Genomic DNA, 230,686 nt, shown 5'->3' with positions numbered 1-230,686 from the left:
GTGACGGAGGACCGCAGCCCCTCGGAGGGCATGGCCCCGACGCGGGTCCCACCTGCGAGCCCGGGTGCATCCGCCCTCGTCAATGTGGGCCGGATCACCGGTCGACGTGGGCCGGATCGCCTCCCGCAGTGTCAGGAACTTTTCTCGGGGCTCGCCGTGTCCTGGAAGTGTCCGGGAAACGAGGCGGCGTCAGCCTTCCTCCTCCCGGCCCGGCCCATGCGCACGTCTCCCCACACCTCGTTCGTCGATCGGCTCCTCGCCGAGCTGCCGTGCCTCCTGCGGGCGGCGCGCCGCCTGACGCGCTCGGAGCAGGACGCCGAGGATCTGGCGCAGGCGACGATCGTGCGCGCGATCGAGCGGCACGCCGACCTGCGCGACGAGGGGCGCATGCGCGCGTGGCTGCTCCGCATCGAGCGGTCGGTGCTGCTCAACACGACGCGCGGCGCGCGGCAGCGCCTCGAGGTGATCGAGGGCGGCCGGGGCGCCGAGTCGGTGCCGGAGCCGCAGGGCAATCTGGAGGCGGAGCTCGTCGAGCGCGGCTTCGCCGACGAGGTCGAGCGCGCGCTCGCGCGCCTGCCCCCGGAGTGGCGCGAGGCGCTGCTCCTGCGGGAGGTCGAGGAGCTCTCCTACGAGGAGATCGCCGATCTCCAGGCGTGCCCGGTGGGCACGGTGCGATCACGGCTCTCGAGGGCGCGGCTCGCGCTCGTCGAGGGCCTCTCCGAACGATGCGAGGAGACGTCATGGCAGGGTGCAACCGCGAGTGGTTCGAGAACATTTCGGCGTGGCACGACGGCGAGGTGACGCCCGAAGACGCGGCGCGGATCGAGGCGCACGTCGCCGGCTGCGCGCCCTGCCGGCGCGCAGCGGAGGTCCTCGGCGGCGTGCGGCGCGCGCTCGTCGCGAAGGCGGACGGGGAGGTCCCGGAGCGCCTGCGCGATCGGGCGGAGGCCGCCGCTCGGAACGCGCGCGCGCGGCGCCGCGGCCCCTGGGCGATCACGGCCGCCCTCGCCGCGGCCGCGGCGGCCGCCGCGCTGCTCGTCGGCAGCCCGAGCCGGGGCGTGAGCGCGGCGATGGCCGACGAGCTCGTGAGCCACCACGTGCGCGGCTTCGCGCGCGAGCGCCCGTGCGACTTCGAGTCGTCCGATCCGGGCGCCGTCGCCGGGTGGCTCGAGGGGAAGCTCGGCTACGCGGTGACCGTCCCGGCGGTGTCCGGCGCCCGGCTGCTCGGGGCGCGCCTCTGCCAGATCGGCGGCACGCGCACGGCGGCGCTCATGTACGCGAGCGGGGACAAGCCGCTCACGGTGTTCGTGCCGCCGCCCGGGTCCGGCGCCGCGACGGCGGCGCGCGCGCTCGCGGGGCGCGGCGTGGGGTGCACCCGAGGGCCGCTCGGCAACGCGATCTGCGCGAGGAGCGTGGAGCAGCCGGTGCTCGCGGTGGCTGAAGTGGACACAGCGGCGCTCGCGCCGGCGCTCTTCGGGCGCTGATCCCGTCGATCGCGAGGACCCATGACGATCGGTTCATTGCTGGCGCTCTTCGGCGCGGGGCTCCTGACGTTCGCGTCGCCCTGCGTGCTCCCCATGCTCCCCGTCTACCTGTCGGCCCTCGGCGGCGCCGGGGCGCTCGGCGGTCCGGACCCGGCGGCGGCGAAGCGCGGCGTGCGCCTCGCCGGTGTCGGCTTCGCGATCGGCCTCGCGATCGTGCTCGTCGCGCTCGGCGCCGGCGCGTCGGCGATCGCCGCGGTCCTCGCGCCCCACCGGCGCGCGTTCACCGTCGCGTCCGGCGTGCTCCTGGCGCTCTTCGGCGCGAAGCTCCTGGGCGTGCTGCGCCTCCCGTGGCTCGAGCGCGAGGCGCGCCCTCTCCTCTCCCGCCTCCCGGGCGCGGGCGGCTTCTGGGGGGGCATGCTCTTCGGGATCGCCTTCGCGGCGGGGTGGACGCCGTGCGTCGGCCCGGTGCTCGGCGCCGCGTTGACCTACGCGGCCAGCGCGGGCGCGAGCCCGCTCACCGGCGCGATCCAGCTCGGCGCTTACGCCGCGGGACTCGCCGCGCCGCTCGTCGCCGCGGCCTTCGTCGGGCCGGCGGCCGTCGCGCTCGCGCGCCGCCTGATGCCGGCCACGCCGGCCCTCCAGCGCCTGACGGGGGCGCTGCTCGTGGCCGCCGGGATCGCCGTCGCTGACGGCCGTCTGGACGCCCTCTCGCCGGCGCCCGCGGCGGCCGTGGACGCGGGCGCACCCTGCGAGAGCGGCCCCGCCGGCGCGTGCGCGGCCCCGGAGGGCGCCGTGGCGCAGGGCGACGTCGCGCTGCCCGAGGGGATGCCTCGGCTGCTCGAGTTCGAGAGCGCGCACTGCGCGGTGTGCGAGCGCATGGCGCCGCTCGTGACCGAGCTCGAGGCGCGCTGCGCCAAGGAGGCCGGCACCGTCCTGCGCATCCAGGTCGACGATCCGCGCGGGCGGGCCCTCGCCGCCCGCTACGGCGTGCGCTTCGTGCCGACGTTCCTCAGCGTCGACGCCGCCGGGCAGGAGGTGGAGCGCGCCGTCGGCGAGCTGCCCGCCCAGCGGCTCGCGAGCCTCATCGGCGACGTCCGCGGCGAGGCGTGCTCCCCCGCCTTGTGAGCCCCCCACGGCGGGGCTCGCTGCCCCCTCATCCCGGAGGCTACCCGAGCCTCGCGGAGCGCCGTGTACCAGCTCTCAGGCGGGAGACATCGTTCCACGATGGGCTACGTCGCCGCGAGCCGCGCGCGCACCTTGGCGAGCACCGCGACGTCGGCGGGCGGGAAGAGCTCGTCCCGGAGATCGGCCGCCTCGGCCCAGCGCACGGCGGCGACGTCGAGCGCGGCGGGCGCGGGCGAGCCCTCGGCGAGGGCCGCGGCGTAGAAGAGGAGGAGCACCGGCTTCTTCGGATAGCGGTGGTAGGTCACCTCGACGATGTCGCCGACCCGGGCCTCGACGCCGATCTCCTCGCGCAGCTCGCGGATCAGGGCGTCCCGCGGATCCTCGTCGGCCTCGACCTTGCCGCCGGGGAACTCCCACGCGCCCTCGAGGTGCGCGCCCGCCTTGCGCTGCGTGAGCAGGACGCGGCCGCGCTCGATGATGACGGCGGCGGCGACGAGGACCAGGGGCGGAGCGGGGTCGGGCGTGGCGGACATGGGCGCGTAGAATGTCGGTCGCGACGCGCAAAACAAGGGCGAACGGCTGGCTCGACGCTGCACATCCCTCCGGCGTCTTCATTGCCTTGCGCGGCTGGGATTTCTCACCCTCGGACTCGTGCGCCGGTGGCGGCGGGAGCGGGGGCGCGATCGGCAGCGGCGGCAGGACCGGGCGCACCTCCGGCAGGCCAGCGCGACCCGTCGCGTCCCCGTCATCACGGCGTGTAGCTGGGCAGCTCGATCACGTAGGCGTCGACGGTATCCCCGTTGCCCCAGTCGCTCCCGAACACGGCGCGCGTCCCGCTGGGGCTGGGCACGGTGTGCGGCTCGGCCCAGTACGGCTCGGCGAGGTGGGTGTTCTCCTTGCCCCAGCTCCGGTGACGGCCAATCCGGCAGACCTTGCCCGTGCTCGTGTCGGCGATCAGGTTTTCCATGTCGAGCACCCCTCTGCCCGACGCATCGCCGATCGACGACACGAAGATCCACCCCGGCTGCTTGTATGCCATCCCCGAGATGTGCCCTGTCGGGGGGTAGGGCCACCCCGTCTCCGGACCGATGACCACCTTCGAGGTGCCTTCGGCGAGATCCCATGTGACGAGGAGCCCGATGTCGTCATTGCCGCCGGGACCGGGATCGTAGACAGCCCCGTTCCAGGTGTCGTGACCGTTCACCATGCTCAGCGACGCGTGGCCGTACGGCTCCAGCAGATCCAGCGTACGCACCACGTTCAGCCGCGGATCGGTCACGCCGCCGCTGTCGCTCAGGAACGCGAGCGTGCCGCTCGGCGCGACCTGGGCCGGGTTCTCGTCGAGCGCCTTCCTGGCGAGCACCGTATTCTGGCCGACATCATAGATGAACACCTGATCGTCGCACGTGAGGCCGATGCGGTTCGAATCCCACGACATGAACAGCGGGTCTCCGCCCGCGCTCGCGCCGCCCGAGCAGAAGTCGAACGTCGTCACGACCTCCTTCGTCCCGGCGCCGACGTGGTAACGGATGAAGTCCTTGCCGTCGACGTAGAACAGGACGTCGGGATCGGAGGTGTGCCAGTACACCTGCTCGATGTCCGCCGGCGTGATGTCGAGCGCCTCGATGAACTGGTATGTCTTGCCGTCGTAGAGCTGGTGCTCGCCGGCCGCGACCGAGAAGAGGAGGAGCCTCGACTCGTCCGCGTTCCACGCCGAGATGGTCGAGTACATCGGCTTGATGACCGGGTCGTTCCCGCCGCCCGGCGCGACCGCCGTGATCCGGCGGATCGTGGTGCCGAACTCGGCGTCGGTGACGGCCTCGCCGAGCGCCGGCCTGGCGAGCTCGGTCATCGGGCGCGCTTCCTTGTCCTGCACGAGGCCCGCGCAGAGATCGATCGGCTCGCCCGGGCCCGCGCCGCCCGCGCCGCCCACGCCCACCGAGCCGGCCGTCCCCGTCGCGCCGGCGGCGCCCGTCCCCGCAGCGCCGCCGGATCCGGCCGTTCCCCCGGTCCCGCCGTCTCCGGCCGATGACCCGCCGTCGGAGCAGGCGGCGAGGAAGGAAGAGGAGACAAGGAGGGTGACAGAGACGCCGACTCTCATGGGGTTTCCTTGGCGCGAGCCACGATGCGTGGCCGCGGCAGCATACCCCGAAGCGACGTCAGGCGTACGCGACGGTTTGCAAACCCACCGGCTGTCCCGGTCGCGGCACAGCCTGACCAGGTGTGGTGCTGTTGATATGGCGTCGCTTTTCACGCTACAGTCTCGTGCGAGCCAGGGACGCGGGCTCCACTCGCCGGAGGCGGCCGATGGGCTGGGAAGTCGATCACGTGTTCCTCGCGACGCCCGACGTGGGCATCGTCGAGCGGATGCTCGCCGAGTTCGGCCTGAGCTTCAGCCGCCACGCGGTGCATGAGGGTCAGGGGACCGCGAATGCGTGCGCGGCCTTCGAGAACGCGTTCTTCGAGGTCCTCGGCGTCCACGATCTGGAGGAGCTGCAGACCGAAATCGTTCGGCCGCTGGGGCTAGACGAACGCATTCATTGGGCCGAGACCGGTGCATGCCCGTTTGGCATCTGTTTCAGGACCATCGATGCCGGAGGCGCCGGGGACTGGCCCTTCGAGACCTGGGACTACAAGCCGAAATACATGCCGACGGGCATGAGCATGCCCATCGTGACACCGCGAGGGTCCCTGGCGGAGCCCATGATATTCGTGGCGCCCCGGACCATCAGGCGGACCACCCCGATCGAGTCGCGATCGCATCGTGGCGCGCGCCGGACGCTGACGCGTGTCCGGCTGCACCTGCCAGCGGAGAGCCCGCCGCTCTCGTCGGGCGTGCGTTGGTTCGTGGACCAGGGCATGCTCTCGATCGATCGTGGGGCGACCTGCTCTCTCGAGCTGGAGTGGGATCACGGTCACGAAGGGCAATCTCACCAGTTCCCTGCAGAAGTGCCGCTCGTCGTGCGCTGGTAGAACGGGCTTTCGCTGGACGTTGGGGGGAAGCACGCGCGCGCGCCCGGCCATGCGGTCGCGCGTCTGCCGGCGGCGGCCCCCGCGGCACGGGGAGCCCGGCCGCCCGCCGACCCCGGAGCCGCCCGGAGGCCGGAGCCGGAGAGCGAGCCCGCTTCCCTTTGCCGCCGAGGTGTGGGATGCGCCTGCCATGAGCGTCACGTACCGGGAAGCCGGGGTCGATATCGATGCAGGGGACGCGCTCGTCGAGCGCATCAAGCGGCTCGCGAAGCCGACGCGCATCCCCGAGGTGCTCGCCGACGTGGGCGGCTTCGCCGGGCTGTGCGCGCTGCCGGGCGGGCTGTCCGAGCCGGTGCTGGTCAGCGGCACGGACGGGGTCGGCACCAAGCTGAAGGTGGCGTTCGCGACGGGCGTCCACGACACGGTGGGCATCGATCTCGTCGCGATGTGCGTGAACGACGTGCTGACCGTGGGCGCGCGGCCGCTGTTCTTCCTCGACTACTTCGCGACGGGCAAGCTCGACGTCGACGTGGGCGAGGCCGTGGTCCGCGGCATCGCCGAGGGCTGCAAGCAGGCCGGCTGCGCGCTGATCGGCGGCGAGACGGCCGAGCTGCCGGGCATGTACGCGGACGGCGAGTACGACCTCGCCGGGTTCGCCGTGGGCGTCGTCGAGCGGTCGCGCATCCTCGACGGCAAGCGGATCGCGGCCGGCGATGCGGTCATCGGCGTGGCGTCGAGCGGGCTGCACTCGAACGGCTTCTCGCTCGCGCGGCGCGTGCTCGAGAAGGAGATGGGGCTCACGATGAGCGACCGCGTGGCCGACCTCGGCGGCACCGTGGGGGAGGCGCTGCTGACGCCGACCCGGATCTACGCCCGCGCGATCACGGCGCTCCTCGCGGCCTGCGGCGATGCGGTCCGGGGGCTGTCGCACATCACGGGCGGCGGCCTGCCGGGGAACCTGCCGCGCGTGCTGCCGGACGGGCTGGGCGCGCGGCTCGACCTCCGCTCCTACCAGCGGCCGGCGGTGTTCCAGGTGCTCCAGCGCGGCGGCCCCGTGGAGGAGGCCGAGATGCGGCGCACGTTCAACCTCGGCGTCGGCCTGGTCGCGGTCGTGGAGAAGGGCGCCGCGGACCGGGCCATCGAGGCGTTCGCCAAGAGCGGCGAGCAGGCCTGGGTGCTCGGCGAGGTCGTGTCGGTCGGCGACGTGCCGTTCGAGGAGCGCGTGCTGTTCGGATGAGCGGGCCGGCGAGGGCGATGCGCGGCGCGCGGGCCGGGATGCGCCGAGCGACCGCGCGGGCCGCGCGGCGCGAGCTCAGCCGCCTTCGAGCCGCGATCGCAGGTTCTTGATCGCCTCGTCGATCGCCCGGCTCTTCTTGTAACAGGGCCTCACCGTCGTCTCGAGCACGACGAGGGTGCGCTCGTCGCCTTCGGAGACGGCGCGCTCGAGGAACGGGAGCTTCTCGCCGCACGTGGCGTCGCGCAGCTCGAAGGAGATCCGGACCGCGGGGGTCCCGCGGGCCGCGATGTCCGGATCGCGGAGCAGCTTCGCGGCCCGGGTGGCCGGCGTGGAGCGGCCGCGGGTCTCGACGATCTCGTAGAGCACGTCGATGCCCGCCGTCCCGAAGCGGCTCGAGAGCGCCTCGAAGACCTTGTCGGCGTGCTGCTCGCCCGTCTTCGCGATGGCGATGGCGACGTTGCGCGCCGCGATCGCGAGCGCGCGCTCGCGGAGCGCCGTCGGATCGCGCTCCGCGAGCTGTTGGATCGCGTCGGAGGCCTTCACCCACCGGCGCGCCCTGACAGCGTCGGTGAGCGCCTTCCGGGCCGCTTCATCGGGCGGGGGTTCGGCCGGCGCGTCGGGCGCCGCCGGCACAGCGGCCTCGGGCGCCTGCGCCGTGGGCGCGGGCGTCTCGGGGACGGCGGCGGCGTCGGCCGGGGTCGGCTCGCTCGTGGCGAGCGCGCTCGCGGGAGGCCTCGCGGGGCCGAGCTGGGGCTCCGGCTCGGGCGGGGCGCGCCCACCGCCGGCGAGCGCCGCGATGACGGCCGCCGCGAGGATGCCGCCGCCCAGGTACGGGGCCAGCCGGCCCACGCGACCGCCGAGGCCTTCGTGGCCCAGCCGCGACGCGCGAGCTTCCCGGGCTTCGCGCTTTCGCCTGGCCTTCTCCTCGCGCTCACGCGCGGCGCGCTCTGCCTCCTCGGCGAGCTTCCGCCTGGCCTCTTCCTCGCGCTCGCGGGCGACGCGCTCTGCCTCGGCGGCCTCCAGCTCGCGCAGCAGCGTCGGGGCGAAGGCTGGCCGCGAGCCGCTCATCCGCTCGGACGTCGGCTCCGAGACGGGCGCCGCATCCTCTGCGGGCGGCTCGCCCGGCGGCGGGGACGCGGACGCCACGGGAGCCGGCTCGGTCTGCGGCGGCTGCGCCTTCACGGACGGCGCGGGCGAAGGCGATGACGCCGGCTCCGCGTCGGCCCCGGACGGCGGCTTCGACGACGCCGGCTTCGCGACGGATGCCGGCTCCACAGCGGATGCGGCCAGCGGCTCCGATGGCGCACGCTCCGCCGCTGGCGACGACAGCGGCTTCGATGACGCACGCTCCGCTGACGGCGGCTTCGACGATGCACGCTCCGCTGACGGCGGCTTCGATGTCTCACGCTCCGCTACAGACGTCGGCGGCTTCGACGATGCACGCTCCGCTGACGGCGGCTTCGATGTCTCACGCTCCGCCGACGGCGGCTTCGATGTCTCACGCTCCGCCGTTGGCGACGACGGCGGCTTCGATGTCTCACGCTCCGTCGTTGGCGACGACGGCGGCTTCGATGTCTCACGCTCCGTCGTTGGCGACGACGGCGGCTTCGATGTCTCACGCTCCGCCGTTGGCGACGACGGCGGCTTCGATGTCTCACGCTCCGCCGACGGCGGCTTCGACGACTCACGCTCCGCCGACGGTGGCTTCGACGACTCACGCTCCGCTGCGGGCGACGACGGCGGCTTCGATGACGCCGGCTCCGCAGCCGACGGCGATGGCTCCTCCACCCCCGACGGCGACGGCTTGTTCGATGAGGGCTCGGCCGCACGGCGCTCCGCCTTGCCCGACGACAGCAATAGGTCGTCCAGCGACAGCCGCAGGGAGCCCAGCCCCGCTGCCTCCGTCGCCCCAGGCGCTTCGACGGACCGCTCCGCCTCGCTCGGCGACGGAGGCAGCACCTCCGGCGACGGCGGCATCGACATCAGCGACGCCCACTCCTTCAGCTCCGGCGACTCCTGCGACCGCGCCGGCGCCTCGGACAGCGGTGACGACGCGTGCGGAGGACGCTGGTCATCGACCTCGGCAGGAGCGCCACCGCCGGCGGCCTCGCGCGCGAAAGCGGCCTGCGCGATGAGCGCCGCGCCGCCCACCGTCGTCGGGCGCGCGTCGTCCGGCACGCTCGAGTCGTCGGCCGCGGAGGCAGCGTCGGCCCTGGCGACCTCCTGCGCGAAGGCGACCTGCGCCATGAACGCCGCGCCGCCCACCGCGGTCGGCCGCGAGTCCCGCGTCATCTCGGCGACGAGGGTCGGCGTGTTGCGCACCGGCGTCGGGCGCGAGTGGCTGAGGGCGTCTTCCTCGTCCTCGTCGCCGTCCACCGCCGACGCCACCGCCTCTGCCGGCTCGGCGCCGCCCGTTCGACCCTCCGAAAGCTCGCCCGACGCGCGCGCGCTCTCCGCCTCCTTCGCGCTCGCGCCGCTCCCGGCCGGCTCACCTGCCGCCCGGTCCGCGGCAGGCGCCAGCGCGTCCGCGACATCGTTGAACGAGACGAGGCACGAATCGCCAAGGACAATCGCCGAGGAGCCGCCGGCGCTCGCGTCGGGCGCGCCCGACGGCGCGCTGGGCACGGGCGGCCGGTTGCTCGGCACGCGCGCCGCGTCCGCGATCGCGGACACCGACGTCATCTCCGCCCTCGATGACATCTCCCCCCTCGACGACATCTCCGCCCTCGGCTCGTGCGTCACGATCCCGGACACGGAGCACGCGTCGTCGAGCGCCGCGATCAGCTCCGCCGCGGTCTCGAAGCGGGCGCGCGGATTCTTCTCGAGGAGGAGCCGCGCGACCGCCTCGAGGGCAGGCGGGACCTCGACGCCGGGCGAGTGCGCGGCGATCGCCGGCACGGGCGCGCTCCGCTGCTGGTTGAAGAGCTCGACCGGATCCTTGGCGAGGAACGGGTGCTTGCCGGCCAGCATCTCGTAGAAGATCAGGCCCAGGGCGTAGAGATCCGCGCGCTCGTCGACGAAATCCATCCCGAGCGCCGACTCCGGGGCGAGGTAGGCGATGGTCCCGAAGATCACGCCGGCCGTGGTGAGCCGGACCGGGAGCGAGTCGGCCCCCGCCCGCGCGGACTCCGGCGACGCGACGGACCGGCGCAGCTGATCGACGCTCACCTTCGCGAGGCCGAAGTCGATGAGCTTCACGAGGTCGCCCTGCGGCTCGACGACCATCACGTTGCGCGGCTTCACGTCGCGGTGGACGATGCCCATCGCGTGGGTCGCGTCGAGCGCGGCCGCGAGCTGCCTGGCGATCAGGGCGGCGCGCGCGGCGGGCACCGGCCCCCGCCGGATGATCTCGTGGAGCGTCGTGCCGCGCACGTACTCGAGGACCAGGAAGAACGAGCCGTCCTCCGCCTCGCCGAAATCGGTCGCGGTCGCGACGTTCCGGTGCTGGATGTGGGCGCCGGCGATGGCCTCGCGCTCGAAGCGCTGCGCGAGCTCGGGGAGCCGCTCGGTGTCGGGGTGCAGGATCTTGATCGCGACGCGCTTGTGCATATGCACGTGCTCGCCGCGGTAGACCGCGCCCATGCCGCCCATGGCGATGACCTCGTCGATGCGGTAGCGCTTCGAGATCACCCGCCCGAGGTAGGACCTCGCCCGGTGCTTCGCGGCCTCGTCGGCGGTAAGGGTCGGCTCAGGCGGGCGTTCCGACATCGTGGCGCCGCCACCCTACCCCGAGCGGCGCGAAGATGGTAGGTTGCCGGACCGCTCGGGGCGCCTCAGGGGCGACGACGCGCCACGCGATGCCGCATGGCCTGCGCCGCTGCGTGCAGCACTTCAACGACGCCGTCCGTGAGCGGAGGTACACGCTTCGCGTGCAGACGCCGCAACGGGGCTCGGTCAACCTACCTGACGCAGCCCGCGCGGCCTTGGATCCGGCTCCTCGTCGTCCATACGCTGAGAAATTGGGCCTGTAGCTCCTGGTTCCGCCAGATGATGATGCTGTGGTCATCCTGGTTGTTGCTGCTGAACTCGCCCGCGACGCGCGTCAGCATGCATTGCGTGTCGAAGTCGCCCACCGGCGTCAGCATTTCGTAGGTCGGGTCGTCTTCTGCAGGGACACCGAACTCGTCCGTGAGCTCCAATTGAGTGGTTATCGACGAGACGGTGATGCAGCGCGCCCTGGCGTGTACCCCTGTGCTGCTCGAGACGCCGCTCAGGATCCAGTGGCCGAAAACCCGAAGCACCGACACGCTCTCGCTCATGCCGTTGAAATCTCCGCCCATCCGTGTGAGGAAGCACGCCCGCGGAAGGCCGGCAGACGTCGTATCCAACCCGAGATCGACGCCGGCATCGCCTTGCGACCACGAAAATTCGGCCGTTCTGCCGAGGGTCGAAGAGACACAGGTGGCCAGGGCGCGGGCGCTTCCGTGCGTGTTGTTTCCGTGGAGATACCATCGCCCACCCGAGATGTAAGCGTGCACCCATTCGTTGCCTGACTCGAAGTCCCCCATGATCCCTGTCAGAAAGCAGGTCCTGTTCGAGGCGCCGCCCATGTCCACCGGCCCGCTGCCAGCCTGCCAGACGCCCCCGCTCACCCAACCCAGGGGCTGCTCGGCAACGCTGGTCTCCTCGCTGTCATCTTCTTCCTCGCCAGCCCCCGCGACACACCCGCTGGCGCCGATCGCAACGAGGGCCAAGAGCCCGTTCATCAAGAGTTCTTTGACCATCTGTCTACCCTCCAAGCAATGAGAAGCTCGTGCGTGGCGAGCCAGCTCGGTCGAGCAAGGCGCATGCCGCCTTGTGAGCGTTCGCTTCCGTGACGGCCATGGGCGGAGACGCGGTGGATAGCTACCGAAGCGGAGGGTCGGCACACGACGGGGGCGGTCGGACGGCGCGCCGGCACAGCAGGTTCAGGCCGAAATAGGCGGCTCATGGCGCGCCGGGCCGAAGAGCTCGACGGTACCGCCAGACGCGTGACCGTGACATGTCACGATCGAGGGCGTGACATGTCACGGTCGCTGTCGCGCTTTCACCGTGACATGTCACGCGAAGACCGATCGAGAGCGATCGTCGCGATCGGATGACCAGGGCGCTGTCCCAGGAAGCATCGCTCTCCAGGCAACGCCGACGTCTTCGCGAACAACGGAGTGTCGAGGGGCGCAGGTCGCGAGGCCGAGCTCGGGCGGCCGAGGCGACGCGGCGGGTCCACGCCCGCCCTCCCGCCCGAGCCCTCGCGCCCTCTCTCCTCGCGCGATGGCCCGGCGCGTCACGCGGCGCGCGCTCGGCGGACATGGAAACGGGCCGCGTGGCGCGATCGCCGGACCCGGGTGGCCGCTTCCGCCCCGGATCTCTCCCGCGCCCGCCTCCGCCGTAGTATCTGCCCCCCATGCCCCCCCTCGATCTCGGCGTCCTCGTCTCTGGCCGCGGCTCGAACCTCCAGGCGATCCTCGACGCGATCGCCGCCGGCCACCTCGACGCCCGCGTGCGGCTCGTCCTGTCCAACCGGCCCGACGTGGAGGGCCTCGCGCGCGCCGAGCGCGCCGGGGTCCCCACGCGCGTCGTCGCGCACCGGGACTTCGCCGATCGCGACAGCTTCGACGCCGCCGTCGTCGACGCCCTTCGCGAGGCGGGCGCGACCTGGGTCGTCCTCGCGGGCTTCATGCGCCTGCTCACGACGACCTTCCTCGACGCCTTCCCGCACCGGGTCGTGAACATCCACCCGTCGCTCCTGCCCTCCTTCCCCGGCGTCGACGCCCAGCAGCAGGCGCTCGATCACGGCGTGCGCGTCACCGGCTGCACCGTCCACCTCGTGGACGCCGGCACCGACACCGGGCCCATCCTCGCGCAGGCCGCCGTCCCCGTGCTCGACGGGGACGACCGCGACGCGCTCGCCGCGCGCATCCTCGTCCAGGAGCACTCCCTGCTCGTCCGCGCGCTCTCGTGGATCGCCGAGGGGCGCCTCCAGATCGCGCCGCCTGATGTGCCGGGCGGGCGAGCGCGCGCGACGCTCGCCGGCGTCGCGACCGCGCTCGGGCTCGCCCAGGACGGCCCTGCGCGGGACAACGTCGGGGAAGTCGGAGAAGTCGGGGAAGGGGCGTGATCCACAAGCACTACGACGTCATCGTCCTCGGCCGGTCCATCGGCGCGCTCACGGCCGCGGCGCTCCTCGCGCGCCGCGACTTCACCGTGATGGTCGTCGGGCACGGCGAGCGCCCGCCCACCTACCGCCTCGACCAGCACGTCCTCCGCCGGCGCGCCTTCACGATGCTCGCCGAGCCCTCGCCCGCGTGGCGTCGCTTCCTCGTCGAGCTCGCCCAGTCGCAGACCTGGAAGCGCCGCATCGTCCCGGCCATGCCCATGCTGCAGGCCGTCGCGCCGCGCCGGCGCCTCGACGTGCCGCCCGACATGGTCCTCTTCGGCCGCGAGATCGACCGCGAGTTCCCCGAGCTCCGGCGGGTCGTCGACGAGCTCTACGCCGAGCTCGCCCACGTCAACGGCGCCGCGGACGACGCCTTCTCGCACGACGCCCTCTGGCCGCCGGGCACCTTCTGGGAGCGGCGCGAGACCGCGCGCTACGCCGGCATGCTCCCGTACGCGCGCGCCGAGCCTGACGCCGACCTGCTCGTCGAGTTCCCGCGCGGCCACCTGTTCCGCTCGATCGTCACGCAGTCCGTCCTCTTCGCCACGGACCTCTCGGCGCTCCCGCCTCCCTTCGCGGTGGCGCGCCTGCACGGGGCGTGGACGCGCGGGCTGATGATGCTGCCGCGCGGCGAGGAGGAGCTCGAGGAGTTCCTCGTCGAGCGCATCCTCGCCCACGGCGGCCGCTGCCTGCTCGACGAGCGCGCCGCGTCGGTCCACGTCCGCAGGGGCACCGCCGCGGGGGTCGTGCTCGACGGCGACGATCACCCGAACGGCAGCAGCTTCGTCATCACCGACATGGACGGCGAGACGCTCGCGAGCCTCTCGGGCGGCGAGGGCATCCACAAGCGCGCGCTGCGCGAGTGGCCGCGGATCACCTCCTCGGTTGGCCGCTTCGTCGTGTCGCTCGTCGTGCGCCGCGAGGGCTTGCCCGAGCCGCTCGGCCCCGAGGCCCTGCTGTTCCCCTTCCCGTCCGCGTCGGCGGGCCGCTCGCCCGCGCCGCGCGTGTCGAGCGACGGCGCCTCCGGGGGCCGGCCGAGCTCGCCGCGGCAGACGCGGCCGACCGGACCCGGGCGCCCCGTGGTCCACCTCCAGCGCTGCGATCTGCCGGCTCCCTCGACCGACACGCTGCTCGTGGCGGAGATCCTGCTGCCCGACCGGGGCCCGCTGTCGCTGCTCGAGGCGCGCCAGGCGGTGCTCGACGCGCTCACGGCCGAGCTCCCCTTCCTCGAGCGCCACCTCGTGCTCGTCGACTCGGTGCACGACGGGCTGCCCGTGTGGCTCTACGACGGCCAGCGCCGCCGCCTCATCGAGCGCGCCGCGCTGAAGGGCGCCGCCCCGGGCGCCGAGCCGATGGTACGGCAGCTCGAGGTCGACCCGCCCGGCTACCTCGGGCTCGCGGGCGAGCCGATCCGCGGGCCGATCGAGCGCACGCTGCTCGTCGGCCGGAGCGTGCTGCCCGGCCTCGGCCAGGAGGGCCAGCTGCTCGCCGCCTGGGGCGCCGCCCGGCTCGTCACCCGGACCGACCGGCGCAAGGAGCGGATGCGGCGCGATATGTGGAGCAAGGTGGAGATCGGCTAACGCGCGGGGTGGCGGCCCTCGCCAGGCTGTCGGCCCCCCCACCGGTCACCAATGTGAACGTTTACGCGAACGTAAACGTAAACGTTTACGTGGTCGTGGTCGTGGTCGTGGTCGTCAACGGTAAACCGTGAACGACCACGACCACGACCACGACTACGACCACGACCACGTAAACGTTCGGATGATGGGAGAACGCGGCGCAAACTTTCGTTACCGCCTATGCGCTGGGGGACTACCGTTTTGAGCTCTCCACTGCGCAGAGAACGAACCGTTCCCCGTGGGGCGAAGCGGGTGAGACGTGAGGGCGAGACTCCGTGTCTCAAAGAGATCGGGGGAATACCTGAAAGAACCCGTCGCGCTCGACCACGGTGAGCGGCACGTCGAACAGGCGCGACAGGTTGTCGTCGGTCAGCACCGCGCGCTTCGGGCCATCGGCGAAGACGCGGCCTCTCCGCAGCAGGACGACCCGCCCGATCTCCGGCGGGATCTCCTGCACATGGTGCGTCACCAGGATCAGCGTCTTGCCCTGCCGCGCGAGGCGCCTGAGCAGATCGATGAGCTCGAACGCGGCCTTCAGATCGAGGCTCGTCGTCGGCTCGTCGAACACCAGCGCCTCCGGGTCGTGCACGAGGGCGCGCCCGAGCAGACAGCGCCGCTGCTCGCCGGCGGACATCTCCGCGATGGGCTTGTCGCCGAGGTGCGCGACGCCGAGGTCGCGGAGCACCTCCTCGGCGCGCCGGCGCTGCGCGGCCGTCGGCGGCTCGTGCTCGTGCAGCCCGGCGCTCGCGAAGAAGCCGGAGAGCACCACGTCGGAGCCCCGCACACCCCGGGGATAGGCCATCTGCAGCTCGTACGACACGAGCCCAAGCCTGCGCCGCAGTGCGGACACCTCCCACCTTTCGCGACCGAGTATCCGCACATGCGAGCCTTCGCGGTGGACCGGATAGATTTCCCGTGAGAGCAGCCTCAGCAGGGTCGACTTCCCGGCGCCGTTGGGCCCGAGGATCGCGGTGTTCGCGCCCTGCTCGATGCGCAGCGACAGCCCCTCGAAGACGCGCGTGTCGCCGCGGAAGACCTCGGCGTCCTCGATCTCGATGAGCGCGGGCGCGCTCATCGCTTCACTCCACATTCCTGGCTCATCGGGCGCAGATTACCCGCTTGTCAGCGTCCCGCACCGAGAAATCAGGGCGTTCGCGGTGGATCGTCCGTGCCCCGGTTCGGTGATCCACTCCATCGGCCCACTCTCCATCTCTCGCGGACAGGCACCGTTGGAATGTGCCCGTGAACCGGCGTTCTCCGCTCTGGAGAGACGATGGCCCGACCATTGCAACGCTCTCCGAACCTTCCTTTCAACAAGCGCCCCGTGCCAAGCCGATGCTGGCACTCGGGAGTGGAAAAATCCGATGCGGCGCGGAGCCGCTCGGTCACTTGGAGATTGACAATGACGAAGATCAAGGGTTCGCTTTTCGGTGCTGGGGCAGCTGCGTGCCTGCTCGCCGCTCTCGGCGGGTGCATCGTTGCCGCGGACGATGGCTCCAGCTCCGAAGAGGACGAGATTTTCGCCGATGAGGCGGCGGCGGCCGCGGCGGCATCGCAGATGCGCTTCGGCGTCGCTCCGCAGTGGAGCCAGACCTGGTCGCCGCCCCAGTCCGGGCCCGCCAACGTCGATGTGGTCGCCGTCGGGGACTGGTTGCAATCTGGCGGCTTCACCAGCACCCATAAGACCAAGCTTCAGCAGATCGTCAACGCGGGGAAGACCCCCTACTTCTTCGGCTACATCGCCACGGACATGACGAAGAAGGGGCTCGGGTCCGAGAACGATTGCGACGGCAACAGCGGCGCACCGCTGTGCCAGAAGGGCGCGGCGTACGTGCGCGCCAACATCGCCTCGATGGCGAGCGCCTACCAGAAGGCGGCGGCAGGGATCAGCGCGGCCCTCGGAGGGCGCGAGGCGCTGATCCACATCGAGCCGGACTGGTACCAGTTCTCGCAGACGGCGCAGCAGAACGCGCTCACGGAGACGGAGTCCGACAGCTTCATCAACCAGATCCTCGGCGCCATCAAGTCGGGCTGCCCCTCATGCAAGGTGGTCATCGACTTCAGCCCGTGGTTCAGCCCGTCGGCAACCAAGTGGGCGTCGTCGGTCGGCGACTTCTACGACGGCTGGGATCGCAGCGTGGTCAAGTACGTCGGCCTCACGGGCAAGCAATTCCCGTTCACCACGGGCAAGATCGACAACTTCACCTACAAGGAGATCACCACCGCGCTGAGCCTGCCGCTCGTCATCGTGGACGCGTACACGTTCGGCGGCGGCCCGATCAACGTCGACTCCACCTGGCTCAACGAGAGCAACGTCGCCAAGGCCGTCGACATGGGCGTCGCGATCGTCATGCTCTCTCAGACGGGCGACGTCGCCGGCTATGACAGCTTCATCGCGCGGGTAAAGGGCAGCAGCAGCTCCAGCTCCAGCAGCACCACATCCAGCAGCTCCAGCAGCTCCAGCACCTCCGGCAGCGGTGGTGGCGGCGGCGGCACCACCACGTCCTCGTCGAGCAGCAGCAGCAGCAGCAGCACCGGCAGCGGCGGCAGCGGCGGGAGCAACCCCGGGACCGGCGTGCGCGTGGAGGGCGGCAACATCACCGTCAGCATCACCCCCAACTCGACGTGGACGGGCGGCTACTGCAACAACGTCAAGCTGACGAAGACCGACAGCGGCGAGACCACGTGGAAGCTCTACGTGCCCTCGAACGGCGCGACGCTCCGTGACTTCTGGAACACCAGCGCCGTCAAGCAAGGCACCGATTTCGTGTTCACCGGCGTGAGCTGGAACGCGAAGATCAGGCCTGGAACGAGCGTCGAGTTCGGGTACTGCGCGAACGGCACGCGCTGAGCTCCAGTCGATTGGCGCCGCGCCAGCCGAGGAGGCCAGACAGCCCCCGGCGGCGCGGCGCGCCGGCCCGCAGGATCGGCCGAACGACACGGGAAGAGCCCATCTCGGGGCTCCCCGCGCGGCCTCCGCGCCCGGTCGCGCTCGCCCGCGGCCCACGCCCTCTGGTACCGTGGGCGCCCCGTGCCCTCCGTCCCGCAGCGCTTCCCCTTCGCCGGCAATAGCCCGGTCGAGCCCCTCCACGCCGCCGCGCTCCCTCCTCGCCGGGCGCGCCGTCCGGTCCGAGGCGCCGCATGGCGCTGAGGCTCCGGGTCACCTGGCGCAATGCGGGCAGCCCGCTTCTGCCCGACGCGCTCGCCGACGTGCAGGCGACGGCCGACGACGCGCCGCTGCCGCTCGCCGGCTCGGACCCGGGGCGGCGCGAGTTCGTGATCCCCGCCGGGGCGTCGCGCGTCGCGCTCAGCGCGCGCTTCTCGGCGGCGTTCGACGCCTTCGAGGACGTCCCCGCCCTGGAGGAAGAGGTCCTGTCGGTCGAGCAGACGTTCGACGTGGCGAGCGGCGGGACGGCGCTCAGCCCCGCCCCTGACCCGGCGTTCGGGCAGGCTCACCCGCTCGTCGACGTGCAATCGGCGCCCGGCCTCGCGCTCGCCCAGATCAGGACGGATTTCGTCGATATCACCCCGTTCTGGATGGCCTACGCCGGGTATGCGGACGAGTACCGGCGCGAGCACCGGCCCGGGACCGAGCTCGTGGCCCTCGGCGCCACCGCGGGAGATCAGAAGATCTGGTTCGCGAGCATCCCGGAGGCCTGCAAGGCGCCGCCGGACGGCGGGATCTCGGCCCTCGTGTTCTACCGGCCGGAAGGGTACGCCTATACCCGGGTCGACCAGCGCCACGAGATGTTCGGGCTGAATCGATACCTGCTCACGCCCGACCCGTCTCCCGGCGCGTCGTTCTGGGCGCGCGACGTGTTCGAGCGCGATCCGCGCGACCAGTCCCGCTGGGTCTATGTCCGCTGCGGCTTCGAGGAGGCGCTCGCCGCGAGCGGCAGGGCGGTGGTCATGCTGCACCCGTGGCCGAGCGGGGCGAGCTTCGGCGCCGCCACGACCGCGAGCCTGCCCGGCCTCGCCGAGGCGGCGCTCCGCTTCCTCTGCGGCGCGCAGAAGATCGGTGCGGGACAGGGCGGGCCGCGGCTCGGCAAGCTCGGGCTCGCGGGCTTCAGCGCCGGCGGACTGGCCCTGTGGCAGGCGCTCGCGGCCAACAAGGACCGCGTGAGCGAGGTGTTCGCGTTCGACGCCCGCGGCATCGCCAAGAACGAGGCCTTGCTCGTGCGCTGGCTCGGCGGCGACGCCTCGCGCCGCCTGCGGATGACCGGCGGCCACCAGCTCGACGCGAACGCGGCGCTCCAGCAGAAGCTCCCGGGCCCCGCCAAGGAAGCGCGCCTGACCAGCCTGCCGCCCGACAAGAGCGGCTATCTCCCCGGGGCGAACCCGCGCTGGGATCACGTGTGCTCCTCGCTCGAGGCGAGCGAAAAGGATACCTATCTGAACGCCGGCTGGGTATGGCACCAGTTCGCGATGTTCGGGGGCTTCCCGGAGGCTGGAGAACAGACCGCCGTCACGTTCCTCCAGCGCTTTCTGGAGGAGTCGGAGCTCTGAGCCGCACCGCGCCCGAGGCCTAGATCCGGACGGCCGACGACCGGGCATGTCAGATTCAAACGCAAAAGCGCAAAGGCGCAAAAAAGAGATGGGATTGAGCGCAACGAGATAGCCAGGGTCATCGACATGGCATTCGATGGCCACGCTCCCCATTTCTCTCGTCTTTTTGGGTCTTTGCGTCCTGGCGCCTTTGCGTTCAATTCTCTCACGCCTGAGCGATGAGCCGCGCCAGCACCCGCATGTCCTCGTCATCGCCGATCCTCGCGAGCGCGGCGCGCGCCCTCGCGAGCGCGGGCTCGACGTAGCGCAGGTACGTCGGATCCACGCCGATGCGGTCGAGAAAGACGAAGCGGCCGGCGTCCTTCAGCTTGCGCTGGACCGTGAGCACATCGAACTCCCGGCCGAGCGCGTCGCGCGCCGGCCGATCGAGCGAGGCGGCGGCTGCATAGTCGTCCAGCCGGGCCTCGACGAAGGAGCGATCCAGGTCCTGGGCGCTGTCGTTGAGGAGCGCCGCGAGATCGTAGGCGCGCGGGCCGAGGAGGGCGTCCTGGAAGTCGAGCCAGGCGATCTCGAGGCCCCCGCCCGCCGCGTCCACGACCATGAGGTTCTGGCTCTGGTAATCGCGGTGAACGAAGCCCCGCGGCCACGCGGCGATGCGCCGGGCGAGGCGCTCCGAGACGGCGTCGAGCTCGGCCCGCGCGGCGTCGCCCAGCCGGAGCCCGCGCGCGTCGAGCGCCCACGCGCGGAAATGGTCGAGCTCCCAGCGCAGGAGCGTCTCGTCGAGCGCGCACGAGTCGACGATCGAGCCGCTCGGGAGCGCCGCGAGCGCCCGCTGCGCCCGGGCGAGATCGCGCGCGGCCAGCGCGTAGACCTCGGCGCGGCGGGCGGGCGCGCGCTCGACGAAGGCCGAGAGCGTCGCGTCCCCGAGATCCTCCAGGAGGAGCAGGCCGTGCTCGCAGTCCTCGGCGAGCAGCGCCGGCACCCGGACGCCGCGCTCCCGGAGGAGCGCCTGCACCTCCAGGAACGGCCACCGCGGGGGAGCGGCGCCGACCGCGACGCCGTCGGCCCCCGCGCTCGGCGCGAACATCGCGACCGCCGTCCCGGCCGGCGTCACGACGCGCAGATAGCGCCGGCACGACACGCCCCCGCGCAGCGGGACCATCGACGACGGGACATGGCCCGTGGCCCGCTGGACGAGCCGGAGCAGGGCGTCGGTGTCGAGCTCGCGCACTCCCTTTCCTACGCCGGCGGACGGCGCGGACGCCAGGGTTGTCACGACATCGCCCCACGCCGCGCTGCGGCCGTTACGCCTCGGCGCCTGTCTCCATCAGCGCCTCGGCGCCTGTCCCCCTCAGCGCCTCGGCGCCTGTCCCCTCGACACCTCGACGCCTGTCCCGGCGGCGGAGCGAGCCAGACGCTCAGCAGGCGCCGGCGCAGCCGTCGGCGCTGTTGAACCAGAGACCGCCCGAGTCCTCGCACGCGCTGCGGTCGTACCTGCCGGAGCAGCAGCGCTCCTGGCTCTCGCACACCTTCGCGGCGCCCTCGCCGCTCCGGAAGCAGCACTTCCGGCTCTCGGGCGTCTCGGGCGCGGCGGCGGGATCCTCGGGCGCGGCGGGCTCCCCGGGCGCGGTCGCCTTCTCGATGACCACCGGCACCGCGGGCGCGACGAGCGTCGCCACCGTGTCGCAGCCGAACGAGGCAATCATGACGAGGAGGGCGAGCGCCGATCCCAGCGCACGAGCGTTTCCAGCCGGCTTCATGATCGCCGTGGGTGGCATGGGCGCAGTGCGGCGGCAAGTTCGTGACGAGAGCCGTGCTATAACGCCGCGGAATGGCGAACGGTGCGGAGAAGGGCGCGGCGAAGAGCGCGATGAACCGTGGGACGAACGGCGCGACCGGGCCCGTGAGGGTCACGCCGCTGAACGGCGCAGCCGCCGCCGCCGTCGCATGGCGCAGTCGGAGCGAGCTCCACATCACCGTCATCGTCAAGGCCACCTTCGCCTTCGCGGCGGACGCGGAGATGCCCAGGGTCGAGCCGCAGCAGGTCGTCCACGGGGAGGTCCATCACGGCAACAACCCTGGGCGGAGCGTCCGGCTCACGAGCGATCTGGCGCCGCACCTGGAGCGCGCCGACGTGCTCTTTACCGGCCACGCCCACGCGCCGCCGCCCGGCGCGCCCGTGCACGCCTTGCCCGTGCGACTCGCGATCTCCGATGAGGACGGGCCCCTCCTCGACAAGGAGCTCCTGGTCAAGGACAGGGCCGGGTTCCAGCGGATGCCGCTCGTGTACGAGCGGGCGCTCCGCGGCGAGAACGACCAGGAGAACTTCCTCGGCGTGCAGGGGACGGGCGACGCGTCCGAGCCCGAGGCGAACATCGTCGATCCCCTCCAGCCGGCGCGCGCGGCCGGCTTCGGGCCCATCGCGCGCGCCTGGCCCGCGCGCAGGCGGCTGCTCGGGGCCACGCCCCGCAAGGCGCTCGACGCCGCCATCGCCGAGATCCCCGATCCCTTCGAGTGGGCCTATTACCAGGCGGCGCCCCCCGATCAGCGGACGCGTTACCTGCGCGGCGGCGAGTGGATCGAGCTCCACGGGCTCCACCCCACGCTGCCGCGCCTCCGGACGCGGCTGCCCGAGGCGCGCGGCCGAGCGCGCGTCCACGGCCTCTCGGCCTTCGGCGTGAGCGAGGGCCACCCGCTCGAGCTGAACGCGGACATCCTGCGCATCGACGGCGACGAGCAGCGCTGCACCCTCGTCTTCCGGGGCAGCCTGGTCGTCCCCGACGAGGCCGCGCTCGCGGCGGCCACCCTGGTGGCGGGGGTCGAGCTCCCCGGCGAGCCACTCGAGTGGCCCGAGCTGCCGGCGGAGCAGGGCGCCGCGGCCCATGATCCCGCCGGGGCGGCCGATGCGGCCGGCCTCGCGCGCGGCGTGGGAGGCGACGGCGACGGCGGCGACCCCCTGGGCGAGACCCAGGCCGCGCCGGCCGCCGGGGCGCGCACGGTGAGCCTCTCGGACGCTGGCGCGGCGGCCGTTGCCCTCGCCTCGGCGGCGGCGACGCCGTTCCGCCCCGGGTCGGCTCCCGGCGACATCGCCGGGCCGGCCGCGGGCACGCACGGGCCGCGGGTCGACACGGGGACCCTCTCGATCTCCTCGGTGGAAGAAGGGCCGAAGGGGTCTCCCGCCGCGACGCTGGCGCTGCTGCCCGAGGAGGACGCCGGCGCGACGGACCAGCCGGCGCTCCCGTTCCAGCCGGCGCCCCCGGGCGGCGCGCTGCCTCCCTCGATGATCAGCCGGGAGCCGGTCACGGCCGAGGAGCGCGCGGGCTCGGGCACGCTCGCGCTCGCGATGGAAGACGACTGGGAGCCGGTCGCCGGCGCGCCCGGCCCCTCCGGCACCGGCGCGCTCGCGGCCCCCCCTGCGCTCGTGCCAGCAGCCGCGGAAGCGCCAGAAACGGCGGCAGCGCCCCTCCCGGCTCCTGAGCCGGCGGCGCCACCTCCGGAGCCGCTGCTGCCGGAGCCGCCTCCCCCGCCGAGGCCAACGCTGAGCGCCTCGCCTGCGCGCTCCCCCGAGGCGGATGAGCCGCCGCCGGCCCCGCCGCCCCGCAGGCCGCCGCCTCCACCGCCCGAGCGCCCCGCGCTGCCGACCCCTTCCCCCGCCTTGAGGAGGAGCCTTTACGAACGCTTCGATCGCAAACGGTAGCTCGCCGAGCCCGCAGCGACGAGCGCGAGGGGCGCCCGCGGGCGAGGCGCCCCTCAGCAGGAGCCCCTCTCCCACGTCACGAAGGATGGATCGACGATGACGACGCGCAGACTCTCCGATTCAGATGCCCCTCAGCAGGAGACCCTCTCCCACGTCACGAACGATGAATCGACGAGGACGGCGAGCAGGCTCGCGGATTCAGACGCCCCTCAGCAGGAGACCCTCTCCCACGTCACGAACGATGGATCGACGAGGACCATGAACAGGCTCGCCGATTCAGACGCCCCTCGGCAGGAGACCCTCCCCCACGTCACGAACGATGGTTCGACGAGGACCATGAACAGGCTCGCCGATTCAGACGCCCCTCGGCAGGAGACCCTCTCCCACGTCACGAACGATGGATCGACGAGGACCATGAACAGGCTCGCCGATTCAGACGCCCCTCGGCAGGAGACCCTCCCCCACGTCACGAACGATGGATCGACGGGGACGGTGAGTAGGCTCGCCGATTCAGACGCCCCTCAGCAGGAGACCCTCTCCCACGTCACGAACGATGGATCGACGAGGACCATGAACAGGCTCGCCGATTCAGACGCCCCTCGGCAGGAGACCCTCCCCCACGTCACGAACGATGGTTCGACGAGGACGGTGAGCAGGCTCGCCGATTCAGACGCCCCTCGGCAGGAGACCCTCTCCCACGTCACGAACGATGGATCGACGGGGACGGTGAGTAGGCTCGCCGATTCAGACGCCCCTCGGCAGGAGACCCTCTCCCACGTCACGAACGATGGATCGACGGGGACGGTGAGTAGGCTCGCCGATTCAGACGCCCCTCAGCAGGAGACCCTCTCCCACGTCACGAACGATGGTTCGACGAGGACGATGCGCAGGCTCGCCGTTTCAGGCGCCCCTCAGCAGGAGCCCCTCTCCCACGTCACGAATGATGGATCGACGAGGACAGTGAGCAGGTTCGCCGTTTCAGACGCCCCTCGGCAGGAGCCCCTCTCCCACGTCACGAGCGATGGTTCGACGAGGACGGTGAGCAGGCTCGCCGTTTCAGACGCCCCTCGGCAGGAGCCCCTCTCCCACGTCACGAGCGATGGTTCGACGAGGACGATGCGCAGGCTCGCCGTTTCAGGCGCCCCTCAGCAGGAGCCCCTCTCCCACGTCACGAATGATGGATCGACGAGGACGGTGAGCAGGCTCGCCGATTCAGGCGCCCCTCGGCAGGAGCCCCTCTCCCACGTCACGAATGATGGATCGCCGAGGACGATGAGCAGGCTCGCCGATGATGGATCGACGAGGACGGTGAGCAGGCTCGCCGATTCAGGCGCCCCTCGGCAGGAGCCCCTCTCCCACGTCACGAATGACGGATCGACGATGATGAGCAGGCTCTCCGATTTGCTAGACATTCGACTCGAGCTCTCCGGCTTGTCGTCCGACCTCCTCCAGGTGAGCAGACTGTCGGGGCGCGAGGCGATCTCCCAGCTCTTCACGTTCGACGTCGAGGTGGTCTGTCCGAGCGACGCCGGGGTCGACGGACAGGCCTTCACGGGAGAGAGCGTCGCGATCGTCTTCGAGCAGAACAGGGTCGAGGTGCGGCGCGTCCACGGGATGGTCGCGGAGGTCCACGACATGCTCGCGAACCTGCGCGACCACCGGGCGTACCGCCTGCACATCGTCCCGCGCGCCTACCGGCTGGCGCTGGTCGAGACCACGGAGATCTCGATGAACAAGGCGGTGCCGGATCTCATCAAGCAAAAGCTCGAGCTCGTGGGCCTGAGCGGGAGCGACGTGGAGCTCAGGCTGACGGGCACGTACGCGCCGCGGGAGTTCGTGGTGCAGTACCAGGAGACCGATCTCGCCTTCATCAGCCGCCTGGCCGAGCACGCCGGGATCAGCTTCTTCTTCGAGCACCAGGACGGGCAGGACACGATGGTCTTCACCGACGGCGCCGGCTTCGAGCCCGCGGCCGGCGCCGAGTCCGTCCAATTCCGCGAGAACAGCGACACGCGCGACGTCTTCGAGCTCGAGGCGAGATCGCGGCTCGTGCCGAGCGTGTATGTCGCCCGCGACTACAACTACCGGCAACCGATGCTCGATCTGACGTCGGAGCACGTCCTCCCCACGGGGTACGCGGGGGGCGTGGTCGAGTACGGCGGCCATTACAAGACGCCGGCGGAGGGGAAGGCGCTGGCGCAGGTCCGGGCCGAGGAGCGGCAGGCGACGCAGCTCGTGTACGCGGGCAGGAGCGCGGTGTGCGGGCTCGGCGCGGGCGCGCGATCAACGCTGGAAGGGCACCCGAACCTGGAGTCGCTCGACCTGCTCTTCGTCGAGGTGGAGCACCGCGCGACGCTGCTGACCGGCAGAGACGAGCCGCGGCGCTACGTGAACACCTTCCGCGCGATCCCGGGCAAGAACACGTACCGGCCGCCGCGCGTCACGCCGACGCCCCGGATCGGCGGCGTCGTCACGGGGATCGTCGACGCCGGGCCGGGGGGCGGGGGCAACGACGCGCAGATCGACGATCAGGGCAGGTACATGGTCCGGTTCCTGTTCGATACGGGGGCTGCCGGCGGCGTGTCGTCCAGGCCGGTGCGCATGCTCCAGAACCACGCTGGAGCGAACTACGGCACGCATTTCCCGCTCAAGCCGGGGACCGAGGTGCTCATCGCCTTCGTGAACGGCGACCCGGATCGGCCGGTCATCGTGGGCGCCGCGCCCAACCCGCTGACGCCCTCTCCGGTCAACAGCGCGAACCGGTCGACTCACCGGATCAAGACGCAGGGAGGCATCGTCTTCGATCTCGTGGACGAGTAAGCCGCCTCGATGACGCCGCTCAGGGAGCTGGCTTCTTGCCGGGCGCGGGGCTCGCGGCGGAGGAGGCGCCCTGGGCGCCTGTCATGGCCCGGATGGCGTAGTTGAGCGCGGCGCGCAGGTTGCGTTGCGTGTTGAGCTGGGTGAGGTCGAGGCCGAGCGCGACCATGGTCTGGGCGACCGTCGGCTTGATGCCGGCGACGATGCCGTCCGCGCCGAGGAGGCGGATCGCGGTGATGAGCTGGATGAGGTGGCTCGCGACCCTGGTGTCGACGACCTCGACGCCGGTGAGGTCGAGGATGGCGAAGCGCGCCCGCTTCTCGACGATCTGCGCGAGCAGGCTGTCCATGACCTCGGCCGTGCGGACGCTGTCGACCGTGCCGACCATGGGGAGCGTGAGCACGCCGTCCCAGACCTCGATGATCGGCGTCGAGAGATCGCGGATCACCTTCTGCTGCGCCGCGATCTGGTCGAGCTGGATGCGCAGCTCCTTCTCGACGAGCCTGGAGTCCGACACGTCGAGCGACACCCCGAGCACGCCGTCGATCCGGCCGCCGGGCTCGCTGCGGAGCGGGATGAGCCATGTGTCCCAGTCGGCGCCGTGCGCCTCGCCGCGACCGCGGCGTACCTGGCCGTCGTACCATTGCCGCATGTCGGCGGCGGCCTCCGGGGTGGCCGCATAGAGGTCGTACACGCTGTGCCCGACGTGCTGCCCCCGCTTCAACCCGGCCTTCGCGGTCGACTTGCCGTCGTGATAGACGTAGATCCCGTCGCGGTCGAGCGCCCATATCGTCATGGGATCCACGTGCTCGACGAGGCCGTCGAGGATGCGTGCCTTGAGCCGGAGCGTGCTCAGCTCGTCCTCGGTCATCGGGGCGGCCGCGGGCGCGGGGCGGAGCGAGCCGAGGACGGCGCTTCGGTCGGACGACCGGCTGGCGCTGCACGACAGCGGCCGGTAGGCGCCGCCGCCGTCGCGCAGGCGCACGCTGAACGAGACGGGCTCGTCCCTCTGAAGGAGCGACGACCAGGCCGCCGAGAGCGCGGCGCGATCGTCCGGGTGCGCGAGATCCGCGAGGAGCGCGCACCCCTCGACCCCGGGGCCCAGCGCCTCGCGGAGTCCACCGCTCCCGTGGAGCAGCGCTCCGTCGGCCGAGGCGATGAAGAGCAGATCGGCAGAGCGGGCGAAGAGCTCGCCGAGCAACACGCTGGGGGCAGATTCCATCAGTCTCACGACTCCTCAGAGAGCAGAGAAGGATAAGTGTAGCGTGAACGGAGCAGGCTGCGAAAGAGCTCCCTGGCGGCCGTTATGCGATTGAGCCGGGAGAAACGCGCCACGACGTGGGGGCGCTAGCGCTAGCGTGGCGAGCGCTGCGCGGCAAGACGGTGAGCCGGCTCGCCGCTGAATGAGCTACGGCGAGGTGGGCCGAGGACGGGAAGGCGCCGCTTGCGTGGACCGGAGCGGGAGAGGTGGTGAGAGGTGCGGTGCGCCTCCACCGTCTCGAACTGCTCGAGGGCGGACCGCAGGTCCTCCACGATCTCTCCGGCGATCACGTCCGGCGCCGGCAGGTTCTCGGAGGTTTCCTGAATAAGGTCACCACACTATCTCCCTGTCGTGAGCGCTTGCCGCCGTGGCTGCGATCGTCCTGGTCGCACCGGTGATCGCCGACGCTTCGGTGCGCTAGCCTTCGCCCCTCAAGCTACCTCCTGAAACGACGGTCGTTCAGCAGCTTCCAAGCCTTCTTGTGGTCCGCTGTTGTTCCACGTCGGATCTCTCGGATCGTTGTCCACAGCAGCTGGCCTGGGAACTCACGAAGAATGGATCCCTTGCAACATCTGCCGATGAACAACATCGCAATATCGTCGAGGTTTTCGTTCGTGTTGCAGCTCTGGGCCAGCGCGAGCGGGGAACCAAACAAGGGCGGAATCGGCGCAAGAATCCCAAATAGGCTTGAGAGCACAATCCCGACAATGACGGCCCTGCGCACGCTCCACCCCCTTCCAATTCATCTGTCAGTCGATACTGCCGCCGAGCAACGGCTCGAACGCGTGGTAAGCCTCATAGCTCTTGAAGTGCCGCGCGTAGATGTCCGCGCCGTCATCAAGAGTGTCCGAAAGAACGCGGCTTACATCCACAACGTGCTTCAGCTTCCAGTGAATCTCCTGCCCTAGGATATTGTTGAAGCACGTTTCATGCGCACGGCTGTGTTGCTCGGCGCGCGCGCGTGCCTGCTCCTCACTTTCGGCGCGCACCAGCGCGAAGCACTCTTCGTACATGGGTGTGTACGATGGGTCCGGCGACCAAGACTCGTAGAGTATAACGGCAACATAGAGATCGTTGTTCGGACTGGATTCCATGGATGAACTCGCTTGCCTATGCGGCTTTGACCGGGAGTGTAACGCCGCGTGATGCCGAGATCAGCCTGCCCTGTCGCGGGGCGCGGCGGTAGGGGCCTACCTGTCCGGACGCTTCCCTTCCCTCAAGTCGGTCACCTTCCGCCGCGCAGGCGGCGGCCCCGTTGAAGCCGACCGATCAGGCGTGGCTGAGGTGAAGCCCGCGAGGTGCCGCGATCGCGCGCTCGCCGGCGTCCACCTCGACCCCGCGGCCGGTCCGCAGGCCGTGGCGCCACGCACCCCAAGCACACTCTCGTTGACGGTGCAGGACGGCGACGGAGGCAGGGTAGCTCAGCGGTCGCGAGCGGTCACACAGAGGGGACGCCCCGGGACGGACCGGGTGGGGTCACGAAGGGAGGTCCTCACGGCGAGGTGCTCCCGGCCGACGCTCGCGCTCTCAGATCGGCCTCCACCGTCTCGAACTGCTCGAGGGCGGACCGCAGGTCCTCCACGATCTCTCCGGCGATCACGTCCGGCGCCGGCAGGTTCTCGGAAGCTTCCAAGCTCTCGTCCTTCAGCCAGAAGACATCGAGGCTGCACTTGTCCCGGGCGATCAGCTCCGCATAGTCGTAGGCTCGCCACTGCCCGGTTGGATGCTTCTCGGAGAACGTCGCCCGCCGCTTGTGCAGCTCACCGGGCTTGTAGCAAGCGACGAAGTCGTCGAGATCGGCGCGCGCGAGCGGGTTGGTCTTGAGCGTGAAGTGCTGGTTCGTGCGGAGGTCGTAGACCCAAAGCTTCCTGGTCCACGGCTTCTCGCTCGCGGGCTTCTTGTCGAAGAAGAGCACGTTCGCCTTCACGCCGTGCGCATAGAAGATGCCTGTGGGGAGCCGGAGCAGCGTGTGAACGTCGCAGTCGTGGAGCAGCTTGCGGCGGATCGTCTCCCCTGCCCCGCCCTCGAAGAGCACGTTGTCGGGCACGACGACGGCCGCGCGCCCATGGATCGCGAGGATGGTCTTCACGTGCTGGACGAAGTTGAGCTGCTTGTTGCTCGTCGTCGCCCAGAAGTCCTCGCGCATGACGGTGAGCGCCTCGCGGGCCTCGTCGCCCTCCTCCGTGAGGACCACCACGCTCGACTTCTTCCCGAACGGCGGGTTGGTCAGGACCATCGAGTAGCGGGAGCCCGGATCCGCGGCGAGGCTGTCCCGGGTCTCGATGGGCGGCTGCCCTTCGTCGGCGCTCGGCCCGATGCCGTGGAGCAGCAGGTTCATCGCGCAGAGCCTGGTCACGCCGGGGACCAGCTCGACACCGCGGAGCGCGCCGAGCTTCAGGTGCTTCTTCTGCTCGCGGGTAAGGCTCGTGTGCGTCCGGACGATGTGGTCGTGCGCCGCGAGCAGGAAGCCGCCCGTGCCGCAGGCCGGGTCGCAGATCGTCTCGTCGGGCCCCGGGCGCATGACCTCGACGATGGCCTGGATGAGCGGGCGCGGGGTGAAGTACTGCCCCGCGCCGCCCTTCGTGTCCTGCGCGTTCTTCTCGAGCAGCCCCTCGTAGGCGTCGCCCTTCACGTCGGCGTCGAGCGTCGTCCACTGCTCGCGGTCGATGAGGTCCGCGACGAGGCGGCGCAGCTTCGCCGGATCCTGGATCTTGTTCTGCGCCTTGCGGAAGATGAGCCCGAGCATGCCCGGCTGCCGGCCGAGGTGGTCCAGCGTCTTTCTGTACTGGACCTCGAGCGCGTCACCGTCCTTGGCGAGCAGCGCGGGCCAGTCGTGACCGGCCGGGATGAACGGCTTGTGGTTCCACGGCGGCTGCGTGCGCTCGTGCGCCATCTTCAGGAACAGGAGGAACGTGAGCTGCTCGACGTAGTCGCCGTAGGAGAGGCCGTCGTCGCGCAGGACGTTGCAGTAGGACCAGAGCTTCTGGACGATCTGGGCGGAGGGGTTCGACACGTTCAGGGGCCTGTTTCTTTCACTCGAAGTAGACGCGCTGGATGAGCTCGCCGTGAAGTGGGTCGAAGTCCTTGTCCGTCGTGATCAGGATTGCCTGGTCGAACTCCTCGTCCGTCTCATCGCCCGGCCACTTCCCGAGGATCGCGCCGACACCGGTGGTTGCGGTCTGCGGCCGATAGAGAGCTCTCGGATCGATGCGACGACCGAAGATGGGTTTGGGGATCCTCGACCAGAAGCCGGAGACCCCTTCTCCATCCTCGATCCTCTCGGCGTCGAGCCGAAGGATGCGCCCCGAGGGGCGGTACACCGCCCGGCCATGGACCAGGACCCGACGGTTCAGGAGCACGCCGGCCGCGTCCACGCTCCCCGCAGTGAGCACGCCCCGGATTTCCTCTCCGTCATCGAGCTTGATCGCGAAGGACTGGGTGCTCACCCGAACCATGTCGAGGAGTCCAGCGATGCGCACGGCCTGGGCCCTCGGCGTGGAGGCGCTGAGCCTTCTCGCGGCCTCGACCGTAGCCCGGTCGAGCACGGCTTCGCCCGGAACGCCCGTCCGGTGCTCCTCGACCCGGAGCGCGTCAAAGCCGGCGTCGAGCAGCCGACCGAAGTGAGCGAGGTGCTGGAGCAGGGGTCGATCGAAGCGTTCGCTGTCCGGGTTGCCATCGCCGACGTCCTGGAGAACCCCGGCGAGGACGTCGAACCCCGTCCATCCGGGGGGAGGCCGTGTCGGCCACAGCTCCGTCTGGAGGTAGAGCTCCGCGGCGGCCTCGCCCAGCTTCGGGGCCTCGAAGTGAAGGGTCGTGTCGTCGTTGCCCTCGACGTCGACGAGCCGGATATCGCAGGCGGCATTGAACCAGGCCCGGGGCCGTCCGGCCGTGACGCTTCGCCCCTCGAAGGCCATCAGCACGGAGCGTCGCACCGCGACGTCGACCTGCTTGAGGGCGACGCCCAGCGGCGCGGGGGGCATGCGATGGCCGAAGCCCTTGGGGCTGGAGAGGCGGACTGCGTGGTGGACGATGGGCACGGCGGGCTCCTTCGGGGTCGTGGCTCGGCCGGAACCGGCTGCGAGAGGATAGCGCGAACTGGCGACGCCGTGCAGGGCGGGGCGTCAGGTGTCGGGCTCCTGAGTGAAGTACTCTGCCACCTTCTCGAGAAAGTTCGGCTGGAGGGACGACGCGAGCTGGAGCTTACGAATCCCCTCGACGGTTTCGCACAGTTTGTTGAACGGCAGGAAGCCACACACGTTGGGGAGCGCCTTCTCGCGAAGCGAGAAGGTCGGGCGCTGTATCTCCTGCTCGACCTTGTCGCGGCGCTCCTCGGGCGCGACAAGGTAGAGTTTGATGTCGAGGTTCGGCTGGAGGGCCAGGAGATCCGACATCCGGAGCAGGCCGGAGTAGATCGACGTGGTGCACTCGACCTCGAACGCTGCGACGATCGAGTTGCCTTTGAGCCAGAGCACGTCGATGAGCTCGATCGTCCGCGTCGTGGGCTCGTTGAATTGCGTGGGAAGCTTCTGGACCACGCGAGAAAGCTCGCCGAGCTTCTTGCCCTTCCATGTTCGGGAGCGATCGTTGCGCGCGACCCAGACGTCGAGACCCATCTCGGCGCCGAGCGTGAGGAGCGTCCACTGGATCTCCGTGTGCCGCGTGGTCGCCGCGGGTCCCTCGTCCTCCGGCGCGGCATGCACCGGGGCCGGCGGCTCTTCGGGCTCGGGCACGGTGACGTGGGCCTCGATCTTGCGACCTCCCTCGCCTTGCTCGACGTAATACCGGAGTTTCCGGGCGAGCTTCCAGGCTGGAACCGGGCGAAATACGGGCTTCTTCTGCGCGCCTTGGATCAGCTTCACGATGAGCGCGCCGTCCTCGTCGCGCTGGAAGCGGTTCGGCGACTTGCGCAGAAAGCCCTTGAACGTGCCCTTCAGCGAGGCGTCCGCATAGAAGTCCACGCGGCCCTCCAGATCGTCGAGCGGCACGCCGTGCTCCGGCTTGAGCAGGATCCGAGGCTGCACATCGAGCCGGAGGGGAAAGTCGTCGTCCTTCCAGATCTTTGCCTTCGTCTTGCTGGGTCCGATGACATCGAGCACCGCGACCCAGCGCGCGACTCCGGTGATGTAGCCGATGAACGTGTCGCCGGGCTTGATCCTCTTGAATGCTGCCTCGTTCTGCGCACCGGTGCGAAAGCCCAGGACCTTGGCTTCGGCTTTCTGGAACTCTGCGTAGGTGGTACCGTTGAAACTGCCCAGCCAGTAGGTCAAGGCTCTACCTCCGTGTCCGAGGCATGCCGGCGTGTGGCCTGACGCCGCGGCTTTTTGCGCTCGGTCGTCATCTGGTCGCTATGGATGCGCTCGAGCAGCACGCTCGCCGGCTCGTCGTTCGGATCTTGCGGGACGAGCTTGCCTTCGAACGCGCGCTTGAGGACGGATTGGCGGAGGCGCTGGGCGCGGGCGAGCTGGGCGCGAACGACTCGCTCGGTCTCATCGGCGACGGAGAGGTGGCGATCGATTTCCGCAACGATGCGCAGTTGCTCGGCCAGGGGTGGCAATGGGACGTTAAGCGGCTCCACGTCACCGTGATTAATCTGGGGCACGTTCGATCCGTCAGCAATGCTACTAAGATCCAGCCGCTGAAACCAGGCCACAAGCCAGTTTTTAGCGATCGCGACTGGTTCAACCGCCATGATGTTTAGGTCTAAGGCAGCCTCACCAACCAGGCATCGCTTTTTATTCGTCGCGATCGCGCCGCCTCGCTTCGGAAAAACAATTGAACCCACCCTGAAGATTCTCAATCCAAGTTCGACGGAGCTCCGCCGCGAAACATACGAACTACCGGTTCGCATTTCTCGCTCATTCCCCAGAAGATTCATATCGCTCACACGAAACCAAGGAATATCGCCTTCTGAACTGATACTGGAATCGATCCCCTTCGGCGTGCTTCCACTCGCAACAAACGCCAACTGTCGCACGGTCGTCCATGCCCACCCCGCTGGCAGACTGGGCAATTTGCTCGTATCTGGCTCTTGGGGGTCCTCGTACTTCGCCTTCCACCGATCGTCGCGAGGCACCTGCCCCTTGGCCTTCATGTTCGCGAGCTGGTCTGCCTCCCAACGGGCACGGCGCTCCTCCAGGATGCGCCGGAGCAGCACGTCGCCAGGCTCGTACTCACGTCCCTCCTTTGTCGCGAGCTCGGCCTCAGTGGGCACCAGCCGCCCCTCGCAGGCAGCCTTGAGAACAGAGGCGCGATAGCGCTTCAGGTTCGCGAGTATCCGCTCGAGTGAAGCCGCCCCGGCGTCGATGTCCGACAGGTACTTTTCTGCCTCCTCCAGAATTCTAGCCTGCTCGCGGAGCGGGGGAATTGGAACTGGAAGCGCTCCAAGCTTCGTCATATTGATCGAAGCAAGGTTCGTGGTCTGCTTTCCGTGCTCAAGAAAGTACTTCTGGCCGAGCGTATTAGCATACCAAGACAACAGCTTCGGATGCAATACCCCGAAGCAAATTCGGGCACGAAAAACATGATTCTGGTGTATGCAGAGTGGAAGCTCTCCATTCCAGATCCACCCTCGACCGAGCTTGTCTCGGTCCCCTCCCTCGTTAAAAAGCACATCTCCAGGGACAAGACGAAGCTCGTCGATTTCCGCAACCGAAGCCTCGATCTCCTTAACCTCAGCAAGATCGAGATAGCCACGCTGCACGTTGGCGACACGAAGGTATGGGACTAGCTGTAGTCGCTCGCCCGACGCACGACGCTGTCCCTTCGTGATGCCTCCCTTCAAGTCCGCGATCGCAGCGAGTGACGTCCATGACCACCCACGCGGCAGCTCTCCTTCCATCACGCCGCCAACACCTCGTTCAGCTCTTCCATCACCTTCTCCAGCTCCGCCCCGAACACCCTCGCCGCCTTCCCCACGCCGCCCATCCCGGCGAACGGCGCATACTCGAAATCATCGAACGAGATCTCCAGGTTCGCCGCCATGTGATCCCGTATCGCCTCCAGCCAAGCCCGCTGCTCCGCCGAGAACTTCCGCCCCTGGTTCGCCTGCTGCGTCATCCACCGCTCGAACCGCTCTTGCACCCGCTCGCGGAAGGGCACGAGCTCTTCCTCCTGGTGCAGCGCGAACCGCACGAGCGACACGACATCCGTCAGCAATCTTCCCGCCCCCGCCCCGCGGACCTTGTCGCGCTCCAGCGTCTCGTACGCCCGCCACAGCACCTCTGGCGTCCACTGCCGCGGCGGCGCCTTGATGGCGTCGGCGAGCGCCTTCACGTCCTCCGGCTTGAGCCGCTGCCGGTGCGGGCGGCTGTAGAGGATCTGGAGCGCCGTGATCTGGTCCCGGTGCTTCTGGCAGAACGCCTCGAACGTGCTCGTCAGCGCCTTCGCTCGCTCCTTCGCCTCGTCCGAGAAGCCCGCCGCGGTCACCTCGTCCTTCGTGACCGCGTCGATCGTCTGCTCCAGGCTCTTTTTGACGTCGGTGAGCGCCCTGCGCAGCTCCGGGCTCGCGCGGAGCGGCTGCACCGCGTCGCGCAGCATCTCCTTGCGCACCTTCTCCAGGACGCTCGCGGGCGGCGCCGCCCCCGCGGGCAGCCCCGCGACCACGCGGGCGCGCTCGGCCTGCGCGTCGGGGTCGATCGCCTCGATGAGCTTCGCGCTGAGCTCCGCCAGGTGCTGGCCCCCGGCCAGCTTCGCCAGCATGGCCCGCTCCTCCGCGCCGATCCGCCGGTCGAGGCGCGCCAGCCTCCCCGCGAGCGACGAGAGGACGTCGACCTTCGTGCTCCCCTGCGCCACGGCCTCGAGCAGCTTCTCGAACCCCACCGTGCGGTTCTTCTCGAGCGGCAGCGCGTCGATGAGATCCGTCTCGCAGACGCCGACGCAGTCGACCAGCACGAAGCGGTCCTTCGCGAGCGCGTCCGGCGTGACCGCCTGGAGATCCGTCGGGTTGATGACGCGCACGCCGCGGCCCTTCATCTGCTCGAAGAAGTTCCGGCTCTTCACCGCACGCATGAACATCACGATCTCGAGCGGCTTCACGTCCGTGCCCGTGGCGATCATATCGACCGTGACGACGACGCGCGGGTCGTGCCTGTTGCGGAAGGACGAGAGCAAGTTCTCTGCCTTCAGCCCGTTCGATTTGTACGTGATCTCCTCGATCTCCTTGCCATCAGGCCCGAGCCGCTTCTCGACGATCCGCGCGGTGCCCGTCTTGTAGGTGATCTTCTCGCAGAACTCGTTGCCCTTGCCGAACTCCTCCCGGACCGTCTGCACGATGTCGTCGGCGTGGCTGTCGTCCTTGGCGAAGATGAGCGTCTTCGGCACGACGCGCCGGCCAGGGAAGATCTCGGCGAAGAGCCGGTCGCGGAACGTGCGAACCACCGTGCGGATCTGGTCGACGGCGACCACCTGGCGATCGAGCGCGGCCGCGTCATACGTGAGGTCGTCGTCGAGCAGCTCCCAGCGGACCCGGCGCGTCTCGCGGTCGCGCCGGCCGACGATCTCTTCCGGACCGGCCTCCACCGTGGCGCCCTTCTCCGTGATGCGCGTGCGGATCTTGTACACGTCGTAGTCGACGTTCACCCCGTCGGCCACGGCCCGCTCGTGGTCATAATCCATGACGAGGTTCTGGCGGAAGAAGGCGAAGGTCTGCTTCGCAGGCGTTGCCGTGAGGCCGACGAGGAAGGTGTCGAAGTACTCGAGCACCTGCCGCCAGAGCGAGTAGATGCTGCGGTGGCACTCGTCGACGAAGATCGCGTCGAACGCCTCGATCGGCAGCGCCGGGTTGTAGGCGACCGGCACAGGCTCCCGGAGCAGCTCGCTCATGCTGGCCAGGCCGATCTCCTCCGCGCCGGGCGGGAGGTCCGCCTCGCCCTTCAGCATCGAGTACAGGCGCTGGATGGTGGTGATCACGACGCGCGCGACCGGATCGAGCTTGTTCGAGGTCAGCCGCTGCACGTTGTACAGTTCGGTGAACTTCCGACCGTCGTCCGGGGTCACGTACTGCTGGAACTCCTTGAGCGCCTGGCGACCGAGGTTGTCGCGGTCGACGAGGAACAGCACCCGGCTCGCGTCGCCGAACTTGATCAGCCGGTAGATCGACGTGATCGCCGCGACGGTCTTCCCCGCGCCGGTGGCCATCTGGATGAGCGCCCGTGGCCGGTTGTCGCGCAGGGACACCTCGAGGTTGCGCACCGCGCGCACCTGCGCGACCCGCAGGCCCGCTTCGGGCACGTCCGGGAACGTGAGCAGCCGCGTGCGGAAGGACGCGGGACGCTGGCTGAGCGGATCGGGACGCCCATCGACGCGGGGCAGGTAGACCGGCTCCGAGGTGATCCAGCGGCTCAGGGTCTCCGGCTTGTGGAAGTGGAACACGGCGCGGCTGCGCGGGTCGGGGTCGAGCCGGTTGGTGAAGGCCGTCTCGACGCCGGTGGACTGGTAAAGAAACGGCAGCGGCCGCACCGGCGCCGGCAGGAGGTCCGGGAGCCCGGCGGAGTACTTCTCGGTCTGCCCCTCCACACCGGTGAGCGTGGTGCCGACCTCCTTCGCCTCGATCACGCCGACCGCCTCCCCGTCGACGTAGAGCAGGTAGTCGGCGAAGCCGTGTCCGCGCTTCAGCGGGAACTCACGGATGGCGACGCCATGCGCCGCATCGAGGTTCATCGCCTGCCTGTCCTGCACGGCCCAGCCGGCAGTCCTCAGCGCGTCGTCGATGTTCTTCCGGGCAGCATCTTCGGGACGAGTCATGGGCTGGATCAGCAAGCGTAACGAAAGCAGCAGGTTCGCGTCGATACCGAGGCGTGGTGGGGGGGCATTCCACCCGGAAGCACCGGGTAGGATAACGGCGCCGGAGCAGGCGGGGGCGGGGCGCCGCCGCGGGCTGGATCGGAGCCGATGAAGGCATCGGTCGCGTGCTGGAGGGCCTCCCTAGTGCGCGCGAGGGGCTCCGCCGTCGGCACGAAGCCTTCGGTCACCGGCACGAAGGTGTCCGTCACCGGCACGAAGGCTTCGGTCGCGCGCCGGAAGCTTCCGGCGCGGGGCGCGATGCTGAATTTGCCGGGAAATTTCGTCCTCCGGCGGGCGCCGAAGGGCGCCGGGACCAGGACGGGAGCTGCAAGTCCGCGAAATGTCGTGCTCAGGACCGCGCCGGAGGGCTTCGTTTTCGCGACGGAAGCTTCCGGAGCGCGCCGGAAGGTCTCGGGCGCGCTCCGGAAGCCCTGATTGGTGTGCTGGACTACTCCAGATCGGTCGCGTCGGTCTCGTCGAGCGGTTCGCCCGGCTTGGATGGCGCGGCGGCGGGCTTCCGCTGGGGCGCCTTACGGTTTGCGAGGCCAAGGCGGATGAGGTAGCCCCGCTTCTTGACGACCGCGCGCGCCGTGGTCGACCACTCGTCGAACCAGGCGCGCAGCTTGGAGAGCGCCTCTTGCCGGCGCGCGGTCTCCGGGAGCTCGGTCGTCTCCGGCAGCGGGGAGGTCGGGCCGAGCGCCACGTCGACGAGCCCCTTCAAGCGCTTGCGCTCGTCCTTGTCGAGGCCGCGGGTCGCGAGGAACGCGACGGCCTTCTTGTCGCTCTGCTTCGTCCCGGCGCGGTCCGGGTCGGCGCCGCTCTCGAGGGCGTCGAGCCGCGCGAGGAAGGTGGCCACTCCCCGGACGGCGGCGGTGCCGGTCGAGGGCGCGAGGTCCTTGAAGACGTGAGCGTGCACGTCGGGGAAACGCCGGCGGAGCGCGGCGCCATAACGGGCGAAGTTGGGCTCATCCCACTGGTCGAGCTCCGCGGTCGCGGCGCGCTGCGCCCTGGCATCTGCGGTATCGGGCGCCGCGCTGCTCCTCCGGGGAGCGGCGAGGACGTCGAGGAGGAGCGCGCGCCCCTCCAAGATATCGTCATCGGTCATCCCCGCCTCGGCCATCAACGTGCGAATCGCGGCGACAGCGCCCATCCCCATCAAGAACTTGGTGACGCGCTCCGGCGTGGCCTCGAGGACTTCATTCGAATACTCCATGCGGATCTCCTCCCTGCCGGCCGGCAAAGCCGGACGGCGGCAATGAGAGCGGAAGTTACGATGGGAGCTCCCGGGATTGGAAGAGGATTGTCGAGCTCTCGCCGTCCTCCGCGCGTCGTTTTTTTGCTGCTCGCTGCTTCGGCCCGACCCGACCAAGATTCGAGCGTCAGCGGTTCATCGCTTCCCCTTCATCCATCATCGAGCGCTGCCGTGGTGTCGCGCAGGTGAGGCCCCTGGCCTCCCGGCGCGCAGCGCCCGCTCTCATCAGCGCCGGCGTGTGCGGGGAAGGCCCGAACAGCGGTACATGCGTCAAGGACGGAAGAAATGGCGCACGGAGCGCGATCCAGGGCCGAGCAATGTCCTACCGGTCTGGTGTGGACGCTTGCACCTGGAGGACGTGCGAGCGAGCGTGCGCGGGCGAGAAAAATCTCGGGGTGGAGGCAATGCGCATGAGAAGGAGAACGGGGCGACAGAAGGCGATCCTCGTGGCGGCCGTAGCCGCACTTGCGTATGGGGCAGCGTCGTCTGGGTGCCTGTGGGATCGCGAGGAGCCCCTGAGCGGGAGGATCTGCGCGATACCGAATACCGGCGTCGTCGAGCACTGCGTCGACGCGAGCGAGGGCCCGGCCAGCGCGTGGAGCAAGGCCGAGGCGGACGGCGAGCTGCCGATATTCATGTGGGCGCGGTGGTCGGGTCGAGTGACGCCCGAGGAGCTCATCGCGAACGAGGCGGAGCTCGGGGCCTGGTTCGACACCATCGATCGGGTCGTGTCCTATGTGCGCGACGAGAAGAAGCACGCCGAGTCGCTCCGGGCGACGCTCCATGGCGAGCTCAGTAAGCTGCTCCGGCTGATCAGGGATAGCCAGGAGGAGGCCCTCCAGGCAGAGCCGATCCATGCAGCCGACAACTTCAACGAGGCGATGACCGGCAAGGCGAGCGCCGAGAGGGAGCCGCTCATCGCCGCGATCGCGGCGGACAAGCAGGCGATGGCTGCCGTGCAGGCCATCCTCGATCGAGCCAGGGACGAGGGCGCGCCGCTGCAATCCAGGTACGCGGGTGCGGCGGCGCGCTTCGCCGCCTACCGCGCGACCGAGGCGGCGGAGACGGCGGCGTATGCGGCGTTCTCGGCGCAGGCGTCGCGATCGGCGATCGACGAGCTCGACGGCGTGGAGCAGGCGGTGCTCGCGGCGGCGCGCGAGGCGAGCCGCGCGCCGAGCGAGCTCGCCGCGGAGGTGATGACGCTGTCGGCGGAGCTCCAGGCGCTCGCGGTCTCGTTCGACGAGGCGATCGCGCCGCATAAGGAAGTCCTTGCGACGCACGGCGCGGTGGTGCCGGACATGACGTCGGGGGCGCTGCGCTCGCTGAGCGCGATGCTGGGCTACGCGCAGCGGCGGGTCGCCCGGAGCGACGCGACGGCGACGGCGCTGCTCGGGGGCATCGCGCTGCGCCGGCAGGCGCTCGTCGCGCTGGAGGCGGACGAGGACGCGCGCGAGGCGATGGGGCGGGCGCGGAGCCTCAAGGCGTCGGAGGTGTTCGGCGAGGGAGCGCGCGCGCGGGTCGCGGCGCTCTCGGCGGCGCCGCCTGTGAGCGAGCGGCTCGGGCTGCCGCTGTTGGCCGAGCGGTGCGGGGAGCTCTTGGCGCTGGTGCAGATGCGGCCGCTCTGCGAGGCGGCGTCGTCCTCGTGGCGAGAGGCGGGGTGCGCGGCGCTCCGAGGGCAGCTCGACGCCGCGGAGGCCGAGCTCAGGACGGGCTTGCCGCAGAAGATCGCAGCAGGCCTCGCGGCGCTGCGGGAGCAGGGGATGGCCGCGGCGGAGCTCGACGCAGCGCAGGCGAGGCTCGACGCGGGCGACGTGAAGGGCGCCGCGATCGCGTATGACGCCGCCGTGCGCGGCGCGGAGGGGACATGAGAGGCTCGAAGGACGTTGCGCTGCGCGGCCGGAGCGCTGCCGTGTTCCACAAGCTGGTCGCGGTGGTCACGGTGCTGGCGGTGCTGGCGCCGTCGTTCGCTTGGGCCACCACGCCATACACTGTGCTGTGGATGAGCCGCCAGGACGCCACCTCGTGCGCGGCCCCCGAGCTGGAGACGGAGGGCGCCGCCATCTTCGAGGTGAACCAGACGCCGCTGCCCACCTATGGGATCCCGGGCGCGGTGGAGATTTACGGCGACGGTTCCGCGAGCAACACGCTTGAGGCGGAGTTCGACTCGGTGCTGCTGCGCATGGGCGCGAACGACTTCCACTTCGGGGTTCACGTGAACGGCGGCGACTGGTGTACCCACGCGCACGACGTGGTGCACCTCGTCTCGGAGCCGCTCGGGCTGAACAAACCGCTCTTCGACATCCGCCGCGACGGGACCGGCTTCGAGGGCGACACCGACGTCGACCTGAGCCTCGCGGAGATCAACCCCGCGCTCGCGCGCGACATCGCGGAGCTGGAGGTCGCGCTCGGCAAGCTGATGGGGGCGATCCTCCGGAACGCCGCCAGGGTCGCGGACCTGAGGGCACGGATGGACCTGCTGCGGCAGCTCGATCTGGAGCTGCACGACCTGGTGAACCGGCCGCTGGACGAGATCTCGCGGACCGACCTCGACGCGATCCTCGACCGGTACGAGGACGTGGTCGACCCGGCGACGCGGGCGGCGATGGAGCAGCTCGTCGACGACCTGAAGAAGAGCGTCAGCGACCTGGAGGACGAGCTCGGGCGCCTCATCGACGAGTTCGGCGCGCAGGCCGACGAGGTGGCGGACCTCGCGACGCAGGACGCGCGCGCCGAGGGGTGGAATCCGGATGATCCGTGGGCGTACGCGCTCGGGGAGAGCGAGGTGCCGTGGGTCGAGGTGCCGGACATCGCCGAGGTAGAGGGAGCGTTCGAGGAGGGGAGAGACCCGTACGCGGCGTATGCGGACGGCGTGATCGCGGCGCTGGAGGCCGACGTGAGCGGCGACGTGGTGGTCGCGCGGGCGGACTTCGTGGCGAACGTGCGGGCGTGGCGGGCCAACAGCGCGGCGCTGGAGATCGCGCTGCGCGACCGGATGGGGGTGTCGCTCGCGGAGACAAACGCGTTCCTGAAGGCGCAGAACCGGATCACGGCGGTCGTGCGGCGGTTCATGGATGCGTCGGACTGGTTCGTGGACTCGCCGGTGCCGGCGGACCTGCGGGCGCAGGTCGACACGGTGCTGAAGCCGCGGTTCGACGCGCTCGCGGACCAGATGAAGGATAGCCTGAACCAGTGGACGGGGGACGGGCTCGACCTGGAGCAGACGCAGCTCTACCAGACGATCAGCGCGTTCGCGGGGGCGATGTCGACGGTCGCCGAGGGGTTCGGGGCGTACGCGGAGGTGATGCAGACGCTCGTCCACGCGACGACCCGCATCGGGGTCGGGTTCGTGCCGGTGGTGGGGCCGGCGCTCGACCTGTGCGAGGCGGTCACCGGGAAGGCGTGGTGCTTGCCGTCGGGGGAGGAGCTCAGCGACGAGGAGCGGATCTTCTCGGGGGTGGGGTTCGGGCTCGGGGCAGTCGGGCCGATGTGGCGGGTGATCAAGACCGCCAGCGGGCTGCGGCCGTCCGCGATCCGGGTGGCTGGGGAGATCGCCGAGATCGAGGAGGCGTTCGCCAAGATCGTGAAAACGAACCGCGTCAGGGGGTACAAGAACCTCCGCGGGGCGGTCACCAAGCAGAAAAAAATAGACATCTTCGAGAAGAAAGCGGCCAAGTTCCTGGTGGACGACGGCAGGTCGCTCGTCGGGGTCGGCGACGACGGGGTGCGCAGGGTGCTCGACATTCCGAGGGAGTCACGGACGGGTACCATCGAGGGGAAGGCGCCCGACTTCCTGTCGGTGTCCAGCGGGCACAAGCTCATCCTGAGCGAGGCGAAGGGCGGCGGAACGATCGACGCCTTCGACGTGCGCGATCAGCTCTTGAATGCGATGAGGGCGCTGAAGGACAAGTGGGGGCTCGCTGGCGACGTGCAGCGGGTCGAGCTCATCATGGAGCAGGGGGCGAAGTTCAAACCGAAGAAGTTCACCGTCAAGGACGGCTACCTGTTCGATTCGGATGCTGGTGAGACCGTTACCCTCGAGGGCTTCAACAAACCCATCATGGTGATCCGACTATGAGCTATTCAGGACCTCAATTCTTCGCCTGGTGCGACGAGTCCGAACGGGTCGATGCGTTCGCGGCAGCATTGTCTGCGTTGATGATTCCGGGGGATCTCGTCAGCCTGGGTATGAGTGCGACCATAACGTGCAGAACACGCTCCGTCGAAGACGTCCTTGCCACGGTCCGCGCCAACTTCGGAGGACGGAATAGCGCTCACCTATCATCCGGCGTGATGCTGCGCGAATCAGAGCGCGTCATGGTGTTCAGCCTGGCTTGCTATCCCGAAGACAGCGAAGATGACCATCCGTACGGCCCTCTCGAGGTCAAGGCGGGCGAACGCAAGAAGGATTTTTACCCCGACGAGCTCGCCGTGGGCAGAGGCCCCCGCTCCGTGGAGGCCGAGGCCGCAGCGGCTTACCACGTGGTCCAGGGCGACATCGAGGACCTCCTGCTTCGCCTCTGCGCGTCGGATGCGAGCGGGCGCGTGCCGACCGGCGCCTGCACGGACAAGGAGGACTGGATCGCCCCGGTCGAGATGTGCGCGACCTACAACGCGAACGCCGCGGAGCTCGCGCGCGACCTCGCCCTGTCGTGGGTGAGCCTGCACGACAAGGAGAGCGTCTCGCGCATCGCGGGTACGTCGCTGGAGGCGCTCCGCGCGCGTGTCGACGCCGCGCCGCGCGGCGCGCGCGTGCCCATGAAAGGCACGAGCGAACTCACGGGCTCGCTCTCGCGCGAGACCGTGCTCAACGCGCTCGCGACGCCGCCGGCCACGCTGCTCGAAGCGCTCGAGGCCGCGGCGGTGCCCGACGAGGCGTGGCGCGCGGCCGAGCCGAAGGCGCGCGAGCTCCTCGAGCTACGCCACCAGCTCGAGGACGAAGCCGCGGGGGAGGTCCCCCCCGCCTTCTGGGTGGACGTCACGACGCGCGAGCACACCCGCTTCCTCGAAGAGCACGCCCCCTTCCACGTCCGGCGGCTCCCGAGCGGCGGCGTGCTGCTGGCCACGCACCCGTACCGTACGCTCTGGCCGCTCTGGACCGATGCGATCTTCGTGCTCGGCCTGATGTCATGACGTCAAGCCAAGCAACACGCTCGGAAGGCCGTGACGCCATGGGCCAGGATCAAACCCGGGGAACGGCGGCTGGGGCAGGCCGGCAAGAGGGCCGCGATGGTGGCCGACCTGCTTCCGTGACGAAGGGAAACCAATGGTCCGTCAGCAATGTGTAAATGATGCAGCCATTCCGCTCAGGTCGGAGGGCATCGCGTCGTGAGTCGCGCAAGCAGCTATCGTACGCTGAGGGAGGAGCCCCTTCGCCTGTATGCGGCGTGCGCCGAGGAACACCGGGTCGACGCGTTTGCGGCTGCTCTGTCCGCCCTCGTCATGCCGGGGTGGTTCGTCAGGCTCTCGATCCATCCGCTCGCCGGTCCCGATAGGTCTTACGCCGTACTTCCCGTCGAGAAAGCCGTGGCAGTGGCTCGCTCGGCCTTCGGCACGGATGTGCGCATCGGAGCGAGCTTCTGGACCATGACGAGCTTCGGCCACGGCATCCCGCTCACCGTCGGCTGCGCCGACGACAAGCACGAGCGCCGGTCCCCGGACGGTCCTCTGAGCGCATCGAGCGGCGATCATCTCGATCTGCTCCCACGCCGCATCGACGTGGCTGTCGGCGCCCGCTCCGTCGAGGTCGAAGCCGCGGTGATGTCGGTGCATGTTCAGCAGGACATCAACGATTTCTTGGTCCGTGTCTGCTCGAGCGAACACGTGACGACCGGCGGGTGCTCGGACCTCAGTGCCTGGGGTCCACCGATCGAGCTCGCCGCAACCTACCACGCGGACTCCTTCGTCGCGCGCGATCTCGCCCTCTCATGGGTGCACGTCCACGAGGGCTACAAGGTGGCGCGCGCCGCAGGCAACTCGCTCGATGCGCTTCGAGCGCGTGTCGAGGCCGCGCCGCACGGGACGCGGATCGCGGTCGCGGGCACCGTCGCGCGCGCGCGCAAGCACGCCGAGCTGGAGGATTCCGCAGAGAGGGAGAGGATGGGGCTGCTCGTGCGCGATGAAGCCGATCCGCGCGCGCGCTGGAGGAAGACCATCGAGCTCACAGAGAGGGAGGACGCGCTGCGCGCGCGCGGCGAGGTTCTGCCGGTCGGCACGCGCGTCGCGCTCGCAGGCGACGCCGAGCTGACGCGCGAGCAAGTCCTTGCAGCGCTCTCCATGCGGCCGGCCACGCTGCTTGAAGCACTCGAAGCCTCCGCTGTGCCGGACGACGCGTGGCGCGCGATCGAGCCGATCGCGCTCGAGACCATTCAGGCAGCGAAGGAGGGGGCGCCCACCGAGGACGTGATCGTGAATACGGGCGCACACACTCGATTCATCGAGCATCACGCCCCCTTCCACGTGCGCCGCCTGCCGAAGGGCGGCGTGGTGCTGACCACGCACCCGTACCGCACGCTCTGGCCGCTCTGGGCCGACGCGCTCTTCGCGCTCGGCCTGATGTCCTGACGCAGGCTACACCACGAGGATGATCGAGCAATGAGAGAAGGGCCGTTTTTCTTTGCCTGGTGTGACGAGGCACAGCGGGTCGATGCGTTCGGCGCGGCGCTGTCCGCCCTCATCAAGGAGCCCCAGTACAGTATCCGCGCGATCATGGATCGCGACACGGAGTGCAACACGACCTCCGTGGACGAGGTGGTCAGCATGCTCCGCGCCCACTTCGGGCGCACCGACGCCGAAGCCTACTTCGTCGCGTCGCTGAGCTACGAACACTTCGTCCATTGCATCCTTCGCGGCTATACCGACAGGAGCGAACGTCTCAAGCCGATGGGCCCCATCCACATGCACGCCCGCGAGATCGAGGACTTTTGCCCCATGCACATGGACCTCGCACTGGGGAGGGGCCCGCGATCCGTGCAGGCCGAGGCCGTGCTCGCGTGGCACATGGCGCTGGAAGACATCGACGACGTCCTGCTCCGCCTCTGCGCGCCGGACGCGAGCGGACGCGTCCCGACCGGCGGCTGCACGACGGCGCGGACCTGGCTCGCCCCGGTGGCCATGTGCGCCACGTACAACGCAGACGCCCGCGACGTCGCGCGCGATCTCGCCCTGTCGTGGCTGTGCCTCCATGACAAGGAGAGGGTGTCGCGCATCGCGGGCCTGCCGCTGGAAGCGCTCCGCGCGCGGGTGGTGGAAGCCGCGCCGCCTGGGGCGTGCGTCGCGCTGAGACATAGCAGCGGGCACTCGAGCTCGCTCTCCCGTGAAACCGTTCTCAAGGCGCTGGCGACGCCGCCCTCCGCCCTGCTCGAGGCGCTCGAAGCAGCGGCGGAGAAGCCCGATGGCGCGTGGCGCGCCGCAGAGCCGCGCGCGCGCGAGATCTACGAGAGGACGCTCCCGTTCAGGGGGCGTGACGGACAGGGCACGGAGACAGGCAACGGCTCGCCGCTCTCGCAGGTCGACATCACCCTCGACCACTTCGAGTTCCTGGTCGATCACGCCCGGTTCCACGTCCGCCGCCTGCCGAGCGGCGGCGTGGTGCTGGCGACCCACCCCTACCGCACGCTCTGGCCGCTCTGGTCCGATGCGCTCTTCAGGCTCGGGCTGATGTCCTGACGCAGGTCGTGCATCCGCTCACAAGGCTTCACGCTAGACCAAGAGAGGACTCGACCCGAGCGCCGCGCGGCAGAGGCCCCCCAACAACCTTCCCGCCCTCCCGCCCAGGACTTCGGATCTCTCGCGGCGACTCCACCCCTCCAGCCCCGCAGGCACCCTTCCAACCGCGGCTCTCCCCGTGTGATAGCCTCGCAGGACGCATGGCCCCCTACCGCTCCTCTCGCGAGGACCGCGCCGCGCCCCCGCCGCCGCCCCCGGGCCCGGTCGCCGACATGGTGCAGCAGTTCGCCGACCCCTACGCCTTCCTGCGGGAGCTCGTGCAGAACGGCATGGACGCCGGCGCGCGGAAGATCGCCGTGCGCGTCGAGACGCTGCCCGGCGCGTGCGCGACCTCGGTCACCGACGACGGGTGCGGCATGAGCCGCGAGGACATCGAGGGCCCGCTGCTCACCCTCTTCCGCTCGTCGAAGGAAGGCGACGCGACGAAGATCGGGAAATACGGCGTCGGCTTCGTCTCCGTGTTCGCCCTCCAGCCAGAGCAGGTCGACGTCGAGACGTGGCGCGACGGAAAGGCATGGCTCCTCCGGCTGCACAGCGACACGAGCTACGAGCTCGAGGACGCCGGCCCGCGCCAGGGCAGCGGCACGCGCGTGACCCTGATCCAGCGGCTCGACCGGGAGGAGTTCGTGGAGCACGCGCGCCGCGCGCACGCCGCGCTCCGCCGCTGGTGCCGCCACGCCGACCGCGAGATCACCCTGAGCATCGCAGACCACGAGGGGGGCTCCCGGACGGGCGCCCTGCGCATCGACGCCCCGCTCGCCGTCGCAGCGCCCGTCTCCGTGACCGCCGTCGAGGAAGAGACCACCGTCGTGGTCGGCCCCTCCGCCGGCGCTCAGCACCTCGCACAGCCCACGAGCGGGGACCCCGCCGTCGAGAACGGCCAGAGCTTCGCCGGCTTCTACAACCGCGGGCTCACCCTGTTCGAGACCGCGGACGAGCTCTTCAGCGGGCTCTCGGGCGTGCGGTTCAAGGTGATGAGCCCCCACCTCCAGCACACGCTGAGCCGCGACAACGTGCGCCGCGACGACGCCTTCTGGGAGGCGATCGCGCGCGTGCGCGAGCTCGTCAAAGGTCCGCTCCGGCGCGAGCTCGCCGCCCGCCTCCCGCAGGCCGCGGCCGCGGCAGCCGCCGGCGAGGCCGAGGGCGCCGCCGCCTACGCGGCGATGCTGGAGGCGGCGCTGTCGCCGCCGACCGCGCTCGATCCGGACGAGATCCCGTTCCCGCTCGCGAGCCCCGTCGCAGGCGACCGGAGCCGCGCGGGGCTCCGGGCGCTCGCGCCGGGGCGCGAGCCGCTGCTCGTGGCCAGGCGATCCGACGCGCTGACCGCGGCCATGGCCCGCAGCGGGCTGCCCGTCGTGCTGTGCAACCACCCCGCGACCAGGGCGCTGCTGAAGCGGTGCTTCCCGGCGGCGCGCGTCGAGAAGGCGCACGCCGCCTACCTGCTCGTGCGCGAGGAGCGCGAGGAGCCGAAACGCGCCCGCGCCGCCGACGCCGCGCTCCTCCAGGTGATCGCCGACGCGCTCGCGCGCGCCCGGCACGGGGTCGCCCGGGTGAGCCTCTGCCAGGTCGAGGGCGCCCTCCGCCAGCGCAGCGGGTTCCTCCTGCCCGGGAGCGGGGAGCGCGCCGGGCCCGAGCAGAGCTGCCACGCGGCGCGCGAGGTCGTGCGCCGCGCGGCGCGCTTCCCGCCCGGACACGCCCTCTACCTCAACATCGAGAGCGACTCCGTGGCCCTCGCGCGCAGGCGCGCCGCCATCGACGCGGTGACCGCCGGCAACCTGCTCGCCCGCGCGCTGCTCGTCGAGGCCAAGGGGCCGCTCGATCCCGAGGACAGCGACCGGCTCCTCGACCTCTCGGCGAGCCCGCCGCCGCGCGCGGGGGCGGCGCGCGGCGAGAGGGCGCCCGCAGGCGGCGCGCGCCCCGCGCCGAGGGGGTCGCCGCGGTGAGCCGGGTCGTCGCCCGCGGCGCGATCCGCGTCGATGCCCGCCGCGCCGTCCAGAAGCTCAGGGAGCACCTGCTCGTCGACCTGGACCTCTACCTGCTCGAGCTCGTCCGCGCCGCCGCGGCCGGGGGCGCGACGCAGATCGATCTCCGCTACGACGCCGACGACGTCGTCGTGACCTTCGACGGAGAGCCGCCCGACGGGCCCGCCCTGGCGCGCCTCCTCGACCACGTGCTCAACGCCGCGCCCGACGCCGCGTCCCGGAGGCTCCGCCTGCTCGCGCTCGGCGTGAACGCGGCGCTCGGGCTGCGCCCGGCGCGCGTCGACCTGCTCACGACGGGGCCGTCCAGCGAGGCCAGCGGCGCGAGCTGCACGCGCGTGCGCTTCACGCCCGCCCTGATCGAGGCGCCCGCCGAGGCCCCCGCGCCGGCCGCCGGCCCCGCCTGCGACGAGGTCCCGAGGCCGCCCGGAATGCCCGCGGCCGGCCTGCGCATCGAGGTGCGGCGGAGGCTCGGCTGGTCGGTGCTCCGCCGGGCGATCACGGGCGATAGCCCGCCCGAGCTGGCGCACCTCGCCGCGGCCACCGGCGATTTCCCGATCCCGATCGCGCTCGCCGGCGAGCCGCTGCGCCGCGCTCTCCCGAGCAGCGACCTCGCGGTGCTCGTGCGCGTGCCGTTCCACGTGCGCGGCGCGCGCCGAGCCGCGCTGGAGATCGTCGCGCCCCCCGAGCCCGAAGGAGGTCCGGCCAGCTCGGCGCCCCGCTCGCGCCCCCTCGCCGCGCCCATCTCCGCTCCCCTGCCCTCGGGCCTCCCCGCCGTCGACTACCTCGAGCGCGGCGTGCGGCTCGTCCGCGAGCGCTGGAGCTTCGATCCGCGGTTCCCCTCGGCGCCCTACCAGGGCGTCGAGCTCCCGGTCCGCGTCGTCGTCGACGCGGACGCGCTGGCCACCAACGCGTCGCGCTCGGCGGTGCGCGAGGACGCGCCCCTCCGCGCGCGGCTCCGCGAGGCGGCGGCCGGCGCGCTGCTCGACGCCATCAAGGCCCTCGCCGCGCTCGTCTGCGGCGAGGGCGCGGTCCCCGACGGCGCGCTCGTCGTCGACGAGGACCGCGGCCGGCTCGCGGACGCGCTCGCGGCCTTCGCCTGCGTCGCGACCGGGGCGGCGCGGACGGGCGCCGAGCTGCCCTCCGAGGCGCAGGCCGTGCGCGAGCTCCCGCTGCTCCGCGACGGGCGCGGGCGGCCGACGTCGCTCGCGGCGCTCGACGCGCACGATGCGCCGCGGCTCTTCCTCTTCCGCGGCGACGCGAGGCTCCCGAAGGCGCTCGCCCCCTGGGCCGGCGACGTGGTCTGGAGCCCGGGGGGTCTCGTCGAGCGCGCGCTCGCCGGGCTCCCGCTCGCCGACGCCGAGGCCATGATCGAGCAAGCGAAGCTCGGCGCCGAGCGCCGCAGGGCGTTCCTCCTGCACGCGACCGGCGATCCCGTCGTGCCGCCCTCCCCGGAGCACGCGTTCCGCGACGCCTTCCAGGTGGACGAAGGGCCGCTCGCCGGCCTCCGCGGCGAGCTCGCGGTCTTCGCCGACGCCCGCGAGCCCCCGCGCGGCGCGGAGGTCCGGGTGTTCGTGGAGGGGCGGCACCTCGAGACCGTGGAGCTCGATCCCGCCGCCGTCCCCTTGCCCGTCGAGATCGCGCTCGCGTGGAAGGGGCGCGTGCAGCCGCGGTTCGCGTACGACGGGGTCGAGCGCGACGCGCGCTTCTGGCGCGCCGTCCGCCACGCGCTGAAGGTCGCGCTCGCCGCGGCCGACCGCGAGGCGAAGCGGCTCTTCGGCCCGGGGGACGCTCGGCCAGGCGCAGGCTCGACGACATCCGCGCCTGCGCCCGAGAGCGAGCTTGCGCGCGTGAGGCCCGCGCTGCGCGCCGCGATCGGCGCGGTGTTCTGCGCGCCTCCGCGCCTCGGCCCCGGGGACGGCGGCCCCGGGCGCGGAGGCGGCGCGGCGCCGGCCCCGGACGACGGCCTCGCGCCCTCAAGCTTCGAAGGCCTCCTGGACGCGCGGATCTGGCCCACGCTCACAGCGGGGTTGTTCGTCAGCCTGAACGGCCTCTCCGTGCTCTCCCGGACGACGCGCGGCCTCTGCACGGCGCCGCCCGAGGCGCGGGGGCGCGCGCCCGACCGGAGGCCGGTGCTCGCCGTCTCGCAGCGCGAGCTCGACTGGCTCGCCGCCGCGCTCCCGGAGCGCGAGCTCGTCCCCTACGCCCCAGGGCTCTTCACCGAGGACGAGCTCGCGGCGCGAGGGCCGGCGCGGCGGCGCGCGCTCGCGGCGTCCCTGGAGAGGCTCGGGGCGATCCCCGCCGGCGCGCCGGTCCTCGAGGTCAGCGGCCCCGGCTTCCTCGCGCTCGCCACGCCGAGCGACGCGATGGTGGAGGTGTGGCACCACGCGTCGCGGCCCCTCGCCACCCTGGAGGCCGCGCCGCTGTTCAGCCCCGCCGCCATCGCGATCGACGACGACGCGGCGGCGCCGAACAGCGCCTGGGACGGCCTCCTGTCGCCGCGCAACAACGCCGCCGTCCACGCGATCGAGTGCGCGCTCTGCGAGGCGCTCGTGGCCGCGCTGGAGGGCGACGCCGCGGCGCGCGCGCGGCTCGGTCTGCGGGGCGATCCGCGCGGCAGGCCCGACGCCCGCGTGAGCGCCTACCTCCTCGACAGCGTGCAGGCGCTCCAGGCGCGCGCGCGGGCGCTCAGAAGCGCGCCCCTCAAGGCGGCCCCGAGCGAGCTCGCCGCCCGCATCCGGCGCCTGCCGCTGCTCGGGATGCTCGACGCGCGCGGCCAGGAGGTCGCGTGCTCGCTCGAGACCCTCGACGAGACGCACCCGGCGCCCGCGCCGATCCCGGTGCTCGACGCGGCGCCCGGCTTCGAGACGCTCTCCTGGCACCCCCTCGTCGCCCGCAACCCGCGAGAGCGCGCGGCCCTGATGCGGTGGGCCGGCGGGCGCGCCCTCCTGGCGCAGAGCGGCGTGCCGGCGCGGCGGCAGCGCGCCGCCGCCGAGCAGGAGCGCCGCGCGTCCGCCGGCAAGGCGCTGCAGGAGCATGGCCCGCGCGGAGCCGCTGGCCCGCCGCGCGCGCCGCTCGCGCTGCCGGGCGCGCCCTCGCACCCGCTGCTGCGGGTGAGCGCCGCCGCGCTCGGCGTGCCGGGGCTCGAAGGCGAGATCGAGATCGTCGAGGGCCCGGTGTCGGACGCCCGCTTCGTCGGCCCCGACGGCGCGGAGCGGCGCGTGGAGGTGGAGCTGCCGATCCCGCTCCGCCTGCTCGTGCGCGCCGGCGCGGCGGACCCGTCGAGGGACGCCTCGCGCGCGATCCTGACGCGCCTCGCGAAGGCCGCTGGCCGCCACCTGATCGCGCTGGCGCCGCGCTTCGACGAGCTGCCGCCGTTCGCGCGGGGCCACGCGCGCCGCGCCGTCCTGAAGACGCTGGCCCAGGGCAAGCGCGTCGTCGCGGAGGCGGCGCGCGCGCAGCTCTTCCACGACATCGAGGGGACCCTCTTCTCGCTCGACGACCTCCGGCGCGACCCGCGCGCCGAGTGGCTGTGCACCTCGACGCCGCCGCCCTACCCGAAGCAGCGCTACGAGCGGCCGGTCCTCGCGCTGAGCAGGCCCGAGCGGCTGCAGCTCGCGACCGCCGTGATCGTCAACGATATCACCGACGCGGTCGCGCGCGATCGCGCGGCCGAGGAGCGCCTCACGGCGCCGCCGCTCGCCGCCGTCGGCCTCGACGCGGCCGCGCGCGCGGCGTGCTTCGTGATCCTGCCCTTCGAGCGGCCGGCCGGCGCGCAGGAGGGCGCGCCGCCCGCGCACGGCGAGATCGGCCTGCTCGCCCCGGAGCACACCGGGGCGGCGGGCATCGCGGTGCACGTGGGGCGCCGCCCGCTCTGCGCGCTCGACGCCGGCGACGGGTGGCCCCTGTGCGCGGCCGTCAACGACGACGCGCTCGAGCCGAACCGCGCCTTCGACGGGCTCAAGGCCCGCGGGGACGCGTCGAGGCTCCGGCAGGCGGTGCGCGACGCCGCCGCGCGGTGGCTGCGCGCCCGGCTCGCGCCGCCCGGCGACGCGCTCGCGACGCGGTGGATCGACGTCGCCATCACCTGGCCCCGGCCGCTGTTCGTGACCGGCGCGCTGTGGATGCCCGCGCGGTGGCCGCGCGCGCCCGAGGTGCTCGTCGCCGCGCCCTCCGCGGCGATCCTCGGCGAGGGCCGCGGGGGCGGCGAGGAGCGCGACGGCGGCGGCTTCACCCCCGTCGCGCTGCGCTGCGGGACGGGCGTGGGCCCCGGGACGACCGGCGTGGCCCCGCTCGCGCCGGTCGAGGGGAGGCTCCTCGTGTGGCCGCTGCGCGAGGCGCGCTGGGACGCCATCGCGGAGCTCGCCATGGAGGCCGCGGCCTCCATGGCGGCCGAGCTCTCGGATCAGGCGGCCGCAGCGCCGTACCTGTGGAACTTGCACCTGCTCGGCCGCCTCTCCGGCGGCAAGCTCGCGGCGCGGACCGCCTCCGGGGAGAGCGTCGGCCCGGCGGCGGTCCGCGCCGAGCTCGCGGCGAGCGGCTGCCTGTGGATCTCCGATCGCCGGGGGAGCGCGGACGGCGATTTCCCGGACGGCTCGCCGCCGTTCGTGCTGCTCGACGACGGCTCGCCGCTTGTCGAGGTGCTGCGCCACCGCGCCGCCCCCGGCGCGCTGCGCGAGCTCGGCGCCCTCGCGGCGACGCCCGCCCCGGCCGTGGCGCTCGCGGCGGAGATCGAGCCCGCCTCCGGGACGGGTTTTCCCCCCGCGAGCGCGGGCCCTCCCGCCGCGGGCGCCCGCGGCGCGGAGGCGCCCGCGGCCGCGGGCGGCGCGGAGGCGCCCGCGGCGGAGGCGCCGCCCGACTCGAGCGGCGCGCGGGCCTGGGCGATCGCGCTGTGGCGCAGCGTGCTCGGCCTGCTCGGCGGCGAGGCGGCGCCGGTGCCCGGCGCCACGCCCGAGGGGGAGGAGGCGGCGGCCGGGAGCCCGCTCGCGGCCGCGCTCCACGAGGCCATCGTCCGGATGAACCTCGAGGGATCCCCGGTGTGCGCCGTCGTCGAGGGCCGCTCAGGGCGGCCGATCCGTTACGACGCGAGCCGGAGCCACATCGTCGTCAACACCGAGCACGAAGCGCTCGCGTGGCTGCGCGCGCGCGGGGCGCCCGACCCGGCGGCCGTCGCGCTGCTGGCGGCGGCCGCCGTCGGCGAGGTGAACCGGGCGCTCCAGTCGGTCACCGACGCGGAGGAGCGCCGGGCGCTCGATCATCTGCTGCGCTCGATCGGGTAGCGCGCGCGGGCGCCCCGCTCCCGGCGTTGCCCGCGCGCCGCCGGGGCGCAAAGCTCTTCCCCGTGGACACCGTCTTCACCGTCGGCCACGGCACCCGCAGCGTGGAGGAGCTCGTCGAGCTGCTCGGCGAGGGGCCGGCCGACACGCTGATCGACGTCCGGAGGTTCCCGGGATCGAGCCGCTCCCCTCACCTCGGCCGCGCTGCGCTCGCCGAGGCGCTGCCCCGGCTCGGGGTGACCTACGTCTTCCGCGGCGACGCCCTCGGCGGACGGCGGACCGGGCAGGCCGACTCGCCGCACGTCGCCTGGGAGAACCCGAGCTTCCGGGCCTACGCCGATCACATGGAGACCGCCGCGTTCCAGCGCGCGCTCTCCGAGCTCGAGGCGGAAGCGCGCGCTGGACGGCGAATGGCCCTCCTGTGCGCCGAGACGCTCTGGTGGCGGTGTCACCGCCGCCTCATCGCCGACGCCCTCGTCGCGCGCGGGCTCGCGGTCGTCCACCTGCTCGGCCCCGGCGCGCAGGCCCCGCACGCGCTGAACCCCGCCGCCCGGCCCGACGGCGCCGGCCACCTGATCTACGACGTCGGCGCGCAGCGCGCGCTGCCGCTCGGCGGCGCCGGCGCGGAGCCCGCGCCCGCGCCGCGCGAGCCTGTGCGCCCACGCCGCGCGCGGTGATCCCGGCCGGCCAGGTGGCCGCCGGACCTGGATGTGCCCCTCGTCGAGCCGCTGCAGAAGCGCGTCGCATTCCTGCGGACGGCGATTGGCACGGGAGCCCGCCATCGACCTCCGGTATCGCTGGCCGCTCACCGGCGCCGACCCGAGGGCCGTACGGTACGTGTCAAAAATCACGAAATCCGCGTAGCGGTCCAGTCGGGTATCACCTGAAAAATAGACCATCAGTCGTCGCACTGACGTCCTGATCCCGGCCCACCTGGAGCGCCATCCGCTCCCACGGGGGCTTTCCGCGGAGCGCGACATCGAGCGCGCCCCCGCCCGTCCGGTATGGCGGAGCCGCACCGATTCCGTTACCGTCCCGAAATCACATGAAGGCGCGCCCGATGTGGGCAGGGCCTCCTGGCTCGGGAGACAGTAATGAAAGTGCAACGCATTTCGGCGATCCTGCTCACCTCGGTCGCCTTCTCTGCAGGCTTCATCGGTTGCGGCGACGACGATTCGGTCGGGGGCGCAGGCGGCGGCTCTTCCTCTTCGACCACGAGCTCGTCATCGGGCGCCGTGAGCAGCAGCGCGGGCGGGAGCAGGGCCGAGTTCCTCGGCGCCCGCTGCACGGCCGACGCCGACTGCGGGCCGGACGGCCTGTGCGCCCTGGAGTCGGACGGCGAGGCCGGTCCTGCGGGCGGGTACTGCACGATGGAGTGCGTCGACGACGGCGACTGCGAAGGCGAGGGCAGCGCCTGCATCAATGACATCTGTTACCTGGGCTGCGTCCTCGGAGAGCCCGAGATCACGGCCCTCGACGAGGAGCTCGACCCGCTCAAGTGCCACGGCCGCGACGAGCTGCGCTGTGAGGAGGTGGATGACGGCGTGTCGGTCTGCATGCCGAACTGCGGATCCGACTCCCAGTGCTCCGACTCCGGCCGCAGCTGCGATCCCAGGCAGAACGCGTGCGTCGACACGCCCCACGAGGGTCTGCCGATGGGGGCCGCGTGCGACCCCGAAGCCGACGAGGATCCGTGCGCCGGACACTGCGTGGGCTTCCCCGGCGACGTCGGCGCATGCACCGAGTTCTGCGGCTTCGGCGGCGATGTGTTCGAGTCCGACTGCGGCGGGTTCGAGAACGGTCTCTGCCTCTACCAGTTCACGGAGGTCGTCGGCGCCGGCGACTTCGGCGCCTGCACCAAGGCGTGCAAGGCGCACGACGATTGCCTGTTGCCGAACGCCCGCTGCGAGGACTTCCGCCTCCCGGACAACGGCATCTGCATCTTCGACAAGGTGCCGTGCGAGGACGACAGCGACTGCAAGGCACCGGACGAGTGCGCCGAGACGCCTGATGGCTTCTTCTGCCTCGACCCGCTGTACCCGCTGAGCAACGAGGGCACGGGCGGCGCCGGCGGCGCCGGCGGCGCGGGCGGCAGCGGCGGCGCGGGCGGCAGCGGCGGCGCGGGCGGCAGCGGCGGCGCGGGCGGCAGCGACGGCGCGGGCGGCAGCGGCGGCGCGGGCAGCACCAGCAGCGCGGCCAGCACCAGCAGCGCGGCCAGCACCAGCAGCGCGGCCAGCACCAGCGGCGCGGGCGGCAGCGGCGGCGCGGGCGGCAGCGGCGGCAGCGGCGGCGCGGGCGGCAGCGGCGGCGCCTGATCGCTGAGTCTCAAGACAGGCACTCATCTCATCTCCTCTCGACTCCAGGAGGTGAGATGAGCGCCTCGCGCTCCACTCCCCTTCCTCGAAGCACCCGAGACAGCGCGGTGGCGGTCGCGACGACGCGTTTCCCAGGGCTCCCACGCGCCCAGGAAGCGGCGCGCGCCGCCGTCGCCATCACCGGTTCCGTCGCGAGCGCGAGGCCTGTCTATCGGCCCGCAGACGGCGCGTTCGCCCGCGGCGACAGGCCGCGGACGAGGGTCGCGAGCGTGCGCAGCACCGGGGTGTCGACCCCGGCCCGGCGCGCGCGCTCGACCACCGCGCCCTGGAGGATATCGACCTCCGTCGCGCGGCCGGCCCGCACGTCCTGCAGCATCGAGGGCTCGGTGAGCGGGAACTCGGAGCGCGTGAGGGCGAGCATCGCGTCCGCGGTCGCCTCGGAGATCTCCGCCCCTTCCGCCCGCGCGACCGCGATCACCTCGAGCATCGCCGCCCGGGTGAGGTCCTCCATCCGCTCCGCGACCACGCCGGCGCGCTGGCCGGTCAGCGCGCAGATCGCATTGAAGGGGGCGTTCCAGACCATCTTCTCCCAGAGCATGGCGCGGTGGTCCGCCCCGCGGCGGACCGGGATGCCCGCGCGCTCGAGCAGCCCGGCGGTCGCCTCGACCCGCGCCTCCTGCCCGGGCCGGTAGGGCGCGAGCCCGGCGCGCGTCGGCGCGAGCGTCTCGATCTCGCCAGGCCCGGCGACGCCCGAGGACATGTACGCGATCGCGGCGATCACGCGCGGCGCGCCGACGTCGCGCGCGACAACGTCCTCGGAGTCGAGCCCGTTCAGGAGGGGCGCGGCGAGGCCGTCCGCGGCGAGCAGCCCGGCGAGCTTCGCGCTCACCGCGGCGAGCGACGGCGATTTCACGGCGATGAGCGCGAGATCGAACGGCCCGCGCGCCCCGTCGAGCGGGGCGACACGGAGCGGGGGAGTGCGCAGCTCGCCGGACGGCGTGCGGACGATGAGCCCGCGGGACCGCATCACCTCGGCGTGCGCGCCGCGCGCGACGAAGGTGACGTCTTCCCCAGCGAGCGTGAGCCGCGCCCCGAAATAGCCGCCCACCGCGCCCGCGCCGACAACGAGGATCCGCATCGGCGGCGACCATAGCACGCTCGAGCCGGACCGCAGGGAACCGACGAGTGGCGACCAGCGAGGATTGCGGATATGCCTACGCCGAGATGCGTAGGCCGGAAGCCCCCGCCACGGCGCACGAGAGCGGCCTCATGAGCGCAGGCGAGCCGAGCGTGACGATGGAAGCCGAGCAGCTCCAGCGCTTGCTGGACGCCCTGCCGGCGCTCGTCTCGTATATCGACAGCGACGAGCGCTACGGCGTCGCCAACCGGGCCTACGAGCGCTGGTTCGGCGAAGACAGCGGCTCGGTCGTCGGCCGGCAGGTGCGCGAGGTGATCGGCGACGCCGCCTACGCCGCCGTGAAGCCGCACATCACCGCGGTGCTCGCCGGACGGCCGCAGGACTTCGAGACGCGGCTCACCTACCCGAAGGGCCGCCGGCGCCACGTGCGCATCCAGTACATTCCCCACCTCGGCGCGAGCGGCGACGTGCGCGGCTTCTTCGCGCTCGTCGCGGACGTCAGCGAGCAGAAGCGCGCCGAGGACGCGCGGCGCTTCCTGGCCGACGCGTCGGCCGCGCTCGATCCGGCGCAGGGCCGCGACGCGGGCTTCCGGCGCGTCGCGGCCCTCGCGGTCGCCTCGGTGGCCGATCTGTGCGCCGTCCACACGCTCGAACCGGACGGCTCCGTCCACGCGCGGGTCGTCGCGCACGCCGATCCGGCCAAGGCGGAGCTCGCCGCCCGTCTGGCCCGGCGCAGCCACCCCCCGCCGGCGCCCGGGACGCCGCCATCGCCGTTGCACGAGGTGCTCCACGGCGGCCACGGCCGGCTCCTCCCCGACCTCGCCGGCCACGCGCTGGCCGGCGCGGACCAGCTCGCCGCCCTGCGCGAGCTCGGCTGCCGCTCCGCGGTGATCGTGCCCATCCGCGGCGACGGGTGCGTCCTCGCGGCGCTCACGCTCGCGTCCGCAGAGGTGGATCGCACCTGCGACGCCGCCGATCTCGCCTTCGCCGAGGAGCTCTCGCAGCGCATCGAGGTGGCCTTGCAGCGCGTGCGCCTCTACGACATGGCCCGCGACGCCGAGTCCGAGGCGCGGCGGCGCTTCCTGGCCGAGCAGGAGGCGCGCCGGGCCGCCGAGCGCGCGGCGCAGCGCATGGCCGGCCTCCAGCGGATCACGGCGGCGCTCGCCGACGCGCTCACCAGCGAGGCCGTGGCGCAGGTCGTCGTCGACATCGGCGTCGCCGCCGCGGGCGCGTACGCCGGGATCATCGTCGTGACGGCGGGCGACGAGCTCGAGTGCCTCAAGGAGGTCGGCTACGAGCGCGAGACCGTCGAGCGCTTCCGGCAGATGCCCCTCGACGCCGCCCTCCCGCTCACCGACGCGCTGCGGACCGGCGCGCCCGTCTGGCTGCGCTCGCGCGAGGAGTGCTCCGCCCGCTACCCGCGCATCGCGAGCGCCGTGCTGGCCGGCGCGACCGTGTCGCTCTGCTCCCTCCCGCTCGTGGTCCAGGAGCGGCCCATCGGCGTGCTCGGGCTGAGCTTCGCGGAGCCGCGCCCGTTCGACCGGGAAGAGCAGGAGTTCCTGGTCGCGGTGTCGCGCCAGTGCGCGCAGGCCATGGAGCGCGCCCGCCTGCACGAGGAGCGCGCCGCTCTCGTCGAGCGCGAGCGGCGCGTCGCCCTCGAGAACGCCCGGCTCTACCGCGAGGCCCACGAGGCGGACCGGCGCAAGGACGAGTTCATCGCGATGCTGTCGCACGAGCTCCGCAACCCGCTGGCGCCCCTCACCACCGGCCTCGAGCTCCTGCAAATGAGCGCCCAGATGAGCGCCGGCGAGCGCGCGGATCGCGACGACCGGCAGATCCTGGCGACCCTCGAGCGGCAGGTGAAGACGATCGTCCGGCTCGTCGACGATCTCCTCGACGTCTCCAGGATCACGCGGGGCAAGATCGAGCTGAAGCGGGAGCGGCTCGATGTCGCCTCGGTCGTCGAGACCGCTGTCGAGTCGGTCCGCCCGCTGCTCGTCCAGCGCGGGCACGATCTCGTCCTGTCGGTGGATGCGGGCGTCTTCGTGCACGGCGACCGCGTCCGGCTCGAGCAGGTCGTCGTGAACCTCCTCAACAACGCGATCAAGTACACGAACCCCGGCGGCCGCGTCTCGCTCGCCTGCGCCGCGATCGCCGGCGACGCGCGGATCCGGGTGACCGACACCGGCGTCGGCATCTCCGCCGAGCTGCTCCCGCGCATCTTCGAGCCGTTCATGCAGGCCCGGCGCACGCTGGACCGCTCCCAGGGCGGCCTCGGGATCGGGCTCACGCTGGTCAAGCGGCTCGCCGAGCTGCACGGCGGCCGCGTCGAAGCGCTGAGCGGGGGCCCCGGCGAGGGGACGGCCATCAGCGTCTGGCTCCCGCTCGCCGGCGCGCCGAGCGCGCCCGCCGAAGCCTCCGCTCCGCCAGCGCCCGGCGCCGCCCCTCCGCGCGCCAAGACGCGCCCCCTCCACATCCTCCTCGTCGACGACAACGTCGACGCCGCCGAGGGCCTCCGGCGCGTCCTCCAGCTCCACGGCCACGCCGTCTCGATGGCCCACGACGGCCCGGCGGCGCTCGAGGCCGCGCGGGCGTCGAAGCCCGATCTCGTCCTGCTCGATATCGGCCTGCCCGGGATGGACGGCTACGAGGTCGTCCGGCGCCTGCGCGCCGAGCCCGAGCTCACGCGCTCCTACATCGCCGCCCTGTCCGGTTACGGGCAAGACCAGGACCGCCGCCGCTCGCGCGAAGCGGGCTTCGACGCGCACCTCACCAAGCCGGTCGCGACGGAGCAGCTCCTGTCCCTGCTCGCCGAAGCCGCCCCGCGCGGCTGATCGGCCCGCGCTCCATTTCAGAAGTGCAATGCAGCCGCGCCGGGGCGCGATACATCGCTGAAACAGACGATTCCAGTTCTGAACGGTGCGCCCATTTCCTTTCATTGGCGCTGTCGCGTCCCGCCTTCGCTCGGTGCCCTGTTGCGCTCGCCGATGGCCGCGAAACATGCAGGAAACATGAGGTGGCATAGGCGATTGCAAGAGGCCTAGCGCGCCGTCGGGCCGACAATTTATTCCTGCGAAACAGTTGCGAAACAGAGCCCACAGTACACAGTTTTTGGTCCGGGACTGTGGCTGACGCCTGGTTCGGACGGCAGCGCGGCAGTGACGGTGAGAAGGACTCACCGGGTCCAAAGGTGGGTTTCATGAGCAAGAAGAAGGACCTCCTCGTCATCGGCAACGGCATGGTCGGGCACAAGTTCATCGAGAACATGGTTCTCGGTGGCTTCCTGCGCGAGTGGAACGTCACGACCTTCTGCGAGGAGCCGCGGCTCGCCTACGACCGGGTGAACCTGTCCGCCTTCTTCAACGGCAAATCGGCCGAGGATCTGTCGATGGTCAAGCCCGGCCTCTACGAGGAGGCGGGCATTCAGGTCCATCTCAACGACAAGGCCGTCTCGATCGATCGGCGGAAGAAGGCGGTGACGTCGGCGAAGGGGAAGACGGTCTATTACGACAAGCTCATCCTCGCCACCGGCTCGTATCCGTTCGTCCCGCCGATCAAGGGCAAAGACGCGAAGGGCTGCTTCGTCTACCGCACGATCGACGACCTCGAGGCCATGGACGCCTACGCCAAGGTCGCGAAGGTCGGCACGGTCATCGGCGGCGGCCTGCTCGGGCTGGAGGCGGCCAACGCGCTCAAGAACATGGGCCTCCAGGTCCACGTCGTGGAGTTCGCGCCGCGCCTGATGGCCCTCCAGGTCGACGACGCCGGCGGCGCGATCCTCCGGGCGAAGATCGAGTCGCTCGGCGTGAACGTGCACACGAGCAAGTCGACGACGGAGATCGTCGCGGAGCACGGCCGCGTGGCGAGGATGGTCTTCGCCGACCAGAGCGAGCTCTCGACCGACATGATCGTCTTCTCGGCCGGCATCCGCCCGAGGGACGAGCTCGCGAGGGCGTGTGATCTCGCGCTCGGGAACCGCGGCGGCGTCGCCATCAACGAGCGCTGTCAGACGTCGGACCCGGACATCTATGCCATCGGCGAGTGCGCCAGCTATAACAGCCAGCTCTACGGCCTGGTGGCGCCCGGCTACCACATGGCCAAGGTCGCGGTCGACGCCATCACCGGCGGGAAGGAGACCTTCAGCGGCTTCGACATGAGCACGAAGCTCAAGCTGATGGGCGTGGACGTCGCGAGCTTCGGCGACGCGTTCGCGACCCAGCAGGGCGCGCGCGTGCTCAGCTTCATGAACGCGACGTCGAACGTCTACAAGAAGCTCGTCGTCAGCGCGGACGGCAAGCTCCTCCTCGGCGGCATCCTGGTCGGCGACGCCGCGAACTACGGCCAGCTGCTCCAGCTCGTGCAGAACAAGATCGTCCTCCCGCCGCACCCGGAGGACCTCATCGTCACGGCGCGGGACGGCGCGAAGCCGGCGGGCCTCGGCGTCGACGCGCTGCCCGACACCGCCATGATCTGCTCGTGCCTGAACGTCACGAAGAAGGCCATCTGCTCGGCCATCTGCGACGACAAGCACGTCACGGTCGCCGGCATCAAGGGGCACACCAAGGCCGGCACGGGCTGCGGATCGTGCACCACGCTGATCTCCGACATCCTGAAGAAGGAGCTCAAGAAGGCCGGCGTCGCGGTCAACAACTACATCTGCGAGCACTTCAACCACTCGCGCCAGGAGCTCTATCACCTCGTCCGGATCCACCAGATCAAGACGTTCGACGACCTGCTCACCCGCCACGGCCAGGGCAAGGGCTGCGAGATCTGCAAGCCCGCGGTGGCGTCGATCCTCGCGTCGACGTGGAACGAGCACATCCTGAGCAAGAAGCACCTCCCGCTGCAGGACACGAACGATCGCTACCTGGCCAACGTCCAGCGCGACGGCACCTACTCGGTGGTCCCGCGCGTGGCGGGCGGCGAGATCACGCCGGATCAGCTCATCGCCCTCGGGGTGGTCGCGAAGAAGTACAACCTGTACTCGAAGATCACCGGCGGCCAGCGCGTGGACCTGTTCGGCGCGCGGCTGGAGCAGCTGCCCGACATCTGGCGCGAGCTCATCGCCGCCGGCTTCGAGTCGGGGCACGCGTACGGCAAGGCGCTGCGCACCGTGAAGTCGTGCGTGGGCAGCACCTGGTGCCGCTACGGCGTGCAGGACTCGGTGGGCTTCGCGGTCGCGGTCGAGAACCGCTACAAGGGGCTGCGCAGCCCCCACAAGCTGAAGTCCGCGGTGTCCGGCTGCGCGCGCGAGTGCGCCGAGGCGCAGGGCAAGGACTTCGGCATCATCGCGACGGAGAAGGGCTACAACCTCTACCTCTGCGGCAACGGCGGGATGAAGCCGCAGCACGCCCAGCTCTTCGCCTCGGATCTCGACGAGGCGACGCTCATCAAGTACCTCGACCGGTTCCTGATGTTCTACATCCGCACGGCGGACCGGCTCCAGCGTACGTCGGTGTGGTTCAACAACCTCGAGGGCGGCATGGATTACCTCCGCCAGGTCATCATCGAGGACTCGCTCGGGATCTGCGATGAGTTGGAGAAGGAGATGGCCCACCTCATCGACACCTACGAGTGCGAGTGGAAGGCCGCGGTCAACGACCCCGAGAAGCTCAAGCAGTTCCGCCAGTTCGTGAACGCCGGCGAGCCCGACCGGAGCATCGTGTTCGTCAGCGAGCGCGCGCAGCACCGCCCCGCGGCGTGGCAGGAGAAGTCGAACGTCGTCGAGGAGATGATCTGACAGCGGGGCCGAGGGGCCCTGTCTGAGGGAAACCGTCATGAGCGAGCTGCACACTTCGGAAGCGCCTCGGAGCGAGACCATGACCCAGGGTTGGATCGACGTCTGCGGGGTAGAGGACATCATCCCGAACACGGGGGTCTGCGCGCTCGTCGGGAAGCGCCAGATCGCGCTGGTGCGGGTCGGCGAGGGCGAGGAGGTCTACGCCATCAGCAACTTCGACCCGTTCAGCAAGGCGTTCGTCCTCTCCCGCGGGATCGTCGGGGACAAGGGGGGCGTCCCCAAGATCGCCTCGCCGATCTACAAGCAGAACTTCGATCTGCGGTCGGGTCAGTGCCTGGACGACCCGGGCGTGAGCATCCCCGTGTATCCCCTCCGGGTCCGGGACGGGCGTGTCGAGATCCAGGCCGCGGCGGAGCCGCTCGCGGCGGCGAGCTGACGGGATGACCTGGCGAGCCAGCGCCAGGCGCTTCCGTGCGGCGGACGCGCCGCCGTTCGCGGTGTCTCTCTTGGAGTTCTCGGGGCTGGGCTTCCGCGCCGGGTAGACAGGGAATTTCGATGAGCGTTGCAAAGGTCTCGGACACTCACTTTCGCTTACCCATCGTCAACTCGGCGCCGAAGATCCACGACAACAACAAGAGCCTGCTGGACTCGCTCCTCGCCGACCAGCAGAAGCTCACGGCGGTCGAGAAGTTCTCCAGGATGCACGAGGAGCACGCGCTCCCGGCGCAGTCCAAGTACTACCGCGACCTGATCCCGCTCGAGAAGCCGAAGCCCGGCCAGCAGTACGGCTTCGAGGTCGACCTCGACGCCTGCACGGCCTGCAAGGCGTGCGTCACCGCCTGCCACAGCCTGAACGGCCTCGACGACAACGAGGTGTGGCGCTCGGTCGGGCTCCTCCACGGCGGCACGCCCCAGACGCCGGCGCAGCAGAGCGTGACGACGGCGTGCCACCATTGCCTGGACCCGGCGTGCATGACGGGGTGCCCGGTCAAGGCCTACGAGAAGGACCCGATCACCGGCATCGTCAAGCACCTCGATGACCAGTGCATCGGCTGCCAGTACTGCATCCTGATGTGCCCCTACGACGCTCCGAAGTTCAACGCGGAGCGGGGGATCGTGCGCAAGTGCGACATGTGCAGCGATCGGCTGGCGAACGACGAGGCCCCGGCGTGTGTGCAGTCGTGCCCGAACGGCGCCATCCGGATCACGATGGTCGACCAGCAGCAGGCCGTGCAAGAGAGCCAGACGAGCCTGTTCTTGCCGGGGGCGGCGGCGCCGGAGATCACGATCCCGACGACGACCTACAAGACGCAGAAGTCGCTCCCGCGCAACATGCTCCCCGCGGACTTCTACCAGGTGAGCCGGGAGCACTCCCACCCTCCGCTCGTCGCGATGCTGGTGCTGACGCAGCTCTCGGTGGGCGCGTTCTGCGTGAGCCTGGCCCTCAACGAGCTGCTCGGCGCGCAGGCGACGCGTGATTTCGGCGGCCACAGCGCCACGTTCGCGCTCGTCTTCGGGATCGCCGCGCTGAAGGCGAGCCTCTTTCACCTTGGCCGGCCGCAGTTCGCGTTCCGGGCCTTCCTGGGGCTCAAGACGTCGTGGCTCAGCCGGGAGATCCTGGGGTTCTCGCTCTTCGCCGGGGCCGCGACGCTGTACGCGGCGTCCTTCTGGCTGCCTGCCCTCCCGGCGCTCCCGGTGCTCTCGGCGCTGCCCCCCATCGAGCACCTGCAGGCGCCGCTCTCGTATGCGGTCGCGCTGAGCGGGATCCTCGGGGTCTTCTGCTCCGTGATGGTGTACGCCGCGACGCAGCGGGAGCACTGGCGCGGGGCCCTGACGGGCTTCAAGTTCGCGACAACGGCGGCCATCCTCGGGAGCTCGACGGTCCTGATGATCGGGCTGCTCCTGAGCGCCGAGCACGCGGCGCTGCTCCTGACGCGGGGCTTCCGCGCGCTGAGCGCGTTCCTGTGCGTGACGACGGCGCTCAAGCTGCTCGTGGAGCTGTCGATGTTCCGGCACCTGCGGAAGCGGAGCCACTCGACGCTCAAGCGAAGCGCGATCCTGATGACGGGGGAGCTGAAGGGCGCGACGGGCTGGCGCTTCGCTTGCGGGGCGCTCGGCGGGATCGTCCTGCCGGCGCTCAGCCTCTTCTCGGCGCCGAACAGCGGCGTGAGCTCTGAAGTTCTGATGGCGATGGCGGTCGTGGCGTTCCTGTTCTGCCTCGCGGGCGAGTTCCTCGAGCGGTACCTCTTCTTCGCAGCGGCGCCCGCCTCCAAGATGCCCGGAGGGCTCTCCTGATGACGACCAGCGATGCAAGCGATGCGAAGAAGACGTCTCCGGCGCCCAAGCAGGCGGACAACCTCCTCTTGCAGCGCAACGGGCCGCTGACGCGCGAGCTGCTGCTCACGCCCGGCGAGTTCGGCCTCGGGAGGGTGCCTGCGCGGCTCAAGCCCGACCAGACGACGACGGTCGTGTGCGGGTTCTGCTCGACCGGGTGCGGGCTGAACGTGCACCTCAAGGACGGAGAGGCGATCAACCTCTCGCCGAACACCGACTATCCCGTGAACCTCGGGATGGCGTGCCCGAAGGGGTGGGAGGCGCTCACGCCGCTCCGCGCGACCGATCGCGCGACCACGCCGCTCCTCAGGAACGCGCGCGGGAAGCTGGAGCGCGTGGAGTGGGACGTCGCGCTGCGCACGTTCGTCGATCGGTTCAAGGCGATCCAGGAGGCGCACGGCAAGGAGTCGGTCGCCTTCATCAGCACCGGGCAGATCGTCACCGAGGAGATGGCCTTCCTCGGGGCGCTCGCGAAGTTCGGGATGGGCATGTTGCACGGGGACGGCAACACCCGGCAGTGCATGGCGACGTCGGTGGTCGCGTACAAGGAGGCGTTCGGGTTCGACGCGCCGCCCTACACGTACCGCGATTTCGAGGAGTCCGACGTCGTGGTGCTCGTCGGCTCGAACCTCTGCATCGCCCACCCGATCATGTGGGAGCGGCTCTGCAAGAACAAGAACCGCCCCGAGATCCTCGTCGTGGATCCGCGCAAGACCGAGACGGCGATGGCGGCGACGGCGCACTATGCGCTCAATCCGAAGTCGGATCTGACGCTGTTCTACGGAATCGCCCACATCCTCATCCAGCGCGGGTGGATCGACCCGGGGTACATCGAGGCGCACACGGTCGATTTCGAGGCGTTCAAGGCGCACGTCGAGGATTTCACGCCGGCGCGCGTCTCCGAGGCGACGGGGCTCAGCGAGGCGCAGCTCGCGTCGTTCGCGGAGAAGATCCATAACGGGAAGCGGGTGTCGTTCTGGTGGACCATGGGCGTCAACCAGAGCCACGAGGGCGTGCGGGTCGCGCAGTCACTCATCAACCTGGCGCTGATGACGGGGAACATCGGCCGTCCCGGCACCGGGGCGAACTCCATCACGGGCCAGTGCAACGCGATGGGCTCGCGGATGTTCAGCAACACGACGGGCCTGTTCGCCGGCCACGACTTCACGAAGGAGGAGCACCGGAAGAAGATCGCCGGGATCCTCGGCATTCCGGAGGAGGTCATCCCGACCCGGAACAGCCTGGCCTACGACCAGATCATCGAAGGCATCTTGAAGGGGAAGATCAAGGGCCTCTGGATCATCGCGACGAACCCGGCCCACTCCTGGATCAACCAGGAGGATCTGCACGAGCTCCTCGGCCGCCTGGAGTTCCTCGTGGTGCAGGACATGTACGCCACGACGGAGACGGCGGAGCGCGCCCACCTCGTCCTCCCGGCGGCCTCGTGGGCCGAGAAGGAGGGCACGTTCATCAACTCGGAGCGGCGCATCGGCCTCGTCAAGAAGGTCTCGCGGGCCCCGGGCCAGGCGCTGGCGGACTTTCACATCTTCCAGCTGGTCGCCCAGTACTGGGGCTGCGGCGAGCTGTTCAAGGAGTGGAAGAGCCCGGAGGCGGTCTTTCAGATCATGAAGCGGCTCTCGAAGGGGCAGCCGTGCGACATCACGGGCATCGACGGCTACACGATGCTCGACGAGCGCGGCGGCATCCAGTGGCCCTACCCCGAGGGGGCTGCCTTCGAGACGAACGAGCGGCGGCTGTTCGAGGACGGCCAGTACTACCGCCCGGATCAGAAGGCGAAGTTCGCCTTCCAGGCGCCCCGCCAGCTGCCAGAGCCGACCGACGAGCAGTATCCGTTCACGCTGCTCACGGGGCGAGGGAGCTCCAGCCAGTGGCACACGCAGACGCGGACCAAGAAGTCGGCGGTGCTGCAGCGGCTCTATCCGAAGGAGATCTACGTCGAGCTGAGCCCGGTCGACGCGAAGAAGATCGGTATCGAGATGAACGAGTGGGTGGTCATCGCGTCCCGCCGCGCGGAGATCAAGGCGCGGGCGTTCGTCACGAACTCGGTGAAGCCCGGAGAGATCTTCGTGCCGATGCACTACGAGATCACGAACAAGCTGACGTTCCCGGCCTTCGACCAGTACTCCCGGCAGCCGTCGTACAAGGCCTGCGCGGTGAAGGTGCGGCGGGAAGAGGATCGCGGGTAGCCCGCGCTGCCTCCGCGAGGACAGCCTCCGCGAGGGGCGCGCGGCGCGCGTGCGAGGCGCGCTCAGCGGTGCGCGCCCCGCCGCGGGCGCGCGGCGTCTTGCCATCGCTGCGGGCCGCGGGCCCTCGGCGCGGCCCTGCGCACGCCGCTCTCGGCCGGCGCCGGGGCGCGCAGGTGCCCGCTGCGCAGGTAGTAGGCGAGGAGCGTGTCCAGCAGCCGGGCGTTCATGGGGGGACACGCGATCGCCGTGTCGGCCAGCCCCTCGATCGTGTTCTGGCAGTCCAAGACAGGCATCTGCGCGTACAGCTCCCATCGGGTCAGGTCACTGTGGACCTTTTCGGTCAGCATCGGCAGGAGGGGAAGGAACGGGCTGTCGTCCGATCGCCGTATCCGCGCCAGCAGCTGCTCGCACCATTGCGCGTAAGGCAGCCGCGCCAGCGGATAGCCGCGGGAGACGAGCAGATCGAAGAAGCCGTTCAGATCGAGCCGCTGAGGCGGCGGGGGCACCAGGTGGAACGCCTTCCCCAGCGAGCCCGGCAGACAGGACAGACGCACGATCGCCTGGCTGACGTAATCGACCGTCACGAGCTCCTTGCTCTGCGCGGGGAGATCGGGGGCGCAGCGCATCTCGACGCAGCCTTTGATCATCCTGCTTACGAAGTCGGTCACGTTGGCGGCGCCCGTCTGGCTGTGACCCAGGATGGACCCGGGGCGGAAGACGGTGACGGGCACCCCGCGCGAGCGCGCGATCCACACGAGCTTCTCGGCGACCCACTTGCTCTGGGAATACCCCATGTCCGTGTGGAGGTGGTCCACCCAGCGATCGAGATCGTCGCTCTCCCGCACGGTCTGGGCGCCGGTGAAATAGCCGATCTGGCCGATGACCCCGATCGTCGAGACGTGGTGCACGGGCTTCGTCCGGCGCCGGCAAGCGAGCCGCAAGATCTCGTGTGTCCCCAGCACGTTCGCCGCCTTGTGGGACGCGTACGGCTTGATGTAATTGACCTCGGCGCCGGCGTGGTAGATCGCGTCGATGCGCTGCGCGAGCGCCTCGAAGCAAGCCGGGGTGAGCCCGAGCAGCGGCTCCCTCAGGTCGCCAGGCACAGCGACGATCTTCGCGCTCGCCGCGGGATCCCAGAGCGAATAGGCCTCCAGGCTCCGCCGGAGCCTCGCCAGGCCTGCGGCGGCGTCGGGAGCGCGGACCAGGCAATGGACCGTGGCGCGCGTCTGCGTGAGGAGGTCGCGCACGAGAAAGGCGCCCAGGAACCCCGTGGCGCCGGTGAGGAAGACGTGGCGAGGCGGAGCGCTCGTGTCGACGAACGAGCCGCAGGGCCGAATGTCGGGAGCGAGGGCGGCCTCCGCGCGGAGGTCGATCGCGCCCATCGACGCCGCGGCGCCGCGCGCCTTCCAGCGCCGCGCCTCCTCGACGGCGCGGGCGAGCCCCGCCAGGGTGGGTGACTCGAACAGCCGGCGCGCGGGCACGTCGACGTGGAAGACCGTCCGCACCTGGAGGAGCACCTGCGCCGCCAGAAGGGAGTTTCCGCCGATCTCGAAGAAGTCATCATCGACCTCCGGGCGGTCGGTATGGAGGACGGACGCCCAGATCTCGGCCACCCGGCGCTCGATCGGAGAGCGGGTGCTCTCCGGCTCTCCGGTGTGCAGCCGGCCGACGTCGGGCGGCGGCAGCGCCCGGCGATCGACCTTCCCGGTCACGGCGAGCGGCAGCGATGGCAGCACGACGAACGCGGCCGGGATCATGTAGTCGGGCAGCTTCTCCTGCAGAGACCGGCGCAGGCTCCTCGACAGGTCGCGGGACGCGGGGCCGCTGCTCTCCACGCCGGCCTCCGCTCCCTGCCACCGATCCCCGCACGGGGGGCGCGACGGAGGGCCGCCTAGGCCGAAGTCCGAGACGACGTACGCCACGAGGCGCATGTCGCCGGGCGCGTGCTCGTGGAGCACGACCACGGCCTCGCGCACGGAGGCGCACGCGCACAGCGCCGCCTCGATTTCCCCGAGCTCGACGCGGAAGCCACGAATCTTCACCTGGGAATCGATCCGCCCCAGGAAATCGAGCGACCCATCGGCCAGATAACGGACCTGATCACCCGTCTTGTACAGGCGCTCTCCCGGCTCCTCGGGCAACGGGTTCTGGACGAACGCCGCGGCGGTCAGCTCGGGTCGGTTCAGGTAGCCTCGGGCCAGCCCGTCGCCGGCGACGTAGAGCTCGCCGGGGACGCCCACCGGCACCGGCTGGAGCCGGCGGTCCAGGACATAGGCGCGCGTGTTCGAGATGGGCCGTCCGATCGGCACGCGGGCGGCGCCCTCCGGGACCGCGCGCACGAGGTGAGCCGTGGAGAACGTCGTGTTCTCGGTCGGACCGTAGCCGTTCACGAGGTGCTTCGGGGCGCCTTTCAGGAGCACCTCTCTGGACAGCTTCGGATTGAGCACATCGCCGCCGACGACGAGGCAGGAGAGCCCCTGAAAGGCGTCCGGGCTCACACGCGCGAGGTGGTGGAAGAGCGCCGTGGTCAGGAACAGGACGGTGATGCCTTCGCGGCGGAGGAGCGCAGGGAGGGCCTCCGGCGAGAGGAGCGTCTCGCGAGACACGACGACGAGACGTGCGCCGTTGAGCAGCGCGCCCCAGACCTCGAATGTCGACGCGTCGAACGAGAGGCTGGAGGCGTGCGCCACGTGATCCGACGGCCCGAACGCAACATAGTCCGTGTCCCGGACGAGGCGGACGATCCCCCGGTGCGGGACGGCCACGCCCTTGGGCCTTCCCGTCGATCCCGACGTGAACATCACGTAGGCGAGATCGGTGGCGGCGGCAGGGATGGCCGGGTTTGCATCGTCGCCGGGCGCGCCGTGGTCCTCGTCGAGGCACAGGACGTCTCCGCGGAAATCGAGCTGCGTCACCAGCTCTCGCTTCCCGAGCACGAGGCTCACCGCTGCGTCCTCGAACATGAAGCGCAGCCGCTCGTCCGGATAGCTCGGATCGAGGGGGACGTAGGCGCCGCCGGCCTTGAGGACACCGAGCAGGGCGACGAGCGCGCTCGACGACCGCTCGGCGAGGACGCCCACGCGCAGGTCGGGGCCGGCACGGCGCGCGGAGATCCGATGAGCGAGCCGGTTGGCGCGGCGGTTCAGCTCGCGGTAGGTGAGCGCCTCACCGCCCTCGACGACGGCGATGGCGTCGGGCGCCCGCGCGACGTGCTCCTCGAACAGCTCATGAACGCACGCGTCGCGCGGGTAGGCGGTCCGCGTCGCGTTCCAGGCGACGGTCATCCGACGCCGCTCCTCCGGCGTGAGCAGCGGAATCTCGGAGATCGGCCGCTCGGCGTCCTCCACCACGCCCACGAGCACGAGGCCGAGGTGGTCCAAGAGCCGCTCGATGGCCCCGGGATCGAACAGCTCGGTGCTGTACGCCATGCTCGCGACGAGCCCTCGCTCGGACGCCGCGACGGACAGCGACAGATCGACCGGCGCGACGGGGCGGGCGCGCGGGCGCCGCGCAGGTGTCGCCGCCCTGAGCGCGGTGCGGCGCAGGACATCCCCGGGCCGCACGAGCTCGAAGGTGGTCTGGAACGTCGGGTGATCGCTCGTCTCGTCCGCCTCCCCGAGCCCCGTGAGCGGCCGGTCCAGAGGCTCGCGGCCGCGGGCCTCGGTCGAGGCCACCTGCGCGGCGACCTGCGCGAGGACGTCTCGAAAGCTGAGCTCCTCGTCGAGGCGGGCGTGAACGACGAGCGGATAGCGAGGCCCTGGCGCCGCGCGCGAGCCCCACCGGCCGCCGCGACGAGGCCAGGGCGCCCCAATCAGGATCTCGCTCTGCGCGGTATGGCGATAGAGCAGCGCCGCATAAGCAGAGAGCAGGGTGACGAAGCGCGTCGCGCCCGAGCGCCGGCGCAGGCGATCGAGCTCCAGGGCGAGCCGAGGCGGCAGCTCCCGCGACACCGACGCTCGGCGCCGTGACGGCGCGGGCGGGCGGGGGCGATCCGTGGCGAGATCGAGCACGGGCAGCTCACGCGGGAGCCCCCCGGCTGCGTGGGACGAACTAGCCTGTATCGCGCGAGCGCGCATGATCACACCTCACGTTGTATTGCCAAGGAGGACGCGTTGGTGCTCGGGCGGTCATCGGGCGCGCCCCTGCGCTTCAGCGCATAGGCGATTCCGCTCTGCAGGGTGCCGCAGGTGACGAGCCCTCGGAGCTCGGTGCCCAGGTCGACGAGCGCCTGCGCGACGACGGGGCGGACGCCGGTCAATACGACGTCGGCGCCGAGCAGCCTCGCCGCCTGCGCCACGCGGATCAGCGCGGCGGCCACCTCTCCGTCCACGGCCTTCACGCCCGTGATATCGAGTATCGCCACCGCCGCGCGCCGCTCGCCGAGCGCGTTCAGGAGCGTCTCCAGGATCTGCTGCGCGCGCTCCCGGTCGATCGCCCCGATGAGGGGCATCGCGATCACGCCCTCGGCGATCGGGATGAGCGGCGTGCCGAGCTCCCGGAGCGCCGCCTGCTGCGCCTGGATCACCCGCATCTGGGCGAGCGTCTCCTGCTCGTACCGGAGCTGCTCCGTGATGTCCCTGAAGAACGCCGCCATACCCGTCGGCTCCCCCGCCGGGCCCACGACCACGAAGGCGCTGGTCTGCCCCATCCACTCGCTCCCGTCGGGGCGCCGGATCTTCAGGACGCCGCGCCACGCGCCGTCCGTCATCAGGATCGGCACGACCTCGTCGGAGAGCTGGCGAAAGCTCTCGGGCGAATAGAAGTCGCTCAGCCCGAGGCCGACGGCGCGGTCACCGAAGCCGCTCATCGCCTTGAAGGCGGGGTTGGCATAGACGACCTGCCCGCTCATGGACGTGAGGGTTATGCCATCGAGCGCATTGTCAATCAGCCTCTTGGACACACCGAGCTCTTCGGCCTGGCGGCGCTGCTCCACCTCCGTGTCCTTTCGACCTGTGATGTCCTGGCTCACGCTCAAGACCTGGCGCGGCGCGCCAGCGCTGTCGCGCGCGAGGACGATCTCGCGCCGCGTGACCCAGCACCAGGACCCGTCGGCCTTGCGCAGCCGATACGCGAGCTCCGCCAGGTCGCTCGCGTGGCCGTCTCCAGCGTGATCGAGCTGCTCGCGAGCCCGGGTCTGGTCGTCGGGGTGCGCCAGCGCCACGAACGCGTCGAGGCCCGCGAGGTCCGCATCGTCCGTCGGGTATCCGAGCTCACCAGCCAGAGAGCGGTTCTCGTACAGCATGCGCCGCTCGACCGGATCGTGGACGGACAGCAGGTACGGCACCGCCTTCAGCACCGCGTTCGCGCGGCCCAGCTCGTCGCACAGATCCCGCTCGTTCTGCTCGAGCCGGGACACACGAGCGCGGAGGGCGGCTAGCTCGGCATGATGCGATTGAAGCACCGTGTCGTGAGGATCCATGATCACCCCTCATGCTGGCTGCTGACGGCGGTCAGGCGGTGGGCACCTCGCCTTTACCAGCGACGTTACACCTGAAATGCTGCCTTGGACAGCATCAATCTACCCGTGGGCACCATCACAGTCCGGGCAGCATGGCTCGCCGATCCATCGCGTCGCCGTGAAGATGTTTTCTGCGCTACTCGATCGATTGCGCGGTCGAGCGCGGTCCATCGCTTGGTTGCCCGCGTCTTCGACGGAGCGGGCGGGCGCGTGGCGAAGCTGAGTGTGCCGCATGACCAACGTCGCAATCGTGCGCTCGTCGCGCGCACATGGTCAGAAGACGCCTGATACATAGAGCTATCCGTGTGACGCAGTCGTTCCCTGTGCGCCATTCAGCGCACCGCGCCGCCGTGCTGCGACTCCTCGTCGAGGCGAGCGTGGAGGACGAGCGGATAGCGAGGCCCTGGCGCCGCGCGCCGGCCGCCGCGGCGAGGCCAGGGCGTCCCGATCAGGATCTCGCTCTGAACGGTATGGCGGTAGAGCAGCGCCGCATAAGCAGAGAGCAGGGTGACGAAGAGCGTCGCGCCCGAGCCCCGGCGCACGCGGTCGAGCTCCAGGGCGAGCCGAGGCGGCAGCTCTCGCGACGCCGACGCGCGACATCGCGAAGGCGCGGGCGGGCGTGGGCGATCGGTCGCGAGATCGAGCGCGGAAAGCTCGCGCGGGAGCTCCCCCGGTGCGTGGGACAGACGAGCCTGTGTCGTGTGAGCGCGCATGATCGAACCTCCCTGTTGAACTGCAGAGGACGATGCGTGGGAGCTCTCAGACGGTCATCGAGCGTGCCTTGCGCTTCAGCGCGTAGGCGATACCGCTTTGCAGGGTGCCGCAGGTGACGAGCCCTCTGAGCTCGGTGCCAAGATCGACGAGCGCCTGCGCGACGACGGGGCGGACGCCTGACAGCACGACGTCGGCGCCGAGCAGCCTCGCCGCCTGCGCGACGCGGACCAGCGCGGCGGCCACCTCTCCGTCCACGGCCTTCACGCCGGTGATATCGAGTATCGCCACCGCCGATTGCTTCTCGCCGAGCGCGTTCAGCAGCGTCTCCAGGATCTGCTGCGCGCGCTCCCGGTCGATCGTTCCGATGAGGGGCATCGCGATCACGCCGTCGGCGATCGGGATGAGCGGCGTGCCGAGCTCCCGGAGCGCCGCCTGCTGCGCCTGGATCACCCGCATCTGGGCGAGCGTCTCCTCCTCGTACCGGAGCTGCTCCGTGATGTCCCTGAAGAACGCCGCCATGCCCGTCGGCTCCCCCGCCGGGCCCACGACCACGAAGGCGCTGGTCTGCCCCATCCACTCGCTCCCGTCGGGGCGCCGGATCTTGAGGACGCCGCGCCACGCGCCGTCCTTCATCAGGGTCGGCAAGACCTCGCTAGAGAGCTGGCGGAAGGTTTCGGGTGCATAGAAGTCGGTCAGCCCACAGCCGACCGCGCCGTCGCCGAAGCCGCTCATCGCCTTGAAGGCGGTGTTGGCATAGACGACCTGCCCGCTCATGGACGTCAATGTGATGCCGTCTAGCGCATTGTCAATCAATGTCTTCGACACGCCGAGCTCTTCGGCCTGGCGGCGCTGCTCCACCTCCATGTCCTTTCGACCCGTGATGTCCTGGACTACACTCATGACCTGGCGCGGTTTGCCAGCGCCGTCGCGCGCGAGGACGATCTCGCGCCTCGTGACCCAGCACCAGGACCCGTCGGCCTTGCGCAGCCGATACGCGAGCTCCGCCGAGTCGCTCGCCTGGCCTTCTCCGGCGTGATCGAGCTGCTCGCGAGCCCGGGTCTGGTCGTCGGGGTGCGCGAGCGTCACGAACGCGTCGAGGCCCGCGAGGCTCGCTTCGTCCGGCGCATATCCGAGCTCGCCGGCCAGCGAGCGGTTCTCGTAGAGCTTGCGCTTCTCGACCGGATCGTGGACGCAGAGCAGGTACGGAATTGCCTGTAGCACGGCGTTCGTACGGCTGAGCTCGGCACGCAGATCCCGCTCGGTCTGCTCTAGCCTGGACACACGAGCGCGCAGGGCGGCAAGCTCGCCATGATGCGATTGGAGAACCGTCTCGTGAGGTTCCATCGATTTCCCCCGATGCTGGCTGCTGGCAAAGGTCAGGCGGCGGCGGTGGACACCGCGCCTCCACCAGCGACGTTACACCTGATGAGCCGCCTTAGACAGCATCAATCTCAGCAGGAATACCGTCACAGTGGGGACAGTATGGCTTGCTGCTCGATACTGTCACAGCGAGGACGTTTGCTGCTCTCATTGATTCATTGTGCGGTACGGCGCTTGGTCGAATGCTTGGCTGCGCGCGTCTCCGACGGAGCGGACGCGCGCGTGGCGCGGCTCGGTATGACGGATGCCCAGCGTCGCAATCGTGCGCTCGTCGCATGCACAGGGTCAGAAGACGCCTGACTCGGAGACCACCCGTGTGGCGCTGTCATTCCCTGTGCGCCATTCTGGGCACCGCACCGCCGCGCTGCGGGATAGCGACGATCCGCCGGGCGAGCTCGCGCCGACTCGCTACGGCGCCTCGCCACACCGCCGCGAGGCCAGGCGGGACGGTAGCGGCGACGAGGCGCTCGCCCCCGAGGTCGGCGATGGGGCGGATCACGATACCGGGCCGGCGCCTTGAGAGCGTCGCGCCTCTAATCGAGGAAGCCCATCGAGACGGCTGCGGAACCGGGCTTGCCCGAGTTCGCGTTCAGATCGCCGGCACCCCCGCCGTAACCAGGGATGCCGAACTTGATCGGAGAGTCGGATTCGACGTCAGGGCCCTGGTCGACGGTATGTGCCACCGCGAGTGAGTGTCCTCCGTGGCCTCCACCCCCCCGCCCCCCGTTGCCGCCCTTCCCGCCATCGCCGCCACGGCAGCCTGGCTGCGATCCAGCCCTGTTGCCTCCGCCAGTGCCACCGTACCCACCCACGCCGCCGTACTGGCCGTCCCCGCCTCGTCCACCGTTTCCACCACGACCCGTGATGATGCTGGTTTTACTTACGCGGACGCTGGCGTGGTAAGACAGAATCCCGATGCTGGATCCGCCTGGACCGCCGCCCTTTCCGGGCTTGCCGCCGCAGCCGCCAGCACCGCCGGAACCGCCAGAAGCGCCGCCCTGTGCTGCTCCTGCGCCGCAGTACGCTGAACCGCCACGCGAGCCGCCTCCACCGCCGGCCCCGTAACCGTGCTGCCCTGCATGGCCATCTTCGCCTGCGCTACCTTCCAGCCCCGTGTCTGTGACCCGACCCGGCCCTGATGCGCCGTTCCCGTTCGCGCCGTCATCCCCCGCCAGGCCGCCCCTCCCCTCTGTGCAGGACAGGATGGCTTGCCCAGTTCCACCCAGACCGTGGCTCATTGGATTCGTGATTGGCAGAGGGGAACCACTTTCGCCGTCGCCACCATCATCGTTTGTGCCGATACCACCCATCCCCCCCGACGAGACGCCATCGTCACAAGAGGTTGTGACTCGCGCCCCTCCCGTCACCGTATCGGCAGAGCACGCCACCGCTCCCGGGTTCCCTGGTGCCCCTTCTTGTGCTGCATCGACGCCTCCATCCGCGCCAGGAGCTCCATCTGCACCGTCCCCGGCTACGACCTCGCTCAAGCGCAGCTGTACCGTCACTCCCGGCAGGGCGCGCATAGCAATGGAAGCGCCGCCCGGCACGGTGGCATCTTGTGCGATCATACGGATTCTCGTCAGCGTCGTGATCACGTCGGCATCGAGCGAGGGCTCCGCCGCCTGGTCCACGACGGTGAGCGGGATCAGGTTCGGATCTGGCGCGATCGTGGTGAGCTCGCCAAGTGGATGTAGAGGCCACTGTCCATGGGGATCGCGACAATCGAGCCCACCCCACACCTCCATACCCGCTGGCACGCGGACTTCTACGTTGAAAGTATCGGCGCATGCGTACACCCGCATGCCACGCTCGCGGGCAAGCTCGAACGCCCGCGCAAACGTATGTACCGGCAGATTCGGCGTGCCAGGCCTAGCGTCATTGCCCTTGTCTGCCACATACACGCCCTCGCAGTCGACCGGACGATCGGCGTTGCCGGGATCCGCGTTGCACGACTCCACCGGCGCGCATGTGAGGGTCTCCTCGCAACGTTCCCACACACCCGATTCGCTACCGCATCCGAGCGCCGCGCTCCCGTTGAACAAAGCGACTCCGAACAGCAAAGGCCGAGCACCCAGCGCGCGGAAGCTCGATTCCCATCTCGTTATCTCTTCCCACATTGCGCCCCCTACTGCAGCTCATGAGAGTCTGGGTCGTTCGGATCAATGGCCGCAAACGGCAGGAACTCGGCCGCCACTCCATCGTCGCCCTTGCTCTCCGTGACATTCGGATCGCCGCCGTCCCCTCCCTCCCCAGCAGTTCCAAGGAGAAACGTCGCCTGGACGTTCTCGCGCGTAACCTCCGCGGTCTCCAGATACGCGATGGCTACCGAATGACCGCCGAGCCCGCCGCCTGCGCCACCGCCGGGCCCCCCGTTGCCGCCATCGCCTCCGCGGCATCCCGCGAGCGCCCCGGGCACGCCTCCGCCTCCCTCACCGCCGGGAGCTCCGCTTCCTCCTGGCAGTCCCGCCCCTCCCGCGCCACCCCGACCACCACGGCCGGTCTGAAGGGTCGATCCGCGGATGGTGACCTTCGAACCTCTTGTGACGATGCCAGCGCTCACTCCTCCGGCGAAACCGCCTGTCCCCTGCTTGCCGCCACAACCTCCGGAACCGCCGGAGCCGCCAAACGCCCCCCCGACCGGCCCGGCACCACAGGCGGTCGCACCGCCGCGCGAGCCGCCACCACCTCCGCCCCCCTGACCCGGGCGTCCGAGGGTCCCGTCCTGACCCTTGCCCAGCGTGCGGACCCATCCCACAACGCCAGGAAGCCTTGCCCCCTGACCGTGCACACCCGCCGCACCGTCGAGGCCGCGCTGGCCGTCGGTGCACGCCATGCTTCCCTGCTGACCGACGCCCCCGGTACCGGCGCCCGTCGGGTTCGGGTCGGGCAGCGGCTCCCCATAACCTGCGTTGAAGCCCTCATCGGGCAGACCGGGGCCGCCTTGGCCGCTGACCGAGGTTTCGTCGTCACACTCCGTTGTGACCTCTCGGGTTGCGGCCACGTCATCGACCGTGCACGCGTCGGCTCCCACGTGTCCAGGCCGCCCATCGGCCGCCGCTGCGTCCTCCGCCGGAGCTCCGGGCTCACCGTCGGCTCCGTCACCTGCGACGATGCGGCTGTCGATCACCTCGATCTCGCTGCCAGCGGAGAGATAGATCCCGATCGAGTTGCCGCCCGGCATCGCGCCCCGTCCTGTGATGACTTCGCTCGCAACGAGCTTGAGCTCGGCCTCATCGCGCACAGCGACGATTCCGATCGAGCACGCTTCTGTTCGGTCCATCTCGTTACCATCGGGCGCCACGATCCGCAGGTTTGCGAGCGTGATTCCCCGCCCTCCGAACATCACGACTTCACGCTCGGGCTGATTCGGGGCGATGACCGTCTTCGCATCGGCACCGAGGTGCTGCCAGCCGTTCGTGCAGTCGAATCCCCCCCAGATGCTCGTGTCGTAGAACCCAATGCTTTCGTCGAAGGTCTCCGCGCACGCGTAGACATGGTGGGGGTGACTGCCCGCCTCTACGAGCTCGAGGGCCTTGCGCAGTGTCTTCAGCGGCTTCGCGCGCGTTCCTGGATTCGCGTCGTCGCCGAGACTTGCGCTGACGAACAGGCCGCACCCATCTTGCGGAGGCTTCACCGTGGGGTCGTCGCCACAGATTGGGTCCTCGTGACCGGAGGAACACCCGTATACGACAGAAGCGACTCCGAACCCGAGCGCGATAGGCACCAAGGTGGCCACAGCCACCCGGCGTCGACCTTTCGATGAGGTATCCATGCTCCGAAGCTCCACGTTCGTCACCACACACCCGCCATCATAAGCCCCATGCGCTGCCCGCTCACCGTGGGCACAACACGCACCCCATCGCTGGACGATGAGGTGCGGTCCACGAGCAGAGACACTAGCGTCAGCGCACCGATCGCGCCGCCCGAGGCCAGGGTCACCCATCCGGCTGTCTTCAGGAGATCCCGCTTCTCTTGCAGGTCGCGCAGCTCCGAGCACGCGCGCGGTGCATTGGAGCCGGCACATCGGCTCGCATCCTTGTCCGCGCCGCGCAGCGCGGTCGCTCGGTCGTGGAGTTCATCCTCGGTGTACGCACTCCAGATCAGCAATCCGCCGCCGGCTGCCATGGTTGCCCCTGCCACGACCGCGCCAGCGATGCGCAGCTTCGACGCCGTGGAGGAGGGCTCCACGGAAGACGACGCCTGCGCCCCTGGCGCCGAGCTCCGCATCGACGTTTCCTTCGCAGGAGCGCCCGGCGCTGCGGCGCGCGGCACCTGCAGCGAGATGGTCGTCGGCTTCCCGGCCTGCGCGTCGAACGACGCGAACGCCTCCTCATGGCCCGCCAACCTGGCCCGCACCATGTGCTGTCCGGGATCCAGGAACAGCCTGTAGGTCCGCGCTGGTGCGCTGATAGGCTTGCCGTCGATGAGCACCTCGGCATCGGGCGGGTCGACGGACAGGTAGAGGGTCGCGACGTGCGGCGCTGCCTTGCGCTGCCCGGCCTCGAACCGAAGCTGTAGTTGAAGGGGGAGGATGTTGCGCTGATCCAGGCTCCAGGCCAGATGCTCCGCAGCGTCACGGTACTTGCGCAGCTCGAGCTCACACAGGCCAAGCTCTCCGGCGATCTCCGCGCGCTCCTTCTCCGTGCTCGACGGCGGATCTGCGGCCTCGAGGGCCGCCTTGTAGGCCGCATGAGCCTCGGTCCACCGCCCTGCGTCGCGGGCCCTCTGTGCACGGCGAATAAGGTCCTTCTCCGTCGAGTTGCCGCCTTGCTCCAGCGTCGAGTAAATGTCCTCGGCGCTGGCCGAGCTCGTGTAGCTGGTTGCGGCGCCAATCATCAGGCAGAACAGCACCGAAGGCGCAACGTCACGCATGCGCGGACCGTACTTACGCCGGACGCGCGGCGTCAACGGCGACAAATTCGCAGGAAACCGACCTTTTTCCAGGCAAAGATCGACCCGACGACGCAAAGGAGCTCGTCGCCCCTCCGAGCAGTCGAGCTGCCCAGGTACGCACATCACAAAGCGCACATTATCCTACCAAAGTTGACCCACCCTGCTCTTTCTTGAACCCTTCCGGCCAGCTCAGGGGTGCTACGAGCTGTGGGCAAGCCAGCACGAACTCCCCCCCACTTCGAGCGCTTCCGCCGCCTCGTCAGGCGGGTCGGTGTCCCCGCGCGACACGCCGAGGACCTCGCGCAGGAAGCGCTCCTACGAGACTGGGAGGCGAGAGGGCGGCTCGAGACGGGCGTGGATCCAGCGCCGTACTCCGTCACCATCGCCCTGAACCTCGCCCGCAGGCACCTACGTGACGCGAGCCGTCGGGGTGAGGTCCTGACCCCGTTCGACGAGCACGACTTCCGCGGGGACCAACCGAGCCCGGAAGCCCTGCTCCGCAGGGAGCAGCGGGAAGCGACCATGCGCGACCTGATCGAGCAGGTCGACCCCAAGTACCGCGACCTCTTGGTCGAGCACGAGCTCGAGGAGAAGTCGCTCGCCGAGATCGCCGCCAAGCTGGGGCTCAAGCTGGACACCGTGAGGAGCCAGCACCGCAGGGCACGCGAGCAGCTGGACGAGGCGAAGCGGCGCTGGATGGCGCAGCAAGAATTCCGGGGCTGGGACAAGGAGCCCTGCGTTCCGGTGGCGTTAGGCCTGGTCCGTCGCTCGTGGTGGACGACCGCGCTGCACCTGCAGAAGGTCGGGGCGAAGGTCTTCGCGCAGGCGGCGCTCGTCGTGCTGACGGGCGCCGTAGTCGCGACAGCGCCACGCTCGTCAGGCTCGGCCAGTACGACCCCGTGGCTACGGCCGGCAGCGATCCACGCCGGTGCAGCCACGCCCCCGCAGCAGCACACCGCGCCGCCCCTCGACGAGCCAGACGCACGCCGTGCGGTCGCCACGGCCTCGCTCGTGGTGCAGGGCAACGCAGCGCCCGGCGGGCATTCACTGACCGCGATGAACGGCAAGCCCGCTTCGCCGGCCGCAGCAGGTGCGCGTTCCTCGCCGCCCGTCCGCGCCGTACGCCCGGTCGCGAGCGAGCGCGAGAAGAACCTGATCCTCCAGGCGCGCAAGGCCATCGAAGCCTACAACGCCAGGGCTGACGTCGAGGCGCGACGCCTGCTCGACATGCACGCCATGGAGTTCCCGCGGGGTCATCTGGCCCGGGAGCGCGAGGCGCTGCTGCTGCAGCTTCGCTGAATCGGCGGCGGCCCTAGCGACAGATAGCCAGCGGTGGAGGCGGCGGCGTTCTTGAGCGACGTCAGGCCGAGATCCGCCCTGCGCCGGGCCAGGAGAATGAGCAGGTCCATGATACGCAAGGAAGCCGTGGCGGAGCATAGGCGCATGTCACGTCGAGTCGAGATTGGTGCGCCCCCGGCAGTACACGTTCCCTTCGAGGCCATCATGCGGCACGCGAGGGTGATCCATGCCGTGTTGCGCCAGTTCGGCGTACCCGCTCGCGACCAGCCTGATGTCATGCAGGAGATCTTCCTGTCGGCCTGGCGCAGCGTGGAAGGCGGAGGATTTCGGCCCCGTCCGGAGGTGCCGCCGAAGAAGGCTCTACAGAGCTGGCTCTTCGGTGTTACTTGGCACCACATCTTCCATTACCGGGAGCGCCTATACCGGTGGTACAGGGAGCTTGCGGCATTCGCGGCTCCAGGGATAGCGAGGCATGCACCGTCGCCCTTCGGCCAGGTGGAGGCCCGGATGGCGCTTCGTTGCCTGGAGCGGCTCAAGCCCGAGCTCCGTGCCGTGCTCGCGGGCACCGCCGTGGGCAATACCGCTGAGGAGATCGCAGCAGAGCTTGGTGGCCATCCAGGCACGACGAACAAGCGGCTGCACCGCGGGCGAAAGCAGTTGCGGAAGATCCTCCGCTGAACGAGGTGCGGACGTAGCTCGCCGTCGCCGCGCGCGTTCGAGCTGGTCGAGCAAGGCCTGCTCGCTGAATCGACACGCTGTTCTTCGCCGTCCGGCGCATCTTCGCGGCTGGGGTCGAGCTGCCGGAGAGCCCCTCGCTCAACTTCGTCGGGGGGTGGTCACCGACAACCCGGCCGAGAACCGGACCGACGTGTTCGTATCCGTTCGGCGGAGCCCATCCTGACGTCGAGCAGGCCAGGGACATAGGCTTGGCGTGCGATGCGAAAGCGACGGCAGGGCACCGGCAACGGCGGCGAGACCGGACTGAGGGACCCCGAAGCGACGCCAGATGTAGATGCTCTCGACAACTCGCGGGAATTCGGTGAAGTTCACCGGTGAAATCCCCGGTGAAGAGGCCGCTCAGTGCTTCTTGGTGCGGCGCTGCTTGGTGCGGAGGGCGCTCAGCTCCTTGGCTTCCTTGAGCCGGTAGCTCTCGGCCTCGATCTCGATCACCTCGGCGCGGTGCACAGCCGGTCGGCGAGCGTGACGACGCAGGCAGCATGCGGGAAGACCTCGCCCCAGTCGGCGAAGGCCTTGTTCGTGCTGAGCAGGATCGGCTTCTGCGCGTCGTAGCGACGGGTGACGACCTCGAAGAGCAGGTCGGCGTAGCGGCTATTGTAGGAGAGATAGCCGACTTCATCGATGCAAAGAAGGGCGGGCACCGTGTAGCGGTGCAGCCGGCGCGCGGGCGCGGCCGAGGAATCCTGCGCGGCGAGGTCGGCGCGCATGTCGCTAGCGGTCGAGAAGCGGACCGTGTGGCCGCGGACGACAGCCTGGTGAGCGACGTTCTTGAGGATCATGGTCTTGCCAACGCCGTTGGGGCCGACGAGCACAGCGTTGTGGCCAGTTCGCGATCACCGCCGCCTCCCGTCACCGGAGAGGCCCACGTGGGACGCGGGGAGCGCGTCGATGAAGAGCTCGCCGAGCGGGCCGCTCGCGCATGGCCCAGGGCGGAAGCCGCGCTCCGCAGAGCGAGCAGCGGCCGATATCTCGGATTCGATGGTCATCGTCGTCCTTCCTGCCGGGGGTAATCTCCGGCGCGAGCTGGGACATCGACGCGGCCGCGGCTTCCGTCAGCCCGTGATGCGTCACTTTCTGCGCGGAGAACTTGTCCCGCTGCCGGTCGCGATACCGGGCCTGGCGAGCGGCATGGAGGCGGCGAGCGCGAGGCCGGGTCTGGTAGGCGGCCCCGGCGCGGCGGAGCGACTCACGGCGCTGGATCGGGCGGCAGTCGGGGCAGAGGCGCTGGCCGCGATCGCAGCGACGGCAGAGGCGAAGCTGGACGCGGCAGCGGATGCAGAGGGCGAGGCGGTAGGCGGACGAAGGCAACGGGCTCCACGCCGCCGCTTTCTGGACCTGGAGCCCGGCTTGTGATGAAGGTGGGGGACTCCGGCAACGCGGAGCTCCAGAAGGCCCGAGGGTGGCAGCCCTCGGGCCTTCGACTTTTCGGCGGGCGCAACGTCTACGCCGCCGAGGCGAGCGCGGCCCAGATCGGCGTAGGTGCCGGCAGTGAACGGTGAATGCCGGCGATCACGGGGCCGCGATCTTCACCGGCCCGACGCGGGACGCGATGATCACTGACAGACCTCGGGCCTGGCCGGCGTCGCGGCCCGCGAGCTCGGGGCTCGCGGCGTCGCGCCCCGCGGCATCAACCTGGCCGGCGTCGCGCCCCGCGACCGTCCCAAGGCGCTCACCACAGATCTCCTACATCGGCACCATCAACACGCTCCAGCGCGACGTTCGAGCCTCGCGGACGCTCGCTGCACCGACCTGTTCGCCCGTCTCCCGTCGCAACCTTCGGCGTCACCGGTCGCACCTGTTGATGATCGCGGCAATCCGCGGGGGTTCGGTGAAGTTCACCGGTGAAATCCGCGCCCGGTGCCGGTGAAACCCGCATCCGACGCCGGTGAAGTTCACCGGTGAAGAGGCGGCTCAGTGCTTCTTGGCGCGGCGCTGCTTGATGCGGGAGGCGCTCAGCTCCTTGGCTTCCTTGAGCCGGTAGCTCTCGGCCTCGATCTCGATCACCTCGGCCCGGTGCACGAGCCGGTCGACGAGCGTGACGACGCAGGCGGCGTGCGGGAAGACCTGGCCCCAGTCGGAGAAGGCCTTGTTCGTGCTGAGCAGGATCGGCTTCTGCGCGTCGTAGCGACGAGTGACGACCTCGAACAGCAGGTCGGCGTAGCGGCCGTCGTAGGAGAGATAGCCGACTTCGTCGATGCAAAGGAGGGCGGGAACCGTGTAGCGGTGCAGCCGGCGCGCGAGCGCGGCCGAGGACTCCTGCGCGGCGAGGTCGGCGAGCATGTCGCTCGCGGTCGAGAAGCGGACCGTGTGACCGCGGATGACGGCCTGGTGGGCGACGTTCTTCAAGATCATGGTCTTGCCGACGCCGTTGGGGCCGACGAGCACGGCGTTGTGGCCGGCGGTGATGAAGCCGGGAGCGAAGAGGTCGTCGACGGCCTCGCGGTCGATTTTCTTGGGCCAGGACCAGTCGAAGTCGGCCATGGGCTTGAAGGCGGCTACGCGGGAGTTTTTGATGCGGCGTTCAAGGCTGCGCTTGTGGCGCTCGCGCTCCTCGATGGCGAGCACCTCGCGAAGCCAGGGCTTGTCGGCGAGCTCCTCCCAGCACGCGAGCAGACCAAACAGGCCGAGGCCCTTCAGGCGGGCCTTCGTCTCGGTGGGCGTTAGATCGGTCATGGCGTCGGGTCCTTCTTCAGGGCGTCGTAGGTGGCGAGCGAATGCGGCGTGACGACGAGGGCGGCGTGCTGGCCGCGCGTGACGGGGATCGAGATCGGAGGCGGCAGGTGGCGCTCGGAGCGGCGGCGGTCGATCACCTGGCGCACGGCGCCAACGTGGATGGTGTCGCGCTCGAGCACCTCGACGAGCGCCTCTTCGAGCTCGGCGGCGCCGACGGCGTCGAGCAGGTGCAGAAGCCGGGCGATGGCGCTGCCGACGTTGTCTCCACGCTCGGCGAGGATGCGCAGGAATGCCTGGCTGCTGCGGGCGGCGCGGGCGAGGCGATCGAGGCCGCGATGCTCGCGGGCGCGGCGCTTCTCGTCGACCAGGCGCTGGATGTGCACGGGCTGCTCGATCTGCTGGCCGCGGTCCCACGAGCGGACATGGGTCGCGACGATCTCGTTGCCGTCGGCGATGCGCACCTGCTCGAGGTCGGCGAGGACGACGAGCGTGCGGCTGGTCCGGTCGTGGGGAACAGAGTAGTCGTTGAGATCGAAGCGCGCGTAGGGGGTCTTTCCGACCTCGACCTCGACGCGCTCGTGGGCTGGAAACGGCGTGTCGGGGAGCGAGAGCAGCACGCTGCGCTCGTCGTCGAAGGCCTGGCGCACGGTGCGGGCGCGGTCCTCGACCCAGGAGCGATCGAGCGCTGCGGAGCTGGTCCACTCGGTCGCTTGTCGGTTGAGGTCGTCGAGGTCGGCGTAGGTCCGGGCCTCGAAGAACGCCTCGCGGACGTAGCGGATAGCGCGCTCGACGCGGCCCTTCTCGTTGCCGCGGGCGACGGCGACAGGGCGCGGCTCGAAGCGGTAATGCGCCGACAGAGCCAGGAGCATGGGGTGAAACCGGATCGCGTCGCCGTGGCGCTCCACGACAGCGCTCTTGAGGTTGTCGTAGAGCAGCACGCGCGAGACGCCGTCGATGTCGGCGAACGCCTCGACGTGCCCGCGCACGAAGAAGGGCATCGCCGCGCTCGGGAAGAAGCGCAGGAAGAGCCGCCGCGAGTAGCTGAGCACCATGACGAAGGCCCAGAGCGGGCGCAGCGCCCGGCCGACAGCCAGCTTGCCGAAGTGCGCCCAGTCGACCTGCGCTTGCTCGCCGGGCAGCGTGCGCAGCCGCTGAAATGCCTCTGCCGGTTTCTTGGGGCGGAGACGGCCGATCACCCGACGCAGATGATCGGGACCGCCCGGATAGCCCCGCTCCTTGAGCATGCCGAAGAGGCGACTGGAGCGCAGCGAGGGATACTTGCCGAGCTGCTCGACGATGAAGGGCACGAACGGGTCGACCATCGACGGGCGCGGCGCGACGACCTTCGGGTCGACGCCCGATTGCCCGAGCACGCGCTGAACGGTGGTGTGGTGCAGCCCGAGCTGAGCGGCAATGGTGCCCACGGGCCACTTCTCACCATGATAGAGGCGCAGAACCTCGGCCTCCTTCTCTTTCGCGATCACCACCGCCTCCCGTCACCGCGGAGGGCTTCGTGGGACGCGGGGAGCGCGTCGGTGAACAGCTGACCGAGCGCGCCGCTCGCGCAGGGCCCAGGGCGGAAGCCGCGCTCCGCAGAGCGAGCAGCGGCCGACATCTCGGATCCAATCGTCATCGTTGTCCTTTCGGCCGGGGGTGATCTCCGGCGCGAGCTGGGACATCGACGCGGCCGCGGCTTGTGTCACCCCGTGATGCGTCACTTTCTGCGCGGAGAACTTGTCCCGCTGCCGGTCCCGATACCGGGCCTGGCGAGCGGCATGGAGGCGGCGAGCGCGAGGCCGGCTCTGGTAGGCGACGCCGGCGCGACGGAGCGACTCACGACGCCGGAGCGGGCGGCAGTCGGGGCAGAGGCGCTGGCCGCGATCGCAGCGACGGCAGAGGCGAAGCTGGACGCGGCAGCGGGCGCAGTGGGCGAGGCGGTAGGCGGACGAAGGCAACGGGCTCCATGCCGCCGCTTTCTGGACCTGGAGCCCGGCTTGTGATGAAGGTGGGGGACTCCGGCAACGCGGAGCTCCAGAAGGCCCGAGGGTGGCAGCCCTTGGGCCTTCGACTTTTCGGCGGGCGTAACGTCTACGCCGCGGAGGCGAGCGCGGCCCAGATCGGCGTGGGTGCCGGCGGTGAACGGTGAACGCTGCCGATCATGGGGCCGCGGTCTTCACCGATCGGACGCGGGACGCGATGATCACCGACAGCACCTTGGAACGTCCCGCCTTGGCGGCTACGCCCGCTTCTGATTGCATAGGGTGCGCCACCTGTTCCGCCTCGCTAGAACTCGGTGGTCCGAGCCCATGAGCAAGTACAGGTACCCTCAGCCAGCAAACGAAGACGCCTTTGAGGAGTTTTGCCTCGCCCTCGTCAAGGACGTCTGGGCTCGTCCAAACCTCCAGCGCTACGGACACCGAGGGGAACGCCAGTACGGCATCGATCTGCTCGATCAAAGCGGCCAACCCCCGCTCCTTGCCGTTCAGTGCAAGCACCACGATCCAACAAAAACGCTCCCACCTAAAGAGCTGGAAGACGAAATCAACAAAGCGCTCACTTTCTCAGACCCGATCGGCGACTACCTCGTTCTCACCACGGCGAAGAAGAGTACCCACACACAAGACAAGGTACGCAAACTAAACGCCGCCCACTCCGCCGTCGGCCCGTTCAAAATCCACCTCCTCACCTGGGACGAACTAGAAAGACTAATTGACCGCAGTCGCGCAGCGCGTCAGTTTCTCGGCATCGAAGCCGACGACGCAATGGTTCGTGCTCTTAAAGATGAGGTGCAACGGCTCCGAGAGATGCTGATTCACCACGGCAGCGGCTCGCAACATAGCGAACTCGACGAGGTAAAGTCGCATCTTGATCAGGGCAGGCCACAGCTTGCCTCGGCGCTTCTCGAGCGAGTTCAGCGGCGCTCGTGGGCTGATTTGACACCCGGACAACGGTCCCGGTGGTGCACATTGGAAGCTGATGCGCGCCTACGCATCGGAGAAGACAAAGCGGCAGCCAAACTCCTCCTACAGGCACGCACTCACGCCCCCGACGACGAGAAAGCAATAATCAACGAGATCGTCGCCCGTCACATTTTGAACGAATTCGATGCGGCGAGAACTGTCGCCGAGGACGCACGAAGGCGCTTCCCTCACTCCGAAGCGGCCTACGCCGCCTGTATCGAGCTGGCTACGTCTACCGAACAGGCGGAGTCGCTTGCGAGCTCAGTGCCCAGTTTGATGAGGGACGCACCTGACGTCCTTACGGCAATCGCTGCCCGATCGGATCTGGGAGAGCTCGCCGAGCGTGCCGCTCGGCGCGGAACGCAGGTTGGTCCTCAACACGCCCGAACTTGGTTCGCGCTCGGGGCGTTCCTCCTCGATGTCGAATTGCGAAAGGTCAACCAGTTCGTACCTGGACCCAAGCAGCCACTCACAACCAAAAATCTAATCGAAGCTAGAGACGCGTTTTCTAATGTGATTGAGATCTCGACCAAGACCGGCCACTCCGGCGTGCGTGTGACGGCACTACTTCGTCGGGCGCTCGTCTCGGGTCTACTACTGGACAAAGACGCGGCGCGTCGTGACGCGGAATCCGCCCTGCACCTCGCGCCCAACGACCACGACGCCATGGTCGCTGTCGCTCGTAGCGCTGAAGAACGGGGTGACCGTGAGACAGCTGCGAATATACTGCGCCGTGCCATTACAAAAAGCAACGACGACGAGAGCGCGTTTTTCCTTGGAGTCACACTATGGAATAGGAATGCCCCCGGGGATCGTCAAGAGGCCGTTCAGTTACTTGCCACCGTGGCGAGAGGCACGGGACCTCACCGCGAGCGGGCCCTTGAATTTTATATCGAGTGCCTTCTTGAACTCGGCGACCTAAAGAAGGCGAAGCAGGCAATAAGCGAAGCAGAGTCAACGACAGATCCTGCACTTGCTTGGACTCTTCGCTCGCGCGTCGCCAAGGTCTCCAACGACACCGCCGGCGCTTCAGACGGTGCACAGAGCGCTTTAGACGCCGTAACCGAGCGCACACCACGAAGTACCGCGACGAAGCTGGCAGCTGTTTTGATGTCCTTGGGGCGCCTCGCAGATGCGTTTCCATTGCTCCAGCAGATTGCCGTTCCAAGCATGAGTGACGATGATGGCCGTCGTTTTGTCGAATGCGCCGGACGACTGGGGCGGCACGGGGCTGTTCTCGACTACTGCAGAAGCGCACGCGAGAACAGTATTTTCGATGAGCACCTACTGACATGGGAGTTATACCTCCTCGAACGGTATGACCCGCCGACTGCACTCACAATTCTGCTCGATCTAGTTTCGCGCGATTCGACGAACCACGGCGCACGCACGCGTCTTGTCGCTTTAGCACTCCGCCTTGGGCGAAAGGAACTGGCGCGGGAGCACGTCTCTTTTCTGCCAGGGGTGACTGAGGTCGATGCCCCAGAGGGCGAGCTGATCGTGTCAATACTTCTGGAGCTGGGACAGGTTCGCGACGCGTTCTTGTTCGCCTACGATTTGCTTCGGCGATACTTCACAGATCACCGAGCGCATCGTGCCTTCCGAGACGCAACACTAGACAGCGAGCGTGATCTGGGTCCGCACGAAGTCCCCAACTCTGCGGTCCCAGGCGCTGCGGTTTGTCTCGAGGAGAGATCCGAATCACAATGGGTTGTGCTAGAGGATTCCAGCGTCGAGGCGTCGGGAGTCGAGAACGAAGTCAGGTCTGACTCACCGCTCGCAAAGCTACTTGTTGGAAAACGCGTCGGCGACGCGGTCAATCTGTCGGATGGCCCAGGGCTTCGCCGGGCTGCCGTGGTGAAGGAGATCTTACCCAAACACGTTTTTCGAGCCCGGGACGTCGTCGAGCGATGGCAGTACCGCTTCCCCCATAAAAACGAGATGTGGACGTTCCAAATTGACGAAGAAGACGGCAAACCCAACCTCGGGCAATTCATTGAATTGGTCAATCACAGACGAAGGCGTATGGAGGAGCATGAAAATCTCTACAGAACCAGACCTATCACTGTCGGAGTGTTCGCCAAGATCATTGGAAGTAGCGAGTTTCAAGCGCTCGGTCACATCGCGAGCAGCGAGAACTTGCCGCTGCGGTGTTTCAACAACTCGAGTGAGGACCTGCAAGAGGGTCTCTCGGCGCTCAGCGCTGCGTCCGAGGTAGTGGTCGAACTATCAGGGCTCGCAACCTTGTTGATGCTCGACGAGCTCCAACAGCTCGACGCGTTGGAAAAAAAACTGCTAATATCTCATTCAACCATGCGCGCTCTTCGATCCTTCGTAGCGGACGCAAATGCTTCCACGCGATCAGCGGCTAGCCTGGGTCCGGCGTCAGACGGGCCTCGGCTTTTCGTGAAAACGGAGGAACAGAAGGAGGCAATTTCTGGCTCCGTCGAGAGAGCTCTACATTTCGTAGAGGAGCGATTCACCACTGTGAGCGCTCTGGAGATGGCCTACATGGACCCTGACGCGCGAGCGGCGCTCGAAGGCGTTGGATCCGCTGCACTAGAAAGTGCCATCATCTCCGTGCCTGCCGGCCGCGTGCTCTGGACCGACGACGGAGTACTCGCGCATGTGTTGCGCGAGCGTCTCGGTGTCCGTCGAACCTGGACTCAGGCTGGTTTGAGCTGGCTGGTCGAGGGAGGCCGCGTTGACCGCGAGGTGTACAGCCGAGCAAGCGCAAAGTTAATCGGCTGGGGTTACACGTTCAGCCACGCGAGTCCCGCGGTCCTCCGTGCCGCTGGCAACCTCGCCACCTGGAAACGAGACACCTGGCCCTTGAAGCAAGCCGTCGGGTATATCGGATTGCCAGAAGTGCGCATTTCCGACGCCGTACCGCTGGGAGTCTCTCTTGTGGCGGACGCTTACGTTGAGTCGATGCATCCGGACGTTCGCCGAGGAATCCTAATCGACGTACTCGAAGCGCTCACGCGGCGTCGAGACATCGCCGAACGCGTCCTCGACGATTTCGGTCGAGCTCTTCCTGTTGCCTTCAGACTAAATTTAGTTGGCTGCGCAGATGCGCTAAAAACTCTCGAGACGTGGCGAACAACCGGAAGACACGGAATAATTCGACCCTAACCAACAGCGGCACCACAACAGCATCTGCAGCAACACAACAAGGACGGACCACCGGATGATTCACACATTCAACAACATCAACTGGGAGCAATTCGAGCTGCTTTGCGGGACCCTCCTGACGGCCGAAGGCTTTCGCCGCGTTCGTCGATTTGGAAAACCCGGGCAAATGGACCACGGCATCGATTGGATCTTTAACGACTCCGACGAAAACGAATGGGTTGCACAGACCAAGCACTTCACTCACAACACCACTTCTCCATCGCAACTACGCCGCGCAGCAGCTGAGCTTCAGCGCGGACTCAAACTACTTAATGCGACCAATGCATTACTAATCATATCCATACCATTAACAGATGAAGCACGCAACGAGATACAGTCCGACGGCGGAATCAATGTGTGGGACGCCAACAAACTGAGCTCAATTATAGAGAAGCACCCAAAGATTCAGCGTGGATACTTGGCCAGCGTTGCTGCAGGGGAAATTCTGGATGAAATCTTCAGAGGCATAAACGAGCAAACCACAAAAGGCAGCGAGTTGATCGCGAGACTTGGCGCCGTACCAGCTGGCCGTGAGGGATGGCGCGAATACGAGGACGTTTGCATCGAAATTCTCCTCTACGCGTTCGCACCTCCTCTGCGACTTCCGAAGATTCAAAGCTCGACAGAGGACGGCCTGGACCGCAGAGATGCGATCTACCCGATCGGCAATGGAGGTTCTTTCTGGCAGAGCATAAAGCACGAGCACTCCTCTCGAATGGTCGTAGCTGAATTCAAGAACCTAGTCGACCCTGTAGGTCAGCGAGAAGTCGAGTCATTGGAACAGTACTTGCTAGCCAAAGCAAAACGAACGTTCGGACTGCTGTGCAGCAGGCACGAGCCCTCGAGCAGCGCGCTACGGGCACGACGTCGAGCGTGGATGACCGCGGAAAACGTCATTGTTTTCCTTTCGGACGAGGACTTGGCGGAACTGATCCGCACGAAGGACGATGGAGGGGATCCCTCTGACGTGCTCGACGCAAAAATGGACGACTTTTTTATTACATTGGCGCCGTGAGTACGGAGACGAGCCGCCCACGCCGGGGCTTACCGACCGGCGTTGTGTTCAGCCTTGCGTGGCGTGACTTCGGACGGGCCCGACGGTCTTCGGATGAAGTCGGAACCGGCGCTTCTCTGGTGCGTCATTCGCGACAACCACACCTTGGGCCGAACGCCGCCAGTTCGACTCGGCGGGCGCCGTGTGCCGCTAGCTCGACCCGAATGGCACTGACCGCCACGAGGCGCCTGGAGACGGGACCCTACTGTCCAGCCTTGTATGCACGGAGAAACGGCATGATGTCGGTTACGAATTTTGGCTTCGCTGAACGGCTTGGCGAGAGCAACACCTGCTAAGGCCTGTCCGAGGAGGGCAGCACCCTGGGCCACTGTGGTGAGGTGAGCGGACTCGCAGGATTCCTTACCTCAGACTCCTCACCCCACTTACCTCATGGGACCAGGCGCGGCCCTCCCCTCGCCTCAAACCCCGCGCGGGAAGTCGCCCAGCGGCGGGAAGCGCGGGTCCTCCGTCGGATCGGGGGACGGCGGCTCCGGCTGCTCCGGCCCCGGATCCCCCGGGTTCGGCGGCAGCGGGGCATCGTCGTCGTCGCCGGGAACGTCCGTCTTTGCGAGCTCATGCGTGCCGTGGTTCATGACGGCCTTCCGCTGCAAGTTTCAAACCGAAGCATCCGGACGCCCAGGAGCCGCCCCCGGCTTGACGCCCCCGCCCGGCATCCCTGATCTGCAGCCGGCGTGCTCTCGATCCGCCACGACCCCTTCCCGCTGGAGGCCGCCCGCGACCTGCTCGGCATCGTGCGCGCGCTCTACGCCGAGGCGCGCACCCGCGGGGCGAGCGTGGCAGATCTCCACGCCATCGCGGCGGTCGGCGACGACCTCCGGCAGGCGATCGCCCTCGCCGAGGCCCATCCGCCCGGCACGCTCGGCTTCTCGTCGGCGTGGGCCCGCGCCGAGCGCGCGGCGGGCCGCGTCGGCGAGCTCGCAGACGCCGTCGCGCCCGCTGCGCCCATCGTCCGCGCCGCCCTGGCGCGCGTCGGCGGGGGCAACGTCACCCCCGGCGGGTGAGCGCCCCCGCGATCGGATGGTCCGGCGCGACGGGCCAGGCGAGCGCACGCGACGCGGCCGCGCAGTACGCCGCGAGGCGCTCGCGCGGCACCGGCGGGCGCGCGCCCAGGCGACCGAGGTTGTCGACGAGCAGCTCGAGGCAGGTGTTGCCCGTCCGCTCCCCGACGCCGAGCGCCGTGGCGTGGACCCGCTCGACGCCGCTCGCCACCGCCCAGAGCGCGGCCGCGAGGCCGAGCCCGCGATCGTTGTGGCCGTGCCAGTCGAGCTCGATCCCGGTCGCCCCCAGCGCGCCTAGCTCCCGCCGGGCGAACGCGACGAGCGCCTCGACCCCCGGCGGCGTGACATGGCCGGTCGTGTCGCAAAGGCAGAGGCGCGCCGCGCCGGCGTCGACGGCGGCGCGGAAGAGCGTGCGGAGCATGTCGGGCGGCGAGCGGGTCGCGTCCTCCGCGACGAGGCAGAAGGGCAGGCCGGCCGCCGCGGCCGCCCGCCCGGCCTCGTCGACGCTGCGGGCCAGGAAATCAGGCCCCCACCCCTCGACGAAGAGCCGGATCGGCGAGCTGCCGATGAACGCGTAGACCATGATCGGCGCCCCGGCGCGCTCGGCCACGCGGGCGACCTCCTCGACGTCCGCGGCGAGGGTGCGCGCGGCCGCGGTCAGGCCGAGCGGCAGGCGGGACGCGACGATCTCCCGGACGAGCAGGCACGCGTCATCGAACTGCCGCGGCCCGGCCGCCGGGATGCCGAGGTTCACGACGTCGACGCCGACGCTCGCCATCGCGTGGAGGAGCTCGATCTTGAGCGCGCGCGGCGGGTTCACCGTGGAGACGCCCTGGATGCCGTCGCGCAGCGTCTCGTCGAGCACCTCGACGGGCCGGGCTCCCCGGTCGAAGGGCAGCCACGCCTCGCCCTCGGCGCGCGCGGCGCCCCACGCGTCGGCCACCAGGCCGCCAGGGGGCGGCTGCAAGCCACCGCGGGGCGGCCGCAGCCCGCCGGAGCCGGCGGGCGTCAGCTGCCCGCCAGGGGGCGACAGCAGCCCACCGAGGCGCGGCGGGCGCTCCCCCGGCGCCGGCTCGGCGCGGTTCCAGTCGAAGGGGGCCGCGGCGCCGGGATCCCGGCCGTCGGCGCTCATGCGCTGCATCTCATCTCGAAGGGGGCTCTCGGCGTGGCGCGGGCGCGGCGCATCGCGTCGATCCGCGCTGGGGGAAAGGTTACTTCATGTCGGCCGCCGGAGCAGGTCCCAGCAGCGCTCGGCGAGCGCCGCGCCCCGCGCCGCAAGCGCATCGAGCCGGCGCCAGGCGCCCACACCCGCAGGACCGGACCACCGCACCCGCCGGCGGGAACGGCTTTCCGCGCGGAGAGCGGCAGCGTAAAAAGCTGACCAAGGAGCAACTTGCTGCTCCGGGACACTTACCTGGGCAACGGCGACGGGATGCTGTCCACGCAGCCGGTCGACGTGCCCATCGACGGCGTGGCGCAGCTCGCCGGGGGGGCTACCAGCACACGTGCGCGCTGAAGGCGACCGGCGAGATCCTCTGCTGGGGCGAGAACACCGACGGGCAGCTCGGCGTGGGCCAAGGGGTCGGCGACCAGCCTTCGCCGGTCGCGGTCAAGTTCGAGCCCTGAGCGAGAGCGGCGCTCGTGACAGGAGCCTTGTCGGGCGCGGCGCCCGTCGTGGCGCCGCGCCTCGAGCTCCGCTGACGGCGCGCGCCTCCCCTGGGCGGTGAGCCGCCGCGCAGCAGCCCTCTCCGCACGCTCCTCCCGAAGTTGACTGGAGCTCGCGGAGGGCCGGTCCACGGCCCGTCCTCGCGCCGGGTGAGCCCTTGTCTCCGCGCGCAGCGTGACATGTCACGATCGACCGTGACATGTTACGAATCGATCGTGACATGTCACGGATCGATCGTGACATGTCACGCCAGCGCCGCTGCGACCGCGCCCCCCGGCGCCGCCAAGCGCACGCCGCCCACGCTGCGCGACAGCCGCCGTCGCGAAGCCTGCACAAGGACCCTGGCAGGGAGACGGCCACCTCGGGGATGGCACACTGGGTGCACTGATGCACCGGCGCGCCGGCGAGCCGGAGCTCGCGAGCGCGCCTGCAGCTTCGCGGCGAGACACCTCGGCCGCGCCGGAAGCCGAACGCCGAGCTTCCATTCACGCGTCCTGGCGTGAACCAGGAGGAGCACCCAATGATCTCTCGACGGAAGTTGTTGACGGGCGCCGGAGCGCTCGCCGCCGCGGCGGCATTGCCACGTGAACCTGCCTGGGCCGATGGCCCTTCAGGAGAGGCGTGGGCCCCTTACTCCAACGTGGCCACGTGGGGCGGCCCGAAGAAGATCCTCGAAATCTTCCTCTACGGAGGGCTCTCTCCATGGGAAACATTCCACGTCGAGCCGCGCGAGGAGGTGTATTCTGGTGACCTGCTCGACGCGTTCAATGAGACGTCGATCTCCGGCTGCGGCGGCTCAGGGAATGGAACGAACTCCCAGACCATGGGGGGGATGCAGTGGAGCGTCGCGACGTCCCCGCTCTGGAGTCGACCCGACCTGCTCGCCCGCACGCGCGTCGTCACGATGACGCACGAGTTCACCGCGCACCCCGTGGCGATCCCGTATGCCCTCACCGGGCGGCGCTTCGGCGATAGCCGCGCGGCCAGCCTCGGCGCGGCGATGAAGCGCCGCTACCCCGGACAGCACACCTCCTACGTCCTCATGCCCCCGAGCTCGCGCTTCTTCCCCGGGGATGCCTCCGCGTTCGACGCGTGGCTCGCGGTCGGCATGCACGGCTCCGCGACGCGGCCCGTGCTCGTCCCCATGAGCGCCGCCGCGAGCGACTTGGCAGCCTGGGCAGAGCGGAACAATGTCAAGCCGGGGAGCGACGCGCTGAATCAAGTCTATGCCGGTCTCTACGAGGCCGGCCTCGACGGATCCCGGTCGCGCGGGTTCGACGCCTACGCGGCCGCGCTCGACAGCTTGCCCGGGAGCCCGGACCTCGTGCCGGTGTTCAACTCGAGCCTTCGCACCGAGGGCCCCACGGCGGTGCATTGCTCGACGAACTCCCCCAGCCCCGGAGGACCCCCCGGGGGATCGCCGCTCAACACCACGAAGGCGAGCCTCGACATGGCGGCGTGGCTCTTCAACACGAAGGACACGCGCTACGTGGGCATGGTCGACGTCGGGCTCGGCACCGACACCGGGGCGGCGTACGACGGGCACGGGCACACCGCCGGCGTGACGTTCGGCAACCTGTACAACCTCCTGAAGGAGCTGAGCCGGGTGACGAGCCTGACGACGCCGGCATCGGGACGCATCAGCATCGACGACACGCTGATCATCCTCAACACGGAGTTCGGCCGCACCATCGGGCCGGACCTGCCCGCTGGCCGCAACCACTACGGTCGAGGCTACGTGGTCGTGCTGCTCGGCGGTCCGATCCAGCCCACGGTCTCGGGGGAGCCCAAGCGGATCGGCAGCTTCGATTGGATGACCGGGGCCCCCCTCGGCAGCTACACGGCCGCCAACCTCGCGTGCGTGGCCCTGACGGCCGCAGGCATCGATCCGCACGTCACTGACAATTTCGCGGTCGGCGAGCTGCCGCCGGGGCCTCCCTACGAGGCACCGTTTTTTCAGGCGTGAGAGGAGACACCATGAACCCGAAGACCATCTCATCGAGGCGGCGCCGAGCCGCCTGGCTGCTCGCCGGCAGCTTGCTCGCGGCGTGCAGCGGGTCCGACACGCTGGAGTCTCCGCTCGGCGTGGGTCAATCGGCGCTCGCGCCGGATCCCACTCCCCCTGGCGGGGAGGACGCCGGGGACGCGGCCTGGGTCGAGCAGGTCGTCCCGGCGCTCCTCGGGAGGCCCGTCCGCAGCTTCGGCGAGCTCAAGTTCCTCACGGTGATGACCGCGCGCGTCGGCCGCGCCCGCCTCGCCGAGGCGCTCATGAACGAGCCGGCCTTCGTCGACCGCTGGACGGGCGTGCTGCTCGATCGCCTGCGCGTGGACCGCGAGGGGGAGCACAGCCAGGCAGACTGCTTCTCCCAGCCGCTCTTGCCCACGGACGCCGCCAGGAAGACCGCGGCGAAGATCGTCCTCCATACGGACCGCGCCGGCGCCGACCCGGCGCTGTCCGTCGCGGGCGAGCCCAACGCGCCGGCCTCACCAGGCACGTACAACATGGCCGACGTCGTGCGCGGCTCCCTCCTCATCGACAACGTCTTCCCGGCGTACCGCGGGTTCGTCTTCGCGCTGATCCGTAACTCGGGCAACGCCGGCGAGGACGCGGTGATCGGCCAGCGCCAGGTCGCGGAGCATTTCACGCAGGTCTATTCGAACAAATCCATGACCTGCCTGAACTGCCACCGGTCGGAATTTTCCTGTTCGCCGTCGAAGTTCACGCCAGGATACAGCTGGGCGGCAGGGCAGGAGCGCCGCGTCTTCTCCGCGCTCGATCCGTGGACGAGCCCGCCGATGGACGCCGACTGGATAGAGTCGTTTCGTTACACGAGCGGCTCGATCGCCCCGTTCGCGGGATGGAGCAAGGCGGCGTGCGGCGGTTTCGCGAGCGACACGTCGGCCGCCGCGACGAACGGATCCGGCCTCCTGCTCCCCCCCGAGGACAACGCGACCGTGTGGTCGCTCGACGACCGGCTGAAGGAGGGCTACCTCGCGCTGCGCGAGTCGTACAAGACAGGCGCGCTCGACACCGGCTCGGGGTTCGCGAACGAGGGGCGCACGCTCGGCGCGTACTGGCTCGCGGCCGCCTTCGCCAACGACATCTGGAGGGAGATCTTCGGCGCGCCCCTCACCATCGCCAACTTCGTATCTCGCAACACCGACGAACAGAAGAGGCTCTGGAACCTCGCCGAGCACCACGTCGTCGGGCGGGACTGGTCTCTCAAGGGATTGCTCACGGAGATCGTCACGTCGCCGTATTTCAACCGCACGCCGGCCTCCGTGGAAAACATGCCCAAGGTCTTCGAGCCGTTCATCGATGCTCCGACCAGCGATTACGTGGGCGACGCCGTTCATCGCCGCTCCGCTGACCTGCTCTTCCGGATGAAGGCGTCGGCGCTCGGCTGGAACCTGCCGGTCAGCCACTTCCCCGCGGCGACCACGTACCCGACCCGCTCCGACGCGGCCGCGATGGGGCTCCACCTCTCGCGCCTCAGCCTGGCCAGCCCGACCTCGTCGCAGTTCTCCATGCTCGGGTGGGAGGCCTCCGGCGGCCGCTGCGAACGGCCGCCGGAGATCACCCGCGACTGGATCGACGCGCTCTCGGATCGCGCCAGGACAGGCGGCGTCACGGTGCGCGGCGCGGTCGAGGCGCTGCGCTTCCGGCTCCTCGGGCGAGGCCTCTCGACCGACGCCGCCGAGGCGACCGCGCTCGCGACGTTCCTGGGCAAGGCGCTGACCACGACGTTCGCCACGGCGTACCCGACGGCGTCGGACGGCAACGAGGCCCTCAGGGATCTCTGCGAGGTGTTCGTCAAGACCCCGCAGTTCATGCTGGAGGGCGTCCCGCACGGCCTCGGCGCCGCGGCGACGGACTTCGATTCACCGCCCCAGCTCCAGGTGGGTGACATGGGGCCCGGCGGCGCGCTGGTGACGGACACGCCCAGCGACGCTTGCGAGAGCTGGCTCGACCAGACAAACACGTTCGACGGCATCTCGGTCAACTGCGCGAACGAGTCGTTCCCTCCCGCCATCGACTGGTCGGTCATCTGCCCGAAGGGCGGCTGCATTTACATCGACAAGATCCGGTTCCGACCGCCGTGGCCGTGGCCGTGCCTCACGTGCGCGTTCCCAGGAGACTGGTACGCGACACGTCCGCCGCCCATCGATCCGCGAACGGCGCACGTCCGCTCGATACCCATGCAGCCGGCGCGGGGCGGGGTGTTCCTGGCCTGGGCCAAGGACGCGCAGATCGTGCAGCTGAGCGGGCAGGCGCGGATCGTCCGCGCGAGCTCGCAGATCGAGACGGCGCTGGTCGGCAAGTCGCTCGGGGTCGGCGACAGCCTGGAGCTCTGGCCGGGAGACACGTTCCAGGTCGTCACCCCGAGCGGGGAGGTGTTCAAGAGCCCCACGGGAGGCATGCCGAACATCCCGAACCAGACCACGTGGCTCTTCATGGTCACGGGGCCGGAGGGGCTGCCCGACCCCGTGGAGATGACGCCGACCACCATCGATCTGCCCACGGCGATGAACGTCAGCAGGGCGATGCGCGACGCCGCCCGCAACGAAGAGCCGGGTTCGGTCTCGCTCATCCACGAGGTCACGTCGCCGTCGGGCAACTCGAGCTTCATCGATCATCCGGAGCTCAACGGGAAGCCGAACCGCATCGTCCTCGTGTCGCCCCTCGAGGGCACGATCACCACCAACAACCATTTCGTGGGCGCCTGGTACAGCGCGTCCCAGCAGAAATGGGCCGTGTACAACGAGGACCTCACCGCGATGCCGGCGGGCGCGCGGTTCGCCGTCCGCGCCATGTCGTCGAGCAACAGCGTGTTCATTCACCAGGTCGCGGCCGGCAACGCCGGGGGCAACTTCACGTACATCGATCATCCGTCGCTGAACGGGCGCCCCTACGTCGCCCCTCAGGTGAGCCACATCTACAACCCGCAGGGTGCGCCGAGCGTCTACAACAACCATCCGGTGGGGGTCTATTACAACGTGGGTATCCAGCGGTGGGCCATCTACAACGAGGACCTCGCCGCGCTGCCGATGGGGGCATCGTTCGCGGTGAAGCTGGGCGGATACCACACCGTGGTATCGAGCGCGGCGACGCGCAGCGGCAGCGCCCTGGTCATCGACGATCCGAATACGAACGGCGTGCCCGACGCGCGCCTGTTCTTCACGCATGTCAACCGATCGCCGGACGGGGTGATCAAGTACCATACGAAGCGGAGCGTCCTGCGCTACAACACGACGCTCGCGAAGTGGACGATCGTCAACCTCGACGGCACCACCGTGGCGGACGACCTGGCCTTCAACGTGCACCGCGGTTACTGAGGGCCGCCTTCGCGGCGGGGCGGGCTCCCGGGCCGGGCTCGCCCCGCGCGGCGCCTGCCAGGCAACGAAACTGTCCACGAGCTCAGACTCGGGTTCCCCGTCCATCGGCGTCGGCTCCTCGCTCGGCCAGGGTACCACCACGCGACGGTGTCGTGCGGTGACATCCACGACCTTGCGCGTCGGACGCGCTTCTGTGTAGGGTTCGCGGTCGCGACATCGTCCGCGCGCGGCCGCTGCGTTCAAGGGGGCCTCGGGTGGACCACAACCTGGTGGGGAGCTCATGAGCGTGGACGTTTTTGCCATGCACTGCGCAGCGCTGCCGGCCGCCCGGGCCGTCGGCTTCAAGGGCACCGAGGCGCTGTGCCGACCGTTCGAGTTCGACGTCCTGTTCACGGTGCCGGCGGGCACCGACGTCCGCGCCGCGATCAACGCCCCGGCGACGCTCACGCTCCAGCGCGGAGCCGACTCGCCGCCGATGTGCTGGCACGGCGTGTTCGTGCGCCTCCGGCTGCTGCGCGAGTCGGCCGACCGCGCGCTCTACCATGGGTCGCTCGTGCCCAGGCTGTGGCTCCAGCGCCACTCGGTGCGCAGCTTCGTCCACACGAAGAGCAAGATCGACGCCTTCCTGACGAAGACGCTTACGCATGGCGGCCTCACGACGAGCGACTTCCGGTTCAGCGTCGACACCGACCGCTATCCGGAAGAGGAGTTCGTCTGTCAATACCGGGAGAGCCACCTCGACTTCACCCATCGATGGCTCGAGCGCGAGGGGCTCTACTACCACTTTGAGCACCCGGTCGACGACGGCGGCGCCGAGGTCATGGTCATCGTCGACAGCAAGGATCAGCACGAGCCGCTGAGCGGCAACGGCCGGGTTCGTTACCACCCGACCTCGAGCCACGACGTGTCGGCGGGCGAGTGCTTCCGGGAGGTGCACGTCGATCTCAGCGCGCTGCCGGCCGCGGTGCGGATCAACGATTACAACTACGCGAACCCGGCCGCCTCCGTGTCGGGAGAGCACGCCGTGTCGAAGAGCGGCCACGGTGAGGTGCGCGAGTACGGCTACCGCGTCTTCACGCAGGACGAGGCGACGCGGCTGGCCCAGGTCAAGGCGGAGTCGATGGCATGCCGTGAGCTCACCTTGCATGCGACCGGCAACGCGACAGGGCTGCGGGCCGGCTACGTCTTCGAGCTGGAGGACGGGCCTTCGGACATGCCAACCCGCTACCTGGCCGTCGAGGTGCGGCACGCGGCCGCGATCACGGGCGGCTCGTTCGACATCACGCGCTTCACGGGGATGGCCGTGGACGAGACGTACCGCGTCGAGGTGGTGGCGATCCCGGCCGACGTGCAGTTCAGGGCGGCCCAGGCGACGCCGTGGCCCCGGATCTTCGGCTTCGAGAACGGCGTCGTCGACGGCTCTAGCGACAGCCAGTATGCCCAGATCGACGATCAGGGGCGGTACCTCGTCCGCTTCAACTTCGACGCGAGCGAGCTGCCCGACGGCTCCACGTCGACCTACCTGCGCATGATGCAGCCGCACGGGGGCAGCGTCGAGGGCTGGCACTTCCCGCTGCGCAAGGGGACCGAAGTCATGGTGTCGTTCCAGGGTGGCGATCCGGACCGGCCGGTCATCGCGGGCGTGGTGCCGAACGCCCACCGGCCGAGCACGGTGACGAGCCGCAACCTGACGCAGAACGTGCTGCGTACCGGCGGCAAGAACCACATGGTCGTCGAGGATCTCGAGGGCAAGCAGCACATCGACCTGTATACCCCGGTGGGCGGGACGAACCTCCACATGGGCGGGCCTACCCAGCAGGGCTTCGTCGTGCCTCCGCTGACGCCGAGCGCAAACTCCGCAATCCAGAACGTGGACTGCATGTTCTACGTCTACACGGACGGCAACGCCGGGTTCAACGTGTGCGGCAACTGGTGGCAGACCGTGGGCTGCAAGTATAACGTCGACGTCGGCGATGACGCAACCCTCCACTACGTCGGCACTCACACGCTCAACGTGGACGGCGATTCCAACGAGTTCTACAACGACCATCAGAACGTCACGGTGCATTCGGGGCGCGTCGACAAGGTCACGTCGGGCGGCATGACGCAGGACATCCATGGAGGGCTCACCCAGACGATCGAGCCCGGCGGCAAGCAGGTGGTGACGGGGAGCTGGGTGCACAAGGTCAGCGCGCAGAACCACGACGACTACGGCGAATGGAAGACGGACGTGGACAAGACGTGGACCGCGACGATCAATGGTAACGTCAGCATCGAGAGCAGGGCGGGAACGATCCTCATCAAGAGCCCTACCGAGATCACGCTCGACGCCCCGAACGTGAAAAACAAGGCCACCGGCCAGTGGTTCAAGGCGACGGCCTTATCCGTGGAGCTCTACGGGACCAAGAACTCGGCGGGGATCCACAAGTTCGACGGAGCGGGGATCGCGACGAGCGTCAATGGGCAGAAGATGGAGGCGACGCTCAACTCCAGAGCGGTGACAGGTGTAAAGTTCGAGAAGGTGGGACAGGCGATGTCTATTGCGAACGTCAAGGTCGACCTCGCCAACTGGAAGTATGCGAATGATCCGGCAAAGCTAGAGGTCGGCGAGCTCGCCTTCTTCAACGGCGCCTTCGAATCTAGAACGAAGGCCTTCCTCAAGCTCGGCTAACCCCATGAAGGTCGTCAAGCCCGCCAAGATCCCCGTCCTGACCCGCGTCGTCGAGCTGGGCCGTCGCTCATTCTTCCACGCAGCAGGCATCATTGCCTTTCCGCTCGGCGCTCCCCGGGCGTTGCACGACGAGCTCACGTTCTGGAGAACCACGGCCGCCGCGCTCGGCGAACGGGGCGTCTTCGACGAGGGCTTCGCCAGGGTCCGCGGCGAGCTGCTCGTCGCCGGCAGCTACTTCGCCCCTGGAGGCACGCCGCTGCCGGCGTCTTACGTGCGTGCACGCGTCGGCGCGCTGGACAAACGCCTGGCGGTCCTCGGCGACCGGTTCTGGCGCGATGGCGTCCCAACGCCGCCGCAACCCATCGAGACACTGCCCATCGACTGGGCGCACGCGTTCGGGGGCTCCGGGATCGACAGCAATCCTCATGGCAAGGGCGCCGCGCCCATCACCATGAACGGGCACACCGTCCACCCCCTGCCGAACATCGAGCGCTATGGGGCCATGATGCGCGCGCCCTCGGAACGCCCGGAGCCGGCGGGCTTCCTGCCAATGGACATCACCTTCGCGCAGCGCCGCAAGCGCGCCGGGACCTACGACAAGCGCTGGCACGAGGAGCACTTCCCCGGATTGCCCCCGGACGCGGAGCCGACCTTCTTCAACGCCGCGCCGGAGGACCAGTGGCTGGACGGCTTCTTCCGCGGGGACGAGGAGTTCCTCGTCGAGAACATGCACCCGGAGAGCCCGCGCATCGAGGGGCGGCTTCCCGGGCTGATCACGCGCTGCTTCGTCACCCACCGCACCCCGGAGGGGGAGCGCTTCCTCGAGATCCCGATGCGCTGTGACCTGATCTGGCTGTTCCCCTCGGCCGGGCTCGGCGCCGTCGCCTTCCACGGGGCGATGCGGATCGCCGAGGACGACGCGGCCGACGTCGTGCACCTCGTCTGCGCGTGCGAGGAGCCCGCGGCCCCGCGGCCGATCGAGCACTACCAGCAGGCGCTCCGGCGCCGGCTCGACAAGGACCAGCCAGCGGCCGATCTCTCCGATGCCGATCTCATGCCGCCACGCGGCTCGGGCGTCGCGCCCGACCTCGGTGGGTCCGACATGGGCCGTTGGGTCGAGAGCGAACACCTCACCGCAAAGAATGTCCGCCGCGGGCAGGAGCGCACCCTCGCCGCGGCGCGCGCGCGTCTCGAGGCCGAAGGGCTCGACCCGGACAAACATGGCGCAGCGGCGCTCCCGCCCGAGCCAGAGGTGCTGCCCACCGGCGATCCCGAAGCCTTCGCGGCGCGTGTGCAGGAGCAGCTCGCGCGCATCGACGACGAGGTCCGACAGCTGGAGGCCCTGGAGGCGGAGGGCAAGGAACAGGCGCGCAAGCTCTACGCGGAGACGGGCAAGGACCTCGACGAGGTCATGGCCGAGGCGGCCAGGGCCAGCGCTGGCCCGCCCACGTTCCGCGCGGCGGATCATCTCGCTCGGCTGGGTGCGATGGCCGCCCAGGCGCGCGCCGAGGGCATCGTGCTGGAGGAGCTGGAGCAACAGATCGCCGACCCGCGCACCCGCGCCGAGCTCGAGCAGCAAGAGGAAGGGATGCGCGAGATGTACCGTCGCTTCGTGCACCACCAGCCCGCGGCGGCGGCGATGGATCCTGACGCCCTGGCGCGGGCACGCATCGTCGTAGAGCTCGCGCTCGACACCGGGGAACCGCTCGCGGGCCGTGATTTCACGGGGGTGAACCTCTCCGGGATGCGCCTCTCCCGCGTCGATTTCTCGGGCGCATTCCTCGAGTCCGCCGACCTGTCGGGCTGCGACCTGTCGGGAGCGAACCTCGAAGGTGCGGTGCTCGCCCGGGCGAACCTGCGCGCCGCGGACCTGCGCGGGGCCCGGCTCCGGGGCGCGAACCTCGGCGGCGCCACGCTGCACGACGCGGCGCTCGATCGCGCCGACCTCAGAGACGCCGTGCTGAACGGCGCGGATCTCGTCGGCGCCCGCCTCCCCTCCGCGAACCTCACCGGCGCCGACCTGATGGATGCGAAGCTCGGCGGGATCGATCTCTCAGGCTCCGTGCTCGCGCAGTGCATCCTAATCAAGGCGGACCTGCGCGGGACGCGCTTCACCGGCGCGGATCTCTCGGACGCGACGTTCGTGAAGTGCACCCTCGACGGTGCCGACCTCTCGCGCGCGATCCTCCAGAAAGCGACGTTTGCGGAGTGCACCGGAACCTCCGTATCGTTCCGGAGCGCGCGGTTCCGCCAAAGCATCGTCGTGCACGGCTCGTCGTTTCCCGGCGCCGACTTCCGCGACGCCGACATGGAGAAGGCGAACCTGCGCGGCACGGCGCTGCCCGGCGCGCGCTTCGACGGCGCGAACCTCGCCGGCGCCGATCTCTCGGAGTGCGACGCGGAGCGGTCGAGCTTCGAGAGCGCCGTGCTCAAGGGCGGGCTGCTCATCCGCACCAACCTGGTCGAGGCGTCACTCGAGGGCGCGAACCTGATGGATGCGCTCGCCTCCAAGGCGCGGCTCGTGGGGGCCAGGTTCACCGGGGCCAACCTGTTCCGCGCCGACCTCTCCCGTGTCGTCGGCGACGGGCGAACCAGCTTCGCCGGTGCGAACGTGACGCACGTACGCTTCCTGCCAAAAGCCGATGTCCCGCCGCGAGGTGACACGTGAACCGGGACGAGCTCCTCGATCGGGTCCGGCACGGCGAGCCGGTGCGCAGCGAAAACCTGTCGCACCTCGAGCTCGACGGCGTGGATCTCTCGGGCGCGGTGTTCGAGGATGTGCGCTTCCCGAGGTCCCTGCACGCCGCGCTCCTCAAGGAATCGATCTTCGTCGGCTGCGACCTCAGCGGGTGCGATCTGAGCTCCGCCGATCTGCACCTCGCGAGCTTTCACCGGTCGAGGCTCGCAGGCGCGCGTTGTGAAGAGGGCAAGCACATCGCGGCGAGCTTCGTGGAGTGCGACGCCGAGGGCGCCTCGCTCGCTGGGGTCGAGGCGCCCATCGTGACCTGGGTGAGGAGCTCGCTCCGAGGCGCGTCGTTCGCGAGCGCGAACCTCGACCGCGCGAACCTCATCGAGATCGACGCCGACCGGACGAGCTTCGCCGGCGCCAACCTCGAGAAGGCGACCCTGTACCGGGCCGATCTGCGAACGGCTGACCTCGCTGGCGCGAACCTCACGCTGACCACGCTCGTCGAGGCCAAGCTCGGGCCGAAGCGCTTTGCCGACACGAAGCTCTTTCGCACGCAGTTCATGAAGAGCGATCTCGCGGGGGCGAGCTTCGCGGACGCCGACTGCGCGCAGTGCAACTTCATGGGCGCCGACCTGCGCGGGGCGACGTTCGCGGGTGCCCGCGCGCCGCAGTCCTATTTCGGCGAGGCCCGGCTCGACGGGGCGAAGCTCACGAACGGTGATTTCCGGCAGGCGATCTTCGAGAAGGCGGAGCTGCTCCAGGCCGACCTTTCGGATGCGGCGCTGGAGGAGGCCTACTTCGGCCACGCGCGCGCCGTCGGGGCGCGCTTTCCAGGCGCGAGGCTGAGAGAGGCCGATTTTTCCCATGCCGACGTGACGGGCGCCGACTTCGACGGCGCCGGCCTGTATCGGACGAAGTTCCACCTTGCCAAGCGCGAAGGCGCCGTCTTGCGCGGAGCGCTCCTCGCGGGCTGGCTGGGAGACGACGAGGAGCTGGCCAGAGCAGAGGCCTGGCAGCACAGGCGCGGCGCGGCGGGGTGAGAATGGACAAGCGCCAATCCGACAGCTCGGCGCAGCACCACGCTCGGAAAACAACGGGCTCCATCGAGGCCATCATGAAAGCATCAGGAACCTGCCCCAAATGTCAATGCAATGTCCTGTGGTACATCGCCGACGTCGCAAAGAACACGGAAACTGGTATGGCTCAGCAGCAGCCGACCTTTCAGCTTGCAGTCATCGGGCTTGGCGAGGAGGGTTGCTCCGGGAAGACCGAGGCCTACGCCTGCCAGCAGTGCGGTTACATCGAGCTCTATCTCAAGGAGCGGCTGACGGTGGACGGCAAGCATGTGAACGAGCGGCGACCGTCCCCAGGAACGCCCTACCGCGGCTGACGACTTCTGTAGGCGGTAGACTGCAAGGGAAGCCACAGAGACGTCCTGTCGAGAGCGGGCCAGGGATAGGGAACGAGGAGAGAGGGGTATCAGCGTGACAGCTGTGAAGAAGTTTGTCAGACGGGAAACCGACCTCGAATCGGGCCACGTCGAGCAGGTCAGCGAGGCCGTCGTGGTGCGCCTCGCCTCGGGGCGCTATGAGGCGCGGCGCGCCAAGAGCTGCCTCGTCGCGCCCGAGGCCGGCGACAAGGTGCTCTGCGCCATCGAGCCGGAGGGGGTCTATGTGCTAGCCGTGCTCGAGGGCCGCGAGGGCGCGCCGACGAAGCTCACGGCCGACGGCGATCTGGAGGTGCAGGCGCGGGGCGGGCAGGTCGCGATCTGCGCGTCGCAGCGCGTGGACATCGCGAGCGGCGGCGGCGTGGCGGTGACGGGCGCCGAGCTGCACGTGCGCGCCGCGAAGGGCTCCGTGGCCATCGAGCAGCTCGGCTTCTTCGGCCGGCTCGTGCAGGCCGAGGTGGCCAAGGTCGCCCTGGTGGCCCAGGAGGTCGACTCGCGGCTCACGCGGCTGACGCAGCGTGTGAAGCGGGTGTTCCGCTTCGTGGAGGAGCTGGATCAGACGCGCGCCGGGGCGGTCGACCTGCGCGCCGAGAGCATGATCGGCATTCGCGGCGAGAACGCGGTGATCTCCGCGCGCGTGCTCGCCAAGATCGACGGCGAGCAGATTCACATCGGTTGATCCGACCGAAAGAACAGGAGGCTTTCGATGTTGGCAAAGAGCTCTGCTGGCGGCCTGTGCATGGCGTTCCCGGACGTGTGCCTCACGCCGGCCCCCCCGTCGCCGTCGCCCGTTCCCATTCCCTACCCGAACGTCGGCGTCGAGCCGACCAACACGGGATTCGTGCCTCACGTGCTGCTCACGTGCGCGCCAGCACACAACATGTCCTCGCAGCCGCCGCTGACGAACGGCGACAACGCTGGCGTCGCCATGGGCGTCGCCTCCGGAACGGTGATGGGGCCGGCGCGCACCGTGACGGCCGCGTTCACCGTGGTCGTCGGGGGGATGCCCCTCGCGCGGCTCACCAGCATGACGCTCCAGAACAGCACCAACGCGCCCGGCGCCAAGATCGTGCCCAGCGCGACCAACGTGCTCGTCCTGGCGCCGTGAGCGTGTTGCACCAGGGGTGGCGACGGTGCGCGTCACGCCGTCACCCAGCCCCACCCTGCGTCAGTCACCGGTACGGCGTGCCGGCCGCCGCATCGATGTAGTGAACCCTGGCGCCCGGTTGTGACATGAGCTGGGCGAGTGCCTGGTTCGCGTCGCGCGCATACCACTCGGTGAAGCCGCAGATCGCGCAGATCCAGGTCTCGAAGAAGCCCGCATTGACGAGCGCGGTCGCCGTGCCCACAGACTCCGTGTTGCCAGTCAGGATGTACTGGGATGTCACGTGCAGCGGGTTCGTATGCGCGTACTGGCAGTCTTTCTGCTCCACTTTCTGCACGACCCAGAGCTTCCTGGACTGACACTTCGGACACTGACGAGAGTTCTTCATGGCGATAGGTCTCCTTGCCCCGGCAGAGCCTACCACCTCGGCTCGCCGCTCCTCCAAGCGATCGACCGAGACACAACGCCCCCAGGGCCGTCTCGACGGCACGGTCCCGGTGCCCACAGAGGGACCCCGCCAAGGCGGCACACCGCGCGCGCCTGCCTGGCGCCCCGTTCTTGCCCGCGCGTCGATGCCCGAGATCACCGCGCGATACGCGGCTCCGGTTCCCCTCGGCCGAGCATCTGTCCCGCAGCGCCCGCCACGCTCATCGATACGGAGAGTCCCCTGGCCTCCGCGGACCGCCAAGGCCGAGCTTGCGCTCGAGCGCGTCGATCTCGGCCTCCCACGCGGAGCGCTTGCGCTGGATCTCGCGCGTGCGCAGGGCGGCAGCGACGAAGGGCCCAGCGAGGAGCAAGACGAGGAGCACGAGACCGACGTCCACCGGCACGCTCGCCCAGCGGGTGAGGCAGTAGGGCGCGAGATCCTGGTCCTCGCGACTGGACACGTCGCTCGACGTGAGGCGGTCGATGTCGACAGCGCGGTTGTGACAGAGCTCTACCGACACGTCCGCCTCGTACCAGGTGCCCGACTCGTGCCATGTGAAGACTCGCCCCGGGCCGCGGCACCCCCGGCATACGCTCGGACAGAAGACGCTCGCAGCCATGATCGAGCGGCCGATCATGGGCTCCACGCACGCGGGGAACATGCACCCGCCGATCAGCGCGGCGAGAAGGGCGAACAGGACAAGCACGACGCGACTCGCGTACCACATCGTGGGAACTGTCCCGAGGCTCGCGTGGTGCCGGTCGCGGAGGCGCGCGAGGCGTGATTCATCGGCGATCCGCTCCTCGGCCGCCGCCTTCTCGGCCTGGGCGCGGGCCGCCTCGCGCACGGCTTCCTCCTCGCGCCGCTTCTCCATCGCGACGATCTCGCGCGCCTTGTCTTCGATCATCTTCGCGAGAACGTCGGGCACGCCGTCGCCATCGGCGTCGACCGGCGCACCGCAGGCGGGACATCGGGGCTTGGAGAGGTCGAGGGCGGCTTGGCAGCGAAGGCATCTCATGGGCGCGGGCTTTCATCCAGAGCTTACCACAGCGCACCTCGTGCATATCGCGGCAGCGCCGGGTATCCGATCATCGGAACGCACGCCCTGGCTCAAACGGCGGATCGCCGATCTGGCTCTCGACCGCGACGCCGGCGGCCTTCACAGCGCCGTGATCGTAGCCTGGCCCTCGATCGCTCACGAGCCTTCGGGATCTTCCGGGCTCACCGGCGCCGTCTCGTCGATCTCCTTCATGTTGGCGCCCGCGATCTTCGCCCGCCTCCGCGAGGCCCCATGCAGATTGGCACGCTCCAGGTTGGCGCCGCGGAGATCGGTCAGATCGAGCTTCGCGTGCGCCAGCACCGCGGCGACGAGGCGCGTCTTGCAGAACGAGGCCGCGCCGAGGTCGGCGCGGTCGAACCGCGCCGACATGAAATCGCCGCGATCGGCCTTCGCGTCACGCAGGTTGGCGCCGGCGAACGACGCGCCCACGAAGCGCGCATCCTCCAGGTCGGCGCCTGCCAGGTTCGCCGCGGAGAGGATCGCGCCGTCGCCGCGGGCACGAGCGAGCCGCGCTCGCTCCAGGTTCGCCCCGCGCAGCGAGGCGCCTCGGAGGTCCGCCTCCTCGAGCGAAGCCTCGACGAGCTCCGCGCGGTCGGCGCGCGCGTTCGTGAGATTGGCGCGAGACAGATCGGCGCCGCGGAGGTCGGCCTCGTCGAGCGTCGCCTCGACGAGGCTGGCCCCTGCGAGGCGGGCACCACGGAGCCTCGCGCCGCGGAGCGCGCACCGCGCGAGCGAGCGCCCGCTGAAGTCGAGCCCCGACAGGTCACCGCCCGACAGGTCGTCTCCATCGAAATCGCCGCCTTCGGCGAGCCTCGCCTCGGCCCGCTTTCGCGCCTCCAACCCGGCGAGCGGCTCGCTCGTCACAGGCGGCGATACGGCTGCCGGCGACACCACCTCGGGCGGCCGACTCCCCCTCGCCGGCAGCGCCATCTCGGCCAGCACCGGCGGCGCCACCTCGAGCTGCGGACTCACCTTCTCGGGCGGTGCCACCTCCACCGCCGGATAGACCGCCTCCTGCCCCGATGGTTCTCGCGCCACGAGCGTCGACCCGGATGACGCCGACCGAGGAGCCGCCATGGGCTCCGGCTCCGGCGGCGGCGTCGATTCCGCGACACCGCTCTCAGGATCTCCCCGGTCGACCAGCGTGCGCCCGGCCTGCGAGCCCCCGGCGCCAGCGGGGCTGACGAGCCGAGGCGCGGCCATCGGGCTCCACGGCGCGCCCGGGATGGGGTCCTCCCCGCGCGGCGCGCTCGTCCCCGGCGCTGCCACCGGGAACTGCGCCCGCTCCGCCCCGACCTCCGCGAGCCTGTCCTCGGGGATCGGCATCCTCTGGCCCAGCGGTCCCGTGATGCCTCCGCTCACGGCGACAGGAGCAGGAGCCTGCGGCGCGGCAGGCGAATCACGAAAGGGGAGCACGGGTATCTCCATCTTCCTCTTCGAGAGCGGGCCTGTCTCCACAAGCCCGGCGGGCGCCACGATCGGCCTCGGAAGCGGCACCGCCGGCGCCGAGCTCCGGTGCGTCGCCGCAGGGTCCCCGGGGAGCGACGCGCCGTGCTCCGGCCACGGAATGGTCCCTTTGAGCGTCTCGACGCCCGCGAACAGGCGGATGCCCTGGAGCGCCTCCTCGCTCTCCGTCGCGAAGTTGCCCCGCCACACCAGCGAGGCGATCTGTCGATCACCGTCGATGACGAGCGTGTCGGCCGTCAGCGGGATCTCCTGCGATCCGCCCGCCCGCGCGGCGTCGATGCGGTAGCGGCGCACACGAGCGCGCGCCGCGGGGAGGCGCGTCCAGACGAAGCGCCTCTCCGCGCTCAGGTTCTCCAGGAGGATGCACTCATCGCCTTGCAGAAAGGGGATCTGCTGATCGAACGGCGCCGGGTTGAAGGCGCGAAAGTCGAAGTCCGCCGGGATGTCGAGCACCTCCGCGCGCCCCGCGGCGGCGGGGTCCGCGCCGGGCGAGCCGAGCTGCGCCGAACGCCGCGTGGCGCCTGGCTCGAAGCCGTTGAAGAGCCGCTTCCGCAAGGCCCAGTGAGGCGCGATCGGCCCGAAGCACGCGGGCCGGTGGGGGCTCGCAGGATTGACGAGGTTCGGGCGCGCTCGCCTTGCGCCCATCGCTGGATCCAGCGCGTCGGCGCGCGCGCCCTCGCCGGCCTCGGAGACGCCGACCGGGTTCCACGGATGGCTGGGTCCGCCCGCCGCGCGCTCGTACACGAGCGGCATCCTCTGAAACGGCGTGGGCGCGATGCTGCCGGGCGTGGCGTCCCCGACGACGTGGATCGTCTTGTCGAGCAGCAGCCCATCGCGGAAGAGCGCGAGCCTCGCCGAGAGGCCGATCACCGGCCCGGTGGCGCCCGGCGCATGCGCGTGCCCGGTGAGCACGACGCCGGCGCCGGGGAGGTACGGCGCGGTGTCGCTCGCGGAGCGCAGGCTCCGCGAGGGGTCGTCGTCGTGAAAGCGGTCCTCGCGCTCGACGGGCTCGGGCGCCACGAGATCCGCGTCGCCGTCCGCGCCGAGGGCGAACGTCGCCTTCACGAGGATCGTGACGCGCAGCACGCCGCCGATGCGCCACAGGACCGCGCCGCACGACACGGGATTCAAGGCGACGATGTCCACCGGCCAGAGCGCGCGCACGCGCCGATCCTACCCGCTCGTGGTCCGGCGCGTGCAGGGAGCGTGCAGGGAGACTGGGGAAACTTCGCGGCTGTGACGTGCGTCTCCATCGCCGCCAGCCGTCGCGCCGCCGCGCCGTCGCGCCGCCTCGCCCGGCGGGGCGCGAGGGGCTGGAGGCGCCGGCGGACATGGTCTATCGTCACGAGTCCGCCGATCGGACGCCGCGAGGCGCCGAGAGCCGCTCCAACGTCTCGATGGCCGCTGAAGGGGGTCTTGCCATGCGGATCGCGCTGATATCCGACATCCACGGCAATGAAGTGGCGCTCAGGGCCGTGCTGGCCAGCATCCGGGCGACGGGCGTCGATCAGGTGATCTGCCTCGGCGACGTCGCGACGCTGGGGCCGCGGCCCTCGGCCATCCTGGACATGCTGCAGGAGCTCGGGTGCCCGTGCATCCTCGGGAACCACGACGAGTTCATGCTGGATCCGGAGCTGATCCGCACCTACACCGAGGCCCCCATCGTCGTCGACGCGGTGGACTGGTGCCGTGATCGGCTGTCGAGAGACGAGCTCGCCTTCCTGCGCACGTTCCAGGCGCGCCTCGAGATCCCGCTCGACGCTCACTCGACGCTCCTCGTGTTCCACGGGTCGCCCCGGTCTCACATGGAGGATCTCCTCGCGAACACCCCGCCGGAGGAGCTCGATCGCCGCCTCGCGGGCCACGCGGCGACGGTGATGGCCGGAGGGCATACGCACCTCCAGATGCTCCGCCAGCACCGAGGCACGCTCCTCGTGAACCCGGGCAGCGTCGGGCTCCCGTTCAAGGAGTACGCGAACGGCGGGCCGCCGACGCTGCTGCACCACGCCGAGTACGCGACCGTGGAGGCGCAGGGCGGCGCGGTCAACGTCAGCTTGCACAGGGTGCCGGTCGACAGGGACGCGCTCCGCGCGGCGGTGAAGGCCTGCGACAACCCCATGCGCGGCGCGCTGCTGCAACAATACGCCTGAGCGAGCCCGGCCGGTCCCGTCGGCCGCGGCGCCCAGAGATCAGGGAGCGCGAGCGCCTCGAGGCCGCCCGCGACGCCGCGCGCCGCGCGCTGCGCCGACGAATCCCGCGGCGTCGGCGAGGCCGAGGGGCCCGATCCGCGTGCGGCGAGGCGCGGCGATCTGGTAGCCTCGAGGGCGCGCGCCGGAGAGCGATGGAGCCCCGATGACGAAATACGAGCAGATCAAGCTGTCCTATGAGGCCTCCAAGGCGGCGATCGGCCAGGTCGCCGAGGAGCTCTTGCAATGGATAACCGAGCTCCGCGACCACATGGCCTGGCCGAGGGACAAGTGGGCGCTCAACCGGATCGCCGGAGACGCCCACGCCAACGGGCTCTTGCAGCGGTTCGTCGTCGAGAATCAGCCCGGCGTCGGCGAGGTCTTGAAGTGCCAGCTGTCCCTCACCGTCGAGGAAGAGCTGCCGTTCACCGTCGACTTCTTCGCGGTGGGCAGGACCGACAGGGGCCTCCTCGTCGTCCTCATCGGCGGAGAGCAGATCACCGTCAGCAAGACCTCCCCCGAGGCCTTCTTCGAGAAGGCCGTGGAGCACATCCGGCAGCAGGCGAGGCGCGTGGCGAAGACGCGCCGCGTAGGAGCCATCGCCGGCACGCCCCACCGCCCTGCCTAGGCGCAGCGCTCGCCTGGCTGCTCAGGCGCAGCGCTCGTCTGGCGCTCGGGCGAGCGCCACCGTGCCACCGCTCGCGGGAGATGGCGCCCCTGCGCTTCACCAACGAAATCCGCCACACCAAAAACGAAAGCCTCACCCGTACAACGCCTACGTAAATTCACGGACCCTCGTCAGGAGATCCCTGGCCCAGCTCCTGCATAGCCCTGACCCCGGAGCGCCTGAGGGACGGTTTCCCCCCCCACACCGTCGGACGGGCGCTCTTTTTTCTTTTGTGCGCGCCTCCGCCTCGGCACCCGCGCGGGTGCCGAGGCGGGTCACCGCGAGACGCAGGGCACGCCTCTGTCACCGGAGACGAGCTGCGTGGCACGCTCTGCCCAGGTGGTGCGTCACGCCAGCTCGGCGAGCAGCACGCGATGACCCGGGGCCAGCGACTCCAGGCGTCGCAGCGCCCCGTACTTGCGATCCCACTCCCCCGACGCGAGGTCCGCCTTCAACCACGCGAGCCCTTCGCCACATCGCCCGATCCGCGGCGTGCCCGCGCTCGCCGCGCGCGAGGCCAGGGCTATCGCGCGCGGCGTGCTGCGTCGGAGAGGAGGCGCTTCGCCGCGCCAGCGATGGCGGAAGCATCAAGCCCCGCCGCGCGCAGGAGCTCGGCCGGGGTGCCCGAGCCGGGCATCTCCCTCACGGCGAGGTGGACGACGCGCGCGACGACGGGCTCTTCGCCAGCCAAGGCCTCGAGCACGGCGTCGCCCAGGCCGCCCTCGGCCCAGTGATCCTCCACGACGACGGCGTTTCCAGAGGTGGCCTGCACCGCCGCGCGGATGCCGGCGGCGTCGATCGGCTTGATGCCATACGCGTCGAGGACTCGAGCGGAGAGCCCGCTCGCCTCGAGCTCTGCGTGGGCCTTCAACGCCTCGTGGACGGTGATGCCCGCAGCGATGATCGTCACGCGATCGTGGGGTGTCTCGCGCAGCACCTTGCTCCCGCCGATGGGGAACGCTTCGGTCGCATCGTACAGGATGGGCGTCTTCTCGCGCGTCGTTCGGAGATAGACGATGCCCTTCTGATCGGCCATGGCGGCGACCAACCGAGCGGTCTGATTGGCGCAGCACGGATAGAGCACGGTGCTCCCGTGGACGGCGCGCATCATGGCCAGATCCTCGAGCCCCATCTGCGACGGGCCGTCCTCGCCGATGGATACGCCCGCGTGCGAGCCGCACACGCGGATATTGGCCCTCGACACCGCGGCCATCCGGAGGAAATCGTGGGCGCGCGTGAGGAAAGCCGCGAACGTCGACGCGAAGGGCGACCAGCGCCGGACGCTCAGCCCGACGGCGGCGGCCACCATCTGCTGTTCGCTGATGAACATCTCGAAATAGCGATCTGGATGAGCCTTCGCGAACTCCTCGGCAAAGGTCGAGTTGTTGACCTCGGCGTCCACGGCGACGATATCCGCGCGCGCAGCGCCGAGCGCCTCGAGCGCGTCGCCGTAGGCTCTCCGCGTCGCGACGGCCGCGGAGCGCTCGTAGATGGGGAGCCTCAGCGGCCCGGCGGTGGGCCGCGGAGCAGGCTCACCCGGCGCAGGCGCCTCTGGCTCGATGACGATATCGCGTATGCCTCCCAGCTCTTCGATCGCCTTCGCGCACTGCGCCTTGTCGAGCGCCTTTCCGTGCCAGCCGTCCTTGTCCTCGACGAGGGACACGCCCTTTCCCTTCACCGTGCGCGCGACGATCAGCGCGGGAGCGTCCGAGGCGCGGAGGGCATCGGCATAGGCGCCAGAGATGGCGGCTGGATCGTGGCCGTCGATCTCCAGGGCACGCCAGCCGAACGCGCGGGCGCGCGCCGCATAGGCCGCGGAGTCCCAGCCGAGGGGTGTCTGTCCGCGTTGCCCGAGGCGGTTCATGTCGAGGATGGCAATGAGGTTGCCGAGCTTCGTGTGGCGCGCGTGGTCGAACGCCTCCCAGATGGATCCCTCGGACATCTCGCTGTCGCCGAGCAACACCCAGACACGGTAGGGAGCCTTCTCGAGGTACTTCCCGGAGAGCGCGATCCCGACGCCCACGGGGAGCCCCTGACCCAGGGAGCCGGTCGCGACGTCGACCCAGGGGAGCGTCGGCACCGGGTGCCCCTGCAGCGGGCTCCCGAAGCGCCGGTACGACAGGAGCTCCGCGTCGGAGATGACGCCCGCCGCCTTGAGCATCGCGTAGAGCAGCGGGGAGGCGTGGCCCTTCGAGAAGATCAGGTGATCGTTGTTCGGGTTCTCCGGATGGCTCAGGTCCCAGCGGAGGTAGTCGCGGAGGAGCACCGCCATGAGATCGGCCGCCGACAGGCTGGAGGTCGGGTGTCCGGAGCCGGCCATCGTCGAGCAGCGGAGGCTATCGACGCGAAGCTGCTGAGCGAGCTCACGCTGACCGTGAGCCTGCTCGGCGCTGCTTCGGCGTTGCCCCTCGCTCCGGTCGCGCCCGCCGCGCGGTTCGTGCCCACGCGGAGGCACCCCGTGGGGCGCCTGGGTCGACCGCTCGCCAGGCGGCGCGGGCGAGCGGTCCTTCTCGGCCTTCGGCGCTTGGTCTCGATCATCCTGCGCAGGCAGTCCCCTGGGGCGGCTCGGCGCAACGCCTTTCAGGGGGCTGCGTACATGCTTTGGCCGTCTCTTCTCGGCCGGCTTGGGGGCTTCTTGCGCCATGGCTGCACCTGACGCTGCCGTCTTGATGCAAGCAGGGCGCCACCGCGCACAAAGCTTGTGTCTGGACACGACGATGACAGCCAAGCCTGCCCGCATGGCGCGATCATCGAGCGCCTGAGGCGCGCGCCGACCCGCCGATTTCACTCACGCGCTGGTTGGCAACGACCGCTCAGTGACGCGTCCTGAGCAGATCGCGTTCGGTGGGCACGCTTCGCGCGCCGGTCGCGCGGTCACCGCGGGGGATGCGAGCGCTCCGCGGCGCCGGGCGCGGGTCGACCGGGCGCGCGGCCTGCGCGGCGAGGGGGCGCGGCGCGGCCCCGGGGACGGAGGCCTCGTCGGGCGCGGGGACAGCGGCCTCCACCGCCGCGGCGTCACCCGATCTCGCTGCTGGGCGTGGGCTCGCCTGGGCCGCGATGCGCGCCCGCGCGGCGCGGACCACGGACGCGGCGCGCGCGTCGACGCTCGACGCCCGCAGCGCGGCGGGGACCTGTGCCTGCGCCCACAGCGCGCCGGTCGACAGCACGACGCCGAGCGCCACGACGAGGCCGGCCGCGAGGCCCAGCTTGCCCCGGCGCGCGGGCTCGGCCCGCTCGGCGCGCGCCGGCGCACCCGACGCGCCGACGGCGGCCTCGTAGGCGGCGACCATGGCCTCGATCGAGGGGAACCGCTCCGTCGGGTTCAGGGCGAACGCGCGCGCGAACCAGGCCGAGAGCGCTGGCGGCGCCTCCGGGTACAGCGCCGGCCCTGGCGGTTGCGCTGTGGCCAGGATCGAGGCGAGCACGTCGCTCATGGTGTGGCCCGGGAAGGGCAGCCGGCCCGTGAGCGCCTCGTACGAGACGACCGCGAGCGCCCACATGTCCGAGTGCGGGTTGGTGTCCCCATCGCAGGCGTGCTCCGGGCTCAGGTACGCCGGCGTGCCCAGCACCACGCCGTCGACGGTCCTGCGGGGAAAGTCGGCTGGCAGCTCCTTTCGGATCCACTTGGCGATGCCGAAATCCGCGACCTTGGCGCGCACCTCACCGCTGCGCTCCTCCTCGAGCAGCACGTTCGTCGGCTTGATGTCGCGGTGCACGATGCCGAGGCCGTGCGCGACGGAGAGGGCCTCGCCGATCTGGCCGAGGAGCGGGGCGAGCTCCGCCGGGGAGATCGGCCCCCGCTCCTGCATGAGCTGCCTCAGGGACCGACCTCGAACGTAACCCATGACGAGGTACGGGCCCGCGGCAGGGTCGTTGCCGACGTCGTGCACGGCGACGACGTGGTCCGTCTTCTGCGCCAGCTGCGCCGCGACCTGGGCCTCGAACCGGAAGCGCTCCAGCGCGGTGCCGGCCTGGCTCTCGCGCCGGACCGTGAGGAGCTTGAGCGCGACGTCGATCCGCAGGGCCCTGTCGTGCGCGAGCCACACCTCGCCCATGGCGCCGCGTCCGACCAGCCGCGAGAGCTTGTACCGCCCGGCGACGAGCTGGTTGCGCCGCGGGTCCTGGGCTACGTCGCCCCGCCCGGCTGCAGAAGAAGCGGGAGCGGCGTCACCGGAGCGGTCAGAGCGCGCCGCAGCGGCACGCGCGCTGTCCGCCATCGGGAGATTGACGTCAGATCGTCCACCGGAAGTTGATGCTTGCCACACGAGCGGTACCCTCCGTGCCGTCGCCGTGCCCAAGCTCATTGACGCGCTGATGCGACAACGCTCCTGGACGCCGAGACCGGGGCATGTCAGCCACGGTACCACCGGGCGGGCGAGGCTGGAATCAGGAACGACGGAAGCGCCTCGCTCAGGAGTCTCCGGATCCACCATGAGGTGCGCAAGGGTGGTAAATCAGCGCCATACGGCGCCATCACCCCGGTCAGAACGTCATCGTGAGCGCGTTCGCCAACCGGTTCGCCCGGCCGTGAGGGAAATCATGCGGCGGCGCCGGATGACGCGATGAAAGGCCGCCGCCCAGACGGCCATCCATGCCGCCAGAGCACCCGTCGGGGCGGTTCGACCGGCCATTCCGCAGGTGCACCCGCCGCCTTCATCGCCTTCTCCACCTGCGCTGTTCGATGTGCTGGAGCCGCCGCTGGATGCGGATGATCCCGTGCCGCTACCGGCGGCAGCGGCCACGCACCTGCAACCGTTCGGCTGGCCGGGAGGGACACAGCCCGCGGGGCAGCTCCCGGCATCGTCGCCGTCGCATTCCTCGGGAGCCTCGATCGTGCCATCACCGCACTGGCTCGTGGGCTCACACGACTGACCCGGGCAGGAGCAGGTCTCGGAGCAGCCCCGGAAGCTGCTCCACATGCACTCACCCATCGCTCGTTCACGATTGCCCCCGTCCTTGTTGCTCCCATCGAGCTCGGGCACCCTCCCCGAGCCGGAGATACAATCTCCGCTCCCGTCAGGACCGTGATCGGAGCCGTACTGGCCCCCGACAGGCGCGCAGGGATCCGGCTGTGTCAAGGCGCCGTGGTCGACCCAGCGATCCGCATAAGAGAGGACGACGTCCTTGTTGACCGGCCATGCCGCCGCGAGCGCAGGCATGAGCCGCATGAGGAGCGCCGAGTATTTCGTCGGTTTGGCCGTGTTGTCTTGATACCATCCGCCAGGCTCGAAGCCGCCGTCGATGTACCCATAGGGGTCTCGAATCGTCCGGGTGGATTGGTCGGAGAAGTCGTCCCAGTACTCCTCCTCCGTACCGACGGGCTGGCCCCACAGGGCGGCGCCGTTCTTGCCGGCGTAATAGCTGGCCGTCTCGAAGAATCGGCGCGCATCGACGGCCGCGAGGTCCGCCAGCATCGCCGGGTCCGCCAGCATCGCGGCCGCGAAGGCATAAGCGAAGAGCTTGCCGCCGCCATTGCCGCCGCCGCCTCGGAACAGGCTCGCGCCCATCCTGTCGACACCCCAGATGTCGATACCGTGCTGCACGTAGCCGACGAGCACGGGGAATTTGGCGGCGAGATCCTCCTCGGGCGTGCAGGGCGGCGCGCCGCAAACATCGGCGAGATGAAGCCAAGCGTAGACGTCGGTGTCGCGCGCCCAGATGTCGGTCGACCACGGCCTGCCGTCGGGGAGCGCGTCCTCCGGCGGCATGAGGTCGCACGTGACCGAGTGGCTCGTGTAATCGAGGCGGAGGTGGCGCGTCCAGGCCAGGGCCGTCTCCTGCGAGGGGGTGTCGGCGCACGCGGCCTGCAGACGGGACAGGAGCTGCGTCTGCAGCGTGGAGGTCGAGAGCACGGGCTTGTTCGTGCCCACGAAAGGAGGACGAAAGGTCGTGCTCGGGTCAGCGGGCGGCGCGTCGATCACCGTGACCACCGCCGCGAAACGCCCGCACGACTTCTCACCGGCGCCATCGCAATCGCCCGACGGGTTGTCGGACACGTACTTCACGACGGAGCTGCCGGGCGGCGCAGCGTAAGGCAGGCTGATGGGCGGTGCATGGTCGTCGAGCCGGTCGTCCCACCGCTGCGGCCCGTCGGGGGGAGGGTTCACGTCCACACCGTGACGGCCGCCGGCCGCCTCGGGCGTGATGGTCGTGATGCTGGCGACGCCGTTCTCGCTGATGACGAAGTACTCGCCCGTCGCATACTGACCGCAGGCATAGGCCTTATCGAAGCGGAACGTGATGTCGTTGCTCGACCCCGATGGCGCCGCGTAGCGCAGGCAAGGGCCGCTCGAATCGGACGTGACGGTGCTCGGGCTCCCTGAACAGCCGCAGTCCGCCCTGGCCTGCGCGTCAAGGAGAACAACCGCCGCCGAAGCGGCGAGTGCGACGGTCAACAGGTTGAGCTTCATCCTGTACACGACCTAACACGGGGCACGCGCTCGAGGGGTGCCGGTCAGCCCTCTCGAGCTGTTCTGCGCGCGGCGCTGCCTCGGCGCCGCGCGGGTAGCGGTGGCGGAGGCGGCGCGCCCCGGGACGGTCACGGCGAGACGCAGGGCACGCTCGGCGCGGCGTCCGGCGAGAGGAGCGGCGGCAGCCAGCGCCGCAGCACCAGGGGCACCATGGCGTCGTGGGGCATCGGCTCCGTCGGGACGAGCGGCTCGAGCTCGCGGAGGACGCCCGGCGCCGCAGGGTGCGCCTCGACGCCGCGCTGGAAGGCGCGGCGGAAGTCGGCGATGGGGCGCTTGGCCCAGGTCATCGTCTGCCACGACACGACGACGTGCGTGGTCGGGCGCGAGCGCGCGAGGGGGAGCGCGATGTCGACGTCCATGCACGTGTCGATCACGAGCGCCGCGTGCACGGGGGTGGACGCGCTCAAAGCGGTCGCGATGCCGCCCGCCTTGTTGCAGCCGCCGCCGGAGTGGCCCGCGACGACGACGCGCGCGCGGTCGAGGGTCGCGACGCCGCGCAGCCGCGCGGCCGTGGCGTCGAGGAACGCGTCCAGATCGAAGGCAGGCCAGCTCGTCCGCGCGACGGCGACCGCCGCCGGGAGCACGGCGCTCGGCGCGGCGACCAGCATCGGCGGGATCCGGCCCGCCTCCATGAGCTGCGCCGCGATCCGGCGCACGTCGCCCTCCTGGCCGCCCCCCATCCAGCGGTGCTCGATCCGCGCCTCGTTGGTGCCGTGCAGGAACACGAGGATCGGCAGCGGCCGCGCGGGATCGGCGGCCGCCAGGCGGTGCACGAAGGCGCGACCCCGCCAGCGCCGCTCCGGCGGCACCGGAGGCGCGGCAGCCCCGGCCTGCGCTGCGCCCTGCTCGGCGGCGCCGCTCGCCGGCGCAGACGGGTGCTCGTAGTCGTATGTCGCGCCGTCGAGCTGCGCGGGTGCCGCCGCCGAAGCCTGCGCCGCCGGCGCTGCGGCCGCCGGCGCAGGCTTCGGCTGCGCCCCCACGGCGCCCGGGGAGGACACGGCCGCGAGCCCCGCCGCGAGCGCGAAGGCGCGCGTCGCGGGCGCAAGACCACGCGCCGCCGCCCGCGGAGCGCGCGCGCCCCCGCGGCGCCCGACGGCCGTCACTGCGGCTCCTCTGCCGGCGCCGCGCGGCCAGCGCCGGGCGCCGGGGCGGGCGAGGCGCTCGCGTCCCGCGGGATCGTGCGCTTCCGCTCGAAGGCGCGGGTCGGGTCGACCACCTTGACGTCCCCGAGGCGGCTCAGCATCGGGCCGATCGCCTGGGCGTCGCCCACCACGACGATCGCAGCGTGCGCCGGTCGCACGTTGTCGTGCGCGACCTTGCCGGCGAAGACCGGCGTGATGTCCCGGAGCTCCTTGCGGTAGCTCTCGTGGTGGTCGTCCGGCAGATCGAGCGCCTGCATGACGGCGATCTCGTCCGCGAGGCCGGTGGCCGTCCCGAGGCCGAGGCCGAGGCCGGCCGTGAGCCGCCGCGCCGCGGCGTCGACCTCCTCCTGCGAGGGCGCCGCGGCCGCGAGCTGCTCCGCGTGCTCGAGCATCGCCCGCGCGGCGAGGCCCGTGCGCGCCGCAGGGACGCGGACGTGAGCCAGGAGCGGGACGGGTCCGTGCGCGACGTCGAGCGGCGCCGCGGACACCTCGCGCGCCGGCCCGCGCGGCGCGAGCAGCTCCTGCGAGAGGCGCCCGGAGGGGCCGCCGAGGACCTCGCCCGCGACCGCGAGCGCGGGCCACTCCGAGGCGCTGCGCTCGGGGCCGAGCACGCCGAGGAAGAGCTCGCTCTCCGCGCTCTTCGGGCGATCGACGATCGTGATCTTGAGCGACGCCGGAGGCACCGGATCGGTGAACGAGAGCGCCGGCGGCTCCGCGCCGCGGCGGTCGGTGAAGGCCTTCTCCACGGCCGCGCGCGCGGCCTCGGGCGTCGTGTCGCCCGCCACCACCACCACGGTGTTCTTCGGGACGTACCACGCCGCGTGGAACGCGCGGCAGTCGGCGGCGGTGATCCGCGGGAGCTCCGCCGCTGTCGCGCCGAACGAGGCGTAGGGGTGCAGCTCGGTCGGGAGCGCGTAGAGGTCGCGGAAGAGGACCATCAGCGCTCCCCAGCGGCCGTCCGAGCGCGCGCGCTCCCTCGCCGCCTCGGCGGCCTGGGCCTTCAGCTTGGCGAGCTCCGCGGCGTCGAGGCGCGGCCGCTGCACGACGTGCCCGAGCAGCAGGGCCGCCTCCGCGAGGCGATCGCTGGGCGCGCGCAGCCCGATCACGGTCGCGTCGAGGCCGGTGTCCACCCGCAGGGAGGCGCCGAGCGACTCGACGCGCGCGAGCAGCTCGCGGCCGGGGAGCCCGCCCGCGCCCCCGCGCAGGAGGAGCTCGCCCGTGAGCGCGGCGAGCCCGGTGCGCTCGCCGTCGGCCGCGGAGCCGCCGCGGATGACCACCCGGACCTCCACGAGCGGCAGCGCGCGGCTCACCGCCGTGGCGACGCGGAGGCCGCTCGGGAGCTCGGCCCAGGCGATCGCGGGCATGCGCGCGGGCTTCGCGGGGCCGGACGGCGGCGGCTGCTCCCCGCGAGCGACCTCGGCCGGCGGCGCCGCTGGCGCAGACGTCGCCGGCGCGGGCCTCGCCGGCGCGCCCGCCTGCGCGGGCGGCTGCGGCGCCCGCCCAGCAGCGCAGCCGCACGTCACGGCGGCCGCGAGCGCCGCGGTCCAGGAGAGCCAGGGGCGCGCTGTCCGTCGCCCGCGCAGGTCGCGTCGCTCGCTTCGCTCGTTCATCGCGTCACGCGTTCTCCGTCGCTCGCCTCTTCGCGTCACTTCTTCGTGGGTTTCGCCGGCTTCGTCGGCGCCGGATCCGGCGCGGGCCGGCTCGCCGCGCCGTGCGCCTTCGCCGGGCGCTCGCCCGGCGCGGCCTTGTCCGCGCCCTTGCCCGACGCGGCCTTGCCCGGCGCGGCCTTGTCCGCGCCCTTGCCCGACGCGGCCTTGCCCGGCGCGGCCTTGTCCGCGCCCTTGCCAGGCGCGGCCTTGTCCGCTCTCTTGCTCGGCGCGGCCTTGCCCGCGCCCTTGCCAGGCGCCGCCTTCTCTGCGCCCTTGCCCGGCGCCGCCACCTCGGCGTCCTGCTCCGGCGCCGCGGCGCGCGCCCTGCCTCCGGCCCGCGGCGCGCCGGCCGACGCGCGCGGCGGCGGGGCGGCTCCCGGCGTCGCAGGGGGATAGGTCTCGACGATCGTCCGGCGCGTCGGGCCGAGGTGGTCGCGCGCGACGCGCTGCACGTCCTCCCGGGTCACCGCGAAGTAGCGCGCGAGCTCCCCGTTCAGGTGGGCGGCGTCCCCGAAGAGGAGCTCGTGCTCGCCGAGCGCCCGCGCCCGCGCGCTCGCGTCCGCGAGGCCCGCCACGAACGCCGACTGGAGCAGCCGGCGCGCCCTCGTCAGCTCGGCCTGCGAGGGTCCCGCCGTCGCGAGCGCCCGGATCTCGCCCTCGATCAGCTTCTCGACGTCGCCGACCCGGGCGTCCTCGGCGAGCCGCACGTCGATGGAGAAGAGATCGGGCCCGCGGTGGCCGTCGATCGCGACCCGCACCGACCGCGCGACCGCCTTGTTCCCGACGAGGAGAGCCGGGAGCCGCGAGCTCTCGCCGCGCCCGAGCAGGGAGGCCGCGAGCGCGAGCGCGTGGTGATCCGGGTGCTCGGGCGGCGGCACGGCCCACCCGTAGAGGATCGACGGCGCGCGGGCGGCGCTGTCCCTCACGACGCCGGTGCGCTGGCTCGTCTGCTCGGGGAACGGCACGTCCTTGAAGGGCGCGGCCGAGACGGCGGGGATGCCGTCGAAGTACTCGTGCACGAGCGCCATCGCCGCGCCCGCGTCGAAGCCGCCGGCGATCGCGAGCACCGCCCTGTTCGGGCCGTAGTGGGCCGCGTGGAAGTCGCGGGCCCACGAGAGCTCGGCGCCCGCGAGATCGTCCGCCTCGCCGAGCGCCGGGTGCTCGTGGGGCCAGTACCCCTGGAAGACCAGCTCGCGGAGCCGGATCGCGCCCTGGCCGTGGGCGGCGCCGAGGACCGCGCCGCGGCGCTCGAGCGCGTCCCTGCGCTGCGCCTCGAAGCCCTCTCCGCTCGGCGCGGGCGCCCTCATGCGATCGGCCTCGAGCCACAGCGCCAGCGCGAGCTCGTTCGCGGGCAGCGCCGCCGTGAAGGTGGTGCGATCGACGTCCGCCTCGGCGTGGAGCTCGCCGCCGCGCTCGGCCACGAGGCGCTGGGGCTCGCCCGCCGGCAGGCTGCGGCTGCTCCGGGCCATCGTGTCCATCACGAGGCGCGCCACGCCGCTCCTGCCGCTCGGCTCGTCGCGCGAGCCCGCGTCGTACGTCACGGCCACCGCGACCGTGGGCGAGCTCTCGTCGGGGCTCAGCACCACGCGCATCCCGTTCTTCAGCGTGATCCGCTCGACGGGCAGCGCGAGATCGAGCGGCGCTTCCGCCGGAGCCGCCGCGGCGCTCCTCGGCGCCCCCGCCGTGTGCGCCACCTTCCCGATGGGCGCGCCCCCGCCGCGCGCCGCCTTGCCGGCGGGCACGCCCGCCGCCTTGCTGGCCGGTACGCCCGCCGCCTTGCCGGACGGAGGCGCTGCCGCGGCGAGGTGGGGCGCGCCTGCGCAGAGCAGGCCGAGCGCCGCGAGCGCGGCCGTGAGGGCGCGGCGGGGCAGGGTTCGGCTCACGGTCGTGGACACCGCACGGCGATAGCACGTCGCCGCCCGGGCGCGCGCGTCGAGGAGCGACGCGGCGCAGCGACCGCGCTTCACCCTGCCGGCCGACTCGCGTAGGCTCACGCCCCGAGCCCGAGACGTCACGAGCGCGCGCCGCGCGCCGCCCCGCGCCGCCCCACGCCCAGAGAGAACCGCCGATGCCCGACGTTCAAAATTTGATCAAAGCCGTGGTCGGAACGCTCGTCTTCGTCGCCGTCGGGCTGATCGTCTTCCTGCTGGCGTTCGTGCTGATCACGAAGCTCACCCCCTTCTCCATCCGCAAGGAGATCGAGGACGACCAGAACACGGCGCTCGCGATCGTGATCGGCTCGGTGATCCTGGGCCTCGCCTGGATCATCTCCGCGGCCATCCACGGCTGACGCGCGGGTCTCGGCGTTGGCCTCGGCCGGGCCCGACCTCCTCGGCGCGCTGCCGGCCGGGCCCCGCGGCGCGGCCCGCGGCGGCTTCATGTGGAGCCGCCGCGTCGACCTCGCGGTGTTCGGCGGCTCCGCGGCGGTCGCCCTCGCCCTCGCCGCGCTCTCGACGGGGGGCGCGCTCCCGGCCTGGGGCTTCCTGCTCTTCGTGGTCGGCGTCGACGTGGCGCACGTGCACACGACGCTCTTCCGCACGTACCTCGACCCGGAGGAGCTCCGCCGCCACCCCGCGCTCTACGCCGGCGTGCCGCTCGCCTGTTACGCCGCCGGCGTCGCGCTCCACCTCGCCTCCGAGCTCACCTTCTGGCGCGCGCTCGCCTACGTGGCCGTGATCCACTTCGTCCGCCAGCAGGTCGGGTGGGTCGCGATCTACCGCGCGCTCGCGGGCGAGCGCTCGCGCCTCGATCGCGTGCTCGACGACGCGCTCGTCTACGCGGCGACGGGGTGGCCGCTCCTTTACTGGCACGCGCACGCTCACCCACCGCGCGCGTTCCAGTGGTTCGTGGACGGCGATTTCGTGAGCGCGCCCTGGCTCGCCGCCGCGGTGGGCCCGCTCGGCGCGGTGTACGCCGCGCTCGCCGCCGCGTACGTCGCCCGCGCGATCCAGCGGGCCTGCGTCGACCGCGCGCCGCTCAACCTCGGCAAGCACGTCGTCGTCGGGACGACCGCGGCGACGTGGTACGTCGGCATCGTCGCGACCGACAGCGACTTCCAGTTCACGGTCACCAACGTGATCGTCCACGGGGTCCCGTACATGGCGCTCGTCTTCGCGTACGCCCGGGAGCGGGCCCGCGAGGCGCCGCGCTCGCTGCTCGCGCGGGTCCTCGCCGCCGGGCTCCTCGCCTTCCTCGGCGTCGCGCTGGCGCTCGCGTTCGTCGAGGAGATGCTCTGGGACCGGCTCGTCTGGCACGACCGGCCGGAGCTCTTCGGCGGCGCGCGGACAGGGGACGAGCCGCTCCTCGGGCCGCGCGCGCGGGCGCTGCTCGTGCCGCTGCTCGCGCTGCCGCAGGCGACCCATTACATGCTCGACGCCGTGGTCTGGCGCCGTCGCCACACCCGCCCTGCCCAGGCGCGCGCGCTCGGGTTCCGGCCCGGAACGCGGGAGGGCGAGCAGGGCGAGAGCGGAGAGGCTTGACCCGCGGCGCAACTCCCGTAACCCTCGGCGCTTCGCATGGCTTCGCTCGCGGTGCCCGTGCTCCCGCCACGCCCCTCGCCCGCTGCTCGGCGCGGATCGGCGCCGCCCCCGCGTAGCCCGGAACCATGTCCGGAGAAGATCCGACGATGTTGAGGGCATGCAATGCGTGCGCGGTGCTCGCCTGCTATCGCTCCTGCATGCTTGCGCCGTCTGGAAGAGGTAACAGCGATGAGTGAACCCCGGCCAACCGACGGGCTCAACGGGCCGCGCGTGACGCCGATTCCCCCGAACCCGCGCGCCCCCGTCCTCCTGGTCGACGACGACGCCGAGCTCCGCGAGATGCTCCGCGAGATGCTCGAGTCGTCGGGCTACGATGTCTACTGCGCCAGCAACGGCAGGGAGGCGCTCGATCTCCTGCACCAGGCGGACCCGCCGCCCGGGCTCATCCTGCTCGATCTCATGATGCCGATCATGACCGGCGAGGAGATGCTCGCCGCGCTGAAGCAGGTGCACGCCCTCGCGGCGATCCCGGTGACCATCGTCTCCGGCCACGACGGCCCGCCCGAGGGCACGGCCTACCTGAAGAAGCCCGTCGACTTCAGCGCGCTGCTCGGCGTGGTCCAGAAGACCTGCGGCTAGCCGCTCAGGTCGAGCGCGCCCAGAGCGTCGACCAGAGCGTCGACCGGAGCGCCGACCAGCGCGCCGACCTCGACCGGCGACGGCGACCGCGGGCTCATCGCCGCGAACGCGAGGAGCGCCACGACGGTCAGCAGGAGCGCGAGCGCGAACGCCGCGGCGAGGAACAGGATGCCGAGCGACGCGCGCTCGCTCCCGGCCTCGCCCGCGCCCTGGTCCGGGTCCTCGTCGCGCCGCTCCGGCTCATCCACGCTCCGCCCTCCGCTCGCCGGCTGTGCTTACCGCCTCGCGCCGGACGGCGCAACGGACGCAGCGACGACCTCCGTGTCCGCCGCGCTCGACGGGCGCGGCGGCGTCCTCGGCGGACGCGCCCGTCCGGACATTGTCTGTCCGGAAGGGCCATCGCCGTCCGCCTCCAACGGCTGTAGGTTCGCCTCCTCGGAGGGCGTGAGAATGGCAGAAGGCCGCACCAGCGACGCTGCGGAGAAGAGCGGACAGGCGAGCTCCGATCGCCTGTGGATCCTTGTCAACACAAGTCTTCGTGAGTCTGCGCCAGAGCGCGTAAGTGGCCGCCCTCCCCGGGAAACCATGGTGATACGTGACGGCGATACCCTCCTCGTCAGCGTCGATGTCGGCCGGGGCCGCGGCAAGGCGCTCACGGTGCCATTCAACATGGTAGAGCTCGGTCGCCTGGAAGCGACGCTGGTGGTGCGGCTCGCGGCCACCTCCGCCCCGTGCGCCGCCTGCATCGACGAGAGCCTTGCCAGGGCGGCTCAGGAGCCCGGGGGGCTCGACACGGATCGCGTCTTCTGCGCGGTGCGCGCCGCGATCGCCGGCTGCGCGCAGCGCGCGCACGGCGAGGCCGCCCGCGGCGCGGCCGACGCCGGCGGGCCTCCGCCGGAGAGCTCGGGCCCGCGGCCGCTGGGCGCGCTCCGGCTGGCGCCGGTCAACGCGCCTCACGTGCCCGCGGGGGGCGCGCCGGGAAAGGAGAGCGAGCTCGAGCTCCTGCTGATCATCTGAGTCGGGACTCCGCGCTTCCCGCGAGGCGCGCATGTCGGCTTTTGACCCGGCGTCGCGGCGCGCAAGTCCGGCTCAGCGCCCCGGCTCATCGAGCCTTCCATACCGCCGCATCGCCTCGCGGAGGCGGTCGAGCGGGATGGCGTGGGCGACGTGATCGTCCTGCCCGAACGTCGTCGTCGCCATGGTCATCGCGTTGAGGATGGCCTCTTCCACCGCCTCTTCGGCGCCCTGGAACATCGGGTTCAGGCGCGCGTCGTCCACCTCGCGGAGACTCCGTATCAGCCCGCCGGGCTCGACCGACACCCGGTTGCCCGTCGCGAAGGCCAGGAACAGGTCGCCGCTGCCGTCGCGCGATATCGTCCCTGTGCGCCCCACCGCGAGCGCGATGCGCCGCGCCACCCGCTCGAGCTGCCGCGCGGACAGGGGCGCGTCGGTCGCGACCACGGCGAGCAGGGAGCCTTCACCGAGAATATCCAGCACGGGCAGGAGATCGCGGATCTCCAGCCCTACCGGCACCCCGTCGACCCGGAGCTCGCCGCGCGCCCCGAAGTTCGCCTGCACGATGGCGCCCACCGTGAACCCGCCCGCGGTCTCCGGCAGGACGCGCGACGCCGTCCCGATACCGCACTTGAATTCGTAGCAGATCATCCCCGTCCCGCCGCCGACCGCCCCTTCCTCGACAGGGCCACCCGCCGCGCGCTCCGCCGCCTCGACGACGTCCTCGGCCGACACGTGCAGCCCGCGGATGTCGTTCAGCGCGCTGTCGTCGCACTCTCCGACGACCGGTGTCACCGTGGGCTCGTCCACGCCGATGCCTGGATAACGCCGGAGCATGTACTGGATTGCCCCGTCGAGCGCGCGCCCCACGGCGAGTGTGTTGGTGAAGACGATCGGCGTCTCCAGCACCCCGAACTCCCTCACATAATGGAGGCCGGTCATCTCCCCGTTCCCGTTCAGGACGAAGCTCGCGGCGGGGACCTTGTTATGCCAGAAATCATCGGACGTCGGCAGGATGACGGTCACGCCCGTGCGCACCGGCCCTTTGCCCGGGTCGAGCCGGCCGGCGCCTCGGCGATGGGTCACGTGCCCGACCCGCACGCCGGGGACATCGGTGATCGCGTTCAGCTTCCCGGTGGGCAGGCGGCCGATCACGATGCCGAGATCCCGCGCGCGCCGGCGCGCCTCGCCGACGGGAAGCGCGGACAATGCACCAGCGCTCGGTGCGGGAGGGGCGGGTCGAGCCGCAGGGCCGGCGCACGCGAGGAGCGAGGGCAGCAGGAGCGCCGCGGCGAGCGCGGCGCCAGCGGGGAGGCGGGGGCAACGCATCGGCAAAAGGATAGCCGACGGCGGTGTGCTCGAGCTCCGCTCAAGAAGCCTCAGAAGATTCCTTACGCGATCTGCCCCTTCTGAAGAGCGACGCCATCTCGACCCATCCTGCACGCATCGCAGGATGCCGCCTTCATGCAACAGCCAGCGTGCGGGAGGATCTGGCGGGGAATTGCCGCGCATCCCGCTCGCCGATGCGCTCCATCTCCCGGAGCCAGGCCGCTCGTTGCTCGGGGGTCCGCGTCTTCTGATCGAAGAAGGTGGTCTCGCGGACGGGCCCAAAGCCGACGAAGCGCAATGTCGCGTTGATGAACGAGGTATGAACGGAGCGCCAGTGCCAGAATCGGTACCACCAGCCCGGGCTATCCATCGTGGTCACGACGCGCGCGCTGCGGCCGGCGAGCAGCCCCTCGGGCAGCGCGCTCCGCTTTCGATAGGCGAACGACCATCCTGGCAAGAAGGTGCGATCGATGAAGCCCTTGACCAGCGCGGGTGGCCCTGCCCACCATGTGGGGAAGAACCAGGCCACGTGGCTCGCGCGCTCGATGGTGGCCTGCGCCTGGCGGAGATCGGGCTCGAGCTCCTGCTGGCCGCTGAAGCCAGCGCGCAGGTGCGGATCGAACGCGAGCGAGCGCAGGGCCAGGAGCTCGACGCGGGCTCCGCCTCTCTCGAGGCCGCTGGCGTAGGCCCGAGCGAGCGCGTCGCTCAGGCTGTCGGGGGCTGGGTGACCTTGGATGACGAGGTGCATGCGTCGATCTTGGCCATGCAGCAGCGTCTGGGTAGACGGTTCTGCGCAGTTGTGCCATGCGTGGGTGCATGGCACGCTCTCCCGCGCCCCCGCCCGCGAGCAGGCCGCTCGCCGACCTGGATTGGGCCGATCTGCGCCTCTTCCTGGAGGTGGCGCGCGCCGGCAGCTTCTCGGCCGCCGGCCGCAAGCTCGGCATCGAGCAATCGACGGTGAGCCGGCGCATGGCGACCTTCGAACGAACGCTCCGGGTGGCAGTCTTCGATCGACTGCCGGGAGGCTCGATGCTCACCCCGCTCGGCGAGCAGCTCCGCCGCCACGTCGAGTCGATGGAGGCCGGCGCCGACCAGTTCGTGCGCGAGGCCAGCGGCCACGAGAGAGCGGCCGAGGGGATGGTCCGACTGGCGCTCACGGAGTCGATCGCCGTACACGGCGTCATCCCGCGCGTGCTCCCGGCGCTCGCCGAGAGGCACCCGCGCGTCTCGCTCCACCTGCTGACCAGCTACGAGGTGGCCGATCTGGGCCATCGTGAGGCCGAGATCGCCGTGCGCTTCTTCCGGCCGAAGAGCGGTGATCTGGTGGCCGCGCGGATCGTCACCCTGCCCACGATGCCTATCGCCCACCGCAGGCTCTCGAAGAAGGGCCGCGACGAGCTCGACTGGGTCGGCGTCGATCTGGGCCGCACCCCCACCGTCGAGGACGACTACCAGAAGCGGCATGTAAAAAAGGCACCGAAGCTCATCGTGAGCAGCTACATCGCCCAGATCGAGGCCGTGCGCGCGGGGCTCGGCGCCGCGGTCTTGCCGTGCAGCGCGCTCGATCTGGACGACGACCTGGTGGAGCTCGATCTGGGCCTGCCCGCAGGCCCAGTGCTCGAGCTCTGGCTCGTCACGCCGCGCGGCCTGCGCCAGGTGCCGCGCATCGCCGCCGTGTGGGGCGCCCTCGAAGAGCATCTCCAGTTCTTGAGCTCGCCGCGACGCGCGCGGGCGCGCGGGCGCTCGGCTGATCCTCAGCAGCGATTGCGGCTTCGGCCGGCAGGGCATGAGCCGGATGCGAGCAGAGACCCGCCCGCCAGGTAGCCTGTCCGTAGACGAGCTTCGGCGTCGGGAACCCGTGGAAGAAAGGGACAGAGTCATGCTGGACAGGATATGGGATCGCCATCGCGCCGCCGGGCTCGACGCCGCGGCGGCCGTCGCGGCGCCGTCGCCGGAAGGCCTTTGCTACCTCGCGATGCTGGCGTTCTCCGACGAGCGCTACGCGGACGCCGCGACCTTCGCCGCCCGCGCCGCGGCGGCCTCGCCGGGAGACACCCTGTTCCAGGCGGCCGCGGCGCACCTCGCGCGCGTCGCCCGGGAGGGGAAGCGCAATGTCTACGTGTCCGCGGAGGGGTTCGCCGCCTTCATCCGCGGCGGCGGCAATGTGCCGCTCTACCGGGAGACAAGCGCGGCGCTCGCCGGCCAGTACCCGGAGGCGCCCTTCGATCTGCTCGACATCGGCGCCGGCGATGGACTGGCGCTCCTGCCCGCGCTGACGCCGGCGGTGCGGCGGGTCACCGTGGCGGAGCCGGCGGCGCCGCTGCTCGAGCGTTGCGCCGCAGCGCTCTCCGCGCGAGGCGTCGACTTCGAGGCCTTCGGCGGGCGACTCCAGGATCTCGCCGCTGACCCCGGCATGGCGCCGCGGCGCTGGGCGGTGGCGCAGGCGACCTTCTGCCTGCACGCGATCGCCCCGGCCGAGAGGCCAGCGCTTCTCCGCTGGGCGCGCGCGCATTGCGATCTCCTGCTCATCGCCGAGTTCGACGCGCCGCGCATGGACGAGCCGCTCTCGCCGGACACCGCGCGGCACGTGCTCGCGCGCTACCGTGAAGGGCTGGCCGAGTACGCCGGCGCCGATCTCGACACGGTCGCGCAGGGCTTCCTGATGCCGGTGCTCTTCGGTTATGTGGACCGCGGCGCCACCCGCACCACGTTCGAGCACCCCATCGACGACTGGGCGGCGCTGCTGCACGAGGCCGGCTTCGCGCGCGTCGAACGCCGGCTGCTCCATCGCACCTGGTGGGCGCCGGCCTGGATGCTGGCGGCGCGCTGAGGCGCCTCGCGGGGTTTCCGGTGCGCGAGCCAGCTCCGGCGCTGACGGTGCCTCTTGTGCCAGAACGGGCCAGCTGTTCGCCGGATGTCAGGGTTCGGGGGCGCCCCGCGCGCGGCGGCTCGGTCGCTCCGCCCGTTACGCCTCGGAAATAGACGAGCCCGCGATCGGAGCCGGCGCGGCACGGCCGATGCTGGACGGGGCGGCATGCAGCGAACCCTCCGAACCTGCGCTCCCTTCTTCGTCCTGTCTCTGACCGCGATCCTCGGTTGCGAGACGTCCACCGATCCCAACACGTACCCCGACCCCGAGGGCGAGGATTGCAGCGACGCCGACAAGCCCTTCTGCGTGGTCGCCTCGGACAAGCAGCGCATCTCGAGCCCGGACGTCCCTCCGGAGGACAAGACCGCGCTCGTCTCGGGCAACTCCGCGTTCGCGCTCGACCTCTACCAGCAGCTCCGCCAGGAGCCGGGCAACGTCTTCTACTCGCCCTACAGCATCTCGACGGCGCTCGCGATGACGTGGGCCGGCGCGAAGGGCGAGACCGAGACGGCCATGGCCGACACGCTGCGCTTCGACCTCGGGCAGGACAAGCTCCATCCGGCGTTCAACTGGATCGACCAGGAGCTCGAGAGCCGCGGTCAGGGCGCCCAGGGCGCCGACGGAGAGGGCTTTCGCCTCAACGTCATGAACGCGCTCTGGGGGCAGATCGGCTACTCGTTCGAGGCGCCCTTCCTGGACACGCTCGGGCTGCACTACGGCGCTGGAATGCACGTCGTGAACTTCTGGGACTTCCCGCAGGAATCGGTCGATCTCATCAACGGCTGGGTCAGCGACCAGACCGAGGGCAAGATCGAAAAGCTGGTGCCCGTCGAGGCGATCACCACCGAGACGGTGCTGGTCCTCACGAACGCCATCTACTTCAACGCGGCGTGGCGCACCCCGTTCGAGCCCACCGAGACGGAGGACGGCCCGTTCGAGACGGCCGATGGGACCGAGGTAACGGTGCCCCTGATGCACGGCAACCTGGAGATGCCCTACGCCGAGGGCGACGGCTACCAGGCGATCGCGATGCCCTACGACGGGGACGAGCTGTCGATGGTGATCGTCCTGCCGGCGAAGGGCACGCTCGACGCGTTCGAGGCGTCGCTCGACGCGGCGAAGGTCGACGGCATCGCCTCCGCGATGAGCGAGCACCTGGTCGACACCACGATGCCCAAGTTCAAATTCGAATACGAGCTGAGCCTCAAGAAGACGCTGGAGGCGATGGGGATGGAGATCGCGTTCAAGTCCGGGGTCGCGGACTTCACCGGCATCAACTCCAGCGGACGGCCCTTCATCCAGGACGTCATCCACAAGGCGTTCGTCGGCGTGAACGAGGCCGGCACCGAGGCAGCGGCGGCGACCGCGGTCATCGTCGGCGACGAGTCGGCGCCCCAGCCGGCGTCGCTCGCGCTCGTGAATCCCTTCCTGTTCCTCATCCGCGACAACGCGACGGGCAGCATCCTGTTCGTCGGCCGCGTCGCCGACCCCAGCGCGAGCTGACCCGCTGCGCCCGGTTCTGCGACGGACGCGGACGCATCCCTATGCGTGCGCCGATGTACGTGGCAGAGCGCCTGTACTGACAATGTCAGGCCTCGCCACGCTGAGCGCAGCGTGCCACAGCAGAGGGCGCTCGCGCCTGTCGAGGGTCCGCCTTCACGCCAAACGCGGCGATGGTGAACACCGACATGATGGCACCGAAGACATCGAGCCTCATGAAGACGGCGATCCCGACGTGCAATCCGACCGTGGCTGCCACCCAGAGCCGCCGGGTCCGACGTGGCCAGATGAAGAACGGGTACCCGATCTCCACGAGCAGCACGAGCCACCCCGCGGCCACTGCGATCCAGGCGTGGTGAGCGAGCCACGAAAAATCGAACCGCCGGTACTCGGGCAGCATGAGCGAATGCCACATCGCGTCGCCGTCCCACCACGCTGGGCCCAATGCCTTCTCCACACCACTCGAGAGGTAGACGAGACAAAGGTGCAGCTGCACCACCCGCAGCGCGAGGCGCGCTGTCGCGCTCGGCTCAGGCGGCGCTCGCCCAAAGGCACGATCGAGCGACAGCACAGCGCCAGAAGGCATGAAGACGAGGTAAAACAGGAAGATGTTCGCGAACTGATCTGCTCCGTAGTTCGTCCTCTCCGCGGTCATCATCAACGTGAAATGCACGAGCCATGTGCACGCCGCGGAGAACCTCGTCCTCCAGCCGAGCAGGAGGCCAACCAGCGACAGCGCGTAGAGCACACCCACGCCAGCGATCACCGAGCTCTCACCGACCCCGAAGCGCGAAAATGCGTTCACGAGGTGGCCGATCCGGGGGAAACCGATCGCGCCGGCCCCGTCGAGGAGCTGTCCCTGCACGATGCCCGAACGCGAGTAGAGCTCGGAAGCGATGGGCGCGATCAGCGCTGCCTGCATCAAGAGAACCGACGCGAGCCCTATCCGGAGCGCTGCCAGGGGCCGGGCCGACGCGGGTGCGAACGCGAATCGCCCCATCGAGCCCCACAGGCGCGCAGCTGCCTCTCTAGCCTTCGGCAGGAGCAGGGTATGGGTCCGCTGCCTCATGGCGTCGCCTCTTTGTTGATCTCGCCGGTAGCGAGCTGCGTCTTCAGGGTGAACTTGGCCTGATATTCGAGATACCACCGTGGCTGTTTGCCCGCGCGATACTCCGCCATCGAGGGCAGATCGTAGCTTTCGATTCGAACAACAACGCTGTCCGCCTCTGGGTGTTTGGCGAACACCTTCGCTACCCAGGACGCAATCAGGGAGCGCCTCGCGGCCGGGTCCTGCTCATCCCAATACATGCCGACGATATTCTTGACGCGGAGGTCCGCTTCGCGGCTCGCTCCTGTCTCCAGCACCTCGGTCGTCAGCGTTCCCGCGCGATCCCTGACCTGGAAGGTGGCCCAGGGCAGGGGCCCGACGCTCGGAGCAAAGAAGGAATACGCGCTGCTGGCCCCGGAGAGCGCGCCATAATAGCCCACCACATGTTCCACCCATCCTCCGTTTGGCAAGCGCACATGCAGCACACCCAGCACGATCACCAGCCCGAGGTGGATCGCAGCAGCGGGAAGCACGAAGAGCACGCGCTTTCCTATGTTTCCTGTTCCGTCCATGGAGCTCACTCCTGTGGAGCCGTATTGCGCGCGGCGTGCCACCCGCTTTCGCCACCCACGTTTCCAACGCGTCGCCATCCGGCCGCAGCGCAGGCCGCGGCCGGACGGCGACGCTTGACGTGCGATGTCTCAGCGCGATCGCCCGTAATGTTCGATTCCGCGCTCGGCGAAGCGGACCCGGCATTCCGTGATGGCCGCGCCCAACTCCGTGCCCATCACGGCAGGGCCCAACCCTGTCCTAGCGCCGATAGGGCCGATAGTAGCCAGTAGCCGGCCGATAGTAGCCGACAGCCGGCCGGTAGCCGCCGATAGCCGGCCGGTAGCCGCCGACAGCCGGCCGGTAGCCGCCGACAGCCGGCCGGTAGCCGCCGACAGCCGGCCGGTAGCCGCCGACAGCCGGCCGGTAGCCGCCGACAGCCGGCCGGTAGCCGCCGACAGCCGGCCGGTAGCCGCCGACAGCCGGCCGGTAGCCGCCGACAGCCGGCCGGTAGTTGTAACGCACGCTGTCGGGCGACGGTGGCGTTGATGTCTCCTCGACGAGGTTCAGGTTGTCGATCGGCACCGTATTCGCCGCAGAAGCAAGCGCAGAGATCCCGCAAACTCCTGCGCAGACGGCGATCAGGCCAAGAATTTTCACATGGTTCATTTGTCGGCTCCTTCCCTCTTCGGTTGCGCCCGTGGGCGCGACGTTGCGCCCATGACGATGCAGGAAACGGGCCGATTTCGACCGGTGCGGCAGGTGGCAGGCTGCTGATCGCAGCGCACAAATCATCCCTGAAATGTGGGCTGGCCAGGTGAAGGTGCGCAATGCGTGAGCAGCGCGCTGCGGCGCTGGAGCATCCGCGGCATGACAGCCATTCATGGCAGTCAAGAACCTACCGCAGCAGGGAGCATCTAGAGCGACAAACGGGTTGAAACCCCGAGAAAAGCATGAATTTCACAGGGAGGCGGGGAGGCGGGGAGCGAGAGACGGCGGGAGGGAGAGATTCATTTTTTCTCCCTCCCCGCCTCCACGTGAAAATTCTCCGGGTTTCAACGCGATCGGTGTTCTAGGATCTTGGGAGACCATGTTCAGGAACATGCGGAGGTCCTGGCGAGACGGCTTGAATTTGGCGTGTGACGCGGCAGCCGCGGCAGATGAAGCAGTTCAAGCATTCGTCCTCCCCGCGAAGGACGTCGCCCGCGCCCGCGACGCGGGCAAGGTCGTCGCCATCCCCCACCTCGAAGCCGGGGACGAACGTGCCGCCCCTTCCACCGCCTCCACGACGCCATCTGCGCCGGAGCCGATCGCCTCTCCCATATCCCACAACGGCGTCGTGTTCCCTTGCGATCACGGCCTGTACGTCATGAAGCTCGACGCGGCAGGCACCACCTCTGGAACAAGACGTTCGGCAGCCCCGAGGACGATTGGAGCCTGGTCTGCACCGGCGACCTTGAAGGCAACGTCATCGCAGGCGGAACCTTCACGGTCCGCATGAACCATTCCCCCGCCGAGGTACCCACCTGTCCGGTATCATGGAGTGTCTGCACCCCATGCGAAGCGCCGGCAAATCAGGGGGCTCCACGCCGTGACATACGAGCACGGCTCCTGCTTCGGGTGCGCCGCCGCGCCGAACACCACCGTCACCTCCCTCGCCGTCGGCGACCCGGCGGACATCGCGGTCATCGATCAGCGGAGGCTCATCGAGAGCGCCCCTTCGGGCTACTGGGGATGGCCCAGCGTGAGCGTCAGCGACGATCGCGTGGTTGTCGCCAGCGCCGCGTGGAACGGCGGCGAGGAGGAAGGGCGCGCCACCATCCAGGTCGTCGACATCTCCGACCCCAGCGGCGCCCTCGTCGAGGGCGCGCGCGTCGACGTGACCGGCCAGATCGAGAGCCCCTGGCAGGTGGATGAGCACGACGGCGTGCTCCGCTTCGTCAGCCTGCCGTCTCGCTCCTCGACGTCTCCAATCTCGCGAACCCCACGATGCTGGAGCGCGTCGCCTTCGGCGGCAAATGGGCGCGCGTCGCCGAGGAACGCGACCGCATCGATGAAGCGTTCGCGTTCTTCGACGGCCTCGGCACCCTCGCCGTACCCTACAGTGAACGGCGCTTCGACGCGTCGTTTCCCGACTGCGATCCCGTCACGATCGGCGTCCAGCTCATCGATTTCACGCGCGACACCCTCTCGAAGCGCGGCTTCGCCGCCACGCGCGGACGGGCGCGGCGCGCCCTCGCCAGCGGGGAGCGGCTCGTCGCCGTCTCCGACCTGGGCGTCGAGGCCTTCGGCATCGACGATCGCGGCGCCCCGGCCAAGGTCGCCGGTATCGCGCTCGCGATGCTCGCCAACAGCGCGGTCGCGGTCGGCGACCTCGTGGTCCGCATCGGCGCAGACGTGAATACGGGGGGCGGCGCCTGGCTCGAGATCGCGTCGGCCGCGAACCCGGGCCTCGCCGAGCCGATCGCCAGGCTCGACGGCGCGGCGCTGTACACGGATGCCCCCGGCTGCCAGCACTACCTCGGCAATGCCCGCCTCTTCGCGCACGGACAGCACGTCTACGTGCTCGCGCAGACAGGGGACTACGCGTCCACCCGCCTCGCGATCGTCGATGTCGGGGACCCGTCCGCGCCGCGCGTGGTCGCCCAGCGCGATCTGCCCTTCAGCCCCGGCGCGCTGTACGCGAATCCGTCCGGCGCTCTCGTGTCCGCGGGCGACACCGTGGTTCAGGCCGGCGGCACCCTCGTGATCCGTGGCGTCAGCGATGACGGCTACTACACTTTCGAGGAGGACCGGCCGCCTCACGAGGCGTGGCTCGATCTGCTCGACCTCTCCGACCCGCTGAACCCGCGGCACAGCTCGCTGGCGCTCCCGGACGGCGCTGGCCACACGGGCCTTCAGATCCACGGCACCACGGTGTTCGTCTCGCGCTGGACGCCGCTGCCCGACGATCCCTCCAGGGCGCGCTTCTATCTCGATCGCATCGACGTCGCGGACCCGTCCGCGCCGGTGGTGCGGGCGCCGGTCAACGTGCCCGGCTCGCTGCTCGCGTTCGATGGCGCGTCGAGCAGGCTGCGACCGCGCGCTCTGCTCCTGGGGCTACGGCCTCGAGGCCGTGGACGTCGGCCCTTGATCCACGTCGCGCGGCCCGCGGCCGAACCGCGCCCGCGCCCGCCACACGAGAATCCGCGTCCTCCGACCAAGCCGCGTCGACCAGCGCTGGTCTGCTTGAATGCCCGTCCCAGTGGCATGTCTGGTGCCAAGCCGAAGTGCATCGCGAGGAGGCGAACGATCATGCGCAGGGAATTGGAGTGTCTCAGGCCCATGAATGGACTTGCACAGATGCGAACGTTGGCGATGGGTTGCATCGCCGCGAGCGTCCTCGGCCTCGCCGCGTGCGGCGACGAGGGGCAAACGAGCAGCAATGCTGGAGGCGCGGGCGGGCAAGGCGGTGTCGGAGGCGCGGGCGGGCAAGGCGGTGTCGGAGGTGCGGGCGGGCAAGGCGGTGTCGGAGGCGCGGGCGGGCAAGGCGGTGCCGGAGGCGCGGGCGGAGGGGGATCGAGCGCGTGCGAGCCCGGCGTTTCGGGGACGGCCACGCCCGTGACGATCCGCTTCCGAAACACAGGGGCGACCGAGCTCCTGGTCGGCGACACCCAGTGCATCTCGACGTGGATCGTGACCTCGTCGAGCGGCGCCGAGGCCCCGAAGAACCTGGCGAGGCCGCTGTGCGACGACGGGACCCCGATCTGCCCCGCAGATTGCCTCGACGCTGGCTATAAGCCGCTCCCGCCTCAAGGCGAGCTGACGTTCACCTGGAACGGCGTCATCTTCGAGAGCGTCGACGCCATGGAGGCGGGGTGCCCCGCGGCTCAGGCGGGCGAGCTGTGCCCCGCGATGTGCGCGCGGCCCGTAGACGCCGCGCCGGGCAGCTATACGCTCAAGGCATACGCGTACGACGGATCGACGCCGATTGAAGAGACCGTCACGTTCACCTACCCCGAGTTGGCCGAGGTCGAGGCGGTGTTCCCATAGATCGAACGGCTCGCCGGCGCTCGTCGCGGACCTCGGCGCGGCGCGCTCGCCCTCGTCCCCGCCTTTGCGCTCCTGGCTTGCGGCGCGCGCACCAGCCTACTGGAGCTCGATACTCTGAGCGAGGGTGGCGCGTCGTCAGCGTCGTCCTCTGCCGCATGCCCCTCCCGCGCGGGGGCAGAGCTCTATCCTCGTACAAACCTGGGCTCGAACCCGAAGCCCCTTCACGAGGACCCGATGAAGAGCTGCACCCTCCTCCTCTCCCTGCTCGCCGCGGCGAGCTTCGCCTCCGCGTGCGGCGGCGACGACACCGGCAACGGCGGCGGCGATGGGAACGGCGCGCTCCTGTTCGGCCCCTACAAGGACACCAGCGTCAACATGAACTGGGACACCAGCGTGATCTCCACGAAGGTGTCGGGGACCCAGACCGTGTTCGCCGACGACCTCAGCGCCGCCGGCGGCAACGTCGTCAGCCTGGCCTTCGCCACCGGCGAGTGCGGCAACGAGCGCTGGGGCGACGTGCCCGGCGCGGCGATGGCCGCCGCCAACGTCCCGGTGCTCGAGGCCGCCGGCGTCGGCTACATCCTGTCGACCGGCGGCGCGGCGGGCTCGTTCACCTGCGGCTCCGACGCCGGCTTTGCGGCCTTCCTCGATCGCTGGGCCGGACCGCGCCTCATCGGCGTCGACCTCGACATCGAGGCCAGCCAGTCGCCCCAGGTGATCGCGGCGCTGGTGCAGCGCCTCGAGACCGCGCACGCCGCGTACCCGAACCTGCGCTTCAGCCTGACCCTGGCGACCCTCGCCAACAACGAGGGCGCGTCGACGGCGCGCTCCCTCGGCAGCAACATCGGCTCGAGCCTCAACGTCGTCGGCGACACCGCCATGGCCGCGGTCGCCGACGTCTTCGGCTTCGACGGCAGCGCGGCGACCTGGCCCAGCTACGTCACCGTCAACCTGATGACCATGAACTACGGCTCGCCCGGTCCCGGTGTGTGCGTCGTGTCCGGCGGCCAGTGCGACATGGGGCAGTCGGCGATCCAGGCCGCGTACAACCTGCACGATCACTTCGGCGTGCCCTACGCCAACATCGAGCTCACCCCGATGATCGGCGGCAACGACGTCCGCGGCGAGCTCTACACGCTGACCGACGTCGACGAGACCGCCGCCTTCGCCAGGTCCCAGGGCCTCGCCGGCGTCCACTACTGGTCCTACGACCGCGACGTCGACTGCCCGATCGGCGCCGCCTCGCCGGTGTGCAACTCCCTCGGCAACGCCGGCACCCGCGGCTTCCTCGCCCGGTTCCTCGCCGCGGGGCTCTGACCACAGCGCGACCGCGCGCGGCAGAGCGGCCGGAGTACGGGGTGAAGCGGCCCTGCGCCCCGGACGCCATCCGGCCGTGGGGCCAGAGCGCCCTCCCGGTCCCGAAAAACGGGTGATGGCGGCGACGAGGTGCGGCCACACAGCCTCGAGCATCACCTCGGAGGTACCGGATGCGATGTGGGACATGGCTGGCGCTCTTCGCTCTCCCTGCGCTCGCGGCGTGCGCGGCGGTTCCAGACGAGCTGCCCGGCGCGCTCTCGGTGGAGGAGCCGCCCGTGGCCTCCGGCGCCGGCGAGGCAGCCGCCTGCAGCGCCCTCGCGCCCGCGGGGCCCTCGCTGAGCCTCGCGCAGCCGGGCACAGACCTGCTCGATCCTCAGTGGGTCCTCGGGGCCAAGGACGCGCCGGTCTATCTCTACACCTCGGCGGCGACCCCGACGGGGGATCGGGGACTCCAGCGCGTCACCCTGGATCCCTGGTCGGCGCAGCCGCCCGCCTTCAGCGAGCCGGCGCTGGTGCTGGACGCAAAACACCAGGCCATCCCGGGCGATGCCTTCGCGGCGGCACAGCTCTATCCGCTCGACGGCGCTGGGCGCGCCCACCGATTGGAAGCCCAAGGGGCCCCTCTGCGACGTCAGGTTTCCGGGCGTCGGACCGGCGACGACCATTTACCTGGGGCGGTACTCCGCAGACGGCATCAGCATCGGCTACAATGGCAGCGCGATGGCCTCGAAGGAGGCAATCCACGAGGCCGCGCCGGTCGCGCGCCTCCGCATGGCCCCCCGCCCGGACGGCGCGTGGCTCGCCTGGACCCTCGCGCCGCTCGAGGACGCGCCGGGCGCGCTGCGCGTCGCGCGCATGACCCCTTCGGGGGAGGTCGCGCTGCCGCCCATCACCGTCCCCTCGTGCTCCACGCCCGTCGCGGAATCGCTGGCCGCCGAGCAGGTGGACGGAGACCTGGTGGTCGCGGTCGTCGAGACGAACACGCGCGGCAAGGACCGGATCGTGCTCCGCCGCCTCGACGCGGAGGGCACGTTGACCTGGATGACCACCCTTTTCCTGGGAGGGAAGGTCGAAGGCAGCCTGTCGATGCTCGCGCAGCGCGGCCGCGGGCTCCTGATCGCGTGGGCGGAGCGGGCGTCGAGCTCGTCCGCCTCGCAGCTGCGCGCGGTGCGCCTCGGTTGCGCCGAGGGGTTCGCCGCCGCCACGCCCGTCTGCGAGACCGAGGACGTGATCCCTCAGTGACGCGGCACGCGGCCGCCGGCCTCCGAAACTTGGCCCGCCTTCGCCCGGCGTGCGAACCCCGAGCCCGGAGACCTCTGCAAGGATGACCAGCCCTCGCTCCCACGCCGAGCTCGTCACGCTGCGCAAGCTCGCGCAGGACCTCGCCGCCCAGCGCAAGGAGCGCCTGTCGAGCGTGCACCTCCTCGCGGCCATCGCCCTGAGCGGAGGCCCCGCCGCGGATCTGCTCCGCGATCGGCGGCTCGACGACGAGGCCCTGCTCAAGGCGACCCGCTCGGTCGACGACGAGGGCCCCGACCCGATCGGCCGGGCGATGGGGGGCGCGCGCGACGTCGCGAAGCGAGCGACCGCGAAGGAGCCCGCGGCGCTCCACCTGCTGCTCGCGCTCCTGTCCGACCGGAGCTCGGCCGCGCACCGCGCGCTCACCCAGTCGGGGGTCGACCTGGCGCGGCTGCGGACCGCGGCGCTCCAGATCGCGCTCGGCGTGGTGCAGGCGCGGCGGACGCCCGCGCGGCTGCTCCACGACGGCGGCGCGCCGGAGACGCCGCCCGCGCCGGCCGCGGCGACCACGGCGCGCCGCGCCCGCGGCGAGGCCGCCGATCCGGCGCGCACGCCGCGCTCGCCGCGCACGTCCCAGGAGCTGCGGCCCGCCAAGGGCGCAGGCGTCGCCGTCCCGGAGCTGCGGCCTGCCAAGGGCGCCGGCGTCGGTATCCCGGAGCTGCGGCCCGCCAGGGGCGCCGGCGCGCCGGAGTCACGGCCCGCCAAGGGCGCCGGCCCGGGCGTCACGGTGCCGCTGTTCCCGCCGACGCCGCTGTTCCCGCCGGGGCGCCCCCGCCCCGCCGCGGCCCCGGCCGGAGCCGACGCGCTGATCTCCGCCGAGCCGATCGCCCTCACGCCCACCCCCTCCCCGGCGTCCTCGGCCTCCCCTGCCCCCGCTTCCGCCGCCTCCCCCGCCGCGCCCGCGCCGGGGCGGCCGTTCCCGCCGCTCGCGCCGCCGACCGCCACGAGCGCCGCCGCGAGCGCCGCCCTCGCGGCGCGCTTCACCCTCGACCGCGCGCGCTTCCCGGCCCTCGCCTCGCTCGGGCACAACCTCTCGCTCGCGGCGGTGCAGGGGGAGCTCGAGCCGATCGTCGGCCGCGAGCACGAGATCGAGCAGGCGCTCGACGTCCTGGCCAAGCGCCACGCGAACAACCCCTGCCTCCTCGGCCCGGCGGGCGTCGGCAAGACCTCCGTCGCGCGCGGCGTGGCGCACCGGCTCGCGTTCGACGAGCGGGAGCCGCGCGTCGTGGTCGAGCTCGTGCCCTCGGAGCTCCTCGCCGGCACCGGCGCGCGCGGCGCGCTGAGCGAGCGCCTGTCCGCGCTCCGGTCCGAGCTCCGCGAGGCGGGCGGGCGGGTCATCCTGTTCATCGACGGCCTGTCGGAGCTCTTCGGCAGCGGCGCGCTCGACGAGGCGATGGCCGAGATCAAGCTCGCACTCGCCCGCGGCGAGCTCACGCTGATCGGCACCGCCACGCCCGAGGAGTACAGGAAGAGCATCGAGGTCGACCCGGCGCTCGCGCGGCGCTTCACGATCGTCGAGATCGACGAGCCCGAGGAGGACGAGGCGTTCCTGCTACTCCAGAGCGTCGCGGTCGGGCTCGGCGCGCACCACGGGCTCGCGTTCACGGACGAGGCGCTGGCCTCGGCCGTCGCCTGGTCCGTGCGCTACCTGCCCGGGCGCGCGCTGCCCGACAAGGCGCTCTCGATCCTCGACCTCGCGGGCGCGCGCACGCGGCGGCGCGCGTCGTCGGCGTCGCGCGCGTCGCGCGCGGCGCTCCGTGAACCTGCGCAGCCCGCGCGGCAGGTGGGCCCCGCCGAGGTCGCCGAGGTGGTCTCCGAGCTCGCCGATCTGCCGGTCGAGCGGCTGCTCGAGACCGACCGCGAGCGGATGCTCTCGCTGGAGGCGCTGCTCGCCGAGAACGTCGTCGGTCACGGCGAGGCGCTGGCGCGCATCGCGCGGGTGCTCCGCCGGAACGCGGCCGGCCTGCGCGCGCGCCGCCCGATCGGGTCGTTCCTGCTGCTGGGGCCGACCGGCGTGGGCAAGACGGAGACGGCGAAGGCGATCGCCGAGGCGCTGTTCCACTCGCCCGACGCGATGACGCGGCTGGATTTCTCCGAGTACGCGGAGTCGCACGCGGTCGCGCGCCTCGTCGGCGCGCCGCCCGGCTACGTCGGCCACGAGGCGGGCGGCCAGCTCACCGAGGCGGTGCGGCGGAGGCCGTACCAGGTGGTGCTGCTCGACGAGATCGAGAAGGCGCACCGCGACGTGCTCGAGGCGTTCCTCCAGGTCTTCGACGAGGGCCGCCTGACCGACGGCCGAGGCCGGCGGGTGGACTTCACGAACACGGTCCTCGTGATGACCTCGAACCTCGGCGCGGCGGAGGCCGGCGCGCTCCGGTCCGAGCGCTCCGTGGGCTTCGCCCGCGCCTCCGCGGCCGTGTCGCCCGAGCGCCTCGGCGAGGCGATGCTCGCCGCGACCCGCGCCGCGCTCCCGCCCGAGCTCTACAACCGCATCGACGAGGTCCTCTGCTTCGCGCCGCTCACGCGGGCGGACGTCGCCGAGATCACGCGGCGGCTGCTCGGCGGCCTGGAGCGCGAGCTCGAGGCGCGCGGCGTGGAGCTCGAGGTCGAGCCCGAGGCGATCGACGCGCTGCTCGACGCCGGGGGCTTCGACCCGGAGCTCGGCGCCCGGCCGATGAAGCGCACGATCGCGCGCCTCGTCGAGGCGCCGCTCGCGGAGCTCATCCTGCGCGGCCAGCTCGAGGAAGGGTCGGCGGCGCTCGTGGGCGTCGAGCAGGGCGAGGTCGTGGTGGACGCGATCGCGCGGGCTGGCACGCGGCGCTACGCCGCGTGCTCCAGCTGAAGCGCGGCGCTACGCCGCGTGCTCCAGCTGAAGCCCGAGGGCCCTCGGATCGAAGTACGCCTTGAATCTCCTGATGGCGCCGGCCGGGTGCTCGATGACGCTCACGCCGTCGTACGAGAACTCCCCTCCATGGAATAGCTTTCCACGGCTCGTCCACTCGAGGATGGCGGCCTCGTCCGACTCGACGACGCACCGGAACTCGGACCGCACCTCGCCGAAGGTGTGCCGGTAGCTGCGCCAGAAGTTGCGGGCGCCGTCGGGGCCGTGGAGCGGCCTCGAGATCGTCGAATTGCTGAGCTCGGCGTCGGGCGCGAACAGCCGCGCCATGGGCTCGACGTCGCCGCTCTCCTCGAGCCGACGCAGGGCTTCGATGAACTCGCTCGCCTTGGACATGATGCCTCCTGCGGTGCCGGCGCTTGCAAAGGGCGGACCTCTAGCTGCGCGCAGGCGGCTGTCGAAAGGGCCGCCTTCGCTCCAGGGCCTGCGGGCGACATCCTTGCCCTCGATCGACCCCGGCGACGCGCGCGCCCGTCAGTGCGCGGCGGAGCGCTCGTGCCGCCGCGTGACGACCGCGACGGCGACGGCGAGCAGCGCGGCGAGCAGGAACCCCCCGCCGAACGCGAGGCCGATGATCCAGGGCTGGATCGCCCTCCCCAGGCCGTCCGCGAAGCCCGTGGCGGCGGCGCGGCTCGCGCGCTCGATCGCGACGCTCGAGCAGCCCGGGTCGCCGGCGGGGCACCCGGCGAGCTGCTCCATGAGCTCTGCCGTCCCCTCGCGCGCCGCGGCCCTCGCCGCAGCGCCCGTGCCCTGCTCGACGAGGGTGACGAGCGCCCGGTCGTGCTGGAGGGCGCCCTCGACCACAGCGCTGCTGACCGCCTCGCTCGTCTGCGCGATGACCGGCTCCAGGCCCCCGGCCTGCCGCCCGATCTCCGCCGCGCCGGCCCGGACCGCGTCGTGGACGATGGCCCCCACGAGCGGCCTCTCGCGCTCGCGCGCGCCTTCGGCCGGCCTCTCGGCCGATCCTCCGGCGGGCCCGGCCCGGTCCTGCGCGCTGCGATCGAGCGCCTCGAGCGTGCCGTGGGTCGCCTCCTTCGCCGCCTCGCGGACGCACCCCGGGGCGAGCACGAGGGCGGCGATCAGCGCCGCCGCGGCCGATCGACCGGAGCGCGTCGGCCCGCCCGCGCGCAGCGCCGCCGGCGCCGTCGGTCCGGGAGAGAGCGAGCATTGCACAGCCGCGCCGGCCTTCATCAACCGTGCCCGCCGCGCGCCGTACGGAGCGCGCGCTGCCCCGGTCCCCGCTACGGCGGCCCCGCCTCGATCGCCCGCCGGTACCGCTCGCGCCTGTGCGGCTCGCGCAGGATCTCGTAGGCCTCGTCGAGCACCTCGATGACGAGCCGCACGTCGTCGAGCAGGTCCACGGTCGCGGCGGTGAGCAGGGTGGAGGGCTCGAAGGCCTTCCTCAGCGCGAGGTACGCGCGGCGGATCTCGTAGTTCGTCGCGTCGCGCGGGATGCCGAGGATCGAGAAATAGTCCCCGTCCTCCACCAGCGCGAGCCGCGCCCGGACGCGCTGCCGGATCGCCTCCTCGTCGAGCGGATCCTCCACCGGCGGGGGCGGCGCCTCGGTGATCGACGGCGGGATGAGGACGTCGAGCACCTCCAGGCAGACGAGCGCGTAGAGCACGCTCGCGTTCTCGGGCTCCGCCACGCTCACGAGCTCGCCGACGCTGCGGCCGCGCGCGGTGCGCACGAGCTCCTCCTCCTCGCGCCGCAGCGCGCACTCGCCGAGCAGGTTGCGCCGGACGCCGTCGTCGAGGCGCGCCCCCGGGCCGCCGAGGCGGCGCAGGGCGACCTCGGGGGCGATCACGCGGCGGATCGTCTCGACGAAGACCTCGGCGCCGGTGGCGCCGCCGAAGACGTTCGGCTCCGCCTTGAGGCGGCCCGGCGGCTCGGGCTCGAGGTCGCACGTGCCGGCCTCGACGAGCACGACGTGGCCGATGACCCACTCGGCGTGCGCGCGCAGCACCGGCCAGAGGTCGTCCTGGCCGAGGTGGCCATGCGCGATGAGCGCCGCGCCGGCGTGCCGGCCCGAGGCGGGGAGCTTGCCCGCGAGCCGCGCCGCGACCTCGCGCTCGAGGTCGCCGCGCCCGACCAGGAAGGCGAGCAGCGTCTCCTCGGGGATGCTCGAGCCGGCGGTGACGAGATCGCCCTCGTGCAGGACGATGCGCCGCGCGCCCTCCTCGGTCGTGATCGCGAGGGCGCCGGAGGAGCGGCTGCCCACCGCGCGGGCCAGCGCGCGCGGCGCGTCGCCCGGGCCGAGCACCGTGGCCGAGGAGGCCCCGCCGGAGCTCGGCGCCTCGTCGATCGGCTCAAGCGCCATGGCGCGGCCGAGCCCGGCCGCGGTGACCGTGGCGGGCGCGGGCGGCACGAGCGGCAGCGCAGGCGGCGCGGGCCCACGCAGGGCCGCGCCGGAGATGGCCATGGACGGCGGAGCTGGCAGGGGCCCGCGGCCGAACGCGGCCGTGCTCGGCGCGGCAGGCGGGCTCGGCGCCAGGAGGCCGCGCCCGAGCGAGCCGGCGCCCGCGCTCGCCGGGACGGGCCCGCCAGGAGGCGCCGCGGCGCGCCCCGCCGGGGCGGAGCGGGCCGGGGACGGCACGGGCGGCAGCGGCTCGGGCTCGGCCCTTCCGACCGACGGCAACAGCGCGGTCCTCACCTCGACCGAGGGAGGCGAAACGAACGCGACGCCCGGAGACGGCGGCGGCGGAAAGCCAGGCGCGCGGGCGTCGCGGGCCTCGCGCGACCGGGGCGGCGGCGGCTCGGTGATGCGCTGGCGCAGGCTCGGCTCGACGCGGCCCGACGGAGCGCGCGCCCAGTCGACATCCTCGCCGCCGCGCGCAGGGCCGGCGCGGTCCCACGCGGGCTCCTCTCGCGGCGCGGGCGATGGCGACCGATCCCACGCGGGCTCGGGGCGCGGCGGCGGCGACGCGAAGGCGTAGGGCCGGCTCGCGTCGCGCGGGGTCGGCGGCGCGGCGTCGCGGCCGCCGCTCCGGCGCGCGGGACCGCCGTGATCGCGCTCCTCCCTGCCGTGCAGGTGCGCCTCCCTGCCGAGCGAGAGCGCCGCGAGCTCGGGGCCTGCGCGCTTCGTCGCGTGCGCCCCGTCGAACGCGGGCTCGGAGGCGCGGTCGTCCTCGTGCTCGTCGCCCGGCTCCGCGAGCTCGACGAGGGAGTCGCCGGGCCCTGTGTGCTCGGCGCGGGTGGCCGCCGGCTGCGGAGCGGGCGCGACGCCGTACGGCTCGGAGCTCGTCCTCGGCTGCGAGGGCAACCCGGTGGGCACCGGGGCGACGGCCGCGCTCGCGCCGGTCCGCGGCTCGTCCTCCTCCGGATCCAGGGGCTCGTCGAGCGCGGAGAGCAGCTCCGGCGACAGCATGAGGTCGACCTCCTCCTCGGCCGCCGGGATGCTCGACGGGTGCGCCTTCGCCGTGACCCGCTGCTCGGCGGCGACGAGGATCTCCTCGAGCTCCGGGCTGATCCGCGCCGGCAGGAGGCGCGGACCGACCTCGTCGCCGTCCTCCTCCGGGGGCGGCAGCACCGAGCCGACGTCGAGCGGGTCGAGATCGCTCGAGAAGTCGGGGTTCGACGGGACGTCGTTGTCGAGCGGCCCCGGAAGGCCGGCCGCGAGGCGCGCCTCGACGGCGTGCTCCCCGCGGAACCGCCCGGGCTCCGCGACCGCGCTCACGTGCGCGGCGAGCTCGGCGGTGTCGACCGGGCGCTCGAACACCTGCCCGAAGAGCTGGGGATCGAGCTCCGCCGAGCGGACCGGATCCCCCACGAGGAGCACGGACGCGGCGACGCCGCCCGGCCGCAGGTAGAGGCGCTCGAGCGCCTCGATCGCGCCGGGCTCGTCGATGTCGACGATCACGACGCGCGGCGCGTCGCTCGCGAGGCGCGCCTCGAGCTCGGCGATGGGCGCCGCGATCACCTCGAAGCCCCGGCCCCGCAGCGCCGCGCCGATCGCCTCCCCGTCCGCCGACGCGTCGGCCAGCAGGATGGCGCCTTCGCGCGGGCGCGCCTGCACTGCTTCGTAGTCGTCGCGGGGCTCGGACACGGCGGTCATCTTGTGGCGGCGGCCCGGCGGAGCAGCGCCCAGGGGCCCGCATCGACTGGACTCTCGACGGTCGTCGGCGGGCTGTCAAACGCGATCGCGGCCCGCTCGCGTTCCCGCCGCGCAGCGCAGCTCCCTCCACGACCGCCCGCCGGCGCGGCGAGGTCTCCACCCCTGCCGCGCTGGGAGCGCCCGGCCGACATCACCTCCGCGACGCGAGCGCGAGGTCGACGTCGCCGCGCGTCGCCCCCCGCTGTGTGCGCCGCATGGTAGACGTCGATGCATGGTGCTCGGCGCTTCCCACAACGAGATCGCCCTGGCGGCTTTCCTGCTCATCGTCGTGCTGCTCGCCGCGAAGATCGGCCGCATCGGCGAGGCGATCGGCGGGCTGTTCGAGCGGGAAGCGCCAGCGACGGACGGCGGCGCGCCCGGGGACGGCGCGGAACAGGCGGAACAGAAGGAAGAACGCCAGGAAAGCTGAGCACGCCCCCTCGCCGGCGACCTCGCCCGCGCTTGCGTTCTGTTTTTTTGGAATTCATAGTTTTCGATGCTCGTGAACGGGCCGGCCTCGCCGCGGTCGCGGCGGCGCGCGGAGATCGCGGCGCGGATCCCGCGCGGGTACCGCCCGGCGCTCCACCTCGCGGCGCCCACGCTGCTCGGCGCGCTCGTGCTCGCGGCGGCGGTGCGCCTCCTCGACGCCGTCGATGCCGTCGAGCTCGTCGCGGTGCCGGCGACCCTGCTGCTCGGCTTCGCCTTCGAGTGGTGGGCGCACAGGTCGGTGCTGCACCGGCGGGCGCCGCTGCTCGGCGCGCTGTGCGAGCGGCACGAGCGCGAGCACCACCTCGCCTTCACCGCCGACGACATGGCGCTGCGGAGCGCCCGCGAGCTCTGGCTGGTGCTGACGCCGCCGGCCTCGGCGCTCCTCGTCCTCGCCTCGCTGCTGCCGCTCGCCGCGGCGGCGGGCGCGCTGTTCTCGCTGGACGCGGCGCTGCTCGGCCTCGCGACGGCGATGGTGTTCTTCGTCAGCTACGAGTGGCTGCACCTCGCGTATCACCTGCCGGCGGACAGCCCGGTGTACCGGATCCCGGGGCTCGCGCGGCTCCGCGAGCACCACCGCAGGCACCATGACCCCCGGCTCATGAAGCGCTGGAATTTCAACGTGACCGTGCCCGTGTTCGATCTCGTCCGCGGGACGCTCTGGTCGCCGCCGCGCAAGGGCGTGTAGCCGCCGCGCAAGGGCGTGTAGCCGCCGCGCAAGGGCGTGTAGCCGCCGCGCAAGGGCGTGTAGCCGCCGCGCACGGGCGCGCCCTTGCGCAGCGCCATCCTCCGCCCCGCCGGGACGCGCGACGCGCCCGCCGGGGCGTCCGCCGCGGCCGTGTGCTAACGGGTCGCGCGTGCAGCCGCGGACCAGAGACGGCCTCGTCCTCCTGCTCGTCGGGGTCCTGCTCGGCGGCGGCGTCGCCTGGCTCCTCGGCCGCCGGCGGGAGAGCCCCCCCGCCGCGCCGCGCGCGCTCGACGCCGTGCCCGCCGGCGCGATGCTCGTCGCCACGCTCGATCTCCCGGCCCTGCGCGCCTCGCCCGCGTTCGCCTCGTTCCTGCGCGAGGAGCGCGAGATCCCGGGGCTCGGCAAGGTGCGCGACGTGTGCGGCTTCGACCCGGTGGCCGCGTTGACCGAGGTCGCGATCGCCATCCCGGCGGCGGGCGAGGGCGGCGACTTCGGGCTGGTCGCGGCCGGCGCCGTGCAGGACGAGGCGCTGCTCGCGTGCGCCTCCAAGGTCATCGAGGCCCGCGGCGGGCGGCCGGTCGTCTCCGGGATCGGCAGCTTCCGCGCGGTGCGGGACTCGAGCGCCGAGGGCCACGGCGAGATCGCCGTGCGCCCCGGGGGGCCGATCCTGCTCGGCGGGGGCGCGTACCTGCGCGCCATGATCGACGCCGCCGAAGGCCGCGCCGCGAGCGTCGGCGCGAGCGCCGCGCACGACGACATCGCCCGCGCCGTGGGCGAGGGGGCGGCGCGCGTCACGGTGGTGCTCACGCCCGAGCAGCGCGCCGAGATCGGGCGCGAGCTCGCGCTGAGCGGCTCCAGCCGATCGCCCGCGGCGTCCCTGCTCTCCGGCGGCGCCAGCGTCGCGCTCGGCCCGGAGATCGCCGTCCACGCCGCCGTCCTCTGCGACGCGGAGGCCCCCTGCGCCGCGCTCGGCGCGGAGCTGCGCGCGGCGCGAGACACGCGCGCGGCGGACTTCGCGACGCGGCTCATCGGCTTCGGCGCCGTGCTCGAGCGCATCGCGATCGCGGCCGAGGGCAAGGCGCTCCACGCGCGCGTCAAGCTGTCGGCCGAGGAGGCCGGCGTCCTCGTCGATCGGCTCGCCTCGCTGCGCGGCCTCCGCCAGCCCGCGCTCGCGCCCAGGCGGCCGCCGGCGCAGGCAGACAGCGAGGCGCCGCCGCGCGGAGACGCCGCCCCGCCGCCGCGCGGAGACGCCGCCCCGCCGCCGCGCGGAGACGCCGCCCCGCCGCCGCGCGGAGACGCCGCCCCGCCGCCGACCGATGAGGTTGTCACACCCCCGCGGCGAGCGAAGCCGGACGGCGGCGCGCCATAGCGCGTGAACGCGCTGGGGAGAACCGACCGCCGCGTCGCGCTGCCGCGGCGCGGCTCCGTCGATTCCGTGGTCTGCCTGACGAGCGCGCCGCTCCGCCACCCAAAGCCGCGCGGCGCGCCCGATCGGGCCCCCACGGGCTGCCTCGAACTCCTGTAACCTGATCGGTGCCTTCCGACGGGATCGGCGCTCCGGTCTTTCCCGCCGCGCAGGAGGCGGGTGGGGCACATCGAATGCAGGTCGTCGGGATCTCCGCCTCCGTGGTCGTCGGGACCCTCCTTCTGGTCGCCCTCTGGGCGCTCCGCCGGCGGCTCCACGCCCGCGAGCTCGAGCTCGAGCGGAAGGCGCAGGAGCTCGCGGTGAGCCGCGCCGCGGAGCAGCGGCTCTGCGAGGAGCTCGCCGAGGCGCGGCGGGCCGAAGAGGAGGCGCGCAGGGCGAGGGAGGAGGCCGTGACCGCGAGCCGGTCGAAGAGCGCGTTCCTCGCCAACATGAGCCACGAGCTCAGGACCCCGCTCAACTCGATCCTCGGCTTCGCGCAGCTCGTGGAGCGCGACCCCTCGCTCGCCGACCGGCACCGCGAGAACCTCGCGGTCATCTGCAAGAGCGGCGAGCACCTGCTCGGCCTCGTCAACGACATCCTCGAGATGGCGAAGATCGAGGCCGGCCGCATGACGCTCGTCGACGCCGAGTTCGACCTCCACGACACGCTCTCGGGGCTCTCGGAGATGTTCGCGGTCGAGGCCCAGAAGCGGGGCCTCACGCTCAGGGTCGAGCGGGCGCAGGACGTGCCGCGGCACGTCCACGGCGATGAAGGGAAGCTGCGGCAGGTGCTGATCAACCTGCTCGGCAACGCGCTGAAGTTCACGCCGCGCGGGTCGGTCACGCTGCGCGCCTCGGCGCGGCGCGCGACAGGCGCGCACGACGGCGCGGCGGCGGGGCGGGTGCGGGTGTCGTTCGAGGTGACGGACACCGGCCGGGGCATGGCCAAGGCGGAGCTCGCGGAGCTCTTCGAGGCGTTCGCGCAGACCGCGACCGGGCGCCAGTCGCGCGAGGGCACGGGCCTCGGCCTGCACATCAGCCGGCGCATCGTGCGGATGATGGGGGGCGACATCCGGGTGGAGAGCCAGGTCGGCCGCGGGACGACGCTCCGCTTCGACGTGCGCCTGTCGCTGGCCGACGCGCCCGACGCGCGCGCCGGCGGCGCGACGCCGCGGGCACTCCGGGCCGTCGGGCTCTCGCCGGGCCAGCCGAGGTACCGCGTGCTCGTTGTCGACGACCGGTGGGACGTGCGCCACTGCCTGCTCAAGCTGCTCGACTCGGTGGGCGTCGAGGCGCGCAGCGCGACCAACGGGCTCGGCGCGGTGGCGCAGTGGGAGACGTGGGCGCCGCACCTCGTCCTGCTCGACCTCCGCATGCCGCTGCTCGACGGCTACGAGGCGGCGAGCCGCATCAAGGCGAGCGCGCGGGGGCACGAGACGGTCGTCGTGGCGATGACCGCGAGCGCGTTCGAGCAGAACCGGGCGCTCGCGGCGGAGGCGGGGTGCGACGACTTCGTGAGCAAGCCGTTCCGCGACGCGGACATCCTCGGCCTCCTGACGAAGCACCTCGGGGCCCGCTTCGAGTACGAGGAGCGCGCCGCCGAGCCCGGCGCTGCCCAGGGGGCGCCGGCGGTCGACCTCGCCCGGGCGGCGGCCGGGCTGCCCGCCGCGCTCCGCAAGGACCTCCGGCGGGCGGCGACGCGGCTCGACGCGAAGGCCGTCCAGGCGACGCTCGATCGGTTCCGGCCGGAGGACGCGGATCTCGCGGGGGCTGTGGCCGAGCTCGCGCGGGGGTATCGCTTCGACAGCATCTTGGCGCTATCGAGCGCCGACGAGGAGGAGCCGTCATGACGGACACCGACGCAAAGCCAGCCCCCCGCGGGGCGGCCCCGGGCGCGCGGCCGGAGCGCCCCAGGGAAGAGCCCCCGAGCATCCTGATCGTGGACGACATGCCGGCGAACCTGTCGCTCCTGACCTCGATGCTGACGGCGCAGGGCTACGAGGTGCGGGCGGCGATCAGCGGCGCGATGGCGCTGATGTCGGCGGCGGCGGCGCCTCCGGACCTCATCCTGCTCGACGTGAGCATGCCCCACATGGACGGCTACGAGGTGTGCCGCCGGCTCAAGGGGGATCCCGGGACGGCGGACATCCCGGTCATCTTCCTGAGCGCGATGACCGGCATCGGCGACAAGGTGATGGCGTTCGACGCGGGCGGCGTCGATTACGTCACGAAGCCGTTCGAGCTGCGCGAGGTGCTGGCCAGGGTGGGGACGCAGCTGCTCTTGCACCGGCAGCGCCGGGAGCTCGAGCGGCAGCGGAGGGAGCTCGAGGAGCGCTACGCGCAGGTGCGCCAGATGCAGGCGGCGCTGCGCGGTTACCTGTCCGACCGGGCGTGGGAGAGCATCGAGGAGAGCGTGTCGTCGAACCGGCCGAGCCCGCCGGCGCGCGAGGTGCTGACGGTGCTGGTCAGCGACATCGAGGAGTTCGTGCGGCTCTCGGAGAGCGAGGATCCTGGGCCGCTGATCGCGGATCTCAGCCTCTACATGGCCACGGTGGCGCAGATCGTCTACGACCACGCGGGCGAGGTCGACAAGTACGTTGGCGACGGCATGCTCGCGTTCTTCCGGGGCGCGAGTGACGCGCTCGCGGCGGCGCAGCGGATCCAGCGGAGCATCGCGGCCTTCAACGAACACCAGCGCTCGCAGGGCCGGCCCGCCTTCCCGACGCGGCTCGGGCTCTCGACAGGGCCCGTCCTCCTGGCGAGCATCGGGTCGAGCGGCAGGCGGGAGTTCACCATCATCGGCGATCGTGTGAACACCGCGTTTCGGATTCAGGCGCAGGCGAGGGCCGGCGGTCTGCTGATGGATGAGGCGACGTTCACCGCGGCCGGGAGCCCGGGAGAAGCGATGCCCGCGCTGGTGCGGATCCGGGGAAAGCAGGGAGAGGAGAGGCTCTATGCGATCTCGCCGGAGGCGATGTTGGCGGGCGCAGGCGCAGAGGGTAGCGGGGAGGACGGCGGTTGAACGTTCACGCTCGCTCCCGGCCCGATAGGCTGGCTGTTCAAGGCTGCTCCCGGGCCTGATCGTGTTGCCCCGCACCGCCGGGGCCATTCGAGTTCGAGCGCCTGGATCGTGCGATCCGCCGAAAACGTTCGTTCTTGAACCACGCGATGACCTCGTGCAATAGTCGCCGCGGAGGATGGAAACGAACATGAAGCTTCGAGTTAGCGTTACTTTGCTTGGCCTGCTCGCGACCTTTGCGGCGGGCGCGACTGCGTGCTCGGATGACGATGGTGGCACGACGTCGGCGTCGTCCTCGACCACCGGCACGGGCGGCGGCGCCACCAGCGGCGGCGCCACCGGCGGCGGCGGCGCTGGCGAGGGCGGCGGCGCCACCACCAGCAGCGGCGCCACGGGCGGCGGCGGCGCCGGCGAGGGCGGGGGGAACGGCGGCGGCTCGGCCTGCGCGGCGCTGCTCTGCGACGACTTCGAGTCGTACGAGGGCCAGGGCGCGAACGGCGAGAAGCTGGGCGCGTGGACGGTCTACACGGCCATGGCGGGCTCCACCGTGTCGGTCGACACGACGAAGCATTACAGCGGCGCCAAGTCCATCAAGGTGACCACGCCCGCGAGCACGGGAGACAGCAACTACAAGTCGGCCATGATCAAGTTCACGGACGCCGACGCCCTGCCCACCGAGGCGAACGTCATCCATGGTCGCATGATGTTCTTCCTCGAGGCTGCGCCGACGGGGGATGTGCACTGGACCATCATCGACGGTTCAGGGACCATTCCTGGCAGCGATTTCGAGGGAATGCCCTACGCGGCACAGTATCGCTACGGCGGGCAGCACCCGGTCACGGCGGGCAGCCAGCTCATGGCGAACTACGATACGCCCGGGTACTGGAGCGACCCGAAGACCGGCCCGCAGTCGGACTGCTGGCACCACGCGGAGGAGACGACCGTGGTCCCGACCGGCGCATGGACCTGCGTCGAGTTCAGCTTCGACGGGCCGAAGAACGAGATGCGCTTCTGGCTCAATGGCGAGGAGCTGGCCGATCTCAAGGTGTCCGGGACGGGCCAGGGCTGCGCCAACAACGAGGCGAACTACACGTGGAAGGCGCCGGCGTTCGACAGCATCGGCCTCGGCTGGGAGTCCTATCAGGCGGATTCCGCCCGCTCGATGTGGATCGATGACGTCGTGATCGGCACCGGGCCCATCGGCTGCCCGCCCGCGCAGTGAGCGCGCGCCGCTGAGCTCGGCGAGGCGCGGCGGCGGACTCCGCGCCTCGCTGATCCCTTTCCAGGGGTCGGGCGCGCGCTGCCCACGGCGCCGGGGCCGGCGCGAGCGGCGCAGACCGCGCGCCGGCGCGCCTCAAGCCGGCGCACCTGACGAATGTCGGGGTCGCCGATTGATCGCTCGCCAGGACCGCTCTACGAGACGGCGGAGGTCCAACGCCTCGCGAACCTGGAGGTCTCCGCTGTGATGAAACCGGCCTATCGTCTCTCGCTGCTCGCCTCGTTCGTCCTGGGCGCCACCGCTTGTGGCGGCGCGCCCGAGCCGGCCCCTGCGGTCCCCGACGTCCCCGCCCAGCCGCAGCCTGCGCCGGAGACGCCCGCGGCGCCCGCGGCCGCGGCGCCCGAGTCCAGCCCGCCGGCCGGCGCCGCGGCGCCGGAGGCCGCTGCGCCGCCGGCCGCGCCGCCTGCACCGCCGGTGAGCGTCTCGGTGCCCATCGAGGCGCGGACCAAGTCGAAGCTCAAGGGCACGGCGACCTTCACCGAGGTCGAGGGCGGCGTGAAGGTCGCCGTCCAGGTCTCGGGCGCTCCCAAGGGCAAGATCGCCGTCCACGTGCACGAGACCGGCGATTGCAGCGCGCCGGACGCGAAGAGCGCGGGCGCGCACTACAACCCCGAGAACCACCCGCACGGCCTCCCCGACGCCGCGGCTCGCCACCTCGGCGATCTCGGCAATATCGAGGTCAAGGCCGATGGGACCGGCACCCATGAGATCCTCGCCGCGGGCGCGAATCTCAAGCAGGGCGCTCCGAACACCTTCCTCGGCCGCGCCATCATCGTCCACGAGAAGGCGGATGACGGCGGCCAGCCCGCCGGAAACGCCGGTGGCCGCATCGGTTGCGGCGTCATCTCGCAGGGCAAGTGACGCGCGCGCGGCGCGGCCCGCCGCTCCGCGCTCACGACACGTCGACTCCACCTCACCGCCTGTCCCGAGAGGGCCTCTCCCCGAGCGCCCGCAGGGCGGGAGTCTCCCTCTCCGGTGTCACCGGGGCGGAGCGCTGACCGGAACGCCCTTTCCCCCCGGGGGCGAGCCCGGGCTCGGGAGGCTCCCGCTCGCGGGCCGCTCCTCGGGCCGCGTTCCGCTGGCCAGCAGCGCGACGACGATCGCCGCCGCCACCGCCGCCAGGACGAAGCCCGCCCTGAAGGGCGAGCGCAGCCGCCGGAGCGTGTCCGCGAGCGTCGTCTCGTCGGCGTCCTCCTCGACGCGCGCCCTCTCCGGAGCTGAACCGGCCGCGCCGAGCCCGACACGGCCGGCTTCCACCCGGGGCTGCGGCCGGTCCGAGCCGGTCGCCACCTCGCTCCGCTCCGCAGGGCCGGCCTCCGCCCGGACGCCCGCGTGGTCCGGGACCGCGACGGCCTCGCTCCGCTCCACCGGATCCGCCTCCGCAGGGGCGCGCGGGCGGCCCGAGACCGTCGCCGCCTCGCTCCGCTCCGCAGGGCTGGCCTCCGCCCGGGCGCGAGGGCGCTCCGAGACCGTGACGGCCTCGCTCCGCTCCACCGGATCCGCCTCCGCCGGGGCGCGCGAGCGGTCCGACACCGTGATGGCCTCGCTCCGCTCCACCAGGTCGGTCTCCTCCCGGGCGCGCGAGCGGTCCGACACCGTGATGGCCTCGCTCCGCTCCACCGGATCCGCCTCCTCGGGAGCCGCGGGGAACACGGGAGGTGGCAGCTCCGGGCGAAGCTCGATCGCCATGCCGCCGGTGGATGGGCCGGAGCCCATGGTGGTGGGGATCGAGCCGCGCTCCCCCGCGTCGACGCCGTCCACGCCGGGGCGCGCCCCGGACAGCGAGTCGCGCAGGCCCCCGCGCAGGATGCGCTGGATGCGATCGACGAGCGGCTGCGCTGCGAGCGGCGCGAACGGGCGGAGCGCCAGCGTGAGCTCCGCCAGGTCGGGCCAGCGCCTGTCGCGATCCCGCTCGAGGCACCGCATGATGATCGGATCGATGTCCGGCGAGAGCCCGCGGACGACCTTCGACGGCAGCTGCGGCACGAACTTGCCCCCGAGCACGAGCGAGACCGTCTGGACGGAGCGCGCGTGCATGGGATACCGGCCGGTGAGCAGCACGTAGAGGAGCGACCCGACCGCCCAGATGTCCGCGCGCGCGTCGACGTCGCGCTGCCCGCGCATCTGCTCGGGGGGCATGTAGTGGGGCGTCCCCAGCATCTGGCCGGTGCTCGTCCGCATCTCGGCGACGCCGAGGAGCGCCGCCTGCGACACCTTGGAGACGCCGAAGTCGAGCACCTTGATGCACGGCGTCCCCTCGCGCGTGTGCGTCAGGAAGAGGTTGGCCGGCTTCACGTCGCGGTGCACAAGCCCGAGCGCGTGCGCCTCCGCGAGCGCGTCGCACGCCTGGATGACGTAGAGCGTCGCCTCCTCCACCGGCAGCGGGCCCCGCTGCTTGCGGATGACCCGGAGATCGCGGCCGTCGAGGAACTCCATCACCATGTACGGCAGCCCGTTCTCGAGCCGCCCGACGTCGTGCACCTTGACCGCGTGCTCGCTCCTGAGCCGCGACGCGATCCGCGCCTCCTGCAGGAAGCGCCCGCACATCTCCGGATCGGCCGCGGTCGCCGGCAGCAGCACCTTGATCGCCCGGAGCTCGTCGAGATCGACGTGGGTCGCGGCGACGACGGCGCCCATCGCGCCCTTGTCGAGCAGCCGGTCCACGCGGTACTTGCCGGCGATCAGGGTTCCGGCCTCCAGCCCTTCGATCTCTTCCAGGCCGCGCATGTTCGAAACCTCCGACCGAGAGCGCCGCGCCGCGGCAGCCAGCATAGCGCAGGCGATCGCCGGCCGGACAGCCGATGCCGAGGAAGCGACGCTCCTCTGCCCCTCTGCTGGCCGGCGCGGCGTTCGCGTGCCGGCGCGGCGCGATGTCGCGGACGCCCTCACCGCGCGCCGCGCCGCTCGCGGGAGCGCACCACGGCGGCGCGGCCCGCCCTGGCTCAGCCCCCTTCCCGCGCCCCGCTCGGCCTCTTGATCACGATCGTCCGCCGCGCGCCGCCCGACTCGAGCGTGAGCTCGAGGGTGGCGCCCTCCTGCGCGCTCGGCAGCGCATGACGCATCGCTTCAAAGCTGACGAGCGGCCGGCCATTGATCGCGACCACCGCGTCGCCGACGCGGACGCCCGCGGCCGCGGCGGGGCCGCGGTCTTCCACGGCGACCACGACGGCGTCTCCGCTCGTCTTCAGCGCGCCTTCGAGCAGCGGAAAGAGGGGCGCCGCGGTCAGCCCGAGCGCGCTGACCGTCCTCCGGTAGCTCTGCACGGCCGCGTCGAAGCTCTCCTTGCGCATGCGGTAGCGCGCGACGGCCGCCACCGCGCCGCCGCGCTCCTGGAAGCGCGCGTCGACGCGCTCGGGGGTGGCGAACGCGCCGACCTGCTTCAGGTAGCGGCTCGCCTCGGCCTCCGCCATGCCGGCGCGGCGCGCGCCGCCGCCGTGCGCCTGGATGAAGCCGTAGGCCTGCGACCCCGCGAGCGCCGGCACGACGTTGCTCGCGAGCCGGGAGATCGCGTCGGCGCGCGCGACCGCGAGCGCCGCCTCTCGGCTGGCGCCCGAGCCCTCGCCGACCACGAAGATCGCGTCGCCCTCGGCGGTGAACGGCCGGTCCATCCACGGAGGGCTCTCCTCGGCCGGCGGCGCCGCGCGCCACCCCGAGCTCGGCGCGGGCGGCGGGTCCGCCCCGGCGGCGGTGCGCGGGCGTCCCCGGCCCTGGTAGGCGAAGGCCACGGCGAGGACGAGCAGCGCTCCCGCCGCGAACGCCGCGAGCACCCCGCGCGAGCTGGAGCCACGGGCCGCCGAGACGGCCGCGGCAGGCGGAGACGCCCCCGCCGGCGCCGCTGCGCCCGCGCCCGCGCCCGCCGGCGCCGCTGCGCCTGCGGGCGCCCCTGCCCCTGCGCCCGCCCCCGCCGTCGTCACGTGCCCCCCCGCGGCAGAGCGCTTCGTCGCCGGCTCGGGCGCTCCGGCGAGCGTGGGCGTCGGCTCCGGCGCGGCGCCGAGGCGCCTCAGCGCCGGCCGGAGCCACGGGAACGCGAGCGGCGCGTTGCACCGCTTGCACGGCACGTACGGCTCCCGGTCCTCGCGGGCGGCGTGCGCGGCCTCGTTCACGTCGAGCAGCGTCTGCCGGGGCGCGTTGCACCGCTCGCAGGTGCCCTCGACGATCGCCGAGACCACCTCCGCTCGCAGCGGGGGGCTCTCGGAGGCGAGGTGCTCGAGCAGCACCACGGGACAGCCCTCGATCTGGATCGACGTCACCTCGCCGCCCAGCGCGCGGAGCGACAGCGCGAGCGCCCTCGCGCCCTCGGACGTCACCCCCGCCGCGCCCGCGAGATCGAGCACCAGCGCCCCCTCGATCCCGTCGAGCGCGCGCTTCCACCGCACGTGCGCGTCGAGCTTGCAGCGCACGCGGATGCGCGTCCCGCGCTCGTCGACCGTCTTCTCGATCGCCTCGTGGGTCCCCGCGTCGAGCCGCGCGAGCTCGTCGAGCGCCGCCCGCACGTCCGCCGGCAGTTCGATCCCCGCTTGGCTCGCCGCGAACGCGAAGTAGCTCTCGGCGTCGTCGTCGAACACCGCCGCCGCGCCGCAGCGCGGGCAGGGGCTCGCGGGCGGCTCGTGCGTCCTGACGAGGTGCGCGTCCCTGTCGCAGTCGAACAGCCGATCGAAGGCGGCGCCGCAGCGCTCGCACCGGTACGGGCCGTAGAACGACACGACGCGCCCGTCCCCGAAGAAGCGGCGGATCATGCTGATCTGGTTCACGATCGGCTCGGTGCAGCGGCCGATGTAGATCTCGGACGCGCTCCGCGACACCTCGGCCAGCATCGCCATCCACTCGCGCACGCCGAACGACGTGACCCGCTGCACCCCGCCCAGATCGAAGAGCACGCGGCCGGAGATGCCGCGCGCGACCGCGAGGCCCTGGAGCTCCTCGGTCATCCGCCCCGACAGCGAGACGATCAGCAGGCTGCCCAGCCTCCGCTTGGTCACCGTGAGGGCCCGCGGCCCGTGCCCGTGCGCCCCCTCGGGCTCCGCCCCGGGGCCGGCGTCCGCGAGCGACAGCGCGGGGAGCCTCCTGGATCGCGGCGGCGTGTCCAGATCCCCCGCGGCGTCGGGCCGCGACGCCGCGAAGAGCGGCGCCGAAAGCTTCGTGGCGACCCCGCCGGGGCGGCCGGTCTCGGCGGCCTGCGGCGCCCCGCCCACGGCGTCGAGCGCGCCCGCGAAGGAGTCCTCGTTCTGTATCGCCTCCTGCTTCTCGACGATGTGCGATTCGAGGTCCGCCCCCGAGGCGAGCGCGCCCCGCCACACCTCCACGCGCTGGCCGAACAGCTCCGACATGAACGACGACAGGGCGAGCGCCGAGGTGGCGAGCCGCTCCTCCCGGGCGAACGCCTCGAGGTCGATCTGGAGATCCCTCGCGGTCGCGTACCGCTTCTCCCGATCCCGCTCCAGGCACTTGAGCAGGATGCGCTCCAGCCCCGGCGGGTAGTCGGCGCAGACCTCGCTCGGCGGCAGCACGGGGTCCTCGACGATCGCCCGCATCAGCTCGAACTCGGTGGCGCCGCGCCGGAACATCCGGCTCCCCGTCGACATCTCGTAGAGCAAGAGGCCGACCGAGTAGATGTCGCTCCGGCGATCGAGGTGCTCGCTCGTGCACTGCTCGGGCGACATGTACGGGACCTTGCCCTTGAGCGCGCCGTCGCGCGTCTCGTTGACGCGGTTCGCCGCCTTCGCGATCCCGAAGTCGAGGATCTTCACGGCCCCGTCGTAGGTGACGATCACGTTGTGCGGGGACACGTCGCGGTGGACGATGTCGAGCGGCTTGCCGTCGAAGCCGACCTTCTCGTGCGCGTAGTGGAGCCCCGCCGCGATGCCCGCCGCGATGGTGATCGCGTGCTCGATCGGCATCCGCCGGTTCGCCGACCGGAGCGACTTCCGGACGGTCCTGAGATCCTCGCCGTGGAGGTACTCCATCGCGATGACCGGCACGCCGTCGACGTCCTCGATGTCGTACATCTGGACGAGGTTGGGGTGGTCCAGGGTGGCGGCGATGCGCGCCTCGTCGAGGAACATCCGCACGAACTCGGGGCTGTCGACGAGGTGCGGGAGGATGCGCTTGACCACGCAGATCTTCCTCACGCCCGAGATGCCCGCGACGGAGGCCACCCAGATCTCGGCCATGCCGCCCATCCCGATCTTCTTGATCAGGCTGTACCTGCCGAGCGTGGTGGGGTGGCGCGAGCCGACGCTCATGGGGCCGGCGGCGTGGCGCTCGGTCATTCGACCGCCTCCATCGCTCGGGCCGGCGGCGTCACTTCTCCAGGAGCGCGGCGGGCGGTCATGGTGCTCATCGAGGGCCTTCGGCCTGGGATTTCGCGAAGCTCACGCTGCGGCGCTCACCGCGCGACTCGATCTGGAGGGTCATCGTACCACCGGCCGGCGCGCGCGCCCACGCGTCCGCCGCGGCCTTCCCGAAGATCTCGACCGAATGGACGGGGCGATCGTTGACCGAGAGTACGATGTCCCCCGCGACGATCCCTGGATCCGCGCCGCGCTGCGAGCGCTCCGCCGCGACGACGACGAGCTCGCCGGAGGTGCGTACCCGCGCCTCGAGCTGCGGGAAGAAGCGCGCCACGGTGAGCCCCTGGAACGTGGCCGTCTGGCGGTAGAGCTCCGCGGCCGCGTCGAAGCTCTGCCGGGACAGCCTGTACCGCGCAAAGGCGAGCACGCCGTCGCCTTCCCGCCGCACGACGGCGTCCACGCGCTCGGGCGTCGCGAACGCGCCGACCTGCGCGAGGAAGCGCCCGGCGATGCGCTCGACGATCTCCGCGCGCTGCGCCGCCCTGGCCTCGGCCGGCGGCTGCGCGACGAGGAGCTCGGCCGCGGGAGAGCCCGCGAGCTCCGCGGCGAGGCCGGACGTGAGGCGCTCGATCGCGCCGTTGCGCGCCGCCGCGAGCGCGCCCGACTCGCTGGCCGCGGGGCCGCCGCGACCGACGACGAGCACGCTCTCGCCCTCGACGACGAACGGCCGCTCCACCCACGCGGGCGGGAGGTCGTCCATGACCGACCAGCCCGCCGTGCCGGGGCCGCTCGCGGGCGGCGCCGGCGCGCGCGCCTCCCCCGCGGGCGCCGCCGAGGCCGCTGGGGCCGCCGAGGCCGCGGGCGCTGCCGGAGCAGCGGGCGCCGCCGAGGCCCCTGGCGCGGCGGGGCCGACGCCGCCGCGCCACGCCGCGAAGCCGGCGGCCGCGAGCGCCACCCCGCCGAGCAGCGCGAGGAACGCCGCGTTGCCGCCCGCGCCGCGCTGCTGCGGCGCGGCGGCGCCCGCGCCGTGCTGCTGCGACTGGGGCGCCGCGGCCGGCTGCTGCTGCGAGCTCGCCGCAGGCAGGGCGGGCGGCGGCGGGACCGAGGGGGCGCGCGTCGCGTGGGCGCCGAGGACGTAGAGCAGCGAGCGGGAGCCGTCGAAGGCGAGCGGCGTGTTGCAGCGCTTGCAGGTGACGCTCGGGTCCTGGCCGCCGCGGAGCAGGGGGGCGTGCCGATCGACCTCGACGAGCACCGTCCGGGTCGCGCTGCAGGACGCGCAGCGGCCCTCGACGACCGCGGACTCGATCCGCGCGAGCTCGGGCCACGAGGGGCCCGCCGTGCGCTCGGCGAGCAGCCGGGGACAGCCCTCGATGCGGATCGCCTCGACGGCGCCGTCGAGCTTGCGGAGCGCCGACTCGAAGCGCGCCGCGCCGTCGGCGGTGACCGCGGGGACGTTGCTCAGATCGAAGACGACCTGGCCCTCGAGGCCGTCGATGATGCGGCTCCAGCGGATCGTCGCGGTCAGCTTGCTGCCCACCTTGAAGCGGGTGACGCGCCCCTCGACGGACTTCTCCACCACGTCGCCGACGGCGGGCTCGTCGGCCCTCTCGAGCTCGTGGAGGATCTCGCGCACCTCCGGCGGGATCGCGCCGGCGCCGTGCTGGGCGACGAACCCGAAATACGTCTCCGCGTCGTCGTCGAAGGCGCCGGCGCCGTCGCAGCGGGGGCACACCGCGTCGGGCGGCTTGCCCTCGGCGAGCGAGGCCGCGTCGTGGACGCAGTCGACGAGGCGCTCGAACTGGGCGCCGCACGACTCGCAGCAGTACGGCGCATAGAACGAGACGACCCGCCCGTTGCCGGCGAACCGCCGGATCATGCTGAGCTGGTTGATGACCGGCTCGGAGCAACGCGCGAGGTAGAGGGCGCGGAGGCGCGGCTGGGCCGCATGGATCATCTGGAGCCACTCGCGGACGCCGAACGACGTGATCCGCTCGACGCCGGCGAGGTCGAGCAGGACCTTGCCCTCGAGCTCCCGCGCGAGCGCCGCCCCCTTGAACGCCTCGGTCATGCGCCCGGCGAGCCGGACGACGAGGACGTCGCCGATCGTGCGCCGATCGAACGCGAGGCTGTCGAGGCGGCCGGCGGCGCCGGCGGGCGGCACGCTCCGCGTCGGCGCGGCGCGGTGCGCCCAAGCGGCGGGCGGCGGCCGATCCACGGTGGTGGGGCTGTGCCCCGACGAGACCGGCCCCGAGGCGGGCTCGGCGCTTTGCGGGCGCGACGCCCTGCGGCCGTTCGGCGGCACCCGGATGGTCGGCCGCGGCTCCTCGCCCTCGCGCCCCGGCGACAGCGGCGACGGCCCCGGCGTCGCGCTCGACGCCGACGCCGGCGCGTCGAAGGAGGTCTCGGACGTGAAGGTCGAGTCCGACGCGATCTCGAGCTCCTCGAACTCCGCCATCCCGCCGGCCGGCTGCGCGACGACGCGCGCCGCCACGGCCGGCGCGCGCTTCGCGGCGCGCGGCCTTCGCTCCCCCGGGCCTTCGCTCCTGGCGAGCGGCGTGGGCGCCTCGGAGAGGACCGTGATCGTCATGGTCTGGTTGTGCAGGTCGCAGTGGCCGGTCGCGTACGGCGAGATCTCCCCGTACGAGTAGAACCCTGTCACCTGCGTGCCCTTCGGCAGCACGTCCAGCACCGCCTCGACCTCTTCCTCGGTCCGGTCGCCCAGCACGATCCGGCGCCCCACGCAGCTGATCGCGATCGCCAGCGCGCTGTCCCCGCCCGCCCTTCCCGCCTCGCTCGCCGCCCTCGCCGCCAGCTCCGCGCCCCCGATCAGCCGCTCGAAGTCCGCCTTCATCAGCTGCACCAGGTGCCCTCTCGGCACGTCCCCCGCGAACGTCAGCGACTGCGCGTCGTGGTCCACCGCCAGCACCGTCCGCACCAGCGCCTTCTCGTCCTGCGCCGTCGCGCGCAACGCCAGCGGGAACAGGAGCGCCGACGCCGGCAGCTCCGCCGCCTTGTCCCCGAGGTACTCCTTGTACAGCGCGAGCGCCGGGCGGCCGTCGACCTCGTACAGCACGTTGCCCTCCGAGCGCGTCACCACGCGCTCCGGCCCGAACTTGTCCCAGCCCCCCTTGGACCCGTGCTGGATCACCACGTGCTCGCCGTACAGCCCCACGGCCGCCACGAGCCCGCTGCGCACCACGTCCCCCGCGCACACCCACGTCCGCTTGAACTGCGTCCCGTCCCCGGACAGGCCCCCGGTCACCACCACCGACTCCGGCAGCACCGCGTTCAGCCCGCGCACCAGCTGGCTGCCGTTCACCCCGAGCCCCTCCGACAGCACGAGCACCCCGCGCAGCCCCGGCCGCTCCAGCTTGCGCGCCAGCGCCTGCCCCGCGGCGAACGACGCAGACGCGCTCGCCACCTCCACCTGCGCCGTCGCGAGCGTCGTCCGCTCGAACCGCGCCACCGCCACCGTCAGCGTCCCGTCGCGCACCGACGTGCCCGCGATCTCGCCCGCGCTCGAGCACCCCACCATGTGCGACCGCGGGTACGCCCGCCGCAGCTCGCGGATCGCCCCGGGGTCGTCGAGGAGCTCCGGCGCCCCGAACGCCAGCACCAGCGTCCGCTCGCTGTCGAGCACCGGCAGCACCCGCACGGACCACTTCTTGGTGTCCCGATCGTAGTGGAAGGTCTCGAGGATCATGGGGCTCCTCGCCCCCAGGCTACAGCACGCGGGCGACGACGGGCGTCGCGACGTGACGGTGGAGCTCGCTCATCCGCCTGCTGCGTCCGGCGCTCGGCGCGGCGCCTGGGCTCGGCGCGGCGGGCTGACGGGCCTGGTTCGACGGCGACCGCTGAAACGTGCCTCCCTCCTGGGCGCACATGACCGGGAGCAGGGGGCCAGCGCTTCGCCATGCTCGATGGCGATCGATTCGTCGAGCACGCTCGAGGAAGGCCGGCGCAGAGCGTTTCCGATCGGTCAAAACAATCTTCGACCGACGGCCGGCGGTCGGCATGACACCCAGAGCGTGATCCGCTGAGCCACCGACAAAGCCAACAAACCCAACCGCTTCACTCGGTTTTGGAACATCCCAACCACCCACGCTGGCGCCTGGGATCACGTCCACCACGTAGCGCCGATCGTCGGTCTGGGACGTGCGCCGGCGCCTGCGATGAGATCATGAGTTGAGCGCCGAAGCCGCTCTGTCATCGACGATCAGTCACGCGACGAAATTCGCGAATTTGGATTGCCGACGCCTTTTCCGGATTCCATCATTGCGGCCCGACTCGCCGTATCCCTCGACGCTGGATAGCGCCGAAGGCGAACACTTATCCACTCGCGGAGACGTCAGCTCACGCCTCGAACGGCGGCTTCGATCTCCAGCACAGAGAGGAGCACCAGGATGAAACCAACGATCCTCTTGCTGACATTGACTACAGCGTTCCTGGTTCAGAGGGGCGCCCTCGCGGCAACTTACTATGTCGACTGCGAGCTCGGCGATGACGCCGGGGAGGGCGGAGTGGACGACCCATGGCAGACGCTTCAATTCGCCGTCAACAACATCAATGACGGCGACACGATCATCGTGCGCCCCGGGCTCTGTCAGGGCTGTCGCATCGGGGAGTCGGGGGCGCCGGGCGCAGGGAGAAAGACCCTGAGGGCCGAGCCCGGCGTCACGATCGTTGAGCTGGGGACTGCGAACAGACACGAAAGCCACATCGAAGTCGAGCTCTTTGGCGGCACGGTGAGCCATTGGATCATCGAGGGCTTCGAGCTGACGGGCGCGCCCAGATCCGGCGTCGATCTACGCGGCACAAGCGACATCACCGTCAGGTACTGCTATGTCCACAACAACGGCCGGACGGGCATATTTACCGCGTTCAGCGACGATGCGGTGATCGAGTACAACGAATCCGCCTTCAACGGCGAGCATGGGGTGTACACCAGCAACAGCGGAGATCGCCCCCTGATCCGCGGCAACCTCCTCCATCACAACGCGTCCGCTGGCGTTCACATGAACGGCGACAGGAGGTTCACGCCGGGCGACGGCGTCATCACCGGCGCCACCGTCGAGCAGAACGAGATCTGGGAAAACGGCATGGCCGGGGCCTCGGCGATCAACTGCGATGGGGTCAGCGACAGCATGTTCAGGAACAATCTGCTCTACGAGAACCACGCGAGCGGCATCTCGCTCTATGCGATAGACGGGTCGGAGGGGTCGAGCCGCAACCAGGTTTACAACAACACGATCGTGATGGCGGAAGGCAGCCGCTGGGTGTTCAACATGCCGCGCTCGAGGGGCAACATCTCCGATCCGGTCGGCAACAAGATCAAGAACAACATCCTCTACACACCGCGGACCGACAGGGGCTCCATCCTGATCTACCAGCCCGACATCGAAGGCTTCGAGAGCGACTACAACGTCGTCGTGGACCGCTTCAGCGCGAACGGCGGCAGATCGATAATCAACCTGAGCACGTGGCAGAGCCTCGGCTACGACAGGAACTCGCTGATCGCCTCTCCGACGGAGCTCTTCGAAAACCCGAACGTCGCCGATTTCCACCTGAGGCAAGGATCCCCGGCCATCGACAGCGGAACGGCCGTCCCTGTGCTCATCGATCTGGACGGGGTCGCTCGGCCCCAGGGGCCCGGCTGGGACATCGGTGCTTATGAGTTCATCAGCGGCAAATGAAGGGCGATCGGGTCGCGCTCGCGGGGTGCTGCGCGCAGCAGCGCGGGACGCCGCACCTCCGTGAGAGGCGGAGCTCGACCGGGGTGGAGGCCGCGGCGAGGGCGCGCTGGGGGATCTGCGGCGCCGTCCTCGGGGTCGGCTACCGCACGCGGGCCACGACGAGCGTCACGTCGTCGTCGAGGGCGCGCTCGCCGCGGAACCTGGACACCGCCGCGACGATCGCGTCCCTCGCCTCCTCGGGCGCGCAGGCGGCCACGCTCTGGAAGAGCGATCGCAGCCGCTTCTCGCTGAACTGCTCGCTCGACTCGTTCTCGCACTCGGTCACGCCGTCGGTGAACCAGAGGAGCGCGTCGCCGCCCTCCAGGGCGACGGTGCTCGACGTGTACTCGGCCGAGCTCGCCGCGCCGAGCGGCTCGCCCTGCGCGGCGAGCTGCCGGATCGCGTTGTTCCTGACCAGGTAGGGGAACGGGTGCCCGGCGTTCGCGAGGGTCATCGAGCCGGCGCCGGGGTCGAAGATGCACGCCGCGCAGGTCATCAGGAACTTCTGCTGCCCCGCCTCGAAGATCGAGCAGTTCATGACCCGCAGCAGCTGCGCCGGGCTGATCGCCTCGCGCGCGAACGTGCGCACGACGTCGCAGGCGGCCTTCGCCGCCCCCGTGATGATCGCGGACGAGATGCCGTGCCCGGTCACGTCGCCGACGACGGTGAGCAGCCTGCCGTCCGGCAGATCGTGGAACGTCCACCAGTCGCCGCCGCACTCCGCCGCGGGCTGGAAGTGGCTGGCGAGCCGCAGGGAGGGCCGCTCGATGACGTCCTGGCTCGGCACGAGCATCTGCTGGACGGCGCGCGCGACCTCGAGCTGCTTCTTCAGCGACGCCTTCTCCGCCGTGTCGTAGAGCAGCTGCACCAGCCGGTCCCCGAGCGCGACGAGCTGGACGCGGACCTCGTTGATGGCCTCGTCCGAGCCGCTCGCGCCTGCGGCGTCCTGGCCTGCGGCGGCCTGGCCGGCGGCGGCCTGGGTCGCGCCGCCGGGCGCCGCGCTGCTCAGGGAGAAGAGCTCGCCGAGCTTCGACGCGAAGCGCCGCTTGGCCGTGGAGATCGTCGATCCGACCTCGATCGGACGCGACGGCTCGACCTGCGAGCTCGCGGCGTCGTGGAAGATGGTCAGCGCGTCCCCGATGGCCACGACGACGCTGCGCAGGCGGTCCCGCTCGGCCAGGAGCTGCCGGTGCAGCGCGCCCATCTCGTTCGTGGAGAGGTCGAGCGAGCGGGTGAGCAGGCTCCGATCGTCGGCGACGTGGCGGTAGTGCTCGCTGATGCGCGCGACCACCTTGTGCCAGGTCTCCCTGTCGGGCGGCGCGTCGAGGTCCTCGAGCCCGAGGCGCCTGAGCTGCCGCGCGAGGAGCGGATCGATCTCAGCCATGGCGCCCGCCTCGGCCGGCTCGTCGTCCTCTTGCGCCGCGCGCGGCGAGCGCGGGCGTCACCACCCGGTCCGCTCCAGCGTCTCCATCGCCGGCGTGGAGCGCTCGAAGAAGTGGAGGGACGCCGGGAGCGAGCGGAACTCGCGCGGGTTGACGTCGAGGTCCCAGAAGGACGTGACCATGGTCGAGGCCATGGGCGAGACGTCGACGACCAGCACGGCGCCGGCCGCGTAGATCTTGAGCATGCCGAGCCCGGCGCCGCCGCGCGACGTGTCGAGCACGGGGGCGCTTGTCGAGTCGGCGCCGCGGGCGCTCAGGCCGCGGGTGATGCCCTCGAAGACGTGGTGTCGCCGGAGGCCGCCGAACGGATCGTGGGCCTGGAGGGCGAGGTACGCGCCGTCGGTGCCGAGGCGCAGGGTGGGGATCTCGTTCTCCTCGAGCACGAGGTCGCGCCGCCTGTCGTGCGCGTAGCGGGGGCGGCCGCGGCGGTCGACGGGGGCGTCGTACATGGCGTTCATGAGCAGCTCGTGCGCGAGGGAGGCGATCCGCTCGGCGACCCGCGCGGGGGCGCCGGAGCGCTCGGCCCAGTGCGCGACCTCGGCGACGGTGCGGTCGCGGTCGTCGCTCGTGCGGGGGCGCCATTTCACGATGGTGGCGCCCCAGGAGAGCAGGTCGGAGAGCCGAGGCGGCAGGGCGAGCGGCTTGAGGATGCGGCGGGCGGCGAGGGCGATCTCCCAGGGCCGCGGCATGGAGGCGAAGCTCGGCCAGCCGACGATGCTGGAGAGGCGGGGCTCCTTCAGGGCGGCGTGGAGGATCGCGTCGGTGCTGCCCGAGGTCCACACGAGCAGGTGCATGCTGGGGTACCGCTCGGCCGCCCACTCGAGCGCGAGGTCGAGATCGGCGGCGTCGCAGCCGAGCAGGAGGGGTCGCTCGGACAGCCGGGCGCGCAGCTCGGCGGGATCGCTGGCGACGGGGACGTCCTGCAGGCCGGAGGCAGCGGACATCGCGCGGGCGATGCGCTGGCCGACGACGCGGTTCCGCTCGAGGACGGCGATCGTCGCTTTGGGAGGAGAAGCGCTCAAGGGCTCACCGCGGGTTATCCCCCGGCAGCGGCTGCCCTGGGGGTGGACACGGCCCCATTACATCACAGCGCGCGTCCGAGAGGTGCCGTGAAGACGCCGAGCCGCCGCGTGGGCGTGGAGGCGCGGGGGACGCTCGCCCCCGCAGACGACCGCACATGCAGGGGCGGCGGCGCCGCCGCGCCGGTTACCGGACGCACTGAGACCAGGCCGTCTTGTTGTTGACGGTGTGCTGCTCCCAGTCGAGCGTCGTTGGATTGTACTCGAGCCAGACGCCATCGGTCCAGTTGTTCGACGTGAAGGGCCCGCCCAGCCCTGTCATGCCGCACGCCACCCCGCCGACCGAATTGCTCGCCAGAGGATCGATGCGATGGTTGTTGCCCGCGAGCCACTGCCATGCACCGTAGTTTTGCGGCACATCCACGCAGATGGCCTTCACCGTGGCCGTCACCGGGGTATCCACGCCCGTGGTGCTGACGCCCTCGAGGAACCACTCGCCCGAGGCGTCTTTTCGCACCCTCGCGTAGTCCGTGATCCAGTTGTTGAACCTGAACGCGCCGTTGCTGATCACCTGCGTGAGGAAGCACCGCCGTGACGACGTGCCGAATCCCATGCTCGTCGGCAGGCCCTCCCCCGGTCCCCAGGTCCAGGTGAATTGAGCCGTCCTGTTCTCCGCCGTGTTGACGCACACGGCGTTGGCGCCCAGGTTCTGGCCGCTGGCGGCATCGACGTTGAGGATCCAGTCCCCGCCGGACCGCTGTACGCGCACCGCGGCCTGAGAGCTGGCCCCGAGCTTGCCCCAGACGCCTGCGAGGAAACACGTCCGGTCGACGTCCGTCCCCAGGTTGAGCTCGCAGCTCCCGCCGCATCCCCAGCTGTACCCCGACCAGCCGATCGCCGCCTGGGCCTCTCCGACGGGCTCGTCCAGGGTCCCCTCGCCCTCATCACCCATCTCGCTCACACAGCCCAGCGCCAGGGGAGCGACGATCAGCGCCAACGCCGAGCCGAGATGAGCGCTCCAGGGCTTGTTCATCAGCGGATTCGATCTCATGGGAGGAGCTCCTTGGCAGAGGGGAAGTGAATCGATTTCAAGTTCAGGGCAACACTACGACCTCTATCGTTTTCAACGATGGTTTGTCAACATGGTTAACTTTCGAGCAGCGCCTCCTCTGCGACATGAAGCATGAAGGAGGAGGTCCGGAATAGGCGAGCACCACGCGCGGGTGAGCCCCCTGCTCGCCTGTCTCGCCTGTCCGGGGCGCGCGGGCCCGCGACCCGCTCGACCAGGCCCCCAGCACCCGGGGTCCCGCGCCGTCCCTCGCCGTCCCTCGCCGTCCCTCGCAGGACGGCGCGACGGAGCGCGCGGCGACTGCCACGTCTGCGCGTTGACACCCACATGACTTAACCGGTAAAGTGTTCCATGCCATGCCGAGCACGGCATGGAGGACCTCGCGCGGCCGTCCGTCGTCCCTTGTCTGCCGGGCTACGGGGCCGCGCGCTGTCACGGGGATGGAGCGTCGCGGGGACCCGACGTCGCCCGCGCGGAGAGGCTTGTCATGAAGACTGGACTTATGTCGCGTCGCATCTTCTTTCTATCGGCGCTGATGCTTTCCGCCAGCGCCGCCGCGGGTTGCTCTTCCAAGGAGAAAGCCGAGGCGGCGCGTGGCGCTCCGGACGGGTCGGCGGCGCCCGCGTCGAAGCCTGCGGCGAAGGGCGCCTCGATGGTCACGATCTCCAGGGAGCAGCAGGCTTCCTGGGTGCGGAGCTTCAACCCCCTGCTCGCCGAGGGGAGCGTGCGGTTCCCGACGCTCGCCGGCATCTACGAGCCGATGCTCATCTTCAACACGATGAAGGGCGAGTACACGCCGTGGCTCGCCACGAAATACGCGTGGAGCGACGGAAACAAGAGGCTCACCTTGACGACCCGCTCCGGCGTCCAGTGGTCGGATGGACAAGCGTTCTCGGCGAAGGACGTGGTGTTCACGTTCGAGCTCCTGAAGAAGCACGCCGCGCTCGACCTCTCGGGGGTGTGGAAGTTCGTCGAGTCGGTGAAGGCGACGGACGACACGACCGTCGAGTTCGCCTTGAAGCGGCCGTACGTCCCGGGGCTCAGCTACATCGGCCACCAGCCGATCGTGCCGGAGCACAAATGGAAGGACGTCGCCGATCCGGTCACGTACGCGAACGAGAACCCCGTGGCGACGGGGCCGTTCACCGAGATCAAGACCTTCCAGAACCAGGTGTACGAGCTCGGCAAGAACCCGAACTACTGGCAGAAGGGGAAGCCGGCCGTCGATGGGCTGCGCTTCCCGGCGTACCCGGGCAACGATCAGGTCAACCTGGCGATCATCAACGGCGAGGTCGACTGGGCGGGCGCGTTCGTCCCCGAGATCGAGAAGGTCTATGTCGCCAAGGACCCGGCGAACCACCATTACTGGTTCCCGCTCGTCGGCGGCATGGCCACGCTCTACCCGAACGGCACGAAGAAGCCGTTCGACGACGTGCGCGTGCGCAAGGCGATCAGCATGGGCATCGATCGGGCGCAGATCGTGAAGATCGCGTCCAACGACTACACCCAGCCGGCGGACGCGACGGGGCTCGACGACTCCTACGAGCGCTGGCGCAACCCGAAGGCCGTGGCGGCGGGCGACTGGGTGAAGCTCGACGTGGCGAGGGCGAAGCAGCTCCTCGACGAGGCCGGGTACGCGCCGGGCCCGGACGGGATCCGGGTGAAGGACGGCAAGCCCATGCGCTTCGAGATCAACGTCGTCACCGGCTGGTCCGACTGGGTCCGCGCGGTCCAGATCATGACGCAGAACCTCAAGCAGCTCGGCATCGACGCCTCGCTCAAGGCGTACGATTTCAGCGCGTTCTTCGAGGCGCTCCAGAAGGGCACGTTCGACATGTCGATGGGGTGGACCACCGTCGAGCCCACGCCCTACAACTACTACCGAGATCTCATGTCCGCGGAGCTCGTGAAGCCCGTCGGCGAGGCGAGCGCGCGCAACTGGCACCGCTACGGCGACAAGGAGGCCGACAAGCTGTTCCAGCAGTTCGAGGCAGCGACGGAGTCAGCGGAGCAGAAGCGCATCCTCGACGACGTGCAGATGCTCTACGCGCAGAACGCGCCGGTGATCCCGCTCTTCAAGAACCCGTCCTGGGGCGAGTACAGCACGAAGCGCTTCACCGGCTTCCCCACCAAGGAGAACCCGTACGCCAAGCTGTCGCCGAACAACCCGCCGGAGTACCTGCTCGTCCTCACGGAGCTCAGGCCGAAGTGACGCGCCGCGGGCCTCCGCGGGGGACACCCCGCCGGCCGCGTCGACGGTGATCCCCTCCTGACAACTCCTCTCATTTTGTTGGCATTTTTAGCGAGGAATTGAACGGGGAGACGGGGAGATTCATGAGATCTCACTCCCCGTCTCCCCGCCGTCCTGTGAATTCCACCCCACGTGCGAGCGCCTCCACCCAAATCTCTTCTGCGTTGGCCGTGCGTCAGGCGGCGGCCCCGAACCCGAGGGCGAGGTCCTTGCGCCGGACCGCCCGGATCACCTCCGGAACGACCGAGGTGGCGATCCCGATGGCGAGCGGTAGCCACTTCTCTTCGCCCTCGGCGCCGCCAGCGGGCAGCCGGCTCGCCGCCGGCGGCGCCAGCTCGAAGGAGACGTCTTTGCCTCGGATCGCGCTGATCATGCCAGGCACCGCGCTGATCGCAGCCGGGACAGCCGCCCGCGCCAGCGCCGCGACCCACTTCTCCTCGGCGTCTGCGGTATCGCCGTTCCCGGCGTACACACCGTTGGCGGCCCCGGCTTCGGGCGCGAAGTCCTTGCGCCGGACCGCCCGGATCACCTCCGGAACGACCGAGGTGGCGATCCCGATGGCGAGCGGCAGCCACTTCTCTTCGCCTTCGGCGCCGCCAGCGGGCAGCCGGGTCGCAGCCGGCGGGGTCTGCTCGAAGGAGGCGTCCTTGCCTCGGATCGCGCTGATCATGCCAGGCACCGCGCTGATCGCGGCTGGCACAGCCACGCGCGCGAGCGCCGCCACCCACTTCTCCTCCGCGCCTGCGGCATCGCCGTCACCGGTGTTGTACCCACCGTCCGTGGCCGGCGCTTCGGGCGCGAACTGCTTGCGCCGGACCGCCCGGATCACCTCGGGGACGAGCGATGCGGTGACGCTGGCAGCGAGGCCTATCCACTTCTCTTCACTCATTTGCGTGGCATCCGCCGGCGCTCCCGCCTGCGCTCTCATGCCCGTGTTGGCCTGTGGGGCCCCGGCGCCTGTCGCCTGGGACGTCGCGCCTTGCTGCCGCGGCGCCCCGCCCGCGGCGATGGCCGGCGCCGTCGCGGGCCGCGCCGCGGCTCCGCCAGCGGGCGCAGGCCCGGCCGGGCGCTGCTGCAGCTGCCAGCCTTCGCCCTCGGCGCCACCGGCAGGCAGCCTGTTCGCCGCCGGCGAGGCCTGCTCGAAGGAGGCGTCTTTGCCTCGGATTGCGTTGATCATGCCCGGCACCGCGCTGATCGCGGCTGGCACAGCCACCCGCGCGAGCGCCGCCACCCACTTCTCTTCCGCGCCTGCGAACTCGCCGTTGCCGGCGTACCCACCGTTCGCGGCCCCGGCTTCGGGCGCGAAGTCCTTGCGCCGGACCGCCCGGATCACCTCCGGGACGAGCGATGCGGTGACGCTGGCGGCAAGGCCTATCCACTTCTCTTCGCTCATTTGCATGGTATCCATCGAAGCGCCCTCCTGTTCTCTCCTGTCCGTGTTCACCGGTGGTGCGGCCGCCGTGCCTGTCGCCTGGGACGTCGCACCTTGCTGCCGCTGCTGTCCGCCCGCCGCGGCGGCCGGCGGCGTCGCGGGCCGCGCTCCTGTCGCGCCCGCGGGCGCTGCCTCGGCCGGGCGCTGCTGCTGCGTCGCGGGCCGCGCTGTGGCGCCCTCAGGGGCTGCCTCGGCCGGGCGCTGCTGCTGCGTCGCGGGCCGCGCTGCTGTTGCGCCCGCGGGGGTCGGCTCGGCCTGGGGCTGCCGTGGCTGCCCCTCCGCCGGCGTGGTCGGCGACGTCGCGGCGCCACCGGTCGCCGGCCTGGCGTTCGGCGGCGAGCCGGGCGCTGCGCTGCCGGCCGTGGTCCTCGTGGGCTGGGCGCTCTTCGCGGCGCCCTTCGCGGGCTGGCCGGGTGCCTCGGCCGGCGCGGCGGCTGCGCCAGGAGCCAGCGTCAGGAAGCTCGACTCAGCGAGGCCGGCCGGCTCCGCCGGCACCTTCAAGAGCGGAGTCTGCCGGAACCCCATCTCCTGGAGCTTGGCGCGGACGCCCTCGTGCACCTCGGCAATCGACGGCTCGTCGCCCGCAGCGCCGAGCACTTGCTGCAGCGCGGACGAGAAGGCCGACAGGCCCTCGGTCGCCGAGGTCGAGGCCGCCGCCGTCTCGTTCTCGGAGCAGGCCGAGAGCAGCAGTCCATTGAAGGTGAGCTGATCGGTCTCGTCCCCACCGCCTTCGCCCGGCGCGGCCGCCTTCCCCGCGGCGATCGCCTCCCGGCCCAGCACCAGCCGCTTGACGCCCGCGTCGCTCGCGATCTGCACGCTGCCGAAGGGCCGCGGGACGAGCGGCCGGCCGATGAGGCTCTTTTGCTCCTGCTGCACGTCCGGCGGCGGTGACCACGCCTTGCTGCGCACGAGCTCGACGCGCCCGCCCATCGCGACCTGCTTCTGCATCCCGCCGGAGAAACAAGAATCGAGCACCACCGTGAGCACGCCAGGCGGGGCCGTCTGGCTGAGCTCGCTCAGGCGGTTGTCGAACAGGAACTGCATGTCGCCGAGGACCAGGCACTCTTCGAGGTTCTCGCCACGCGGCTGCTGAAAGCCATGGCCAGAGTAGAAGAAGACCAGCCGGTCATCGGGGCCGACATTCTCGAATAGCCAGGCGAGCCCCTCCTCCACGTTGGCGACGGTAGCGTCGCCGTCGTAGAGCTCCTTGAACTCACTGAAGCCGTAGCGCTCGCTCAGCAGCGAACGGAACTTGGCTGCATCCTCGAGACAGCTCGGGAGGTTGTTCTCCTCGCTACCGTAGTTGTTGATCGCCGTCAATAACGCTCTCTTCGATGCCATGTGAATACCTCCTGTCAAAAGCGGGGCGAGGCCGGGCCCGTCGCCGCGTGGACGTCAGGCGTTCTCGATAGCGTCGCGGGGAACGCTGGTGGACCTCGCTTCGCTCAACCCGTGAGGGCCCCGCCCCTGCCGCCGTATCGAGACCGGGGAGACAAGGGAGCGAGCGAGCGCCCAGACGGTCTGCTTTCGAGCCACCTGGACACGGTGTCATCAGGCATTTCGAGGGTCGCAAACGAGTACGTCGCACCCTCAAACGGATGTGCTCGAGACGGCCGACACATCAGGACGCGTCGGCCTGGGCACGCCTGAGACGACCGCACACCTCGAGGCGCCCCTCGTTATGTCCAATCGAGATCCGGGTTCACGATCCGCCGATTTTTGCAAGCCCTGCTCGTCGTCCGCCGTACAGAGCGACACAGGGAGCGGGACGATCGACGAGCACTCGACATGCCAAGCTTCGAGGCTGCACGTGCTCGAGAGGGCCCCTCCGGACGATGACAGACGCGCTACGCCTCGTCGCATTGCTCGAATGTTTCACGAGCGCTGCCGTCGCCTCCGGTTCGTCGTGCGCCTTACGGAGTGCACGGGGCAAAGAGCCTCAGTGTGGCGTTCCTGAGTGCTGTCTGGCGCGACGCCCTCGCGAGCGGGGGCTTCTCCTGTTCGTCGCAGCAGGGGCGGGCGCACCGAGATAAGAAGAGCTCGTCAAGCGCGAGGGAGCTCATCTGCAGGAAGCGAGCTAGAGTGGCGGCTGGCGAGGGGGGTGCGTCACAGGTGGCGGGGTCACCACGCCCCGAGCGCCACCACCCCGATCTGGTGCGCCGTCGTCACCGGCAAGACACGGAGGGCGGCCGGCGCCGCCTTCGCTCGCGGGGACGAGGAGCCCGCGAAGAAGGACACCACGGTCGCAGCGCCAACGACGACCCCCGTCGCGACAAGGGTGGCCCCGAGGACGCGGGACGTGTCGCGCTGGACGCGCAAGCGGTGGAGCTCGGGGCAGGCGGAGGGCTGCGGCACCTGGCGACACGCGTCCCAGGTCGATGCTGGATCGCGGTTGAGGCCGCCGCCGCGCTCGTCGATGTCTCGATCGAGGACGTTCGCCCGGAGCATGAAGACAGTCCCCGAGGAGATGGCGGCCGTCGTGACGGCGATCCCCGCGATCCGCAGTGTTCCCGGCCACGACGCCCAGGGCCCAGGCGCCGGGGCCGCGGCCGGTCCGACCGGGCCGCGCTTCGCCGCGCTTGGCTCGGGGGTGCGCGGGGGCGGCGGGGCCACGCGCGACAGCGTCAGCGTCGCGCCGATCGTCGCCCCGCCGGCGATCTCGACCCGATGAGAGAGCTCCTCGTATCCCGACAGGCGGGCCCGGAGCGTGTGTTTCCCCGGATCGACGAACAGCTCGAGGACCGTGGCTCCCGTCCCGATCGGCTCGTCGTCCAGGAGGACCTCGGCGTCGGGCGGGGCGGCAGCCACGTAGATCCTTCCGACGTGCTCCAGCGCCTTGTTGAACCCGGTCGTGAACCGGCGGACGAGCGGCTCCTTCAGGGCGGCATCGTGTTCGAGGCTCTCCCCCAGGTGTTCGGCGGCCTCCCGGTGCTTGCCCTGCTCCAGCTCGGAGAGCCCGAGATACCCGAGGACCTCGGCCAGCTGCACCTCGGTCATCCCGGCGGCGTCGGGCGCCGCCAGGGCGGCCTCGAAGCTCGCCTCGGCGTCCGCCCACCGCCGCGAGAAGTAGGAGATCCGGGCCTTCTGGCGCAGCGCCGCGGCCGCCGGCGGCGAGCCCCCGGGCGGCGGCGCCGCGCGCGAGGGCCCCGTGGCGCTGATCAACGCGCCGAGGAGGCAGCACCGCAACAGGACCGACCGCAAGCGCAAGCGCGTCATGGATAGCTCACCTTATCAACGGCATCGCCAGCCCGGCAACGGCGCGCGCCCGGGCCGCTGCGTGCGTCTCCACGACGATTTTGACGTCGTCTCTGGAATGCAACCGACCGAGGCCCCAGCGTGCCGTCGTTCCCTCGCACGCACGGCAAGGGCGCTCCGGACGAGCGGCCGCGCCCCGGAAGCCTGAGCGCCCGGCAGCGAGCGTCGGTTCTGCGGCGCTTCGTCGACAGGCTCGACAACAGACGCCGCGCGGTCTTCATCGAGCATCGCTGTCCCAGGCCCAACGCCGGTCCAGCACGGTGAGGCAGAGGGGTAGATTCGACCCCTACGCGCCTTCTTGGATCAGCACCGAGCACGAGTCCCTCGATCTGGTGAGCTATCTCATCGCCAGCCCGATGGGCCGCATCCGTCAACCGTCATGAGAGCACTTCGATGGCCGTCGTCGCCCCAAGGACGTTATCGATCCAGCGGTCGAGGGTCGCCATGTCCGTGCATGCCTGGACGCGCTCTCTCTCGCTCTCGCCGAGCACGATCCCGGCCCGCGCGAGCAACCGAAGCAGGGTGTCCCTCTTGCCTTCGAGCTTGCCCTCGCGCTTGCTGCGATCCATGAGCTCCCGCACGAACGGAAAAGTCGTCTCGCCTTCGATCTGCCGTTCCATCACCAACGCCTCCAGAGCCCGCCGCATGGGCTCACGCAACCCGCTCCAGATGACCTGAAAGTAGACCATGGCGTGCTCCTGGTCGAGCCGGCCAAGGGCAACGAGCGCCGCCCGGACCACGGTGAGCCCGTTCGGCCCGTTGCCGTGCGCCACCGCCGAGAGCACGGCGAGCTCCGCCTCCTTCCCGGCCTCGTCAGGGTCGGTGATCTCGGGGACGACGGCCGGACCGAGCACCAGCGGCTCGACGTTGCCGCGGTCCAGGCCGAGATCGATGGTCTCCGTCGCCCAGGCGGCCACGCCGGCGTCCGGTGCGACCACGAGGACGACCGTGCCGCAGCGCTTCCTGGCGCGTACGACCGTCACGTACGTCGGCCACGAGAACTTCTTGTCCGGGTCCACGTCGCGCTGGACCTCGACGACGATCGCCAGAACGAGCGTGCCGCTCGTCTCTCGAAGCTCGAGCACGAGGTCAGCGCGGAACTCCACCGGGATGAGCTGCTCGAGCGACGACTCGACCACCGCGACCGAGGCGTGCGGCGGCACCTCGACGTGGAAGAGCGTCGCGAGCAAGTGGGGCGCGAGCTACGGGTGCTCACGGAACATCTCGACGAGGGCGTTGTGCTCGAGCGTCGGCATGATGTTCGGCCTTGAGCACCCCCCATGCCGGCACGAAACGACGGGAAAACTCGGCGACAGTGCCGACTCAGGGGTGGCGGCGCCATGGCGGGTGGCGGCCAGCACTCCCCCTCCCCCTCCACGGCGGTGGCCCATGCGCCAGCCAACCTCTCCGCGCTCGCCTCCCTGAGCACCGGAGGCAACGGCTTGATTCCGCTCGTGTATCCGAGGGCCCCCACGTGCAGCCGCCCCGTGCCCTGACCGCCGCGGGGCACGCGCGGGCCACACGCCGTGACGAATCCGAGGAGCTCCCCGGAATTCATGAGTGGGAGAGCGCAGCTCGGCCCCTGCGGGCCCCACCGCATGAGCCTGGCGCGCCACGCCAATCCAGCATGATTGCAACCACTCGTGAGACCACTCCATGCCCTCAGTGACCCATGAAGCCTTAGTGGAGCTGTTCAAGAACCGGCCGACGCTGGCCGCCGAGATGCTGCACGACGCGCTCGGCCATCCGGTCCCGACCTTCACGGAGGCGCGCGTCGAGTCCTCCGATTTCACCGAGATCGTGCCCTCCGACCGCCGCGCGGACGTCGTCGTCGTGCTGCTGGTCGGCGAGCAGCAGCAGCCCGCGATGGCCATCGTGGTCGAGGTCCAGCTCGGCGTGGACCCGGACAAGCCCTACGTCTGGCCGGTGTACGTCACCCAGACGCGCGCCCGGCACCGCTGCCCAACCGGGCTGCTGGTCGTAACGATCGACGCGGCGATGGCGCGGTGGAGCGCGCGGCCGATCGACACCGGCCACCCTGGCTGGACGCTGACGCCGCTGGTGCTCGGGCCCCAGGGCGTCCCGGTCGTCACCGACGCCGAGCAGGCGAAGGCGGCGCCCGAGGTGGCCGTGCTCTCCGCGATGGCGCACGGACAGAGCGAGGCGGCTGAGGCGATCGGCGAGGCATTCTTCGCGGCGGCGGCCGGGCTCGATGAGGAGCGCCGGGCCGTCTACGGGGATCTGGTGCTATCCTCGCTGAACGCAGCGGCGAGGCGGAAGTTGGAGGCGATGATGAAGAGCGGTTACGAATTTCAGAGCGAGTTCGCACGCAGCTACGTGGCAAAAGGCGTGGAGAAGGGCCGGGAGCAGGGGCGGCTGGAGGGAATCCTCGAAGCCAAGGCGCGCGACGTGCTCGCCATCCTCGAGGCCCGCGGGCTCGAGGTCCCCGCCGAGGTGCGGGAACGCGTCCTCGCGAGCACCGACCTCGACGAGCTGGACCGCTGGATCCGCCGCGCCGCCGTGATCAGCGACGCCCAGGAGCTCCTCGCCACGACCGGCTCCTGAACCGACGCCCCGGGCCCCAGGAGCAGCCGAGCGCGCTGCCCCTATCGCTGGGCGGCGATGCAGGGTGCCCCCTGCCCTCCCTACTTCTCCGCGCTCGCTTCCCTGAGCACCGGCGGCAACGCCATCAGCCCCGGGCGCGGCCGATACCGCGGCTTCCGGTACGTCACGATCGGGCTCGTCTCGCTTTTCAGAATGAAAACACACCGCTCTCGCCATGTCGTCCGAGTGAAGGCGCCGGGTGTCCAAGCCGGAGCAGAATCGGAGGGCCAGCTACGCAAGAGCCACACCGGACGCCATGTCCGAGGCATCGGTACGGCGTTGGCGACCGTCGAGGGCTTGATTCCGCTCGTGCGCCCGAGCGCCGTCCCCTCTCGTTCAGCCCCGTGCCCTGACCGTCGGGGGCGACGCGGGTCACATGGCGTGATGACCCCGAGGAGCTCTCCGGAATTCATGAGTGGGAGGACGCTGCTCGGCTCCTGCGGGTCCCACCGCATGAGCCTGGCGCGCCACGCCAATCCAGCATGATCGCAACCACTCGTGAGACCACTCCATGCCCTCAGTGACCCATGACGCCCTGGTGGAGCTGTTCAAGAACCGGCCGACGCTGGCCGCCGAGATGCTGCACGACGCGCTCGGTCATCCGGTCCCGACCTTCACGGAGGCGCGCGTCGAGTCCTCCGATTTCACCGAGCTCGTGCCCTCCGATCGCCGCGCGGACGTCGTCGTCGTGCTGCTGGTCGGCGAGCAGCAGCAGCCCGCGATGGCCATCGTGGTCGAGGTCCAGCTCGGCGTGGACCCGGACAAGCCCTACGTCTGGCCGGTGTACGTCACCCAGACGCGGGCCCGGCACCGCTGCCCGACCCGGCTGCTGGTCGTGACGATCGGCGCGGCGATGGCGCGGTGGAGCGCGCGGCCGATCGACACGGGCCACCCTGGCTGGACGCTGACGCCGCTGGTGCTCGGGCCCCAGCGCGTCCCGGTCGTCACCGACGTCGAGCAGGCGAAGGCGGCGCCCGAAATGGCCGTGCTCTCCGCGATGGCGCACGGACAGAGCGAGGCGGCGGAGGCGATCGGCGAGGCATTCTTCGCGGCGGCGGCCGGGCTCGATGAGGAGCGCCGGGCCGTCTACGGGGACCTGGTGCTATCCTCGCTGAACGCAGCGGCGAGGCGGAGGTTGGAGGCGATGATGAAGAGCGGTTACCAGTTTCAGAGCGAATTCGCGCGCGGCTACGTGGCGAAGGGCCGGCAGGAAGGCCGGAAGGAGGGAATCCTCGAAGCCAAGGCACACGACGTGCTCGCCTTCCTCGAGGCCCGCGGGCTGGAGGTCCCCGCCGAGGTGCGGGAACGCGTCCTCGCGAGCACCGACCTCGACGAGCTGGACCGCTGGATCCGCCGCGCCGCCGTGATCAGCGACGCCCGGGAGCTCCTCGCCACGACCGGCTCCTGAACCAACGCTTCGGGCCCCAGGAGCAGCCGAGCGCGCTGTTCCTATCGCCAGACGGCGATGCAGGGTGTCTTCGGCGCCAGCCTACTTCTCCGTGCTCGCCTCCTTGAGCGGGGGCAGCAACGCCGGCAGCCCAGGACCCGGCCGATACCCCGGCTTCCGGTACGACAGGATCGGCATCGCCTCGTTCTTGTACGGCGCCCTCTTCCCCAGCTTCAGGCACTGATCTCGCACCCAGTACACGTCGCACGCCACGATCTCGTCCTCCGGCCGCCCGGTACGCTCATGATACCTGAGCAGGTAGTCCTGGAGGCCCGGCTTGCGAAATCCCTCGTTCCGATGCGGCTCACACGCCGTGACGAATCCGAGGAGCTCCGCGGAATTCATGAGTGGGAGGACGCTGCCCAACCGGGCTGCTGGTCGTGACCATCAACGCGGCGATGGCGCGGTGGAGCGCGCGGCCGATCGACACTGGCCACCCTGGCTGGACGCTGACGCCGCTGGTGCTCGGGCCCCAGGGCGTCCCGGTCGTCACTGACGCCGAGCAGGCGAAGGCGGCGCCCGAGGTGGCCGTGCTCTCCGCGATGGCGCACGGACAGAGCGAGGCGGCCGAAGCCATCGGCGTGGCCTTTTTTTCGGGGGCGGCGGAGGGGCTCGATGAGGAGCGCCGGGCCGTCTACGGGGACCTGGTGCTATCCTCGCTGAACGCAGCGGCGAGGCGGAGGTTGGAGGCGATGATGAAGAGCGGTTACCAGTTTCAGAGCGAATTCGCACGCAGCTACGTGGCGAAGGGGCGAGAAGAAGGGATGCGCGAGGGCACCCTGAAGACCAAGGCGCAGGCCGTGCTCACCTTCCTCGAGGCCCGCGGGCTGGAGGTCCCCGCCGAGGTCCGGGAACGCGTCCTCGCGAGCACCGACCTCGACGAGCTGGATCGCTGGATCCGCCGCGCCGCCGTGATCAGCGACGCCAGGGAGCTCCTCGCCACGACCGGCTCCTGAACCGACGCCCCGGGCCCCAGGAGCAGCCGAGCGCGCTGCCCCTATCGCCAGACGGCGATGCAGGGTGTCCCCTGCCCTCCCTACTTCTCCGCGCTCGCTTCCCTGAGCACCGGTGGCAACGCCGGCAGCTCCGGACGCGGCCGATACCCGGCGTCCGGTACGACAGGATCGGAATCGCCTCGTTCTTGTAGGGCGCGCTCTCCCAAGACGGCCCGCGCCTCCAACGGGCTCCGTGCGCTGCGGACGCCGCCGCTCCAGGGACGCGGCCGGCGACGCCAGAATCGCGGACTCGATGCAGTGCGCACATAACTGAGAGCTGGGTCGCCTGTTGACGCCGCCCTCAATGGGAGAAGCATCCGGAGTCGGGGAAGAACATGGGGCACCGGCTGAAGGTGGAGACGCGCATGCCCGTGCGTTGCGGCTGTCCCTGTGCGCTCTTCGTCGATTCGGCGCCCGCCAAGGCAGTCGAGTTCGGCGTTGGCATTGGCATAGCGCGAACCAGATCGGGGCTGGCCCCAGGCTTGCGGTCAATCCTTTCGCCGGGTTGCCTTACCGCTGGGCCTCTCTGTAGATCGGGGGAGAGTCGAAATGAGAAAAGTCTTTGCCATCCTGCTTCTTGGTCTTGTAGCTTGCAACTATGACATGGGGGAATGCTGGGTCCGCGGTGAGGAGACGAGCGGAGCCGGCGCTGGCAGCATTATTCCTACGACTGGTTCCGGAGACTTCGGTGACGCGCCCCCCGAACGGCAGAACGCCGAGGAACCAACCGAGTGCGACAGCACGGAGCCGAGTCGCCCCGACGACAGCGGTCCGTCGCACGATGACGATCCGTATGAAGCAGGACTGAAAGTATTCTGCGCCACGCCAGACCATGGTACCACATGCTCAGAACGGTGCTTCGCGAAGGGAATCGGATGCGTCGCGCTCGCCGTACACCCATACAAGCCCGATGGCGGAAACGGCAAGCTGTTTTCATGCAACGACTTAACAATCGGGTTCATGTACGGATATCATTACCCGAATGGCGACGACTGCTATTATCCAGTCAGCGGCCTGCCATTCCCGAAGGTCTGTTCCTACTCTGGGAATGACTAGGTCTCTACAATCGGCCGTCGCAACGCCGACGAACCAGGAACATTGCCGAGGGCAGCATGGCGGACATCGAGAAGCTGCTGGTCGATTTCTACAACGGGGCACATATGGTCGACATCGTCGCCAAGTGGGCTTTTGCGGTCGCAAACCGACAGATGGTTCTTGAGAATCTCGCGTCGTTCGAACGGGCATACGAGCAGCTCGTCGAGCTTCGCGCAGCGGGGAAGCTCGGCGCCGGAGCGGCCGACTTCTCAGCGGAGAACCTCGACGTGGTCAAGCGAATCAACCAGCTGATCGCGCCGGGATTCGACAGCGACGAAGCGCGTCAATCAGCTCGAGAGATACATGCTTTGGCTGAACGATGCGCGCGAGCGCTGCAAAAAAGCGACACGCCTCCCGCGGGACAAGGAAGTCAATGACCCCGAGGAGATGGGCAGCCCACGCGGGGTGAGAACTGTTGACGCTCCGCCGGCAGCCGCGGACGCGGCCGATACCCCAGCTTGCGGTACGACAGGAGGTATCGGAACGGTGTCGGCGCCTTCCCGAGGACCGGCGTCCGCCCGTGTGCCCGAGAGCTCTCACGCGCGGCAGCGTGCCCTGATCGCCGGGGGGCGCACGCGGGTCACATGGCGTGATGATCCCGAGGAGCTGCCCGGAATTCATGAGTGGGAGGACGCTGCTCGGCCCGTGCGGGACCACCGCACGAGCCTGGCGCGCCGCGCAAATCCAGCATGATTGCAACCACTCACTGGCCACCCTGGCTGGACGCTGACGCCGCTGGTGCTCGGGCCCCAGGGCGTCCCGGTCGTCACCGACGCCGAGCAGGCGAAGGCGGCGCCCGAGGTGGCCGTGCTCTCGGCCATGGCGCACGGACAGAGCGAGGCGGCGGTGGCGATCGGTGAGGCGTTCTTCGCGGCGGCACCCGGGCTCGATGAGGAGCGCCGGGCCGTCTACGGGGATCTGGTGCTATCCTCGCTAAACGCAGCGGCGAGGCGAAAGTTGGAGGCGATGATGAAGAGCGGTTACCAGTTTCAGAGCGAATTCGCGCGCGGCTACGTGGCGAAGGGGCGAGAAGAGGGGATACGCGAGGGCACCCTGAAGACCAAGGCGCACGACGTGCTCGCCATCCTTGAAGCCCGCGGGCTCGAGGTCCCCGTCGAGGTGCGGGAACGCGTCCTCGCGAGCACCGACCTCGACGAGCTGGACCGCTGGATCCGCCGCGCCGCCGTGATCAGCGACGCCCGGGAGCTCCTCGCCACGGCCGGCTCCTGAACCGACGCCCCGGCGCTCAGAAGCAGCCAAGCGCCCCGCCTCCGCCGCCAGAAAGTGCCCCGGGGTGCCGCCCGCATCGGTGTTGACCAAGCTCGTTCGGTCGCGCTCAGGTCACCGTGCCCGCCCCACTCCACCCCCCAGCGGTCACCAACGTGAACGTGGTCGTGGTCGTGGTCGTGGTCGTGGTCGTGGTCGTCGACGACACGATCGTAGACGTGAACGTTCCGCCGGTACCTTGGTCGACGATTGTCGCTGCCTCCGTTTGATTCCGCGCAACCGAGTTCCGGGTCGCGTGGGAGCGAGACGTTTACGTTCACGATCGAGCCGTTAACGACCACGACCACGACCACGACCACGTAAACGTTCACGTTCACGACCACGTTGGTGACTGCTGGGGGCGGGCTTGGTGCGCTGAACGAGCTTGGTTAACACCGAGGGGGATTCCCCCACGCCAGCCTATTTCTCCGCGCTCGCCTCCTTGAGCGGCGGCGGCAGCGCCGGCAGCCCCGGACGCGGACGATACCCCGGCTTCCGGTACGACATGATCGGGATCGCCTCGTTCTTGTACGGCGCGCTCTCCCCCGGCTTCGGGCACTGATCTCGCACCCAGTACACGTCGAACGCCACGATCTCGTCCTCCGGCCGCCCGGTCCGCTCATGATACCTGAGCAGGTAGTCCTGGAGGCCCGGCTTGCGAAACGCCTTGTTCCGATCGAGCCGGATCCGGTTGAAATAGTCCTGCTGGATCTGCCCGAGCCCCAGCCCCCGCGCGTCGGAGAGGTTCAGATCCGGCGGGAGCCCCGTGAACGGATCCACATGCCGGCCGTCGACCGTGATCGCGTCCACGCTGATCGACCCGTCCTCCGTGATCGGGTTCGGCGCGAACATCCCCCACCCCTGGAGGATGCGCGGATACACGATCGTCGCCTGCACGAACTTCGGCTGAGTGTGCTTGAAGAACGCCGGCACGCTCTTGTTCTCGTTGATGGCCTGGCTCACCGCGCAGAGCCCAAGGTACGCGACCAGCGCCTCCCGCGCGATCGTCCTTCCGCGGGCGAAGCGCTCCGCGAGCGGCGACGGGCTCTCCACCACGCCCGCACCCCGCCCGCGCGGCGCCCGATCCAGCCCGAAATACCGCGCTATCCCGTCGCGCCGCCTCGAGACGACCCCGAGCAGCGCGCCCGGCGCGCCGAGGGCCAGCGCCCAGACGAACGGCCAGGCAAAGCGACCTCCAGGGAGCGCCTGCACGATCTCGCGCACCGCCGCCGCGCCGCGGAACACCCGCCCATCCGCCGGGTCGGTCGCGTCGCGCACCTCGAAGAGCTCCGGCCGGAGCTCCCCTCCCCCGGCCGCCTCCGCGCTGCCCGCCGGGACAGCGCGCGCCTCCTCGAACCGGAGCAGCTCCAGCGCGTCGAGCCGGACAAGGAAGCGCATGAGCGCGAACGCGAGCGGCGAATCGCCGTCATAGACAACGACCCGGGGCGCCGCGCGGCGGCGATACCAGCGCTCGAGCGCGTCCCAGTGCTGCGCCGTCGGCAGCAGGAACGACCAGGCGATCATGAACCACGAGAACGGGCCGAGGCGCATCATCACCCCGAACGAGCCGTGCAGGGCCCACATCCCCCCCATCGCGAGCGCCCGCGTGAAGCGGCGGCCATAAGGCGAGAGGATCCACGTGATGAGCAGCGCCTCGAGCACCAGCACGCCCCAGGTGAGCCCCTTCATCGCCCAGAAAGGGATGAGCTCCCGCGCGAGGACGGCGATCCCGGTCACCATGCGATCGAGGTGCAAGACGTAGTGCACCGTCTCGCCGCGACGCCAGATCTGGCCCGACTTGTTGACGACGTTGAAATAATAGATGGTCGCCAGGTTCAGGATCGCGAGGAGCACGATCCCCGAGACGTACGGCCGCTCGGCCCACTCGGGGCGCCTCCGATCCGCGAGATCGGCGGCCGTCCGCTCCCGCCGCTCACGGTACGAGCGAATCAGCGCGTCGACGGAGAAGCGCCTGCCGGTCGGCATGAACATGGCCCAGCAGGTGATGATGTTCACGACGACATAGCCGCCGTTCTCGATCATGACGATCCGGTTGTCCCTGCTCGCCACGAGCACGAACGCCAGGATCGAGAACAGCCGCGTGTTCCATCCGACGAAGAAGCAGAGGAAGCAGAAGAGCGAGAGCGCGAACGCGACGTGGACCTCTCCCGTCGACGAGAACGCGTGATACAGGCTGAAGTTGTATCCGCTGCTCGGGTGGAAGAGGTGATAGTGGTTGGTGAGCACCCCTTCGTTGCTGTAGATCCAGCTCGCCTCGGCCCAGTGGCGCACGCAGTCGGCCGAGAGGAGGAAGCCGAGCACCAGCCTGAACAGGCCGAGCGTGCGGACGTCGATGGTGCAGTAATGCTCCTTGATCCATCGCCCCACGCGCCGGAGGCGCCCCTCGGCCGGACGCCTCGGAGCCCCGCCCTCGGGCGCTCGCGGCGCGCCCTCACCGCGCGGCGCGCTCTCCCGCGGCTCGCCCTCGCCGGGCGGAACATCCCCTGTCGACGCGCCCTCACCGGGCGGCGCGCCCGCGCCACTTCCGAGCGCCGCGTCGGGTTCCGCGGCGCTCGGGTCCTCGTCAGGCCGACCCATCCGAGCGCCTCAGTTCGGCTTGCCGTGCCGGCGGAGGGTCGGCACGAGGGGTAGGCCCCCCTCGCCCAGCTTTCCCGTGCCACCCCGCGAGTGCGAGAACAGCTTGTCCCGCTCGAAGCTGCTCGGCGCGGGCTCGCCCGGCGCGGGGATCGACGCCGAGACCCAGTACGCATCGAAGCCCGACAGCGACGCCTCGCGCCCTTTTCCGGACGCCTGGGGCCCGCCCTTCGCGAGGTAGTCGCGGAAGGCGCGCTGGTAATCGGACCACTCCGGCCGCCGGATGCGATCGAGGTAATCGGACCAGAGCTGGCCGAGCCGCGCCCCGGAATGCCCCGCAGGCTGGAGCCGCGGCTCCTCCCCGGTCAGCGGATCGATCGGCTCCGACGCGCGCGTCTGGCCGTCGATCACCATCAGCGCGTTGTCCCGCGGCGGCTCGGGCGCCATCACGTTCCACCTCGCCAGCATGCGCGGCCACGACGCCACGCCCGCGAGCACCGCCCCCTGCGGGACGGCCGCCGCGCCGGGCAGCGGGTTCTCCTTCGCCGTCTGCGCCAGCACCGCGGCGAGCACCACGAGCACCGCCGCCTCCCGCAGCGACCCCAGCGCGAGCCGCGCCGTCCGCACCGCCGGCGCAGGGACGTCCGGAGCGGGGCCCGCGTCGCCGCCGTCCGCTCCGCCCTCGTCGGGCAGCGGCATCCCGCACGCCTGCCGCCCCAGGAGCTCGCTGATGCGGTGCCGGCGGGCCGCGACCACGTCGTAGAGCGCGTTCAGGAGGTGCGAGATGCCCGGCAGCTTGAGCGGCCAGGCGAGCCAGCCGAGCGGCAACGCCAGGAGCCCCTCGGTCACCGCGGCGCCCCGCATGTACACGCGCCCCTTCCGGTCGATCGCGAGCGCCGTCCGCTCCACGAGCTCCGGCGTGACCTCCTTCGGCATCGGCACGCGCTCCTCGGCCCCCGTCTGGTTGCGGACGTAGAGCTCGTCGAGCGTCACATTGCCCTGGAACGTCAGGTGCTCGCGCAGATCGAGCCGCTTGACCAGGCGCGCCAGGAGGAGGCAAACGCCGCAATCCGCGTCGTACACGAGCGTGCGCGCGCGCCCCTCGCTCCAGGAGCGCTCGTACACGTCCCAGAGCTCGCCGGGCAGCACGAGCGGCGCCGCGGCGGCGAGCGCCCAGCCGAACAGCCCGAGATCGAAGAAGACCCCGAGGATCAGCCCGTGCAGGACCATCAGCGCGGCCGCGACCCCGCGCGTCCAGCGGAAGAGCGCCGGGACGAAGAGCAGCGCCGGGATCGCGAGCTGCATGGCCCACGTGCCGAACGTGAGCCCGCGCAGCGTGCCGAGCGGCAGGACGTCGCGGAGCCAGATGCCCGCGTCGCTCGCCAGGCGCTCGGCGTGGAGCGCATAGTAGAACGCCGTCCCGTCGCGCCACGCCTCGCCGCGCTGCTGGAGCGCCGTACAGAGGTAGATGAGGGCGAGCTGCAGCAGCACGGCCAGCGCGGCGAGCGACGTCGGCGACCACCCGGGCAGGCGCTCGGCCGCGATCTCGGCCTCCGAGGCCCTCGACCTGTCGTTCAGCTCCGTGTCGCGCTTCTCGTCCCGCAGGGCGAGCGAGGCGCGGAGGCTGTCGAGCGACAAGCGGCTCCCGCACGGCAGGAACGCCGTGAGCGCGAGGATCGCGATCGCCGCGTAGTTGCCGGCGTTCTCCAGCAGGACGTTCCTCGACGTCAGGCTCACCAGCACGAGCAGCGAGAGCACATGGAAGACGCGCGTCCGGTGGCCGATGAGGAACAGGGCGTAGACGACGAGCGCCAGCGAGAAGGCGAAGTGGGCCTCTCCCTCCGTCGAGATGGCGTGGAACAGGCTGAAGACCTGCTGTTTGCCCCGGAGGTTGAAGAGGTGGTTGTGGTTCGGGAGGACGCCCTCGTTCGAGTAGAAGTCCCGCACCCATCGCCACCGCCCGAAGAGGTCGGCGATAAGGACCAGCCCGAAGGTGATGCGAAACAACCCGAGCGAACGGGCATCAAGGCGCAAGAAGTGATCGCGAAGTGATTTCACGGAGAGTCCTCGACACGGAATCCGTAATCCGATGCGTGCTCGAGCTCAGGGACGCTCGGCTTACGCAAGAGCAGGGAGCGCACCGTCCAGAGATCGCCGAAGACGCGGTAGCGCAGCGCGGTCTGGTCGAGGTAATCGACGCCCGCGGAGCCGCCCGTGCCGGTGCGCCGGCCGATCACCCGCTCGACCATCCGCGCGTGGCGCTGCCGCCAGATGAGCATGGCCTGCTCCATCTCCAGGATGCGGTCGAGCACCTCGCGCGGCCACGCGAGCCGGGGCAGCTCGCGGTAGCTCTCGATGAAGACGATCGCCGCGCGGACCGCCCGGCGCTTCTCGCGCGTGGCCGCGTCGGCCGCCGGATCGTCCTCGGCGAGCAGGAACGCCTCGGCGGCCGCGCTCTCCGCCTCGTAGCGCGCGCGGAGCCGCTCGACGTCCGGCGGGGTGAGCGCCTTGTCGATCGCCATCTGGACGCGGCGCTCGTTCTCCTGGCGCATCGAGCGCGTGTAGCTGCGCAGGAAGCTCACGACGCCTTCCGGCTCGCTCGATCCGTCGATCGGCGTCCGCGAGAGCCACTCGTCCAGGAAGTGCTTGAGGCTCGGCCCGCTCGCGAGCCTCGCCTCCACGCGGCGCGTGGCCGCCGAGGGCGCGCCGTCCGCGGTCTTGAGCGCCTCCTTGTAGCTGCCCTCCCGGCCGAGCGGGATCCGGAGCGCGTCGTCGAGGCCCAGCAGGAGCTCGATCTCGCGCAGCTGCGCCGACTGGAAGCCGCTCGCGGGGATGAGGCGATCGCGGAAATCGAGATAATCGCGGGTCGTGAGCGTCTCCATGACCCGGAAGTGCTCGATCGCCTGCTCGAAGATGGTGACGACCCGCCGGAACGAGCGCGCCGCGGAGGCGAGCTTCTGATCGGGCACGGGGTTCTGGCGGAAGAGCTCGCGCGCCGAGGTGAGCTCCCGGAGGATGAGCTTGAACCAGAGCTCGTAGATCTGGTGGACGACGATGAACAGGGCCTCGTCGTTGCCGACCTTCTGCTCGTCGTCGTCGAATCCACCCTGGAGGGCGAGCAGCTCCTCGACGTGGATGTAATCCCAGTAATTCATGTCCTTGGTGATTCGAGAGGCGCCGCCAGCGGCGTTCGTGTGGCGTGTTCGCAGCAAGCGGTGCGCCCGCGCCACGAGCGGCGCCGGGAGTCTACTTCCCGCCCCCCAGGAAACGGAAGGGCCTGGCACGGGTCGCACGGATTGCGCGTCTGCGCAAAAAGCAGCGGGATGCGCCGCCGGGCGAGCGCGCGCGGCGAGGCGGGGCGCGCGCGGGCGGCCTCCACCGCGGAGCGCGCGCGGCGCGCTCAGGGCGCGCTCGCGGCGCCGGGAGGTGGATCGGCCGGGGCGCGCCGCACGCCGTCGGGGCCCATGTCGACGGGCGGCGCGTAGCTCTTGAGCTCGGCCCGCTCGTGGCTCGCCCCGCCCGCGGCCTCGATCACGACCACGCCGACGTCCGGGCAGAACGTCGACACGTAGCGCGCGGGCCTGTCGCCGAGGCGCTCCTCCACGGTCTGCACGCACCCCGTGAACCGCCCCGCGGGCACCTCGATCGCCACGTCGACCGCGGTGATCCGCGCGCGGCCGCCGTGCTCGCCGGTCCACGTGGTGCCGGGCGCGATCGGCTCCTTGAGCACGAAGACGCCCGTGTCGCCGCGGATCACGCCCTCGCCGGTGAACTCGAAGCGCTTCACGCCCGAGGGGAACCGGAGCTCGCCGCGGCGCGCGTCCGCGCGGTGCACGCGCGCGACGAGGAGGCCCTGCTCGCCGCCCTCGCTCATGGTCGCGTAGTGGTAGATGTGCCCGTCGACGAGCGGGAAGTAGCGCTCGGCCCGCGTGCCCGAGGCGGCGCCCCGCTGCCCGTCGGGCGCCGCGTTCCACGCCGCGGGCCGACCCGGGCTCGGGGCGCCACCGCAGGCGATCAGCGCGAGCGCGAGCGCGGCGAGCCAGCGCGCCGGGAGGCGGCGTGAGGGACGTCCGGGCTCGGCGTTCACCGCGCTGCCTCCTCGGGGATCACGGGGCCGCGTGGCCGTGGGACCAGTACCAGAGCGCGAGGAACGCGAGCAGCGCCATGGCCGCGACGAGCAGGACGACGGCCAGCGGGTCGGGGTCGATCCGGCGCAGCAGCGCCCGCGCCGCGCGGCGGATCTCGTCGCGCTCGGCCTCCTTCGCGAGCCGCCCCGCCTCCGCGCGGACCAGCGCGTAGTCGCCGCGCTCGAACGCCTGCTCGAGGCGCTCGATCTCGGGATGGCGAGGGCGCGCCGGCGCGGCGTTGCCAGGGGGCGGCGCCGCCTTCTCGTCGCGCCGCTTCCCGCGCTTCTTCGGCGGGCGCCGCGGCTCGGCGTCGGACTGCGCGTCCGGCGGCGAGCTCGGATCCGGCTCGGGCCGGGCGTCGGTGTCGGCCTGCTCCGTGTCGGTCACGTACAGCTCTCGGTGGTGATGTAGGCCATGGCCGAACCCGCGGCAGATCCCCGGGACGGCGCAGGCTACCTCAGGCCCGGCCGCGCGTGCCCGAAAAAGGCCCGAAAACCCGCTGTCCGCCGGCGCGCCGCCCGGACGCCGGGCGCGCAGCGCGTTCATCCGATGCGCCCCGGCCTACTCGAACGGCAGCCGGTTCCGCTGCCGGTCGACCTCGCCCGGATCCGGGCGATCTCGCCATGGGACCATCGCCTCGCCCTCGCCGCTCACCACGCAGCGGAGCGCCTCGCAGGCGGCCCGGTAGTACGCCTTGCGACCGCAGCCGACGGCCTTGAAATGACCGCCGAGCTGCTCCTCGATGCGGACGTCCTTGTCGGCGCAATCGAGGTCGGAGGTGGCGCGCGCCCGGATCATCGGCATCGCGTTCGACGGCACGTTGGACACGCTGCACGCCGGGGAGAGCGCGCCGGCGAGGAGGACGGCGAGGGGGGCGAGGGCGGCGAGACGGGGCGGGCGCACGGCGAGAGCGTAGTGCACCGTTCGGCTCGAAATCCCGAGAAATGAACCGCGGCGAGCCGGGGAGCCCACCGCGCTCGCCCTCGATGCCGGCGCCCTCCGCCTCTCGCGTCGCCTGGCCCGCCCGCTCGCCTCGGCGCCCGATCCGGGCTGCGATCAGAACTGGAAGTACACGAACGGCACCGCGGCCGCGCTCGCCGCCTCGTGGAGCCCGATCGCCACCAGGAACAGCAGCGCGCCCTGCACCGGCGCGGGCGCCGCGATGAAGGCGCCGCGGGCGCGCTCGTAGAGGCGCTCCGGCACGTAATGGGACAGGAGCGCGACCCCGAGCAGCGCGACGAGCACGGGCGGGAGGTTCGGGTGGAAGGTCGTCAGCGTGCCGATCTGCCGCAGGATGAGCACGGCCTGCGAGAACGTCGGCACGCGGAAGAAGATCCACGCGAAGCAGACGTAGTGGAACGTCAGCAGCACACACAGCGCGCGGAGGGGAACGCGGGAGAGGGGCGAGCTCGCGGTCGCGCCCCCGCGCTCGCCGGCGGATCGCCGGCGCTGGACCGCGCGCTGGAAGGCGCGCGTCACGGCGAGGCCGAGGCCGTGGAGGAAGCCCCAGAAGACGAAGTTCCACGATGCCCCGTGCCAGAGGCCGCCGAGCAGCATCGTGATCATCAGGTTGCGGTACGTCGCCAGCTCGGAGCCGCGGTTGCCGCCGAGCGGGATGTACAGGTAGTCGCGGAGCCAGGTGGAGAGCGAGATGTGCCAGCGGCGCCAGAAATCGGCGAGGTTGTGCGCCTTGTACGGCGCGTCGAAGTTCTTCGGGAACCGCACGCCGAGCAGGAGCGCCGAGCCGATCGCGATGTCGGTGTAGCCGGAGAAATCGCAGTAGATCTGCGCGGCGTAGCCGTAGACGCCCGCGAGGACCTCCAGGGCCGAGTAGTTCTCCGGGCGCTCGAACACGCGGTCGACGAGGTTGAGCGCGAGCTGGTCGGAGAGGACGACCTTCTTCACGAGGCCGATCGCGACGAGGAACAGGCCCTCCCCGCCCTCCTCGAGGGTGAGGCTCGGGGCGCGCTCGAACTGCGGGAGCAGGTCCCGCGGGCGAACGATCGGCCCGGCGACGAGGTGGGGGAAGAAGGCGACGAAGAGCAGGTAGCGGAGGTAGCTCTTGTGGGGCGGGAGCTCGCCCCGGTACACGTCGACGACGTAGCTCATCGACTCGAACGTGAAGAACGAGATGCCGACCGGCGGCAGGAGCACCCGGAACGCGTGGCCCACGCTCGCCGGCTCGCCCGTGAGCAAGGCGCGGAGCGCCGCGGCGTTCTCGAGCGCGAAGTTCCAGTACTTGAAGAACCCCAGGAACCCGAGGTTCAGCGCCACGGTGGCGATGAGCATCGCGCGCCGCGCCCGGGGCCGCTCCTCGCGGGCGATCGCGCGGGCGAGCAGGAAGTCGACCGTGGACGAGGCGAAGATGAGCGGCAGGTAGCGCCAGTCCCAGGCCGCGTAGAACCCGTAGCTCACGAGCAGCAGGAACACGAGGCGCGGCCAGGCGCCGGCGTACCGCACGAGCGCCCACGATCCGACGAAGACGGCGGCGAAGAACTCGGCGTAACGGAGGGTATTGAAGAGCACGGCCGGTCGGACCCCGGGTCAGGCTGCGGCGAGGGGCGCGGCGCGCGGCGGGGCCGAGCGCGTTGTCGAGGAGGAGCGGGCTACCCGGGCGGTGGGGGGCCGTCTACCACAGGGAGCGCGGCGCGGTCGCGCTCCTGGCGCGGCCCGATGGCGCCGCGCGGTCGCGCTCACAGCGCGGCGCCCTGCGGAACGTCGCGGAACGGCGCGGAACGGTACGGAACGGCGCGGAACGGTACGGAACGGCGCGGAACGGCGCCGGGAACGCGACCGCGCGGGGCCGCGTTTCAATGGCGCCATGGCGCCGCGCCATGTTGAACGGCGCCCCGCGTCGTGCCAAGGATGGAGCTGATGCTGGGTCGCCTGATCCTCGGGGTTGTGAAGGGGCTCATCGTGGGGGGCCTGCTGGGCTTCGCGCTGGCGAAGCTCGGCTTCGCCGCGCCCATGGCGATCGTCGCCTACCTGGCCGCGGCGCTCGCCGGGGTCCTCGTGGGGCTGGTCGCGGGCAAGCCCATCTGGGCGAAGGACGCGAAGATCGAGGCGGGGATGAAGGCCTTCGTCGGGGCGCTGCTCGGCGCCGGCCTGATGTACGCCGCGCGCAGGTGGCTCACGGTGCCGGTGCCGCTGCCGCTCGGCGAGCTCGGGGGCGCGAACCTGTCGCTCGGCGAGGCCGCTGGGAGCGCCGGGACGTTCGGCGGCCTGGCGATCACGTCGCTCGCCGCGATCGCCGCGCTGCTCGGCGGCTTCTACGAGGCCGACAACGACCCCTCGGACGAGGAGAAGCCGGGCGCGAAGCCGGCGGTGAAGGCGGCGGCCGGGGGCAACAACAAGCGCATCGCCGCCTCCGCCGCGGCGGACGAGCTCGACGACGACCTCGAGCTCGAGCCCGAGAAGAAGCGCGCGAAGAAGTAGCCGTGCCGTTCGCGCGGGCCCTCCTCTACGCGGCGTCGCTCGGCGCGCTCGCGCTGGTCGCGCGCTCGCTGCTCGTCGCGCCGGTGCCCATGGCGGTCGCGGGCGCGGCCATCGCCGGCTACCTCGCGCTCGTCCTGTGCGGGGTCTTCTTCCTCGGGCTCGGGATGTTCGTCGACGTCGTGAAGCGCGGCCCGCCCGGCGCGCGGGGCGTGGCGCTGACCTTCGACGACGGGCCGAGCCCGGAGCACACGCCGGCGGTCCTCGCGCTCCTCGACGAGGCGGGCGTGAAGGCGACGTTCTTCGTCATCGGCCGCAAGGCCGAGGCCCACCCGGAGCTCGTCCGCGAGATCGCGGCGCGGGGCCACGCCATCGCCCTGCACAGCCACGCGCACGACCGGCTCTTCTCGCTGCGCTCGGCCCGCCGGGTCGAGCGCGACCTCCGGCAGAACCTCGACGTCATCGAGCGGATCACCGGCACCCGCCCCACCCTCTTCAGGCCGCCGGTCGGCCATACGAGCCCGCGCATCGCCCGCGTGGTGGACGCGCTCGACCTCGACGTAATCGGCTGGTCGGCGCGGGGGTTCGACGGGCTCGCCGGGGCGGACCCCGGGCGGGTGGCGGCGCGGATCATCCCGGGGCTCCGCGACGGGGCGATCGTGCTGCTCCACGACGCGGCCGAGCGCGACGACCACGCGCCCGCGGGGCCCCTGGCGCTCCCGCGCATCCTGGCGGCGATGGAGAAGCGCAACCTGGTCGGGGTCCGCGTCGACGCGTGGCTCGACGACGGCGCGCGGGACGCCTAGACCACCTCTGTCGGGTGGCGCTACGCTCGGTCCGATGGCCGCGCCGGTGAGTCTGACGCTCTTTGCGCATATCGCCGGGAGACCGGAGGACGAGCTCGACCTCGCCGAGGCGGCGCTCCTCATCGACGACGCCGCGTACCCGGGCCTCGACATCCCGCACTACCTCGGCGTGCTCGACCGGCTCGGCGGCGAGGCGCGGCGCGCGGTCGATCGCCCCCTGCGCGCCGCGGAGGCGACGCCGGGCAGCGGCCCCATCGAGCAGCTGCTCCGGTGGTTCTACGGCGACCTCGGGTTCCACGGGAACTCCGGGGACTACTACGACCCGAAGAACAGCTACCTGCACGAGGTCCTGGATCGCCGGACGGGCATCCCCATCACGCTGGCCGTCGTCCTCCTCGAGGTGTGCTGGCGCGCGGGCCTCGAGGCCCAGGGCGTCTCGTTCCCGGGCCATTTCCTCGTGAGGACGCCGGTCCGCGGCGGCGTGCTGCTCATCGACCCGTTCGAGGGCCGCCTGCTCGGCCGGGACGATCTGCGCGCGCTGCACACCCGCGCCACGGGCGCCACGCGCGATCCGGAGCCGCGGCTGCTCGTGCCCGCGCAGAAGCGGCAGATCCTGGTGCGCATGCTGAACAACCTGCGGTCGATCTACTCGAGCCGCTCGGACGCGTCGCGGCTGCGCAGCGTGCTCGAGCGGATGCAGGTGCTCGCGCCGACCGACGAGCTCCGGAAGGAGCTCGATCAGCTCGGCGGCGAGCGCCCGTGGCCGTCCGCGGGGCGGGACGTGAACTGACGCGGCCCGATCGCCGCTCGCGCACCGCGCGCGATCGGATACGCTCGTCGGCATGGGTCAACCCGCCACGACCCCCCCGACCTTCGAGGAGCTCTACCAGAGCATCCGCGCCCTGCCCGAGCACCTGACGGGCGAGATCCTGGAGCCCGGCGTCCTCCGAACGATGTCGCGGCTCGGGAAGCGCCACCGCCGCGCGGCCAGGCTCTGCCTGCACGGCCTCGTCCCGTTCGACGCGAACGTCGGCGGCGTCGGCTGGTGGATCGAGCCCGAGACGGAGATCCGTTTCCCCGGCGGCCGGCTCGCCGTGCCTGACCTGTGCGGCTTCCGGGTCGAGCGGGTCCCCGAGCTGCCGGACGAGAACCCGCTGACCATCCTCCCCGACTGGTGCTGCGAGGTCCTGTCGCCGCGGACCGCCCGCGACGACGTGGCGGTGAAGCTGCCGCTCTACGCGCGCTCCGGCGTCGGCTGGAGCTGGATCGTGGACCCGATGCGCCGGCTGGTCGAGGTCTTCGAGACGGTCGGTGGGAGGCCGGCGCTCACGGCGACCGCGCAGGACGACGAGCGCGCTGTGCTACCGCCCTTCAACGGAGAGCTCGCGGTCGCCTCGTGGTGGATTCCGGGCGCCGCCGAGGAGTAGAGCGCTCCCGCCCAGGGGAGGGCGGGGGCTCGCCGCCAGACGGGAGAAGCGAGGGCCACTGCCGATCGCTCCGTTCGCGTGGAATCGAGCCTGGGATCGCGCGTTGGCCCTCCCATCACCCATGCCCGTCGGCCGCCCCCGGCAGCAGCACCACGAACCGCGCCCCGCCGTCCGCGCCTCGCTCGACCCCGATCGTCCCGCCGGCCGCCTCCACGAGCCCCCGGCACACAGCGAGCCCGAGCCCTGTCCCCTCGCCGACCTCCTTGGTCGTGATGAACGGCTCGAACAGCGTCTCGCGGACCGCCTCCGCGATCCCCGGCCCGTTGTCCTCGACCTCGATCCGCGCGCCCCCGCCCGCGCCCCGCGACGCGCGCACCGCCACGCGCCCCCCGACGCGCGGCACCGCGTCGGCCGCGTTCAGGAGCAGGTTCAGGAGCACCTGCACGAGCTGCCCGTGCGCGAGCGGCACGGCCGGCACGTCGGGCGCGACGTCTCGCTCGAGCTCGATCGCGCGGAACGCCTTCTGCGGCGTGACGAGCGAGACGACGTCGCCGATCGCCTCCGCGACCGACCCCGAGGGGAGGTGCCCTGCCTCTCCATCGTCGCCGGCCTCGGCCGCGCCCCGCGCCGCGGGCCGGGCGAAGTCGAGCAGGTCGCGCAGGATCTTGTGGATCCGCTCCGTCTCCCGCTTCATCCGCTCGACGAAGTCGCGCTCCTCGGCCGGCGTGAGGCCCCCGGCGAGCAGCAGATCCTGCAGGCCGAGGATCGCCGCGAGCGGGTTGCCGATCTCGTGCGCGAGCCCCGCCGCCAGGCGCCCCACGGACGCGAGCCGCTCCGAGCGGACCAGCCGCTCCTGCGCGCTCTTCAGGTCCGCCGCGTAGCGCTCGATCTCGGCGATCTTCGCCCGCAGCGACTCCTCGTCGGCGCGGAGGCGGCCCGTCATCAGCGCGAGGCTCGCGCCGAGCTCCGCGAGCTCCCGCGCGCCGGCCCGCGGCACTTCCAGGTCGCGCGCCCCGCCGGCCACGCGGCGCGCGGCCTCCGACACCGCGTCGATCGGCCGCACCACGAGGTGCGTCATCGAGATGTACGCGAACACGAGCAGCGCCAGCGCCACGATGCCCGTGTAGAGCGCCACGATCCGCACGAGCGGCGCGGCGGCCACCGTCGACGGGTCGGTCGGCACCAGCACGGCCACGGAGCCCGTCGACGTCGCGGGCGCCGGCTCCGCGAGAGACGCCGCCTCGCGCGCAGGCTCCGGGACGACCACCAGGAGCGCATCGCCGCGCGCCGTCCGCACCGTCTTCAGCACCTCCGTGCCGGCCTCCACCGAGGCGGGCAGCGCCGCCGCGATCTCCGGCTCCCCGGCGCGGCCCGAGAGCGCCCCGGCCGCGTCGTAGACGCCGATCGCCGACGCCCCGTCCGGGCCGAGCTGCGCCTCTAGCAGGAGCGAGAGCTCCGGGGCGGAGCGGGTCGTCCGCGCCGCGGCCACGTGCCCGGCGATGGCGCGGCCGATCGCGCGGGCGCTCGACGCGCGCGCGCCGCTCATCGTGGCCCGCGTGAGGCTCGCCACGGCGAAGAAGAGCGGCACGAACGCCAGGAGGAGCAGCGCGCCGAGCGCGAACAAGAGTTGAAGCCGGATCCCGAGCCGCACGGTGTGGTCTGCCCCCTGTCGTACCGTCCTCGCCCAGCTCGGCGCCCGCTCGTCCGCGGCATCGCGCTGGGCTCGGAGGAACGACCTCTCTGATAGCGGCATGCGCGCCCATGGCAAAGCTCGCGAAGCTCGCAACGCGCGCAACGCGAGCAACGCTCCGACGAACGGCTGGGCCTGGTACCCGCCGCGCCGGCCTGGTACCCGCCGCGCCGCGCTGGTACCCGCCGCGGCAGCCAGACGTGAACGACGTGAATGACGTGAATGACGTGAATGACGCAAACAACGTGAACCACGCTGGCTGTTACAACGGCGAACCTCTTACGCGCTTGATCGCTCGCCCAGAGGCGTGACATCATGGCTGGTTCAATGGGGATAGTCTTATGAGCTTGCTCGAATCCTCCTCCGACGTGATCGACCCACACCATGTTCCTTTCCTCGCCGGCTCCGCCGCCCGCGACGCGCGCCCGTCGACCGGCCGGCGCGACCGCTCGACCGAGCGCGCTGGGCTGGCTGCGGCGAGCGACGCCGATCACGACCTGCTCCGCCTCGAGATCGAGCTCCTCCGCCGCGGCGGTCGGGACGCCCTGGAGCTGCGCCGGGAGCTCGCGGCGTTCTTCTTCGTCGTCATCGCCCTCTTCGGCGTCGCGCAGCTCGTCCGGGATCTCATCCGCGCCGATCTGCCGCCGCTGCTCCAGATGGGCTATTCGTGGGGTTTCTTGCTGCTGCTCCTCGTGCCGATCGGGTGGTTCGTCCGGCGGCAGCCGCTGCCGCTCGCGCGGCTCGGCGTGACGCTCTCGGGCGCGCGGCATAGCCTCCGCGAAGCGCTCGTCATCGCCGCCATGGCCTTCGCCGCGTGCCTCGCGCTCCGCGCGGGGCCGGCCCTGCGCGGCGAGCCGTGGCTCGACTGGGGCTCGGTCGCGGGGTATTCGGGCCTCGAATTCGCGATCTTCCTCGCGAGTTATGGGCCGCACTGCCTGCTCCAGGAGTTCATCGCGCGCGGCGTGATCCAGACCTCGCTCGAGCGGCTCCTGCCCGACGCCGGGCGCCTCGCGCCCATCGTCGTCACCTCGGTGCTCTTCGGCGTGTTCCACCTGTATGTCTCGCTGGCCTTCGCGGTCATCACCTTCGCCGCGAGCGTCCTCTTCGGCCTCTTTTACGCGCGCCACCGCACCCTCGTCGGCGTCACCGCCGTCCATCTCACGGTCGGCCTCGCCAGCGTCGCCGCTGGCCTCAACTGACGCTCTCCGCGACAGGCAAGCACGTGGGCAGGATCCTCCCAGGTGTACGTCCCCGGTAGAGCCATCCTCGATGCGAGAAGCGGGGAGTGGCCTGGTGAGGTACCATGTGGTGACCACGCCGAGATCGGGCGCACCCCATGGCCTCGATGGCCTTGCGCTTGCTATCGGCCCGCTCACGTGCTCGGCGTGCTCAGGATCGTGGACCGGATCGGATCTCCCGTGCCGGCGTCGGCGCCCGCGCCCGAGCCGCAAGCGAGGCGAGTGTGAGGAGGTCTGCGGCTACAGGGGCTGCGCTGTGCGCGATCGCCGCGATTCACCCTATGCCGGCCTGCGCGCCGGGCATCGAGCCGGACCACGACCGCTGGTCCGCCGAGCCGGCGGCGTCGTCCCTGGGACGCGCGACGCAGCGGGCGAGCAGGTACGGGTGGAAGGCCATTCGTATGAATGACTTCAGCCGCGACGAGATGGTGGATGTGCTCTGGGAGCATCCCGAGAAGAGCCTGGCGGCGATCTGGCTGATGGAGGGGACCCAGCTGGTCGCGCCGGGGCCGGTCATCCCGGGGCCGCTCGGCCAGGGCTGGGAGGCGGTCAACGCGGGTGACTTCAACTCCGACGGCATGGCGGATGTGCTCTGGCGCAACATCGACCAGAACCTGGTGGCCATATGGCTGATGGAAGGGAGCCAGCTGCTCTCGCCGGGGCCGATCCTCCCGGGGCCGATCGGCCAGGGCTGGAAGGTGATCGGGGTGTCCGATCTGAACCGCGACGGCATGGGGGATGTGATCTGGAACAACAAAGATCAGAACGTGATGACGACATGGACGATGAATGGACCGCAGCTGCTCGCGCCGGGGCCGGTCATCCCGGGGCCGCTCGGCCAGGGCTGGGTGGCGCGCAGCGCGCGCGACTTCAACCGCGACGGCATGGCGGACGTGATCTGGGACAACGAAGAGCAGAGCCTGATGGCCGTCTGGCTGATGGAGGGCGCCCAGCTGCTCGCGCCGGGGCCGATCCTCCCGGGGCTCGGCCCCGGCTTTCACGTCGTCACCGCGCAGGACTACGACGGCGACGGCATGGCGGACGTGCTCTGGAACGACACGGAGCGGAACCTCATGGCCGTCTGGCTGATGGAGGGCGCCTCCCTGGTGATCGCGGCAGGGCCGGTGATCCCGGGGCCGCTCGGCCGCGGCTGGGAGGCGCGCCCCGCCTCCGACAGCAATTTCGACGGCATGGCGGACGTGCTCTGGTACGCCAAAGGAACGAACCAGGCGGCTGTCTGGTTGATGGACGGCACTCAGCTGCTCGCGCCGGGGCCGGTGTTTCCGGGGCCCTACGACGGCGGGTGACAGGGCGCCGTCCCACGTCCGCTGCTCTGCCTCGGCGCCGGCGGCGCTGGCGCCATCGATGCGGAGGCAGAGAGGAGACGGAGGAGCGCCGAACACAGCCGATTTTGTGCAACAATTTCGGTAACTTGCGTCCACGTACCGGCCGTCCCCCGCGACGATCCCTCCGGATCGCGCAGAAATGATGAATACAGCCTGGCTGTCCAGGAGGCGCGCGGCGCGCAGGAGTTTCTTGTCACCTCGGATCAGCGCCGTGATTTGTCATTGACAGCCGCGAATCGCTTTGCTCTTCATTGTAATGCTGCCCTTCTGAACCGACCGGGACGTACATGACCGCCGCATGCTCCGCGACCGCCCTCTCGTACGAGTCCATCCGCGTTTCGGTCCAGCGTGGCGTTCATCAGGACGGAGGCGGCCTTGGCGCGCGGGATTGAGCTGGATCGTTCGCGCTATCCGCTGGTCGTGATGCGGGCCGGCGAGCACTACACCCAGGAAGATTGGGACGTGCTGATGAGGGGCATGATCCAGCTCATCGTCTCGGGGCCGTTCGGCCTGATCAACGACACGCGCGGCAGCAGCATGCCGAACGCCATGCAGCGGCGAGCCATCGCGCAGATGTACGCCGACTACGAGCGGCAAGCGCGCGCGCACCTGCTCGCGTCCGGCATCGTGGGCGAATCCAGCCTGGTGAACGGCATCCTGACCGCGCTCAACTGGCTGAAGCCGCCGCCGCATCCCGTCAGGGTCTTCTCGTCGATGACCGACGCGGAGCGCTGGGTGCTCCAGCATTTCAATGTCGAGCTCCGCCGGCAGGCCCAGGCGCCGAGCGTCGAGCACCGGGTCGGCTGACCCGCCCCGCCGCCGCGCGGCGGCGGGGAAGCGCCAGGGAAGCGGCAGGGAAACAGCGGGGAAACGCCGAGGAGAAAAACAGGAGAACACGCGCCGCTCGGCGGCGGCGCAGGTCCTCGCAGCGCGGCCTCGCTCTTCCTTTTTGCTGGACACGCGCCGATACGAGGCGAGATATTGTGCTGTCGGCCCCACGCTCGTCACACAGGCAACGACGGAAGGGAGCACTCTATGAAGAAGCGCGCCGTGCTCGTCGGCATCAACGACTATTCAGACAGACCGCTCGCGGGACCCCTCAACGACGTCGCGTTGATGCGCAGGTTCCTCAAAGACCGCTGTGGCTTCAACGTCAACACAGAGATCGTACGTGCCCTCGACGCGACAGGGACCAAGGGAGCCATCCTGGAGCGGCTCGAGTGGCTCGTACATGGGGCAGAGCCCGGCGATCGGCTCCTCTTCCACTTCAGCGGCCACGGCGACCAGCTCACCTCGGCGGGCGACGCTGGCGAAGCCGATCAGCTGGACGAGGTGCTCTGCACGCTCGGCTTCAACAGCACGAACGCCACGGCGATCCGTGACAATGAGCTCGCGGCGCTCTTCTCCAGGCTGCGGCCCAGCGGCGCGCACGTCGTATGGGCCTGCGACTCGTGCCACGCCGGCGGCATGCCCCGCGCGGCGCGCGGGGCAGGAGAGGCGGCAGGAGGCGAGAAGACCGTTCGCAGCTGGAGCGTCTCCCCGGAGCGCGAGCCCCGGAGCGCGCGGGCGCTCGCGCCGGGGCGCGCGGCGGGCCGGATGCGCCAGGCGATGAGCGCGCTCCCCGTCGTCTTCATCGGAGCCTGCGCGGAGGGGCAGCAAGCGTACGAAGGTCCTCTGGGCGGCCAGGTCTATGGAGCGCTCACCTATCACCTCGTCCAAGAGCTCGAGCGGCCGGGAGGGCTGACGGCCTCCATCGCGCAGATCGTCGAGAACACCAGTCGCGCCATGAGACAGGCCGGCTATGCCCAGGATGCCGTCCTCGTGGCGCCGGGCGAACGCGCGGCGGCCCCGCTCTTCTGGCCCTGAGCGGGAGCATGGCTTTCCTGCGCTCGCGCGCAAACCAATCTTCAGGAGACAATCGTTCATGATGAATCAACACCGGTGGCCGGTCGGGCTTGTCATGCTTGCGGCGCTCTTTTCTTCAGGATGCACGACGGACTCGGAGGTGGAGAGATACCTCATCGTCACGCCGGCCTCGAAGCAGCCGGACTCGCCGGCGCTGGGGACCAACGTGTTCGTCCAGCAGCGAGGAGGCACGCACCTGCGGCTAAAGACGGTCGCAGGGAAGCTCGATTTCTCGACGGACGCGCCTGGAGGAGACGCGCAGCAGTCCGCGTGCATCGCCGCGCCGCCCGCCGACGAGCCGTGGTTCTTCATCGTGATGCCGGACGACGTCGAATGCGAGCTCTACGTCGATCTCCTCGGGCGCGGCAGCGGAGACGACGCCCCGGCGTGCTCGGGACCGCTGCTCGCTAGCCGGTTGTTGCCGATCACGACCGCTCGACAGAACCCCTCCGGCGGCTCCGATGGCGGCGGGGGAGGTGCGGGCGGCGGCGCAGGGGGCGCGGGCGGCGGCGCAGGGGGCACGGGCGGCGGCACAGGGGGCACGGGCGGCGGCACAGGGGGCACGGGCGGGACAGGAGGAAGCGAATCGTGATCAAAGTGCGGGAGCGCAAGCTCATCAAGTTGAACCATGGCGCGCCGTGGATGCAGTCCGTGCTCATCGCGGCAAGCGTCGGCGCGGTACTCCTCACGACCCGCGTTGGCCATGCTGCAGACGGCGAATGCAGGGACGTCGCCGTCGAGTGTAGTGCTGGACAATCGTGCACCGGTCTTGTGCTCGACCTCGAAACGGAGATCAAGCAGGAGTTGCCCGCTCTCCAGAAGCGCGTCCCCGCCGCCCCCGATCCAGCGCTAAAAGCGCTCGTGGCGACCGTGACAAGCGCGCAGGGCGCGTTTCTCACGAAGAAACAAGAGATGGATAGCGCAAGCACGGCGACCGATAAGGAGACAAAAGCGAGAGAAGCAGTCGCTGCGCACTGCACTTACGTCACGGCGAGGAAGGCTGTAGACAAGGAGCTCCAGAAGGCAGTCGCGCCGCCGGCGCCTGCCCCCTCCGCGGCGCTGCCGGGCGTATGCAATGCCCCTGTCGATGCGGCTGCGTGTGCCAAGCAGCTCCGCGACCAGGCCTCGAAGCTCAAGCCCGCCGTGAAGGCGAGCAAAGCGATCACGAAGCAGCTGACGGACGACATCTCGTCGATCGTCGTTCGCGCCGAGGAGATCGACGAGCAGCTCGGAGCGGTCGACGAGCTCATCGAGTCCCTCACGACGCTGGACAATGCGAGCCTGACGGCGAAGGCGTCGAAGATCCATGAGTCTCTGCTCGGTGTACCCGCGCTGGTCGACCAGACCAAGGCCGTGCAGGCGAAGCGCCAGGAGATCCAGCAGATTTGCGCGACGTCGTGCAGGGCCCCCGGCGCATTCTGCATCGACGCGAGATCCGGCGAGCCGCTCTGCGACGGCCTGGAGCCCGATGTCTACTCCCTCGTCGACTCTCTGTCCCCCAAAGACAAGCTGATCGTGCGCGTATTCGGCGAGGCGGCGCTCAAGGACAAGGTCAAGCTCTCGGTGAGCTTCCTCCGCTCGCCGGACCGGCTCTTCGAGAAGGATGCGGCGGCCACAGCCGCGAAGGCCGCGACCGCGCCGACCATCGTGCTGCTCGCGGAGCAGGTCGCGGAGATCCCCGAGGACACGTCGATCACGTCGCTGAAGATCCGCTACGAGCTCGCGGCCGGCGATCCGGGGAGCGCGATCGACGAGTCGTATGCCGTGTCGATCGATCAGGGGCAGTACTACCTCGAGTTCGGAGCCCTCTTCCCCATCGTCGTCAACGGGTCTCGGCGCGTCGTCCAGACCACCCTCCCCGGCACCGGCGGCGAGCGTCGCCTCTCGGTCCAGGAGGACTGGAGCGTCAACCCCTCGATCGTGCTCAACGTCTTTCCCGGCGGCCGGCGCCGCGGCGTCATCTCATCGTTTCAGGACATGCGGTGCGCGACGACGTTCGGCGATCTGCTCGGCGTGCAGGCCGGCGTGGATCTCGACCTCGGCCAGCCCTTCGATCGCGTCTTCCTCGGCGGCGTGCTCGAGCCCGTCGCCGGGCTCAGCTTCAACGCCGGCTTGGCGCTCATCCAGCAGGAGTACCTGCCCTCGGGCCACGCGGAGAACATGATCCTCGCCGAGGGAGATTCCCTGACGCCCGTGCGCCGATACACGCCTCGCTTTTACTTCGGTGCCACGCTGACCCTCGACATCGTGAACACCGCGGCGACCGCCACCACCAGCTTCGTGGGCAAGCTCACGCGTTGAGCGCGCTCGCGGGGGGCGCGAGCGAGGAGTTCGTCGAACGTCTGCACGGGCGACAGGCGCGCCGCCGCGCACGAGCCACGCGCCTCGACGCCTCCTCGCAACACGACATCAACACGACTCCAGGTCACACCCTCACCCCCTCTCTCGCCCCTTTCCCCCATCGCGCAGCCGCCTCCGCCGGCAGAGAACTGGGCCCCGGCGATCGACCTCTGGTACCGGCATCCGAGCCGATGGCCAACCTGGTGCTCGCCGTGCTCACCGCCCGCCGTATCGCGCGCAACGCGGCGCCGCTCGCCTGCGCGCTGGCCCTCGGGGCGCTCGTGGTCCTCGACGCGGCCGCGCCGCTCCCGCCGCTCGCGGCCGCGACCGCGCTGCTCGTGCTGCTCGTGGCGCTCGTCCAGCGGGCGCGGCGGCGCGCCGCCGCCATCGAGGCGAGCGCCCTGCTCGACCTCGAGGTCGGCGCCCTGCTCCTCGTCGGCACGTTCGCCGCGGTCCTCCGCCTCGACGGCTCGCTCGACGGCGACGCCCACGCCGCCCTCTACGTCGTCATCGCCCTCGTGAGCGCGTTCGCCCGCCCAGGGGCGTCGCTCCTCGTCGCGCTCGCCGCCGCCGCCCTCGAGATCGCCGTCCGCTCGGCCGCGGCCCAGCGCGGCGCGCCGAGCCTCCTCGACGCCGCGCGCGCGGCCGCGCCGCACATCGCCTTCATGGCCGTCTTCTCGCTGCTGAACGCCACCATCCTCCGCGCGGAGCTCGGCCGCGTCAGGAAGGCCTCGCACACCCGCCTCCAGGCCGAGATCGAGCGGCTCCGCGACGACGCGCGCAGCTACCGCCTGCTCTCGGCCCCGGCCCAGGCGCGCGGCGCGGGCGCGTGCCAGAAAGGCGACGACGAGCGGCTCGCCCGCTCCGGCGTCGAGGAGATCCACCAGTCGGTGCTCTTCGCCCTGCGCCTCCTGCGCGAGTCGCTCGACCTCTACACCGCCGTGCTCCTCTGGCAGAACGACGCGGGCACGCACCTGCGCATCAGCGAGCTCGCGAGCGACGCGCCGAACCTCTCCGAGGGCCCGTTCCTCTCCGGCGACGGCGTCTTCGGCGCGGCGATCACCCAGCGCGCGCCGGTCGTCCTCGGGGGCCTCAAGCCCGGCTACAAGCTCCCCTACTACGTCGGCCCCTCCCCGGTGCGCGCCGTGTGCGCGCTGCCGGTGTTCGAGCACGGCCAGCTCCGCGGCGTGCTCGTCGTCGATCGCGTCGAGGACCGGCCGTTCTCGCCGCGCGAGCTCGAGCTCATCGACGAGGCGTGCCGCTACGCCGTGCGGGCCATCCAGAACGAGCGCGTCTTCGTCCAGCTCGAGCGCGCGAAGATCGAGCAGGGCAAGCTCTACCGCGCCGCCGAGGGGCTCGGCGCCGCCACGACCGAGCCCGGCGTCATCGAGGCCGGCGTCACGAGCGCCCGCGAGATCACGTCCGTCGATTTCGCGGCCGTCACGCTGTACGACGAGGCGCAGAAGGTCCACGAGATCCGCGCCGTCAGCGGCGACGGCGTCGCCGAGCTCACCGGGCAGCGCTTCCGCCACAACGCGGGGCTCGTCTCGATGGTGCTGCAGAACCGGCACCCGCTGCCGTACCGCGGCGAGTACGACGAGAAGCGGCAGGTCGTCTTCACCCGCCGCGTCACGCCGCCGTCGATGCCGTCGATCATCGTGCTCCCGCTCGTCGTGCACGACCGGCCGCTCGGCACGCTGGTGCTCGGCTCGCGGCGGCGCGCGGCCTTCACCGACTCGGTGCGCAGCACGCTGGAGGTGCTCGCCAGCCACATGGCCGTGTCGCTCTCGAACGCGCGCATGGTGCGGCGCCTCGAGGAGCTCGCGACGATGGACGGGCTCACCGGGCTGCTCAACAAGCGCGCGATGCTCGAGGTGGCGGACCAGAAGATCACCGCGGCGCGGCGGTTCTCGCGGCGGCTCTCGGTGCTCGTCACCGACATCGACCACTTCAAGAAGGTGAACGACACGTACGGCCACGACGTGGGCGACGTGATCATCAAGGGGCTCGGCGACGTCCTCCGGCGCGCGAAGCGGACGACCGACGCGGTCGCGCGCTTCGGCGGGGAGGAGTTCGTCGTGATCTGCGAGGAGACGGACGCGCGCGGCGCGATGCTGCTCGCGGAGCGCGTGCGCGAGGAGCTCGGCCGGACGACGTTCCACGCGGCCGGGAGCAACGGGCCTGTGCAGTGCCAGGTGACCTGCTCGATCGGGATCGCCACCTACCCCGAGGCGGGCAGCACGTGGGAGGAGCTCTTCAAGGCCGCGGACGAGTCGCTCTACGTGTCGAAGCGGTCGGGCCGGAACCGCTCCACGGCGTGGTCGCCGGCGGTGCGCTCGAACAGCGCGCATCCGCCCGCGGCGGAGGCGGGCGCTCCGGCGAAGCACGCGGCGGAGTCGGGCAGCGCGGCGAAACACGCGGCGGAGGCGGCGGCCACGGCGAGGCACGCGGCAGAGGCGGCCGCCGCGGCGAGGCACGCGGCGCCCGCGACGGCGCGGTCCCCGGCGACGGCCGCGGCGGCCAGGGCTGCGGCGGCGAAGCCCGCGGCAGGGGCGCCCGCGCCGCAGCGCAGGCCGGCCGTGGCGGGCGGCGCAGGCGGCGCCCCGGCGGCCCCGGGACAGGACGGCGCGCCGTCCGCCGGCAAGCGCGCCGCGGCCGCCGCGCAGGCGCCGGGGAAGGCGCCCGGCGAGGCCGAGCCTCGGAGCAAGCCGAGGCGCCCGCCGGACGTCGATCCCACGAGCAAGCCGAAGACGGCCGCCTGAGGTCTGCGCGCCGCTTGCGGCGCAAGCGCGGCGGGAACATAAGCCTCTTCGGCGAAACCGAAGCCAAGGAGGCGCGATGAGCTCGGACCCCGATCGAGACGACCCCAGGGAGGATCTCAAGCAGGGGCTGAGCCTGCTCTGGCGCGCGGCGCGCAAGACGGCCGTGGACCTGCGCAAGGACCTCGACAGCACGAACGTCGGCAGGGCGATCGACGACGCCGGGCGCGAGCTCGTCCGGGCCGCGACGAACGTGGTCGGCCGGATCGGCGCCGAGCTGAGCAAGGGCCCGGCGCAGGCGCCCCCGCGGGACGAGCGCTCCGAGGGCCGCGGGGAGGCCGAGGGGCCCGAGACGCGGCCCGCCGGGCCCACGCCGGAAGACCCGGGGTTCCGCATCGCGGTCGACCCGGAGGACAAGGACACGAAGCCCCGCTAGAGCGACAAGCGGATTGTCACTGAATACGAAGGACCGCCTGACTCGCGAGCTCTCCGTTTGCCACCGTCACCTGATAGTCGCCGGGCGGATACTCCTGGGTGATCAGGATCCTGCGGATGTTGCAGGCGTCGATGGGCGCGAGCTCGTCGATGCCGTTCCCGGTGATGCGCACGGTCGTCCAGCCTTCGACGAAGTTGTCCCCGATGATGTAGATGGGATACCAGACGAGGCTGTCGAACTGGTCCGACGCAAAGCGCTGGATGCTCGGCGGGAGGCCCGGATCGGGCGTGGGCTCCGGCTCGGCGCAGGGGCCCCACGGCGGACAGTCGCCGAGGACCCGGTACGGATCGCGCCCGAGGATCTCCTGAACTCGCCATTCGGTCAGGAGCCGGTTGTACATGCTGCCATAGGGGTTCAGGTTGGGCGGCGGCGGCTCCAGGGGCACAGCGTCGAAGCACCCCTCCCCCAGGGCGTGGTCGCGGCACAACGCGACGTCGATGTCGTCGGCGACGCTGAATTGAGAGAGCCACTCCGCGATCGGGAGGGGCCGCGACGGATCGATGGCGACATCCAGGATCATGAGCTGCCCACCGACCCGGACCACGGGCGCGACGTGGCCGGACCACGTCACGCTTCCGGACGGCTCGTTGGCTGTCTGGAAGACCAGCTGCTTGCGCGGCTTTGCCTTGACCCTGGCGAAGTAGGGCGTCGGATAGTCCCATTGCTGGAAGAAGTAGATCGCCGCCTCGGCCCGCTCCTCGCAGCCGTTGTCGGCCGCGAGCCAGGGGAGCCGCCGCAGAAACTCGGGTTGCTCCGGCATGGTGAGCAGCCGGCTGTCGCGGATCGCGGCGAACCCGGAGCTCAGCTGCTCCTCGGTCCACGTGGGAACGCAATCGGCCGCCAGGCTCCCGGGCGGGCCCTTGAGCTCATCGAACGAGCGCGGACCGTCGGGCAGCTGGCAGGCCGCGCTCGCGCCGCCTCCGGGGGATCCTTCGTCACCCGGCGAGCCCGCGCCGGACGGCGGGGAGTCGACGGCGTCCTCCAGCAGCGCTCCCGTGTCGGAGCGCTCGATGTCGGGAGCCTGATCGGAATGAGCGCCCTCGTCGCCTCCACAGGCCGAGGCGGCCAGGGCCGCCGACGCGACACACAACACTCTTGCAAGAGCAACATAGGACTGTCGCATGAATCTGATCTCCCTGCGTAAGATATGATGCACCCCGAGAGGAGCCGTCACGCTCGGAGCATGTCGGGGACCGCGGGGTGCGGCGCACCATAGCACCGCTCGCGGTCCCCGCACGGCGGACACCGGCGATCCTCGAGGGCGGCGCGAGACGCAGGGCAGGCGCAGTCCCGCAATCACCTATTCGTTCGCCCCAGGCTGGGCCCATGCCGTCCGAGGGATTGCAATCCGTGGTCACGCCCTCCGCGAATCTCCGCGGATGCTACGGTTCGCCCCCACGGAACCTTCCCGCCAGAAAACCGATCGATGTGGTGGGCGGTTAGGAGCGGTCGCCTCGCCGCACGCGCGCTCGCCTCTCGCTGCGCGGCACGTCCGATGTTCGCGCGGTGAGGCGAGGGGGGAGCAGGACCTCTCGCGCGACCTTGGCCCCCGCCAGCATGTCAAGGAGCAGCCGCACCGCTTCGCGTCCTATCCCGCCGACGTCCTGATCGACGGTCGCGACGGGATAGCGCAGGAGATCGGCCATCAGGATGTCGTCGAATCCGACGACGTCGATCTCGTCGGGCACGGAGAGGCCAGCGGCGCGGATGGCCCGCAGGGTCCCGACAGTGCTCCAGAAATTTGCCGCGTAGACGGCCAGAGGTCCACGCAGCCGCTGGAGAAGCTCGACCATGCGCGTCTCGGCCGCTTCCGGGGTGGCCTCCTTCAACTCCTCGATGGCCGCCGCCTTGGCGCCGCTCCGCGTCAGCTCCGCCTGGAACCCGTCGAGACGATGTCGGTAGGTGGCGATGTCGAGCGGACCGCCGATGTAGACGAGCGACCGATCCTTGTGCCTGAGAAGGTGGCAGAGCGCCAGCACAGAGCCGGCGGCGTGATCGGTGCGCACGCACGCCACGTCGAGGTCCGGGACCGCCCGGTCGATCTGCACGAAGGGAAGTCCCTGCTTGTGCGCCGCGATGAGATCGCAATCCCCTCCGGACACCGGGGACACGATGAGCCCATCCACCCGCGACTCGTGCACGAGCTGCAAGGCGCGACGCTGGCGCCCCGCGTTACCGGCCAGGTGGCTCACCACGAGGGCGTAGCCGTGGAGCTCGGCCTCGCGCTCGGCGCCGACGGCTATCCCGGCCCAGAACGGGTTCGCCAGGTCCTCGACGGCGAGCGAGATCGCGTACGATTTTTGCTCCCGGAACGCCTGGGCCATGGCGTTGGTCCGGTAACCCAGCTTCTGGGCCAGCGCCCAGACCCGCTCCACCGTGGCGGCGCTGATGCGAAACTTCGCATGCTTGCCCGTCAGGACGTGCGACACCGTGGTCTGGGACAACCCCAGCTGCTCGGCGATGTCCTTCATACGGACCGGACGCAGGCCGGGCACGTGCGGCGGGTCGTGGTCGGGGGGATCGTTCAAGCGCTCGCTCCGCTCAGCTAATTCGGATTAGCTGTTGACGGTAGCACGCACAGGCATAGTATTGAAGCGGAATACGCGGTCGGTGGTTGCGGTCCCTCGCGCGCGAGGTGGCCATGGCAGCGGTCTACGGATCCGCCAGATGGCGCCGACGCGACGACGACCTTGACGTTCCGGCGGGCTGGAGCGGCAAGGCCATACTTGCTCAAGCCCGCCTGCTCCAGGAGACAGCAATGGCACAGAGTGAACCGGTGATCTTGGGCTTCATGGGCAACCGGGGCTTCTTTCCGACGGAGTTCGCGAAGGAGGGAGCGAAAGCCACCCAATCGGCCGTGGGCCATGTGCTCGGCCAGCGCGTGCGCTACGTCGATCTCGGCAACGTCGAGACCTACGCCGACGCGCGCGCGGCCGCGGGCGTCGCCCAGCAGTACCGCCGCGCTCCCGACGGCGGCGGGGCCATTGGCGTCATCTGCTCGATGTACAATTTCTCCGATGAAAACGGGATTCGGGACTTTCTGCGGCTGGCCGACCTCGACGTGCCGGTGCTGCTGCACACCGAGCCTGACGTGCGCGGGTTGGGACGCATGGGACAGAAGGGCCGGCGGGACGGGGCGTGCGGGCGCTTTTCGGCCGCCAACGCGCTCCGCCACATCGGCTACCCGTACACCCTCACGTCCAGGCATTGCGAGGCCGTGAGCTCGGCAGCCTTCGCGGACGATCTCCACGCCTTCTACGCGAGCTGCGTCCTGGCATCGAAGTTCCGTCGCCGGGGCCGCGGCGTGCGCCTCGGGCTGGTGGGCTCGGGGCCCGACGCGTTCCAGACGGTCACCAACGTCTCCACCGAGCTCTTGGGGCACATGGGCCTGAGCACGGTCGGCCTGGAGCTCATCGCGCTCGATCGACAGATGCGCCAGGTCTCGCCGCGCGAGCTATCCGCTCAGCTGGAAGCGGTCTCCGGCTACATCGCGGCGGCTGACGTTCCGCGCGCCTCGCTGGAAGCGATCGCCCGGATGGGCGTCGTCTTCGACCGGTTCGTGAAAGAGAACGACCTCGACGGCATCGCGGTGCGCTGCTGGACGGAGATGCAGAAGTACCAGATTGGCGGAGAGGTGGGCGTGATGCCCTGCACCTGCATGAGCATGCTCTCGGACAAGCTCATCCCCGCCGCCTGCGAGACCGACATCGCGGGCTGGATGGGGATGTACATGCTCCAGTGCGCTTCCGGGCTCGTGCCGCTGCTGGGCGACTGGAACAACATGTACGATGACGAGCGCGAGGAGGTGGATCTCTTCCACTGCGGCGTCTGGGCCAAGAGCGTGATGCGCCCCGGCGCCCGCATCACCCGCCAGGAGATCCTGGCCACCCAGGCCGACATCGGCGCGGAGAACACCTGGGGCGCGGTCGACGGCGAGCTCAAGGCGGGCACCTGCGCCTTTCTGAGACCTTGCACCAACGCGCGCGAAGGAAGCGTGTTCCTCTACGGCGGGGTGGGCCGGGTCAGCGAAGAAGGCGTCGACACCTTCGGCACGCGCGGCCGCATCCAGATCCCGCGCATTCAGGAGCTCTTTCGCTATTTGACGCAGCCCGAGCGGGCGGTGGAGCACCACACCGCCCTCGTGGTCGGGACGCAGAAGAACATCGAGCTGACGATGAAAGCGATTCGAGACGCGGTGCCCTACATCAATGCCCAGGCGGGCCTCGGCCGCGGCGGCCAGGCGCTGGTTGATTTCTACGAGCACAGCCAGGTCGGCGAGCTCTGAGGCGACGGTCGGCTCGCTACAACGTAGCTCGACGTGGGCTCGGGCGCGTTCCGCCTATACCATGCCGCTCCCGGGCGGCGTTCCGGCGGGCGGGAGCGCGATGAGGGGCTCGTCGTCGGGGAGGCGGAGGGGGTTCGGCAGGTAGGGATCGAGCTCGCCGGGCTCGAAGCGGCAGAGGCCGATCACGTGCCAGAAGGAACCTGCGATGTCGCCGCCGAACCTGTAACGACCGTCGGGGGTGAAGGCGGCCCATCCCTCGGCGCAGGGCAGGAGGATCGCGAGACATCGGCCGGTGGCAACCCGCCAGAGGCGGAGGGTGCCGTCGGTCGAGGCAGAAGCGAGGAGCGTGCCGTCAGGGCTGAAGGTGACGCTCACCACAGGGGCAGTGTGGCCCTTGAGAGCGCCGAGGGCTCGACCGCTTCCGGCCTCCCACAACCTCACGATCGTGTCGTACGAACCCGAGGCCAACGTTCGGCCGTCAAGGCTGAACGCCACGCTCGTCGCCCCCTTGCCATGGTCCTCGAAGACACGGAGCGCTCGCCCGCTTTCGACCTCCCACAACCTCACGGTCGTGTCATTCGACCCCGAGGCCAGCATCCGGCCATCGGGGCTGAACACCACGCTCGTCACCACCTTGCCATGACCCCCAAAGGTGCGGAGGACTCGGCCGCTTTCGACCTCCCACAATTTCGTGGTCGTGTCATTCGACCCCGAGGCCAGCGTTCGGCCGTCAGGACTGAACACCACGCTCGTCGCCGCCTTGCCATGGCCCTCGAAGACGCGGAGGGCTCGCCCGCTTTCGACCTCCCACAACCTCACGGTCGTGTCATTCGACCCCGAGGCCAGCATCCGGCCATCAGGGCTGAATCCCACGCTCGTCACCGCCTTGCCATGATCGCCCAAGGTGCCGAGGGCTCGCCCGCTTTCGACCTCCCACAACCTCACGGTCGTGTCATGCGACCCCGAGGCCAGCGTCCGGCCATCAGGGCTGAACGCCACGCTCATCACGTGATGGCTGTGGCTCTCGAAGACACGGAGGACTCGACCGCTTTCGACCTCCCACAACCTCACGTTCGTGTCATGCGACCCCGAGGCCAGCGTCCGGCCGTCAGGACTGAACACCACGCTGGTCGCCACCTTGTTATGTCCCCCCAAGGTGCGAAGGACTCGACCGCCCTCGACCTCCCACAACCTCACGGTCGTATCATTCGGCTCCAAGGCCAGCGTCCGGCCATCAGGGCTGAACGCCACGCTCATCACGTCATGGCTGTGGCTCTCGAAGACGCGGAGGACCTGCCCGCTTTCGACCTCCCACAACCTCACGGTTGTATCATTCGACCCCGAGGCCAGCGTTCGGCCGTCAGGACTGAATACGACGCTGTTCACCCGGGCGCCATGGCCCTCGAAGACACGGAGGACCTGCCCGCTTTCGACCTCCCACAACCTCACGGTCATGTCCCGCGACCCCGAAGCAAGCGTTCGGCCATCAGGCCTGAACGCCACGCTCGTCACCATCAGGCCATGGCCCTCGAAGACACGGAGGGCTCGGCCGCTCTCGACCTCCCACAACCTCACGGTCATGTCATCCGACGCCGAAGCAAGCGTCCGGCCATCAGGGCTGAACACAACGCTGTTCACCCAGTTGCCATGACCCTCGAAGACGCGGAGGACGTGCCCGCTGTCGACCTTCCACAAGCGCATTGCGCGCCCCGCCCCCGAGGCCAGCGTTCGGCCGTCAGCGCTGAACACGACGCTCCTCACCCCGACGCCATGGCACTCGAAGACGCGGAGGACTCGCCCGCTTTCGACCTTCCACAACCTCACGCTCGAGTCATCGGACCCCGAGGCCAGCGTCCGGCCATCAGGGCTGAACGCCACGCTGTTCACCGGACCGAGGTGTCCAGCTATCCCCCGGATGGCTCGCCCGGAGACCACATCCCAGAGCCGGACCGAGCCGTCGCCATGGCCCGTCGCGAGGAGATCTCCCGAGGGATTCCAGGCCACCGCGTTGCACGATGACGCCGGTATCCACATCAGGTCAGCCCCGGAAGGCCGAGGTGGTGCCGCCCCTTCCGCCACGAGCGACGCGACGGCCACCCCCCGGGCGCCGACCAGCTTGGCGCCGCGCAGCGTCGCCCCAGCGAAATCCGCACCGGTCAAATCCGCGTCCACGAGGCGAGCAAACGACAGGTCCGCGCCCCGGAGATCGGCGCCCATCAGCGAAGCGCCGCGCAGATCCGCCCGTCCAAGCCGCGCCGAGAGGAGCGAGGCGCCGGCCAGCCTGGCCTCGACCAGCGCGGCGTTCGTGAGGTTGGCGCTCGCCAGATTGGCGCTCCGAAGATCCGCGCGGTTGAGGTTCTGCCCGCTCAGGTCCTGGCCGGCCAGGTTCACGCCCTCGACCACCTCGATCTCGTCCTCCCCGACGACCGCCGCCCCCTGCTCGCTCTTCTCCAGCAAGCGCACGATCCGCAGCCCGTTGTCCTTCGCATGCCCCTTGGCCGCCCCGTGCAGCACCCGCGCCGCCCACGCCGCCGCCTGCTCGCGCCCCGCGAGCGACACGAAGAAGTCCACCATCAGCTCGCTCATCTCGTCGGCCGCGAGCGCCGCGCTGTCCCCTGTGTCATTCACCTCCCGCGCCGCCGCCTCGGCCACGAGCCACTCGAGGACCGAGCGGTGGACGAACGAGAAGGCACCCTCCGCGTCCCGCACGAGCAGCGATCCCGAGCCGATCAGGAACTCGACCATCGCCCGCTCCAGCGGCGGCCCGTCCTTCGGCTGTACGCCCTTCACGAGGCTCTCCGGCAGCTCGGCGATTCCGACCGCGCGCGCCCGCCGGTCCCACAGCAGCCGCGCGAGCTCGGTCATCGCGCCCCGGAGCGCCTCGCGCGAGATGCCACGCGGCGCTCCCCGCGGGTTGGCACGCCGGTGCTCGTGGTCGAGCCACTGCTCCACGAGCAGCTCGTACAGCTTGGCCGCGGTGATCTCCCCCGTCCCCTCCTTGGCTTCGAGGAGCTTTCTCTCCTCGATCTTCGCGATGAACCCGAGCATGCGCGGGTTCTCCGAGAGCCCGAGCAGATCGCTGACCTCGTGGAGCAGCCGGTACCGGGCCTCGGCCTCCGCGGGCTCGGGGATCAGGTTGCCCAGGAACCGCCGGATCTGTGGCTGCCCGAACCCCTCCAGCTGCACGAGCCGGTAGCCCTGCACCTGCTCCGCCCGCCGGGCGAGCTCCTGCTCGATCTGCCGGTCATCGAGGAAGTGCTGCGTCCGGCTGGTCACCACCACCTTCGCGATCCCCTCGGCCGCCTGCATCACGGTCTCGAAGTGCTCGAGCACCCGGTCGTACGTCAGCCGCAGGGCGAGCTCGTCGAAGCCGTCGAAGAGCAGCGCGATCCGCCCCTCGGCCAGCATGTAGCCGAAGGCGCGCGGGTCGATCGGCTCGTCCGCGAGCGCGAAGTGCTGCGCGACAAGCACGCTCAGCGAGCGCTGCTTCTCGAGCCGGCTCATCTCGATGAGCACCGGCACGAGCGGGTGCTCCTCCCTCACCATCCGCCGCGCGAGCTCGTGCAAGAGGAACGTCTTGCCCGCGCCGAAGTCGCCGAGCACCAGCACGAAGCGCCGGCGGGGCGCGTCGAGCAGCTCCCACAGCGACGCGAGCGCGCTCTCCGTGACGCTCTTCTCGCGGTCGCCGAGGCTCACCACGGCCGGCTGCTCGACGTAGAGCCACGGCGGGTAGATCGGGTCCGCCTCGAGCCGGTCCGTCTGCCGCACGAGGTACCGGCCGAAGTCGATGAGCCCCTGGTACTCCGAGAAGCTCTTGAGCACGACGCCGCGGCGCCATGCGCGCTCGATCAGCGCCGGCGGCGCCTGCGGGCCCGCGTGGATCAGCGTCGATCGGAGCAGCGGATCCTGCTCCCGGAACGGGCGCTCCACCTCGGTCACGTAGCGCGCGACGAGCTCCTCCGTGATCGACTGATCGAGCGCGCCGATCACCCGCAGGTCGACGAGCGATCCGTCCCGCGCCGCCAGCTCGAGCACGCCCGCGAACGGGGGCGGCGTCCGGTGCCTCGTGACGGTCGCGCCGGGCGTGCGCAGCAGCGCCACGCGCTCGATGCGCTGGAGGAAGCCGTCGTGCCGCTCCTCGAACGCGCGCTCGCCGCGCTCACCGTCGCCCGAGGTGCAATCCACCTCTCCGGCCGGCCCGCGCCGCCCCGGCAGCTCGCGCTCCGGCCGCGGCGCCGGCGCGAGGTGCTTCTGCAGGAACGCGACCAGCACCGCCGCCGAGGCGCGGCACGCGAACGCGCGGAAGCTGTCGTCCTTGGCGAGGTCGGCGTGATCGCTCACCGCCTTCACGAAGATCGACCGCTTCTGGCAGCGGCCCGCGAGGTCGCCGATCGCCGCGCCCTCCATCTCCAGGCCCAGCGTGCCCCGCACCACGCGCTGGAGGTCGCCCCAGACGCCCGGATCCTGCACCACCGCCGTGAGCGTGGCGACGGCCCCGACATGCACGCAGAGCGGCGGATCGGACGGCGGACCGTCCGGGTGGAGCAGCCGCTCCTCCAGCGCCTTCTCCCGCCCGGCCTCGGTGAGGCGCAGCGCGCCGCCCTTCATCGCGGCGAGCCCGTCCTTCACGGCCTCCTTGACCCGCGCCGTCCACCCCGGGCAGGCGCGCCTCCGGTCCGCGTGCGCCACCGGCGAGGGCCCGCCCTCCGCCTCGTGCGCGTGGAGGGCGTCGAGGAGCCACCGCTGCTGGGACTCCCGGGAGGGCGGGCGCTCGCGGGAGAGCGCCGCGAGGTCGAGCTCGCGCGCGAGGAAGGCGGCGTCCATCTTCCACGTGGCCGCGAGATCGAAGGTGCGCACGTCGTGGAGGCGCTCCGCCTCCTTGCCCGGCGGCGCGACGCGTTTGCCCTCATCGAAGCTGTAGAGCCGGTCGGCCACGATCACGTCGCCGAGCGCCACCTTGCGGGGGTCGCCCGCGCAGATGCCGCACATCGCGAGGCACGCAGGATCGAGCTCGGCGAGGAGCTGCTGCCCCCGGATCGCCGCCGTGCGCTGGCCTGCCTCGCCGATCCACGCCGCGGCCACCGCGAGCGACCCGCCATGAGCGCTCGGAAAGGCGCGCCGGTAGTAGCGAAAGCCGCCGAGGTCCCGCAGCTCGCGCCACCCCGCGGCGCCGCCATCGCCATGCGCGAGCACCCCCTCGAGCTCGTCCTGGAGCGCCACGACCACGAGCACGTCGATCGGCCCGACGTCGACCTCCGCGCCTGCGTCCGCGCCTCCCCGGCCCCCGTACCGCGCCTCCGCCGTGTCGTGCTGCGCCTTCGCCACGCAAGGCATGGTGCAGCCGGAGCGAGAGGCGCCGCAATAGAGTGAGCGACGTCGCCTTCGCCTGGGAGGGCGCTTCGGAGAGAATCGGGCCGCGGCGACACCCGCAGGTGATCGAGCTCCGCGGCGCCGAGGCGATCTCGAGCCTGTACCGCGATGAGCTGGCGCTGGTCGCCCACGACCCGGCGCCCGCGGTGGACCCAATGCACGCGTTTACCCAAGCGCAGGTCGAGGTGCCCCGGAAGACGCCGCGGGGAAAGCTCGGTTCGGCCCGACGCCGGAGCTCGTCGGGCTCGACGAGGTGGCTCGACCGCAGCGATCTATCTACGCATTGCCATCCTCTGAGTCCGGAGCTCTTCGAAGCCTCGACTCCGTGAGCGCACCGATGTTCTCCGGGCTTGGCACCAAGGGGACCCATTGCTCATGCGAGAACATCACGATCTCAGCGACCCGCTTGGCGAGCAGGCGATCGCGGTCGGCCGCTCTTTCGAAGCCTGCGAATCCGAACGAATGTGCCGCCTGCAAATCCTCGATGCGCCGCTGACACGTGCGGTACAGCGCCCAAAGCTGCTGAGGCTTTCTCAGCTGAAGCCATGTCGTCATTCCCGCTGCCAGCAGCGAGAGCAGCGACGGCACCAGCTTGCTCAGCCAGAACCCCTCGCCGAGCATGACGAAGACCGGCGCCACCAACGTGCATGCGACAGTGGCGGTGAAGCAGATCAACGCCTCGGCCTTGTTGTGATCCGCCTTTCTTTCGAAGTGCAGACGCCACTTCCCCGCATAGCTTACCGCGTCAATCTCGTCGGCCATGGTGATTCGAACTTTGCTGTCTCTCGAGGAGAGCGCGCTTCCAGTTCGCCGCTACGTATCGCGCCCGAGGCGTGCAGGTCGAGGCTACGCGCACCTCTGACGGTGGATCAAGTCGGCCGGGATGTCGTAGGGAGCCAACCGGGAGCCATCCTCGGCCCATCATCAGCCGCAGGCGAACCCTACGCGCAGGAGTTCCGTCCATGCCGCTCACGAAGACCTCCGCAGCTCGACGGCTGCCCCCACATCATCGCACCCGGCCGAGGGGCCAGGGAATCCAGATGTCGGCAGCAAACGCCGATCGCGCCGGGAGCCTGGCAGCTCTATTTGCCGCTCAGAGCTTTCCAACTCCGGCCGACGCGGGCACGACCGTCTTCACGGCGTTCGCGTCGCTCGTCAGCGCAGAGGAGTACGAGTACGGGATGTCCGCCGCGCAATTGGCGGGATAGGCGCGCGACGTGCGGCTCACCTCGACGTTCGAGATGCGCTCTGCCTTCCCGGGTGAAGGGCCCGGGCCGGATCCCCGGCGCGGCGATCACCTGATGGTGGCGAACGGCTTGATCTGCGCCTCGATGGCTGCCCGATCCCCGGCGATCACGATCGTCATCCGCGAGTCGTCGAGGTACTTCTGCGCCACACGTCGCACGTCCTCCGGGGTCACCGCGAGGACGCGCTCCACGTAGGTGTCCAGGTGATCGTCCGGCAGCCCCTGGAGGTCCACGTCCTCGAGCGCGTTGATGAGGCTGCCTCGCGACGACATCTGCAGCGCGAACGCGCCGGCCATGTAGCGCTTGATCGAGGACAGCTCCTCCTGCGAAGGCGGCTCGGCCTGGAGCCGGTCGATCTCGGCGAAGATCTCCTTGAGCGCGGGACCCGTGACAGCCGTCGTGATCTCGGCGGCCTCTACCCAGTACGCGGTCCTCCGGTGGTCCACGAGCACGCTCACGGGCGAGTACGTATACCCCTTCTGCTCGCGGATGTTGCTTATGATGCGGGACGAGAAGGCCCCGCCGAGCAGCGTGTTCGTCACCTCGAGAGCGATGCTGTCGGGGTGGCGGCGCTCGATCACCGGCAGGGCCAGGCGCACGACCGACTGCGGCGCGCCGGGCCGGTCGATGACGTGGATCTCCCGGGCGCTCCGGCCGACCGGAGGCGTGCGTTTGGGCTCCGCGCCGCGCTTCCAGCTGCCGAAGGCGTCGCGGATCGCAGCCTCCACCGCGGCCGCGTCGAACCGCCCAGCCACATAGAGGTGCGCGCGCGCCGCCGCGAAGTTCGCCTCGTGGAAGGCGCGGGCGTGCGCGGCCGAGTACCCTTTCAGCATGGCCGGCTCGGGGAACACGCGGCCATAGGGGTGCCCGGGATAGAGCAGGGCGCTGAGCTTCTCCCGGGCGAGCTGCGCGGGATCGGACTTCGCGATCGACAGGGCGCGGAGCAGGTCCGCCCGGATCCGGGGCACATCGGCCTCCGGCAGCCTCGGCCGCTGCGCCACGTCGGCGATGAGCTTCACCAGCTCCGGGCCGCACTCGGAGAGCGCGTCGCCCTCGATCTCCGTCGTATCGAAGCCGACGTCGACCGCGAGCTGCCCGCCCATGCGGGCCGCGGCCAGCGCGATCTCCTCCGCGCTCCGGGTGGTGGTGCCCTCCTCCATCAGCTCGCCGGTCAGGCCAGACAGCCAGACCTGATCGGCGGCCTCATCGATGTTGCCCGTGCGCACCGAGAGCTCCACCGTCACCTTCGGCAAGGTGCCAAAGGGGATCAGGGTGGCCCGCATCCCGTTCGGCAACGTGAGCTCCGTGGTCGATGGGACGTCGACGTCCCTGGGGGGGCCTGGTCGGGGCGGCCCTTCGGCGCGCGCCGCAGCGCCGAGGAGGGTGAGCGAGGCGAGCGTGGTGAGCACAGCGCGTTTCATGAGGGCCTTTCTCCGTCTACCTACCTGTCGGCCCTCTTCGGGCTCTTCGTCTCGGTTTGCCCCTGCGGCAGGCTGCCCGCGGCCGGCTCCTCCGCAGCGGCCGGCTCCTCCGCGGCCCCGGGGGCGACGGTGAGCACCGTCCGGTTCGTCGGCCTCAGGTACTCGCGCGCGGTCGCATGCAGGAGCTCTGGCGTGATCCGGGCGAGCTCCCCCTCGATCCGGTTGAGCCGCTGCGGATCGTCGTCGAAGAGCGCAAAGCAGGCGAGCAGGTCCGCCCGGCCGAGGCCGTGCTCCGAGTCGACAAGGTCGTAGAGCTCGGAGCGAGCCTTCAGCACGGCGAGCTCCAGGGTCGCCCGATCGACGGGCTCGCGCCGGACCCGCTCGATCTCCTCGTCGATCGCCGCGAGGATCACGTCTGCGGGCTTGTCGGCGTCGTGGATGAGATAGGCGGTCCACAGCGCCGGGCCGTTGATGTTGAACATGTTCCCGAGCCCCACATTGATGCCCCCACCCACGCCGCCGGTGAGGCCGCGCCGCCGCACGAGGGCCTGATGCAGGCGGCTGTCATCGCCTCGGAGCAGGATCTGATGGAGCAGGCCCATCGCGTAGTACTCGGGCGTGTTGCGCGGCGGGGCGTGGTAAGCGACAGCGAGGGCGGGGCGGGTGGCGAGCGCGTCGGTCCTGCTGGCGCGCTTCTCCTTCTCCTGGCGCGGCTCGGCGGTGTCGGGCCGCTCCGGCTGCGGGGACCGCGGGATGTCTCCGAGGTGCTCCTTGACCCACGCGAGCGTCTGCGCCGGATCGAACTCGCCGACGACCGCCACGACCGCGTTGTTCGGCGCGTAGTAGGTGCGGAAGAACGCCGTCACGTCCTCGAGCGTCGCGGCGTCGAGATCCCTGAACTCGCCGTAGAAGTTGTGCGCGTTGTGCCAGTTCTCGTTGGCGAACTGCGGCATGTCGAGCCACGGGAAGCCGCCGTACGGGGTGTTGAGGATACTGCCCTTCACCTCGTTCTTCACGACGTCCTTCTGGTTCGCGAGGTTCTCCTCGGTGATGTCGAGGCCCCGCATCCGGTCGGCCTCGGCCCAGAGCATGATCTCCACGGTGTTGGAAGGAACGGTCTCCCAGTAGTTGGTGAGGTCGAACCGGGTCGAGCCGTTGAGGACTCCGCCGTGCGCGTTGACGAGCCGGATGAACCCCATCTTTCCCAGGTTCTGCGAGCCCTGGAACATCATGTGCTCGAACAGGTGGGCGAACCCGGTGCGATCTTTGGGCTCGTTGCGGAAGCCGATGCCGTAATAGACGGCGACGGTCGCGATGGGGGCCGTCGTATCGCGCGAGAGGACGACCTTCAGGCCGTTGTCGAGCTTGTGGTACGCGACGTCGACCTGGAGCCGGGCCGGGGCGCCGGGCAGCGCGGGCGCGTCAGGCGCGGCGGGCGGCGGCGAAGCAGAGCTGGGCGCGTCGCTGGTACAGGCCGCGCCAGCGCAGAGCGAGGTGGCGAGCGCGAGGGCGAGAAGGCGGATCCGGATCGAGGGCAGGAGCATCGTGGGCGCCTTGGCAAGGACTGCGGATCAAAGGCGGGCCAGAGGAGCGGCCGGCCAGGGCGGCTATGCACCGTGGGATGATGCCAGCGCGATGTCGATCACCTGATGCTGCGTAGAGACATGGCAATGGGGTAGTCGTCGCCGTCGCGATCGCGCCCGTTCGCAGGTCGCCGCGGCCTCCTCCTTCGAGGCGCCAAGGACGAACTCGACCGGTCAGGCCTCCGCCGACACGGCGCTTCAGTCTCCGCGGGTCTCCACAGGCCTCCCGCCGATCGACGCAGCGGTGAGCCCGTCGGCCTGCACCACGCACGCCTGGATCGGCCGGCCGAGCGACGCGCGCCCCGCCACGGCCCCGCGCTGCGCTTCGAGGAACGAGATCCCTCCGCGCGCGTCGCACAGCGCGAAGCCGCCCGCGTAGGCGGCGCCGCCGAGGAAGTCGGCCTCGCCGGCGTGCGCCCAGGCGAGCGCGCCGGAGCGCGCGTCGAGGCCGACCGCGGCCCGGTAGTACGTCGCCACGTAGCGCTCCGCCTCGATGCCCGGCGGGCCGGCCGCGCGGGGGCGGGCGTAGAGCCGCGCCCGGTCCTCGGCCAAGGCGGTCGGCGCGAGCACCTCGGTCCCGGCGGTCATCCAGACCGGCGCCCCGGGCAGCTCGCGCGCCGGCAGCCGCGCGGTCGACGCGCGCCCGGCCGCGCCGAGCCCGATCGAGGCGTCGAACCGCGTCGCCGCCTCGCCGCCGAAGAAGACCGCCCCGCCGAGCAGGAAGGCGCGGCTCACCTCGGTGCGGAGCTGCGCCCGCGCCACCTCGCCGCCGGTCTGCAGGTCGAACACCGTGACGTAGCGACCCTGCCAGGGCAGGAACGCGTAGCGCCCCACGACCGCGGGCACGCCGATGGCGGCGGAGTCCTCGATCTGGCGCAGCACGAGGCCCTCGCGGCTCACCGCGAGCACGACGCTCGTGGTGCCGGTGGTCGACACGAGCGAGACCACGGTGGTCTCGCCGTCGTCACCCGCGCCGCGGAGCCTGCCACCGGCGCGCCGCGTCCAGAGCAGCTCCCCGGTGCGCGCGTCGAGGGCGAACAGCTCGCCCCGGCCGAGCCCGACGACGACGCTCCCCGCGACGGCCGGGCGCGCGTCGAGCGGGTGCGCGAAGGTCCACGCCGGGCCGCCGTCGAGCGGCACCCCGACGAGCTCGGGCGCGCCCGCGCCCGCGACGACGCCGACCGCCACGTCGGCGCCGAGGGGGATGCGCCTGCCCGCGAACCGCTGCTGGAAGGCCGCGATGCCCGCGCCGCCGTCGTCCTTCCAGCGCGGGTCGAACGCCTCGCCCTGCGTCTGGCCGCCGCCGCAGGCGACGGACAGGGCCGCGAGCGCAGCGCAAACAGGGACGAGCGGCGCGCGGGCGCGGGCGGCGGCGCAGAGCGCGCGCGGGCGCGGGGCTCGTCCGCGGGCCGTGGCCGGAATAGCCCTGTTCGAATCAATGATCTCGGGCACCTGCGTCCACGTTCCGGCGATCCCCCGCATGCGGTGTGTTCCTGCGCCGGTCGTAGCGTGGCTTCGGCTCACCGAGCAAGTAGGGGGGTTTCTGCGAGCAGCGCTCTGGCAGCTCACGCCGAGAAGGCGCCGTCGATCGTAAGGCTCACGCCGTTGATGTAGGTCGACTCGGGCCGGGCCAGGTACGTGACGAACCGCGCGATCTCGTCGGGGTCGGCGATGCGCTTCTCGGGGCTCATGTTGCGCACCCAGTCGACGTGCGGGCCGTCGGCCGGCATCATGTCGGTCGTCGTCGGGCCAGGCTGGACGTTGATGACCGAGATCCCGCGCGGGGCCAGATCCAGCGCCAGCCCGCGCACCAGCCGGGCGACCGCGGCCTTCGTCATCCCGTACACGGCCGAGCCGGCGAGCATCGCGCGCTCGGCGATGTTGCTGCCGATGACGAGGATCTTCCCGCCGCGCGAGAGGTGGTTCGCCGCGGCCTTGGCGGCGACGAACACGCCGCGCACGTTGACGGCGAGCATCCTGTCGAAATCCTCGAGACTGTATTCCTCCACGTTGCCGAAGATCAGGATGCCGGCGTTGTTCACGAGGACGTCGAGCCCGCCGAGCGCCCTCGCGCCCTCGGCGATCGCGCGCTCGAGCGCGCTCGCATCGGCGCTGTCGGCCTGAAGGGCGATGGCGCGCCCACCCCCGGATTCGACGGCCGCGACGAGCTCTCGCGCCCGGTCCGGCCTGCTCACGTAGGTGAAGGCGACCGCCGCGCCCTCCCGCGCGAGGCGCTTCACGATGGCCGCGCCGATGCCGCGCGATCCGCCGATGACGATCGCCTTCTTCCCCGCGAGCGGCCCGATGTCGTTGTTCATGTTGAGCTCCTTTGTGTCGTTGGCTGTTGTGCTTCGGTTTACTTGAACGATCAGTCAAAAATAGCGCGCGGCGAGGGCGGGGCCCGGAGCGGCCGCCGCGCGATCAGCGCGGGCGCAGGCTCTGGACCGCGAAGGCCGCGACGTCGCGGAGGGCTTCGGTCGATGCGCCGGCCTTGGCCTGCACCTTCATCCCGCTGAGCGTGGTCGCGAGGAAGCGAGCGGCCGCGCGGCTGTCGACCGCGCGGCCGATGTCGCCCTTCACCTTGCCGTCGTCGATGACGTCCTTGAGCACGGTCTCCAGCAGCGCGGCGCTGGTCGCGGTGAGCGCGCGCACCTCGTCGTCCTCGCGGGCGAGCTCGCAGACGGCGTTCACGCCCATGCAGCCGAGGGAGCGCGCCGCGCCGTGCTCCTCGGCGAGGTCGACGAGGACACGCTCGAGCGCCGCGAGCGCGCTCGGTCCGGCCCGGAGCTCCTTGATCACCGAGGCGATGCTGTCGGCGTTGTAGGCGCGGAGCGCCTCGAGGAACAGCCGTCGCTTGTCGCCGAACGTGTCGTAGAGGCTCTGTCGGCCGATCCCCATGGCACGGACGAGATCTTCGGTCGAGGTGCCGGCGAAGCCCTTCTCCCAGAAGACCGGGATGACGCGCCGGAGCACCTCGTCGCGATCGAACTCCTTGGGACGGGCCACGGAGAGAGCATGATCGTTCTGGACTATTGAGTCCAGAAAAAAAGAGCAGGGCACCGGGCCTGCTTTCCTGCTGCTCTGGCCGTCGGGGCGCTGGAAGCGCCGTGTGCTCGACCGCGGGGCGGCAGCGCACCAGCCGAGGGCGCCCCATGGGCGTCCAGCTGCGGATGGGGGCCGCGATGGAGCCCGCGTCCCTGGATGAAGCGCTGCGTCCCTGGGTGACGAGCACGCTGCCGCATATGCCCCCTGCACGGAGGCGGAACAATCCCGTCCCTGGAGCGGCGCTCACCTGCGCGCGGTACGGGCTCAGCCGAGGAGCTCGGCCTGCGGCCAGGTGGTGCAGATCTGAAGCTTGAAAGGTCAGGCACGCTCGTTGCTCATGACGCCCGCACTCCCCGCGACCCCCGCGAGAATCGGAGCGCGATGAGGGGCTATCCGGAAGCTCTGAGCTTTCGGCGGCGAGGAACGCGCGCTCGTCGAGGACCGGCGGCGTCAAGGCCGGGCGCGCGACCTCACAGAGGCTGGATAGTACGGGGGCCACCAGCAAAGAGAATGAAACATCGGTTTCTCCCAGCCTCAGGGCCATTTCGAGTTCGCATCATTCACTGCGAGGTTCAATCATGAAACGATTTCATTGTGAGACGCTCTCCGTGTGCATCCTGGCAGCGGGCGTCGCCGCTTGCAGCGGCTCGACCGGCGATCCTCTGCCGGTGGGCTCGACGGGAGGCCCCCAGCCCGACCAGGCTGCGCCGATCTCCTCCGGGGACGACGGCGCCGGAGCGGAGGGGGATGATCTCGCCCCCGCCGGGGAGCTGAACGACGATACCAGCGCGACCGAGGAGGAGCTGAGGCCCAAGGAGGACGACTCCCCCCTATCCACCCTCCCGTTCGACCCCACGGGGAGAGATAGCCCGAAGGGCCTCCCGCTCCCCTTGCAAAACGTGACCTGCCCCAGCTTCGAGGGGTTCACGTGGCATGACGAGACTCCCACGACCGGCGCCGACCTCGGGAACGCGGTCGCCGCGTCCTGCGACGCCGTCTACCAGGTCGGGTCCACCACCGGGGCCATCTCGGGCGAGGTGAACAGCGGCGCGAGTGACGCCTTCATCCGCAAGGTCGGGCAGGACGGGAACCTGTTGTGGGGCGCGCAGGTCGGCACGTCGGCGAGCGACCAGGCGACGAGCGTCGCCGTCTCCTCGGCCCAGTGCCCCACGAGCGGCAACGAGTCGCTCTACGTGGTCGGCCACACGAGCGGCGCGATCGAAGCCGGCCAGCACAAGGGATCGTCGGACGCCTTCCTCGTCAAGCTGAACGCAAACGGGACCGAGGCGTGGCGGCGCCAGTTCGGTACGGCTGTGGTGGATCAAGCGTGGTCTGTGGCCCACGCACCTGACGGCAGCGTCTACGTGGTGGGCTCCACAGGCGGGAATCTCGCCGGGGTGAACCCGCCGCCGACGAGCGGCACGACGTCGCTGTTCGTGGCGAAGTATTCGGCGAGCGGCGATCCTGTCTGGACCAGGCAGCTCGGAGTGAACAACAGGACGACCATCGCGCGCAGCGTGTCCGTCGGAGCCGATGGGCAGGTCTACGTCGCCGGTTACACCACCGGCGCGCTGGCAGGCCAACCGTACGCGGGCGGCAGCGCTGACGCCTTCGTCGCCCGCTACAGCGACAGCGGTGCTCTGGGCGGGGTGGCTCTCCTCGGCACGAACCTCCAGGACCAGGCGTTCAGCCTGACCACTGCGGTGGAGTCGGGTCAAACCGTCGTCTACGTCTCCGGCACGACGAACGGGAACTTCCCCCCTTATGCCTCTTCGACGGCGTATGACGCCTTCCTCGCCAAGCTGGACGCGAGCCTCACGACGCAATGGATCCGGCAGACAACGGCGAGCGAGAACGTCTCCGCTACGTCGGTGGCCGTCATCGGTGGATCTGTCGTGTTGACCGGCCAGACCCCCCGCGACCTCGACTCCGACGCGTCCCTCGGGAGCGCGGACATGTACCTGCGCGAGTACAGCGCGGCGGGGGCACACCTGCGCACCGAGTACATCGGCACGAACGCGACGGAGGCGGGACAAGGCGTCGCCGTCGATCCGAGGGGCAACGTCTTCCTGACGGGCAGGACGGACGCGCCGTTCTGCGGTCACTCCTTCGGCGGCGGTGGTAGCGACGCCCTCCTCGTCAAGGTCATGAAGGGGTGCCGGGTGGACACCGCTGATTCGTCCTGCAAGCCCGCCGTGTGCTGGGGAGACCCCCATTACGTCAGCTTCGATAATGTCGCCTTCGACTTCCAGGGGGAGGGCGACTTCGTGATGGCGACCAGCACGGCCACTCCCGATCTGGAGATCCAGATCCGGCAGTGCCCCGTGTCGCCGGGCGTCTCGACCGGCCGGGCCGTGGGCGCGCGCATCGCGGGTGATCTCGTGGAGTTCCACGCGAACGGCGCGCTCTACTTGAACGGGCAACAGGCGACGGTGCCGTCGAGCGGCGCGCTCGCGCTCGCCGGCGGCGGGAGCGTCTACCAGTCCGCGAGCGGCAGGACCGTGCTGGCCTGGCCGACGGGAGAGCGGCTGGCGGTGCGTCCAAGGAGCTATGTCCTCGGCTTGTACCTGGACATGCTCTTCCTCGTCCCGCCGGCCAGCGTGGGCAATATGGTCGGCCTCTTCGGGAACGCCGATAACGACCCCACCAACGAGTTCATGATGGCGCGGGACGGCAGCGTGCTGAGCAGCGCGCTGACGTTCTTCGAGATGTACCAGGACACGAACAGCTACGCGGACGTCTGGCGGGTGGGCGCCGCCCAGGGCGACGTCGCGCTCATCCAGCAGGGCACGCCGTGCGGCGATCCGGCCGGTCCCGGGCAGCCAGCGTGGCTCAACAACCTGACCCCCGCGCAGAGGGCCGCGGGCGAGCAGGCCTGCGCCGGCATCACCGACGAGGCCGTCAAGCAGACGTGCATCCTCGACGTGGGCCTCACCGGCGACGCGAGCTTCGCGGACTCGGCCCAGGAGGTCGCCACGGATCTCGCGAGCCACGGGCAGGGCGGGCCGGTCATCAACAGCCCCCGCAGCGTCTACTTCAATCAATTCACCGGATCCATCGGCCAGGAGTGGGCGTCCATCGTCACCAGCGTCACCCCGCTCGGAGACCGCACCTTCCTGGGGCAGTTCGGCAACGAGACGGCGCACCTGACGCTCAACGATCTCGCCCCCCACACCGAGCTGACCGTCAGCTTCGACCTCTACCTCATCAACGCTTGGGATGGTGATGGCCCCTTTGGCCCCAGCGTCTGGGCCGCCTCCGCGGACGGCGTCGAGCTGCTCAGCGAGTCCTTCTCCAACACCATGAGCTCTCAGAGCTATCCGCTGGACGGGAGCCTGGCCGGGGCGGGAGCGCTCGAGGTGAACACCCTCGCCTATCCGTACGGCGATTCCGTGTACCGCATGAAGCTGGTCTTCCCGCACTCCGCGCCCGACCTCGCGCTCGACCTGTCCGCGACTGGGCTGACCGGCCTCTTCGATGAGGGCTGGGGCGTGACCAACTTCGAGGTCCAGGGGCGCTGACGTTCGCCGAAATCGCCGTGAAATAGTGAGGGGGGGTTGAGATGAACGAGGATGCGGCGCACCGCCTCTGGGTCCGTGATCGTGGAGAGCGCGCGCATCCTCCGTTCGCACCTCGGGCATCGCAAAGCATCGAACCCGAAGGTGCGTTTCATGAGCACGGCCCCCCGCACGCATCCTCTCCTCTCGGTCAGCCGCTGCTCTCCAGCCCCTCCCTCGCCGGGCCCGCGCCGCTCAGCCAGCCTCCGCGAGGAAGGCTGCGAGCTTCTCTGGGTTGCGGTGGGCATAGATCCCTCGAATCACGCCCTCGTCGACGCTCACGCTCACGGCGGCGATCAGCCGATCTTCGTCGTGGACCAGGAGCCCCGGGGAGCCGTTGAACCACCGCAGCACGAAGCGGTAGCGGCCATCGGGGTGCGCCGTGGCGCTCCAGACGCGGGCGAAGAAGGTGCTCACCGCGTCCGCGCCGCGGAGCACATGGGTCACCGTCTCGGCCTTGCCGCCCCCGTCCGCGTGGAGCTCCACGCCCTCCGCGAGCAGGCTGCGGAGCTCGTCGATCCGGCCGGCGCGGGCGGCGTTCAGGAACGCGGTCAGGAGGCGCTGGTGCTCGGTGGACGACGCCGCGAACTTCGGCCGCGCGTCGCGGACCCGCGCGCGGGCGCGGGAGGCGAGCTTCCGGCACGCCGCGCTCTCTTTGCCGAGCAGGGTGGAGATCTCGTCGAAGCTGTAGCCGAACACGTCGTGCAGCAGGAACGCGGCGCGCTCCTTCGGCGTCAACCTCTCGAGGGCGTGCATCAACGCCACCGAGACGGTCTCGTCGATCTGCGGCTCCTCGTCAGGGCTCCGCGTATCCTCCATCAACGGCTCCGGCAGCCAGGTGCCCACGTACGTCTCTCTCCGGGAACGCGCCGATTGCAGCGTGTTCAACGCGATGCGGCTGCACACCGTGACGAGCCACGCGCGCGCGTCGCGGATCTGGTCGATGTCTGTCTGGCTCCACTTCAAGAACGTCTCCTGCACGATGTCGAGAGCGTCGGCGCGCGTGCCGAGCATCCGGTAAGCGAGCCCCTCGAGGAGGGGGCGGTGGCTCTCGAAAAGACGCGTTCGGTGATCCATGACGGTTACTCGATGGCGTTGGACATCAGCACGGCGAAGCGCCAGCCCTGCGCCGTCCGCCGGAAAACATGCGTGTACTTCTGCCGCGCGGCGAAGACGCCCGCGGTCCCGCCGCGCCGCATGGCCACCTCTTGCCGGCCCACCTCGACGGCCAG

161 protein-coding genes and 1 pseudogene (1 of these 162 only partly in view) are annotated in these 230,686 nt (G+C 70.9%); 83 read left to right on the top strand and 79 right to left on the bottom strand.

Annotation, left to right across the window (positions count from 1 at the left end; translation table 11 throughout):
* Positions 1-216 precede the first annotated feature (216 nt).
* From WMF12_RS44600 to WMF12_RS44590, 3 genes are read left to right on the top strand one after another with little or no spacing between them, the layout of a single operon-like run.
* Positions 217-801: an RNA polymerase sigma factor gene (locus WMF12_RS44600; RefSeq protein ID WP_437854778.1), complete on the top strand. Its 585-nt coding sequence runs from the start codon at positions 217-219 to the stop codon at positions 799-801.
* A complete protein-coding gene (locus WMF12_RS44595) occupies positions 741-1,484 on the top strand; it encodes a zf-HC2 domain-containing protein (RefSeq protein ID WP_437742820.1) in 744 nt (247 codons plus the stop codon). Before WMF12_RS44600 ends, WMF12_RS44595 begins: the two co-directional genes overlap by 61 nt.
* A 21-nt stretch (positions 1,485-1,505) precedes the next feature.
* A complete protein-coding gene (locus tag WMF12_RS44590) occupies positions 1,506-2,609 on the top strand; it encodes a cytochrome c biogenesis protein/redoxin (protein ID WP_437854777.1) in 1,104 nt (367 codons plus the stop codon).
* 104 nt (positions 2,610-2,713) lie between these two features.
* Here the strand turns inward: WMF12_RS44590 and WMF12_RS44585 are convergent, their stop codons facing one another.
* Both WMF12_RS44585 and WMF12_RS44580 read right to left on the bottom strand, forming a co-directional pair.
* Positions 2,714-3,142 carry a (deoxy)nucleoside triphosphate pyrophosphohydrolase gene (locus WMF12_RS44585; protein WP_437854776.1) on the bottom strand — a complete coding sequence of 143 codons (429 nt, stop codon included), beginning with the start codon at positions 3,140-3,142 and terminating at the stop codon, positions 2,714-2,716.
* A gap of 215 nt (positions 3,143-3,357) precedes the next feature.
* Entirely contained in the window at positions 3,358-4,710 is a 1,353-nt protein-coding gene (locus WMF12_RS44580) for a hypothetical protein (protein WP_437854775.1), read from the bottom strand.
* 227 nt (positions 4,711-4,937) lie between these two features.
* Here WMF12_RS44580 and WMF12_RS44575 point away from each other — a divergent pair, with 227 nt between their 5' ends.
* Positions 4,938-5,582 carry a VOC family protein gene (locus WMF12_RS44575; protein WP_437854774.1) on the top strand — a complete coding sequence of 215 codons (645 nt, stop codon included), beginning with the start codon at positions 4,938-4,940 and terminating at the stop codon, positions 5,580-5,582.
* Positions 5,583-5,769: 187 nt separating this feature from the next.
* Positions 5,770-6,816, top strand: coding sequence for a phosphoribosylformylglycinamidine cyclo-ligase (gene purM, locus WMF12_RS44570; RefSeq protein WP_437547396.1), 1,047 nt, complete (start codon positions 5,770-5,772; stop codon positions 6,814-6,816).
* A 75-nt stretch (positions 6,817-6,891) separates the two neighbouring features.
* Here purM and WMF12_RS44565 read toward each other — a convergent pair whose 3' ends face one another.
* Both WMF12_RS44565 and WMF12_RS44560 read right to left on the bottom strand, forming a co-directional pair.
* Positions 6,892-10,524, bottom strand: a complete 3,633-nt coding sequence (locus WMF12_RS44565) for a protein kinase domain-containing protein (protein WP_437854773.1) — start codon at positions 10,522-10,524, stop codon at positions 6,892-6,894.
* A 191-nt stretch (positions 10,525-10,715) separates the two neighbouring features.
* Entirely contained in the window at positions 10,716-11,540 is an 825-nt protein-coding gene (locus WMF12_RS44560; RefSeq protein WP_437854772.1) for a hypothetical protein, read from the bottom strand.
* Between the two features lie 659 nt (positions 11,541-12,199).
* On the opposite strand from WMF12_RS44560, the gene purN reads away from it, so the two are divergent.
* Entirely contained in the window at positions 12,200-12,913 is a 714-nt protein-coding gene (gene purN, locus WMF12_RS44555; RefSeq protein WP_437854771.1) for a phosphoribosylglycinamide formyltransferase, read from the top strand.
* The gene (locus WMF12_RS44550) at positions 12,910-14,532 is read left to right on the top strand and encodes an NAD(P)-binding protein (RefSeq protein ID WP_437854770.1); all 1,623 of its coding nucleotides are present in this window, start codon (positions 12,910-12,912) and stop codon (positions 14,530-14,532) included. The genes purN and WMF12_RS44550 overlap by 4 nt, the downstream gene beginning before the upstream one ends.
* 319 nt (positions 14,533-14,851) lie before the next feature.
* Here the strand turns inward: WMF12_RS44550 and WMF12_RS44545 are convergent, their stop codons facing one another.
* Positions 14,852-15,646: an ABC transporter ATP-binding protein gene (locus WMF12_RS44545; RefSeq protein WP_437854769.1), complete on the bottom strand. Its 795-nt coding sequence runs from the start codon at positions 15,644-15,646 to the stop codon at positions 14,852-14,854.
* Positions 15,647-15,973: 327 nt separating this feature from the next.
* Between WMF12_RS44545 and WMF12_RS44540 the strand changes: the two genes are divergently transcribed.
* Together WMF12_RS44540 and WMF12_RS44535 are read left to right on the top strand one after the other, a co-directional pair.
* Complete coding sequence (locus WMF12_RS44540) at positions 15,974-17,422, top strand: cellulose binding domain-containing protein (RefSeq protein ID WP_437854768.1); 1,449 nt, start codon at positions 15,974-15,976, stop codon at positions 17,420-17,422.
* A 290-nt stretch (positions 17,423-17,712) separates the two neighbouring features.
* On the top strand, positions 17,713-19,077 hold the full coding sequence (locus WMF12_RS44535; RefSeq protein ID WP_437854767.1) for a hypothetical protein: 1,365 nt from the start codon (positions 17,713-17,715) through the stop codon (positions 19,075-19,077).
* Between the two features lie 205 nt (positions 19,078-19,282).
* On the opposite strand, the gene WMF12_RS44530 is transcribed toward WMF12_RS44535, so the two are convergent.
* Together WMF12_RS44530 and WMF12_RS44525 are read right to left on the bottom strand one after the other, a co-directional pair.
* The gene (locus tag WMF12_RS44530) at positions 19,283-20,308 is read right to left on the bottom strand and encodes an aminoglycoside phosphotransferase family protein (RefSeq protein WP_437854766.1); all 1,026 of its coding nucleotides are present in this window, start codon (positions 20,306-20,308) and stop codon (positions 19,283-19,285) included.
* 187 nt (positions 20,309-20,495) lie between these two features.
* Entirely contained in the window at positions 20,496-20,837 is a 342-nt protein-coding gene (locus tag WMF12_RS44525; RefSeq protein WP_437742805.1) for a hypothetical protein, read from the bottom strand.
* 71 nt (positions 20,838-20,908) lie between these two features.
* Here WMF12_RS44525 and WMF12_RS44520 point away from each other — a divergent pair, with 71 nt between their 5' ends.
* Positions 20,909-22,774 carry a DUF2169 family type VI secretion system accessory protein gene (locus WMF12_RS44520; RefSeq protein WP_437854765.1) on the top strand — a complete coding sequence of 622 codons (1,866 nt, stop codon included), beginning with the start codon at positions 20,909-20,911 and terminating at the stop codon, positions 22,772-22,774.
* A 209-nt stretch (positions 22,775-22,983) separates the two neighbouring features.
* Here WMF12_RS44520 and WMF12_RS44515 read toward each other — a convergent pair whose 3' ends face one another.
* Both WMF12_RS44515 and WMF12_RS44510 read right to left on the bottom strand, forming a co-directional pair.
* Complete coding sequence (locus WMF12_RS44515; protein ID WP_437854764.1) at positions 22,984-23,190, bottom strand: hypothetical protein; 207 nt, start codon at positions 23,188-23,190, stop codon at positions 22,984-22,986.
* A gap of 729 nt (positions 23,191-23,919) precedes the next feature.
* Positions 23,920-24,186 (bottom strand): hypothetical protein, encoded by a 267-nt coding sequence (locus WMF12_RS44510; RefSeq protein WP_437854763.1) that lies wholly within the window; start codon positions 24,184-24,186, stop codon positions 23,920-23,922.
* Between WMF12_RS44510 and WMF12_RS44505 the strand changes: the two genes are divergently transcribed.
* Complete coding sequence (locus tag WMF12_RS44505; RefSeq protein WP_437854762.1) at positions 24,155-25,594, top strand: type VI secretion system Vgr family protein; 1,440 nt, start codon at positions 24,155-24,157, stop codon at positions 25,592-25,594. The genes WMF12_RS44510 and WMF12_RS44505 overlap by 32 nt on opposite strands.
* A 19-nt stretch (positions 25,595-25,613) precedes the next feature.
* Here the strand turns inward: WMF12_RS44505 and WMF12_RS44500 are convergent, their stop codons facing one another.
* From WMF12_RS44500 to WMF12_RS44465, 8 genes are all read right to left on the bottom strand, one after another.
* On the bottom strand, positions 25,614-26,813 hold the full coding sequence (locus tag WMF12_RS44500; RefSeq protein WP_437854761.1) for an STAS domain-containing protein: 1,200 nt from the start codon (positions 26,811-26,813) through the stop codon (positions 25,614-25,616).
* A gap of 788 nt (positions 26,814-27,601) precedes the next feature.
* Entirely contained in the window at positions 27,602-27,946 is a 345-nt protein-coding gene (locus WMF12_RS44495; protein ID WP_437854760.1) for a DUF4288 domain-containing protein, read from the bottom strand.
* Between the two features lie 398 nt (positions 27,947-28,344).
* Positions 28,345-29,865, bottom strand: coding sequence for an N-6 DNA methylase (locus WMF12_RS44490; protein WP_437854759.1), 1,521 nt, complete (start codon positions 29,863-29,865; stop codon positions 28,345-28,347).
* 19 nt (positions 29,866-29,884) lie between these two features.
* Positions 29,885-30,889 (bottom strand): hypothetical protein, encoded by a 1,005-nt coding sequence (locus WMF12_RS44485; protein WP_437854758.1) that lies wholly within the window; start codon positions 30,887-30,889, stop codon positions 29,885-29,887.
* Between the two features lie 84 nt (positions 30,890-30,973).
* A complete protein-coding gene (locus WMF12_RS44480) occupies positions 30,974-32,119 on the bottom strand; it encodes a hypothetical protein (protein WP_437854757.1) in 1,146 nt (381 codons plus the stop codon).
* Complete coding sequence (locus tag WMF12_RS44475) at positions 32,116-33,552, bottom strand: restriction endonuclease subunit S (RefSeq protein WP_437854756.1); 1,437 nt, start codon at positions 33,550-33,552, stop codon at positions 32,116-32,118. Before WMF12_RS44475 ends, WMF12_RS44480 begins: the two co-directional genes overlap by 4 nt.
* A 137-nt stretch (positions 33,553-33,689) precedes the next feature.
* Positions 33,690-36,593 carry a type I restriction endonuclease subunit R gene (locus WMF12_RS44470; RefSeq protein WP_437854755.1) on the bottom strand — a complete coding sequence of 968 codons (2,904 nt, stop codon included), beginning with the start codon at positions 36,591-36,593 and terminating at the stop codon, positions 33,690-33,692.
* Positions 36,594-37,080: 487 nt separating this feature from the next.
* Positions 37,081-37,845: a hypothetical protein gene (locus WMF12_RS44465; protein ID WP_437854754.1), complete on the bottom strand. Its 765-nt coding sequence runs from the start codon at positions 37,843-37,845 to the stop codon at positions 37,081-37,083.
* 449 nt (positions 37,846-38,294) lie between these two features.
* Here WMF12_RS44465 and WMF12_RS44460 point away from each other — a divergent pair, with 449 nt between their 5' ends.
* From WMF12_RS44460 to WMF12_RS44420, 9 genes are all read left to right on the top strand, one after another.
* Positions 38,295-39,752: a hypothetical protein gene (locus WMF12_RS44460; RefSeq protein WP_437854753.1), complete on the top strand. Its 1,458-nt coding sequence runs from the start codon at positions 38,295-38,297 to the stop codon at positions 39,750-39,752.
* On the top strand, positions 39,749-41,959 hold the full coding sequence (locus WMF12_RS44455; protein WP_437854752.1) for a hypothetical protein: 2,211 nt from the start codon (positions 39,749-39,751) through the stop codon (positions 41,957-41,959). Before WMF12_RS44460 ends, WMF12_RS44455 begins: the two co-directional genes overlap by 4 nt.
* Positions 41,956-43,014: a hypothetical protein gene (locus WMF12_RS44450; RefSeq protein WP_437854751.1), complete on the top strand. Its 1,059-nt coding sequence runs from the start codon at positions 41,956-41,958 to the stop codon at positions 43,012-43,014. Before WMF12_RS44455 ends, WMF12_RS44450 begins: the two co-directional genes overlap by 4 nt.
* A gap of 309 nt (positions 43,015-43,323) precedes the next feature.
* On the top strand, positions 43,324-44,445 hold the full coding sequence (locus tag WMF12_RS44445; protein WP_437873955.1) for a hypothetical protein: 1,122 nt from the start codon (positions 43,324-43,326) through the stop codon (positions 44,443-44,445).
* 30 nt (positions 44,446-44,475) lie between these two features.
* Positions 44,476-45,549, top strand: a complete 1,074-nt coding sequence (locus WMF12_RS44440; RefSeq protein ID WP_437854750.1) for a hypothetical protein — start codon at positions 44,476-44,478, stop codon at positions 45,547-45,549.
* Positions 45,550-45,749: 200 nt separating this feature from the next.
* Positions 45,750-47,552, top strand: coding sequence for an ATP-binding protein (locus WMF12_RS44435; RefSeq protein ID WP_437854749.1), 1,803 nt, complete (start codon positions 45,750-45,752; stop codon positions 47,550-47,552).
* Positions 47,549-52,867: a hypothetical protein gene (locus WMF12_RS44430; protein WP_437854748.1), complete on the top strand. Its 5,319-nt coding sequence runs from the start codon at positions 47,549-47,551 to the stop codon at positions 52,865-52,867. The genes WMF12_RS44435 and WMF12_RS44430 overlap by 4 nt, the downstream gene beginning before the upstream one ends.
* Before the next feature lie 62 nt (positions 52,868-52,929).
* A complete protein-coding gene (locus WMF12_RS44425) occupies positions 52,930-53,541 on the top strand; it encodes a DUF488 domain-containing protein (protein ID WP_437854747.1) in 612 nt (203 codons plus the stop codon).
* A 417-nt stretch (positions 53,542-53,958) separates the two neighbouring features.
* Positions 53,959-55,179 (top strand): hypothetical protein, encoded by a 1,221-nt coding sequence (locus tag WMF12_RS44420; RefSeq protein WP_437854746.1) that lies wholly within the window; start codon positions 53,959-53,961, stop codon positions 55,177-55,179.
* A 208-nt stretch (positions 55,180-55,387) separates the two neighbouring features.
* Here the strand turns inward: WMF12_RS44420 and WMF12_RS44415 are convergent, their stop codons facing one another.
* On the bottom strand, positions 55,388-56,317 hold the full coding sequence (locus WMF12_RS44415) for a ketopantoate reductase family protein (protein WP_437854745.1): 930 nt from the start codon (positions 56,315-56,317) through the stop codon (positions 55,388-55,390).
* An 86-nt stretch (positions 56,318-56,403) separates the two neighbouring features.
* Between WMF12_RS44415 and WMF12_RS44410 the strand changes: the two genes are divergently transcribed.
* The 5 genes from WMF12_RS44410 (at position 56,404) to WMF12_RS44390 (ending at position 66,598) form a co-directional block, all read left to right on the top strand.
* Entirely contained in the window at positions 56,404-59,151 is a 2,748-nt protein-coding gene (locus WMF12_RS44410) for an ATP-binding protein (RefSeq protein ID WP_437854744.1), read from the top strand.
* A 365-nt stretch (positions 59,152-59,516) separates the two neighbouring features.
* Complete coding sequence (gene nirB / locus WMF12_RS44405) at positions 59,517-62,057, top strand: nitrite reductase large subunit NirB (RefSeq protein ID WP_437854743.1); 2,541 nt, start codon at positions 59,517-59,519, stop codon at positions 62,055-62,057.
* A gap of 37 nt (positions 62,058-62,094) precedes the next feature.
* On the top strand, positions 62,095-62,493 hold the full coding sequence (nirD, locus tag WMF12_RS44400; protein ID WP_437742780.1) for a nitrite reductase small subunit NirD: 399 nt from the start codon (positions 62,095-62,097) through the stop codon (positions 62,491-62,493).
* Positions 62,494-62,612: 119 nt separating this feature from the next.
* On the top strand, positions 62,613-64,352 hold the full coding sequence (locus WMF12_RS44395) for a DmsC/YnfH family molybdoenzyme membrane anchor subunit (RefSeq protein WP_437854742.1): 1,740 nt from the start codon (positions 62,613-62,615) through the stop codon (positions 64,350-64,352).
* Positions 64,352-66,598 (top strand): molybdopterin oxidoreductase family protein, encoded by a 2,247-nt coding sequence (locus WMF12_RS44390; protein ID WP_437854741.1) that lies wholly within the window; start codon positions 64,352-64,354, stop codon positions 66,596-66,598. Before WMF12_RS44395 ends, WMF12_RS44390 begins: the two co-directional genes overlap by 1 nt.
* 62 nt (positions 66,599-66,660) lie before the next feature.
* On the opposite strand, the gene WMF12_RS44385 is transcribed toward WMF12_RS44390, so the two are convergent.
* The 6 genes from WMF12_RS44385 to WMF12_RS44360 all read right to left on the bottom strand — a co-directional run bounded on the left by WMF12_RS44385 (position 66,661) and on the right by WMF12_RS44360 (position 79,022).
* Entirely contained in the window at positions 66,661-70,674 is a 4,014-nt protein-coding gene (locus WMF12_RS44385) for a non-ribosomal peptide synthetase (RefSeq protein WP_437854740.1), read from the bottom strand.
* 2 nt (positions 70,675-70,676) lie between these two features.
* The gene (locus tag WMF12_RS44380) at positions 70,677-72,017 is read right to left on the bottom strand and encodes a PAS domain S-box protein (protein ID WP_437854739.1); all 1,341 of its coding nucleotides are present in this window, start codon (positions 72,015-72,017) and stop codon (positions 70,677-70,679) included.
* A gap of 371 nt (positions 72,018-72,388) precedes the next feature.
* Positions 72,389-72,769, bottom strand: a complete 381-nt coding sequence (locus WMF12_RS44375) for a hypothetical protein (RefSeq protein ID WP_437854738.1) — start codon at positions 72,767-72,769, stop codon at positions 72,389-72,391.
* Between the two features lie 46 nt (positions 72,770-72,815).
* Positions 72,816-73,991, bottom strand: coding sequence for a PAS domain S-box protein (locus WMF12_RS44370; protein WP_437854737.1), 1,176 nt, complete (start codon positions 73,989-73,991; stop codon positions 72,816-72,818).
* Positions 73,992-76,275: 2,284 nt separating this feature from the next.
* A complete protein-coding gene (locus tag WMF12_RS44365) occupies positions 76,276-77,922 on the bottom strand; it encodes a hypothetical protein (RefSeq protein WP_437854736.1) in 1,647 nt (548 codons plus the stop codon).
* Between the two features lie 20 nt (positions 77,923-77,942).
* On the bottom strand, positions 77,943-79,022 hold the full coding sequence (locus tag WMF12_RS44360; protein ID WP_437854735.1) for a hypothetical protein: 1,080 nt from the start codon (positions 79,020-79,022) through the stop codon (positions 77,943-77,945).
* 216 nt (positions 79,023-79,238) lie between these two features.
* On the opposite strand from WMF12_RS44360, the gene WMF12_RS44355 reads away from it, so the two are divergent.
* Entirely contained in the window at positions 79,239-80,342 is a 1,104-nt protein-coding gene (locus WMF12_RS44355; protein WP_437854734.1) for a sigma-70 family RNA polymerase sigma factor, read from the top strand.
* A gap of 108 nt (positions 80,343-80,450) precedes the next feature.
* Entirely contained in the window at positions 80,451-81,020 is a 570-nt protein-coding gene (locus tag WMF12_RS44350) for an RNA polymerase sigma factor (protein WP_437854733.1), read from the top strand.
* A gap of 399 nt (positions 81,021-81,419) precedes the next feature.
* On the opposite strand, the pseudogene WMF12_RS44345 reads toward WMF12_RS44350, so the two are convergent.
* Both WMF12_RS44345 and WMF12_RS44340 read right to left on the bottom strand, forming a co-directional pair.
* A pseudogene (locus WMF12_RS44345) lies at positions 81,420-81,898 on the bottom strand (ATP-binding protein); the annotation flags it as partial.
* A 15-nt stretch (positions 81,899-81,913) separates the two neighbouring features.
* Positions 81,914-82,066, bottom strand: a complete 153-nt coding sequence (locus WMF12_RS44340) for a hypothetical protein (RefSeq protein WP_437854732.1) — start codon at positions 82,064-82,066, stop codon at positions 81,914-81,916.
* Here WMF12_RS44340 and WMF12_RS44335 point away from each other — a divergent pair.
* A complete protein-coding gene (locus tag WMF12_RS44335) occupies positions 82,059-82,433 on the top strand; it encodes a hypothetical protein (RefSeq protein WP_437854731.1) in 375 nt (124 codons plus the stop codon). The genes WMF12_RS44340 and WMF12_RS44335 overlap by 8 nt on opposite strands.
* A complete protein-coding gene (locus WMF12_RS44330) occupies positions 82,433-82,579 on the top strand; it encodes a hypothetical protein (protein ID WP_437854730.1) in 147 nt (48 codons plus the stop codon). The genes WMF12_RS44335 and WMF12_RS44330 overlap by 1 nt, the downstream gene beginning before the upstream one ends.
* A gap of 412 nt (positions 82,580-82,991) precedes the next feature.
* On the opposite strand, the gene WMF12_RS44325 is transcribed toward WMF12_RS44330, so the two are convergent.
* The 3 genes from WMF12_RS44325 to WMF12_RS44315 are packed head-to-tail and all read right to left on the bottom strand — an operon-like array spanning position 82,992 to position 85,386.
* Entirely contained in the window at positions 82,992-83,753 is a 762-nt protein-coding gene (locus tag WMF12_RS44325) for an ATP-binding protein (protein WP_437854729.1), read from the bottom strand.
* On the bottom strand, positions 83,750-85,237 hold the full coding sequence (gene istA / locus WMF12_RS44320; RefSeq protein ID WP_437854728.1) for an IS21 family transposase: 1,488 nt from the start codon (positions 85,235-85,237) through the stop codon (positions 83,750-83,752). The genes WMF12_RS44325 and istA overlap by 4 nt, the downstream gene beginning before the upstream one ends.
* On the bottom strand, positions 85,234-85,386 hold the full coding sequence (locus WMF12_RS44315; RefSeq protein ID WP_437854727.1) for a hypothetical protein: 153 nt from the start codon (positions 85,384-85,386) through the stop codon (positions 85,234-85,236). Before WMF12_RS44315 ends, istA begins: the two co-directional genes overlap by 4 nt.
* Positions 85,387-86,059: 673 nt before the next feature.
* Here WMF12_RS44315 and WMF12_RS44310 point away from each other — a divergent pair.
* Together WMF12_RS44310 and WMF12_RS44305 are read left to right on the top strand one after the other, a co-directional pair.
* Positions 86,060-89,848, top strand: a complete 3,789-nt coding sequence (locus WMF12_RS44310) for a tetratricopeptide repeat protein (protein ID WP_437854726.1) — start codon at positions 86,060-86,062, stop codon at positions 89,846-89,848.
* A gap of 55 nt (positions 89,849-89,903) precedes the next feature.
* Entirely contained in the window at positions 89,904-90,902 is a 999-nt protein-coding gene (locus tag WMF12_RS44305) for a restriction endonuclease (protein ID WP_437854725.1), read from the top strand.
* Positions 90,903-91,360: 458 nt separating this feature from the next.
* Here the strand turns inward: WMF12_RS44305 and WMF12_RS44300 are convergent, their stop codons facing one another.
* Positions 91,361-91,534, bottom strand: a complete 174-nt coding sequence (locus WMF12_RS44300) for a hypothetical protein (RefSeq protein ID WP_437854724.1) — start codon at positions 91,532-91,534, stop codon at positions 91,361-91,363.
* A gap of 99 nt (positions 91,535-91,633) precedes the next feature.
* Here WMF12_RS44300 and WMF12_RS44295 point away from each other — a divergent pair, with 99 nt between their 5' ends.
* The gene (locus tag WMF12_RS44295; RefSeq protein ID WP_437742767.1) at positions 91,634-91,963 is read left to right on the top strand and encodes a hypothetical protein; all 330 of its coding nucleotides are present in this window, start codon (positions 91,634-91,636) and stop codon (positions 91,961-91,963) included.
* On the opposite strand, the gene WMF12_RS44290 is transcribed toward WMF12_RS44295, so the two are convergent.
* A complete protein-coding gene (locus tag WMF12_RS44290) occupies positions 91,947-93,101 on the bottom strand; it encodes a 2-isopropylmalate synthase (protein WP_437854723.1) in 1,155 nt (384 codons plus the stop codon). The genes WMF12_RS44295 and WMF12_RS44290 overlap by 17 nt on opposite strands.
* A 252-nt stretch (positions 93,102-93,353) precedes the next feature.
* Here WMF12_RS44290 and WMF12_RS44285 point away from each other — a divergent pair, with 252 nt between their 5' ends.
* From WMF12_RS44285 to WMF12_RS44240, 10 genes are all read left to right on the top strand, one after another.
* Positions 93,354-93,476 carry a hypothetical protein gene (locus WMF12_RS44285; RefSeq protein ID WP_437873980.1) on the top strand — a complete coding sequence of 41 codons (123 nt, stop codon included), beginning with the start codon at positions 93,354-93,356 and terminating at the stop codon, positions 93,474-93,476.
* Positions 93,473-93,586: a hypothetical protein gene (locus tag WMF12_RS44280; RefSeq protein WP_437873954.1), complete on the top strand. Its 114-nt coding sequence runs from the start codon at positions 93,473-93,475 to the stop codon at positions 93,584-93,586. The genes WMF12_RS44285 and WMF12_RS44280 overlap by 4 nt, the downstream gene beginning before the upstream one ends.
* A gap of 560 nt (positions 93,587-94,146) precedes the next feature.
* Positions 94,147-95,592 (top strand): DUF1501 domain-containing protein, encoded by a 1,446-nt coding sequence (locus WMF12_RS44275; protein ID WP_437854722.1) that lies wholly within the window; start codon positions 94,147-94,149, stop codon positions 95,590-95,592.
* 11 nt (positions 95,593-95,603) lie between these two features.
* A complete protein-coding gene (locus WMF12_RS44270; RefSeq protein WP_437854721.1) occupies positions 95,604-98,963 on the top strand; it encodes a DUF7452 domain-containing protein in 3,360 nt (1,119 codons plus the stop codon).
* A 280-nt stretch (positions 98,964-99,243) separates the two neighbouring features.
* Entirely contained in the window at positions 99,244-101,634 is a 2,391-nt protein-coding gene (locus WMF12_RS44265; RefSeq protein ID WP_437854720.1) for a type VI secretion system Vgr family protein, read from the top strand.
* 4 nt (positions 101,635-101,638) lie between these two features.
* The gene (locus WMF12_RS44260) at positions 101,639-104,302 is read left to right on the top strand and encodes a DUF2169 domain-containing protein (protein WP_437854719.1); all 2,664 of its coding nucleotides are present in this window, start codon (positions 101,639-101,641) and stop codon (positions 104,300-104,302) included.
* Positions 104,299-105,363 carry a pentapeptide repeat-containing protein gene (locus tag WMF12_RS44255; RefSeq protein WP_437854718.1) on the top strand — a complete coding sequence of 355 codons (1,065 nt, stop codon included), beginning with the start codon at positions 104,299-104,301 and terminating at the stop codon, positions 105,361-105,363. The genes WMF12_RS44260 and WMF12_RS44255 overlap by 4 nt, the downstream gene beginning before the upstream one ends.
* A 2-nt stretch (positions 105,364-105,365) precedes the next feature.
* Positions 105,366-105,713: a hypothetical protein gene (locus WMF12_RS44250; protein ID WP_437854717.1), complete on the top strand. Its 348-nt coding sequence runs from the start codon at positions 105,366-105,368 to the stop codon at positions 105,711-105,713.
* A gap of 103 nt (positions 105,714-105,816) precedes the next feature.
* The gene (locus WMF12_RS44245; protein WP_437854716.1) at positions 105,817-106,449 is read left to right on the top strand and encodes a DUF3540 domain-containing protein; all 633 of its coding nucleotides are present in this window, start codon (positions 105,817-105,819) and stop codon (positions 106,447-106,449) included.
* Positions 106,450-106,476: 27 nt separating this feature from the next.
* Entirely contained in the window at positions 106,477-106,878 is a 402-nt protein-coding gene (locus WMF12_RS44240) for a DUF4150 domain-containing protein (protein ID WP_061616634.1), read from the top strand.
* Positions 106,879-106,942: 64 nt separating this feature from the next.
* On the opposite strand, the gene WMF12_RS44235 is transcribed toward WMF12_RS44240, so the two are convergent.
* The 3 genes from WMF12_RS44235 to WMF12_RS44225 all read right to left on the bottom strand — a co-directional run bounded on the left by WMF12_RS44235 (position 106,943) and on the right by WMF12_RS44225 (position 110,993).
* The gene (locus WMF12_RS44235; protein WP_437854715.1) at positions 106,943-107,263 is read right to left on the bottom strand and encodes a hypothetical protein; all 321 of its coding nucleotides are present in this window, start codon (positions 107,261-107,263) and stop codon (positions 106,943-106,945) included.
* Positions 107,264-107,522: 259 nt separating this feature from the next.
* Positions 107,523-108,230, bottom strand: coding sequence for a hypothetical protein (locus WMF12_RS44230; protein ID WP_437854714.1), 708 nt, complete (start codon positions 108,228-108,230; stop codon positions 107,523-107,525).
* Between the two features lie 267 nt (positions 108,231-108,497).
* Positions 108,498-110,993, bottom strand: coding sequence for a DUF2169 domain-containing protein (locus WMF12_RS44225; RefSeq protein WP_437854713.1), 2,496 nt, complete (start codon positions 110,991-110,993; stop codon positions 108,498-108,500).
* 77 nt (positions 110,994-111,070) lie between these two features.
* Here WMF12_RS44225 and WMF12_RS44220 point away from each other — a divergent pair, with 77 nt between their 5' ends.
* Both WMF12_RS44220 and WMF12_RS44215 read left to right on the top strand, forming a co-directional pair.
* A complete protein-coding gene (locus tag WMF12_RS44220; protein WP_437854712.1) occupies positions 111,071-111,979 on the top strand; it encodes a metallophosphoesterase family protein in 909 nt (302 codons plus the stop codon).
* 202 nt (positions 111,980-112,181) lie between these two features.
* Positions 112,182-112,643: a hypothetical protein gene (locus WMF12_RS44215; protein WP_437854711.1), complete on the top strand. Its 462-nt coding sequence runs from the start codon at positions 112,182-112,184 to the stop codon at positions 112,641-112,643.
* Between the two features lie 562 nt (positions 112,644-113,205).
* Here the strand turns inward: WMF12_RS44215 and WMF12_RS44210 are convergent.
* From WMF12_RS44210 to WMF12_RS44185, 6 genes are all read right to left on the bottom strand, one after another.
* Entirely contained in the window at positions 113,206-115,137 is a 1,932-nt protein-coding gene (locus WMF12_RS44210) for a transketolase (protein ID WP_437854710.1), read from the bottom strand.
* 358 nt (positions 115,138-115,495) lie between these two features.
* Positions 115,496-116,899 carry a protein kinase domain-containing protein gene (locus tag WMF12_RS44205; RefSeq protein ID WP_437854709.1) on the bottom strand — a complete coding sequence of 468 codons (1,404 nt, stop codon included), beginning with the start codon at positions 116,897-116,899 and terminating at the stop codon, positions 115,496-115,498.
* Positions 116,900-117,172: 273 nt separating this feature from the next.
* Positions 117,173-119,092: a hypothetical protein gene (locus WMF12_RS44200; RefSeq protein ID WP_437854708.1), complete on the bottom strand. Its 1,920-nt coding sequence runs from the start codon at positions 119,090-119,092 to the stop codon at positions 117,173-117,175.
* A gap of 128 nt (positions 119,093-119,220) precedes the next feature.
* Positions 119,221-120,255, bottom strand: coding sequence for a hypothetical protein (locus tag WMF12_RS44195; protein WP_437854707.1), 1,035 nt, complete (start codon positions 120,253-120,255; stop codon positions 119,221-119,223).
* Complete coding sequence (locus WMF12_RS44190; protein ID WP_437854706.1) at positions 120,252-121,904, bottom strand: M16 family metallopeptidase; 1,653 nt, start codon at positions 121,902-121,904, stop codon at positions 120,252-120,254. Before WMF12_RS44190 ends, WMF12_RS44195 begins: the two co-directional genes overlap by 4 nt.
* Positions 121,905-121,939: 35 nt before the next feature.
* Positions 121,940-123,826 carry an insulinase family protein gene (locus WMF12_RS44185; RefSeq protein ID WP_437854705.1) on the bottom strand — a complete coding sequence of 629 codons (1,887 nt, stop codon included), beginning with the start codon at positions 123,824-123,826 and terminating at the stop codon, positions 121,940-121,942.
* A 185-nt stretch (positions 123,827-124,011) separates the two neighbouring features.
* Between WMF12_RS44185 and WMF12_RS44180 the strand changes: the two genes are divergently transcribed.
* The 3 genes from WMF12_RS44180 (at position 124,012) to WMF12_RS44170 (ending at position 126,061) form a co-directional block, all read left to right on the top strand.
* A complete protein-coding gene (locus WMF12_RS44180; protein ID WP_437742735.1) occupies positions 124,012-124,233 on the top strand; it encodes a DUF350 domain-containing protein in 222 nt (73 codons plus the stop codon).
* Positions 124,234-124,249: 16 nt separating this feature from the next.
* Positions 124,250-125,422 carry a hypothetical protein gene (locus WMF12_RS44175; protein ID WP_437854704.1) on the top strand — a complete coding sequence of 391 codons (1,173 nt, stop codon included), beginning with the start codon at positions 124,250-124,252 and terminating at the stop codon, positions 125,420-125,422.
* A gap of 228 nt (positions 125,423-125,650) precedes the next feature.
* Positions 125,651-126,061: a response regulator gene (locus WMF12_RS44170; RefSeq protein ID WP_437742733.1), complete on the top strand. Its 411-nt coding sequence runs from the start codon at positions 125,651-125,653 to the stop codon at positions 126,059-126,061.
* Here the strand turns inward: WMF12_RS44170 and WMF12_RS44165 are convergent.
* Positions 126,058-126,309, bottom strand: coding sequence for a hypothetical protein (locus WMF12_RS44165; RefSeq protein WP_437854703.1), 252 nt, complete (start codon positions 126,307-126,309; stop codon positions 126,058-126,060). The genes WMF12_RS44170 and WMF12_RS44165 overlap by 4 nt on opposite strands.
* Positions 126,310-126,646: 337 nt before the next feature.
* Here WMF12_RS44165 and WMF12_RS44160 point away from each other — a divergent pair, with 337 nt between their 5' ends.
* Positions 126,647-127,078: a hypothetical protein gene (locus tag WMF12_RS44160; RefSeq protein WP_437854702.1), complete on the top strand. Its 432-nt coding sequence runs from the start codon at positions 126,647-126,649 to the stop codon at positions 127,076-127,078.
* 72 nt (positions 127,079-127,150) lie between these two features.
* On the opposite strand, the gene WMF12_RS44155 is transcribed toward WMF12_RS44160, so the two are convergent.
* Positions 127,151-128,404, bottom strand: coding sequence for a P1 family peptidase (locus WMF12_RS44155; RefSeq protein ID WP_437854701.1), 1,254 nt, complete (start codon positions 128,402-128,404; stop codon positions 127,151-127,153).
* Between the two features lie 133 nt (positions 128,405-128,537).
* Positions 128,538-129,152 (bottom strand): NAD(P)H-dependent oxidoreductase, encoded by a 615-nt coding sequence (locus tag WMF12_RS44150; protein WP_437854700.1) that lies wholly within the window; start codon positions 129,150-129,152, stop codon positions 128,538-128,540.
* Positions 129,153-129,220: 68 nt separating this feature from the next.
* Between WMF12_RS44150 and WMF12_RS44145 the strand changes: the two genes are divergently transcribed.
* The 3 genes from WMF12_RS44145 to WMF12_RS44135 all read left to right on the top strand — a co-directional run bounded on the left by WMF12_RS44145 (position 129,221) and on the right by WMF12_RS44135 (position 132,776).
* On the top strand, positions 129,221-130,228 hold the full coding sequence (locus tag WMF12_RS44145) for a LysR family transcriptional regulator (protein WP_437854699.1): 1,008 nt from the start codon (positions 129,221-129,223) through the stop codon (positions 130,226-130,228).
* Between the two features lie 55 nt (positions 130,229-130,283).
* Positions 130,284-131,234, top strand: a complete 951-nt coding sequence (locus WMF12_RS44140; RefSeq protein ID WP_437854698.1) for a class I SAM-dependent methyltransferase — start codon at positions 130,284-130,286, stop codon at positions 131,232-131,234.
* Positions 131,235-131,438: 204 nt separating this feature from the next.
* A complete protein-coding gene (locus tag WMF12_RS44135) occupies positions 131,439-132,776 on the top strand; it encodes a serpin family protein (protein ID WP_437854697.1) in 1,338 nt (445 codons plus the stop codon).
* Between the two features lie 85 nt (positions 132,777-132,861).
* On the opposite strand, the gene WMF12_RS44130 is transcribed toward WMF12_RS44135, so the two are convergent.
* The 3 genes from WMF12_RS44130 to WMF12_RS44120 form a co-directional block, all read right to left on the bottom strand.
* Entirely contained in the window at positions 132,862-133,842 is a 981-nt protein-coding gene (locus WMF12_RS44130; RefSeq protein ID WP_437742722.1) for an HTTM domain-containing protein, read from the bottom strand.
* Entirely contained in the window at positions 133,839-134,393 is a 555-nt protein-coding gene (locus tag WMF12_RS44125; protein WP_437854696.1) for a hypothetical protein, read from the bottom strand. Before WMF12_RS44125 ends, WMF12_RS44130 begins: the two co-directional genes overlap by 4 nt.
* A gap of 238 nt (positions 134,394-134,631) precedes the next feature.
* Positions 134,632-135,039, bottom strand: a complete 408-nt coding sequence (locus tag WMF12_RS44120; RefSeq protein WP_437854695.1) for a hypothetical protein — start codon at positions 135,037-135,039, stop codon at positions 134,632-134,634.
* Between the two features lie 1,320 nt (positions 135,040-136,359).
* On the opposite strand from WMF12_RS44120, the gene WMF12_RS44115 reads away from it, so the two are divergent.
* The 4 genes from WMF12_RS44115 to WMF12_RS44100 all read left to right on the top strand — a co-directional run bounded on the left by WMF12_RS44115 (position 136,360) and on the right by WMF12_RS44100 (position 143,860).
* Positions 136,360-138,402, top strand: coding sequence for a hypothetical protein (locus WMF12_RS44115; RefSeq protein WP_437854694.1), 2,043 nt, complete (start codon positions 136,360-136,362; stop codon positions 138,400-138,402).
* A gap of 234 nt (positions 138,403-138,636) precedes the next feature.
* Positions 138,637-139,719 carry a glycosyl hydrolase gene (locus WMF12_RS44110; RefSeq protein ID WP_437854693.1) on the top strand — a complete coding sequence of 361 codons (1,083 nt, stop codon included), beginning with the start codon at positions 138,637-138,639 and terminating at the stop codon, positions 139,717-139,719.
* 546 nt (positions 139,720-140,265) lie between these two features.
* The gene (locus tag WMF12_RS44105) at positions 140,266-140,961 is read left to right on the top strand and encodes a hypothetical protein (protein ID WP_437854692.1); all 696 of its coding nucleotides are present in this window, start codon (positions 140,266-140,268) and stop codon (positions 140,959-140,961) included.
* 82 nt (positions 140,962-141,043) lie between these two features.
* The gene (locus WMF12_RS44100) at positions 141,044-143,860 is read left to right on the top strand and encodes an AAA family ATPase (protein WP_437854691.1); all 2,817 of its coding nucleotides are present in this window, start codon (positions 141,044-141,046) and stop codon (positions 143,858-143,860) included.
* 9 nt (positions 143,861-143,869) lie between these two features.
* Here the strand turns inward: WMF12_RS44100 and WMF12_RS44095 are convergent, their stop codons facing one another.
* From WMF12_RS44095 to WMF12_RS44085, 3 genes are all read right to left on the bottom strand, one after another.
* A complete protein-coding gene (locus WMF12_RS44095; RefSeq protein WP_437854690.1) occupies positions 143,870-144,253 on the bottom strand; it encodes a nuclear transport factor 2 family protein in 384 nt (127 codons plus the stop codon).
* 138 nt (positions 144,254-144,391) lie between these two features.
* Complete coding sequence (locus WMF12_RS44090; RefSeq protein ID WP_437854689.1) at positions 144,392-145,090, bottom strand: hypothetical protein; 699 nt, start codon at positions 145,088-145,090, stop codon at positions 144,392-144,394.
* Positions 145,091-145,158: 68 nt separating this feature from the next.
* Complete coding sequence (locus tag WMF12_RS44085) at positions 145,159-147,963, bottom strand: DUF4388 domain-containing protein (RefSeq protein WP_437854688.1); 2,805 nt, start codon at positions 147,961-147,963, stop codon at positions 145,159-145,161.
* 280 nt (positions 147,964-148,243) lie between these two features.
* On the opposite strand from WMF12_RS44085, the gene WMF12_RS44080 reads away from it, so the two are divergent.
* The 7 genes from WMF12_RS44080 (at position 148,244) to WMF12_RS44050 (ending at position 155,749) form a co-directional block, all read left to right on the top strand.
* A complete protein-coding gene (locus WMF12_RS44080; protein WP_437854687.1) occupies positions 148,244-148,441 on the top strand; it encodes a hypothetical protein in 198 nt (65 codons plus the stop codon).
* 66 nt (positions 148,442-148,507) lie between these two features.
* Positions 148,508-149,185 carry a sterol desaturase family protein gene (locus WMF12_RS44075; protein WP_437854685.1) on the top strand — a complete coding sequence of 226 codons (678 nt, stop codon included), beginning with the start codon at positions 148,508-148,510 and terminating at the stop codon, positions 149,183-149,185.
* A gap of 169 nt (positions 149,186-149,354) precedes the next feature.
* Positions 149,355-150,554 carry a hypothetical protein gene (locus WMF12_RS44070; protein WP_437854684.1) on the top strand — a complete coding sequence of 400 codons (1,200 nt, stop codon included), beginning with the start codon at positions 149,355-149,357 and terminating at the stop codon, positions 150,552-150,554.
* A gap of 230 nt (positions 150,555-150,784) precedes the next feature.
* Positions 150,785-152,440, top strand: a complete 1,656-nt coding sequence (locus tag WMF12_RS44065) for an ATP-binding protein (RefSeq protein ID WP_437854683.1) — start codon at positions 150,785-150,787, stop codon at positions 152,438-152,440.
* Entirely contained in the window at positions 152,437-153,612 is a 1,176-nt protein-coding gene (locus WMF12_RS44060) for a response regulator (protein WP_437854682.1), read from the top strand. Before WMF12_RS44065 ends, WMF12_RS44060 begins: the two co-directional genes overlap by 4 nt.
* Positions 153,613-153,799: 187 nt before the next feature.
* A complete protein-coding gene (locus WMF12_RS44055; protein WP_437854681.1) occupies positions 153,800-154,831 on the top strand; it encodes a hypothetical protein in 1,032 nt (343 codons plus the stop codon).
* Between the two features lie 243 nt (positions 154,832-155,074).
* Positions 155,075-155,749 carry a superoxide dismutase family protein gene (locus tag WMF12_RS44050; RefSeq protein ID WP_437854680.1) on the top strand — a complete coding sequence of 225 codons (675 nt, stop codon included), beginning with the start codon at positions 155,075-155,077 and terminating at the stop codon, positions 155,747-155,749.
* A gap of 117 nt (positions 155,750-155,866) precedes the next feature.
* On the opposite strand, the gene WMF12_RS44045 is transcribed toward WMF12_RS44050, so the two are convergent.
* The 3 genes from WMF12_RS44045 to WMF12_RS44035 all read right to left on the bottom strand — a co-directional run bounded on the left by WMF12_RS44045 (position 155,867) and on the right by WMF12_RS44035 (position 164,881).
* Positions 155,867-157,615, bottom strand: coding sequence for a protein kinase domain-containing protein (locus WMF12_RS44045; protein WP_437854679.1), 1,749 nt, complete (start codon positions 157,613-157,615; stop codon positions 155,867-155,869).
* Positions 157,616-157,830: 215 nt separating this feature from the next.
* Entirely contained in the window at positions 157,831-161,157 is a 3,327-nt protein-coding gene (locus WMF12_RS44040) for a protein kinase domain-containing protein (protein WP_437854678.1), read from the bottom strand.
* A gap of 67 nt (positions 161,158-161,224) precedes the next feature.
* Positions 161,225-164,881, bottom strand: coding sequence for an FIST N-terminal domain-containing protein (locus tag WMF12_RS44035; RefSeq protein WP_437854677.1), 3,657 nt, complete (start codon positions 164,879-164,881; stop codon positions 161,225-161,227).
* A 700-nt stretch (positions 164,882-165,581) separates the two neighbouring features.
* Between WMF12_RS44035 and WMF12_RS44030 the strand changes: the two genes are divergently transcribed.
* Positions 165,582-166,871 carry a right-handed parallel beta-helix repeat-containing protein gene (locus WMF12_RS44030; protein WP_437854676.1) on the top strand — a complete coding sequence of 430 codons (1,290 nt, stop codon included), beginning with the start codon at positions 165,582-165,584 and terminating at the stop codon, positions 166,869-166,871.
* A 139-nt stretch (positions 166,872-167,010) separates the two neighbouring features.
* Here the strand turns inward: WMF12_RS44030 and WMF12_RS44025 are convergent, their stop codons facing one another.
* The 3 genes from WMF12_RS44025 to WMF12_RS44015 all read right to left on the bottom strand — a co-directional run bounded on the left by WMF12_RS44025 (position 167,011) and on the right by WMF12_RS44015 (position 170,422).
* On the bottom strand, positions 167,011-168,294 hold the full coding sequence (locus WMF12_RS44025) for a PP2C family protein-serine/threonine phosphatase (RefSeq protein ID WP_437854674.1): 1,284 nt from the start codon (positions 168,292-168,294) through the stop codon (positions 167,011-167,013).
* Between the two features lie 57 nt (positions 168,295-168,351).
* Positions 168,352-169,374 (bottom strand): hypothetical protein, encoded by a 1,023-nt coding sequence (locus tag WMF12_RS44020; protein WP_437854673.1) that lies wholly within the window; start codon positions 169,372-169,374, stop codon positions 168,352-168,354.
* 184 nt (positions 169,375-169,558) lie between these two features.
* Positions 169,559-170,422: a hypothetical protein gene (locus WMF12_RS44015; RefSeq protein ID WP_437854672.1), complete on the bottom strand. Its 864-nt coding sequence runs from the start codon at positions 170,420-170,422 to the stop codon at positions 169,559-169,561.
* A gap of 505 nt (positions 170,423-170,927) precedes the next feature.
* On the opposite strand from WMF12_RS44015, the gene WMF12_RS44010 reads away from it, so the two are divergent.
* Entirely contained in the window at positions 170,928-172,652 is a 1,725-nt protein-coding gene (locus WMF12_RS44010; protein ID WP_437854671.1) for an ABC transporter substrate-binding protein, read from the top strand.
* Between the two features lie 214 nt (positions 172,653-172,866).
* On the opposite strand, the gene WMF12_RS44005 is transcribed toward WMF12_RS44010, so the two are convergent.
* The 3 genes from WMF12_RS44005 to WMF12_RS43995 form a co-directional block, all read right to left on the bottom strand.
* The gene (locus tag WMF12_RS44005; RefSeq protein WP_437854670.1) at positions 172,867-175,464 is read right to left on the bottom strand and encodes a caspase family protein; all 2,598 of its coding nucleotides are present in this window, start codon (positions 175,462-175,464) and stop codon (positions 172,867-172,869) included.
* A 780-nt stretch (positions 175,465-176,244) separates the two neighbouring features.
* Positions 176,245-177,339: a PEGA domain-containing protein gene (locus WMF12_RS44000; protein WP_437854669.1), complete on the bottom strand. Its 1,095-nt coding sequence runs from the start codon at positions 177,337-177,339 to the stop codon at positions 176,245-176,247.
* Between the two features lie 416 nt (positions 177,340-177,755).
* Positions 177,756-178,568: a hypothetical protein gene (locus tag WMF12_RS43995; RefSeq protein WP_437854668.1), complete on the bottom strand. Its 813-nt coding sequence runs from the start codon at positions 178,566-178,568 to the stop codon at positions 177,756-177,758.
* A gap of 466 nt (positions 178,569-179,034) precedes the next feature.
* Between WMF12_RS43995 and WMF12_RS43990 the strand changes: the two genes are divergently transcribed.
* Complete coding sequence (locus WMF12_RS43990; protein ID WP_437854667.1) at positions 179,035-179,943, top strand: hypothetical protein; 909 nt, start codon at positions 179,035-179,037, stop codon at positions 179,941-179,943.
* Between the two features lie 550 nt (positions 179,944-180,493).
* Complete coding sequence (locus WMF12_RS43985; protein WP_437854666.1) at positions 180,494-181,390, top strand: hypothetical protein; 897 nt, start codon at positions 180,494-180,496, stop codon at positions 181,388-181,390.
* An 81-nt stretch (positions 181,391-181,471) separates the two neighbouring features.
* Here WMF12_RS43985 and WMF12_RS43980 read toward each other — a convergent pair whose 3' ends face one another.
* Positions 181,472-181,774, bottom strand: a complete 303-nt coding sequence (locus tag WMF12_RS43980; RefSeq protein WP_437854665.1) for a hypothetical protein — start codon at positions 181,772-181,774, stop codon at positions 181,472-181,474.
* Between the two features lie 35 nt (positions 181,775-181,809).
* On the opposite strand from WMF12_RS43980, the gene WMF12_RS43975 reads away from it, so the two are divergent.
* From WMF12_RS43975 to WMF12_RS43965, 3 genes are all read left to right on the top strand, one after another.
* Entirely contained in the window at positions 181,810-182,385 is a 576-nt protein-coding gene (locus WMF12_RS43975; RefSeq protein ID WP_437854664.1) for a hypothetical protein, read from the top strand.
* Between the two features lie 1,151 nt (positions 182,386-183,536).
* A complete protein-coding gene (locus WMF12_RS43970; protein ID WP_437854663.1) occupies positions 183,537-183,896 on the top strand; it encodes a hypothetical protein in 360 nt (119 codons plus the stop codon).
* A gap of 316 nt (positions 183,897-184,212) precedes the next feature.
* Positions 184,213-184,749 carry a hypothetical protein gene (locus WMF12_RS43965; protein WP_437854662.1) on the top strand — a complete coding sequence of 179 codons (537 nt, stop codon included), beginning with the start codon at positions 184,213-184,215 and terminating at the stop codon, positions 184,747-184,749.
* A gap of 456 nt (positions 184,750-185,205) precedes the next feature.
* Here WMF12_RS43965 and WMF12_RS43960 read toward each other — a convergent pair whose 3' ends face one another.
* The 7 genes from WMF12_RS43960 to WMF12_RS43930 all read right to left on the bottom strand — a co-directional run bounded on the left by WMF12_RS43960 (position 185,206) and on the right by WMF12_RS43930 (position 194,033).
* On the bottom strand, positions 185,206-187,383 hold the full coding sequence (locus WMF12_RS43960) for a hypothetical protein (protein WP_437854661.1): 2,178 nt from the start codon (positions 187,381-187,383) through the stop codon (positions 185,206-185,208).
* Between the two features lie 9 nt (positions 187,384-187,392).
* On the bottom strand, positions 187,393-189,438 hold the full coding sequence (locus WMF12_RS43955; protein WP_437854660.1) for a DCC1-like thiol-disulfide oxidoreductase family protein: 2,046 nt from the start codon (positions 189,436-189,438) through the stop codon (positions 187,393-187,395).
* Positions 189,435-190,589, bottom strand: coding sequence for a tryptophan 2,3-dioxygenase family protein (locus WMF12_RS43950; RefSeq protein ID WP_437873953.1), 1,155 nt, complete (start codon positions 190,587-190,589; stop codon positions 189,435-189,437). The genes WMF12_RS43955 and WMF12_RS43950 overlap by 4 nt, the downstream gene beginning before the upstream one ends.
* Before the next feature lie 191 nt (positions 190,590-190,780).
* Complete coding sequence (locus WMF12_RS43945; RefSeq protein ID WP_437854659.1) at positions 190,781-191,467, bottom strand: hypothetical protein; 687 nt, start codon at positions 191,465-191,467, stop codon at positions 190,781-190,783.
* A 19-nt stretch (positions 191,468-191,486) separates the two neighbouring features.
* Positions 191,487-191,894: a hypothetical protein gene (locus WMF12_RS43940; protein WP_437854658.1), complete on the bottom strand. Its 408-nt coding sequence runs from the start codon at positions 191,892-191,894 to the stop codon at positions 191,487-191,489.
* A 174-nt stretch (positions 191,895-192,068) separates the two neighbouring features.
* Positions 192,069-192,410: a hypothetical protein gene (locus tag WMF12_RS43935; RefSeq protein WP_437854657.1), complete on the bottom strand. Its 342-nt coding sequence runs from the start codon at positions 192,408-192,410 to the stop codon at positions 192,069-192,071.
* Positions 192,411-192,563: 153 nt separating this feature from the next.
* On the bottom strand, positions 192,564-194,033 hold the full coding sequence (locus WMF12_RS43930; RefSeq protein ID WP_437854656.1) for an MBOAT family O-acyltransferase: 1,470 nt from the start codon (positions 194,031-194,033) through the stop codon (positions 192,564-192,566).
* Between the two features lie 348 nt (positions 194,034-194,381).
* Here WMF12_RS43930 and WMF12_RS43925 point away from each other — a divergent pair, with 348 nt between their 5' ends.
* Genes WMF12_RS43925 through WMF12_RS43910 form a run of 4 tightly spaced genes read left to right on the top strand, consistent with a single transcriptional unit; the run spans position 194,382 to position 197,172 of the window.
* Complete coding sequence (locus WMF12_RS43925; protein WP_437854655.1) at positions 194,382-194,942, top strand: hypothetical protein; 561 nt, start codon at positions 194,382-194,384, stop codon at positions 194,940-194,942.
* Positions 194,943-194,944: 2 nt separating this feature from the next.
* Positions 194,945-195,745, top strand: coding sequence for a polysaccharide deacetylase family protein (locus tag WMF12_RS43920; protein WP_437854654.1), 801 nt, complete (start codon positions 194,945-194,947; stop codon positions 195,743-195,745).
* Positions 195,746-195,779: 34 nt separating this feature from the next.
* The gene (locus WMF12_RS43915) at positions 195,780-196,535 is read left to right on the top strand and encodes a SirB1 family protein (RefSeq protein WP_437742681.1); all 756 of its coding nucleotides are present in this window, start codon (positions 195,780-195,782) and stop codon (positions 196,533-196,535) included.
* Positions 196,536-196,587: 52 nt separating this feature from the next.
* Positions 196,588-197,172: a Uma2 family endonuclease gene (locus WMF12_RS43910; RefSeq protein WP_437854653.1), complete on the top strand. Its 585-nt coding sequence runs from the start codon at positions 196,588-196,590 to the stop codon at positions 197,170-197,172.
* A gap of 115 nt (positions 197,173-197,287) precedes the next feature.
* On the opposite strand, the gene WMF12_RS43905 is transcribed toward WMF12_RS43910, so the two are convergent.
* Entirely contained in the window at positions 197,288-198,925 is a 1,638-nt protein-coding gene (locus WMF12_RS43905; RefSeq protein WP_437742679.1) for an ATP-binding protein, read from the bottom strand.
* A gap of 278 nt (positions 198,926-199,203) precedes the next feature.
* Here WMF12_RS43905 and WMF12_RS43900 point away from each other — a divergent pair, with 278 nt between their 5' ends.
* The 8 genes from WMF12_RS43900 (at position 199,204) to WMF12_RS43865 (ending at position 208,886) form a co-directional block, all read left to right on the top strand.
* Positions 199,204-200,061 carry a CPBP family intramembrane glutamic endopeptidase gene (locus WMF12_RS43900; RefSeq protein WP_437713292.1) on the top strand — a complete coding sequence of 286 codons (858 nt, stop codon included), beginning with the start codon at positions 199,204-199,206 and terminating at the stop codon, positions 200,059-200,061.
* Positions 200,062-200,501: 440 nt separating this feature from the next.
* Positions 200,502-201,407, top strand: a complete 906-nt coding sequence (locus WMF12_RS43895) for an FG-GAP repeat domain-containing protein (protein WP_437854652.1) — start codon at positions 200,502-200,504, stop codon at positions 201,405-201,407.
* Between the two features lie 387 nt (positions 201,408-201,794).
* On the top strand, positions 201,795-202,253 hold the full coding sequence (locus WMF12_RS43890; protein WP_437854651.1) for a hypothetical protein: 459 nt from the start codon (positions 201,795-201,797) through the stop codon (positions 202,251-202,253).
* Positions 202,254-202,481: 228 nt separating this feature from the next.
* On the top strand, positions 202,482-203,312 hold the full coding sequence (locus WMF12_RS43885; protein ID WP_437854650.1) for a caspase family protein: 831 nt from the start codon (positions 202,482-202,484) through the stop codon (positions 203,310-203,312).
* A gap of 58 nt (positions 203,313-203,370) precedes the next feature.
* A complete protein-coding gene (locus WMF12_RS43880; protein ID WP_437854648.1) occupies positions 203,371-203,943 on the top strand; it encodes a hypothetical protein in 573 nt (190 codons plus the stop codon).
* A gap of 551 nt (positions 203,944-204,494) precedes the next feature.
* Positions 204,495-205,652 carry a hypothetical protein gene (locus WMF12_RS43875; protein WP_437854647.1) on the top strand — a complete coding sequence of 386 codons (1,158 nt, stop codon included), beginning with the start codon at positions 204,495-204,497 and terminating at the stop codon, positions 205,650-205,652.
* A gap of 230 nt (positions 205,653-205,882) precedes the next feature.
* Positions 205,883-208,453 carry a sensor domain-containing diguanylate cyclase gene (locus tag WMF12_RS43870; RefSeq protein WP_437854646.1) on the top strand — a complete coding sequence of 857 codons (2,571 nt, stop codon included), beginning with the start codon at positions 205,883-205,885 and terminating at the stop codon, positions 208,451-208,453.
* A gap of 76 nt (positions 208,454-208,529) precedes the next feature.
* The gene (locus tag WMF12_RS43865; RefSeq protein WP_437742671.1) at positions 208,530-208,886 is read left to right on the top strand and encodes a hypothetical protein; all 357 of its coding nucleotides are present in this window, start codon (positions 208,530-208,532) and stop codon (positions 208,884-208,886) included.
* Positions 208,887-208,902: 16 nt separating this feature from the next.
* Here WMF12_RS43865 and WMF12_RS43860 read toward each other — a convergent pair whose 3' ends face one another.
* The gene (locus tag WMF12_RS43860) at positions 208,903-210,039 is read right to left on the bottom strand and encodes a protein-glutamine glutaminase family protein (protein WP_437854645.1); all 1,137 of its coding nucleotides are present in this window, start codon (positions 210,037-210,039) and stop codon (positions 208,903-208,905) included.
* Positions 210,040-210,385: 346 nt separating this feature from the next.
* A complete protein-coding gene (locus tag WMF12_RS43855) occupies positions 210,386-211,474 on the bottom strand; it encodes a LacI family DNA-binding transcriptional regulator (RefSeq protein ID WP_437854644.1) in 1,089 nt (362 codons plus the stop codon).
* Positions 211,475-211,587: 113 nt separating this feature from the next.
* On the opposite strand from WMF12_RS43855, the gene WMF12_RS43850 reads away from it, so the two are divergent.
* A complete protein-coding gene (locus WMF12_RS43850) occupies positions 211,588-213,231 on the top strand; it encodes an L-fucose/L-arabinose isomerase family protein (protein ID WP_437854643.1) in 1,644 nt (547 codons plus the stop codon).
* A gap of 54 nt (positions 213,232-213,285) precedes the next feature.
* Here WMF12_RS43850 and WMF12_RS43845 read toward each other — a convergent pair whose 3' ends face one another.
* The 8 genes from WMF12_RS43845 to WMF12_RS43810 all read right to left on the bottom strand — a co-directional run bounded on the left by WMF12_RS43845 (position 213,286) and on the right by WMF12_RS43810 (position 225,858).
* Positions 213,286-218,565 (bottom strand): pentapeptide repeat-containing protein, encoded by a 5,280-nt coding sequence (locus WMF12_RS43845; protein ID WP_437854642.1) that lies wholly within the window; start codon positions 218,563-218,565, stop codon positions 213,286-213,288.
* A gap of 312 nt (positions 218,566-218,877) precedes the next feature.
* On the bottom strand, positions 218,878-219,363 hold the full coding sequence (locus tag WMF12_RS43840) for an SLATT domain-containing protein (protein ID WP_437854641.1): 486 nt from the start codon (positions 219,361-219,363) through the stop codon (positions 218,878-218,880).
* 331 nt (positions 219,364-219,694) lie between these two features.
* A complete protein-coding gene (locus WMF12_RS43835) occupies positions 219,695-219,829 on the bottom strand; it encodes a hypothetical protein (RefSeq protein WP_437854640.1) in 135 nt (44 codons plus the stop codon).
* A gap of 66 nt (positions 219,830-219,895) precedes the next feature.
* Positions 219,896-221,269 carry a M16 family metallopeptidase gene (locus WMF12_RS43830; RefSeq protein ID WP_437854639.1) on the bottom strand — a complete coding sequence of 458 codons (1,374 nt, stop codon included), beginning with the start codon at positions 221,267-221,269 and terminating at the stop codon, positions 219,896-219,898.
* 20 nt (positions 221,270-221,289) lie between these two features.
* On the bottom strand, positions 221,290-222,813 hold the full coding sequence (locus WMF12_RS43825) for a M16 family metallopeptidase (RefSeq protein WP_437854638.1): 1,524 nt from the start codon (positions 222,811-222,813) through the stop codon (positions 221,290-221,292).
* A 237-nt stretch (positions 222,814-223,050) separates the two neighbouring features.
* Positions 223,051-224,304, bottom strand: coding sequence for an outer membrane protein assembly factor BamB family protein (locus WMF12_RS43820; RefSeq protein WP_437854637.1), 1,254 nt, complete (start codon positions 224,302-224,304; stop codon positions 223,051-223,053).
* 113 nt (positions 224,305-224,417) lie between these two features.
* Positions 224,418-225,170 carry an SDR family oxidoreductase gene (locus tag WMF12_RS43815; protein WP_437854636.1) on the bottom strand — a complete coding sequence of 251 codons (753 nt, stop codon included), beginning with the start codon at positions 225,168-225,170 and terminating at the stop codon, positions 224,418-224,420.
* A gap of 103 nt (positions 225,171-225,273) precedes the next feature.
* Positions 225,274-225,858: a TetR/AcrR family transcriptional regulator gene (locus WMF12_RS43810; protein ID WP_437854635.1), complete on the bottom strand. Its 585-nt coding sequence runs from the start codon at positions 225,856-225,858 to the stop codon at positions 225,274-225,276.
* Between the two features lie 617 nt (positions 225,859-226,475).
* Here WMF12_RS43810 and WMF12_RS43805 point away from each other — a divergent pair.
* Complete coding sequence (locus WMF12_RS43805) at positions 226,476-229,418, top strand: SBBP repeat-containing protein (RefSeq protein ID WP_437854634.1); 2,943 nt, start codon at positions 226,476-226,478, stop codon at positions 229,416-229,418.
* A gap of 231 nt (positions 229,419-229,649) precedes the next feature.
* On the opposite strand, the gene sigJ is transcribed toward WMF12_RS43805, so the two are convergent.
* Positions 229,650-230,531 (bottom strand): RNA polymerase sigma factor SigJ, encoded by an 882-nt coding sequence (gene sigJ, locus WMF12_RS43800; protein ID WP_437854633.1) that lies wholly within the window; start codon positions 230,529-230,531, stop codon positions 229,650-229,652.
* 5 nt (positions 230,532-230,536) lie between these two features.
* Positions 230,537-230,686, bottom strand: partial view of an NAD(P)H-dependent oxidoreductase gene (locus WMF12_RS43795; RefSeq protein WP_437854632.1) — the 3' portion only. It continues 873 nt past the right edge of the window; the window shows 150 of its 1,023 coding nt (coding positions 874-1,023); its start codon lies beyond the right edge, outside the window — the gene reads right to left on this strand; the stop codon is at positions 230,537-230,539.

The organism is Sorangium sp. So ce363 (assembly GCF_051520435.1).
GTDB classification, from domain to species: domain Bacteria; phylum Myxococcota_A; class Polyangia; order Polyangiales; family Polyangiaceae; genus Sorangium; species Sorangium cellulosum_B.
The sequence above is the reverse complement of the archived record's forward strand: the minus strand, read 5'-3'. Positions and strand labels throughout refer to the sequence as shown.

Excerpts from the sequence above, each read along its gene's own strand:
- WMF12_RS44600 (WP_437854778.1), top strand. The coding sequence starts at position 217 with ATGCGCACGTCTCCCCACACCTCGTTCGTCGATCGGCTCCTCGCCGAG.
- WMF12_RS44595 (WP_437742820.1), top strand. The coding sequence starts at position 741 with ATGGCAGGGTGCAACCGCGAGTGGTTCGAGAACATTTCGGCGTGGCAC.
- WMF12_RS44590 (WP_437854777.1), top strand. The coding sequence starts at position 1,506 with ATGACGATCGGTTCATTGCTGGCGCTCTTCGGCGCGGGGCTCCTGACG.
- WMF12_RS44585 (WP_437854776.1), bottom strand. The coding sequence starts at position 3,142 with ATGTCCGCCACGCCCGACCCCGCTCCGCCCCTGGTCCTCGTCGCCGCC.
- WMF12_RS44580 (WP_437854775.1), bottom strand. The coding sequence starts at position 4,710 with ATGAGAGTCGGCGTCTCTGTCACCCTCCTTGTCTCCTCTTCCTTCCTC.
- purM (WP_437547396.1), top strand. The coding sequence starts at position 5,770 with ATGAGCGTCACGTACCGGGAAGCCGGGGTCGATATCGATGCAGGGGAC.
- WMF12_RS44565 (WP_437854773.1), bottom strand. The coding sequence starts at position 10,524 with ATGTCGGAACGCCCGCCTGAGCCGACCCTTACCGCCGACGAGGCCGCG.
- WMF12_RS44560 (WP_437854772.1), bottom strand. The coding sequence starts at position 11,540 with ATGGTCAAAGAACTCTTGATGAACGGGCTCTTGGCCCTCGTTGCGATC.
- purN (WP_437854771.1), top strand. The coding sequence starts at position 12,200 with ATGCCCCCCCTCGATCTCGGCGTCCTCGTCTCTGGCCGCGGCTCGAAC.
- WMF12_RS44545 (WP_437854769.1), bottom strand. The coding sequence starts at position 15,646 with ATGAGCGCGCCCGCGCTCATCGAGATCGAGGACGCCGAGGTCTTCCGC.
- WMF12_RS44540 (WP_437854768.1), top strand. The coding sequence starts at position 15,974 with ATGACGAAGATCAAGGGTTCGCTTTTCGGTGCTGGGGCAGCTGCGTGC.
- WMF12_RS44535 (WP_437854767.1), top strand. The coding sequence starts at position 17,713 with ATGGCGCTGAGGCTCCGGGTCACCTGGCGCAATGCGGGCAGCCCGCTT.
- WMF12_RS44525 (WP_437742805.1), bottom strand. The coding sequence starts at position 20,837 with ATGAAGCCGGCTGGAAACGCTCGTGCGCTGGGATCGGCGCTCGCCCTC.
- WMF12_RS44520 (WP_437854765.1), top strand. The coding sequence starts at position 20,909 with ATGGCGAACGGTGCGGAGAAGGGCGCGGCGAAGAGCGCGATGAACCGT.
- WMF12_RS44515 (WP_437854764.1), bottom strand. The coding sequence starts at position 23,190 with ATGGTCCTCGTCGATCCATCGTTCGTGACGTGGGAGAGGGTCTCCTGC.
- WMF12_RS44505 (WP_437854762.1), top strand. The coding sequence starts at position 24,155 with ATGATGAGCAGGCTCTCCGATTTGCTAGACATTCGACTCGAGCTCTCC.
- WMF12_RS44510 (WP_437854763.1), bottom strand. The coding sequence starts at position 24,186 with ATGTCTAGCAAATCGGAGAGCCTGCTCATCATCGTCGATCCGTCATTC.
- WMF12_RS44500 (WP_437854761.1), bottom strand. The coding sequence starts at position 26,813 with ATGGAATCTGCCCCCAGCGTGTTGCTCGGCGAGCTCTTCGCCCGCTCT.
- WMF12_RS44495 (WP_437854760.1), bottom strand. The coding sequence starts at position 27,946 with ATGGAATCCAGTCCGAACAACGATCTCTATGTTGCCGTTATACTCTAC.
- WMF12_RS44470 (WP_437854755.1), bottom strand. The coding sequence starts at position 36,593 with ATGACTCGTCCCGAAGATGCTGCCCGGAAGAACATCGACGACGCGCTG.
- WMF12_RS44465 (WP_437854754.1), bottom strand. The coding sequence starts at position 37,845 with ATGGAGTATTCGAATGAAGTCCTCGAGGCCACGCCGGAGCGCGTCACC.
- WMF12_RS44460 (WP_437854753.1), top strand. The coding sequence starts at position 38,295 with ATGAGAAGGAGAACGGGGCGACAGAAGGCGATCCTCGTGGCGGCCGTA.
- WMF12_RS44455 (WP_437854752.1), top strand. The coding sequence starts at position 39,749 with ATGAGAGGCTCGAAGGACGTTGCGCTGCGCGGCCGGAGCGCTGCCGTG.
- WMF12_RS44450 (WP_437854751.1), top strand. The coding sequence starts at position 41,956 with ATGAGCTATTCAGGACCTCAATTCTTCGCCTGGTGCGACGAGTCCGAA.
- WMF12_RS44445 (WP_437873955.1), top strand. The coding sequence starts at position 43,324 with ATGCCGGGGTGGTTCGTCAGGCTCTCGATCCATCCGCTCGCCGGTCCC.
- WMF12_RS44440 (WP_437854750.1), top strand. The coding sequence starts at position 44,476 with ATGAGAGAAGGGCCGTTTTTCTTTGCCTGGTGTGACGAGGCACAGCGG.
- WMF12_RS44435 (WP_437854749.1), top strand. The coding sequence starts at position 45,750 with ATGGCCCCCTACCGCTCCTCTCGCGAGGACCGCGCCGCGCCCCCGCCG.
- WMF12_RS44420 (WP_437854746.1), top strand. The coding sequence starts at position 53,959 with ATGAAAGTGCAACGCATTTCGGCGATCCTGCTCACCTCGGTCGCCTTC.
- WMF12_RS44415 (WP_437854745.1), bottom strand. The coding sequence starts at position 56,317 with ATGCGGATCCTCGTTGTCGGCGCGGGCGCGGTGGGCGGCTATTTCGGG.
- WMF12_RS44410 (WP_437854744.1), top strand. The coding sequence starts at position 56,404 with ATGCGTAGGCCGGAAGCCCCCGCCACGGCGCACGAGAGCGGCCTCATG.
- nirB (WP_437854743.1), top strand. The coding sequence starts at position 59,517 with ATGAGCAAGAAGAAGGACCTCCTCGTCATCGGCAACGGCATGGTCGGG.
- nirD (WP_437742780.1), top strand. The coding sequence starts at position 62,095 with ATGAGCGAGCTGCACACTTCGGAAGCGCCTCGGAGCGAGACCATGACC.
- WMF12_RS44395 (WP_437854742.1), top strand. The coding sequence starts at position 62,613 with ATGAGCGTTGCAAAGGTCTCGGACACTCACTTTCGCTTACCCATCGTC.
- WMF12_RS44390 (WP_437854741.1), top strand. The coding sequence starts at position 64,352 with ATGACGACCAGCGATGCAAGCGATGCGAAGAAGACGTCTCCGGCGCCC.
- WMF12_RS44385 (WP_437854740.1), bottom strand. The coding sequence starts at position 70,674 with ATGCGCGCTCGCGCGATACAGGCTAGTTCGTCCCACGCAGCCGGGGGG.
- WMF12_RS44380 (WP_437854739.1), bottom strand. The coding sequence starts at position 72,017 with ATGGATCCTCACGACACGGTGCTTCAATCGCATCATGCCGAGCTAGCC.
- WMF12_RS44375 (WP_437854738.1), bottom strand. The coding sequence starts at position 72,769 with ATGCGCGCTCACACGACACAGGCTCGTCTGTCCCACGCACCGGGGGAG.
- WMF12_RS44365 (WP_437854736.1), bottom strand. The coding sequence starts at position 77,922 with ATGGATACCTCATCGAAAGGTCGACGCCGGGTGGCTGTGGCCACCTTG.
- WMF12_RS44360 (WP_437854735.1), bottom strand. The coding sequence starts at position 79,022 with ATGCGTGACGTTGCGCCTTCGGTGCTGTTCTGCCTGATGATTGGCGCC.
- WMF12_RS44350 (WP_437854733.1), top strand. The coding sequence starts at position 80,451 with ATGATACGCAAGGAAGCCGTGGCGGAGCATAGGCGCATGTCACGTCGA.
- WMF12_RS44335 (WP_437854731.1), top strand. The coding sequence starts at position 82,059 with ATGGTCATCGTCGTCCTTCCTGCCGGGGGTAATCTCCGGCGCGAGCTG.
- WMF12_RS44340 (WP_437854732.1), bottom strand. The coding sequence starts at position 82,066 with ATGACCATCGAATCCGAGATATCGGCCGCTGCTCGCTCTGCGGAGCGC.
- WMF12_RS44330 (WP_437854730.1), top strand. The coding sequence starts at position 82,433 with ATGAAGGTGGGGGACTCCGGCAACGCGGAGCTCCAGAAGGCCCGAGGG.
- WMF12_RS44325 (WP_437854729.1), bottom strand. The coding sequence starts at position 83,753 with ATGACCGATCTAACGCCCACCGAGACGAAGGCCCGCCTGAAGGGCCTC.
- WMF12_RS44315 (WP_437854727.1), bottom strand. The coding sequence starts at position 85,386 with ATGACGATTGGATCCGAGATGTCGGCCGCTGCTCGCTCTGCGGAGCGC.
- WMF12_RS44310 (WP_437854726.1), top strand. The coding sequence starts at position 86,060 with ATGAGCAAGTACAGGTACCCTCAGCCAGCAAACGAAGACGCCTTTGAG.
- WMF12_RS44305 (WP_437854725.1), top strand. The coding sequence starts at position 89,904 with ATGATTCACACATTCAACAACATCAACTGGGAGCAATTCGAGCTGCTT.
- WMF12_RS44300 (WP_437854724.1), bottom strand. The coding sequence starts at position 91,534 with ATGAACCACGGCACGCATGAGCTCGCAAAGACGGACGTTCCCGGCGAC.
- WMF12_RS44290 (WP_437854723.1), bottom strand. The coding sequence starts at position 93,101 with ATGCAGCGCATGAGCGCCGACGGCCGGGATCCCGGCGCCGCGGCCCCC.
- WMF12_RS44275 (WP_437854722.1), top strand. The coding sequence starts at position 94,147 with ATGATCTCTCGACGGAAGTTGTTGACGGGCGCCGGAGCGCTCGCCGCC.
- WMF12_RS44270 (WP_437854721.1), top strand. The coding sequence starts at position 95,604 with ATGAACCCGAAGACCATCTCATCGAGGCGGCGCCGAGCCGCCTGGCTG.
- WMF12_RS44265 (WP_437854720.1), top strand. The coding sequence starts at position 99,244 with ATGAGCGTGGACGTTTTTGCCATGCACTGCGCAGCGCTGCCGGCCGCC.
- WMF12_RS44260 (WP_437854719.1), top strand. The coding sequence starts at position 101,639 with ATGAAGGTCGTCAAGCCCGCCAAGATCCCCGTCCTGACCCGCGTCGTC.
- WMF12_RS44250 (WP_437854717.1), top strand. The coding sequence starts at position 105,366 with ATGGACAAGCGCCAATCCGACAGCTCGGCGCAGCACCACGCTCGGAAA.
- WMF12_RS44240 (WP_061616634.1), top strand. The coding sequence starts at position 106,477 with ATGTTGGCAAAGAGCTCTGCTGGCGGCCTGTGCATGGCGTTCCCGGAC.
- WMF12_RS44235 (WP_437854715.1), bottom strand. The coding sequence starts at position 107,263 with ATGAAGAACTCTCGTCAGTGTCCGAAGTGTCAGTCCAGGAAGCTCTGG.
- WMF12_RS44215 (WP_437854711.1), top strand. The coding sequence starts at position 112,182 with ATGACGAAATACGAGCAGATCAAGCTGTCCTATGAGGCCTCCAAGGCG.
- WMF12_RS44205 (WP_437854709.1), bottom strand. The coding sequence starts at position 116,899 with ATGGCGGACAGCGCGCGTGCCGCTGCGGCGCGCTCTGACCGCTCCGGT.
- WMF12_RS44200 (WP_437854708.1), bottom strand. The coding sequence starts at position 119,092 with ATGAAGCTCAACCTGTTGACCGTCGCACTCGCCGCTTCGGCGGCGGTT.
- WMF12_RS44190 (WP_437854706.1), bottom strand. The coding sequence starts at position 121,904 with ATGAACGAGCGAAGCGAGCGACGCGACCTGCGCGGGCGACGGACAGCG.
- WMF12_RS44180 (WP_437742735.1), top strand. The coding sequence starts at position 124,012 with ATGCCCGACGTTCAAAATTTGATCAAAGCCGTGGTCGGAACGCTCGTC.
- WMF12_RS44170 (WP_437742733.1), top strand. The coding sequence starts at position 125,651 with ATGAGTGAACCCCGGCCAACCGACGGGCTCAACGGGCCGCGCGTGACG.
- WMF12_RS44160 (WP_437854702.1), top strand. The coding sequence starts at position 126,647 with ATGGTGATACGTGACGGCGATACCCTCCTCGTCAGCGTCGATGTCGGC.
- WMF12_RS44155 (WP_437854701.1), bottom strand. The coding sequence starts at position 128,404 with ATGCGTTGCCCCCGCCTCCCCGCTGGCGCCGCGCTCGCCGCGGCGCTC.
- WMF12_RS44150 (WP_437854700.1), bottom strand. The coding sequence starts at position 129,152 with ATGCACCTCGTCATCCAAGGTCACCCAGCCCCCGACAGCCTGAGCGAC.
- WMF12_RS44145 (WP_437854699.1), top strand. The coding sequence starts at position 129,221 with ATGGCACGCTCTCCCGCGCCCCCGCCCGCGAGCAGGCCGCTCGCCGAC.
- WMF12_RS44140 (WP_437854698.1), top strand. The coding sequence starts at position 130,284 with ATGCTGGACAGGATATGGGATCGCCATCGCGCCGCCGGGCTCGACGCC.
- WMF12_RS44135 (WP_437854697.1), top strand. The coding sequence starts at position 131,439 with ATGCAGCGAACCCTCCGAACCTGCGCTCCCTTCTTCGTCCTGTCTCTG.
- WMF12_RS44130 (WP_437742722.1), bottom strand. The coding sequence starts at position 133,842 with ATGAGGCAGCGGACCCATACCCTGCTCCTGCCGAAGGCTAGAGAGGCA.
- WMF12_RS44125 (WP_437854696.1), bottom strand. The coding sequence starts at position 134,393 with ATGGACGGAACAGGAAACATAGGAAAGCGCGTGCTCTTCGTGCTTCCC.
- WMF12_RS44120 (WP_437854695.1), bottom strand. The coding sequence starts at position 135,039 with ATGAACCATGTGAAAATTCTTGGCCTGATCGCCGTCTGCGCAGGAGTT.
- WMF12_RS44115 (WP_437854694.1), top strand. The coding sequence starts at position 136,360 with ATGCTGGAGCGCGTCGCCTTCGGCGGCAAATGGGCGCGCGTCGCCGAG.
- WMF12_RS44110 (WP_437854693.1), top strand. The coding sequence starts at position 138,637 with ATGAAGAGCTGCACCCTCCTCCTCTCCCTGCTCGCCGCGGCGAGCTTC.
- WMF12_RS44105 (WP_437854692.1), top strand. The coding sequence starts at position 140,266 with ATGCCTTCGCGGCGGCACAGCTCTATCCGCTCGACGGCGCTGGGCGCG.
- WMF12_RS44100 (WP_437854691.1), top strand. The coding sequence starts at position 141,044 with ATGACCAGCCCTCGCTCCCACGCCGAGCTCGTCACGCTGCGCAAGCTC.
- WMF12_RS44095 (WP_437854690.1), bottom strand. The coding sequence starts at position 144,253 with ATGTCCAAGGCGAGCGAGTTCATCGAAGCCCTGCGTCGGCTCGAGGAG.
- WMF12_RS44080 (WP_437854687.1), top strand. The coding sequence starts at position 148,244 with ATGGTGCTCGGCGCTTCCCACAACGAGATCGCCCTGGCGGCTTTCCTG.
- WMF12_RS44075 (WP_437854685.1), top strand. The coding sequence starts at position 148,508 with ATGCTCGTGAACGGGCCGGCCTCGCCGCGGTCGCGGCGGCGCGCGGAG.
- WMF12_RS44065 (WP_437854683.1), top strand. The coding sequence starts at position 150,785 with ATGCAGGTCGTCGGGATCTCCGCCTCCGTGGTCGTCGGGACCCTCCTT.
- WMF12_RS44060 (WP_437854682.1), top strand. The coding sequence starts at position 152,437 with ATGACGGACACCGACGCAAAGCCAGCCCCCCGCGGGGCGGCCCCGGGC.
- WMF12_RS44055 (WP_437854681.1), top strand. The coding sequence starts at position 153,800 with ATGAAGCTTCGAGTTAGCGTTACTTTGCTTGGCCTGCTCGCGACCTTT.
- WMF12_RS44050 (WP_437854680.1), top strand. The coding sequence starts at position 155,075 with ATGAAACCGGCCTATCGTCTCTCGCTGCTCGCCTCGTTCGTCCTGGGC.
- WMF12_RS44045 (WP_437854679.1), bottom strand. The coding sequence starts at position 157,615 with ATGCGCGGCCTGGAAGAGATCGAAGGGCTGGAGGCCGGAACCCTGATC.
- WMF12_RS44040 (WP_437854678.1), bottom strand. The coding sequence starts at position 161,157 with ATGACCGAGCGCCACGCCGCCGGCCCCATGAGCGTCGGCTCGCGCCAC.
- WMF12_RS44035 (WP_437854677.1), bottom strand. The coding sequence starts at position 164,881 with ATGATCCTCGAGACCTTCCACTACGATCGGGACACCAAGAAGTGGTCC.
- WMF12_RS44030 (WP_437854676.1), top strand. The coding sequence starts at position 165,582 with ATGAAACCAACGATCCTCTTGCTGACATTGACTACAGCGTTCCTGGTT.
- WMF12_RS44025 (WP_437854674.1), bottom strand. The coding sequence starts at position 168,294 with ATGGCTGAGATCGATCCGCTCCTCGCGCGGCAGCTCAGGCGCCTCGGG.
- WMF12_RS44015 (WP_437854672.1), bottom strand. The coding sequence starts at position 170,422 with ATGAGATCGAATCCGCTGATGAACAAGCCCTGGAGCGCTCATCTCGGC.
- WMF12_RS44010 (WP_437854671.1), top strand. The coding sequence starts at position 170,928 with ATGAAGACTGGACTTATGTCGCGTCGCATCTTCTTTCTATCGGCGCTG.
- WMF12_RS44005 (WP_437854670.1), bottom strand. The coding sequence starts at position 175,464 with ATGGCATCGAAGAGAGCGTTATTGACGGCGATCAACAACTACGGTAGC.
- WMF12_RS44000 (WP_437854669.1), bottom strand. The coding sequence starts at position 177,339 with ATGACGCGCTTGCGCTTGCGGTCGGTCCTGTTGCGGTGCTGCCTCCTC.
- WMF12_RS43990 (WP_437854667.1), top strand. The coding sequence starts at position 179,035 with ATGCCCTCAGTGACCCATGAAGCCTTAGTGGAGCTGTTCAAGAACCGG.
- WMF12_RS43985 (WP_437854666.1), top strand. The coding sequence starts at position 180,494 with ATGCCCTCAGTGACCCATGACGCCCTGGTGGAGCTGTTCAAGAACCGG.
- WMF12_RS43980 (WP_437854665.1), bottom strand. The coding sequence starts at position 181,774 with ATGAATTCCGCGGAGCTCCTCGGATTCGTCACGGCGTGTGAGCCGCAT.
- WMF12_RS43970 (WP_437854663.1), top strand. The coding sequence starts at position 183,537 with ATGGCGGACATCGAGAAGCTGCTGGTCGATTTCTACAACGGGGCACAT.
- WMF12_RS43960 (WP_437854661.1), bottom strand. The coding sequence starts at position 187,383 with ATGGGTCGGCCTGACGAGGACCCGAGCGCCGCGGAACCCGACGCGGCG.
- WMF12_RS43925 (WP_437854655.1), top strand. The coding sequence starts at position 194,382 with ATGCTGGGTCGCCTGATCCTCGGGGTTGTGAAGGGGCTCATCGTGGGG.
- WMF12_RS43915 (WP_437742681.1), top strand. The coding sequence starts at position 195,780 with ATGGCCGCGCCGGTGAGTCTGACGCTCTTTGCGCATATCGCCGGGAGA.
- WMF12_RS43910 (WP_437854653.1), top strand. The coding sequence starts at position 196,588 with ATGGGTCAACCCGCCACGACCCCCCCGACCTTCGAGGAGCTCTACCAG.
- WMF12_RS43905 (WP_437742679.1), bottom strand. The coding sequence starts at position 198,925 with ATGCCGCTATCAGAGAGGTCGTTCCTCCGAGCCCAGCGCGATGCCGCG.
- WMF12_RS43900 (WP_437713292.1), top strand. The coding sequence starts at position 199,204 with ATGAGCTTGCTCGAATCCTCCTCCGACGTGATCGACCCACACCATGTT.
- WMF12_RS43895 (WP_437854652.1), top strand. The coding sequence starts at position 200,502 with ATGAATGACTTCAGCCGCGACGAGATGGTGGATGTGCTCTGGGAGCAT.
- WMF12_RS43885 (WP_437854650.1), top strand. The coding sequence starts at position 202,482 with ATGAAGAAGCGCGCCGTGCTCGTCGGCATCAACGACTATTCAGACAGA.
- WMF12_RS43880 (WP_437854648.1), top strand. The coding sequence starts at position 203,371 with ATGATGAATCAACACCGGTGGCCGGTCGGGCTTGTCATGCTTGCGGCG.
- WMF12_RS43870 (WP_437854646.1), top strand. The coding sequence starts at position 205,883 with ATGGCCAACCTGGTGCTCGCCGTGCTCACCGCCCGCCGTATCGCGCGC.
- WMF12_RS43865 (WP_437742671.1), top strand. The coding sequence starts at position 208,530 with ATGAGCTCGGACCCCGATCGAGACGACCCCAGGGAGGATCTCAAGCAG.
- WMF12_RS43850 (WP_437854643.1), top strand. The coding sequence starts at position 211,588 with ATGGCAGCGGTCTACGGATCCGCCAGATGGCGCCGACGCGACGACGAC.
- WMF12_RS43845 (WP_437854642.1), bottom strand. The coding sequence starts at position 218,565 with ATGCCTTGCGTGGCGAAGGCGCAGCACGACACGGCGGAGGCGCGGTAC.
- WMF12_RS43840 (WP_437854641.1), bottom strand. The coding sequence starts at position 219,363 with ATGGCCGACGAGATTGACGCGGTAAGCTATGCGGGGAAGTGGCGTCTG.
- WMF12_RS43830 (WP_437854639.1), bottom strand. The coding sequence starts at position 221,269 with ATGAAACGCGCTGTGCTCACCACGCTCGCCTCGCTCACCCTCCTCGGC.
- WMF12_RS43825 (WP_437854638.1), bottom strand. The coding sequence starts at position 222,813 with ATGCTCCTGCCCTCGATCCGGATCCGCCTTCTCGCCCTCGCGCTCGCC.
- WMF12_RS43815 (WP_437854636.1), bottom strand. The coding sequence starts at position 225,170 with ATGAACAACGACATCGGGCCGCTCGCGGGGAAGAAGGCGATCGTCATC.
- WMF12_RS43805 (WP_437854634.1), top strand. The coding sequence starts at position 226,476 with ATGAAACGATTTCATTGTGAGACGCTCTCCGTGTGCATCCTGGCAGCG.
- sigJ (WP_437854633.1), bottom strand. The coding sequence starts at position 230,531 with ATGGATCACCGAACGCGTCTTTTCGAGAGCCACCGCCCCCTCCTCGAG.